Source organism: Acanthopleuribacter pedis (assembly GCF_017377855.1).
Taxonomy (GTDB): domain Bacteria; phylum Acidobacteriota; class Holophagae; order Acanthopleuribacterales; family Acanthopleuribacteraceae; genus Acanthopleuribacter; species Acanthopleuribacter pedis.
On record NZ_JAFREP010000005.1, the window covers coordinates 57,672 to 288,357 of the forward strand.

General features: G+C 54.1%; 179 protein-coding genes and 1 tRNA gene (2 of these 180 only partly in view). 98 read left to right on the forward strand and 82 right to left on the reverse strand.

Translation table 11 applies throughout. The features are described from left to right. From J3U88_RS06945 to J3U88_RS06960, 4 genes are all read left to right on the forward strand, one after another. Positions 1-345, forward strand: the final stretch of a protein-coding gene (locus J3U88_RS06945; protein ID WP_207857817.1) for a tetratricopeptide repeat protein. Its footprint begins 456 nt before the window's first position; only the last 345 of its 801 coding nucleotides appear in the window; its start codon lies beyond the left edge, outside the window; its stop codon occupies positions 343-345. Then, positions 346-699, forward strand: coding sequence for a hypothetical protein (locus tag J3U88_RS06950; RefSeq protein ID WP_207857818.1), 354 nt, complete (start codon positions 346-348; stop codon positions 697-699). A 28-nt stretch (positions 700-727) separates the two neighbouring features. Further along, the gene (gene ftsY, locus J3U88_RS06955; protein ID WP_207857819.1) at positions 728-2,422 is read left to right on the forward strand and encodes a signal recognition particle-docking protein FtsY; all 1,695 of its coding nucleotides are present in this window, start codon (positions 728-730) and stop codon (positions 2,420-2,422) included. A gap of 506 nt (positions 2,423-2,928) precedes the next feature. Next, on the forward strand, positions 2,929-3,309 hold the full coding sequence (locus tag J3U88_RS06960) for a PilZ domain-containing protein (protein WP_207857820.1): 381 nt from the start codon (positions 2,929-2,931) through the stop codon (positions 3,307-3,309). Positions 3,310-3,418: 109 nt separating this feature from the next. On the opposite strand, the gene J3U88_RS06965 is transcribed toward J3U88_RS06960, so the two are convergent. The 4 genes from J3U88_RS06965 to J3U88_RS06980 all read right to left on the reverse strand — a co-directional run bounded on the left by J3U88_RS06965 (position 3,419) and on the right by J3U88_RS06980 (position 8,345). After that, entirely contained in the window at positions 3,419-3,898 is a 480-nt protein-coding gene (locus J3U88_RS06965) for a GreA/GreB family elongation factor (protein ID WP_207857821.1), read from the reverse strand. Positions 3,899-3,907: 9 nt separating this feature from the next. Next, positions 3,908-4,930: a tetraacyldisaccharide 4'-kinase gene (gene lpxK / locus J3U88_RS06970; protein WP_207857822.1), complete on the reverse strand. Its 1,023-nt coding sequence runs from the start codon at positions 4,928-4,930 to the stop codon at positions 3,908-3,910. Between the two features lie 26 nt (positions 4,931-4,956). Further along, a complete protein-coding gene (locus tag J3U88_RS06975) occupies positions 4,957-6,711 on the reverse strand; it encodes a UbiD family decarboxylase (RefSeq protein WP_423842041.1) in 1,755 nt (584 codons plus the stop codon). A 191-nt stretch (positions 6,712-6,902) separates the two neighbouring features. Beyond that, positions 6,903-8,345, reverse strand: a complete 1,443-nt coding sequence (locus J3U88_RS06980; RefSeq protein ID WP_207857824.1) for an FHA domain-containing protein — start codon at positions 8,343-8,345, stop codon at positions 6,903-6,905. Between the two features lie 702 nt (positions 8,346-9,047). Between J3U88_RS06980 and J3U88_RS06985 the strand changes: the two genes are divergently transcribed. Further along, a complete protein-coding gene (locus J3U88_RS06985) occupies positions 9,048-9,611 on the forward strand; it encodes a hypothetical protein (RefSeq protein ID WP_207857826.1) in 564 nt (187 codons plus the stop codon). Between the two features lie 589 nt (positions 9,612-10,200). Here J3U88_RS06985 and J3U88_RS06990 read toward each other — a convergent pair. Next, positions 10,201-10,698, reverse strand: a complete 498-nt coding sequence (locus J3U88_RS06990; RefSeq protein ID WP_207857828.1) for a hypothetical protein — start codon at positions 10,696-10,698, stop codon at positions 10,201-10,203. Positions 10,699-11,291: 593 nt separating this feature from the next. On the opposite strand from J3U88_RS06990, the gene bioB reads away from it, so the two are divergent. The 5 genes from bioB (at position 11,292) to J3U88_RS07015 (ending at position 17,079) form a co-directional block, all read left to right on the forward strand. Next, on the forward strand, positions 11,292-12,293 hold the full coding sequence (gene bioB, locus J3U88_RS06995; RefSeq protein WP_207857830.1) for a biotin synthase BioB: 1,002 nt from the start codon (positions 11,292-11,294) through the stop codon (positions 12,291-12,293). Beyond that, positions 12,280-13,482, forward strand: coding sequence for an aminotransferase class I/II-fold pyridoxal phosphate-dependent enzyme (locus J3U88_RS07000; protein WP_207857832.1), 1,203 nt, complete (start codon positions 12,280-12,282; stop codon positions 13,480-13,482). Before bioB ends, J3U88_RS07000 begins: the two co-directional genes overlap by 14 nt. A gap of 3 nt (positions 13,483-13,485) precedes the next feature. After that, a complete protein-coding gene (gene bioD, locus J3U88_RS07005; protein WP_207857833.1) occupies positions 13,486-14,109 on the forward strand; it encodes a dethiobiotin synthase in 624 nt (207 codons plus the stop codon). Positions 14,110-14,357: 248 nt separating this feature from the next. Then, complete coding sequence (locus tag J3U88_RS07010; RefSeq protein WP_207857835.1) at positions 14,358-16,595, forward strand: cytochrome c biogenesis protein CcdA; 2,238 nt, start codon at positions 14,358-14,360, stop codon at positions 16,593-16,595. Between the two features lie 25 nt (positions 16,596-16,620). Next, positions 16,621-17,079 carry a lasso peptide biosynthesis B2 protein gene (locus tag J3U88_RS07015; RefSeq protein ID WP_207857837.1) on the forward strand — a complete coding sequence of 153 codons (459 nt, stop codon included), beginning with the start codon at positions 16,621-16,623 and terminating at the stop codon, positions 17,077-17,079. On the opposite strand, the gene J3U88_RS07020 is transcribed toward J3U88_RS07015, so the two are convergent. From J3U88_RS07020 to J3U88_RS07035, 4 genes are all read right to left on the reverse strand, one after another. Then, positions 17,076-17,750 (reverse strand): hypothetical protein, encoded by a 675-nt coding sequence (locus J3U88_RS07020; RefSeq protein ID WP_207857839.1) that lies wholly within the window; start codon positions 17,748-17,750, stop codon positions 17,076-17,078. The two genes, J3U88_RS07015 and J3U88_RS07020, sit on opposite strands and share 4 nt — an antisense overlap. Positions 17,751-18,027: 277 nt before the next feature. Next, complete coding sequence (locus J3U88_RS07025; protein ID WP_207857841.1) at positions 18,028-18,201, reverse strand: hypothetical protein; 174 nt, start codon at positions 18,199-18,201, stop codon at positions 18,028-18,030. Between the two features lie 272 nt (positions 18,202-18,473). Continuing rightward, positions 18,474-20,270, reverse strand: coding sequence for an asparagine synthase-related protein (locus J3U88_RS07030; protein ID WP_207857843.1), 1,797 nt, complete (start codon positions 20,268-20,270; stop codon positions 18,474-18,476). 21 nt (positions 20,271-20,291) lie between these two features. Further along, positions 20,292-20,555 (reverse strand): PqqD family protein, encoded by a 264-nt coding sequence (locus J3U88_RS07035; protein ID WP_207857845.1) that lies wholly within the window; start codon positions 20,553-20,555, stop codon positions 20,292-20,294. A gap of 620 nt (positions 20,556-21,175) precedes the next feature. Between J3U88_RS07035 and J3U88_RS07040 the strand changes: the two genes are divergently transcribed. From J3U88_RS07040 to J3U88_RS07075, 8 genes are all read left to right on the forward strand, one after another. Continuing rightward, the gene (locus J3U88_RS07040; RefSeq protein ID WP_207857847.1) at positions 21,176-24,307 is read left to right on the forward strand and encodes an IPTL-CTERM sorting domain-containing protein; all 3,132 of its coding nucleotides are present in this window, start codon (positions 21,176-21,178) and stop codon (positions 24,305-24,307) included. A gap of 292 nt (positions 24,308-24,599) precedes the next feature. Next, complete coding sequence (locus J3U88_RS07045; protein ID WP_207857849.1) at positions 24,600-25,784, forward strand: retropepsin-like aspartic protease; 1,185 nt, start codon at positions 24,600-24,602, stop codon at positions 25,782-25,784. Positions 25,785-25,999: 215 nt separating this feature from the next. Continuing rightward, complete coding sequence (locus tag J3U88_RS07050; RefSeq protein ID WP_207857850.1) at positions 26,000-28,177, forward strand: hypothetical protein; 2,178 nt, start codon at positions 26,000-26,002, stop codon at positions 28,175-28,177. Between the two features lie 12 nt (positions 28,178-28,189). Then, positions 28,190-28,564 carry a hypothetical protein gene (locus tag J3U88_RS07055; protein WP_207857851.1) on the forward strand — a complete coding sequence of 125 codons (375 nt, stop codon included), beginning with the start codon at positions 28,190-28,192 and terminating at the stop codon, positions 28,562-28,564. A 16-nt stretch (positions 28,565-28,580) separates the two neighbouring features. Beyond that, the gene (locus J3U88_RS07060; protein ID WP_207857852.1) at positions 28,581-29,273 is read left to right on the forward strand and encodes a nucleotide exchange factor GrpE; all 693 of its coding nucleotides are present in this window, start codon (positions 28,581-28,583) and stop codon (positions 29,271-29,273) included. After that, a complete protein-coding gene (locus J3U88_RS07065; protein ID WP_207857853.1) occupies positions 29,254-31,053 on the forward strand; it encodes an Hsp70 family protein in 1,800 nt (599 codons plus the stop codon). The genes J3U88_RS07060 and J3U88_RS07065 overlap by 20 nt, the downstream gene beginning before the upstream one ends. Before the next feature lie 14 nt (positions 31,054-31,067). Further along, complete coding sequence (locus J3U88_RS07070) at positions 31,068-31,442, forward strand: hypothetical protein (RefSeq protein ID WP_207857854.1); 375 nt, start codon at positions 31,068-31,070, stop codon at positions 31,440-31,442. 142 nt (positions 31,443-31,584) lie between these two features. Next, positions 31,585-31,797, forward strand: coding sequence for a hypothetical protein (locus J3U88_RS07075; protein WP_207857855.1), 213 nt, complete (start codon positions 31,585-31,587; stop codon positions 31,795-31,797). Positions 31,798-31,839: 42 nt separating this feature from the next. Here J3U88_RS07075 and J3U88_RS07080 read toward each other — a convergent pair whose 3' ends face one another. Next, positions 31,840-32,973 carry an XdhC family protein gene (locus J3U88_RS07080; RefSeq protein WP_207857856.1) on the reverse strand — a complete coding sequence of 378 codons (1,134 nt, stop codon included), beginning with the start codon at positions 32,971-32,973 and terminating at the stop codon, positions 31,840-31,842. 185 nt (positions 32,974-33,158) lie between these two features. Here J3U88_RS07080 and J3U88_RS07085 point away from each other — a divergent pair, with 185 nt between their 5' ends. Further along, on the forward strand, positions 33,159-33,872 hold the full coding sequence (locus tag J3U88_RS07085; protein ID WP_207857857.1) for a TetR/AcrR family transcriptional regulator: 714 nt from the start codon (positions 33,159-33,161) through the stop codon (positions 33,870-33,872). Here J3U88_RS07085 and J3U88_RS07090 read toward each other — a convergent pair. From J3U88_RS07090 to J3U88_RS07105, 4 genes are all read right to left on the reverse strand, one after another. Continuing rightward, positions 33,855-34,226, reverse strand: coding sequence for an MAPEG family protein (locus J3U88_RS07090; protein ID WP_207857858.1), 372 nt, complete (start codon positions 34,224-34,226; stop codon positions 33,855-33,857). The genes J3U88_RS07085 and J3U88_RS07090 overlap by 18 nt on opposite strands. Positions 34,227-34,244: 18 nt before the next feature. Beyond that, positions 34,245-35,015, reverse strand: coding sequence for a class I SAM-dependent methyltransferase (locus J3U88_RS07095; protein WP_207857859.1), 771 nt, complete (start codon positions 35,013-35,015; stop codon positions 34,245-34,247). 50 nt (positions 35,016-35,065) lie between these two features. Further along, positions 35,066-36,685 carry a glucose-6-phosphate isomerase gene (pgi, locus tag J3U88_RS07100; protein ID WP_207857861.1) on the reverse strand — a complete coding sequence of 540 codons (1,620 nt, stop codon included), beginning with the start codon at positions 36,683-36,685 and terminating at the stop codon, positions 35,066-35,068. Between the two features lie 96 nt (positions 36,686-36,781). Next, on the reverse strand, positions 36,782-38,608 hold the full coding sequence (locus J3U88_RS07105) for an ABC transporter ATP-binding protein (protein WP_207857862.1): 1,827 nt from the start codon (positions 38,606-38,608) through the stop codon (positions 36,782-36,784). Positions 38,609-38,816: 208 nt separating this feature from the next. Between J3U88_RS07105 and lepA the strand changes: the two genes are divergently transcribed. The 9 genes from lepA (at position 38,817) to J3U88_RS07150 (ending at position 48,385) form a co-directional block, all read left to right on the forward strand. Further along, a complete protein-coding gene (lepA, locus tag J3U88_RS07110) occupies positions 38,817-40,622 on the forward strand; it encodes a translation elongation factor 4 (protein WP_243435841.1) in 1,806 nt (601 codons plus the stop codon). 103 nt (positions 40,623-40,725) lie between these two features. Continuing rightward, on the forward strand, positions 40,726-41,028 hold the full coding sequence (gene yhbY / locus J3U88_RS07115) for a ribosome assembly RNA-binding protein YhbY (RefSeq protein ID WP_207857864.1): 303 nt from the start codon (positions 40,726-40,728) through the stop codon (positions 41,026-41,028). Positions 41,029-41,042: 14 nt separating this feature from the next. Further along, complete coding sequence (moaC, locus tag J3U88_RS07120; RefSeq protein ID WP_243435842.1) at positions 41,043-41,537, forward strand: cyclic pyranopterin monophosphate synthase MoaC; 495 nt, start codon at positions 41,043-41,045, stop codon at positions 41,535-41,537. A gap of 200 nt (positions 41,538-41,737) precedes the next feature. After that, positions 41,738-43,672 (forward strand): alkaline phosphatase family protein, encoded by a 1,935-nt coding sequence (locus J3U88_RS07125; RefSeq protein ID WP_207857865.1) that lies wholly within the window; start codon positions 41,738-41,740, stop codon positions 43,670-43,672. 198 nt (positions 43,673-43,870) lie between these two features. After that, positions 43,871-44,167, forward strand: coding sequence for a PqqD family peptide modification chaperone (locus J3U88_RS07130; RefSeq protein ID WP_207857866.1), 297 nt, complete (start codon positions 43,871-43,873; stop codon positions 44,165-44,167). Further along, entirely contained in the window at positions 44,164-45,027 is an 864-nt protein-coding gene (locus J3U88_RS07135; protein WP_207857867.1) for a hypothetical protein, read from the forward strand. Before J3U88_RS07130 ends, J3U88_RS07135 begins: the two co-directional genes overlap by 4 nt. Positions 45,028-45,029: 2 nt before the next feature. Then, positions 45,030-46,133, forward strand: a complete 1,104-nt coding sequence (locus J3U88_RS07140; RefSeq protein WP_207857868.1) for a nucleotidyltransferase domain-containing protein — start codon at positions 45,030-45,032, stop codon at positions 46,131-46,133. Further along, positions 46,130-47,941, forward strand: a complete 1,812-nt coding sequence (locus J3U88_RS07145; protein WP_207857869.1) for a motility associated factor glycosyltransferase family protein — start codon at positions 46,130-46,132, stop codon at positions 47,939-47,941. The genes J3U88_RS07140 and J3U88_RS07145 overlap by 4 nt, the downstream gene beginning before the upstream one ends. 54 nt (positions 47,942-47,995) lie before the next feature. Then, positions 47,996-48,385, forward strand: a complete 390-nt coding sequence (locus J3U88_RS07150; RefSeq protein ID WP_207857870.1) for a hypothetical protein — start codon at positions 47,996-47,998, stop codon at positions 48,383-48,385. 122 nt (positions 48,386-48,507) lie between these two features. Here the strand turns inward: J3U88_RS07150 and J3U88_RS07155 are convergent, their stop codons facing one another. Further along, a complete protein-coding gene (locus J3U88_RS07155; RefSeq protein ID WP_207857872.1) occupies positions 48,508-50,148 on the reverse strand; it encodes a lytic polysaccharide monooxygenase in 1,641 nt (546 codons plus the stop codon). Positions 50,149-51,464: 1,316 nt separating this feature from the next. Between J3U88_RS07155 and J3U88_RS07160 the strand changes: the two genes are divergently transcribed. Next, positions 51,465-51,992: a hypothetical protein gene (locus J3U88_RS07160; protein ID WP_207857873.1), complete on the forward strand. Its 528-nt coding sequence runs from the start codon at positions 51,465-51,467 to the stop codon at positions 51,990-51,992. Positions 51,993-52,084: 92 nt separating this feature from the next. After that, entirely contained in the window at positions 52,085-52,759 is a 675-nt protein-coding gene (locus tag J3U88_RS07165; RefSeq protein ID WP_207857874.1) for a tRNA-uridine aminocarboxypropyltransferase, read from the forward strand. Here J3U88_RS07165 and J3U88_RS07170 read toward each other — a convergent pair. Continuing rightward, positions 52,756-53,691: a TerB family tellurite resistance protein gene (locus J3U88_RS07170; RefSeq protein WP_207857875.1), complete on the reverse strand. Its 936-nt coding sequence runs from the start codon at positions 53,689-53,691 to the stop codon at positions 52,756-52,758. The two genes, J3U88_RS07165 and J3U88_RS07170, sit on opposite strands and share 4 nt — an antisense overlap. A gap of 364 nt (positions 53,692-54,055) precedes the next feature. On the opposite strand from J3U88_RS07170, the gene J3U88_RS07175 reads away from it, so the two are divergent. Next, positions 54,056-54,679 carry an RNA polymerase sigma factor gene (locus tag J3U88_RS07175; RefSeq protein ID WP_207857876.1) on the forward strand — a complete coding sequence of 208 codons (624 nt, stop codon included), beginning with the start codon at positions 54,056-54,058 and terminating at the stop codon, positions 54,677-54,679. Between the two features lie 29 nt (positions 54,680-54,708). Next, positions 54,709-55,368, forward strand: coding sequence for a hypothetical protein (locus J3U88_RS07180; RefSeq protein WP_207857877.1), 660 nt, complete (start codon positions 54,709-54,711; stop codon positions 55,366-55,368). 154 nt (positions 55,369-55,522) lie between these two features. Here the strand turns inward: J3U88_RS07180 and fghA are convergent, their stop codons facing one another. Together fghA and J3U88_RS07190 are read right to left on the reverse strand one after the other, a co-directional pair. Further along, positions 55,523-56,353, reverse strand: a complete 831-nt coding sequence (gene fghA / locus J3U88_RS07185) for an S-formylglutathione hydrolase (protein WP_207858226.1) — start codon at positions 56,351-56,353, stop codon at positions 55,523-55,525. 281 nt (positions 56,354-56,634) lie between these two features. After that, complete coding sequence (locus J3U88_RS07190; RefSeq protein WP_207857878.1) at positions 56,635-57,744, reverse strand: S-(hydroxymethyl)glutathione dehydrogenase/class III alcohol dehydrogenase; 1,110 nt, start codon at positions 57,742-57,744, stop codon at positions 56,635-56,637. Between the two features lie 270 nt (positions 57,745-58,014). Here J3U88_RS07190 and J3U88_RS07195 point away from each other — a divergent pair, with 270 nt between their 5' ends. The 7 genes from J3U88_RS07195 to J3U88_RS07225 all read left to right on the forward strand — a co-directional run bounded on the left by J3U88_RS07195 (position 58,015) and on the right by J3U88_RS07225 (position 74,830). Further along, positions 58,015-59,532: a beta/gamma crystallin-related protein gene (locus J3U88_RS07195; RefSeq protein ID WP_207857879.1), complete on the forward strand. Its 1,518-nt coding sequence runs from the start codon at positions 58,015-58,017 to the stop codon at positions 59,530-59,532. Between the two features lie 603 nt (positions 59,533-60,135). Then, positions 60,136-63,216, forward strand: a complete 3,081-nt coding sequence (locus J3U88_RS07200) for a ligand-binding sensor domain-containing diguanylate cyclase (RefSeq protein ID WP_207857881.1) — start codon at positions 60,136-60,138, stop codon at positions 63,214-63,216. A 204-nt stretch (positions 63,217-63,420) separates the two neighbouring features. Next, positions 63,421-66,369 carry a tellurite resistance TerB family protein gene (locus tag J3U88_RS07205; protein WP_207857893.1) on the forward strand — a complete coding sequence of 983 codons (2,949 nt, stop codon included), beginning with the start codon at positions 63,421-63,423 and terminating at the stop codon, positions 66,367-66,369. 72 nt (positions 66,370-66,441) lie between these two features. Next, positions 66,442-68,745 (forward strand): TerB N-terminal domain-containing protein, encoded by a 2,304-nt coding sequence (locus J3U88_RS07210; protein WP_207857895.1) that lies wholly within the window; start codon positions 66,442-66,444, stop codon positions 68,743-68,745. Beyond that, positions 68,732-70,054: an ATP-binding protein gene (locus J3U88_RS07215; RefSeq protein WP_207857896.1), complete on the forward strand. Its 1,323-nt coding sequence runs from the start codon at positions 68,732-68,734 to the stop codon at positions 70,052-70,054. Before J3U88_RS07210 ends, J3U88_RS07215 begins: the two co-directional genes overlap by 14 nt. Beyond that, positions 70,029-72,236 carry a DEAD/DEAH box helicase gene (locus tag J3U88_RS07220; RefSeq protein ID WP_243435843.1) on the forward strand — a complete coding sequence of 736 codons (2,208 nt, stop codon included), beginning with the start codon at positions 70,029-70,031 and terminating at the stop codon, positions 72,234-72,236. Before J3U88_RS07215 ends, J3U88_RS07220 begins: the two co-directional genes overlap by 26 nt. Before the next feature lie 1,661 nt (positions 72,237-73,897). Continuing rightward, a complete protein-coding gene (locus tag J3U88_RS07225; protein ID WP_207857899.1) occupies positions 73,898-74,830 on the forward strand; it encodes a transposase in 933 nt (310 codons plus the stop codon). A 703-nt stretch (positions 74,831-75,533) separates the two neighbouring features. On the opposite strand, the gene J3U88_RS07230 is transcribed toward J3U88_RS07225, so the two are convergent. The 8 genes from J3U88_RS07230 to J3U88_RS07265 all read right to left on the reverse strand — a co-directional run bounded on the left by J3U88_RS07230 (position 75,534) and on the right by J3U88_RS07265 (position 90,078). Beyond that, positions 75,534-80,384: a cytochrome c peroxidase gene (locus J3U88_RS07230; protein WP_207857900.1), complete on the reverse strand. Its 4,851-nt coding sequence runs from the start codon at positions 80,382-80,384 to the stop codon at positions 75,534-75,536. A 1,184-nt stretch (positions 80,385-81,568) separates the two neighbouring features. Further along, on the reverse strand, positions 81,569-82,444 hold the full coding sequence (locus J3U88_RS07235; RefSeq protein WP_207857902.1) for a GNAT family N-acetyltransferase: 876 nt from the start codon (positions 82,442-82,444) through the stop codon (positions 81,569-81,571). A gap of 89 nt (positions 82,445-82,533) precedes the next feature. After that, positions 82,534-83,175, reverse strand: coding sequence for a hypothetical protein (locus J3U88_RS07240; protein ID WP_207857904.1), 642 nt, complete (start codon positions 83,173-83,175; stop codon positions 82,534-82,536). A 50-nt stretch (positions 83,176-83,225) separates the two neighbouring features. After that, positions 83,226-83,684 (reverse strand): type III secretion system chaperone, encoded by a 459-nt coding sequence (locus tag J3U88_RS07245; protein WP_207857907.1) that lies wholly within the window; start codon positions 83,682-83,684, stop codon positions 83,226-83,228. 495 nt (positions 83,685-84,179) lie between these two features. Then, positions 84,180-85,277, reverse strand: coding sequence for a hypothetical protein (locus J3U88_RS07250; protein ID WP_207857908.1), 1,098 nt, complete (start codon positions 85,275-85,277; stop codon positions 84,180-84,182). Positions 85,278-85,629: 352 nt separating this feature from the next. Beyond that, positions 85,630-85,818 carry a hypothetical protein gene (locus tag J3U88_RS07255; RefSeq protein WP_207857910.1) on the reverse strand — a complete coding sequence of 63 codons (189 nt, stop codon included), beginning with the start codon at positions 85,816-85,818 and terminating at the stop codon, positions 85,630-85,632. Positions 85,819-86,521: 703 nt separating this feature from the next. Continuing rightward, positions 86,522-87,856: an HlyD family secretion protein gene (locus tag J3U88_RS07260; protein ID WP_207857912.1), complete on the reverse strand. Its 1,335-nt coding sequence runs from the start codon at positions 87,854-87,856 to the stop codon at positions 86,522-86,524. Between the two features lie 23 nt (positions 87,857-87,879). Then, complete coding sequence (locus tag J3U88_RS07265) at positions 87,880-90,078, reverse strand: peptidase domain-containing ABC transporter (RefSeq protein ID WP_207857914.1); 2,199 nt, start codon at positions 90,076-90,078, stop codon at positions 87,880-87,882. Positions 90,079-91,064: 986 nt separating this feature from the next. On the opposite strand from J3U88_RS07265, the gene J3U88_RS07270 reads away from it, so the two are divergent. Then, entirely contained in the window at positions 91,065-91,256 is a 192-nt protein-coding gene (locus tag J3U88_RS07270; protein ID WP_207857915.1) for a hypothetical protein, read from the forward strand. Positions 91,257-91,601: 345 nt separating this feature from the next. On the opposite strand, the gene gltB is transcribed toward J3U88_RS07270, so the two are convergent. The 3 genes from gltB to J3U88_RS07285 form a co-directional block, all read right to left on the reverse strand. Next, positions 91,602-96,068 carry a glutamate synthase large subunit gene (gene gltB / locus J3U88_RS07275; protein WP_207857916.1) on the reverse strand — a complete coding sequence of 1,489 codons (4,467 nt, stop codon included), beginning with the start codon at positions 96,066-96,068 and terminating at the stop codon, positions 91,602-91,604. 863 nt (positions 96,069-96,931) lie between these two features. Then, positions 96,932-98,203: an ammonium transporter gene (locus J3U88_RS07280; RefSeq protein ID WP_423842042.1), complete on the reverse strand. Its 1,272-nt coding sequence runs from the start codon at positions 98,201-98,203 to the stop codon at positions 96,932-96,934. A gap of 742 nt (positions 98,204-98,945) precedes the next feature. Beyond that, a complete protein-coding gene (locus tag J3U88_RS07285; RefSeq protein WP_207857918.1) occupies positions 98,946-100,499 on the reverse strand; it encodes a sigma-54-dependent Fis family transcriptional regulator in 1,554 nt (517 codons plus the stop codon). An 839-nt stretch (positions 100,500-101,338) separates the two neighbouring features. Between J3U88_RS07285 and bamJ the strand changes: the two genes are divergently transcribed. Beyond that, entirely contained in the window at positions 101,339-102,028 is a 690-nt protein-coding gene (gene bamJ, locus J3U88_RS07290; RefSeq protein ID WP_207857919.1) for a BamJ family beta-barrel-assembly machinery protein, read from the forward strand. A gap of 75 nt (positions 102,029-102,103) precedes the next feature. On the opposite strand, the gene J3U88_RS07295 is transcribed toward bamJ, so the two are convergent. Both J3U88_RS07295 and mnmC2 read right to left on the reverse strand, forming a co-directional pair. Next, the gene (locus tag J3U88_RS07295; RefSeq protein WP_207857920.1) at positions 102,104-103,483 is read right to left on the reverse strand and encodes a hypothetical protein; all 1,380 of its coding nucleotides are present in this window, start codon (positions 103,481-103,483) and stop codon (positions 102,104-102,106) included. Positions 103,484-103,778: 295 nt separating this feature from the next. After that, entirely contained in the window at positions 103,779-104,468 is a 690-nt protein-coding gene (gene mnmC2, locus J3U88_RS07300) for a tRNA (5-methylaminomethyl-2-thiouridine)(34)-methyltransferase MnmC2 (RefSeq protein ID WP_207857921.1), read from the reverse strand. A gap of 935 nt (positions 104,469-105,403) precedes the next feature. Between mnmC2 and J3U88_RS07305 the strand changes: the two genes are divergently transcribed. Further along, entirely contained in the window at positions 105,404-106,462 is a 1,059-nt protein-coding gene (locus tag J3U88_RS07305) for a 6-bladed beta-propeller (protein WP_207857923.1), read from the forward strand. Between the two features lie 9 nt (positions 106,463-106,471). Here the strand turns inward: J3U88_RS07305 and J3U88_RS07310 are convergent, their stop codons facing one another. The 3 genes from J3U88_RS07310 to J3U88_RS07320 all read right to left on the reverse strand — a co-directional run bounded on the left by J3U88_RS07310 (position 106,472) and on the right by J3U88_RS07320 (position 115,393). Continuing rightward, positions 106,472-107,461: a CsgG/HfaB family protein gene (locus J3U88_RS07310; protein WP_207857924.1), complete on the reverse strand. Its 990-nt coding sequence runs from the start codon at positions 107,459-107,461 to the stop codon at positions 106,472-106,474. A gap of 1,036 nt (positions 107,462-108,497) precedes the next feature. Beyond that, entirely contained in the window at positions 108,498-111,920 is a 3,423-nt protein-coding gene (locus J3U88_RS07315; RefSeq protein ID WP_207857925.1) for a UvrD-helicase domain-containing protein, read from the reverse strand. Continuing rightward, positions 111,917-115,393 (reverse strand): exodeoxyribonuclease V subunit gamma, encoded by a 3,477-nt coding sequence (locus J3U88_RS07320; protein ID WP_207857926.1) that lies wholly within the window; start codon positions 115,391-115,393, stop codon positions 111,917-111,919. The genes J3U88_RS07315 and J3U88_RS07320 overlap by 4 nt, the downstream gene beginning before the upstream one ends. A 775-nt stretch (positions 115,394-116,168) precedes the next feature. Here J3U88_RS07320 and J3U88_RS07325 point away from each other — a divergent pair. From J3U88_RS07325 to J3U88_RS07380, 12 genes are all read left to right on the forward strand, one after another. Beyond that, a complete protein-coding gene (locus tag J3U88_RS07325) occupies positions 116,169-116,678 on the forward strand; it encodes a hypothetical protein (RefSeq protein WP_207857927.1) in 510 nt (169 codons plus the stop codon). A gap of 416 nt (positions 116,679-117,094) precedes the next feature. Then, positions 117,095-119,533: a penicillin acylase family protein gene (locus J3U88_RS07330; RefSeq protein WP_207857928.1), complete on the forward strand. Its 2,439-nt coding sequence runs from the start codon at positions 117,095-117,097 to the stop codon at positions 119,531-119,533. 266 nt (positions 119,534-119,799) lie between these two features. Then, on the forward strand, positions 119,800-120,450 hold the full coding sequence (locus J3U88_RS07335; protein ID WP_207857929.1) for a hypothetical protein: 651 nt from the start codon (positions 119,800-119,802) through the stop codon (positions 120,448-120,450). Positions 120,451-120,484: 34 nt separating this feature from the next. Continuing rightward, complete coding sequence (locus tag J3U88_RS07340) at positions 120,485-121,342, forward strand: metallophosphoesterase (RefSeq protein WP_207857931.1); 858 nt, start codon at positions 120,485-120,487, stop codon at positions 121,340-121,342. 325 nt (positions 121,343-121,667) lie between these two features. Next, positions 121,668-124,301: a M14 family zinc carboxypeptidase gene (locus J3U88_RS07345; protein WP_207857932.1), complete on the forward strand. Its 2,634-nt coding sequence runs from the start codon at positions 121,668-121,670 to the stop codon at positions 124,299-124,301. 549 nt (positions 124,302-124,850) lie between these two features. After that, positions 124,851-124,932: transfer RNA gene (locus J3U88_RS07350), tRNA-Leu, on the forward strand. Between the two features lie 134 nt (positions 124,933-125,066). Beyond that, positions 125,067-126,476, forward strand: coding sequence for a trigger factor (gene tig / locus J3U88_RS07355; protein WP_207857933.1), 1,410 nt, complete (start codon positions 125,067-125,069; stop codon positions 126,474-126,476). A 69-nt stretch (positions 126,477-126,545) separates the two neighbouring features. Further along, positions 126,546-127,139: an ATP-dependent Clp endopeptidase proteolytic subunit ClpP gene (gene clpP / locus J3U88_RS07360; protein ID WP_207857934.1), complete on the forward strand. Its 594-nt coding sequence runs from the start codon at positions 126,546-126,548 to the stop codon at positions 127,137-127,139. Positions 127,140-127,224: 85 nt separating this feature from the next. Then, a complete protein-coding gene (clpX, locus tag J3U88_RS07365) occupies positions 127,225-128,451 on the forward strand; it encodes an ATP-dependent Clp protease ATP-binding subunit ClpX (protein WP_207857935.1) in 1,227 nt (408 codons plus the stop codon). Positions 128,452-128,668: 217 nt separating this feature from the next. Further along, positions 128,669-129,289, forward strand: coding sequence for a ribosome biogenesis GTP-binding protein YihA/YsxC (gene yihA, locus J3U88_RS07370; protein ID WP_207857936.1), 621 nt, complete (start codon positions 128,669-128,671; stop codon positions 129,287-129,289). Next, complete coding sequence (rho, locus tag J3U88_RS07375; protein WP_207857937.1) at positions 129,286-130,539, forward strand: transcription termination factor Rho; 1,254 nt, start codon at positions 129,286-129,288, stop codon at positions 130,537-130,539. Before yihA ends, rho begins: the two co-directional genes overlap by 4 nt. Positions 130,540-131,838: 1,299 nt before the next feature. Beyond that, positions 131,839-133,275 carry a tyrosine-type recombinase/integrase gene (locus J3U88_RS07380; RefSeq protein WP_207857938.1) on the forward strand — a complete coding sequence of 479 codons (1,437 nt, stop codon included), beginning with the start codon at positions 131,839-131,841 and terminating at the stop codon, positions 133,273-133,275. A gap of 258 nt (positions 133,276-133,533) precedes the next feature. Here J3U88_RS07380 and J3U88_RS07385 read toward each other — a convergent pair whose 3' ends face one another. Further along, positions 133,534-133,827, reverse strand: a complete 294-nt coding sequence (locus tag J3U88_RS07385) for a hypothetical protein (RefSeq protein WP_207857939.1) — start codon at positions 133,825-133,827, stop codon at positions 133,534-133,536. 15 nt (positions 133,828-133,842) lie between these two features. Then, positions 133,843-134,658: a PP2C family protein-serine/threonine phosphatase gene (locus tag J3U88_RS07390; protein ID WP_207857940.1), complete on the reverse strand. Its 816-nt coding sequence runs from the start codon at positions 134,656-134,658 to the stop codon at positions 133,843-133,845. Between the two features lie 698 nt (positions 134,659-135,356). Here J3U88_RS07390 and J3U88_RS07395 point away from each other — a divergent pair. Beyond that, positions 135,357-136,271 carry a tetratricopeptide repeat protein gene (locus tag J3U88_RS07395; RefSeq protein WP_207857942.1) on the forward strand — a complete coding sequence of 305 codons (915 nt, stop codon included), beginning with the start codon at positions 135,357-135,359 and terminating at the stop codon, positions 136,269-136,271. Positions 136,272-136,534: 263 nt separating this feature from the next. Here the strand turns inward: J3U88_RS07395 and J3U88_RS07400 are convergent, their stop codons facing one another. After that, positions 136,535-137,740 (reverse strand): hypothetical protein, encoded by a 1,206-nt coding sequence (locus tag J3U88_RS07400; RefSeq protein WP_207857943.1) that lies wholly within the window; start codon positions 137,738-137,740, stop codon positions 136,535-136,537. A gap of 730 nt (positions 137,741-138,470) precedes the next feature. Between J3U88_RS07400 and J3U88_RS07405 the strand changes: the two genes are divergently transcribed. From J3U88_RS07405 to J3U88_RS07435, 7 genes are all read left to right on the forward strand, one after another. Continuing rightward, positions 138,471-139,322, forward strand: a complete 852-nt coding sequence (locus J3U88_RS07405; RefSeq protein WP_207857944.1) for a PP2C family protein-serine/threonine phosphatase — start codon at positions 138,471-138,473, stop codon at positions 139,320-139,322. A gap of 449 nt (positions 139,323-139,771) precedes the next feature. Then, the gene (locus J3U88_RS07410; RefSeq protein ID WP_207857945.1) at positions 139,772-142,861 is read left to right on the forward strand and encodes a hypothetical protein; all 3,090 of its coding nucleotides are present in this window, start codon (positions 139,772-139,774) and stop codon (positions 142,859-142,861) included. Beyond that, positions 142,858-144,030 carry a hypothetical protein gene (locus J3U88_RS07415; RefSeq protein ID WP_207857946.1) on the forward strand — a complete coding sequence of 391 codons (1,173 nt, stop codon included), beginning with the start codon at positions 142,858-142,860 and terminating at the stop codon, positions 144,028-144,030. The genes J3U88_RS07410 and J3U88_RS07415 overlap by 4 nt, the downstream gene beginning before the upstream one ends. A gap of 4 nt (positions 144,031-144,034) precedes the next feature. Further along, a complete protein-coding gene (locus J3U88_RS07420; protein ID WP_207857947.1) occupies positions 144,035-149,461 on the forward strand; it encodes a polymorphic toxin-type HINT domain-containing protein in 5,427 nt (1,808 codons plus the stop codon). 4 nt (positions 149,462-149,465) lie between these two features. Then, on the forward strand, positions 149,466-149,927 hold the full coding sequence (locus tag J3U88_RS07425; RefSeq protein ID WP_207857948.1) for an Imm26 family immunity protein: 462 nt from the start codon (positions 149,466-149,468) through the stop codon (positions 149,925-149,927). Positions 149,928-150,074: 147 nt separating this feature from the next. Further along, the gene (locus J3U88_RS07430; RefSeq protein ID WP_207857949.1) at positions 150,075-150,536 is read left to right on the forward strand and encodes an Imm26 family immunity protein; all 462 of its coding nucleotides are present in this window, start codon (positions 150,075-150,077) and stop codon (positions 150,534-150,536) included. A 317-nt stretch (positions 150,537-150,853) separates the two neighbouring features. Next, positions 150,854-151,423 (forward strand): hypothetical protein, encoded by a 570-nt coding sequence (locus J3U88_RS07435; protein ID WP_207857951.1) that lies wholly within the window; start codon positions 150,854-150,856, stop codon positions 151,421-151,423. A gap of 483 nt (positions 151,424-151,906) precedes the next feature. Here J3U88_RS07435 and J3U88_RS07440 read toward each other — a convergent pair whose 3' ends face one another. Continuing rightward, the gene (locus J3U88_RS07440; protein ID WP_207857953.1) at positions 151,907-152,089 is read right to left on the reverse strand and encodes a hypothetical protein; all 183 of its coding nucleotides are present in this window, start codon (positions 152,087-152,089) and stop codon (positions 151,907-151,909) included. A 406-nt stretch (positions 152,090-152,495) separates the two neighbouring features. Between J3U88_RS07440 and J3U88_RS07445 the strand changes: the two genes are divergently transcribed. Together J3U88_RS07445 and J3U88_RS07450 are read left to right on the forward strand one after the other, a co-directional pair. After that, the gene (locus tag J3U88_RS07445) at positions 152,496-153,032 is read left to right on the forward strand and encodes an ECF-type sigma factor (RefSeq protein ID WP_207857954.1); all 537 of its coding nucleotides are present in this window, start codon (positions 152,496-152,498) and stop codon (positions 153,030-153,032) included. Continuing rightward, on the forward strand, positions 153,029-155,662 hold the full coding sequence (locus J3U88_RS07450) for a serine/threonine-protein kinase (RefSeq protein WP_207857957.1): 2,634 nt from the start codon (positions 153,029-153,031) through the stop codon (positions 155,660-155,662). The genes J3U88_RS07445 and J3U88_RS07450 overlap by 4 nt, the downstream gene beginning before the upstream one ends. A gap of 493 nt (positions 155,663-156,155) precedes the next feature. Here J3U88_RS07450 and J3U88_RS07455 read toward each other — a convergent pair whose 3' ends face one another. Then, positions 156,156-156,449 carry a hypothetical protein gene (locus J3U88_RS07455; protein WP_207857958.1) on the reverse strand — a complete coding sequence of 98 codons (294 nt, stop codon included), beginning with the start codon at positions 156,447-156,449 and terminating at the stop codon, positions 156,156-156,158. A 208-nt stretch (positions 156,450-156,657) separates the two neighbouring features. On the opposite strand from J3U88_RS07455, the gene J3U88_RS07460 reads away from it, so the two are divergent. The 5 genes from J3U88_RS07460 to J3U88_RS07480 all read left to right on the forward strand — a co-directional run bounded on the left by J3U88_RS07460 (position 156,658) and on the right by J3U88_RS07480 (position 164,099). Beyond that, on the forward strand, positions 156,658-158,388 hold the full coding sequence (locus J3U88_RS07460) for a type VI secretion system Vgr family protein (protein WP_207857960.1): 1,731 nt from the start codon (positions 156,658-156,660) through the stop codon (positions 158,386-158,388). Between the two features lie 13 nt (positions 158,389-158,401). After that, a complete protein-coding gene (locus J3U88_RS07465; protein ID WP_207857962.1) occupies positions 158,402-158,827 on the forward strand; it encodes a DcrB-related protein in 426 nt (141 codons plus the stop codon). 72 nt (positions 158,828-158,899) lie between these two features. Beyond that, on the forward strand, positions 158,900-163,420 hold the full coding sequence (locus J3U88_RS07470; RefSeq protein ID WP_207857964.1) for an RHS repeat-associated core domain-containing protein: 4,521 nt from the start codon (positions 158,900-158,902) through the stop codon (positions 163,418-163,420). Further along, entirely contained in the window at positions 163,407-163,652 is a 246-nt protein-coding gene (locus J3U88_RS07475; protein ID WP_279382500.1) for a CPCC family cysteine-rich protein, read from the forward strand. Before J3U88_RS07470 ends, J3U88_RS07475 begins: the two co-directional genes overlap by 14 nt. 81 nt (positions 163,653-163,733) lie before the next feature. Continuing rightward, a complete protein-coding gene (locus J3U88_RS07480) occupies positions 163,734-164,099 on the forward strand; it encodes a hypothetical protein (RefSeq protein WP_207857968.1) in 366 nt (121 codons plus the stop codon). Positions 164,100-164,173: 74 nt separating this feature from the next. Here the strand turns inward: J3U88_RS07480 and J3U88_RS07485 are convergent, their stop codons facing one another. The 3 genes from J3U88_RS07485 to J3U88_RS07495 all read right to left on the reverse strand — a co-directional run bounded on the left by J3U88_RS07485 (position 164,174) and on the right by J3U88_RS07495 (position 167,357). Continuing rightward, positions 164,174-165,208, reverse strand: coding sequence for a serine/threonine protein kinase (locus tag J3U88_RS07485; protein ID WP_207857970.1), 1,035 nt, complete (start codon positions 165,206-165,208; stop codon positions 164,174-164,176). Between the two features lie 182 nt (positions 165,209-165,390). Continuing rightward, positions 165,391-166,404: a hypothetical protein gene (locus J3U88_RS07490; RefSeq protein ID WP_207857972.1), complete on the reverse strand. Its 1,014-nt coding sequence runs from the start codon at positions 166,402-166,404 to the stop codon at positions 165,391-165,393. A 542-nt stretch (positions 166,405-166,946) separates the two neighbouring features. After that, entirely contained in the window at positions 166,947-167,357 is a 411-nt protein-coding gene (locus J3U88_RS07495) for a helix-turn-helix transcriptional regulator (protein ID WP_207857974.1), read from the reverse strand. 426 nt (positions 167,358-167,783) lie between these two features. Here J3U88_RS07495 and J3U88_RS07500 point away from each other — a divergent pair, with 426 nt between their 5' ends. Beyond that, entirely contained in the window at positions 167,784-167,984 is a 201-nt protein-coding gene (locus J3U88_RS07500; RefSeq protein WP_207857975.1) for a hypothetical protein, read from the forward strand. Between the two features lie 362 nt (positions 167,985-168,346). Here the strand turns inward: J3U88_RS07500 and J3U88_RS07505 are convergent, their stop codons facing one another. The 6 genes from J3U88_RS07505 to J3U88_RS07530 all read right to left on the reverse strand — a co-directional run bounded on the left by J3U88_RS07505 (position 168,347) and on the right by J3U88_RS07530 (position 175,805). Beyond that, positions 168,347-169,270 carry a hypothetical protein gene (locus J3U88_RS07505; protein WP_207857977.1) on the reverse strand — a complete coding sequence of 308 codons (924 nt, stop codon included), beginning with the start codon at positions 169,268-169,270 and terminating at the stop codon, positions 168,347-168,349. Continuing rightward, entirely contained in the window at positions 169,267-171,102 is a 1,836-nt protein-coding gene (locus tag J3U88_RS07510; protein WP_207857979.1) for a type IV secretory system conjugative DNA transfer family protein, read from the reverse strand. Before J3U88_RS07510 ends, J3U88_RS07505 begins: the two co-directional genes overlap by 4 nt. Positions 171,103-171,134: 32 nt before the next feature. Further along, positions 171,135-171,731 carry a hypothetical protein gene (locus J3U88_RS07515; protein WP_207857982.1) on the reverse strand — a complete coding sequence of 199 codons (597 nt, stop codon included), beginning with the start codon at positions 171,729-171,731 and terminating at the stop codon, positions 171,135-171,137. Between the two features lie 231 nt (positions 171,732-171,962). Continuing rightward, on the reverse strand, positions 171,963-174,053 hold the full coding sequence (locus J3U88_RS07520; RefSeq protein ID WP_207857984.1) for a vWA domain-containing protein: 2,091 nt from the start codon (positions 174,051-174,053) through the stop codon (positions 171,963-171,965). A 25-nt stretch (positions 174,054-174,078) separates the two neighbouring features. Further along, positions 174,079-175,143 (reverse strand): hypothetical protein, encoded by a 1,065-nt coding sequence (locus tag J3U88_RS07525; RefSeq protein ID WP_207857986.1) that lies wholly within the window; start codon positions 175,141-175,143, stop codon positions 174,079-174,081. Between the two features lie 263 nt (positions 175,144-175,406). Further along, a complete protein-coding gene (locus J3U88_RS07530) occupies positions 175,407-175,805 on the reverse strand; it encodes a hypothetical protein (protein ID WP_207857987.1) in 399 nt (132 codons plus the stop codon). Positions 175,806-176,209: 404 nt separating this feature from the next. Between J3U88_RS07530 and J3U88_RS07535 the strand changes: the two genes are divergently transcribed. Genes J3U88_RS07535 through J3U88_RS07545 form a run of 3 tightly spaced genes read left to right on the forward strand, consistent with a single transcriptional unit; the run spans position 176,210 to position 179,784 of the window. After that, positions 176,210-176,656: a hypothetical protein gene (locus J3U88_RS07535; protein WP_207857990.1), complete on the forward strand. Its 447-nt coding sequence runs from the start codon at positions 176,210-176,212 to the stop codon at positions 176,654-176,656. Beyond that, positions 176,623-178,602 (forward strand): hypothetical protein, encoded by a 1,980-nt coding sequence (locus tag J3U88_RS07540; protein ID WP_207857992.1) that lies wholly within the window; start codon positions 176,623-176,625, stop codon positions 178,600-178,602. Before J3U88_RS07535 ends, J3U88_RS07540 begins: the two co-directional genes overlap by 34 nt. Before the next feature lie 48 nt (positions 178,603-178,650). Further along, entirely contained in the window at positions 178,651-179,784 is a 1,134-nt protein-coding gene (locus J3U88_RS07545; RefSeq protein ID WP_207857994.1) for a DUF4365 domain-containing protein, read from the forward strand. A 159-nt stretch (positions 179,785-179,943) separates the two neighbouring features. On the opposite strand, the gene J3U88_RS07550 is transcribed toward J3U88_RS07545, so the two are convergent. From J3U88_RS07550 to J3U88_RS07560, 3 genes are all read right to left on the reverse strand, one after another. Then, the gene (locus tag J3U88_RS07550) at positions 179,944-180,375 is read right to left on the reverse strand and encodes a hypothetical protein (RefSeq protein WP_207857995.1); all 432 of its coding nucleotides are present in this window, start codon (positions 180,373-180,375) and stop codon (positions 179,944-179,946) included. A 105-nt stretch (positions 180,376-180,480) separates the two neighbouring features. Continuing rightward, a complete protein-coding gene (locus tag J3U88_RS07555; protein WP_207857997.1) occupies positions 180,481-180,723 on the reverse strand; it encodes a hypothetical protein in 243 nt (80 codons plus the stop codon). Positions 180,724-180,840: 117 nt separating this feature from the next. Further along, positions 180,841-181,281: a hypothetical protein gene (locus J3U88_RS07560; protein ID WP_207857999.1), complete on the reverse strand. Its 441-nt coding sequence runs from the start codon at positions 181,279-181,281 to the stop codon at positions 180,841-180,843. Positions 181,282-181,367: 86 nt separating this feature from the next. Here J3U88_RS07560 and J3U88_RS07565 point away from each other — a divergent pair, with 86 nt between their 5' ends. Further along, positions 181,368-182,390 carry a tyrosine-type recombinase/integrase gene (locus J3U88_RS07565; RefSeq protein WP_207858000.1) on the forward strand — a complete coding sequence of 341 codons (1,023 nt, stop codon included), beginning with the start codon at positions 181,368-181,370 and terminating at the stop codon, positions 182,388-182,390. Between the two features lie 93 nt (positions 182,391-182,483). Beyond that, positions 182,484-182,918: a hypothetical protein gene (locus J3U88_RS07570; protein WP_207858001.1), complete on the forward strand. Its 435-nt coding sequence runs from the start codon at positions 182,484-182,486 to the stop codon at positions 182,916-182,918. Here the strand turns inward: J3U88_RS07570 and J3U88_RS07575 are convergent. Together J3U88_RS07575 and J3U88_RS07580 are read right to left on the reverse strand one after the other, a co-directional pair. Next, positions 182,892-183,347 carry a hypothetical protein gene (locus J3U88_RS07575; protein WP_207858002.1) on the reverse strand — a complete coding sequence of 152 codons (456 nt, stop codon included), beginning with the start codon at positions 183,345-183,347 and terminating at the stop codon, positions 182,892-182,894. The two genes, J3U88_RS07570 and J3U88_RS07575, sit on opposite strands and share 27 nt — an antisense overlap. Before the next feature lie 102 nt (positions 183,348-183,449). Further along, entirely contained in the window at positions 183,450-183,866 is a 417-nt protein-coding gene (locus J3U88_RS07580; protein ID WP_207858003.1) for a hypothetical protein, read from the reverse strand. 519 nt (positions 183,867-184,385) lie between these two features. On the opposite strand from J3U88_RS07580, the gene J3U88_RS07585 reads away from it, so the two are divergent. From J3U88_RS07585 to J3U88_RS07645, 13 genes are all read left to right on the forward strand, one after another. Then, positions 184,386-184,763: a hypothetical protein gene (locus J3U88_RS07585; protein WP_207858004.1), complete on the forward strand. Its 378-nt coding sequence runs from the start codon at positions 184,386-184,388 to the stop codon at positions 184,761-184,763. 463 nt (positions 184,764-185,226) lie between these two features. After that, positions 185,227-186,753 (forward strand): TraM recognition domain-containing protein, encoded by a 1,527-nt coding sequence (locus J3U88_RS07590; RefSeq protein ID WP_207858005.1) that lies wholly within the window; start codon positions 185,227-185,229, stop codon positions 186,751-186,753. An 11-nt stretch (positions 186,754-186,764) separates the two neighbouring features. After that, a complete protein-coding gene (locus tag J3U88_RS07595; RefSeq protein ID WP_207858006.1) occupies positions 186,765-187,622 on the forward strand; it encodes a hypothetical protein in 858 nt (285 codons plus the stop codon). 79 nt (positions 187,623-187,701) lie between these two features. Further along, positions 187,702-188,196 (forward strand): hypothetical protein, encoded by a 495-nt coding sequence (locus tag J3U88_RS07600; protein WP_207858007.1) that lies wholly within the window; start codon positions 187,702-187,704, stop codon positions 188,194-188,196. A 5-nt stretch (positions 188,197-188,201) separates the two neighbouring features. Beyond that, a complete protein-coding gene (locus tag J3U88_RS07605; protein ID WP_207858009.1) occupies positions 188,202-188,645 on the forward strand; it encodes a hypothetical protein in 444 nt (147 codons plus the stop codon). A 38-nt stretch (positions 188,646-188,683) separates the two neighbouring features. Then, the gene (locus J3U88_RS07610; protein WP_207858011.1) at positions 188,684-189,226 is read left to right on the forward strand and encodes a hypothetical protein; all 543 of its coding nucleotides are present in this window, start codon (positions 188,684-188,686) and stop codon (positions 189,224-189,226) included. Positions 189,227-189,378: 152 nt separating this feature from the next. Then, positions 189,379-189,849, forward strand: coding sequence for a DUF3768 domain-containing protein (locus J3U88_RS07615; protein WP_207858012.1), 471 nt, complete (start codon positions 189,379-189,381; stop codon positions 189,847-189,849). Beyond that, positions 189,839-190,075 (forward strand): hypothetical protein, encoded by a 237-nt coding sequence (locus J3U88_RS07620; RefSeq protein ID WP_207858013.1) that lies wholly within the window; start codon positions 189,839-189,841, stop codon positions 190,073-190,075. The genes J3U88_RS07615 and J3U88_RS07620 overlap by 11 nt, the downstream gene beginning before the upstream one ends. A gap of 154 nt (positions 190,076-190,229) precedes the next feature. Further along, positions 190,230-191,981 (forward strand): recombinase family protein, encoded by a 1,752-nt coding sequence (locus J3U88_RS07625; RefSeq protein ID WP_207858014.1) that lies wholly within the window; start codon positions 190,230-190,232, stop codon positions 191,979-191,981. Positions 191,982-192,031: 50 nt separating this feature from the next. Then, positions 192,032-192,658 (forward strand): tyrosine-type recombinase/integrase, encoded by a 627-nt coding sequence (locus J3U88_RS07630; protein ID WP_279382501.1) that lies wholly within the window; start codon positions 192,032-192,034, stop codon positions 192,656-192,658. A gap of 99 nt (positions 192,659-192,757) precedes the next feature. After that, positions 192,758-193,231 carry a hypothetical protein gene (locus J3U88_RS07635; protein WP_207858016.1) on the forward strand — a complete coding sequence of 158 codons (474 nt, stop codon included), beginning with the start codon at positions 192,758-192,760 and terminating at the stop codon, positions 193,229-193,231. A 367-nt stretch (positions 193,232-193,598) separates the two neighbouring features. After that, a complete protein-coding gene (locus tag J3U88_RS07640; protein ID WP_207858017.1) occupies positions 193,599-193,961 on the forward strand; it encodes a hypothetical protein in 363 nt (120 codons plus the stop codon). Positions 193,962-194,111: 150 nt separating this feature from the next. Beyond that, on the forward strand, positions 194,112-194,426 hold the full coding sequence (locus tag J3U88_RS07645) for a helicase associated domain-containing protein (RefSeq protein WP_207858018.1): 315 nt from the start codon (positions 194,112-194,114) through the stop codon (positions 194,424-194,426). A gap of 78 nt (positions 194,427-194,504) precedes the next feature. Here the strand turns inward: J3U88_RS07645 and J3U88_RS07650 are convergent, their stop codons facing one another. From J3U88_RS07650 to J3U88_RS07665, 4 genes are all read right to left on the reverse strand, one after another. Next, positions 194,505-195,206 carry a hypothetical protein gene (locus J3U88_RS07650; RefSeq protein WP_207858020.1) on the reverse strand — a complete coding sequence of 234 codons (702 nt, stop codon included), beginning with the start codon at positions 195,204-195,206 and terminating at the stop codon, positions 194,505-194,507. A gap of 38 nt (positions 195,207-195,244) precedes the next feature. Continuing rightward, entirely contained in the window at positions 195,245-196,147 is a 903-nt protein-coding gene (locus J3U88_RS07655; RefSeq protein ID WP_207858022.1) for a phosphorothioated DNA-binding restriction endonuclease, read from the reverse strand. A gap of 854 nt (positions 196,148-197,001) precedes the next feature. After that, positions 197,002-197,691: an amidase domain-containing protein gene (locus J3U88_RS07660; protein WP_207858024.1), complete on the reverse strand. Its 690-nt coding sequence runs from the start codon at positions 197,689-197,691 to the stop codon at positions 197,002-197,004. A 236-nt stretch (positions 197,692-197,927) separates the two neighbouring features. Beyond that, positions 197,928-198,083 carry a hypothetical protein gene (locus tag J3U88_RS07665; protein WP_207858026.1) on the reverse strand — a complete coding sequence of 52 codons (156 nt, stop codon included), beginning with the start codon at positions 198,081-198,083 and terminating at the stop codon, positions 197,928-197,930. Positions 198,084-198,191: 108 nt separating this feature from the next. Here J3U88_RS07665 and J3U88_RS07670 point away from each other — a divergent pair, with 108 nt between their 5' ends. The 3 genes from J3U88_RS07670 to J3U88_RS07680 all read left to right on the forward strand — a co-directional run bounded on the left by J3U88_RS07670 (position 198,192) and on the right by J3U88_RS07680 (position 200,461). Continuing rightward, on the forward strand, positions 198,192-198,446 hold the full coding sequence (locus tag J3U88_RS07670; protein WP_207858028.1) for a hypothetical protein: 255 nt from the start codon (positions 198,192-198,194) through the stop codon (positions 198,444-198,446). After that, positions 198,443-198,733: a type II toxin-antitoxin system RelE/ParE family toxin gene (locus J3U88_RS35240; RefSeq protein WP_423842039.1), complete on the forward strand. Its 291-nt coding sequence runs from the start codon at positions 198,443-198,445 to the stop codon at positions 198,731-198,733. Before J3U88_RS07670 ends, J3U88_RS35240 begins: the two co-directional genes overlap by 4 nt. 480 nt (positions 198,734-199,213) lie before the next feature. Next, positions 199,214-200,461 (forward strand): ATP-binding protein, encoded by a 1,248-nt coding sequence (locus J3U88_RS07680; protein WP_207858031.1) that lies wholly within the window; start codon positions 199,214-199,216, stop codon positions 200,459-200,461. 889 nt (positions 200,462-201,350) lie between these two features. On the opposite strand, the gene J3U88_RS35245 is transcribed toward J3U88_RS07680, so the two are convergent. Then, entirely contained in the window at positions 201,351-201,641 is a 291-nt protein-coding gene (locus J3U88_RS35245; RefSeq protein WP_423842040.1) for a type II toxin-antitoxin system RelE/ParE family toxin, read from the reverse strand. Continuing rightward, the gene (locus tag J3U88_RS07690; protein WP_207858036.1) at positions 201,638-201,892 is read right to left on the reverse strand and encodes a hypothetical protein; all 255 of its coding nucleotides are present in this window, start codon (positions 201,890-201,892) and stop codon (positions 201,638-201,640) included. Before J3U88_RS07690 ends, J3U88_RS35245 begins: the two co-directional genes overlap by 4 nt. A gap of 390 nt (positions 201,893-202,282) precedes the next feature. On the opposite strand from J3U88_RS07690, the gene J3U88_RS07695 reads away from it, so the two are divergent. After that, a complete protein-coding gene (locus J3U88_RS07695) occupies positions 202,283-202,576 on the forward strand; it encodes a hypothetical protein (protein WP_207858038.1) in 294 nt (97 codons plus the stop codon). A gap of 110 nt (positions 202,577-202,686) precedes the next feature. On the opposite strand, the gene J3U88_RS07700 is transcribed toward J3U88_RS07695, so the two are convergent. Both J3U88_RS07700 and J3U88_RS07705 read right to left on the reverse strand, forming a co-directional pair. Continuing rightward, positions 202,687-203,094, reverse strand: coding sequence for a hypothetical protein (locus J3U88_RS07700; RefSeq protein ID WP_207858039.1), 408 nt, complete (start codon positions 203,092-203,094; stop codon positions 202,687-202,689). Positions 203,095-203,208: 114 nt separating this feature from the next. Then, positions 203,209-203,973 (reverse strand): M57 family metalloprotease, encoded by a 765-nt coding sequence (locus tag J3U88_RS07705; protein WP_207858041.1) that lies wholly within the window; start codon positions 203,971-203,973, stop codon positions 203,209-203,211. 758 nt (positions 203,974-204,731) lie between these two features. On the opposite strand from J3U88_RS07705, the gene J3U88_RS07710 reads away from it, so the two are divergent. After that, complete coding sequence (locus tag J3U88_RS07710; RefSeq protein WP_207858043.1) at positions 204,732-205,430, forward strand: hypothetical protein; 699 nt, start codon at positions 204,732-204,734, stop codon at positions 205,428-205,430. 3 nt (positions 205,431-205,433) lie between these two features. Here J3U88_RS07710 and J3U88_RS07715 read toward each other — a convergent pair whose 3' ends face one another. The 5 genes from J3U88_RS07715 to J3U88_RS35250 all read right to left on the reverse strand — a co-directional run bounded on the left by J3U88_RS07715 (position 205,434) and on the right by J3U88_RS35250 (position 208,017). After that, positions 205,434-206,000 carry a GIY-YIG nuclease family protein gene (locus J3U88_RS07715; protein ID WP_207858044.1) on the reverse strand — a complete coding sequence of 189 codons (567 nt, stop codon included), beginning with the start codon at positions 205,998-206,000 and terminating at the stop codon, positions 205,434-205,436. Positions 206,001-206,136: 136 nt separating this feature from the next. Then, positions 206,137-206,565: a hypothetical protein gene (locus J3U88_RS07720; protein ID WP_207858045.1), complete on the reverse strand. Its 429-nt coding sequence runs from the start codon at positions 206,563-206,565 to the stop codon at positions 206,137-206,139. 92 nt (positions 206,566-206,657) lie between these two features. Further along, entirely contained in the window at positions 206,658-207,044 is a 387-nt protein-coding gene (locus J3U88_RS07725) for a hypothetical protein (RefSeq protein WP_207858046.1), read from the reverse strand. Positions 207,045-207,059: 15 nt separating this feature from the next. After that, positions 207,060-207,608 carry a hypothetical protein gene (locus tag J3U88_RS07730; protein WP_207858047.1) on the reverse strand — a complete coding sequence of 183 codons (549 nt, stop codon included), beginning with the start codon at positions 207,606-207,608 and terminating at the stop codon, positions 207,060-207,062. Between the two features lie 88 nt (positions 207,609-207,696). Continuing rightward, complete coding sequence (locus tag J3U88_RS35250; RefSeq protein WP_207858227.1) at positions 207,697-208,017, reverse strand: YegP family protein; 321 nt, start codon at positions 208,015-208,017, stop codon at positions 207,697-207,699. Positions 208,018-208,444: 427 nt separating this feature from the next. On the opposite strand from J3U88_RS35250, the gene J3U88_RS07740 reads away from it, so the two are divergent. Further along, on the forward strand, positions 208,445-209,290 hold the full coding sequence (locus J3U88_RS07740) for a DNA/RNA non-specific endonuclease (protein WP_207858048.1): 846 nt from the start codon (positions 208,445-208,447) through the stop codon (positions 209,288-209,290). Between the two features lie 74 nt (positions 209,291-209,364). Next, a complete protein-coding gene (locus tag J3U88_RS07745; protein ID WP_207858049.1) occupies positions 209,365-209,766 on the forward strand; it encodes a hypothetical protein in 402 nt (133 codons plus the stop codon). 945 nt (positions 209,767-210,711) lie between these two features. Here the strand turns inward: J3U88_RS07745 and J3U88_RS07750 are convergent. From J3U88_RS07750 to J3U88_RS07795, 10 genes are all read right to left on the reverse strand, one after another. Continuing rightward, on the reverse strand, positions 210,712-212,334 hold the full coding sequence (locus J3U88_RS07750; RefSeq protein ID WP_207858050.1) for a peptide ligase PGM1-related protein: 1,623 nt from the start codon (positions 212,332-212,334) through the stop codon (positions 210,712-210,714). Positions 212,335-212,599: 265 nt separating this feature from the next. Continuing rightward, positions 212,600-213,052 (reverse strand): DUF420 domain-containing protein, encoded by a 453-nt coding sequence (locus J3U88_RS07755; protein WP_207858051.1) that lies wholly within the window; start codon positions 213,050-213,052, stop codon positions 212,600-212,602. 253 nt (positions 213,053-213,305) lie between these two features. Continuing rightward, positions 213,306-213,776 (reverse strand): hypothetical protein, encoded by a 471-nt coding sequence (locus tag J3U88_RS07760; RefSeq protein ID WP_207858053.1) that lies wholly within the window; start codon positions 213,774-213,776, stop codon positions 213,306-213,308. Positions 213,777-213,779: 3 nt separating this feature from the next. After that, on the reverse strand, positions 213,780-214,163 hold the full coding sequence (locus J3U88_RS07765) for a response regulator (RefSeq protein ID WP_207858055.1): 384 nt from the start codon (positions 214,161-214,163) through the stop codon (positions 213,780-213,782). Further along, a complete protein-coding gene (locus tag J3U88_RS07770; RefSeq protein WP_207858057.1) occupies positions 214,160-215,029 on the reverse strand; it encodes an HDOD domain-containing protein in 870 nt (289 codons plus the stop codon). Before J3U88_RS07770 ends, J3U88_RS07765 begins: the two co-directional genes overlap by 4 nt. Continuing rightward, positions 215,026-215,514, reverse strand: coding sequence for a chemotaxis protein CheD (locus tag J3U88_RS07775; protein WP_207858059.1), 489 nt, complete (start codon positions 215,512-215,514; stop codon positions 215,026-215,028). The genes J3U88_RS07770 and J3U88_RS07775 overlap by 4 nt, the downstream gene beginning before the upstream one ends. 326 nt (positions 215,515-215,840) lie before the next feature. Further along, positions 215,841-216,788 carry an RluA family pseudouridine synthase gene (locus J3U88_RS07780; protein ID WP_207858060.1) on the reverse strand — a complete coding sequence of 316 codons (948 nt, stop codon included), beginning with the start codon at positions 216,786-216,788 and terminating at the stop codon, positions 215,841-215,843. Positions 216,789-216,801: 13 nt separating this feature from the next. Further along, the gene (locus J3U88_RS07785) at positions 216,802-217,587 is read right to left on the reverse strand and encodes a prolipoprotein diacylglyceryl transferase family protein (RefSeq protein ID WP_207858062.1); all 786 of its coding nucleotides are present in this window, start codon (positions 217,585-217,587) and stop codon (positions 216,802-216,804) included. 2 nt (positions 217,588-217,589) lie between these two features. Beyond that, complete coding sequence (locus tag J3U88_RS07790; protein WP_207858064.1) at positions 217,590-218,093, reverse strand: signal peptidase II; 504 nt, start codon at positions 218,091-218,093, stop codon at positions 217,590-217,592. After that, on the reverse strand, positions 218,083-218,418 hold the full coding sequence (locus J3U88_RS07795; protein WP_207858065.1) for a hypothetical protein: 336 nt from the start codon (positions 218,416-218,418) through the stop codon (positions 218,083-218,085). The genes J3U88_RS07790 and J3U88_RS07795 overlap by 11 nt, the downstream gene beginning before the upstream one ends. Before the next feature lie 334 nt (positions 218,419-218,752). On the opposite strand from J3U88_RS07795, the gene J3U88_RS07800 reads away from it, so the two are divergent. Continuing rightward, on the forward strand, positions 218,753-219,367 hold the full coding sequence (locus tag J3U88_RS07800) for a PepSY domain-containing protein (protein ID WP_207858067.1): 615 nt from the start codon (positions 218,753-218,755) through the stop codon (positions 219,365-219,367). Here J3U88_RS07800 and nusB read toward each other — a convergent pair. From nusB to J3U88_RS07815, 3 genes are all read right to left on the reverse strand, one after another. After that, the gene (nusB, locus tag J3U88_RS07805; protein ID WP_207858069.1) at positions 219,344-219,859 is read right to left on the reverse strand and encodes a transcription antitermination factor NusB; all 516 of its coding nucleotides are present in this window, start codon (positions 219,857-219,859) and stop codon (positions 219,344-219,346) included. The two genes, J3U88_RS07800 and nusB, sit on opposite strands and share 24 nt — an antisense overlap. A 183-nt stretch (positions 219,860-220,042) precedes the next feature. Beyond that, complete coding sequence (locus J3U88_RS07810; RefSeq protein ID WP_207858070.1) at positions 220,043-221,035, reverse strand: formyltransferase family protein; 993 nt, start codon at positions 221,033-221,035, stop codon at positions 220,043-220,045. A 90-nt stretch (positions 221,036-221,125) separates the two neighbouring features. Continuing rightward, entirely contained in the window at positions 221,126-222,439 is a 1,314-nt protein-coding gene (locus tag J3U88_RS07815) for a PhoH family protein (RefSeq protein ID WP_207858072.1), read from the reverse strand. Positions 222,440-223,495: 1,056 nt separating this feature from the next. Here J3U88_RS07815 and hemW point away from each other — a divergent pair. Beyond that, positions 223,496-224,635, forward strand: a complete 1,140-nt coding sequence (gene hemW, locus J3U88_RS07820; protein WP_207858074.1) for a radical SAM family heme chaperone HemW — start codon at positions 223,496-223,498, stop codon at positions 224,633-224,635. 826 nt (positions 224,636-225,461) lie between these two features. Here the strand turns inward: hemW and J3U88_RS07825 are convergent. The 3 genes from J3U88_RS07825 to J3U88_RS07835 all read right to left on the reverse strand — a co-directional run bounded on the left by J3U88_RS07825 (position 225,462) and on the right by J3U88_RS07835 (position 229,914). Beyond that, positions 225,462-226,181: a lytic transglycosylase domain-containing protein gene (locus J3U88_RS07825; protein ID WP_207858076.1), complete on the reverse strand. Its 720-nt coding sequence runs from the start codon at positions 226,179-226,181 to the stop codon at positions 225,462-225,464. A gap of 358 nt (positions 226,182-226,539) precedes the next feature. Then, positions 226,540-229,137 carry an alanine--tRNA ligase gene (alaS, locus tag J3U88_RS07830; RefSeq protein ID WP_207858078.1) on the reverse strand — a complete coding sequence of 866 codons (2,598 nt, stop codon included), beginning with the start codon at positions 229,135-229,137 and terminating at the stop codon, positions 226,540-226,542. 159 nt (positions 229,138-229,296) lie between these two features. Then, positions 229,297-229,914, reverse strand: a complete 618-nt coding sequence (locus J3U88_RS07835) for a TetR/AcrR family transcriptional regulator C-terminal domain-containing protein (RefSeq protein ID WP_207858079.1) — start codon at positions 229,912-229,914, stop codon at positions 229,297-229,299. Positions 229,915-230,151: 237 nt separating this feature from the next. Here J3U88_RS07835 and J3U88_RS07840 point away from each other — a divergent pair, with 237 nt between their 5' ends. Beyond that, on the forward strand, positions 230,152-230,686 hold the 5' portion of the coding sequence (locus J3U88_RS07840; protein ID WP_207858081.1) for an MBL fold metallo-hydrolase. 599 nt of this gene lie beyond the right edge of the window; the window shows 535 of its 1,134 coding nt (coding positions 1-535); the start codon lies at positions 230,152-230,154; the stop codon falls past the right edge of the window.

The window sequence follows — 230,686 nt, forward strand, 5'->3', positions numbered from 1 at the left end:
CTCCGTCGTCAAGGCCGCCTGTCCGAGGCTGTTGCCGCATTTCAGCGCGCGGTGGCCATTGACCCCGACTTTTACCGTGTCTATATTTCCCTGGCTGAAATTTACCAGGAGAACAACGACTACAAACACGCGCTGCACTTCTATAAAAAAGCCGAACCTGGTTTTAACGACAGCGTCGACTTGCTCTACCAAATTGGTCACGCCTTCTTCAAATTGAAGCAATTCAATCAGGCCAAGGCCTACCTCGCCCAGGTTTCGATCCTCTTTCCGCCTCCTCAAATCGATCAATCCACGCAAGAAATGCTGCGTTACATTGAACTGAAACAACGCCGCGCCATGAATTAAATGGATTTTCATCACGAGTTTAGCAAAACCGTCGAGGCCTTTCCGTCGATTGAAGGGCTGATCTTTGCCGATCCCGACGGCGAGTCAATTTTGTTTGAAGCGCCGGATATGGATGGTTTTGATGTTAAACTTGCCGGTGCCAAAATGCCGATTCTGATGCAGGTCTTTGGCTGGCGCGATCTGGTCACCGCCCCGACCTTCATGGAGCTGACCTACCAAGATAAATTTATCATGGCAATTAAGTTGACACAGTTCTACAGTATCACCGTCGTCTGCCACGATTTGACGCAGCGTTTTCTCCTAAAGCGCCATCTCGAAACCTTGGCGGTTAAATTCAATCAAGAGATTTACTAATCAATATTGATCACTGGAGATCCACATAATGGCTAAAGAGCCCAAGAAGGGTTTGTTCTCCTTCGGTAAAAAAGCCGAAGATGCGCCCGCGAGCGAAAGTGAACCCAAGAAATCGGGCGGCTTTTTTTCGAAATTTCGCAAAAAAGATACCGCCGAAGAGACGAGTGCGCCGCCGACCGAAAAGAAAAAACGCTTTTTTGATCGTTTCCGCAAAAAGGACCAGGCGGATGGTGTTGAAGAGGCCGTCGCGGACGCCGTTGATTCGGGCGATGGCGCCCCCGCTGTATCCGCTGAAACACCCGCTGTCCCCGATTTGGAACCTTCTTTTGAGCGCGATTCCGAACCCGCGCCCGCTCCCGTTGCCGACACCGCGCCGAGCCAGGCGCCGCTTACCTCCGAACCCGCCGCTTTTGTCGCGGAGCCCGCCGCGCCGGTTGCCGCCGAGCCCGCCGCGCCGCTTTCCTCCGAACCCGCCGCTTTTGTCGCGGAGCCCGCCGCGCCGGTTGCCGCCGAGCCGTCGGCTCCGGTTGTAACCGAATCTGAGCCCGTTGCCCCGGTTGTTGCCGAGCAAGAACCTGTTGCACCCGCGACGACTGAAGCCACCGCCGCGGCGGTGGCCGAGCCCATTGCACCCGAGGCCGCTTCCGCCGAAACGGAAGAAGCGGCCGGTGAGGGCGATGACACTGTCGACGAGGAAGCCGGTGAGGAGAAGAAGTCGCGTTTTGGGAATCTCTTCAAACGAAACAAAAAAGAAAAATCCGAGGACGATGCCGAGACGGAAGGTGACGATGAAGGTGCGCCCAAGAAACGGAGCTGGCTCGAAAAGCTGAAATCTGGTCTTAAGGACACCCGAGCTTCCATCGCGGGCGGTATCAACAAACTGTTCCTGGCGACGCGGCAGATTGACGACGACTTGCTCGATGAACTAGAAGAGCTGCTGATTGGTGCGGATATCGGTGTCCAAACCACCATGGACATCATCGAGAAAATTCGCCTGGAAGTCAGTCGCAAGACACTAAAGGACAGCGAGCAGCTGAAAGAGCACCTCAAAATGGAGTTACGCGCCATTTTGGATCATCTGCCGGACCGCCCGTTTAACCTGGATCACGAGCCGACTGTTGTGTTGGTGATTGGGGTTAACGGTGTGGGGAAAACGACCACCATCGGCAAGCTGGCGCGTCTGTGGCAAATGCAAGGGAAAAAGGTGACCGTTTGTGCCGCCGATACCTTCCGTGCTGCCGCCGTTGATCAGTTGCAGGTTTGGGCTGACCGAACCGGTGTGGACATCGTGCGCAAGCCGGACTCGACCGACCCCGCCGCGGTCGTTTTTGAAGCTTTGGAGCGGATTAAGGTGACCGGCTCCGATGTATTGCTCATTGATACTGCCGGTCGCTTGCACAACAACCCCAACTTAATGAATGAGTTGGCAAAAATTCGACGCATCACAAGCAAGAGTTTCGAGGATGCCCCACACCATACCTTGCTGATTCTCGATGCGGTGACGGGTCAAAACGGGTTGCTCCAGGCCAAACAGTTTGCTGAAAAAATCGGCATTACCGATTTGATTGTGACCAAGCTCGACGGTACCGCCAAAGGTGGTATTGCCGTCGCCATCGCCAAAGAGTTGGGATTACCCATTCAATACATTGGTGTCGGTGAGCAGATGGACGACCTAATTACTTTCGAAAAAGGCGCTTTCGTCGATTCCCTTTTTGAGGGATAAACACGCCGATGGGTTCGTGCAAAGGTCGGGTTCCGGGTTTTGTGCGAGCCGCCGGCCAGATCCGCACCCGTGAAACCGCAATGTGAGGTGGGGTAACTTTCCGCGGCTTTTTACCCGTTGCGTTGATCTGTCGCTGGTGTTTCCGTTGTTTGCGCGTTATGAAATAGATGGCGCGAATGACCCCGCGGTGATCGCCGATTTCATCGGGGTGGTTCCGGTGCTGGAATCGCACCGAAATGCGGGATTTAGGCCCAATTGGTTTTTGGGTCGGAGGGCCTTTGATCCGGTTGAAGCCTTGGTTGGGTTTTGCCGCATGCTTGAAAAAGTCGTGGAAATCTCGTCTTTTCGGTTTTCGGTTGATCGTCTTCCTGCCGCAATCTGTTGAAAGCACGCGTTTTTTAGCGGGATCAGGCGGGTTAAATTCGAGTCGAAACCAAATTGGTAACCAGTGCTATAATGATGTGCTGGATTTTCTTTTTGGGTGTCAATGAATTTGTGGAGGGCCTATGAATTCAGAACAGGCTGAATCCTGTCGGCGGCGATACATTCGCTTTCCCGCCGATACACTGGTCTGGTGGTGCAAGGACTGGGAAACCGAACCCATTGCCTTGATTGATATCAGTGCCGGTGGCATGTTGTGCGAGTTTCCCGGGGAAATTCCGCGCGGCACGAAGGTAAGCTTGCATTTTGAGTTTCCCGGTCACGAGGGGCTCATTTTTTGCCGCTGTAAGGTAGCCCATTGTCGAAAAGGTGAAGAACCCTTCTTTTTGGTCGGTATGCGTATTCTCGAACTAGAAGGGATGGACCAGGGCGAATTTATCCGCCGTTTGAAGAACGGCCTGCCGCCGGGTGAAGCAACGGAAGAAGGCGAAGGCGCCGAAATTTAACAGGGTTCTCTCGGGAACCCGATCATGCCGAATCAGGCGGGAAAAGTCTCAGGGTCCGGACGCCGGTTCGCGGCGATCTCGGACCCGTGACTTTTTAGGCGGAACCTGGCTACAGGTTCATCTCGGTCTTTTTGTAGGGGACGATGTCCATGATTTCGAACGTCTTTTTCCCGGAAGGGATGGTAACCCCGACTTCGTCTTCGACCCGTTTGCCCATCAAAGCGCGTCCAATCGGGGAGCTGATGGAAATGCGGTTCATCTTCGCCTCAGCGTCCTCGGGCATGACGAGCTGGTAGGTAATCTCTTTGTCGGTGTCGATGTCTAAGACCGTAACCCTGCTTCCGTATCCCGCGGTATCCATCGGTAGCCGATCAACATCGACTTGGGCGATTTCATTGATACGGTTTTTAAGACTGCGGTACTTGGATTGAATCAACCGTTGCCGATCCAGGGCCGCCTCGTATTCGGCGTTTTCCGACAGGTCGCCCAGGGCGGCGGCTTTGCGGATCTCTTCCGGCAGCTTGGTTTTTAACTCGTGTTCCAATTCCCTAAGGTCTTCATTTAGTCGTGAAAGCAGTTTTTTGGTCATAGGTGTCCCTTAGTTAACAAATGGTTTGACAATGAGATCGTCGGCGGTTTCACCGCACCACGAAACAACTTGGGTAAGAAAGAACAAAGATACACCAAAATCCGTTGTTGGATCAAGCTTGACAGCGTCCTTCTCCGTGGTAATTACCGCGTCCAATTTTTTCTGAATGCAGCGTTCCCGGAGTTGTTTCAACTGCTCTTTTGTAAGCGCTTGGTGATCTTTCAGAATTGTTTTTTCGACAAGGGTTGCCCCGAGGGCCGTCAGGTTTTTGAAGAACGGCTCTGGTTTGGCAATGCCGCAATAGGCGGCGATTCGCTTGCCGCGAAGCTGGGTTTGTGGATAGCTGGTTCCGTCCTTAAGCGCGCACAAGTCACCGCTCTGGAAGCTGAGTTCGAGGATGGGGATTTGCGGGTTGGCCCGGCGAATCCCTTCGTGCCAGGCGGACAGGTGCTGGGCCTGATCGCATCGTGTTAAGACCGCGATATTAGCACGTTTCAGGCCCATCCAGCCCTCTCGATAGTAACCTCGTGGAAAAATTCGTGGCGGCGGCCCGCTCGCGTCCAACAGCACAATGTCGCAATCGCGGTAAAGTTGCCGATGCTGGAAGCCGTCGTCGATCAGGTACACATCCGGGGGGGCGGGCAAAACCTTGGCTGCCGCGTACCGACTCGGGCCCACGCAAACAGCGGCCCGTGGGTGACGTCGTGCCAGCATCAGGGGTTCGTCTCCCGCGAGGCGCCAGTCGTCCTCGGGGGTAACACGGCGCGATTGATCCGCCTGTTCCCGTCCGTAACCTCGGCTCAGCACCGCCACACGACAACCCACCGCGCTGAAACGCTGTACCAACTCCGCGGTGAACGGGGTTTTGCCGGTGCCGCCCATCGCCAGGTTTCCTACCGAGATGACAGGGCGTGGCAGTTGCTTGATCGGCAAACGTCCCTGATCGTACAGCTTGTTTTTGAGCCCGACCAAGCCGCCGAACAGCCATGCAGGCGGCCTGGCCAGCAAGTCGAGGAAGGGGTTCCGTGTCACGTTTGCTTCCTATTCCCGGTGTTGTGTTAGCGAAAGTGGGTTTCTAAATTGAGTTCGTCCCAGACCTTGTCGACTTCTGCCACCGTGTCCGAGTCGGGGGTGAGAACCGCCGGATATCCGGGCTTGAGGCGGCAATCGATGACCAAGGGGGGCTCGAATACTTTGTGGTAACGAACCGTCGCACCTTTGCCGTAAATGTCGCCTGCCGGCTCGAATCGGGTGAAAATATGCCACAAGAAATCGTGATCTGAGCGTACCGCGTCGGCCGGATCGTCGTGAAGGATGACCAAGCGGTATGGTTTGATTTCTGGGACTTCCAGCAGGCGCAAGGGATCTTCGTTGCCCGTTTTGTAAGCAGGCCCTTTCACCACCAGGACGCCGGGACAGAATAACCGGGGTTCGCTGAAGTCACCATGACCCAAGCTGTCGGGGCAGTTTTTGCAGAGGTCGAATTTGGCTTCACCGGTGCCGATAAAAACCGCCTTGGAGCCCTTGTTAATTTCCGGGCCGGTGTAATCGAGGGTGTCGAGGGAGATGTTGGAAAGGATGTGGACGTCCGTGCGCAGATCGCAGCGGGCGAGGACGTGCTCGAAAAACGGGCGGAAATTGCGCAGGTCGAGTGGGGCGTCCGTGGCCATCAGGACCTTGGAGAGCGATAGCTGGCCTTCACCCAAAATGCGCATACAGCAGGTGAACGCCTCTTTGTGATAGCGTTCGGATACAATCGCACCCGCCAGGGAGTGAACCCCCGATTCCTCGTAGGCAAACACGTCTTTGATGCCTTTCATCACCACGGGGAACAGCGGTGAAAACAGTTCTTGAAGGTAAATGGCGATGTAGTGGTCTTCTTGCGGGGGGCGTCCCACCACCGTGGCCGGCCAAATCGCGCCGTCGCGGTGGTAGATCTTTTCCACTTCCAAGTAGGGGTAGTCGTGCTGGAGAGAGTAATAACCGTAGTGGTCGCCGAAGGGCCCTTCCGGGGCGCGTTTGTGAGGTGGGATGGTGCCGTACAGACAGAAATCGGCCTCGGCTACCATGGGCAGGGATGCCCAGTTGGGATTGTCGATGAGGTCGAGTTTTTTGCCCTGTAACAATGAGGCGAACACCAACTCCGGCACATCCTCCGGGAGGGGGGCGATTGAGGCAATTACCAGGGCGGGTGGGCCGCCGACAAAGACGCAAGCCGGGAGGCCGCGGTTCTCGCGCTCGGCCGCGTAGTAATGGTTGCCGCCGCCGCGATGGATTTGAATGTGCATGCCGGCCTGGCGTGGACCCTGAAGTTGCACCCGGTACATGCCGAGATTGCCTTTTCCTGTTTTGGGATCCTGGGTGTAAACCAGGGGCAAGGTGACAAAAGGGCCGCCGTCCTCGGGCCAGGACGTGAGCGCGGGCAGTTCTTCCAAAGAGTCCAGGGTGTTCTGTACCAGGGGGCCGTTTTTGCGGCGTTTCATGCCGATGCCAAGGGCTTTGAGCGGCAGGTGGCGCATTTGCCACAGTTCCCCAAGACCTTTGGGTGGCAGCATGTTCTCGACGACATGAACCAGGTCCTTAATAAATTGGCCGGGCGCTTGGCCGAACGCCAGATCAATGCGTTTGTGGCTGCCGAACAGGTTGGTTGCCGCGGGAAAGCGACTGCCCTTTACGTTTTTAAACAAAAGCGCGGGTCCCTTGCGTTGGACCACACGGCGTTGGATTTCGGGGATGACCAAGTGAGGATCGAGGGGGATGTCGATTTCGACCAGTTCGTTTTCCCGCTTCAGGATTTGGACAAACTGATTCATATGGGTTATCGGTTGCAAGAAGCCTCCTTGGCTGTCTCCGACAATCGGTTAATTGAACGCGTCTAATTTACCCCGTGATGCGTTGTCGGTTAAGGGGTGGCATGAAAAAAGGCGTCGCCTCTTGGGCTGACGCCTTTCTTTGGTGTGATGGCGGGTTGGTATGTCCTGGAATGTTCGGGGCGAGCGCGTTCTTAGTGATCGCGATATAGGAATTTGTAGGTGCCGATCATGATGATGTCGCCGTCGGAGAGAAAATGCTCGCGAATGCGGTTGCCGTTTACATAAGATCCGTTTTCGGAATTGAGATCGTAAAGGGCGTAGCCACCAGGTCCGAATGCGATTTGGGCGTGCTTACGGGAAACGCGGTCTTCGGTGAGGTGGATATCGTTGTCCGGTGAGCGGCCGACGCTGGTGGTGCCCATGCCGAGGATGACCACCTGGCCTTCGATGGCGTTGTTCAACGCGGTGATTTTGGGGTTGGAAATCAGCATCGTGCCTTCGGTATCTTCCGGTTTGTCCTCGGGCTCGACGATATCTTTGTCCATCATCACCGTTGATTGGGGTTGTGGCGGCATCGGTGGTGGGCTGATGGGTGGCGGCCCCATGGGTGCCGAGGGGGGAGGCGGCGGCGCAAGCGGGTCGGGCGCGGTGCTGAGGGGTGGTGGTGTAACTGCTGGTGGTGGTTCCGACGGTGAGAAGGAAGAGGGTTCGGCCGGCGGGAACGACGGTGGCTCGGAGGGAGAAAAGGGAGGTGGATTGTCGGCCGGTACCTCGTCCAGGGATGCGCCCTCCAGGGGGTCTACATCCAGTGATCCGGTGAATTCAGTGCTGTCTTCTAACAAAGAAGCGTCAAAAGGTTTTTCGTCGTCCAGGGCCAGGTCCGTGTCCTCAATCGGTGGTGCAGTGGGCGCCGGCATGTCATTTTTCGGCAACAACATGGTTTCGTCGGCGGCGGGTTCCTCAAACGCACCCAGCGCCTCGTCGTCTTCGATTAAATCATCGTCCTCAAGGTCGTCGACCGCCGGCATCGGGGCGGACGGCTCGGAAGAGGCGGCCGGTATGGGTTCGGGCTCCGGTTCGGGCTCCGGTTCGGGTTCGGGCTCCGGTTCGGGCTCAGGTTCGGGCTCAGGCTCAGGCTCCAGTTCGGGTTCGGGCTCCGGTTCGGGTTCCGGCGGCGCCGCTTCTAAATCGTCCTCAGAGTCAAAAACCGATACGAAGGTTTCTTTGAGTTCCTGTAGTTCGTCCAGATCGGCGTCAAAACCCGTGATGCGTTCGTCCAATCCCTCCGATTGCTCATGGAATTCTTCTTCCTCAAATTCGCCGAGTTCAAAGCGGAAAGAGAGTTCTTCTTTTTCCAGAGAGACCGAATCTTTCTGATCTTGGATCTGGGTCAGGCTTTGTTTGAGCTTTTGGTATTCTTCACGGATGGCGGCTTTGAGCGGCGCCGCTTCCTCGGCCAACTCATCAAGGCGCGATTGATAATCGGATTGGACCTTGGCAAAAACGGCCTCCGAAACCTTGCCCTTCTTGGATTCCATTTTTTCCAAGCGGCCGTGGATCACATCTTGTTCTTCTTTAATGTTTTTCAGCTCTTCAATACCGGTCGTATCGATTTGGGGCAGGTTGTCCTGCATGGGAGCCTCCGGAATTGGAAATATCGATTGAGTTTACCAAATGCCGCTGGGTTTGCTAAAGCGGTAAATCTATTGTTCCTAGGGTACGAGGGGCAAAGCTGATGCTCGAAATCCCAGGCCGAAGAAATAACGCCCCGCTGAAAACGGAATCACGTGGTCGGGCGTGGCCGTCCCGGCCCCCAAAAGATGGTGCTTGGAAACAAACAAATCCAGTGTACAGCGCGGGAATCGGCCTGTCTAGCGATCAATCCAGGGCGTTTCAACGGGGTCCGTTTGGCGGGTAATCCCCCGAAAGGAGAAGGCGCGGGTGGGTTTACGAGGTGGGGTTTATTTTACGTTTATGTTTGATTTTGCGAGCGCTTCTCATCTTTCTGGAGGCCTCGAAAAGACCCGGGTCCCCGAGAAATGTAAAAAAATGCCACTGGGTTTTCGCGGGTCGAACCTTGGTAAAACCGTAGCTCGGCCGCGCGCTTTCGTGCAGAGTGGGATGGGACACTGTAGGGCAAAATATTGGTAACAAGGTGTTTACGGAAAGGATGCCGCGTGACGTTTTTCAGAATGAAGGCGAGACTACGGGCGGCGGGGGATTGATTTTTCTCTGGAATTTTCGGTGGGAAGTCAAAAAGGCAAAAAAGTTTGTTTGTCAAAATCGAGAAAATGTTTTAATATGTGCCGCAGAGTTCATTATGAAGGGGTAATGAAATGACGCAAGAACAAACTGTTGATAAGATTTTTAACGACGATGAGATGAAACTGCTCAACGTCAAACCGGAATGGACCGAAGACGATCTGCTCGGCCAAGAGGGCATCTTCTTCTTAAAAGATGTTGCTCAGAAGCTCCAGGTTCACTCTTCCGAATTCAAGAAAGAAGCACGTTCCATCGAGAAAAATGGGCTTGATCCTTGGGACGTTATGGGCATCCGCAAAACCTGGACGCACTGGCAGGTACGCATGAAAAAGTTCGCTCCTTACTACCGCGCACACCGCTTACCAAAAATTACCCAGGTCGATCCCGAGTGGGACGGCAACACGCTCCTCAGTCAGAGCGGCCGTTTCTATCTCACCGATGTCTGTGAAAAGATCCCGTTTTCGACACACCAAATCCGGTACCAAGTTCGCCGTTGTGCCAATCCAAAAGAGGAATACGGCGTGTGGAAAGATGACCAATACAAAGCATACTTAGTTGATATGGAGCGTTTTTCAGCGTGGATGAAGCGCATTTGGCTCCATGGTGATTTCAATGGGGGGCGTACTGAAGAGGACTAAACACTTCTCTTCATTAGCCTGAGTGGGCCGGTTGAACTGTCGGGGGCTGACAGTTCAACCGGCTTTTCTTATTTAGGATGTCTTGGGGATGGTGGTGGTGATCCCGAGCATGGCTTAGTAACTTTTATTTCTCAGGATTAAACCTAAGAAGCACGATAAGAGCGAGGGATTTTGGCTAAAGATCTGGAGCGAAATGGTTGGGAAAAAGCGAGCCGGGGTCGCGCACGACCGCACCCCGTGGGTGCGGTGAGCATTTTTACAGGCCGTTGCAGCCCAGAGATTTAGCTAAAATCACCGCGAGTTATCGCGCTTCTTAGGTTAAAGGATAAAAAGAGGATGCGCCTGATCATACGCGCCCTCTGTTGCCTGTTGGCGCCGCGGATGAAGCCGTCACTTCAGCCGGCGTGATTCAGGAGGGCAGGAGCTGTTTCCACCCGGCAAAAAGCCGATGCAACGAGTTTATCAACGTCGGGAACCGGCCAAAGAAGGTGAACAAGCGGGGCCGCATCCTGAGAAGCGTTTTCCCCAGCCAAGAAGACAAGCAACGAATCCACCCCATCCCAGCTGCAAAACCAGGTCCCTTTTCTCGTTAGAGGATGTATTCGAAGGAATCCTCTTCCACCATCTCGTTATTTTTGAGCATGTCGCGGAAGCCGAAAACAAGGCGGATCGGGCCGGCCAGGGCGAGATCGCAAAAGTAATACTTGCGTACCCGTGAGTCGTCGACGTGTTCCACGATTTTTATTTGACCCCCGCGCTTTTGGAAATTGCCCGCGATGTTGAGTATGTTGAAGCGGCTCATGGGCTCCTCGGTTCGGGTTGTCCGCATTTTCATGACAATTTGATCGGATTGGCCGATGCCCGCGTAGCCGAGATTGCGCACCAAGCTCGTCTCTAATTCAATAGACTTTCCCGACTCGGATTCAAACAAAATTTTTAATTCGTAATAAGGCATGAGCAGGGTCGTTTTGCGATTGCGCCGCGAGGCCAAGATTTGGATTTCTCCTTTTTTGGCCAAATCCTGGAAATGCTGTTCCAACTGGTCGACGTACTTTTTCTTACCGGTGGCAATAAAAATGGCAGACATAAGGGGCAATCCGTCCCAATACTGGCGAGGTTTTTGGGGCTGCTGAGTGAACGCTCGGACGAGGAAAACCGAAACCCGCGACAAAGAAGCTTTGCCTTATCAACGGTTATCGTCGCGTTCTTTCTAAAAAATAAGGGCTTATCGCGAATTTTTCCAGCCTCGACGGGGCGTCGTGACCGAAGCCACATCGTGGGTCGGTGCTAGCCCGCATTTCTCACAAGGAGTCGTAGCGAGAAACTGAATGCCTTGGGAGTACGAAGATTACGACCAAGCGCAAAGGGAGCGGGGCCGACCTTTCAGCGCTACGTCGCCTATTGCTCGACTGAGTAATGCGGAAGGCCGCCCCCTCGTAAGCGCATGGGTTGCCCCGCGGCAGAACGCCTTGTGAGAAATGCGGGCTAGGCGGGACGCGGGGGACCGCGCTCCCCGCCGCCTTTGATTTGTGGCATAATATGCGGCCAAGGTGAGGATCGCGAAATAGGCCGAGTTTTAGGGCCGCGGTGATCTCGATTCCGGCCCACGAAAAGGGCGGGTTCGAGGAATCGCTTCCCCGCGCGCGACCGCATCGACCATTTAATAAAGGGTGGGGCGATATGCCGAATGAATTGAAAAGCGATTGGACGCTTGATGAAATTGCCGAAATTTACGATCAACCGCTGCTGGAGTTGGTCTTCCGCGCGCAGGTTGTCCACCGCGAAAATCACGATCCCCTGCGGGTTCAAAAATGTACCCTGTTGTCCATCAAAACCGGGGGATGTCCCGAAGATTGCTCCTACTGCCCGCAAGCGGCCCGCTACCAAACCTCGGTGGAAAGCGAAAAGCTGTTACCGATGCCTACCGTGATGGCCAAAGCACGTGAGGCGAAAGCCAATGGTTCGACCCGTTTCTGCATGGGTGCCGCCTGGCGCAATGTCAAAGACGGTCCCCAGTTCGACCAAGTTATTGAGATGGTTAAAGGTGTAAACGAACTCGGCATGGAGGTCTGCTGCACGCTGGGTATGCTCAAGCCCGAGCAAGCGGAACGCCTCAAAGAAGCCGGCCTGTATGCCTACAACCACAACATCGATACCTCAGAGGATTACTATGGGGAAATTATTGGGACCCGTACTTTTGGGGACCGCATCGACACCTTAAAAAACGTGCGCAAGGCCGGCATTACCATGTGTACCGGCGGCATCATCGGCATGGGTGAAACCCGTGAGGATCACCTGTCATTCCTGCAGCGGTTGAGTTCCTTTAACCCGCATCCTGAAAGTGTGCCCATTAACGCGCTCGTTCCTGTCGAAGGGACCCCGCTGGAAAACCAAGAGATGATTGACCCACTCCTCTTGGTTCGGGTCATCGCGACCGCCCGTATTCTGATGCCCAAGTCGGTGGTTCGGCTCAGTGCCGGTCGCCTGCAAATGTCTCGAGAAGCGCAAATGCTGTGTTTCCTCGCCGGTGCCAACTCCATTTTTGCCGGCGATAAATTGCTGACGACCGCCAACCCCGGTGAATCCAGCGACGACACCATGTTCCGGCTGTTGGGGATCCAGGCCATGGAGAATCGCGCCGGCGCGCCCGCGGAGGAAGACGCGATCAGTGTCAACGTTTAAGACAGACCCCCCCGATGTCGCCCAATGGCAGGCGCGGCATCGGACTTTTGATCAAACGCTCGCGCGGGGAGAAGAACGACTCGCCGCCAAAGGCCGCTTGCGCGCGTTACGGCAACCCGCCGGTTTGGATCTTTCTTCCAACGATTACCTCGGTCTCGCCGAGCACCCTTGGATCCGGCAACGGCTCCAAGCAGCCCTTGCCGACGGGATTCCCCTCGGCTCAGGCGGTTCTCGGCTTTTGCGCGGCAATACCGCCCACCACGAGGCCGCCGAACGCGCCGTGGCGGATTTTGCCGGCGCACCCGCCGCGCTGATGTTTAACTCGGGTTACGATGCCAATGTCGGGGTGATTACCACCCTGACCGGGGCCGGTGATCGACTGTTCGCCGATGAACTGGTACACGCCAGCATGATCGACGGAATGCGCCAAACCAAAGCCGTACGGCACAACTTTCGCCACAACGACATGGCGCACCTGCGCGAACTGCTGGCGCGTGACGCCGCCGAACACATGGGCCGCTCGGGTACGCGTTTCATTTTGATCGAATCGGTTTACAGCATGGACGGTGATGTGGCGCCGCTTCAAGAGATCGTCGCCCTGGCCGAGCAATACGAGGCGTTTTTGATCGTGGATGAAGCCCATGCGACCGGGGTCTTTGGGCCGCAAGGCCGGGGCTTGTGCGCCGCGCAAGGGATGGGTCATGTACCTTTGGTTACCCTCCACACCTGTGGCAAAGCCTGGTCCAGTTTTGGCGCATTTGTGACCTGTTCCGAGGCCGTAAAGCAGCGCTTGATTAACCGCTGCCGCAATTTCATTTTTACAACCGCCATGCCCCCGCTTACGGCTGTCCATCATCTAGCTGTACTGGACGTCTTGCAACACGAATCCTGGCGGGCTGAAAAGGTGTTGGCGCTCGCACAACGCTTCCGTGACCACATGCATGGCCGTCTGGACATGGGCCAAAGCGTCACCCAAATCGTGCCCGTGATTTTGGGTACCGACCAGCGCGCCTGTTTCTTTGCCGAGTCCCTTCAAGCCGGCGGTTATGATATTCGGGCCATTCGACCGCCGACGGTTCCGCGCGGGAGCGCGCGATTACGGCTCGCCTTTAACGCCAAACTCGATGAGGCGGATGTGGACCGCTTGGCGGCTTTGATGGGCAAACTTTTGCTACAGGTGACGGACTAAAAAATGAAAGTTTTTGTTACGGGAACAGATACAGATGTTGGTAAAACGCTGGTTTCTTGTGTGTTAACTGCTTTTCTTGAGGCGACCTATTGGAAGCCGGTCCAGGCCGGGATCGACCCTACGACTGACCGTCAATCGCTGGCCGACTGGTGCCCCCCGGAACGTCTGTTACCGGAACGGTTCTGTCTCAAGGCACCGATGTCGCCCAATCAAGCCGCGCGTCGCGAGGATCGCGTCTTGCGGTTGAGCGATTTTCAGCTTCCCGATGTGAAAGGACCGCTGATTGTGGAAGGTGCCGGTGGTTTGATGGTGCCGTTGAATCAGGAACACATGATTGTTGATTTGATCGGTCACCTAGGCCTTCCCGCTCTGCTGGTTGCCCGCTCCGGGTTGGGAACCTTGAACCATACCTTGCTGAGCCTGGCAGAATTGCGCCGACGTGACATTCCTTGCGTCGGCTTGGTGTTGGTTGGGCCGGAACACCCCGACAATGTCGCCGACCTGCGCCATTTTGGCCAGGTTCCCGTCTTGGGGAGAATCCCCCTGCGCGTGCCCTTTTGGGGGCCCGCCGATTTACCCGAACTCAAATCGTTGCTCGATCTCTCGCCTGTGACTGACTTGGGGTAGACCGTCTCGCGTTTCCCTTTTGTCGCAATCTTACCGGCCAGAGTTGTTTCGCCACCCGCCACACCCCTATGGTGAGTTATCACGGTCAAAATACGGTGGCGGCGCTCGTGACGGCGCCTACCAAATGGAGACCGGGTTAGCAAAGACCCGTGAAAGCGGGAATGGGTTTTGCTCTGGTTGCGTATAATAGGGAAGCGTGCTTGGCGAGAAGCTTTTTTCTCCGTGCCGCCGAGGGAGGATTTCAACACATGAAACACTTGGTTTTATTGGTATTGTTGGCGGCGATGCCGTTGTTTGGCGGCACCCATGTCGCCGCAAAGATTGTCGCGGATCATACCGTGGTGGCCAAGGGCGAACCTTTTTCGCTCGCCATCCATTTAAAAATGCGCGACCACTGGCACACCTATTGGGAAAGCCCGGGTTTTGCCGGCTTACCGACCGAGTGGATTTTGGAACCGGTTGAAGGACTCCAGGTTGAGGATTTGCAGTTTCCCGTGCCCAAACGTTTTGTGGACGATGCCGGTTACGTGACCTATGGCTATGACGACGAAGCCCTTTTAATCGCCCAAGCTCGGTATACCGGATCGGAAACCGAAATCAGTATTAAAGGTCTGGTGAAGTGGCTGGAGTGTAAAGAGAGTTGCATCCCGGGCGAGGCCAAGGCCGAATTGAACTTGGGAGTGGGTCAAGCCAAACCAACTGAAACCAAGTTGTTTGAACAGTTTCGTGCGCGCCTGCCGCGGCCTGCCCCCAAAGATTTTCAATACGCGGTTTCTTGGCAATTTGCCGAGGAAAAATGGAACGCAAGGGTAACCTTTGGCGAGGCGGAAAGCGCCTCAATTAAAACTAAGCCCGAGGCGATAACTTTTTTTCCGACCTTTACCGAGGAAGCCCAACATGACGGCATCAAAGCACGTCATGAGGGCGGCCGATTGGTGGTTGATCTCGAATTCGGTGCCTTTGCGGCCGAGCCGGAGGCGCCCACGCTTGGCGGTGTTTTTGATTTTGGTGCCGATCATCCGCCCCTGCGTTTACAGCTCTATCCTGAACCAAGCGCCGAACTGGGCGTTGCCCCGGCGTCCAGCGCCAAGGTCGGTCCACCCGCCGAAACGCCCGCGCTTGATTATTCATTTTGGACGATTCTGCTTTTTGCCTTTTTGGGTGGTGCCATCCTTAATCTCATGCCGTGCGTTTTGCCGGTTCTTTCCCTAAAAGTTTTTGCCGTGGTCAAAGAAGCCGGGGAGAACCATTGGCATCGCATTAAGTTAGGCTGGGTGTACACCGCCGGAATTATGGTTTGTTTCTTGGTGTTTAGCTTGTTTTTTATCGTGGCCAAAAGTGCAGGCAACGAAATCGGTGTCGGCTTCCAGTTCCAAAATCCCGTGTTTGTCATCGGCATGACCGCCTTAATTTTTGTGTTGGGTTTGAGCTTTCTCGGCGTTTACGAAATCAGTGCACCCGACGCCAACGCGCTGTACGGGCTTTCGAATCGCCAAGGTGCCGGCGGGGCATTTTTTCAGGGGGCGCTGATGACCCTGCTCTCGACGCCTTGTACCGCGCCGCTTTTGGGAACCGCTTATGCTTGGGCGCTCACCCAGAACGCGCTGGTCATCTTGCTCGTGTTTCAGGTAATTGCCTTTGGCCTCGCGTTTCCTTATTTGTTGCTGTGTTACATCCCCGGGCTGGTCAAGCTGCTGCCCAAACCGGGTCCCTGGATGCATCATTTCAAAGTGGTGTTGGGTTTCTTGATGATGGCGACCGTGGTGTGGTTGTTCAGTGTGCTTGTTGATTTGACCGGCCGCGACGGGGTGATCGGTACCATGACGATGTTGGTCGGTCTCAGTTTTTCCGCCTGGGTCTTTGGTCAATCCTGGTTCACCGAAAGCCGCCGCGGTGGTTTGCTGGTGGCCGTGCTTTCCGCCGCGGCTTCGATTTTTGTAGGTATGTTTATGTTGTTCGACATCAGCAATCCAAAAGCCGCGCGGGAGCGTTTTATCGAGGACCTTCGGTTGGACTTACAGGGGCAACTGCAAGCAAGCCAGACGAATACAGGTGAACTGGGTGATCAGTATTTCAAGACCATTGAGCGCCGTTTCTCCACCCCCGACACGATTGCCTGGATTCCCTACTCTGAAAAAGGTTTGGCGCATTTGCGCCAAACCAACAGCATTGTTTTTGTCGATTTCACCGCTGCTTGGTGTTTGACCTGTAAGGCCAATGAGAAGTTGGTCATTGATCGTTCCGCCGTGCGGCAGGTGTTGGCTGATGAGGGGATTTACAGCGTTAAAGTGGACTACACCAACAAGGACGACCACATCACCCAAATGCTGCAACAGTTCAACCGTGCCGGGGTTCCGCTTTATGTGGTTTATCCTGGACAAGGTGATCCCATTGTTTTGCCCGAGACGCTGACCCAAAAAATGTTGCTCGACGCTTTTTCCGATGCGCGGGTTCAATTGACCCAGCAAACCAACAACGCCTTCTAAGCACAGCATGTTCGGGAGACCGATGATGGGCAAGCTTCAGGTCCTGCGGCAAAGTAGCCCGACGCAACTTATGTGTTACGTCGAGGTTGTGCTTTTGCTCGGGGTGGCCAGGTTTGCCCTGCTTTTTATATCGTTCCAGCGGTTGCTGCGCTTGTTCGGCCTTCGGGCGGAGAAACGTCAATGGCAACCCGAAACCGTGAGTGGTCCGCGCGCCGCGGAGATTCGGGTCGTGGCACGGGCGATCCGGCGGTGTGCGCGGCACGTACCTTGGCAGGCGAAATGTTTGGTGCAGGCCTTAACCGGTCGGGCCATGTTGGCACGGCGCGGTTTAACCCCTTGTATTTGGTTCGGTGTTCTGAAAGAGCCTGATCAAGCCATGGAAGCCCATGCTTGGCTGGTATGTGACCAGCAATTTGTGACGGGTGGTGAAGAATCGGGGCGTTTTGTGCCGATGACCTGTTTTGTGCCGCGCGATGCGCGTTAGCCGCCGGGTGGTGTTGCGGATTGGGTGGATGAATGGGTGAGCAGTTGTGCGATGTGTTCCAGGGTCGCTAGGCCGTTGCCGTAACGCAATCGGTTGACCTGGGTTCGTTCGACCAGCTTCGCCAAAGTCATGAGACGTGTGCTCTGAAGGCCTAATGCTTTTATTTCCAAATGGATACTAGATAGGTGGGCCAGGTGGACCAGGGCCTGTGCAGGCGGTAGACGACTGATTTGGGGTTCTGGTTGGTGTTCGTCTCGTTCGAGGATGTAGAGGTGGGTTAGGGGCACGGCATTTGTGACAAAGCGATCACGACCGGCGACGATTCGGGGGATGCGCCGTTTGTCAATTTCGGGATGAACGCGGGGGAAGTCGTCAAAAGACGCGCCATAAAATTCGCGTCCGAAGGCGGGCCACATGCGCGAACACGGAATGCCGGGCTGAACGATAAAGGTCCCGTTCTGGTCTTCCAGGGGAATAAGGTCGTCGGTCACCAAAGGGATGTCGCGAGTATTGAGGTAACCGGTGAGGGTCGACTTGCCGGCGCCGCTGTGCCCGAGGAACCCACGTGCGGTGCCGTGAATGTGAAGGGTGGCGCCGTGGAGAACGGGCATGTGAAACAGTTCCAGCCACAGGGTGAACACCCGCCCCAGCAGATAGGGGACAGGACTCACGTCGCCGTTATGGAAAACGCCGATTCCTTGTGGTGCAATCGAAAAAAAACCAACCCGGGCGACCCGCAGGACGTAGCCGTTGGTTGTGCGGGAGAGTTTGAGTTGTGGGGTTCCGTCGGACAAAGAAAAAGAGCTAGCCCATAAGGGATCGCTCTTTCGGGGTTCGTCATGAAGACGGGTGATGGCACAGATGATCGACGACGCGATGTTTGATTCAGGAATCCCTAAACAGAAGGGACTGGTGATCTGGAAGCCGTGAAAAAAATAATGGAACGTTCTAGGAGGCGATAACAAAGTCGCCGGTGGCCTTGCTGTCGGAGCCCGCGTTGAAACCGGAAAGGGTCAATTCGGCGACGTCGCCGCGGCACACCATAACGGGTTTCTCGTAGGGCTTTTTGACCATAGAGATGTTCGCGTCATGTTGGTTGGCGTTTGGTTGTTTGACGTTCATCATTTTCTCCCATCATGAAGCAAATGTAGGTTTGCTTGAATCTAAGGTTTTATTTCTTTTGGGGCAAGTCTTAATCGCCGCCCATTAGCGAGGTTCGACCACAAGGGTCTCTTTGAAGGGTGGTGTCGTCCTAAGCGATACCCAACTCTTCGGAAATCTTTCAAGCAAACTTTAACCAAAGAAACAAACTTTTGAACCGACTTGCCTGCTTCGGAAAAAATCGACTGAAATGATTTTTATCAAGTGTGTTGCATATTTTAACACCCTCGCGGTCAATTGGAAGTGAAATCTTGACTTAGCCAGACCAAATACCAAGCGGCGGATAAAAAATCGGCTGTAGGGTAAGGTGGCGTGCCGGCACAAAAAGTTTCGACCTCGTGACAGAATTTTTTTTGGTCAAACCAGGGCGCGTCGAGAGCGTTGCATGCCTCGGTCAGGAAAGCCTGTTCCGCTTTGATGCCCGCGTGATAATAGGCGGTCAGGGTGGGTTTTTCAAGGCGTTCACACACGCCGAGACCGGTAAAGGACCGCAGTAAATCGCGTTGTAAACCTTTGGGTTCGGGATGTTTGTGCCAGGCTTCACGGGAAAGGCATAGGATCAGGTCGGCAAGGCGTTCGTCGAACAAGGGGTGCGCGATGTGGATTCCGGTTTCCAAGGCCGCCCGGTTGTACCAGTGAATCGCGCGGCGCACGCCGGCCGCGTCGCGGGTCATCCGCGTGTGTAGGTAATGGGTCAACGGATTGAGACCGGTCGGTAGGCCGATTAGGTCAAACAGCGACCAAGGGTCGGCTGTTTGCAGGGCCGTTTGTCGCAGCCACGCCGGGTGGCGTTTCCACAGTCCGCGTCGCCGTGCCTTGGCGCGCTGGAGACCGTCCGGCGGGAGGTGTGCCAGCCATACCTGCCAGGCGCGTTTGGCTTTGGTGAACAGGTTTCGGCTCGCGGCCGCGTTTGCGCGCCATGGGAAACGGAGTAAGGTGCTTTGGGGCGGGTTGGTAAACAGGGTGTCGCCGCCATGTCCCGTGAGCAGGGTTTGGCCGCCTAGCTTGTTGATTTTTTGAAATACGGCATATTCCAAGGGGTCGTTGCTCTGGAAAGGGTTTTCCGGTGGTTGGATGCCGTCTTGGCGGTAAAAGGCGGGGAACTGTTCTGCATTATATAAGTGTAGGGGCGCGCCGAGTTCTTCCGCGCTTTTTTGGCTAAACGCCTGTTCGGCGCAGTCGTGTAGGGTTTCAAAGGCAAAGGCGTGGCAGCTTGGCGGTCGGCCGTGGTGATGGGTGAACGCGGCCGCGACGGAGCTGGAATCGAGCCCGCCGCTCAGCATGGCGTGGGTTCGTGTTGCATCATCGGTTGCTTCAGCGACGCAGGTTTGAAGGGTGGACCAGAGTCGGTCGAGGGTGACCGGTCCCGTGTGATCGCGGTGAATGCCGCGGCGTTTGCCGTCTGGTTCGCCGGCCCCGTTAAACGTCAGCCATTCTCCCGGCCGCAAGCCGTGGATGTCTTGCCACATGCTGAAGCGGGTGTCGTATTCGTTGAGGCACCACATGAGCGCGGCTCGGGGTTCGGGGGGCCGGTCTTTCGCAAGGTGGCGAAGGGTGCGAGCGTGGGTGGCAATGGCCCAACTGTTTTCACCGAGTGCATGGTAGTAGAGCGTTTTGGCGCCCAAGGGGTCGAGCGCGAGGGTGAGCCGGCGGTGGTGCCGATCCCAGATGATCAGGCTGTAACTTCCCCGTAACTCGGCGGCAAGTTTGGCGCCCAACCGGGTGAAACCGGCCGCGACCAAAGCTGCACCGCTGAGGTTTTGTTCGCCGAGCTTGCGCCGCAGTCGGGGTTGATCCGGCGCGTCCATGTCGGCAAGGACGGTGACCGATCCGACTGAGCCAATGCAAGTCTCTGGAGAAAGGCGTGAGGCCTGATATTGGTGTCCGGCGAGAATCCAGTGATCACCGTTGGTTTCGGTGTGATGGGTCACGCGGGCCTCGGCCGGTGTTCGCAAACCGCGTTGTAAGTGGTGAAGGCGTTCTTGTTGGAAGGGTCCGTTGCCGCCGAGCAACGCACAGAGTTCACGCAAGGTGTTGGATTACCGTGGGGGTTAGATCGTTTGCAACAGGCCGTTGGCTTCGAGCTGGTGCAGCAACGTTTTGAGGTCGGAATCGAGTTCTTCCGGTAGGACCTCGAACTCTTGCTCCAGGGTTGCCGCAACCACCTTGGGATCACCGCATTCATTGAGCAATTCGATGATGCGGCGGGCCATGGGGTTGAGCTCGTAATAGGTACCTGAATTGAGATCGAGTAGGACGGCTTCCTCGCCGACGCGTTGAAGGACAACGTCGGCATGGGTGCGAACTTGTTTCATGGGAATGCCTCGATGAGCGTTTGGGATGATGGTTCGGTGATGCGGTTGGCGGCGGTGGGGCCCAATGTAGCACGTTCCGTGCCGCGGCCAAAGAGCGGTAACGCGAGGGTACTGGGTAATGTGGGTTGTAGTGGGTGTCGGGATCAGTGATGAAGGCCGCATTTGTGGATTCCGGGGATGTGGGCGTGAAAAACGTCTCGCCCAGGGAGACAGGATTGGGTAAAGGCGAAGGTGTGAAAAGGGGTTGGCTTAGCGCTGAATTTTCGGTGAAGTTTCTTTGGTTAAGGGTTTTGATTTATTGGTTTTGTTTGTTCGGTGTCGTGTCCCGGTAAAGGGTTGGCAAAAAATATGCTTTCCTGGAACGGTCCTTGCACGGGGTGTGAATGGTTTCTCCAGTAACAAAAGTAAAGGTCGGTGCTCTCATAGATGCATTGGCAAAAAAATGGGTTCATTTGGTTCGCATTTGGCCTGGAAAGAATTGGCAACACGATCTTTAAGGACGATTGGGGATCCTTCCCGGCAAAAGGTTGGATTAACGTAATCAACTGTGGTACCTTAGCCGACAATAAAGTGCCTCACCCCACAATTGAACAACCTAATGATTTCTACGGAGACGAGAAATGAGAACGCTTTTCTATGGATCCATTCTCCTGTTATGGTCAATGGCAGGTTTTGCCCAGGTTCCACCTGAGTTTCAAATTGACGGCCCCGGCGGCGAGCCGCTGGCTGATATTCCCACGCGTGGTTCGACCGTTTTGTTCGACACCACCGACGATTCACCCGCAACCTCGGGTGGTATTTTGTCCCAGCGCGTTACCGATACGGAAATTTCCCCCGGTGTTGACTGGACCCTAACCGCGGCAGACGATTTCGTCATTCCCGGTACCGCCAAAGCATGGCGCATTGAGTCCATCCTGGTCCAGGGCAACTACTCCAACGGTGGTGGCGGTCCCGAGGGGCCCGCGGCGTCCGTGAACATTTACATTTTGGGTGACAGTGGCGGCTTGCCCGACACCACCGATCTTTCCGGTAGTGCCATTTACGCTTTGGAAAACGTCACCCCGACCGACGTCCAGTCGGCTGACTTTCAAATCAACTTACCCGGTGGCGGCGTAATTTTGACGCCCGGCACCTACTGGCTGGCGGTTCGCACCAACCAATCTTTCTCTGCAGCCGGCCAATGGAACTGGCGGTATTCCAACTCCGCCGACGATTTGCACGAGAGTGCGTACACCGCGAACGCGTTGATTTCCGGTTGTATCGACGCTTGGGGCGCGCGGATTGCGACTTGCGCCCAGGGTGCCGAGCCTTTGGACGACCTTTCGTTCCGCATTGACGGCGATCTTTTGGTTGCCGGCACAACCGTAACCGGCAACAACCTGTCGGTTTCGGAAGGTGGCGGAACCGCTTCCTTCGAGATCGTTCTCGACGCGCCGCCAACCGCCGCGGTTGACATTGCATTGGCTTCCGACGACGTAACCGAAGGAACCGTGGCGCCTGCAACGCTTTCTTTCTCTTCCGCCAACTGGGACGTGCCCCAATCCGCCACCGTTACGGGTGTCGACGACGGCGTGGCCGACGGCAACGTTGCGTTCAACATCACCACCACCGCAACGTCCGGGGATGGTGATTTCGATGGGATTGCTGTTGACGATGTGGCGGTGACCAACCTTGACGACGAGTCAGCCAACATCCAGGTAACCCCTACAACCGGCTTAATGACGACTGAGGCCGGTGGTACCGCGAACTTCACCATCAGCGCGACCACCACACCCGGCGGTGGCGAAACGATTACGATTCCTCTGAGCAGTTCCAACACCAACGAAGCCACGGTTCCCGCCTCTGTAGACCTGAACCCCGGTAACAGTTACTCGGCAATGGTCACCGTCACCGGTGCCGACGATATGGTTGACGACGGCGATCAGCCCTTCACCATTACGACCGGTGATCCCACCAGTACCAACGGAACCTACGATGCCTTGGGCGCCGGTGATGTTGCCGATGTGACCGGTACCAACACCGATGACGACACCGCCGGTTTCACCGTAACGCCTAACGGCGCGGAGCCTCTGGCTACCAGTGAAACCGGAACCACCAACTTCTTTGACGTGGTGCTCGACAGCATGCCGACCGCGGATGTGGTCATCGGCATTGAAACCTCCGACGTTTCCGAGGGTACCGCCGATGTTTCCAGTTTGACCTTTACCACCGCTAACTGGAACGTGTCGCAACGGGTGACGGTAACCGGTGCAAACGACTTTATCGTTGACGGGACCATCGACTACTCCATCATTACCCGTCCGGCGGCATCCACCGATGCGAACTACAACGGTTTGGATCCTGCCGACGTAACCTTCGCCAACGCGGACGAAGGCGATTCGGCCGGCGTGACCGTTACGCCCAATGCCACGCCCATCGTCACCGATGAAAACGGCACGGCAACCGACTTCTTTACCGTTGTGCTCGATGCGCAACCTTCCGCCGACGTGATGATCAACGTGTCTTCGCAAGATCCTCAAGAGGGTGTCGCGGATCAGACCGTCTTGACCTTCACCAACGCAAACTGGAATCAACCACAAACGGTGAACGTGACCGGTGTTGACGACATGATTGCCGACGGAAACGTGAACTTCTCCATCATCCTGAGCGACACGACCAGTACCGATCCCACCTGGCAAGGTGTTCCGGTTGACGATGTGCTCTGCTTGAACAACGACAACGATACCGCCGGCGTGACCGTGACCCCGGTTGCCGTCACTACCTCGGAGACGGGTACAACCGATACCTTCACGGTTCAATTGGATACCTTCCCCATGGAAGATGTGACCATCGCGCTCGCTTCCAGCAATACCGCGGAAGCCACCGTTTCACCCGCGTCATTAACCTTTACTTCCGCCAACGGTACCACCTCGCAAATGGTCACCGTAACGGGTGTCGATGACGCGGTTGCCGACGGTAACCAAAACTTCACCATCACCACGACCGCAACTTCCGTGGACACCGCCTACAACGGCATCGCGGTAGCGGATGTTTCCGGTGTGAACGTTGACGATGATACGCCTTCCATTACCGTGAACCCCACCACCCTGACCGTGAATGAAGCCGGTCCCGCCGGTACCTTCACCATTTCCTTGGGTGCGGCGCCCACGGCCGACGTCAACATCCCCATCACCTCCAGCGATCCTTCCGAGGTAACCGTATCTCCCGCGACCGTGACCATTACCACCGCCAATACACCGGCGACCGTAACGGTTACCCCCGTTGACGACGGTGACAACGAAGGCGACTTGAGCTACACCATCACGGTGGGTGATCCCACCTCAACCGACGCAAACTACGATGCGTTCGGCGACGGTGACACCGATGACGTAACCGTGACCATCACCGATGACGACACCACCGCTTGCGGTACCGTGACCTTGAACATCACCATCGGTGGTTCCATTGTGGCCAACGGTACCCCCGGCTGTGTATTCTCGCTTTACAATGCCAACGGTTCTACCAACCCCGCCGATTGGACCCTCATTGAAGGTCCCATCACCATCCCCGCTTCCGGTACCATCACCTTGAGTGCAACCGGCGCGCCCGACACTTCTTATGTTGCCGCCGACGGTGGCAACGTGATCCTGAACCCCGGTGGTGCTCCGGTCTTGACCGTACCTACCTTGGGTGAATGGGCACTGATTGGTTTTGTCCTGTTGCTGATGGGTGCCGCCATGGCGATCTCCCGCAAGCAACGCGGTAACGCCTAACACAATCGTTCTTGATCGTTTCTAGAAATCTGGGTCGAAGGCTCCCGCCTTCGGCCCATTTTTTGTTTGCCCGGCGTAGCGGGCAAACCCGGCCGACTGAAACAAATTGGAAATGGATTGATTACCCCCGGTTCACCCCACGCGCCGGCCGCCGGCGCCGAGGCGAAAATGAGGGCTTCTGCAACCAAGCGCACGTCCCTGCCGTGGCAAGCTCGCCCGTTCTTTGAAATAATGAACCCTTTGGCGGCTGTTACCTCCGTCGAACGCGATATTAAACGCTAAAGGTGCTGTGATGCAGTGGTTGCTTCTTTGCTTCTTGACCCTGTTGGGAGCCGGCGAGGTGCTGGTCCTCAAGAACGGAAAAAAAATGTTGGCCGAACGGGTGGAGCGAAACGGTGGCACGGTTTCCATTACCCACAAAGGTCAAACCTTCGCACTGCCGGAGAACATGGTGAACTGGGAAGCCTCCGCCAAGGCAACCGAGGAATGGCGTGAACGGGTGGAAACAGATCAGAACGCGCGCCGCAAAGCGGCCGAGGCCAAACGTCAGGCCGAGGAAGAGCGCTACAAACTGAAAGACCCTACCGGTCTCACCAACAAAAACTACCAATCGAGCAGACCCGCGGCGACAAGCGGCAAAATCACCTTGGAATACCGTTTGGAAGGGAACAACATCATCGTGGGGCTGCACCTCAACAAGCGCGGGCCTTTTGATATTGTGTTGGATACCGGTGCTTCCAAGACCGTGATTGATCCCGCCCTGTTGGAGCAGGTTGGTGGCAGCAATACCGGCCAATCGATTCCCATGACCGGGGTGGCGGGCAAAATCGTCCACGCCAAAATGTACAAAATGAATGAACTCTCCTTGGCCGGTGCGCGCGTTTCCAGCATGTCGGTTCTGGGCAACCGCATCCACGCGCTGACCTCCGGTGGGATCTACGGTTTGTTGGGCCAGGATTTTCTCAACCACTTTATCGTTAACATCAACACCGCTACCAAAGTGATTACCCTGGAACCCCACAACCTGCACAACAATCAAGGCACCGAAGCCTTCGATCCACGACAGTTCGGCGAACAACTGGAGACCTTTTTTCGTGAACTGGACCAAGTGGGTCGTGACACCTTGCGCTACACCGACGATTTGGTACGTCGGGATCAAGCGGAGCGGCGGGTGATGTCCCAATTGCGTGGCAAAACCACGCGGCTCAAACAGGAATCCAGTTCCTTGTTCAGCAAGATCGGGCGATTGGATGAGGAAGCCTTAAGTGAGGAGGGCCGCCAATCGGTCCAGCGTTTGCGTACCTGTCAGCCCGGCCTGAGCCGGATCTTCCGCGTGCTTGATTCGCTCAATTCCTCCCTCGCACAAAGCCGCAAGTTAGAAGGGGATCGCGGCGCGGTGACGGAATACAAGGGCGAGCTTTTGAACAAGGCACGCACCGTCCGCGAAAGTTTTAATCAATACCGCGATTGCCTCTAGCCCACTTTACGCCCCAAGCACTGGCCGCGGTCTCGCCCCACTTGCAGACCGTTTCCCAGGTTTGAAGTGAAGGTTCATCGGCCCGCATCCGATAGATAGAGGACCAGCGCGATTCACGGAAGCCAAGTGGATGTCATGCGGCTTTGTGGTAATATATCAACGCAGAAAAAAAGAGAAGCATCCGAAAAGACGGTGGATGAGATGTGAGTGGACCCGTGGCGAAATCTTTGCAGCCTGATCGCAAGACCAAAAAGATCCTAGTCGATCTGGAGAACCTATCTCCCGGTTTGTTACAGGTCAAAGTGCGCTGGTTTTTTGAAGCGGGTCGTCTCGAAACGGCGTGGCATGCCGCCGCCTTGTTGGTGCGATCTAGGGCGGATGAGGCGGGGTTGGCACTTTGGCGCGCCATCCACGCGGCTTGGTTTGATCAAGCGCTATCTCGTGGCGATTCAGCGCGGTGCCAGGAATTGTTGGGCCAAGTAGCGCCGGGTATGGACGCGCGCTTTCACCACACCGGCGCGGTGCAACTCGCCCTAAAAACCACACCAACGCGGCTCCCCCCGGCATGGCTGGCCGGTCTTGATGGATCCGCCGGCCTACCCGCCGGTGTCGCCCGTCGCCTGGAGGCGCGCTTCGCGGCGAATTTTTTGTGGTTTCATCCCGAGCAAAAGGTCCCCCAAGAGGCCGCCGTTTTTGCCGTGCGGCTTGAGGCGGCCCGGCGGGCGCTTGCCGCCTTTTGTGGTGGCGATGCGCCGGCGGCACGGACCGCGTTAAAAGCATTGCCTTTTGATTCGGGTTTTCGTGACTTGGCCTTGGTGCTTAAGGCGGGTTTGGCCGCGGATCAAAACAACCGGCTCCCCGAGGTAGCGCGTCGTTTGGCGACGGATTCACCATTTTTACCCTTGTGGCGTGTCGTGGTGGCGGCCCGGCAACCCGTTACCTCTCTGTTGGTTTGGGAAGGGCGACCGGCCTATGAACGCCGCCTCATCGCCGGGCTAAACGGCCTGGATGAACGGGATTACGGCTTGTTGGTTTGTTTGCGAGACGAAACCCTGGCCCCCGAGGCCCGGCTCAAGGCATTGATTCCTTTTCACCGCGAACTAACCCAACGCGATCCCGACGCCGCCGCGCGGGTGGCGCATTTTGCGGTCCAGTGGTTGCCCCTGATCGCGCCGGACCCCGCGTGCGACGCATACTGGCCCCGCCACGAGCGGGAGTGCCTGTTGGTTTCGGCCAAACGCGCGGAGGAAACCCGCGACCGTTTCGGCGCCGCCGCCTTGTGGTTCGAACTGGCGGATCATCCTGAAAATGCATCGAGCTTGGACCGCCGCGTGGCCGTCAAACACGGCTTGACCCTGCTGCTCGAAATGGAACGGGGTGGTTTTGACTGTCTCAGTTTTGGTTTTGATGTCTGGCCGCGCTTGGAGCATTGTGTGGCCGAGGCGCCGGATGAACAAGATACGTGGCATCTTCTCTTGGATTGGCTGGCCGCCGATGTGCATCCCGGCCCGCGGGTATGTCGTTGGCTGACGCGGGTTTGCGAGGAACAGGTCGATTCGGCGCCCATCATGCGCAAGGCCTGGGGGTTGGCACGGCACGTGGCGGATACCGACCTGCTCTGTCGCATCGCTTTGGCCTTGGCGAGCTTGGAACCGGCGGCGCGCGATGTGCGCACCCACCTCATCGGTCGGCTCCAACAGGTTTTGGTGGCGACCGAGGACCCCGCCGAGCGGATCAAGCTGTTGGCGGCCTTTGACCAGTGCGCGCGCGCCCATCTCGATCGCGCCTTGTTTTACCTTTACGACCATCATTTCAACCCGACCACGGAACCGGCGCCTTTGGATTGGCGTGAAAAACTGACACCCCTGCGTGGCCGTGCAACCCACATGATGCGCTGGCTCCATCAGGCCGCCCGGCTTGGAAAGGCCCCGGACTGGCCCGAACTCGATTTCGACGCCTTAGGTGAGTGCATCGCGTGGCGACCCGATGCGGCCGAGCTGCAACAGTTCCTTGATGACTGGTCGGCCTGGGAGGATCCCGAACTCCACGAACCGCTAATGACCCTCGCGGCCAAGGCATGGGCGCCCGCTATGGCCGCCACCGAGGAGGATGGTCGTCTGGCTGCATCCTGGGTACAGTTGGTGGAAACCGCGCTCGAACTTGATTGGCTTTCCCTTGCCGATCAACTGCTTAAGCACCGCGGCGATGTGAACCATGCGTGTGTGTGTTTGTTGCAGGGCCGTCTTTTACTCGCCCAGGGGAAGCGGGTCCCGCCGGCGTTGCTGCAACGCTTGGACGACAGCTTGTTTGAGGCGGTCGCCCACGATGAAACCGAACTGGCGGGCCGTATCGAACATTTTTTTGCCTTGCTCGAAGAACACGGCGACGGCTAGGAGCATCCCATCATGGAACCCGCAACAGAAACGTCTCACGATCTGGGAAAAAGACTATTGTGTCTGGTCGATCCATTTGAAATACTGGGTGTTACCCCCGCGGATGACAATGAGACGGTGCGCCGCGCCTTTCTCGCTTTGGTGCGCCGATTCCCGCCGGAACGGGCGCCGCGCGTTTACCAACACGTCCGCGCCGCCTACGACGCGTTACGCTGCCCCGCGGGCCGTCGCGCCTTGCGCCTGACGGATCGTCGCGCACCGGCGACCGCCCCCTTGGTTGCCGACCTGCAGGCCCGCTTGCGGTTGCAAACCGCCGCGGTCGCGCCGGACGATGTGCGGCAACTGTTTTGCCAAAACGGGGAAAACCACGAAGAGCCAACGTCCTGAAAGCACGGGAGGGAACATGCCGAAAGCGCCGGCCGATATCGAACCCCTGGTAGAACGGTTCCGCCACTACCTGAGCCAGGATTGCCCTGAGCCGAATCCCGAGGCCGACATGGGCGCAAGCGCGCTGGTCTTGCACCGGGAAATGACCCAGCTCAAGAGCGAGGTTCGCCGCGAAACGCGGATCCTACAAGACGGTTTGCAACAGTTCGAGGGTGCCTGTGCCGCGATTGAAGTGAGTCGTGGCGTGATGGAACAACTTGGCGCGACCCAACAGGCGGATCTGGATGCACGGGTTGAAACCCAGGTGCGCGAACTGATACGGCCGATCCTGCTGGACATGATCATGGTTTGCGACAAGTTACACGCGGAACACCAAGCCATGAAGGATTTTAAGCCTGGCTGGTCGGGTCGGGTCTTTGCCAAAGAAGCCAAGTTGTTGGCGACCGTGACGGAAGGGCGCGAGGCGCTGACACATCGGCTCCAAAATCAATTGGCACAATACGGGCTGGAACCCATCCCGACGCTGGGATTGCCTTTTGACGGTCGATTCATGAAAGTTGGCGAAGTGGTGCATCAGGCGGATCAAGAAGACGGCCTGGTCACGGGGGAGTTATTGCCCGGTTACACCTGGCGCGACGAGGTGTTGCGGTATGCCGAGGTGCAAGTGAACCGCGGCGAAGGAGGCAACGATGGCGCCCCATCGTCCTGACCTCCCGCCGGGTCCCATTGTCGGCATTGACCTGGGTACCACCAACTCTGAAATAGCCGTGTACCGCGAGGGTCGCGTCGATTTACTCGGTGATCCCATCATTTTGCCCTCGGTGGTGGGCTGCGACGAATCGGGTCGTTTCATGGTCGGCGAGGCCGCCAAAAACCAGTTCGCCCTGTTCCCGGAACGGACCGTTCGTTCGGTGAAACGGCAAATGGGCGGCACGCAAAAGATCCATCTGGGTGATTCCGCCTTCCGGCCGGAGGAAATCTCCGCGCTGATTCTCAAAGAACTGAAACGCCGCGCGGAAGCGGCCTTGGGGGTTCCAGTCCGCCGTGCCGTGATCACCGTACCCGCTTATTTCAGCGACGCCCAGCGTCAGGCCACTTTTGCCGCCGCCGAACTGGCCGACCTGGAAGTGATGCGTATGATTCACGAACCCACCGCGGCGGCCCTTGCCTACGAAGTGGGCAAGGAGGGCCGGCGCCATTTGTTGGTTTACGATTTGGGCGGCGGCACCTTCGACGTCTCGGTGGTGACCATCGAACAGGACGTTTTGGAAGTGATGGCAAGCACCGGTGACCGGCGCTTGGGCGGGGACGACTTCGACCAGTGTTTGGTGCGCCACTTTTTCGAGGAACTCAAAAAAAGTTACAGCTTGGATGCGGATGCCTTGCAGGGTCGCCTTGCCGCGGCGTTGCTCAAAACGGCGGAGGCGACCAAGGTCCATCTCAGCGATTTCCCGTTTGCGGTGGTGGAGGAAGCATATATTGGCGAAGATGCAGCGGGTACGGCGATGCACCTGCGCTGCGAGGTTACCCGCGAAGAATTCGAACAGATGATTACGCCCCTGGTCGACCGCACCATGGAAGCCGTGCAGAAAGCCTTGCTTGAGGCTGAACTCACCGTGTTGGACATTGAAGAGGTGGTGTTGGTTGGGGGAAGCACCCGCACGCCCTTTATCCAAAAGTCGCTGGAGCGTTTGTTCGGTCTGGTACCGCGTGGCGGGATTCACCCGGAACTGTGCGTGGCCACCGGGGCCGCGGTGCAGGCCGCGGTAATCGACGGCGTCGAGGTCGATTCGGTGCTGCTGGACGTCACGCCCTATACCTTCGGCACCAACGCCATTGACGCCGCGTCCGGCGGGGAGAAACCCTACAACCCCCATTTCTTTGCGCCCATAATTCGCAAGAACACACCGATCCCGGTCACCAAGTCCGAGGTGTTCTGCACCGTTAACGAGAACCAAAAAGAAGTCGAAATCAAAATTTACCAGGGTGAAAGCGATGATGTGCGCGACAACCTGCTGATTGGTGATTTCACCGTCACCGGTTTATCGCCCGCGCCTGCCGGGAACTTGGTTACCGTGCAGTTGTCGCTGACTGCCGACGGCATTTTGGAAGTCACCGCCCAAGAGAAGGTCAGCGGTCTGCAGAAATCGCTGGTGATTCGACGTTCGATTCAGGCGGGTGACGGTCAAAGCATCTCGGCGGCGAAGGAGCGCATCGAGCGGTTGTTCGCCGAGGGTGAAAAAGGGTCGGCGACCGTTGATGCGGCCGAGGACGGTTCGGAGGAATCTTTGAGCGAGGATACCGCGACCGAAGTCATGGACCTGATCGCACGGGCCGAGTCCTTGTTGCCCAAATTAACGGGCAATGATGCGCGTGATGTCGCTACCTGCTTGGCCGCGGTGAAGGATGCGGCCAACGAAGGCGACGAGGCCAAGTTAGACGAACAAAGCAGTCGTTTGGACGATCTGCTGTTTTACCTGGAAATGTAGGGGCGGTGGCTGAGATGACGAAATCCTTGAGCGATTGTCCGGCCTGTCACGGCCAAATTGATGAACAGCATCAATGTGGCCGCTGTGGTGCCGATCTTTCCTATCTACACACCCTGACTCACGAAATGGAACGCCTGGAGGCGGCGGCGACCCATGCGGTGGCCGCCAAGCGTTTTGAGGTGGCGCGAACCTTCCTTGCCGAGGCCGCCCAATACGAGCGAACCCCCTACAATGTCGCGCTGGCCGCTTGGATTCCGGTACTTGAAGCGGAGACCGCGCACGAGGCGGCTGAAGCCGAGGCGGAGCAAGTACAGGCCGAGAAGCCGTCGCGCTTGGATTCGGTCAAACAATTTTTTTCCCGTTTCACTCGTGGGAAAGACGGATCCTGAGGACGCGAAGGGGATGTTGGTGGATCTGATTGGGCCTGGTACTCGTTGTTTAAGGATGAATGGATGGTTGCGGTACATTGTTTGTTCCAATAGAAGTTAGCTTGGTATTCGTTATTTCTCAGGATACTAGGATGATTTGAGGATGGGCGATTGGGTGTGCCCGCTTGGCGATGCGAATTCCGCCTTGGATGAATGGCGACTGTGCGATTGGGTGCGCCTGCTTGGTGTTGCGAATTCCGCCTTGGATGAATGGATTTACCAGACCAACGAAGTAGCGGCATCATCCGCGGCGCATCCAGATCCAAAAAGGCGGGCAGGCGAAATCGCCTATCCTCAAACCATCGGGAAATCCTAAGAAACAACGAATCCCAAGCGATGCACCATCGGGACACCCCCATCAATGACTTCCTCGCTCGTGGATGGGACCTTTCTTTTCACGCAGCGGTGCGCCCGTGCGGCGGTGGGTTTCTTTCATGACCTCGGCCACCACCGAAAGGGCCACCTCGGCCGGGTTCTCGCCGCCCAAATCGAGGCCCGTCGGCGCATAGACGCGGGCACATTGTTCCGCGTCGAACCGGGTTCCTTGTTCGGCGAGATGGGCCACCAGTCGTTCGAAGCGGCTTCTCGGTCCGAGCACGCCCACGTAGGGGATCGCTTCCTTCAAAACCGCCGCCAGCCAGGCCGCGTCGCGCTCGAAGTGGTGGCCTTTGATGACCGCCGCCGCGAAATCGCGGCGATGCGCCGGTCGGGCCGCGAAGTCCTTGGCCCGTTCCGCCGTCAGCCAGGTCGCCGCGGGGTAGCGGTTCGGGTCGCGTTGGTCCGGTCGATGGTCGATCACTTCCACTTGCCAACCGAGCCCCGCGAAGCCGGTGATCAGCGGGGCCACGTCACTGCCCGCGCCGACCAACAGGACCGCCGGTGGTGGCGCGGCGGGCCGAAACAACCAACGCGCACTTGGTTCTTCCAGCAGCGCGGGGCGTCGTCCGCGTCGGTCCGACCCATCACGGTCCAGTCGCGCCATGGCCATGTCGATCACTGCCGCGCTGGGAAGGCTGCTTGTGGGGAACGCCGGGGTGACGCCCTTTCCGTCGAGCCAACACAAGCCGGCCGCCTCGGCGCCGTCGGCGACGATTTCCTGCAAAAAGGCGCCTGAAGCGCGGCGTTGTTGTACCGCCTCGATCCAAGACAACAAGGCGGTTTGGGCCGGGTCGAACAACGGTGTTATTTGAATCTCGATGCGACCCCCGCAACCCGTACCCATGCCCCAAATCAGTTCATCGTCGTTGGTGGCGTCGTAGGTTACCCGGTGCACGCGCTGATCCTGAAAACACAATTCGGCATGGCGGCGTACGTCGTTTTCGAGGCAACCCGCGCTAATGGTGCCGTAAACCGGGGCGTTGGCGCGAATCGCGATTTGGGTGCCGAGCCCGCGGTAGGCGGGGCCGTCGATACTGACAATGGTGGCGACCGCCGTTGGTTGCGGGTCTTGTTGGTTATCCTGAAGTGCTTGAAAAAGCGCGGAATCGTCCATGGGTTCTCCCGGAAAGCTGTTGGTGGGGTGCCTTATGGTGCCCTTCATCGTTCCGCGGCTTGTTGTCTATGGGTTCTTGCGCTAAAGTTTTGCTGGAACGGTTCGCCGCCGTGTTGGTGAGTTAAAGGTGCGTTCTTCAAGTACGTTACACCACTTAGGCAATTCCCGGTAGGGGGGAAGGGTTCATGACTTCGTCCGATGCAAAACGCAAAAAAGCGGAGATTACGCGGCAGCGCATTCTCGACGCCGCCCTGCCGCTGATGTTGGACGGCGGTTACGAGAAAATGACCATGCGGGCCATCGCCAAAAAAGCCGGCCTTTCGCCCGGTGCCGCTTATTACTACTTCGAAACCAAAGAACACATTATCAACGCCTTCTACGAGCGTTCCTTGGTTCAACACGAGGCTGCCTGCCGCACAATCTTGGAAGAAGAAAAGAACTTCGCCAAACGCCTCAAGTTATGTGTCCAGGCCCAGATCGAAATCAGCCGACCCTACCACGAAATTTCCGCCGCGTTGTTTAAGGTCGCCGCCGATCCCAACCACCCGCTGTCGCCGTTTAGCGAGCCCTCGCGACCGTTGCGCGAACGCAGCATGCGTATTTTTGCCGAAATTTACCGGGGCAGCCGCTCGCGCGTGCCCAAACCGCTCGACGCCTTTTTGCCCGGCCTGCTGTGGCTGTACCACATGGGGATCATTTTGTTTTGGGTGTACGACAAAACGCCCGGCCAAAAGAAAACCGACCGCTTCATTGAACGCACCGTGCCGCTGCTGATCAACTTGATTCGCCTCGCCAAGGTGCCCGGTTTCTCGCGGGCACTCAAGGCGACGCTGCAATTGCTCGACGATTTTTCCTTCCTCAAACTGCCCGAGGCCGAGAAGTTATCCGATAAAAAATAACGCGATCATGCTGATAAAGGGCACCGCCCACGCCAGCGAACGCAAGGTCGGTTTGTCGGTCAGGTAACAGATCCCGTAGACGATGCGAAACACCACAAAGGTGACCGCCAGAATGTCGATGGTTTGTTGTTTGGCGCCGACCAGGTGGGCGATGATCACGCCCGCCGCGAAGGGAGGAAAGGCCTCGTGTCCGTTTTGGTGGGCCCAGTGGGCGCGTTTGCGCCAACCTTCAAGTTTGTCCTGACATTCGCGCACGCGGCGGTTACTGAAACCGGGCGCTCCGATTTTCGCGATCGCCGTAAAAATGTACGGCAAGATGGCGGCTGCAAACACGCACCAATAAGCAATGGTCACAAGGCTCTCCTTTTCGCGTTAACCCGGCTTCACCGCGCAGGTGGCGATGTAGTTGTTCATATAGCGGCTCAAGGGTTCTTCCGGCGCGGCGTCCTCGAAAAACCCCTTGATGAGCAAACCCGCCGCCAGTTGCCCGCCGATCAGGCTGTCGAGCGAGTGGCCGAAGGTCATCGCCTCGTTTTTGTCAGTTAGCGCGGCCAGCTCGGCCTCGCTCAGGTCGGTGGTGTCCGCGTAGGGAATTTTGTGGCGTACCTCGAGTTCGCCCTTCAGTGACTTGGCGTAGTCGAACACGAACAACGCCGGGTTGGTGAAACCCATCATCAACAAACCGCCGGGCCGCAGCACCCGCGCCGCCTCGCGCTGAATCGGCGCCACGTCGGGCACAAACACCACCGAACAGGGGTTAAACACCAAATCGAAGGAGGCGTCGGGGAAACAGCTTAGGTCGGCCATGTCACCCTGAACCGTTTGAATCGTCAGCCCCTCACGCGCGGCGACCTCGGCGTCGCGCGCCAGTTGCGCGGGTGAATTGTCGAAAATGGTGACCCGTGCCCCGGCCGCGGCAAAAAGCGGGCCTTGTTGTCCGCCACCACAGGCCAGTCCCAGTAAATCGCAATCGCTCAGATCGGGAAACCAGTCGCGGGGGACGGGTTTGGTTGGGGTTAACACCACCTGCCAATCACCCGCGCGGGCCGCGGCCACCGCCGCTGCATCGACCGGGCGCGTCCATTCGTTGCCGCTTTCCACGTAACCGTTCCAAGCATTGCGGTTGTGTTCCAGAATGTCCATGCTTCCTCTTTCGTCAAAGTGCGGCGCGGGCAAGGCCGCGCCGATTCGGTTTAATCGCGGTGTTGGAGGTACCAGGCGATTTGGGCGTTGGTGGACGCATCGTGGTTTTCAGGCGCCGCCTTTTTCTCGGCCAGCTCCGGCAAGATGCGTTTCGCCAGTTGTTTCCCCAGTTCGACGCCCCACTGGTCGAAGCTGTAGATATCCCAAATCACGCCTTGTACAAAGATTTTGTGCTCGTAGAGTGCGATCAGGTTGCCCAGTACCTCGGGCGTCAATTGCTCGGCCATGATCGAGGTGCAGGGGCGGGCGCCGTCGAAGGTTTTAAAGGGGACCAGTTCTTCCGGGGTGCCTTCTTCGCGAACCTCGTTTTCGGTTTTCCCGAAGGCCAGCGCCTCTTGTTGGGCGAAGAAGTTGGCCATGAGTTTGTCGTGGTGATCGCCGACCGGGTTCAGTGACTTGGCGAAGCCGATGAAATCGCAGGGGATCAGCGAGGTGCCCTGGTGGATCAGTTGGTAAAACGCGTGCTGGCCGTTGGTGCCGGGTTCGCCCCAAATGATCGGGCCGGTCGCGTGCAGCGCCGCCTCGCCGTCGCGGGTTACGCTTTTGCCGTTGCTCTCCATGTCACCCTGTTGGAAGTAGGCCGGGAAACGGTGCATGTATTGGTCGTACGGCAAAATCGCGTGGCTGGAGCCCTCGAGGAAATTGATGTACCACACGCCCAACAAGCCCAAAATGACCGGCATGTTCTCCGCCAAGGGTGCGTTTTTGAAGTGCTGGTCCATCGTGCGGTAACCTTTGAGCAAGGCGTCAAAATGGTCCTTGCCCAGTGCGATCACCAGGGATAAGCCGATGGCGGAGGTCAGCGAATAGCGGCCGCCGACCCAATCCCAAAATTCGAACATGTTGGCCGTGTCGATGCCGAAATCACGGACGCCCGCCGCGTTGGTGGAGACCGCCACGAAATGGCGGGCGACCGCCGCCGCGTCGCCCAACTGACCAATCAGCCAGGTGCGCGCCGAGTGGGCGTTTGTCATCGTTTCTTGGGTCGTAAAGGTTTTGGAGGCGATGATAAACAGCGTTTCTTCCGCGTTCAGATCGCGGGTCGCCTCGGCGAGGTGGGTCCCGTCCACGTTGGAAACAAACCGAACCGTCAGGTTGCGGTCACTGTAGTGTTTCAGCGCCTCGTAGACCATCACCGGCCCCAGGTCGGACCCGCCGATGCCGATGTTGACCACGTTTTTAATGCGTTTGCCGGTGAAGCCGAGCCATTCGCCGTTGCGGACCTGTTCGCCAAAGGCCGCCATGCGGTCGCGCACCGCGTAGACCTGGTCCACCACGTTGACGCCGTCGACCCTGTAGACCTCGTCGCGCGCCGCGCGCAGGGCTACATGTAGGACCGCGCGGTTTTCGGTGCGGTTGATTTTTTCACCCGCGTACATCGCGGCGATTTCCCTGGGCAGCTCGCGGGCCTCGGCCAACTTCAACAACAGCGAGATGGTTTCCGCCGTGATCAGGTTTTTGGAGTAATCCATCCACAGGGGGCCCGCCGTCAGTGACATGTTTTTGGCGCGTTCGGGCATCAAATTAAATAGTTCGCGGGGGTGAATCCCGGCCGTGGTGGCCGCGTGATTTTCGAGGGCGGACCAAGCCGGCAAATTTTCCAGTGTCATAGCAGACGACTCCTTGCTCCAACGTAACGCGTGATGAAAGTGGTTGCGAACATTCTACCTTGGCGACTCGGCGGCGGGGCAAATTTAATCGGACCCTCACGAAAGAGATCGGATTTTCCCGCCTTGCGGATTCCGGCCCGATTGCTTTTCGAGCATGGTGCGGAAGGGGCCGTCGTCGCGGGTCAGCTCCGACCAGGTACCCGACTGAACCAAGGCGCCGTCTTCCAGAACCAACAGTTGATCCGCGTTGCGCAGGGAATACAGACGGTGGGCGATGATCACGATGGTCAGGCGGCCGTGGAGGTTGTGCAGCGCCTGTTGGATGCGCGCCTCGTTGTCGCTGTCTAAGGCGCTGGTCGCCTCGTCCAAAATCAACAGGTTCGGCTTGCGCAACAGCGCGCGTGCCAATGCGATGCGTTGCTTTTCGCCGCCGGAGAGTTGCACGCCCCGTTCCCCCAGTGGTTGGTTCAGTTGCCCCGGTAGCGCGCGCACAAAATCGTCCGCCGCCGCCTGTTCCAGTGCGTGCCACATCGCCGTTTCGCTTGCCGCCTTGTCGGCCCAGCGCAGGTTGTCGGCCACCGTGCCGTCGATGAGGAATGTATCCTGGGGAACGTAGGCCACCTGGGCGCGCCACGCCTTGAGGTTGTCCGCCGCCAGGGGGATGCCGTCGATGGTAAGCGCCCCTTGTTGCGGCATCATCAAACCCATTAACAAATCCACCGCCGTGGTTTTGCCCGAACCCGAGGGACCCACCAAAGCCGTGGTTTGGTTCACGCGGATCGTAAACCGGATCTGGTCCAGCGCGGCGCGTGCGCGGTTCGCATAGGCATAAACCACGCCCTCGAAGCGGACCTGGCCGGTAAGCGGGGGCAGCTTGTTTTGCTTCCCCGGCGCGTCGCATTCCATCGCCGCGCGGCAATCATCCAACAAATCTCGGTAGAACCGGTAGATCGGCAAAACGTGGCTGAGGTGGTGTAGGTTCTGCTGGAATTGCGCGATTTGCGGCATTAAACGCGCAAAGATCAGGATCAGTAGCAGCAGCGAAGCGCCTGGCAGCGCAAACCAGCGCACGGCTGCGTAGAAAAAGCCGCAAAACACCGCGGTGCTTGCCAAGGAGAACCACATTTGCGCCGCCACCGCGCCTTGGTTGAAGCGCATGATCACATCTTTGTTCTGTCGGTTCAGTTTTTGGAAGTGTTGGAGGTTGTTGTTTTCCGCGCCGAAACTCTTGGTCTCTTTCATGCCGTTGAGGTGTTCCGTGATCGCCGTGAACAGGCCGTTGGTGATTTGGGTGATCGCCTTGCCGTCAATGGCCGCCGCCTGCATGCGTTTGCGCAGCAGCAACAGCACGCCGCCGCCGATCAAACCCGTGAGCAGCGTGATTGCCGGATCGATAAGGAGCGCAAGCAGGCCGTAACCGCCGATCATCATCAGCGTTACCGCGCCGCGCAGCAGGTAGGCCGAGCCATGACCGATGCGGTTCATGTCGGTGGTGAGCGCTTGAATAAAGTCCGCCGACTTGTGGGTCAGGAAAAAGGTCCAGTTGCTGTGGAGTAAAGCGTGGTAGAGGTCGCCGCGCAGGGTTTCCATAAAATCCTGTTGCAATTGCACGCTCAGCAATTCGTTGTGGTAGAGCACGAAACGCCGTACGACAAACAGGCCCGCAAACAACAACAACACCCCTTCCAAGCTAGGGGTGAGGTGGAGGAAATCGAAGCAGGCCCGCAGCAGGGCGTCGAGCCGCGCATTCCCGTTTTGCCAATCGCCCACGCCCACAAAGGACAGCAGCGGTAGCAGCAGCACAATGCCGACGCCCTCCAGCAGGCCGAGCAGGACCATGAGCGCAAGCGAAAGCGGGAGGCGGCGACCTGAAACCGTATGAAAGTGTTGCAGAAAACGATGCAGGGATTGGATGGATGACATGGGGTTTACTCGCGGGTTGGCTTGGATGGGGAAGGCGCGGAAGCGGCGAATCGTCAAGGGTTTGGGCTTACCATCGGCGTTTCGGTGTGCTTGCTTGAGCGGTCGTGTTCGCCGTTGCAATCCGCTAGCCGACAAGAATCACCGTTCTTCAGGATAGCCCTGTGCTATGATTAGCGGTTCGGAACGAGACCGTGTGGAGGGCCTTTCGTTGTCAGTTGATCCCAAATTCATTCGAAACTTTTCCATCATTGCCCATATCGACCATGGCAAAAGTACCTTGGCAGACCGATTCTTGGAGTTCACCGGCAGTGTCTCCGACCGTGAGAAAAAAGCGCAAATGCTTGACGACATGGAGTTGGAACGCGAACGCGGCATCACCATTAAAGCGCGCTCCGTAACCATGAACTACAAAGCCAAGGACGGGAATCTCTATCAGTTTAACTTGATCGATACCCCCGGCCACGTTGATTTTTCCTATGAAGTTTCGCGCAGTTTGGCCGCCTGTGACGGCGCCATTTTGGTTGTTGACGCCGCGCAAGGTGTTGAAGCCCAAACGCTTGCCAACGTATATTTGGCCCTCGAAAACGATTTACAAATGTTGCCCGTGCTCAACAAGATCGATTTGCCCTCGGCCCAGCCCGATGTCATCCTCGAGCAGATTGAGAACGTGATTGGTTTGGAAACCGACAACGCCTGTTTGATTTCCGCCAAAACCGGTGAAGGCGTGAATGAGGTGCTTGAGGCCGTCATCGAAGCTTTTCCACCGCCCAGCGGCAAAAACGAAAACCCGTTGCAAGCCCTGATCTTCGACGCTTGGTTCGACAGCTACCGGGGTTTGATCATTTTGGTACGGGTCTTCGAAGGGCGCTTGGCCCGCAAGGATCGCGTGAAGTTCATGGCGACCCACAGCGAGTACGAAATCGACGAGGTCGGCATTTTTGAACCCAAGATGGCCAAAACCGAGGCGCTTGAGGCCGGCCAGGTTGGTTATGTCATTGCCACCATTAAAACCTTGGACGAGGCCCGCGTCGGTGACACCATCACCCACGCCAAAAAACCCTGTGCCGAACCGCTGCCCGGTTTCAAAGAGTCGAAGCCGATGGTTTTCTCCGGGCTGTACCCTTCCGACGCCGCCGATTACGCCAACTTGCGCGATGCCCTCGACAAATTACAGATCAACGACACCTCCTTCGTGTTCGAACCGGAAACCTCAATTGCCTTGGGTTTCGGTTTCCGCTGCGGGTTCCTCGGTCTGCTCCACATGGAAATCATCCAGGAACGGTTGGAGCGCGAGTTCGACCTCGACCTGGTCACCACCGCGCCCGGTGTTGAATACCGCGTCACCACCAAAAGCGGCGACGTCGTGATGGTTGATTCGCCCAGTAAATTGCCCGACCCCGGTCACATCGAGATTTTCGAGGAGCCCTACATTTTGGGCACCATTCTGACCAACAGCGAATACGTCGGCGCCGTGATCAAGCTGTGCGAGGAGCGGCGCGGGATCCAGAAGAAACTGGAATACGTTTCCGAGGATCGCCTGCTCATCGAATACGAATTACCGCTGAACGAGGTCGTTCTCGACTTTTACGACCGCCTCAAATCCGTCAGCCGCGGTTACTCCTCGTTTGATTACCACATCGAGGGTTACTGGAACTCGAACCTGATCAAGTTGGACATTCTCGTCAACGGCGATCTGGTCGACGCGCTGAGCTTGATCGTCCACCGCGACAAAGCCCAGAACCGCGCCAACCTGCTGACCTCGAAAATGAAAGAACTCATCCCCCGGCAGATGTTCGACATCGCGATTCAGGCCGCCATGGGCGCGCGGATTGTGGCGCGGACCACGGTCAAGGCCCTGCGCAAAAACGTGTTGGCCAAGTGTTACGGTGGTGACATCTCGCGGAAACGCAAGTTGTTGGAGAAACAGAAAGCCGGTAAAAAACGCATGAAAGCCGTGGGGCAAGTCCAAATTCCCCAGGACGCCTTTTTGGCCATGCTCAAGATTGACAACTAACACGGGATACCGGCGCGCCCCGAGCATCCCGGTTTTTCAAATAGCGAGGCATGCGACCCCCGCGGGTCGATGTGCCTCGATTTGTTTTTAGGAATGTAGAAAAATGGAAGCAATGAAAGTAACACCCAAGCAGCGCCGCTTTCTCAAGGCGCAATCTCACCATCTCAAACCCCTGATTCAATTGGGCAAAGAAGGTCCCTCCGCCGGGTTCCTGCGCCAGTTGGAAGAGCAGATCAACGCCCATGAACTGATCAAGGTCAAGGTGTTGGGCAACTGCCTCGCCGAAAAAGAGGAAATCGAAGCCGCCGTCGGTAGCGTGGGTGTGACCGTGGTTCAGAAAATCGGCCACATCTATACCTTCTTCCGGCAGCGTGAAGAAAACTCCAACTTCGATTTGGACGAATAGTCCGGGAGGTCGTTTTGACCGAACACAAGCAGCCGGGTGAGGTGGTGCTCTCCCACCTCAACCAACAGGGCGAGGCGCATATGGTGGATGTCGGCGGCAAAGCCGTGACGTCGCGTCAAGCCGTGGCCGAGGGTTTTATCTCGATGCCGCCCGAACTCATCGCCACGCTTGATCGTCTCAAAAAAGGCAACGCATACGAGGTGGCGCGTTTGGCCGGCATGATGGCCGCCAAAAAAACCGCCGACCTCATTCCGCTGTGCCACACCCTACCGCTGGACAAGGTCAAACTCCATTTCGAGAGCGAAGCCGACCGGGTGCGTGTCACCTGCACCGTGGCGTGCCACGCCCGCACCGGCGTGGAAATGGAAGCCTTGACCGGCGTACAGGTCGCGTTACTGACCCTGTACGACATGGGCAAAGCCTACGCGCGCGACATGGTCATCGGCCCGGTACGCCTGCTGGAAAAACACGGCGGCAAGACGGGATCCTGGCAAGCTGATGCTCTGTAGTGTGGGTTGTTACGGGCATTTTTTAGGGAAGCGTGATTCGTAACTTGCGGGCTATTTGATCCTGCTCCTGACGTTTGTCGGTGGGGCGTTGACGCTTCTATGCCTTCCCGCTCGTTTGAGCAGAAAGGTGCAGGCGAACTCTGGTATATTCGTGGCAAGCTTCATTCACAACTTGCAACGTTTTTACCCAGGAGGACGTTATGGCCCCGGCGTTTGGTCGTGCTTTCGACCGTGTCTTGATCCTGATGTTCGAGAACCAGTACCGTTCCTACGTGATGGAAAACCCCTACTTCCGCAACCTCGCCAAACGCGGCCTGATGCTGCGAAACTACTTCGGTTGTTTCCACCCTTCCCAAACCAACTATATCGCCTCCACCGCCGGCGAGGTTTGCAACGTAACCGACGACGACCCACCGCCCGCCCTGCTCAAACAACGCACCCTTGTCGACCTCGTCGAAGCCTCCTCCGCCGGGTTAAATTGGAAAGGGTACATGGACGGTTTTGTTCCCCAGATGCAGCCCTGGACCCCCGAACTCAAACCCGCCGACAACTTTCCCTACGTGATTAAACACAATCCCTACAGTTCCTTCGAAAGCATCGTGCGCAATCAGGAGCGCTGGGCACGCGTGCAGGATGAAGCCGCCTTTTGGGCCGATGTGCTCAACGGCACCTTACCCAACTACGCCTGGTTCACCCCCGACATGTGGAACGACGGCCACTACCTCAACGGCACCCATACCGATCCACCGGAACGGGCACCCGCCTTGGTGGATCAGGCCGCCCTTTGGCTCGAATCCTTTTTTGACCGGCTGCGGTTCCCCGGCCCCGACAGCCATCTGCCCGAGGGCACCCTGGTGGTGGTGACCTTTGACGAGGCCGATTTCGAGGCCGATTGGGAAAAAGGCGAAAAGTACACCTACGACGGGCCCAACCAGATCTACACCGTGCTGCTCGGGGACGGCATCGAACCCGGCGTGTGCGAGGTTGCCTACAACCATTACAGCCTGATCCGTACCATTGAAAAAAACTTCGATCTTGGGCATCTTGGCAAAAACGATACACATGCCAATTGGTTCCGCTTCCTGTGGGGCGAACGCTTTCAGTGGTTTGACGAGGGCGCGACCCCGCTCGGGGCCGCCGCCGGCTTGGCCGCGGCGAGTTTTGCCGGTTCCCTTTATGTGGTGGAAACCGACGGGGACGGCGCCATGCGCGTGCGTACCTGCCACGACGACGATTGGCACAGCCCGCAACCCCTTCCTTTTAAAGGTTCCTCTCCCGTTTTGGCCGCCGACCAACAAAACCTGTTGCTGACCTTTACCGATCCTGGCGGCGACAGGGTTTGGAGCCGCTACACCTTGCAAGACGGCTGGTCCGCCGCCGCTTCTTTCCCTGCCGGCAATACCGCCCAGGTCTCCATGGTTACCATGGATTCCGGTCGGATTATGGCTGCCTACCGCGGCGCCGGCGACGCGATTTATTCCGTCATTTTCAGCGACGGGGCCTGGGCCGATCCGGTTGCGACCGGTGCAAGCACCGCCGGCGATTTGGTGTTGACCCGGCTTGGCGCCACCCTGTTGCTCGTTTACCAAGCGCCCGGTAGCGAAGACGCCCTCGCGGCGCTCAGCTACAACACCGCCGATTGCAACGTGGTCACCTACCCGGAAGGGAGCAAGTGGGCCGGCCCCTACGACGACACCGTCAAAGACGCCTGGGCCAAAACCGCCTTCCCCGTGGCCCATTTCGCCCACGGCCCCAACGCCACCACCCCCGGCGAAGCGGAACCCTTGTTGCGTCCCTACGCCGGCGGCCGACCTTTGACCGCCGCCACCCTCGACGGCGTGATCCATCTGATCCACCCCGGCCGCGCCAATACCCAGCTCTTGACCGAGTCCTTCAGCTTGAGTGGCATCATGACCCCCAAGCTGGCGATTTCCTACGCGGCCTCGGACGAAACCACGACGAGTAACGGTTACGGATCCCTGGCCCAAGCGGGTTGGTCGCACCAAACCGCGGTACCCGGCGCCTACGCTCGCGACCTTGCCGTGGCCGCGACCCATGACGGCGCCGTTTACCTGTTCCATCGTGTCGGCGGCGACGACGACGTCCACCTCACCATCGGTTGCTACGCCGAATAACCTTTATGAAGGATCCAACAAAACCCCCGGTTCCCTGCGATTACCCGGTTTCGTGACACCCGTCGCCTGTTTTCGGCCATCCGACACGGGACCGGGTTTTGTTTTTCGGTTACAATAAGCGATCTTTTTCCGCCAAACCAACAACCCATCGCCGGCGCCGCCCCGCATCCGCGGGTAGGTCCTTAAGGAGCATGTGCCGTGAATCCCTTGATTCGCCAAGATTTGATCTTCCGCGAGTTGGAAGGCTGCTTTGTGGTTTACGATCCCGTTTGCGATACCACCGCGGTGCTCAATGTCCAGGCCGCCGCCGTCCTCGACTTTTGCGACGGCACCTTCAACCCGGACCAAATCGCCGCCGAACTTGCCGACACCTTTGGCACCACCGCTGCCGCCGTTGCAGGCCAAGTTAACAGCCTGCTCCAGGACTTTGCCGCCAAGGGTTGGTTGCAATCGCCGGGTTCCGCGCCGGTGATCGAGGTGGAACCCATCTCATGAACGTTTTAAACCTCCACCTTCTGGAAAAAAAGGTTCGGCTCGAAACCGATTGGGCCGAGGCCTTTGAGGCCATGACCCAAATCTTCGAAGCGAGCCTGCCCGACGCCGTGCCGGCGGCTGCCGATTTAACCGTGACGGTTGCCAAACAACAAGATGGTCGCGGGCGCACCTGGTTCCAGACCCATTGCCAACCGGCCAACGCCCTCCAGGGGATGGAAACGGAAGAACCTTTGTCGCCGCTTTCCCTGGCGCGAAACCTCTGTTCCTGGGCGGCCCAACAGACCCGGGAAACCTACGTCTACCACGGTGCGGCCTTGGCTCAGGATGATCGCGGCGTGCTGTTGCTCGGTGATTCCGGCAGCGGCAAAACCACGCTTGCACTGGAAATGGCGCGGCGCGGCTGGGCATTTTATTCAGACGAGGTGGTTGCCCTTGCGCTTGAAAACCGCGCCATGACCGCCTTTCCGCGCCGACCCGTGCTTCGACGCGATGTGTGGTCCTTGTTTGACCCGGGTCCTTTTCCGTCCTTACCCCTTGAGCCCGCGGCCCTGCCCAACGAACAACCCGCCGCACCTCTGCGCTTGGCGGCCGTTGGCGCGGTGCGTCCCAGCCAGGTCGCTTACCCCGCCGCCGTCGTGTTTCCCCGCTTTGAGGCCGGCGCCGCGCCGCGCCGCGAACGGCTCGACCAAGGTTCGATGTTACTCGCCATGATGGGGGCCTCTTGCTCCCAGCCAATCTTTAAGGTGCGCGGCCTCGACTTTGTGATCGACATCGTGCGGCAGTTGCCCGGTTATTTGCTGACCTATGGCCGTGGCGGCGACGCCGCCGCCGAAATCAGCAGCATCGTGTCGGAGCGGTGATCATGGTGGAACCTTGGCGGCTTTGGTTGACGGCGGCCGCGCGGCAAGAGGCGGAACCGCCCGAGGCGGTGGGTCCCGTCGACTGGAACCTGTTCCTCGCCAAAGCCGAGCAGCACCAAATGAGCGCTTTTTGTTACCAACATCGTCGTGCGCAAGGACGACCCGCCGCCATGCCCGCATCCGTTTGGGAAGCGCTGCGCTTCGAATGGCTCCATCACCATATGCGCAACCTTAAGCTGTTTCAGGAGTTACAGGAAGTCCACGCGGCCCTGGACAGCGCCGGCTTGGAACACCTTTTTGCCAAAGGTCCCTGGCTTGCCTTTCGCGCTTGGCCCGCGAGCGGCGCGCGCCCGGTTGGCGATATCGATTTGGTGGTTCACGAACACGACGCCGCCGCCGTCTGGCTGGTTTTGCGCGACCTGGGTTATACCGCCGAATCACCTTGTCCCGCCGACGGCGCCGAGGCCTTGGCTTTTGCCCATTACCGGCGCCAGTACCGCTTTTTTGCCACCGGTCGTCGTCCCCTGGAACTGCACTTTCGTTTGGTGAACATGGGGCCGCCTTCCAAGGGTGAACCCTGGCTGTGGCAGGGGCGACGGCTCGCTACATTCGAAGGTGGTGTCTTACCCGTGCCCAGCCCGACCTGTATGTTGTTCCACCTTTTGCTGCACGCCAACCAACACGGTTATGCCGTGTTGCGTTTGTTCCTCGACATTCGCTTTCACCTCGACCACGCCGGCGCGGAGGTTGACAACGACCTGTTCCAACGCCTGATGCGCCGCTACCATTTGACCTGCTCCTTCCATTTCACCCTTCACCTGACGCGGCATCTCACCGCATTGACCTTGCCCGAAACCCTGACGCTGCCCCGGCCCAACTTCCTGCAACGGTGGCGTTTCGCCCTGTTGTGGTCGCCGCAACGGGCCGCCGATCTCGCCCTGCCGCGTACCTGGGAACGTTTTGAGGCGCCCAAACTCTATCTCGCCGAAATGGCGACCCCGCTGGGGGCACTGACCTATGCGCGCGGTGTCGCCCGCGCTGCCGGTGGCTGGTCCGCCCTGCTGCGCCAAGTGTTGGGAAGCAGCGCCGGTGAGGTGCGCCCATGAGTTGGTCGCCCGCGCTGTTTGCCCGTAACCAGGCCTACCTGCGCGAGCGGCATTACATTGTCATGCCCGATCCACCGGCCACACCCAGTGTCGGCGCGGAGATCCGCCCCGCCGCCAACGGCAAACCCACCGTTTGGCTGGGTACCAAGCCGCTGGAACACAGCGGGGATCCCGACGCCGAGGCGCGTCATTTGTTAAAAGGCATCAAAGGCGAGGTGCACATCCATTTTGGTTTTGGCTTGGGGCGGCTAGTCAACCTGGACCGCGCCCGCAACCTGGCCAACCTCATCATCTACGAGCCCTCACCCGAGGTGTGGCTGGCCGCCATGGGCGTTTGCGACATGGAAGCCCTGCTCAAGGGCCGCGGCGTGGTGATTTGCTTCCACCTGCGCAGCTTGCGTTACCTCGTCATGCGCTACCGCCACCGCAAACAAAGCGTCGGCTTGGTGATTCCACCCACCTATTCCGCCTGCTTTCCCGACCTGTTGGATTTGTTCCATCGCAGCGTGCAAATTTGGGGACCGGCCCCGATTGATTACGGCCGCCTCTACCCGAAGATCGTCAAAAATACCGCTGCCAACTTGGCCCGTTTCAGTGAGGAGCCAGGATGCGAGCATTGGTACCAGCGGCTCGCCGGTAAACCCGGGGTCGTGCTGGCCGCGGGCCCTTCGCTCGAGCGCAACATCGCCGAACTCAAGGCCGTTCGCGACCGCGTTATCGTGTTTGCCATTGCCCGCACCGTTTCCACCCTGGAACGACTGGGCTTGACCCCGGACTTTGTCGTTCACGTCGAAACCCAAGATTTTCACCATTTGGTTGCCGGCCGTGAAAACTTGGTCGATGCAACCTTGTTGGTGCCGGACCAAGTTCAACCGCTGTTTTGGCAAAGCTTTGGCGGTTCACGACGGTTCTGGTTCGTTTCCAAAACCAACCCCATTTGCAACAGCATTAAAAACTTCGATCCCGACTACAAACGCCTGGTCATCAAGACGGGCGGATCGGTGGCGACGGCGGCTTTTTACCTGGCTTTTTGTTTTGGTTGCCAACCACTCATCTTAATGGGTCAGGATCTGGCCTTTACCCACGGCCGCCAATACCTACCCGCCCCGGAAAATCTACACTACCGCACGGTGACCTGCGAGGTGCCCGCCTACAACGGGTTGGGGAAATTGGTGTCCCAGACCCAATACCAACGCAACCTGGAATGGTACCAGCATTCGGTTCAGGTGTTGGGGCGGATGGATCCCAATCGGGAGTTTATCAACGCGACCGAGGGTGGCGCCGCCATCGAAGGTTTTCAGCAAATGAGCTGGCGCGAGGTTGTTGTGCGCAAGCTGCGACAGCCCGTGTCGGTCCCCGAGCTTGACGTGGCGCCGGTCGCCTCGGAGCAAGTTTTGTACGCCCGCTTTTACGCGCGTCTGCGTGACGCTTTTGATCAATACAACCTGATCGAGCGCCAATTCCAGCGTGCGGAGAGCGCCTTTATGGCGATGATGATCGGCGGTCGTTTTGAAATGACCTCGGCGCATTCACCCGCGCGCCAATTTGCCGTATTGGGTGAGTGGTTCCAGCAGTTTAAATCCTTGGAGCCCTTGTTTCCCAAGGAATGGGATCGCTTGCGCAAGATGTCGGGTCAACTCACCAACTTGGGCGAGGAAAACGCGCTTGAGGTTTATTGCGCGCTTTGGACCGGCCTTGCCGCTGTCTATTACGGCATTCGGTTTACCCTCAACGAGATCGAGGAAGGGCTTCGGCTCGCGCGGGAGGCCGGACAACGGGAGGCGCATGGGGCAACCGGTGAAGGTTAGATGCCTCAAGCGGGGGGCCTTCCTGATTCGGACCGCGCAAAGGCGGCGCCAAAGGTGGGCCGCGATCACCACGTATCTGGTGGCGGGCACATGATTCAAAAATGGTTTCCGACGGTGGTTGCAGTGCTCTTTCCTTGGCTGCTGTTCACCGCGCTCAATGCGTTGGTGTTTGAGCCGCCGGTGTGGCCGTGGAGCTTGTTGGCCACCTTGCCCGTTAGTATGCTCATGGTTGGTTGCGGGTTGCTGTTGCCACATTCTTCTCGGGTGCGCAAGCGTTTTCTGATGCTGGGTTTGTTCTTTTGTTGGCCGCTGCTGAGGCTGATCTCGATTTACCAGCAGGAAATCGTTGCTCAAGTGATGGCGGTCCCGCTCTTTGTCGGCCTTAACTTGGGCGCGGGTCTGCTGAGTGGCTGGGTGGTTGGTCGTTGTTTTTCAGGTGGTTAGCCGGGCACTCTTCGTTTGGAAGGGCAGGGGTGGTTTTCGATGATGCGTTGGTCTTTGACCGAAAAAAGTGCGACCGCCACGCGGTCGCACTTTGTCCCTATTGCTTACAGGCGCGAAGGCGATTATTGGCAGTCGGAATCACCGACCCGTTGCCAAACCGAGGCCTGGCCGGGTTCGTCGCCGCGCGACCACCATTGGTTTTGCCAAACGCCGCCCTGGTGATGGACTTGCGTGTTGGCCGGGTAGGCCACGTTGCGGTTCCAGACCAGCGGGACGTCACTGATTAACTGCCAAACCTCGGCCGTGTTGCTGGGTTCGGTGCTGTTGGTCCACCATTTCGCCTGCCACACCAGGTTGTTGTGGCTGACGCGGTCACCCGTGTTGTACACCGTGCCGCTTTGCCAGGTCGGGTACTGGTCCGCGTCGGGATCTGTTTGATCGCAGCCGCCGCTGCTTCCCGCCCTGACCGTAACCGCGGTGGTACCGCGTACTGTTGCCTTGCCGTCGCTCACCGAAACCGTGATGTCGACCGTGCGGTCGTTGGACACTTCCGGGGCGCTTGCATCCAGCGTGGCCGTCGCCAGGTCGCCGCTGTCAAAACCCGCCGGGAGTTGCCAGGCGTAGGTCAGCGCATCGCCGTCCGCGTCCGTGGCTTCCGCCGCAATGGTGAAGCGGGCGCCGCTTTGGACCGAAAGGGTTTGGGGAACACGCACCACCGGGGCTTGGTTGCCCGTACCGCGTTTGACGTCGAGTTGGAAGGTGTGAAGGCGGTCGCGGACGTAGACTTTGTTGGCATAGAGGTCGCCTGGATCAAAGGACACCACGCTGTCGCGCAGGATGCCGACGCGGGCCGCGCTGTCGGAAGGTGAGTTGACCCGTTCAACCAATTCGCGGGTCCAGGCGGCAACGTCTTGGTTGTTTGCGGTGATGCCCAGGCGTTCGAAAATGAGTTCGCTGCCCGTGCCGTCGAAGACGCGGAACCAGACCTCATCGCCCTCGGCCGGGCGCACGTCGGGTGTGATAAAGGAGCCGGCGTCCGTCCAAGGGGAGGGGTTGCCGTCTACCAGGAAGATGTCGCTACAGTTGTAGAAACCTTCACCGGCCGGGTCTTCCCGTTGCCAGCGCGTGAAAAGAATCGCGCGGCCCAGGCGGTCGAGAGGCAGTGAAACGCGCATCACGTAATAGGGTTTGTCGTCGATGCGGGTGATGATGACATCGCCGGTTTCGTCGACCAGATCCAGGTCGTCCCAGGTCAAACGTTGGGTGGTGGGATCAAAACCCTCACGGCTCAGGAAGAACTGCCAAAAGCTGGGGTTGTGCGGGGTTGAGGCGTAAAAACGAAACTCGAAGGTCCCATCCGCATCTAATTGTAAGTATTGAACTTGCCATTCGGAGCTAGGAATGTCCATGCCCGCTTTGGCCGGGTCGCCGCCGGCACAGAGGGTGCCGTCCGGGATGGCGCGCATGACCGCATCCATATTGGTGTAGTCAGCGACCAACTTCGCGAATTCGTTGGATTGGACAAAAGGGTAGTGGCCGGTTTCCAGGAAGGCGGCGCGGCAAGCGGCGTTGGGAATGGCGGACCCGTCCTCGGGCCACCAATAGCCGCCGTCCTGTTCACAATAAACCTGGCGGGCCTTGGGGAAAACCGCGTAGCCGTGGGCTTGTACCGGTAGGGAGGCGACGAACAGGGAAAAAAGGCCGATCAGGAGGATCGGCCGTTGAAGCCATGAGGCTTCAAAAGATGGGCGAAAACAGCGCATGGTACATACTCCTCATTTTGGGCGCGTCAACCGCGGATGCAGCAAACAGCAGGTGCGATTCGATTGGTCGCGTCAACGCAAGTGAATGCATGCAACGAACTCAGGGCTTTTGCATGAAACAGGCGCGTTGCTTTGACGACCGCTGGAAACCTAGATGCGTTAACAGTGTCGATCTCGGAAATTAGCACGTTTGCTATACTTTGATTGATGCGGTGGAACTGACAAAAAGAATGTCAAGTTAGAGAACAAAATGTGCTTCGGTGATGTCGCTTGATACTTAAAGTGATGAATATCAATGTCTTAGTCGATTAATGAATCGCGCGCCATGGCTTCGCTTGCGAAGCTGATTGCGCGCGAAAGCAGTCCACCAACGTGGGGTGCAAAAGGCCGAGTTCACAAGCGCCGTGTCGCTTCAGCATGTTGTGATCTACCTCGCATTGGGTGACGGGTTCGGGTGCAGATCCGATTCCGGTGATGAGGATCTTTGCAGGGTGTGACATTGTGTGCTGTGCTTTAGAGACCAAAGGACATCGTGAAACAGGGTAGAGCCAATCGATAAAATCAATGAATCAAGGTGGTTCACTAGGACAATGGTGCGTTAAAAGGTCGTTGCACCGGATCGCCTATCAGGATTCGGGTTGGGTTTGAAACGGGTTTGAATCACGCGGGCCACGCCGAAAAACGGCGTTCTTCCGTTGCGATCCATTGGCAGCAAGGACACCCTGACACCAACCAACCTGTCGTTAAGTTAAACACAGAGGCGTTGGGCCTAGCATGACCCTGATCACACTATTTGTAAAGTAAATTTACTTATTTTTTTACACCAAGCTTGCTTGCCGGGCGCGGCCGTCGCCTTGGGCCGCGAAACCCGTTGACGGTGCCCATCAATGCGAGCGGTGCGAACCACCGTGGTTTTTTCCGGCGAGGCTCTTATTCAGGTGTTGAAGCATGCTTCTGGAGGATAATACTGCTTCAACTAGGCAGTGCATTTGAAATATTGGATTTGTGGTGATTGTGTTGGCTGGTTGAGGGGGTTTGTTGAGGCTGTGCTGCTTCAATGCGTTGCCGCTTCCGGTTGATTGAAGCCAGTGCTTGCATCCTGCCTTGTCATTTGAACCCCGCGTGTTTAGAAAGACACCACGTTTGTCAGAAAAAATCTGACACGGCGCTTAAATTCACACGCGAGCAAAAATACAACGTCGTTGTCGGCTGTTCCCACTGTCGACCGCCAATGCTTCCTGTGAAGCCTTCCCGCCCGCCCCGGCGGGTTCCTATCTGCCCCGGCGGTGCGCCCATTAACCAGAGAGGTACTTTTTATGAACCCTATTTTTGATCGTGATGAGATGAACCTGGTTCATGCTCCCCGCGATTGGTCGGTCGAGAAAATGTTGAACCACGACGGGATCTTTTATCTCAAAGATATCGTGGTGCCTCTTGATCTCGATGCGGCCAAACTAAAACGCAAGGTTCGCGAGATGCGGGCCGCGGATCGCAACCCTTGGATCGAAATGGGGGTTCGCAAGATTTGGAACCATTGGGTCGTGCGCATGACCGTGTTTGCGCCCTACTACCGCAAGCATCTGGTATCCAAGGTGCGACGCTTGGAGCCTGAATGGGACGGCAACGCCTTGCTGACCCAAAAAGGGCTTTTTCACCTCGCCGACGTGTGCAAACTCATTCCGTTCTCGGCCCATCAATTGCGTTACCAGGCCAAACGACGCGCCCATTCCCGCCGCGAAATCGGTGTGTTTAAGGACGCCGAGGTCAAAGGTTACCTGGTCGATATGGAGATTTTCGCCAAATGGATTTTGGTGGTTTGGCGCGAAACCGAGGGCATGCGCTGACCCGTCGGGCCCTTGGGGTGGCTATGGCCCGCGCTTCGGCTTTGAGCTATACTCTGACGCCTGCGCCCCAACCGGCGCGGCGGAGGCCTGGCTTGGAAGAAAAACGCAAACGCGTCAATTTTCGCGCAACCCGTTGTGACCAATGCAAGTTACACCCTAACTTGTGTGTCTGCGGCGCCATCGTTCCCCAAACAACGCGAACCAAGATCACGCTGGTCATGCCGCGGGTGGAATCCCAGAAACCCACCAACACCGGGTTGCTGGCCACCTACTGCCTGCCCAACAGCGATGTGTTCCACCGCGAATACAATGCGCCCGAGCCGGAAGCCTTGGACCCCGATTACCAATCACTCCTGTTGTTTCCCGGTGAAGACGCGGTGTGCCTCAGCACCTACCGCGACGACCCGCGTCCCGTCCAGCTCATTGTGCCCGACGGTACCTGGCGGCAAGCGACCAAAATGCGCCGCCGCGTGCCCTGTTTGCGTCCGGTTCCCCGCGTGATCCTGCCGGACGGACCGCCCTCCGAGTACCAGTTACGGCGCGGCCAACCGGAAGGCCGCCTGTCGACCATGGAGGCCGTCGCCCGTGCCTTGGGCGTGCTGGAAGGGCCCGAGGTTCAGGCTCATCTCGAGCACATCTTCCGGTTGAAGGTCGACCGCTACCTATGGCAAATGGGCAAAATCGCCAAAGCAGATATTTACGGCGGGATCGCGCCCGGCGTCTTTGCCCACGATCCCTTGTCCGGTTTGCCGGGGGCCGAGGGCTAGCCGCGTGCCTTGCGGAAACGTACCTCGAGCCGCTCCGCCTGCAGGCGATCCATGCCCATGGCGACCGCTTTGCCGAACACCTCGTCGCGGCTCATCGAACCCGCGCCGATTTGTTCGAACAACTGCATCACAATAAACTCGAGGGCCAGGTTCTTTAAGGTGTTTGCTTGGCCGTCGCTGATCTTCATGTGGTTGGCCAGCTTTTCCAGAAAGGCGACCTCGGCCGGATCGACCTCGTAATCGGCAAACAACATCGCCCACGCCAGCATCAGCATGTTCTCGCGGACCGGACCGGCGCCGGTTTCCATCAGTTCGGCCTGCGACAGCGGGGGTTGCGCCAGCAAGCTGTTGAGCGAAAGATCGGGTGGTAGGAAATCGGCCAGCATGTCTTTTTCTTCGTCGCTCATGGCGCCGTCGACCTGGGACATTTCCACCAGAATTCGTGCCATCACCTCGCTGTCAAATCGATTGTTAAACGAGGCGCGTGCCAGCTTTTTCTCGAATTCGGTTTGGGTTTCTTGCAGGGCCGAGGCCGAAACCCAGGCGTGTTTTTTGGCGTCCCAGGCGAACTTGTGGGAGACCTTGTTAAAGGCTTGCACGACGGCTTGTTGCTGGTCTTCCTCGGTGTAAGCCGCGTGGGTTTTGACGTTGCGGATCGCATCGCCCGCCGCGCGCGCCGCCATGTTGCTGAGCGGGTTGTAGCCGAACATGCCGCGCATAATGCGGCCCATCGCATAACTCAGTTCGTTTTTGATGCCGCGTTTCACCGAGGAGGCGGCGTTGCTCTGTATTTCGGCGCTGCGCACCATATTGCCCGCGGCGCTGTAGGTATCGCCGCTGACCGGACAGCGGAACACGCAATCGACGCGGCTGTCGTCGATTTCTTTCGAGGCCAAAAGCGGGAGGACATTTTCGTAATTAGCTTGTTGCATGGGCTCCATCCTTGTTGGGGTGCTCAATCAAGGCCACAAGGGCTTACCCTTGTACGCGCCGTTCCGCGCGAAAAGCGATGAACGGAAATCACGGATTGGCAAGTTCGATGCGCCCATTCTAACCCTCTCCGACGATAAAAGCGCCGTTCCCAATGCGAAAAATCTTACAAAAACTGTAAGAAGTCGGCCGCGATCCTGACTGCCGGGGTGGATCTGAAAATCGTGGACCGTACCACGCCGCCGCATTGCTTAAACCCAAGAGGCGCGCGTTATCGCGCTTCTTAAGTTGCATGGACTACCGCTTCACGGCAGACGCCTTGGTAAGCAATGGGGATCAGCGCCTCTGTTCGAAGGATGATTGCCGATGACCGTTGCTTTGCTCTTCCATGTTGTCCATCCAAACAGCTTGGGTTTCCCCGCCGGATTGGTTAAGGTTGGATCGAAAGCCAAACAATCGACCCAAGGACCCAGCAGAGGAGTACCCGTTTTGGAGCCGGCGGCTTTTCAAAAAATACTGGATGAGCACGCGGCGGCCCTGAAACGGGTCGTGGCTACCTATGAAGCCGATCCTCATTTACAAGAGGACCTTTATCAGGAAATCGCCATTGCCATCTGGCGGGCCATGGCCAATTTCCGCGGCGACGCCGCCGTAAAAACCTTTATCCTACGCATTGCCCACAACCGTGGTGCCAGCCACGTCGCCAAAGAAGTGCGGGTCCCGCGCGGCGGTGAGCCGCTGATCCCGCTGCGAGACAACCAGCCGACCCCGGAAAAGCGAATGATCGAAAAACAAAGTGGTCCCGAGGTGCGCCTGGTGCAAGCCATTCAAAAATTACCCGTTAACCAACGGCAAATCATCACGCTGGCGCTTGAGGGAACCGCCTACCAAGATATTTCCGACATTCTCGGGATCTCGATGAGCAATGTCGGCGTGCGGCTGAACCGCGCCAAAAAAGCCCTGCGTCGCGAATTGGGGCTGATCTCATGAGCCAGACGCCGTTTGGGCCGGAATCTGCAATGAATCCCCCCGATCAACCCAAGATTGCCGAAGAATGGTTCGCCGAGGACGAATGGTCCTCCCTCCAAGAGGCCTGGCAAAGCCGTCAACCGGAAATTGCGGTCGACGACCACGCCTTGCTTGGCAAAATCAAACGCCGGGTGCGCTTTAACAAAATCTGGAACAACCTGGTCATCGGCAACAACCTCTTCTGGTTGTTGACCTTTGCTTATTTGGCCTACTACATGATGACCAACGCCCCGCTGGTGCTGGCCCTGCCCTACGCGGTTTTTTTGGGGCCGATGATGGCCTACGTCACCGTGGCCGATTACCGGTTACGCCGCCAAGCGGGCGACATCGACCACCAACAAACGCGTTCCTATTTGGATGCGGCCATCCAGCACTGTCGTGTCGCCATCAAACTCCGGCGCACCCTTAACTGGGTGTACCTCTATTGTGTGCTGTTTATTATCGGCTACAGTTGGTTCTACCAAACCGTGGAAAACGGCCGTTATGCCAACGACGGGGTCACCTGGATTTTTACCGCGCTGGTGGCCTTTTACGTGGCCTGGATGTTTGTCAGTTGGCGTTGGCAAAAACACAAACAAAACGAGCTGGCCAAATACGAAAACATTTTGGCGCAGTACGAAACCGACGGCGCGCTCCCCGAGCTTCCGTGAAGCGGGAAGGCCGCTGAACGCCGGGATTCCCGACGTGCGGGCCTTCGGTGGTGCTTGTATGTTCCCAGAGCCCAGGTGGCCTTTTTCAGGGGACCCACCGCCGTGAAGCGCGGTTTCGAAGCGCTTCACGGCTGGGTTATCGGGGACCCGTGGGTTAAACCCCTTCCGAGCCGCCTTGGGTGAGGTGACCCGCGTGGTAGCTGATGTGCTCTCCGATGAAGGAGGCCACGAAGTAATAGCTGTGGTCGTACTTGGGGCGCATGCGCAGGTTGAGTTGGTGGCCGCGGCGTTGGCACACTTCCTCCAACAGATCGACGCGTAGGCCTTCTTTCAAAAACTCGTCGTCCATGCCCTGGTCGACCAACATCGGCAGTGGGTTTTCCGCTTTTTCCAGCAGTGCCACCGCGTCGTATTGGGACCAGGTTGACGTGTCTTCGCCCAGGTAGTTCTTAAACGCCTGTTGGCCCCAGGCAACTTGGGTGGGCGCGCAGATCGGGCTGAACGCAGAAACAGAGCGGTACTTGCCGGGGTTGCGCAGTGAAAGCACCAGCGCGCCGTGGCCGCCCATCGAGTGGCCGAAAATCGAGGCCGCGTCGGGGCGCGCGTTGAACTGTTCTTCTATGATCTTGGGCAGTTCGTCCGCCACGTAATCGTACATTTGGTAATGCTTGGACCAAGGTTCGTTGGTGGCGTTGAGGTAAAAACCCGCGCCGGAACCCATGTCGTAGCGGGTGTCCTCGCCGGGGATGCCGGTGTTGCGTGGGCTGGTATCGGGCACGACCAGCATCACACCGTGTTCCGCCGCGTAACGTTGCGCGCCGGCTTTGATCATAAAATTTTCTTCCGTGCAGGTCAGACCGCTGAGCCAATAAAGGACCGGCACCTGCCAGCCCTCGTGTTGGGGCGGGAGATAGACGCTAAAACGCATCTTGGTGCCCGTTGTGGCGGCGTCGTGCTCGAAATAACGGCACCAACCGTCGAACATTTTGCGGCTTTCTCTTTCTTGGAGTTCGGTGGACACGGGGTACCTCCTCAATGGGTCCTCCTAACGCAAGCGCGGCTTGCGTTATGCGCTTTTCTCGCGGGGACCGCGAGGAATAAGCTGAAACTTAAGCGCAGAGCTTAACACACCCTCGGGCGCGGACCCAGGGCTGATTCACCCGAAAACCGGGCGGTTGTCATAGAGATAACACCTTGTGGGTGTTGGGTTTCGCGCGCGTGAGACGAACCGATGATTCGTCCCACACGGGCGCTGCTTGGTTCCTGTTAAAAAACGATGACCGAGCGGATGCTTTCGCCCTCGTGCATCAAGTGGAAGGCGTGGTTGATGTCTTCCAGCCCCATCACGTGGGTCACGAACTCATCGACCTTGATCTCGCCGGCCATGTAGCGGTCCACGTAGCCGGGAAGCCGGCTGCGGCCTTTGACCCCGCCAAAGGCACTGCCGCGCCACACGCGGCCCGTCACCAATTGGAAGGGACGGGTTGAAATCTCTTGGCCCGCGCCCGCCACGCCGATGATGATGCTTTCGCCCCAGCCCTTGTGGCAGCACTCTAGCGCCGCGCGCATCAAATCGACATTGCCGACCGCCTCAAAGCTGTAGTCGACGCCGCCGTTGGTTAGTTCGACGATCACCTGCTGAATCGGTTGGTCGTAGTCCTTGGGGTTGACGCAGTCCGTGGCGCCCAATTGTTTGGCGAAGGTGAATTTGTCCGGGTTGATGTCGATGGCGATGATGCGTTCGGCTTTGGCCATCACCGCGCCTTGGATCACGCTCAGGCCCACGCCGCCCAACCCAAAAACCGCCACCGTTGAGCCAGGAGTGACCTTGGCCGTTTCTAGGACCGCGCCGATGCCGGTGGTGATGCCACAGCCGAGCAGGCATACTTTTTCCAGTGGGGCGTCCTTGCGGATTTTGGCGACCGCGATTTCGGGCAACACCGTGTAATGGGAAAAGGTTGAGGTTCCCATGAAGTGATGAATGGGTTGCCCGTTTTTGCTAAAGCGCGAGGTGCCGTCCGGCATGAGACCTTTGCCTTGGGTGGCGCGAATCGATTGGCACAAATTGGTTTTGCCCGAGGTGCAGAAGTTACAGGTTTTGCACTCCGGTGTATATAAGGGGATGACATGATCGCCGACCGCAACCGAGGTGACCCCCGGTCCGATTTCCTCGACGACCGCGCCGCCCTCGTGGCCGAGGATTGAGGGGAACAGACCCTCGGGATCGGCCCCGGACAAGGTGTAGGCGTCGGTGTGACAAACACCGGTGGCGACATTGCGCAACAGGACCTCGCCTTTTTTGGGTCCTTCTAAATCAATTTCTTCGATTTCCAGGGGCTTGTTGGCCGCCCATGCAATCGCGGCGCGCGTTTTCATGCTGGAACTCCTCTGCAAACGTAATTTCGACAAGCGGTACACCCATTGTACCCGAGCGCCGCGGCAGCGTGCGAAGCAGTTCTGGTTGAAAGAGCCCGGCTGCCTGTTTATGCTGCACAAGCAACCGTTTTTCCTCGTTCCTTTGTTGCTGCATCCATCGTGCGACGGACCGTGATTGATCCCACGCTTTGGTTCCCGTCACCGCGCGCGCCGTGACCGTGGCAACCACTTTGCAACGTAACCGGCAAATTTGAATCGGGAGGTGTTCCGATGAAGCCATTGATGAAGGTGTTGTTCCTTGTTTCCATCCCCCTGTGTTGCTTGCCGTTGGCCGCGCAAATCAGCGTGCGCCAAGGTGACGAGAATGTGATTTTCTACCGGGAGCGCGGCTTCCGCGGCGTGACCATGGTGGAAAACGAGGGCGTGCGCAATTTTTCCGATACGCCCATCGGCAACGACCGCCTCAGTTCCGTCCACGTACCGCCCGGTTTTCAGGTCACCCTGTACCGCGACGCCCGGTTCCGCGGTGAATCCGTCGTCCTCTACCACAGCGAACGCGACCTGAGTCGCACCAGTTTGGGCGCCGCCCAAGCCAGTTCCGCCGAGGTCCAGTGGATCGGCAACGCGCCGCAACCCATCACCGTATTCAGCGAGCCCGGTTATCGCGGTAACCGCGAAGACTATTACGAGACCTTGAGCAATTTCGACGGCAGCACCATTGGTAATGACCGCATTAGTAGTGTGCGTGTGCCCAACGGCGTTACCGTCACGCTCTACCAGCATGCCCACTTTAGAGGACGATCCGTGGTGTTGCGCGGCGACGCGCCCAACCTGGCCAGAACAGGCTTGGGTGTCAAGGAGGCCTCTTCCATGCGCGTGGACTATCCCGGCCTCAATCTGCAAATCAAAGCGTTTGCCGGCGTGACCCTGTTTGACGATTACGGTTTTACCGGTCGTCGCGAAACCATCGAGGTCGACGATCCCGATCTGCGCGATAACCGTATCGGCAATGACCGCATACGTTCGATTCGGGTCCCGCGCGGTTTGTCCGTCACCCTTTACGAACACGTTCATTTCGGTGGGCGCAGCGAAACCTTCAGCAGCAGCGACGACGATTTGGGCGATAACCGCATTGGTCTGGATCGCGTTTCTTCGCTCAAGGTGTTCGGGCGTGCTTTGCCCGCGCAGCAATTGGAAGTAGAGGAACGGCCCGGCGTGCGCATTTACGCCGACAGCAAGTTCCGTGGGCACAGCGATTTGCTGTACGGCGATGTTAGTGATTTGGCGTATACCCAAGTCGGCCCGCGCCGGCTCAGTTCCTTGCGGGTCCCGCCCGGATTTCGCGTTGTCCTGTACGGTCAACCAAACTTCCGCGGTCGCAGCCAGATTGTGGATGGGGACATGGGCGATTTGGATGGGAGCCGCCTGGGCAATGACCGCGCACGTTCTCTGCGCATTGAACGCAGCAACACACCGGTCAACCGCTACCGGGATCGGGTGCAACGTCGCGACCGTGCCCGTAAACGTGGGATTGTCCTGTACGCGCGCCCCAATTTCCAAGGTGACCACCAAACCATTTATGAGGATGTGGCAAACCTGAAGCGCCATCCTTTCGGCAACGATCGGTTGTTCTCGATCAAAGTGCCCCACGGATGCCGGGTGACCTTGTACCGCGACGCCCATTTTAAAGGTCGTTCCGAGGTATTTGAGGCCAACGACCCCGTTTTGGGCGACAACCGCATCGGTGCCGGTCAGGCCAGTTCCATCCGGGTGGAATGGCTGGATTAACCGAAAAATTTCGATCAGGGATTTTTACAACCCGCGTGCGTGCCGAGGGGGCGCCGCGGGTTTTTTGTTTTTAGGCGAAGGCTTGGCATACCCCAGTTGGGTTTTCTTGGGGGATTATTTGGTGGTCATTCTTTTTGGGATGTGGCCGATTAGGTAAACGGGCGCTTTAACCTAAGACCTAACTTGAGCGATTCTTGGCGGCGCACTTGCACAATCTGTTGGGCTGCAACGTGCAGCAAAAATGCTCACCATACCTTCCTGGTACGCGTCGCGCGGACCCGGTGCGCTTTTTCCAAACGGTTTCGTTCCGACCCCGGCGCGTTCTGCACCGAACCTTGTGCAATTGCATCCACCCGAATCGCACACGTTGGGTAAGAAGCTCGATGAGTTGCGGGGACTTTGGTGAAACCACTGGGCTGTAACGGTCTGTAATAATGCTCGTTGTATTTGGCAAGCCGTTTTGCTTCAGAATTTTAGCTGGAATCTCTCGCGCTTGCCGTGTCTCTCAGGTTTGGACAGGGTGTTGTGTATCGCGAAAGATACCCTTTGCACGTTTCCGCGACCCAATGGAGACTGCCGGCTGGACCGGCGCGGGGAGACGCGATGTTCGCGGGTTTGATACGGTATTGGTGTTTGTGGCTGATGGTGGTGCCCTTGCTGCACGCCCGCACCGTTTTTCACTATCACTACGGTGCCCGCAACGGCTTGACCCAAAACACCGTGCGTTTGTTGCGTCAGGATCCAAGTGGGCAGGTGTGGGCCGGTACTTTGGCCGGTTTGTCGCGTTTCGACGGGCGCCATTTCTGGAATTTCTCCCACGGCAACGGCTTTGAGAACCATCCCGTTCGCGATGTGGCATGGTTGGGCGACCGCCGCTTGGCGTTGACCGCCAACGGGGAAGTTTTTGAGATCGGGCTGAACCGCGCCACCCGCATTCCCCTGGCTGCGCGGGTTCATGCGCTGATTCGTGGCGAGGATCGTCTGTTGCTACTGACAACCGAGGCCTTGGTTGATTTCGGCTCGGACACCCGTTACCCGTTGGGCGAAGGGGTGAATCCCGCGCTCACCTTTGCGTTTTTCACCCACCAGCTCGGCAGCGATTTGTTTTATTCCCTCGACGAACAGTTGTTTTGTTTTGACGGCCGCCGCGCACCTTTTTTGGTGAACCGTTTCGACGCGCCTATTGCCGGCTTGGTAACCACGCCGAACCAGCGTCTGGGCGTGCTCAGCGGCAGCCAGGTTTTTGAGGCCGTCCCGGAGGTGGGGCCCGCTCATTTTCGCGTGTTGTACGAGGCCCCCGCGGAACTGGTGCCTACCTGTGCCGACGGCAACGGTCGTCAATTGCTGGTGGGTACGCGTGACGGCACCTACATCATTGTCGACGACGGTGGCACCCGCCGGTTGCGGGTGGGGTTGCCGCGCAAGGCTTTGGTCACCGTGTTGATTGACCGTGAGGGCAATTTTTGGGGCGGTTACGATTCCGGCGGCATGGTCTTGATTCCCAAGGTCAAATTTGAGTCGTTTACCTCAAAGGACGGTATCGGTTCGAGCGAGGCTTTTTATTTGGTTCACGATACCTTTCGTGGCGGCGTGTGGGTTGGTTCGCGCAACGGTGGCTTGGCCCATATTGGATCGGATCGCAAGGTGACCGCTTACGGTCGGGAGCAGGGTTTGCCTGCCGATCAGGTGCGTGAGGTGGCCCAAGCAAGCGACGGCCGGGTGCTGATTGGAACCCAAGACGGCACCGCCTTGATTCATCTGGATAACCGCGTGGCGGTTGTGACCCCGGATTGCGGAATCATCGTTCGCACCTTCTACGAAACCGCCGACGGTGATCTTTTGGCCGGGGGTTTTGGCGGCGATCTGTTGATGATCCCGAGGGAAGGTGCGCCGCGGTGTTTGAATGGGATCGGCTTGCCCAAGCGTCAAGACGTGCGCCGCATTTTCGCTTTTGGTGAGCATCTCTACGTTGGCACCAATTCCGGCCTGTATCGGTCCGAAAAAGAACCCTTGGCTTTTTCCGCGGTTGGCGAACTCATGGGTGTTGACGTGGTCGATTACCTGATTGAGAGCGAACATACGCTGTGGGTGGCAGGCCGCACCCAGGGTTTGTGGCGCTACGCCGAGGGCAAGTGGTATTCGGAGAAGGAAGGCTTGGAGAACCGGCTGCGCGGTTTGTTCCAGGATCCACTGGGTCGGGTTTGGGTGGCGGGTGCACATGCCGTTTACTTGCGTGACGGGGGTTGGCGCAAAATATCCACCGAGCAAGGGCTCAACTCGGACGATATTTATCTGGTGGGTTTCGACACCTTGGGCCAGACCTGGATCGGTACCAATCGCGGCCTCAATTTATTGGCCCACGATGTGGTGATCGATTCCTTTGATTACCGCGAGGGTTTGGCTGACGACGAACTCAACGCCTCGGGATTTGTCATCGACGAGGACAACAACGCCTGGTTCTGCACCATGGGCGGGGTGAGCGTGATCCAGCCACGTGACATCCCCCGCAACGAGGTGGAACCGCTGACGCGGATCGCCGCCTATACCCACGGCAGCTGGAGCGAATTCGACCAAATGCGCTGGCACCCCTTCGAAGGAACTGATGAGGAGCCGGTTACCTTCGCCCCGGAAAACAATGCGCCGCGTTTTTACCTGTCGTCTTCCTGCTACAGCAACGCCGGCAACGTGCGTTACCGCACCATGCTGACCCGCAACGGTCGCATCGTGAAGGATTGGAGCAAACCCCAAGCAAGGCATTGGGTTTCTTTCTCCCATTTGGCGCCGGGCGACTACGTCCTCAGCGCCAAAAGCAGCAATAACGACGGCTTGTGGTCCGCGCCGGTCAGCCGTCGCTTCCGTGTGGACGCGACGCTGATGCAGAGCCCGGTGTTGCGTGGGGTCGCCGTGTTGTTGGTGCCGACCTTGTTTGGCTTTTTGTTTTACCGCCAACGGACCCGCCACAAACGCCGCCAAAAAATGTTGGAAGACCGCTTGGCCGCCCAAGCCAAGGAGTTAGCGGCCGCGACCCGTGAAATCTCCGAACTGGCGCTGCTTGATCCGCTGACCGGCCTACAGAGCACGCGGTATTTCGAAACGCGCATCGATCAGGACGTGAGCCTGGTGTTGCGCCGCTTCGAACGTTCGGACACAACCGAGGACTTCGACCTTTTTGGTCTGGGGTTTTTCCTGATCAATCTGGATGCCTTCGGCGAAATCAACCGCATCCACGGCGACGAGGTCGGCAACCTGGTACTGCGCGAGGTGGCACAACGCCTGCGCAAAACCGTGCGCGAGAGCGACACCCTGGTACGTTGGAGTGGCGACCAATTCCTTCTCGTTTCCCACGAGACGTCTCCCGGCACCGCGGCGGCGCTGGCCCTACGCCTGCACCGCGTCCTGGTTGAGCGTCCGATCCTGGTTGCCGACGCCCCGCTTACGCTGTGTTGTTCGCTGGGGTTCGCGCTGTTCCCGTTCCATTGGGAAGCCCCGGATCGCGTCACCTGGGAGCAAGTCATCGCGCTGGCTCACGGCGCGCTGCAATTACGCGAGTCACGCGAGGGCCTGGCCTTCATCGGTGTGCAAGGCACGACCCCGGACCTAACCGACAAGCAAATATGCGCCATGATCGAGGACCCGGCCCACGGCGAACGCGAAAACTGGCTCCGTGTTATCGACTCGGTTTAGCATAAAAACTGAGTGAATTTTATAATTTGCAAACGAAGTCTTGTTTTCGTAAACTTTGGTTTCGTTTTCTTTTTCTATTTTGCTTTGATGGGTGTTTTGGGTTTCATATCGTCGGTTCGTTTGTGACTTCGCTTTCGTCAGCGTGCAAGGCGTCTGGTGAAGCCTCGTTGGTTTTGGGCCCGTTATGAAAGCGGAAGGTGTTCAATGGATTTACTAATCGGATTGGCGGTTATTGGCTTTTTTGTCTTTGGCGTGATTTTTCTTTTTGTCAGCGCACTCGTGATTTTGTGGCGGATGTTGGGACATTTCCTGCGCATGCTGAGCAGTCTTTCCGAGGAGCAACCGAAACCGAATCGTCGTCCTCGCCGCCAGGTGGCTGAGAGGAGTGGCGCCTCGATAGCGATCCAAGTCATTGAGGACGAGGCGGATTTGCTGAGAAGTTATTCCGAGGAGCAACCGAAGCCGAATCGTCAACCGAATCGTCGTCCTCACCGCCAGGTGGCTGAGGCGGCGAGTGGCGCCTCGATAGCGATCCGAGTCATTGAGGACGAGACGGATTTGCTGAGAAGTTATTCCGAGGAGCAACCGAAGCCAAACCGTCGTTCCCACCACGAGGTGACTGAGACGAGTGGCGCCTCGATAGAGATCCAAGTCATTGAGGACGAGGCGGATTTACTGAGCAATCTTTCCGAGGAGCAACCGAAGCCAAATCGTCGTTCCCACCACGAGGTGACTGAGACGAGTGGCGCCTCGATAGAGCTCCAAGTCATTGAGGACGAGGCGGATTTACTGAGCAATCTTTCCGAGGAGCAACCGAAGCCAAATCGTCGTTCCCACCACGAGGTGGCTGAGAGGGGTGGCGCCTCGATAGAGCTCCAAGTCATTGAGGACGAGGCGGATTTACTGAGTATCCTTTCTGAGGAGCAACCGAAGCCGAAGCATCGTTCTCAGCACGAGGTGACTGAGACGAGTGGCGCCTCTATAGAGATCCAAGTCATTGAGGACGAGGCGGATTTGTCCCCGGTTTCCTCCAGGAACGATCATGCTGTTCAATGGTACGGGCTTGGCGATTTGGTGACGTTTCATGGTGTTGAAATCAGGGATCCGCTCATTTACTTCGGTTCGCAAAGGATTTCAAGAGGGAAAGATTATCGCTATGAGCCAAGTGTTGTTAATCCCAACCTAAAAGTGCGGATGCCCACGTCGGCTTATGAAAGCGGGCAAGATTATATTGATTATTGGCCCAGTTACCGTTATTTGTCTTCATCCGGGCGCGGTCATTACTTGCGATGGCTCTCGACTGGAAGAGCTGAACCGGATATCGATATCGGTTATGTTTTTCTTTTCTTTTATGGTTTGGAGCGACGGCTATTGGTCGATAAACCACAAGGTGAATTACCGGTAGAAGAATACGTTGCAATCATAGAAGAAGTAGAACGTTTGATAAAAGCCTATCCTGACAATCATTCTTTCCAAAGTTATGCCAAACGATTATTGGCCTTTGACTGGATTACTTCCAATTTTGAGAAACCCATTCCTCCGAATCTTGACCTGGGCGATCCGGGTTATTCCTTGTTGTTCGACGTACGTCTCGCAAAGTTAATTCGGGAAAAACGACCCATTTCAGCGGACATGGTGCTCCATTGGTACCGGCATCATCCCGACTATTCTTTTCGGACACCCGCGCGCCGCTGTCGCGAAGTGTTCCGAATGCTTTTCGGTCTGCGTTATCAGGAACAGTTTGGCGAAGGCATGATGCTTCGGCCGAATAAATCGCCCTTGGAGATTTTCTATCAGCCCGCAAGTTCGGGGTTAAAAGCTGTAACCTTTAAGCCGCCCACGCCGTTACCCGACCCGGGTAGGCTCAAAGCCCCGCTGAAAAAAGTGCATCTTTTGGTTGAATCCTGCACGACCGAGTTGGAAGCCTACAGTCGTTTTCTTGCGCGAAAGAACCAGGATCCCGAAAGCTTAGCCGCGTTGGGTTTGTTGCCGGTTGACGTGTTACGGCGGAAAAAGACTTTTGCCGCGTTGGGTGCTCGTGTCAAAGCCTGGCTTGAAAAGACGGACGAACAGGGGTTGATTTCCATTGAGGACCTGTACCAACTATTAAAGGAACCCGCACCGGAAAAAGTCACCAAGAAAATGGTTCAAGGACTCGCCGGTTTTCTTGATCGACTCGGGTTTGGGATGGCACCGGACCCGCGCTACCATGTCGGCAATCTCAAATTAACCGATCAGGTTGTGTTGTTCAAAGAAGGTCATGGTACGGATTTCGCCCCCTCGGATGACTTTCGCATGATGGTGGTGATTCTGCGGTTGGGTGCCATTGTCAGCCAAATCGATGGGGATGTTTCGCCCGCTGAGGAAGCAATCCTTGCCAAGACCGTTGCCAATCATGAGGCTTTGACACCCACGGAGAAGCGGTCTTTATCCGCGTTTCTTAGCTGGTGCATGCGCACACCTCAAAAAACCGCGGGGCTCAAGGCCGGCCTGGCCGCCTTGGGCGCATCGCAAAAAGAAGCCGTCGGCCACATTCTCATAACCGTGGCGTATGCGGACGGCGTGATTGACCCAAAAGAAATCAAACAGTTGGAAAAGCTCTACACCACCCTCGGTCTCGACAAGGCACAGGTAACCACGGACTTGCACGCCTTGGCCGCCGCTCATGAGCCCGTAGCCGTGAATCGCCCCGATGCGCCCGTCGGCCTTGCCGTACCGGCGCCGAAAAAGAAGGATATTCCCGTCGAGGGGTTCCGTTTGAATGAAGAGCTGGTGCGCTTGCGTCGCGAAGAAACCCATCAGGTCAAAAGTGTTCTTGAGGACATTTTCGGAGACGGGCCGGAAGAAGAGGCGGAATTGACCGAACCGCCGGCGTCCGTTGTTAAAGATCAGCTCGCGCCCTCAATCCCGGGTGGGTTGGATGCCGCCCACCAACAATTATTTGAGCGGCTGGTGAGCCAAGCCTGTTGGTTGGGTGACGATTTCGACGCTCAGGTGAAAGCTTTTGGTTTGATGCGCAACGGCGCTGTTGAAGTGATCAATGAATGGGCTTTTTCCGTGGTTGAGGCGCCGCTTGTTGAAGATGAAGGCGATACCGTTTACATCGACCAAGATATTGCCGCGGAAATTCACCAAGGCGTCGGTGTCGGCTGAGTGTTCCGAAAATGCGTGAGAGGCGCGTGCCTGCTCAAATCTGTTGGCGCGGTTAATCTGAAAAATGCTTAAATGTGGCTGCCGATCCACCCGGTATTGAGGTTCAGCCATCCAGGTGGGCCGGATGGAATTGAGGAGGGCATTATCGCAACCAAACGAACCCAAAAGCCTCCGAAACCGGCTTCAAAAATTGAGACACATCTGGGTTACTTTAAGGTTTCCTTCTACCAAGATAGGCGGGCGCCGATTCTGCCCGCAACCTATCCGCCAAATAAGGCAAAGTGGGTGATGCCAGGGGAAAAAGTTACCGTAGAAGGGATCGTGATTGAAGCCGGGTTTTTATATGTGGGAAGCCTGCTTCGGGGGCGGAGTTACTATGAAAATGACGGTTGTCTTGTTAATCCATCTTTGCCGATTAAAGCCGATCCCACCGGGGTACAGGCTTCATTAGGCTACTTTGTTGATCGACTGTATGAACATACTTGCCCGGAACGGCGCTGGGCTTTTTTGCAATGGAATGCCGGTGGGCGTAAAGATCCCGATGTTCAAAATGACAGCTTGGCCATTTTTTTGGCCGGGTTGGAGCGGCGATTAATGATTGATCGCTTGTATGGGGAAGTGAGTACCGTGGAACGGTATGCGCTTCTTGATGAATTGGTTCGTCTTATGTCCTTATACCAATCCCATTCCCACTTTGTTGAGTGCGCCGCGGAACTCCTTGTGATTGACTGGCTCTTGGCCGGTGGGGATCTGTCCACCTGTTCGGTTTACGACAAATTGGAAAACTTCCAAATTGGCGCCCGTGAATTCCAAATTCAGTTGGCGTTTACCATCAGTAAACGGATGCCCCTGCGTGGCGAAACAATGCTGCGCTGGCTTGCGGTTGAGAACCCTCATTGGTTAAAGGGGCCCGTGGTTCGGTGTCCCGTCGCCTTCAGAAAGTTGTTTACCCAACGTTTTGACGCGACTTTTGGACAAGGTTTGGTCGTCAAACCCTGCAGGACCCCGCTGGTGATTGAGCTTGAACCCATGAATGATGCCGTGGATGTGCTTTCCCTGGAGCACCATCCACCTTTACCGGACCCCTCCGAGCTGAGGCAGCCTTGGGTTCAGGTGTACCCAATCTTTGAATCTTGTTTGAAGGACCTGGATGCTTACAGCCGTTATCTCGGGCGTGAAGGTGCCAAAGGCTTTTCCCTTTTCGGCTTAAGTTACCTACCCCCGGAGCTTACAGCCGAATTTAAGCAGGGTCGCGAGGTGTTGGTGCGGCTTCAGCAATGGTTTCAAAGCAAAGAAACGTACCAAATGATTCGCCTTGATGATCTGTACCGTGAATTCGGTGAGGTCGTCTTTGAAAAAGTTTTGAAGCAGCGGCTCATTCGGTTGGCACATTTATGCGATCTACTTGGTTATGGGATAGCCCCCGACCCACGCTTTCCGGTTTTTGCACCCTTTACCCAGGATCAATTTCTGTTGTTTGAGGGTGGTTTTGGCGCTGATTTCGAACCCTCTCGTGATTTTGAAGGAATGGTGCCTTTTGTTCGTATGGCCGCCATGCTTTGCCGGCCTGATCAAGATCTGGCGAATGTTATAGCGGGACCTGTTGTCCAAGCGCTTCGAGAACACCAGACATTAAGTGACGTGGAAAAACGTGGTTTGACGGCCTATTTTCTCTGGTGTTTCCAAGCCGAACAAAAAACAAGGGGTCTTCGAGTCAGTCTGAAAAATATTGCCCTGGAGGAAAAGCACCAATTCGGGCGAAAGCTGTTGGTTTACGCGCATTTGGGGCGTGGAATGAGTGCCAAGAAAATGAAGTTGTTGGAGCGGTTCTACGGCTTTTTGGGTTTGAAGAAGGATCAAGTGATTGCTGATTTGCATGATCTTACCAGCGCCGGCGAACCCATGCTTGTTGCCAACGCGGGCGCCGCGACAGGGTATGCCATTCCTCGGCCCGTTGATGAGACGCCTGGAGCCAAGCGCATTCACTTGGATCCCGCTTTGGTGCGTGCGCACCGCGAGGAAACCGAGCAGGTGCAATGGGTGCTTTCCGATCTTTTCGGTGATGACACAACGGAAGAGAAGACCAAGCCGATGAGGCCTGAACCTTCGCCGAATACCCTTGCTGCGCAAGAATTTGCAAATACTCTTGATGCCATCTATCGGCCGTTGCTTCACCGGCTTGTAACCCAAGCATCTTGGCCGAGTGGGGACTTTGAGGCCCATGCCAAATCTCATGGGTTAATGCGCAACGGCGCGGTGGAAATGATTAATGAATGGTCCTTCGCGACCTTGGACGCGCCGTTGCTTGAGGATCACGGCGACACCCTTACCGTTGACCAGGATTTACTAGAGGAGCTACGCCATGGAGCAAGTTAAAAAGAAACGGATTCGTCCCCGCGAGCGCGACGCCGTCATTCAATCTTTGCGGGCCGGGGTTACCCCTCGCGCCGGTATCCAGCACATTCAAGTCGGCCGCCGTCGCGAAATCGAAGCGATGTTAAAAGATATCGAACGCATCGGGGACGGCGGCACCGCCTTTCGTTTGATCATTGGGGCTTATGGTTCCGGCAAAAGTTTCTTTTTGCAGCTGGTGCGCCTGATTGCTCAAGAAAAAGGTTTGGTGACCGTTCATGCCGATTTATCGCCGGATCGACGGCTGCATGCCACCGGCGGCCAAGCACGCGGCCTGTTCGCCGAACTGATGAAAAACGCTGCTACCCGCGCCAAACCTGCCGGCAACGCCTTGCCCAGTATTGTCGAGCGCTTCCTAACCGAGGCCGCCAAGGAAGCGGATCAAACCGGTAGCGAGGTTGAAGCCGTGATTCACCAACGCCTGGAGCATTTGTCGGAATTGGTGGGCGGCTATGACTTTGCCAAGGTAATCGCAGCCTATCGCGAAGGCCACGAAACCGACAATCACCAACTGACCAACGATGCGGTTCGGTGGTTGCGGGGCGAGTTCTCCACCAAGACCGATGCGCGCAAACAGCTGGGTGTGCGGGTGATTATCGATGACGCGCGTTTTTACGACCAACTCAAATTGCTCAGCCTGTTTGTTCGCCAAGCCGGCTACAAGGGTTTGTTGGTGAACCTGGATGAAATGGTGAATCTCTACAAGCTCAACAACAAAAAAGCGCGTGAATCGAACTACGAGCAAATCTTGAGAATGCTCAACGATAGTCTGCAAGGTGGTTCGGAAGGTTTGGGTTTCCTGATGGGGGGGACGCCGGAATTTCTCTTGGACCCCCGAAAAGGGCTTTACAGTTACGAGGCCTTGCAATCGCGTTTGGCCGAAAATCGGTTCGCCAACCAGGCCGGTGTGGTCGACTATTCCGCGACCGCGCTGCACCTGGCCAACCTGACCCCGGAAGAATTGTACTTGCTGCTTTGCAATATTCGCCACGTTTTTGCCGCCGGTGATCCCGCCAATTACTTGCTGCCGGATGAGGCGCTTACCCAGTTTTTGAGCCATTGTGCCAATCGGATTGGTGAGGCCTATTTCCGCACGCCGCGCAACACCATTAAGGCGTTTGTCGATTTGCTGTCGCTTCTGGAGCAGGATCAACAGCTCGATTGGGGTGAACTGATCGGCCGCGTGGAACTGAAACCCGAGCTTCAGTCGGATATGCCGGACAGCACACCGGCCGGTCAGGGTGACGATGAACTCAGCAGCTTCCAACTCTAACTCGGCCGCTTTTGCGCGCCTGCATCGGGGCGTTCAGCGTTGGATTTGGGGGCAGGGTTGGACCGCGTTACGGGATATCCAAGAAGCTGCCGTGAATCCGCTCCTCGCCGGTGATCGCGATGTGGTCATCAGTGCCGCAACTGCCTCGGGCAAAACCGAGGCCGCGTTTTTGCCCATATGTTCGCGTCTGGCCGAAGAGCCCGCGGAAGGGATCGGTGTGCTGTATATTAGCCCGCTAAAAGCCTTGATCACCGATCAGCATCGGCGATTAGAAAGTTTGTGCGAACACGTGGGTCTCCAGATTACCCCCTGGCATGGTGATGTACCCAAGTCTTTGAAAACCAAATTGAGACGACGTCCGCGCGGTATTTTGCTGATTACCCCCGAGTCGTTGGAATCCTTGCTCATCCATCAAATGGGATGGCTCAAAACCGCCTTTGCACCGCTCCGTTACATCGTGATTGACGAGTTTCATGCCTTTATTGGTAGTGAACGTGGCTGCCAGCTTTTGTCGTTGCTGACGCGTTTGGGTTTCCTGCTGGATAAAGAGGTTCCCCGTGTTGCTTTAAGCGCGACCCTCGGCGATTTGGTTATGGTGGGTAAGTGTTTGCGGCCGGCCGAAGCTGGTTGTGAGCCCGCGGTTATTGAATCGGCCGCGTTAAAGTCCTCGCTCAAAATCCAGTTGCGCGGTTACCTGATCCCGGATCGTCCTCACGACGAGGACGACAATCCGGTCGATACCGTGCAAAATCAAATCGTCGCTGACTTGTTTTCGATTTTACGTGGGAAGTCCCATTTGGTGTTTGCCAACAGTCGGCGATGGACCGAATATTTCGCGGCTGAACTGGCTGACCGCTGCGCGGTGCACGCGTTGCCCAACGAATTTTTCCCTCACCACGGTAATTTGGCCAAGGAGCTGCGCGAGCAATTGGAGGCGCGGCTGCTGGAGGGGCGTTTACCCACGACCGCCGTGTGCACCATGACCTTGGAATTGGGTATCGATATTGGAAGCGTTGATTCCGTGGCCCAGGTCGCGGCGCCCCATTCGGTGGCGAGCTTGCGACAGCGTTTGGGACGATCCGGCCGGCGGGGTGAAGCCGCCGTGTTGCGGTTGTTTATTAAGGAGCAGGAAGTGACCGCCGATAGTGGCGCGGCGGACCGGCTGCGGTTCCACACCATGCGTTGTGCCGCCTTAATCAGCCTGCTGCTGAAGAAATGGTACGAACCGCCGCTTACCGGCCTAAACCACTTCTCAACCTTAGTTCATCAGGTGCTTGCGGTGATTGGCCAATACGGCGGGGCGCGCGCCGACCAGTTACATCGTTTGTTGTGCGCGAGGGGGCCGTTTCAAGAAACTGAACCCGCCGCTTTTGCGGCCTTGTTGCGATCCATGGGTGAGGATGAGCTGATTAGCCAGACACACGACGGCCAATTGGTGTTGGGTGTCAAAGGAGAAAACCTGGTTGGCCATTATTCCTTTTTTTCGGTGTTTAAAACGCCGGAAGAATACCGCTTGGAAGCGGGTGGAAAGGTATTGGGTACCGTGCCGGTGGATGGGCCGCTGCTGGTCGATCAGATCATCATTTTCGCGGGCAAACGTTGGCGCATCGAGTCGGTGGACGATGAAAAGAAAGTGATCACGCTGACCAAGGCAAAGGGCGGTAGCCCACCGCTTTTTCTTGGCGATCCCTTGTTGGTACATGACCGGGTGCGCCAAGAGATGTTTGCCCTGTTTGAATCTGGTGAGTGCCCTGTTTATTTTGATGCCGTCGCTCGTGACCATTTCGAGGAAGCCGTTAGCGGTTTTCGTGAGTGGGAGCTAGCGGATCGTCCTTGGCTGGTTTCAGGTGCCAACTTATGGGTATTTCCATGGTTGGGTGATCGGGTGGTGAATGCCTTGGCGATTCTGGTGACGGAACAGGGCTTCCAGGCCGGTAATGACGACGGTATTCTTGAAGTGAGAAACTGTTCGGAGGCGGCGTTTAAGCAAGCTATTAAAACCCACCTCGCGGGACCGAGGTTGACCAAAAAAGATCTGGCCGCCCGCTTAGAAGGATCACCGATTGAGAAGTACGATAAATGGGTCCCCAAATCCTTGCGGCAACAGAGCCAAAGCGGGCATTTCTTTGACCTTGAAGGGGCTTATCAATGGCTGGAACGCAAAACTGACTTTCTTAGATAAACAGGTTTCGTCACGTTGTCGCGACCTCGGCGCTTCCTTTGGTTTATCTTTGTGAGCCTTGAAGCCGAAGTGGCTTTTGCGGGATAAGCCTATTGGGTGAAGGGGTATTCGCTATTTGGTAAGCCTATCAACGAGAGGTGAGACACAGGCGGTTAAGACGGCTGCCCTTCCTGAAAATGCTTCAGGAGGTTGCTTTTTGAAAACTAGCCCGCATTTCTCACAAGGATTCGTCGCGAGAAGCAGAAAGCCTTGTGAGTACGAAGAGGATGACGACCGAGAGACGGCGCAGGGGTCCGACCTTTCGGCCTAGCAGCGCCACGGGGAAGGCGGCTCGACCGAGTAAGGCGGAAGGCCGCCCCCTCGTAATCGCATCGGTTGCCCTGTAGCAGAATTCCTTGTGAGAAATGCGGGCTAGACGCGGGACTAAAACCTAGAGGCGTGATAAGAGCGAGGGGGGGTGTCTAAAGATCTGGAGCGAAACGACTTGGGGGAGCGGGCCGGGGTCGCGCACGACGTGCTCCCACTGGGTGCCGTGAGCATTTTCACTAGCCGTTGCAGTCCAGAGGTTTAGCCAAAACCACCGCGAGTTATCGCGCTTCTTAGAAAAGCCCCGCGTCTGCGCCTGGGCGGTCTGTTGGACGTTTCAGGCCTGCAAATACGGGATGTGGCGCCGCTGAATTTTCGTTAAAACGTGCTTGTTTTAGAGCCCGAGGTGCGCCTACTCATAAGGTCAAAACCCAGATAAGCTGACACAAAAGCCAAAGTCCGAACCAGGCACTGAAAATGACCGGATCCCCGCCTTGAAAAATCGTGTTGGTACCATTTTTTTCATGTCGACAATGAGCAAAAAATACGGCAACCCTAATGAAACCAGCTTCTTTCTCCTGCCTGTCACCTTGTAACTGGTCACCTTGTAAGGCGTTGTAAGGCGTTGTAAGGCGCCTGTGGCCGTTCCTTTCGCCTGAAAAAAAGCGCGATTCCTCCCCGAGTGATAGCCGCTGGTGTTGACTAAGGTTTTCGGAAGGAATCGCCCCTATTGGTTTTTATTACTAGTTGACTTGGGTTTTGTTGGTTTGGCCTGCTGACCAGTGGCGGGTGCTGCCCGCGTAGATGCCGAACGAACCGCTGTTGCGTAGGACGGCGCGGTCCGCCCCGGTTCCGTTGGTGCCGCTGCGCCACAGCGCGCTGCCGTTAAGGACAATCTAAGAATCTAAGTGACAGGCAAGCCTAAGTGGTTGAAAGTAGTGTGGTTTTCTGTGTGGCGTGTGATTTTATTAAGGTTGGCTTAAAGATAGGTGGTTTGAAAAAAAACACGGCCTGGTTTTTTTTTTGCTAAAATTGCTTTCGCCAAACCTCGCAGGGAGAAAAATGAAAAACAGCTCTTTGCGATTCAAAAATACGCACCCAAGACACGGGTTTATCTGGGTAGATTCGATAAAGGGACTTGTCCAGAGCACCCGACCTAAATTTTTTCAAGAAAGCGGTAGCCGGTTTCTTGGCACGTTCAACCTGCGAACCTTTGATGTGACAGTCCCCACCTGTCAGTTTGACGAGGTCTTAATCGTCGGTCGGAACTTTTCTAGCCAAAAAGCAGCACACCATCCAAGATTTGGCAAACACAGCGGAAATTCGCTTGGTTTTCAAATCGGGGGAGGTTCGGCATGAGTCGACGTCCCCGAGTCAAGCTCGATAAACCCATTTCCTATTACCATGTGATGACCCGAACCGTGCAACAAGAATTTTACCTAGGTGATGATTATGTGCCAGGTTTCAAACAGGTTATGCTGGATGTTTTTCGAGAGGCGGCCTCCGTCTTTTACGTAAACATTCTCGCATGGGTAATCATGGATAATCATTACCATCTGTGCCTTGAGGTGAAGAAACCACCGAGGGACCCAGAAGATCTCAGACGTCGATTTGAACGCCTCCAGGAGATCAACGTCAATAAAAGGCGATGGCAGCCTGAATTAGCGCATGCCTGCTACAAACGTTTTACCGATGTCTCTGAATTCATGAAAACGGTGAATTTTCGGACGGCAACCGCATTCAACCGCGCCCGAGAAACCAGAGGGCACCTGTGGGGTGCGAGATTCAACAGTAAAATCATCGGGGATGAGATGGGTCTGTTAAAAGTCATGTGCTATATCGAGCACAATCCCGTGAAAGCAGGCTTATGCAGGAAATCGTCGGCATACCCATGGTGCTCTGCCGGGCATCTCAAACACCAATTAGATCGTGGGAAGGCCATTGACTTTCCTCCGATCAATTTTCTCAAATACATGCCTCGCAAGCGTCGTGCTCGAAATTACCTCCAATTGGTGGATGAACTGGCGGGAAAACTTCACAGCGGACCCTCAAATCCCGAGCCTTGCGTGCCGTCATACGATTTACCCATTACAGATGCTGAGCTCGAAGAATGGCGTAAAGAGTTTGCGTTCAAGGCGCCAGAAGATTGGTCAAACCAGGCATTTGGGTCGGAAGCATTCCAAAGGCAAATCGCGCTGCAGGAAAAGGCCAAAACGCAGAAGGTTTCAAAGGTTCGGGGAGAGGCGGTTAAACGAAGGCGTTGCGACCCTGACGATCAAGGCCTTTAAGGTAAGTCAAATAAAATAAATAATTTAAAAGAAAGGCGTGTTTGTTTTAGTGCCCAAGGTGCGCCTAAATATAAGACCAAAACCAAGATAAGCTGGCAAAAAAGCCAAAGTCTGAACCCGGTACTGAAAATAACCCGGTTCCCGCCTTGAACAATCGTGCTGGTACCATTTTTTACATGTCAAAATTAAACAATAAATGCGGTAACCCTAATAGGACCAGTTTCTTTCTCCTGCCTGTCACCTTGGAGTCTGTTGGACGTTTCAGGCCTGCAAATACGGGATGTGGCGCCGCTGAATTTTCGTTAAAACGTGCTTGTTTTAGAGCCCGAGGTGCGCCTACTCATAAGGTCAAAACCCAGATAAGCTGACACAAAAGCCAAAGTCCGAACCAGGCACTGAAAATGACCGGATCCCCGCCTTGAAAAATCGTGTTGGTACCATTTTTTCATGTCGACAATGAGCAAAAAATACGACAACCCTACTAAAATCAGCTTCCTTTCTCCTGCCTGTCACCTTGTAACTCCTACTAAAATCAGCTTCTTTCTCCTGCCTGTCACCTTGTAAGGCGGTCACCTTGTAAGGCGTTGTAAGGCGCCTGTGGCCGTTCCTCTCGCCTGAAAAAAAAGCGCGATTCCTCCCCGAGTGATAGCCGCTGGTGTTGACTAAGGTTTTCGGAAGGAATCGCCCCTATTGGTTTTTATTACTAGTTAACTTGGGTTTTGTTGGTTTGGCCTGCTGACCAGTGGCGGGTGCTGCCCGCGTAGATGCCGAACGAACCGCTGTTGCGTAGGACGGCGCGGTCCGCCCCGGTTCCGTTGGTGCCGCTGCGCCACAGCGCGCTGCCGTTGAGAGTGCGGATGACGAGGTTGCCGTCGCTTTGCATGGTCAGGCGTTGGCCGCCGCGGCCTCCTGTTTTCGAGGACCACAGCGCTCGCCGCGTCGCGACTTCGCGCAGGACGAGATTGCCGTCGCTTTGGAAGGTGAGGCGGAAGTTGCCGTTGTTGGATTCCAGGAAATCGTTGACCTTGAGCTGTTCGTCCCGCGCCAAGGTATTGCTTGTCGGGGGCTCGTCGTCCACGGCCGGATCGTCGTCGGTGTCCTCGGTTTGGTTGCTTGCCCACACGGGAACGTTGCCGGCGTAGAGAACGAGGACACCGTCGTTTTGCAGCACAGCGCGATCCGCGTTGCTGGTGTGGGTTCCGCTGCTCCAGATCGGTGTGCCTTCCGCGGTGCGTAACACCAGGTTGCCGTCGCTTTGCAGGCTGAGGCGTTCGCCGCCTTGGCCACCGGTTCTGGAAGACCACAGGGCCGCGCGGGTTGCGGTGTCACGCAGGACGAGGTTGCCGTCGCCCTGGAAATAAAGGCGATAGGCACCGTTGGTGGATTCGAGGAAGTCGTTCCTGTTTAACAGTTCGCCGAGCGCCAGGGTGTTCGCCGTGGTGGGTTCGTTGCCGTCGCCGGCGTTGTCATCCGCGTCATCGTCCCTACCGGCATCGCCGCCGGTGTCATCGGCCGTGTTGGCTGACCAGACCACGGTGATGCCGGCGTAGACAACGAAGGAGCCGTCGTTGTTCAGCACGGCGCGGTCCGCGCCCGTTCCGTTGGTGTCGCTTGCCCAGATTGCCGCGCCGGTCGTTGCGTAAATGACGAGGTTACCGTCCGCCTGCATCACGAAACGATTGCCCCCCTGGCCCGCGCTTTTGGTCGACCACAGGGCTTGCCGGTTGACGGTGTCGCGGAGGACGAGGTTACCGTCACTTTGGAAATAAAGGCGGTAGGCGCCGTTTTCGGATTCGAGGAAATCGTTGGGTTCTAAGTGTCCGCCGGCGATCAGGGTGTTCGCTGAATTGGGTCCGTCATCGGAACCATCATCGGAACCATCATCGGAACCATCATCGGAACCATCATCGGAACCATCATCGGAACCATCATCGGAACCATCATCGGAACCGTCATCGTTACTGTTCACGGCCCACACGACTGATTCGCCGGCGTAAACGACGAAGGAACCGTCGTTGTTTAAAACCGCGCGATCCGAGCCTGTTCCGTTGGTTCCGCTCGCCCACAAGGCGGGACCCGCGCTTGAATAAATCACCAGATTGCCGTCGCTCTGCATCACAAACCGATTGCCGCCTTGACCGTGGGTTCCGGTGGACCACAAGGCCTGGCCGCTTGCCGCATCGCGGAGCACCAGGTTGCCGTCATTCTGGAAGTTGAGCCGATAAACGTCGTTGCTCGATTGGAGGAAATCGTTGAGGTCCATTCGGTCACCCGGACGCAAGCTGTTGGTCGAGGTCGCTGGATCACCCGCGCCGGTGCCGTCATCGGCACCATTCCCGGCCGCATCCGCGATCCACCAAACCTCGTTGATCCCATCGCCTGTTGTATTCCCCGGCGTTTGATCCCCCGCGAAGAAGTACAGCGGACGACCCAAAAAAGCTGCTTGGCGCGATCCGTCGCTGCGGCGAATGGTCGACAAACCGGCCACGCCTGATGCACCGATATCGGTTACAAGGAGTGGTGGCCACGAGACGGCACAATCGCCGTTACAGCTGCTGCCTTCCACGGCCAAATCATTGTTGAAAACGTACAGCGAAAAACCCGGTCGCGCTGATCCCATACCGCCGAGCAGAACGCCGTTGTCCACCGCGACCTCATCGATCGGCGCGGATCCACCCGAACCGTCATCAAGGCCGTCCACGGAAAGCGCACCCAAAAAGGCCACTATGTCGTCGATCTCGCGATCGTTCAATTCCAGCGGGCGAATGTCTGTATCACGGCCCACCACATTGGGTGCACCGTCGTTGTAGGCCAACATCACATCGCGCAAGGTCTCAAAACTCCCGTCGTGCATGTAGGGTGCGGTTTGCCCCAACGCCCGCAGGGTCGGCACCTTAAACAAATGTGCATCGCGCGCGCGGCCGGTCATTTCGACGCGGCCCACATCATCGTTTGTGGTCAGGCCGTTGTTGCGAAAGCTCTCGTCGGTAAAATGGTCGCCCGCGTGGCAACCGCTACAACGCGCTTTGCCCTCGAACAGATCCAAGCCGCGTCGTTCCGCCTCGCTCAATGCGCCCATGTCGCCGGCCTTAAACGCATCCACGCGCGTGGGCCCCGAGAACTGCAACGCCTGAAAACTCGCCAGTGCGACGGGGAGGTTGGTCGCGTTCGGCGCCTCGCCAAACACTTGCTGGAAACGCACCGCGTAGTCGCCCTCGGTTCGCAGGCGTTGCACGGCCTCCGCGATGGGCAGGTTCATTTCGTGGGGGGCCGCGATGGGCACCAACGCCTGGGTTTCCAGTGAACCCGCGTTGCCGCTCCAACCCTGCAAACTGGAGAACAACCGGTTCAGAAGGGTTGGCGTGTTCCGTGAGCCGGCGTCGGTGGGTTCGTTGCCTTCCGCGATGGGTAAGCCGTCCGTGAAAGCCAGGTTCGGATCGTGGCAGGTGGCGCAGGAGGTGGTTCGTTCTTGCGAGAGGATTACGTCGGAAAACAGCTCCTCGCCCAACTGGGCCGCGGCCGGGCTAAAACCGGCCACGTCGGTCGCATAACGCAAAGCACCTTGCAGGTGCGCCGGAACCGCATTGACCAGGGTCTGGCTGGGCGCGCGGTGGGTACGCACGTTGGCGTAATGGGCGATTTCATGGGGTTGCCGTGTTACATTGGAAACTTTGACCTCATCCAACCGCATCAAGGCGGCGGCGTTGATGGGACCGACCCGCACGGCGCCGGTGATGTTCACGGCAGCCAAGCCGTCCGCGGCGCGTGAGGCGATGTTCACGCCGTCGCGGTACAAACGCAGGTCGTTTTGGGGAAGGTCATAGGTAAAGGCGAGGTGGGACCAGGTGTTGGTTGGAACCGTGGTGCCGGTTAAAACCACGTGGGTGCCTGCCGTGTCGGTGAGGGCCGCGCTCAAACGATTACCGCGGGCGAGGAACACCTCAATACCGTTTTCAAGTTGGAACAAAGGCACTGTGCCGCTGCCGCGTTCCAGCCGGATCCAAAAATCAACCGAACCGGTTTGGGTCAGGCCCTCCCAGCCCTGATTACGGGTGATCTCCAAGTAATCGCCGTTGTCGAAATAAATTGCTTGGCCGTAGCGACCCTGGAGTTCATCCCGGCCGTTGAACTCCAATGGGAATTGCGCGCCCACCAGGGTCGCGTTGTTGAAATTACCCGAGGTATCGTTGGAACGGGTTACCTGAAAATTACCGGCCCGGTTCAAATGCTCGTTCATGGCCAGGTACATCACGAAGTTGCCGTCGAGGTAGTCGTCGAAACCTACCTCGGCGTAATCGCGCGAGTTGGAACCAAAGATTGGGTAACTGGGCCCGCGCACCGAATAGGGAATTGCTAGATCGGGCAGGTCCTTGTAGGGTGTCCACATGGTGGTGAAGGCACCGGGCGAGGACAGAAACAAACGGGTATCAAGGTGGCGATTAGGATTGATCGGGCCGTCAATGTGGCGCACGATCCAGCCGGTCCAACGGCCGACAACGCTGGTGCCGGTGCGGCGTGCGCTGACGCCGTCGCGTGAGGCCTGGTAAAACAATTCCGAGCCGTCGTGGCTCACCCAGGGGTAAGCGCCTTTGATCAGTTCACGGGGTCGGTAAGGCGCGCCGGTGGCGTCGCGGATCGGGTTTTCGGCGAGTGGGTAACGCACATGGAAGGGGATGCCGTCGACCAGGGTGTCGCGGTCGTCGTAGTGCATATTGGCGAGGGAGAACGGGCCACGCCAGTTGTCGGTGGCGCCGGGGGTAGGGTTCCAACCGTAGACCAGGTTGTCGATGCGGCCGTTGTTGTCGGGGTGACCTTGGCCGATGATCAAACGACCGTCGAGGGTGACGGTGGGTTCAATGCAGCGGAAGTCTTCCCCGTTTTGCAAACGCAGCCGTTGAAAGCCGCTGGTGAAATCGGCGCGGATCACCTGAGCGTCGGGCGTGCGCGCGTCGGCGACAATAAAGGTTGCGCGGCGGATGCCCATCTGGTCGTTGTCGTTGTTGCGCAAGGAGGTGTGGTAAACCAGCGCGCGGTAGGTGTCGTGGCTGCCGTTTAAATTGAAGGTACCGTCGGCGTTGGAGGGATAGGGGTTTTGACTGGAAACGGCGGGGTCGGGCACGATGGCGATCCAGTTATGCTGCATGTCCGGCGCCTCGGTTTTTAGTTCCAACGGAATGGTTCGTCCGAAGGCGCCTTGGCGGAAGCTGACGGTGCCGTCGTTGTTGCGCACGATGCGTTCCGGGCGGAAGGCGGCGGCGTACCAGCCGGCGGTCCGGGTGACGACAAACAAACGGCCGTCCCAGGTTTCGGCATGACCGTTACCGCTGAAGCCGGTATTGTTGCGTGCCGGAAACCCGCGTTGTCGGCTGTCGTTCAGCGAGTAAAGTGCGGCGTTGGGTGAGGTGAACCGGTCGTTGCCGGTAGCCGTCTTGTTGCTTGTTAAGTGCGATTGCGTGTTGTTTGAAGGTGGAGAAGGTGAAGAAACGGTGGGGGAATTGGCCGTGAGGATCCATCCATATAAACATATTGCGGTAATCATGAAACCTGTTCGCATGTGAAACTCCTAAATGAATCAGGCGATTTCAGGGAACAACGTTTGTGCAAGCCAAAAACAGCATCGGGTACAAGCACACACGATGAAACCTAAGAAGCGCGATAAGAGCGAGGGATTTTGGCTAAAAATCTGGAGCGAAATGGTTTGGGAAAAGCGGAAGCGCACCCATTGGGTGCGGTGAGCATTTTCACAGACCGTTGCAGTCCAGAAGTTTAGCCAAAATCACCGCGAGTTATCGCGCTTCTTAGGTGAAAGGATTGCTTTTGAATAAGCAACATTTGATGTGGTTTTTGGTCGTGTTTCATGAAAGCGAGGCGCGGTAAAGTTTCGGCGGCGGTTCAGCGTCTCGTGACAACACGTTTTCCATAAGATGATCGCCATCCATTACGAATGGTGCATCTGGAAATCAAACACTGCAAGCCTGAGTTAGGTTAGGTATTCGAACCATTAAGATGCATTCATTTTTGGATGCTCTTGTTGATGACGAAAGCCGGCCAACCAAAGACTTTGCGCGTTTAGACCGCATTAAACATGAGGTGGGGAACAACTGACGATGAACAATCACGCATCGAAATGGGTGAAACAGGTAAGCATAAAACGTTGTTTTGAAACTAAGAAGCGCGATATGAGTGAGGGGTTTTGGCTAAAGATCTGGAGCGAAATGGTTTGGAAAAAGCGGAATCGCACCCGTTGGGTGCGGTGAGCATTTTTGCAGGCCATTGCAGCCCAGAGGTTTAGCTGAAATCACCGCGAGTTATCGCGTTTCTTAGGTTGAAGGGCGTGTGGGGAATTCCTTTTTTATCTCATGTTTGCAAAACAGGACCGGTTCCTGTTTTGCGTAGAGAGCTAACGCGAAAAAACCATCGTTTTGTTTGCCAACGGGGGATCAACACGGTGTCTTAGTATGAAACCATGAAACAGCGACCTAATTTAGAAGTCATGTTTGTCTGTTCGTGGGAGATGGTTTCTCTAAGAACAATCCGCGCCTGATCATTGAAGCGATGTCTTTCACGCCGGGAGCATTTTGGCGGCGCGTCTCTTAATAGAAGAAGTGCGCCATAGATAGGTTGTACACTTTTGTGGATATTTAAAAAGTGACATGGGGCAATTTTTGGCGGGATGGAAAATGAAATTTGACGGGGGTGTCTGAACATCTTATGGCGAATCGAAATGGTGTCGGTTCATCACAACCGTTTGGCGAGGTAGTGGCGTTCGTGGCCGGTGGGGAAGTCGCGCAGGGTGGCATAGACGCGGTAACCGCGGCGTTGGTAGAAAAACAAAGCCTGGAAACTGAAGGTGTCCAACAAGATGTGGTCCAGCTTGTGCCGTCGCGCCGCTTTTTCTACGCTATGTAAAAGGCGCCCGGCGCAGCCGCGACCGCGGTAATCGGGATGGGTCCAAAGCCCGTTCAACGTGAGTTGGTTCCAGCAGACGCTCCCCAACACCCCCGCGACGGGTTGGCCGGCGCGGTTGCGGATAACCCGGTTTAGCGGTTGTTCTTCGCGTGGCGGCAAGCCGCGCGCGGTCAAGGTGCGATCCAAAAGCTGGGGGATCCAGTTGCGTTCTGAACGGCGTTCGGGAACCGTGGTTGGTCCGGGTCGAACGGGTTCGCCCTTGTTTCGCCAGACCATCACGCGGTGGGCGAATCCGCGCGGGTAGCCCTCGAGCTTCCCAACGCGGTGGAAACCCGCGTTGGCTAGCTTATCCTGATCGGCTTTGGTAAAGCAGTGGCTCAAAACGGCATGACAGCCGTACCGCCGCGCCGTTTCTTTGACGGCGGCGATGAGGCGTTGCTCGTTTTCGGCCCGTCCGGGGCCGGCTTCTGTTTGGTGATAAATCACCTGTAGCCAGCCCCAAAAAGAGACGGCGGCGAAGCGACCCAGGATGTGACCGCTTGGTTCGCACAGGTTTTCGGCGATGGTAATCGGCAAAGCGGCGGGGTGTCCGCTCGGGGGCGGTTCGGTATGCATGGCGTGGCGTAAGATGGTCAGTTCGGCTTCACCCGGTGATCCTTCCATTAAGCCGACGATGGGTCTGGAAAGCGGGACAGCTTGTAACATGGGAAGCTCCTTTTGGTTGTGTGAACAAGGTTGGCTTGCGGGGACGAGAGACCGACGCGGTTCAGGCGCGAGGCCGACGCCCCCGCGGTTTAAATAAAACTCTCCCAGGGTTCAAAACCCGTCGTTGGCGGCTTTCTGCCCATGGATTGGTCGAGATCTTGTTTCAGACCTTGGTCGACCCCGCCCCACAGGCTGTTCGCGAAAAAGTTGTTGGTGCGCGGCAGCGGGCCGGTGCCGGAACCGTGGGTGACCACCACGGTTTTGCCGTTTTCCTGGGTAACCGAGCGATTGACCATGCCGTCGTGGAGCAGGTGGTCCGGCGTGGTTTGGTTGGTGATGGAACCGTCGTCGTGAACGAGGTGTTTCACGGTGCCCAGCATCGGAATGGTGGTTGTATCGCCGTCGTGAACCGGTTTGGAGACATCTTGCATCGGCGTCATGTGGTGCGGCAGTTTTTCCTGCACCTTGTTGGGTGGGTAATCCTCAACCGAACCCAACTCGGTTTTGACCGTGTAGGTGTGAGGGTTCTGGTTTTTGGAGAACATGAAACTGAAGGGATGGCTTTTGGGTGTTTTGGGTTGTGACGGGCCGGTTTGGAAGCTGGGTGGTTCGCTGTCAAAGGTGCTGGGTTTGGATTTGCCGAGGGATGAGGATTCGGGCGCCTCGATTTTTTGCGGAGTTTGGGTGGGGTTGGTTTGTGTTTTTCCAAAGATGTTGGGTAACCAAGACATAAGCGATCTCCTTTTGCTTTTTTTGGGGTTGTACGTGAGCGAATGGCGGGTTAGGCGAAAGTTGCGTGTTGGTGGAGGGTGGGTTCCGGTGTAGGTGGTTGGTTTGGCGTGGCTTCCTTGATGCGTGCCGGGATTTCTTTTTGGAGCCAGACCGCGGTGTCGACGAATTGGATGATCCAGGCTTTGAAAGCGGGGTAATCCAACAGGTCTGGGTTTTGGTGCGCGCACAAACAAACGGTGGCGGCGCGTTCATTGACGGCGAGGGTGGCGCCGGCGGTGTCGCGACACAGGAAATTGAGCGCAAGGATGCGGCGGTAGGCGGCGTCGTCAGCGATTTCGGTGAGGGGTGTCAAAGGCGCGTATAGAATGATTGCGTTTTCAGATTCGGGTGTTTCCAGCACGATGGTGGTGTCTTCGATATCAAAAGCGCAGACACCGTTTTGGTTGCGTTGAAACGTGAAGGTTCCGATGTCGGTTGAGAGTTGGTGAAGCCAGGATTGCGTGGACATAGGGGTTCTCCTCGTGGACGGTGTTGCCGTGGTTTGGGCACAGTTTGGCCCTGCCGCGACGTGCGGTGGTTTCCAAATGAAACGAAACGCGTTGTTCGATTCCGTCGACCCCGTGTCAAAAGGGGCGTTGGAAGCGGTGTCCAACCGAGATGCCTGTTCCTGTTTCGCCGGGGGCGAAGGAGTGGCGCTACGGTTGCAACCAAGGTCGCGTTTCAGTTCTCAAGCGATGCATTTCACGAGCGCCGAAAGGTCAAAGAGACAACGCGGGGTGCGTTGGCGGCGAAGAAGGTGAAATCTTGCTTGGGAGATAGGGGTCGTTAGGACAGGTACATCAATGGGTCGGTCAATCAAGCGATACCGAAACATTGGTGTTGACGCTAAATTAAGGTCACAACATGGAGAAATGATGGAGATGTGGACGAAATGTGGTGATTTTGAATCTTTTTATTCTAAAAAGGGTGACTGATAAATCACCGGACCCCGGTTCAATGCGACTTATCCCGCCAGTTCTTCCTCGGCGAGTAAAAAACGGTTTTGGACCATATTAATAATGAGGTCCTCTTCGATTTCCAAGCCGTGTTTGGTCTCGAAGGCGGCGATGGTTTGTTCGGTTTCCTCACCAGAACAGGTTTGAATGAAACGCCACAGCAATATCGGCATCTCGGTCAAACCGTTAAAACCTTCGACCACGATGTGCTGTTCGCGCTCTTCATGAATGCGTACGGAGGGATTGCGGTGTAGTACCGGGGGCAGTTGTGGGTAATCAACGGCGCGTTTGGCGGCTTGGACCTTGGCGGCGTGACGGCGTTCCTCAAAACCGCCCAAGGTGGCGAGATCGTCGGGGGTTAATTGGCTGATTTCGCGGTAGCAGGCGATGAAAAAAGCGTCTTCACGGCCGGCGTAATCGCCCCAAAGTTTGTACCAGGTCGCGTCGTCGACGCGGCCGTCGAGATCGGCCGCGCTCAGGCGGGTGTTGCGACCGACTAAGCGTTTCATCGGGTTGGCCGGCAACGCGTTGCTCGGAAAGTTGAGGCGTTCGAGGGCGACCTCGCTCAGCAGCCCTTGGACGAAACCGAGGTATTCTTTCACGCTTTGCCAAAAAGCCTCGCCGGCACGACCGTCGTTGTACTTGCAGAAAAAGGTGGAACAAACGGCGTTGCGGTATCGCCAGATGGAGCAGTTGTGGTTTTCGCGGTGGAAGTAGGGGCAAAGCAAGGTTTCACTGTTGCCGAAGGCGTCACCGCCGGCGTGGGCATAGAGTAATTCGCGAAGCAGGGGGGCGTTGACACCGTAGGGGCTCACCCCGGAGCGTTGTTGGATCAGGTTGCGTACACGCTTTTGTCCCTCGGCCGTGGCGGGGTCCGTGTCGCTGAGCAAAGCGCCGACCAAGTAATTGGGAAGATCGGGATAAAAGGTGCAGCACTTAAGGTGGGGCTGGTAGGTGGCGATTTTGTGGCGCCCAGGGTTGGGTCGGCACATGGCACAATCGCGACAGGTGGCCAGGGCTTCGGGTTCGTAACTTTGCCCGAACCAAGTGGGCAACAGCTTGCGGTACAACGCGGGGAACTCGTCCCACAAAAGGTTCTCCGTCAAGACGACCCCCTTGGTGTGGTGATTTTTGTGCGCCGGTGGCGGACGGGATGGTTGATCACATCCACCTTAACGCATCAACAGCCTTGGCAACAAGGTGGTGGGGGCGGCGCGGGCCGGGTCGGTGAAAGGGGCCGGGCTGGGAACCCCGGGTAAATGAACCGGCACGACACGAAGCGCGCGGGAGAAAACCGTAATTCGCCGGCAGGTGGTTTTCTCCGCGGGTGGGGTCGCACGTCACCGATAAATGATGGTGAAACGCCGACGCCTGAGGCGCGCTGTTATGTGAGGGATGCCTCACCAAATGAAGTCGTGTGTGCCGGGATTGGCATGAGGGAACCGGTGGGAACGACGTTTAGGTCGTTTTCCATTTCTTTTTACGGGGTTGGTCGTCCGTGAAATTGTCACCGGTGGTGGTCCCGGAGGAAGTGGATGCGTTGCCGGTGGGGGTGTTGGTTGTGTTACCGCCGGCGATAAAGCGCAGATCGTTTTTAGACAGTTTGAGGGGCTTAGGTGCAACGGGTGCGGTCAGTTGGGAAGGCATAGTGTGTTCTCCTTATCAGTGTCGATTCAATGATGAATGAAAGAATGCGAGGCGACAGTCGGTCGATGGTTTTGCCGAAATGTGGCGAACAAGTCGCCTAGGTGCGGCGAGCGAGTCGCCTAGGTGCGGCAATCTAATCGCTTAAATACCAAGTGTTATCACTCAGATACAACGCGTATCGTTTGTTCTTTGCGAAAAGTCGCTAAGCTAACGTGGATGAGTCACTTAGAGCCGTGATCAATTTGCTAAGAACAGAATAGAAACGCTTGGATCCGACAAAGTCGTCCGCCGGGTACGAATCTTCAGCCGCTCTTTTGCGGTAGGAAGTTCGCTGGAGTGCGGCAAATCAGCCGCTTCAGGACGGCCGTATTATGCACCAGGTAAAAAAGCTTTTCAATGATATTCTTAGGTTGATGTAAGATATCACCTTTTTTGCTTTCGGTGCATCTGTGAAATTGAGAATAAAATTAGGATTCAGGGCAGGTTTGGTCTTGACGCGCTGCGGCTATTTAGCGAGCCGTCAGGCGTTGTCATGACAGGGTATCACTGCCGGATGGGGAGTTATCTGTTTTTTGTTTGCTCGATGTTCAAGCTTGTGATCCAGCTTGCCTTTTTTCGGCGAGCTGATCTTGGAGTTGGCGGGTGGCGTGTGGGAGGTCTCACACTTTTGTGGGAAATCAGGCTGTCCGATGGATGGTTTCCTTTATTCAAGGTCCTCCGGGTTGACCACTCGGTCGGTTGTACGGGTAATGCCTTCAAGGAGGAAGGCCCAGAAGTTGCGGTTCTCCACTTGGATAACGCATTCTCCGGTCATGCCGATCTGTAACAATCCACGCAGTCGGCCTGTATCGGTTAGGCTAATTTCGAAAGGAAAAGCCCCGGTTTCATCGGGCGCGAGGCTGAGATAACGTATACGGCCTTTGACAAATCCCCAGCGATAATGCGGGTACGTATCAATTTTCATAATTAGGTCCATGCCAGGCCGGGCATGCCCTATTTCGGCCGCGGAAATCTTAGCATAACCCTCGAGCTGTGCAGCATTATTTAGCAACTTTAATGCGACCGCATCCTTGCTGATATGACGCGGTCCTTGGAACACATAACTTATGGTTGAAGGGAACGGTGCGCGCAGGATCAGGCTGTTGCCGTCGATGAGGGTGTCGCCGTATTGGAGCTTGATTGCTTCGACCGCGTCGGCCCATTGATCTTGCAGTTCTCGAAGTCGCAGCGTGCGTTGTTGTTGCAACAGGGCCTTTTTGGTTCGCTGTTGCTCCAGGGCCAGAATGATGGCGTTTTGGGCTACCTGATCCAGGCGGCCTTGGGTTTGGCGGGTATCGGTTAGTTTTTGCCCGGTTATGGCTTCTAAGGCCGCCTCGGTTTGCGCACGCTGTTGGTCTTCTTCCGAAACAAGGGCAACTTCGGCAAGACGCCGTCGGGTTTCGGCGACCCTTTCGGCTAGGGCGCGCCGTCGGTCCGCTTGATCGATTTCCGCCGCTTGGGTGCGGTCGACCAGTTGCTGTTCCAGATGCAAGCCCTGTTGCTGGTTGCTGAGCCGGTCGATTTCGTTTTGGACCGCGCGAATTTGCAGGTCGAAGGCATGTTGTTCGTGTTCCTCGAATCGGGTCAGTTCTCGTTTGGCGCGATGATGGGCGGCGATCAACGCGGCGATTCCCGGCGAGGTAATCCGCATCATTTTATGCCCGCCGGCGATCTCCTGGCCGGCTTTGACGAAACAGGCCTCCATGTACACGTCCTCGGGGAAGCGAAACACGGTTTCCGATTCCTGGCTGCGCAGGACGAACGAGGTGCGCAGCTCCCGTGGAATATCGACCCAAAAGCCGGCGGCGACAATCAGCATCAGGTAGAACAGCGCGATCCAGGGCAGGCGCCCTTGCAGGTTGCGGCGCAAATCGAGCAGCGGTTCGTCTTCTTCCTCGTAGAGACTTTCGTACTGGTGTGGGGCGAGGCTGTCGGTTTCGGGTTGGGACGCCGTCGCGTCCTCCACGCGATCCGGGTTGTCTGGTTCTGGTTCGCTCATGAGGGGGTCCTTATCGCGCCTTTTTAGAAGTCAACATAGGTTTTGATGAAGGTGTAGTACAGGCCGCGTTCATTCAGCAAAGCTTGGTGGTCGCCTTGCTCGATGATTTCGCCCTGGTCGATGACCAAAATGCGGTCGAGGGCGCGCAGCGTGTGCAGACGGTGTGCGATGGTGATGATGGTGCGGTCGCGGAAACGTCGGTAAAGGTTGGCCATAATTTTGGCCTCGGTTTCCACGTCCAGGAAGCTGCTGGCCTCGTCGAGGAAAATCACCTCGGGGTCCTGCAGGAACAAGCGCGCGAAACCAATTTTGAGACGTTGCCCGCCGGAAAGGTTGGAGCCGGACTCGCCAATCATGTGGTTGTAACCCAGGTAGAGTTTGGAAACGTAGTCGTGGAGATCGGCGAGTTTGGCCGCTTCAATCACCGCGTCCATGTCGGCGTCGGGATTGCCGTAGAGAATGTTCTCTTTAATGGTGCCGCTGAAGAAGTGTTGTTCCTGGGGGATCATGCAGACCGCGCGGCGCAAGCTGCCAGGGTGGATGTCGCGCATTTCATACTGATTAAAGAGAATGGTGCCCTGGTAATCGGTATACAGCTTAACCAGCAACTTGAGCAGGGTGGATTTGCCCGAGCCGTTGCGGCCGACAATCCCGATGCGTTCGCCGTACTTGACCTCGAGGTTGATGTTCTTGAGGACGTCGCGCTCGTCGTCGGCCCCGTAACGAAAAGACACGTTTTCCAGCTTGATGGTGGGGCTGGGTAGGTGGGTTTGTTGTTGGAGAAGGTCGGCATGCTCGGGTTCTTGGATTAAGACGTCGTTGAGTTTGTCGAAGGTGATCGAGGTTTCGGTCACGAGGAACCACAGGTTGGAAACGCTGTCGAGCGAGGCCATAATCATGCCGAAAATGGTGATAAAGGCGATGTACTGGCCAATGGTCATGTGGCCACCGAAGGTGAGGTAGGCTCCATACCAATAAACCGTCAGCCGCCCGGTGAGGTAAATACTGTTGAGAAAGGTGTTCATGTTGAGGTAGGTGCGTTCGCTTTGGAGTACCTTGTTGAGGGTGCGGCGGTATTGGTTGCGCCATTTCCAAAACTTAATCCGCTCGAGCGCCATCAACTTAACGGTTTGGATACCGAGCAAGGTATCGAGAAATCCCCCCATACTTTTGAGGTTCTCGTGGAAGATTTTTTCCTCGAGGCGGCGCAGTATCGGCGTGTAAACCAGGGTGATCGCGAGGTAAAACACGATAAACACCAGCGAGATGGCGGCAAGCGTGGCGTTGTACAGGAACATCGCAATCAGGAAATTAACCGAAAACACGAAGTTGACAAGGGATTGTAAGACCGATTGCGAAAACAGACCGCGGATCTTGAGGTTTTCGTGGAAGCGGTTGATGAAGTCCTCGCGCTTGTGGGCGTCGAAGTAGGCGGTGCGCAGGCGAATGAGGTGGTAGAAAAATTTGCTGAAGAAATCCAATTCGAACTGGACCTTAAACTGAGCCAGCAGCAGGTTTTGGAAGTAACTGAGCCCAACCTGGAGCGAAAACACCGCAAAAAGACCTGCCAGAATGGCAAACAGCAGTTTGCGGTTTTGGTGGACCAGGACTTGGTCCAAGATGGTTTGGGTAAAGAAGGGCAGCAGCAGGCTGAGCAATTGCAAAATGCAACTGGTGACCAGCACGGCGAGGGCGACGCGGCGAAAGGGTTTGAGGGTTTGCCAGTAAAAGTGGCGGAAGACGCCGCGGGTGCGGCGTTCGGTACGGCGCAGGATTTCCTGGACATCCGCGTCTTCGAAGAGGTCGGTGCGCGGGGTCATGGTCAGCACGACGCCGTTGCATTTTTGGTAATACTCTTTTTTGGTGAGCGTGGTTTTGCCGTAGGCCGGGTCGGCGATGCTGATTTTGTCGGGGCCGACGCGGTAGATAACCACGAAATGGTTGCTTTCGTAGTGGGCGATACAGGGAAGGGGTATTTCGCCCAGCATCGCGAACTCGGTGAGGTGGTAGCCGTCGACTTCGAAGCCGAAGCGTTCGGCAACCTCGCTCATGTGGTACATGGTGGTGCCGGAGCGGCCGACAGCGGTCATCTCGCGAAGCGGCTGCTGGATGTTTTTGAGGCCGTGGTATTTAAAGATCATGGCCAGACAGGCCGAACCACATTCGGATAGGTCGCGTTGTAGGACGAGGGGAAAGGACCTGCGCTTGGGGAAAGAAAACATGCGGGAAATTCCAAAAATCGTGGTAGCTCGCCCGCGACATGGGGGGCAGCCTCGTTTCGGCGCGGAGGTTTCACCGCGCGCGAAGCCTGAAGCGCGCGATTCTTAGCGGTGCACGCGCGCAACCTGCCGGGCTCAAGCATGCAGGAAAAATGCGCGCTGCACGTTGCAAGGACGCCTGTTCTTTCCCAACACATTTCGCTTCAGCCCATGGCGCGTCCTGCGCCAAAACGTGCGCGATTGCATCACCATGAATCGCCACCTGGTGGTCAAACCATAGCGCATGCGGCGTGCGACACGCGTCAAAGTTCGCCAATACCCATGTGAGAAAGACGGCGCCGGTCGGGGTGAAGGTTACAACGGCCCGCGAATCATAGGGTGCGAGCGGCATCGCATTGGATAACCTTGTTGCTGAAAATGTGAGCCGGCTCAACTTTTTTTGTCAAAAATGTATCGGAATAGGGGGATGCTCGCACTTTTGCTTTAGCGGGCCGCTTTGGTGCGGTGCGGCACAAAAGAGCGCGTCAGGGTAGCAGATAAATGGCGCGTCATTTAAATTGACCCCCTTTGGCGACGGATCACGCCGTTGGTGCGGAATGCGTCCAAGGAAGCCGGCGTGCGTTGCCGCTTGTAAGTTGCGCGAGGAAATATGCTCGCTTGAGGTAAATGATTTGAATTGAGAAACATGACTCACTGTTAGGTGATGATATTTCGAGTAAACTATACAATCCAAGGAAGGTTGTAAAGTAGTTGAGGGTGACGGAAAAAATACGAGTAGGGCTAAGGGGTGCTTTTGCGTCAAAAGCGCCTTTTAGGTTGTTGACGAAGCGCGGCACACGGGTCATAATACTGCTCTGTAAAAAATGCGGCGTGGGCAAGAAATACTACCCGTATTTTGGTTATCCTTGATAAACTTAACGCGTCCTTTCCTTCTTAACCAATTTAGCATCTACCTTGTGATAGGGGTTCCATGTCTTAAGAGGTTGAACATGCAGGCAGGAAGTAATATGTGTAAAGCAAAAGGTTTAGCAGAAAGTGAATGCTCTCTGATTCGAAGTGAGGCCGACCTTTTGGGGTACCGCCATCAAATTCTCGGTCAGGTGGTTGCCACCAACCCCAAGTTGGAAAAGGTGCTGGCTGTTTCATCGCAACGCGAGCACGAAGTTTCTGGTAAAAAATAACCCACCATCATCTTATTAGTCGTTCCTACGACGGTCACGCGACCTCAAGGGCGGTTCCCCTCACCGCCGCGAAAAAAAAAACGCGAATCTTCGGATTCGCGTTTTTTAGTTGTGTGCCCGGATGTTGCTCATCGATCAAGGCGAACCCATACGAAGCGGTAGGCGCAAGGCCCGTTCTCGTTGTCGCATTGATGACCCGGCGCGGTTTAATTCGAAGCGAGGTCGTACCATGCACGCATTTGTGTGCGCACCAAACGAATCCTGTCCACACTGATTAGGTAGGGCTGAACAGGATCCGTTCAAACGTTTATGGCTGCCTCGCTTAGAATTCGTTCATGGTGTGACCTATCCTTCGACCACGCGTGGAAAGCCCGCGTCGGCCACCATTTTGACCGGTACGTACTTGGCGAAGCGGCCGTGGTTTGCCGGCCAATCGCCGAGCAGGTCCGTGGCGACCTCGCTTTGGGTTTGTTGGACGTAGTCCTCGAGGTGGTTTTTGAGGGCCGCCGCCTCCGCCGTGTCCAGCGGGACACGGGTGAGGTACTCTCGGTTGACGAATCCACGGGTCGCATCGAGCAGAAACAAGCTGCCGCCCGTCATGCCCGCGCCGATGTTTTCGCCCGTGGCCCCGAGGATGATCACCGTGCCCGAGGTCATGTATTCGCAGGCGTGCAAGCCGCAGCCCTCGACAATGGCCAGGGCGCCGCTGTTGCGCACCGCGAAACGGTCACCCGCGCGGCCTTGCACGTAGAGCTTGCCGCCGGTGGCGCCGTAAGCCGCGCAGTTCCCGATAATGGTGTTTTCGTGGGATTTGAATTGCACCGCTTGACCGGGACGAATCACCATATCGCCGCCGCTCATCGATTTGGCGACGCTGTCGTTGGCTTCGCCCCACAGCAGGACCTGCATGCCCGCGCTCATGAAAGCGCCGAACCCTTGACCCGCGCTGCCGCGGAACACCAGGTTCTTGGTTTGCCCGGCAAGGGATTCTTCCGGGACCGGGGTGTTTTGCGCCAAGCTGTCGAGGTGACGTTGGTGTTGACGGCTCGCCACCGCGCCGGCCAAACTTGCCAGCACACCGCGGTCGGTGTTGGTGATCTCGTAGCTCAAATGTACGGGTTGGTTCTCCTGCCCGGGCGCCCATGCTTCGTCCAAAATGCGTTGGTTCAGGGCGTTGAGCCCCTTGTGGAACAGGTTGGCACTTTTCTCTTTCGTCGGATAAGGGTTTTTCATGAAGTAGCTGAGGTTGAAGCCGAGGTGTTGGCTCAGTGCCTCGTGTTGGGGCGCGATCGTCAACAAGTCCGTGCGTCCGATAATGCTGTTGAGATCGGCGGCACCCATTGCCGCCAGGGTGCGGCGCATTTCGTCCGCGAGAAAGTGCATCACCGTCACGATGTGTTCCGGGGTTCCCTTGTACTTGGCTTTGAATTTGGGATTGTGGGTGGCGATGCCGGTGGGACAGGTGTTTTTCTCGCAAATCCGCGCCATCACGCAACCCTGCGCTACCAGCAACAGCTTGCCGAAATCAAACTCCTCCGCGCCCAGCAGCGCGGCCAGAATTAAATCGCGACCCGTGCTCAGGCCGCCGTCCGTGCGCAGGGTGACCGAGGAACGCAGGTTGTTTTCGCTCAGGGCGCGGTGGGCTTCAATCAGACCCAATTCCCAGGGCAAGCCGGCCTGCTTCATGGAACTCATCGGGGCCGCGCCCGTGCCGCCGTCGCCGCCGGAGATTTGGATGATGTCGGCGCCGGCCTTGGCGACCCCCACGGCGATGGTGCCGACGTTGTTGCCCGCCACCAGCTTCACGCTGACCTTGCCCTTGGGGTTGAACTGCTTGAGTTGGTAGATCAACTCTTTGAGGTCTTCAATCGAGTAGATGTCGTGGAGCGGCGGCGGTGAGATCAGGTCAATGCCCGGTTCCGTATGGCGCGCCTTGGCAATATCGGCCGTGACCTTGATGCCCATCAATTGGCCGCCTTCGCCGGGTTTGGCGCCTTGGGCTACTTTGATTTGGTACTCGGCCGCGTCGGCCAGATAGCGGGCCGTGACACCAAACCGCCCGGATGCCACCTGTTTGGTTTGCGCGGTGACGCCTTCGCTGTAATAGTAGGGGTTTTCGCCGCCTTCGCCGCTGTTGCTGCGCCCGCCGATCATCCGCATTGCTTTAAAAATGTCGCGCTGGGCCTCGGCGCTGATGGCACCAAACGACATGGCACCGGAACCAAAGCGTTTGAGCAGCGACGCGCGCGATTCGACCTGGTCGATTGGCAAAGGTTGTTCCGCGTTTTTGGGCGTCATTAAGTGGCGCAGGTTGACAGGTTCGTCGCGGTGGCCCTGCTTCACATATTCTTGGTACAGCATGGGATTGTCGAGGTCGAGCCCGGTCTCGCGCGCCAACTGGTGGATCAGCTTGCTGCGTGTGTTGGTCATGCTGTGTTTTTCGCCGACCAACCCTTTGTTGTGTTCCTTGTACTGGTGCGTGTTGGGCAGTTTGTAGCCGCGCAGTTGTTCCTCGCTGAAGCGGGTATGGTCCAGCAGGCGCCGTGCGATTTGTTCCAAGCCAAGCCCCCCGAGCGGGCTGCTGATGCCGGGGAAAAACTCGTTGATCAGTTCTTCTGACAAACCGAGCGGGGTAAAGAGTTTCGAGCTTTGGTAGCTGCGCACCACCGAAATGCCCATTTTGGCCATGATCTTCAACAAACCGTTTTCCAGGGCGTGGATCAGGTTGTGTTCTTTGGTGGTGGGGTCGAGGCGGTTGAGCTTGGGATTGTTCTCGTAACGCGCCACTTCTAATGCCAAATAAGGACAAACCGCCGCCGCGCCGAATCCGATCAGCGCCGCCACGTGGTGGGTGTTGCGCACTTCACCGGTGTGGCAGACCACGCTGACCTGCAGGCGGCGACCGTGTTTGTTGAGCGCGTTGACCACCGAACGCAAGGCGAGCAGACTGGGAATTGGGGGGTGTTCCAAATCGGCATCACTGTCGCTGAGGATGAGAATTGAAACGTCGCGACGGGCGGCGTCGATGGCTTCCCAGCTCAGCGCGTCAAGCCGCGCGATCATGGCGCTGGGTCCCTCGGCACGGGAGAAGGTAGCCTGGAGGGTGGCGATTTTGTGAGCCTGGGGGCCGTTGTCCCGCTGTTGTTTTTCGAAGTAGGCCATTTGGCTCAGGCTGAGAATCGGGCTGGGCAGTTCAATGCTTTCGACCGGGGGAATCAGTTCCTTGGGTGCGAAGATGTTGGGGCGCCGACCCAGGTAAATGCTCAGGTCGGTCACGGTCCGTTCGCGCAGATAATCCAAGGGGGGGTTGGTGACCTGGGCGAAGTTTTGGTAGAAGAAGTCAAAAAAGGAACGGGGCTGGTCCGACAAAACCGCGGGCCGCGCCGTGTCGCCGATGGAGCTGATCGGCTCCTTGCCGGTGGTTACCATCGGGATTAGCACGCGGTCCAAGTCTTCTTTGACATACTGGAACAGGGGCAATTTGTTGAGGTGCAGTGGTTCCAGGCTGATGTCCGCCTCGTGCAAGGTGACCAAACGCGGGTCGAATTGGGCGTTGCGGTTGGTTTCGTTATCGCCGGGATCGCCGAAGTTTACCGCGCCGCTCCCCAAATCAACGGAAACCCCGCTGCCGGCCGCCAAGCTGCCTTTGCGCTGCACATCCGTCTGCTCGATGGCATAAGTGCCGCTTTCCGAGGCCAGGAAGAAGTGGTCTTCCGTCATTGACCAGCGACAGGGACGAAAGCCGTTGCGGTCGAGGCGGGCGCCCACCGTTTCACCGTCGCTGAAGGCGACCAAGGCCGGGCCGTCCCAGGGCTCCATCGCGCGGCTCCAAAATTTGTAAAACGAGCTGTCGGCCTTGGCGGGGGGAATCATAATCGACAAAATTTCCGGCAGGCGCGTGATACTGCTGCGGAATTTTAGCGCCTCAACCATTTCATTGAGGCTGCCGGAATCGCTGATGTCCTGGTGGGTGATCAGTTCGCCTTCCGGTAAACCCAGCGACATCTCCCGTGAAAAACTCCAGCTACGGTTGCCGGCGATGGTGTTGATTTCGCCGTTGTGGCCGATCATGCGGAACGGCTGGGCTTTGTCCCAGGTGCTGTTGGTGTTGGTGCTGAAACGGCGGTGGAACAAGGCGAAACGGGTTTTAAAAGCGGGGTTGGTGAGGTCGGGATAGAGTTCGGGGAGCGCGGCCGCGGTCGTAAGCGCCTTGTAGATAATGGTTTTGGTCGATAGCGAGGCGAAGAAATAACGGCCTTTCCAGCCTTGGCTCCAGGCGCGCGAGCGCAGCAGTTGTTTGGCGCGGTAGAGCAATTGATCAAAGGAGGCCTGCGTGCGGCAGTGGCGCGGGCGTTCGATAATTGCCTGTTCCATACGCGGCATTGAGGCTTTGGCGATGGGACCACAGACCGAGGCGTTGACGGGTACCTCGCGGTAGGTGCTGATGTTCATGCCGAGGAAACTAAAGGTCGATTCGATCAAATGGCGAATGGTGGCACGGCACTCGGAATTTTGCGGCAGAAAGAGAAAAGCGACCGCGATTTCTCCGCGCTTGCGGCCGAGTAATTCAAAGGGGATGTCCGTCATCACGCCGGACCCGTCGCCGCTGGTTCCGTCGGCCGCGCAGGCGCCGCGGTGTTCTACCGCGGCCAAGGCCTTAAGTGCTTGTTGGAGTGTTTCGTGGGTCACCTCGCCTTTGCGGCTCGTCACGAACCCGACACCACAGGCGCTGTGTTCGTCGGGAAAATACTGATCACGTTGAGAAGATGATGAGGCGGTTGGCGTGTCTTGGGGGACTAATGAATCGTGCATCGCTCCGTATCCTTCCTTATGGAAATATCTGCGAACCCTCAAGCGGGTTCGGGGGCTTTGCGACGGGACGCTTCCGGTAGCGCGTGGACCCTGTGTCGTTTACCCGCATGATGGGCCATGCGGGCCAAAGCCGTTGTGGGGGGGGCGGGCTGTTGGGGAGACGGCGCCGCGTGAGACGAGCCCGGACGAAAAAAAGCCGCCGATGAACCGGACCATCGGCGGCTTGAAGGAAGGAGGTATGCCGGAGGTTTTGCGTGTGGCACCGCCGGACATACTTGGGGTCAAGGGATACGACGCAAGAAGACCGCTCGTGGGCTGGTTCCCACGATGTCAAGACACACAGCATGCACGCGGCGACCCGGTTTGTCGCTTGTCCGTCGCACTGACATGAGTTCCTGGATGGTTGCGTTTGCGTCACGTTAATTCATCTTCCTATTTCGTTCGGTTGGGGAATGGCCGCGGGTCTCGGGTCCAACCTCGAGCGCATGACCCACAAAAATGGGTTGTGTGTGATGCGCGCGAAAGACCCGCGAAGCCGAGTTAAGGGGGAAGCTGTCGCCCGAGGGGATTTGGGGGGGAAGGCCCCCGGACGACAACCGGGTGTCGCTCGGGTTCAGGTTCGGGGGGAGAACCCTCGCGACGGGAGGCCGGGAAAAATGGGATCAAGAACGAATTCCCAATAGAAGGTTTAAGGGATTGGATCAAATGAGGCGGAAGGGGAAATCGCCGCCAATCACCTTAAACACCTTGTCAAAGAGCAGAGCATTTCGAGAACAGAGGCTTGGTAAGAGAGGGGGGGGAAGCCGGGTTTTGGGTGGGTCGTCCCGCCACCCGACTTCGGAGGTATCAACCGTGTAAACCCACTAGTTTGGGGTGGTAAAGGGATGGTGCGAGTACGCTTGAATGCCGTGTTCGGCAGCGTCCAAGCCGTGGGTTTCCTCTTCCTGGCTGACGCGGATGCCGACGGTCATTTTGAGAAGACCGAGGAACAAACCCGCGTTGATCAGGCAGAACACGCCGGTGGCGGCGACGCCGACGAGCTGCGAGGTGAAAGAAAGCGAGTAACCCAAGACGGCGGGATCGGCTTTGCCGAAGATGCCGACCGCGAGGGTGCCCCAAATGCCGCACATCAAGTGGACGGGGACGGCGCCGACGGGATCGTCGATGCGTACTTTTTCAAGGAGGGTGGTGCCGAGCACGACCAGCACGCCGCCGATGAAGCCGACAATCACCGACATGGCGGGGGAAATGACGTCGGCACCGGCCGTGATGGCGACCAGGCCGGCCAAGCTGCCGTTGAGGACCATGCCCAAGTTATAGGTTTTGCTCATGGTGAAAGACACGATTAAGGCGCCCATCACACCGGCCGCCGCGGCCAGGTTGGTGGTCACCAATACCAGCGAGACCCCGCCGGGATCGGCTGAAAGCACCGAACCGCCGTTAAAGCCGAACCAGCCCAGCCACAGCAGGAAGACGCCGATAAAGGCCAGCGGCAAGCTGTGACCGTGAATGTCGGTATGGCCGTCGTCGTGGAAGCGGCCGATGCGCGGGCCCAGCATCCAGGCCGCGATCAACGCGCCCCAGCCGCCGACGCCGTGTACGATGGTGGAACCGGCGAAGTCGTGGAAACCCATTTCGGCCAACCAGCCGCCGCCCCATTTCCACATACCCACCATGGGGTAGGTGATGGCGACGTACAGCGTGGCGAACATCATGAAGGAACTGAGCTTTATGCGTTCGGCGACCGCGCCGGAAATGATGGTGGCGGCGGTGGCGGCGAACATCGCTTGAAATAGGAAATCGGTGTAGTAGGTGTAACCTTCGTTGTAGGCGCTGGTGAGAGCGGCGCTGTCGGCGTTAATGCCGAAACCGGCAAAACCGAAAAAAGCTCCGGCGAATGATTCGCCGGGATACATCAGGTTAAAACCGACCAAGGCGTAGGCTAAGATGCCAATACATAAAATGGATACATTCTTGAATAAAATGTTGACGGTGTTTTTGGCGCGGGTGAAGCCGGCTTCCAATGCAGCGAAGCCAAGGTGCATGATGAACACGAGGAAGGTGGCAACCATCATCCAAGTGTTGTTGATGCGGAACATTTCATCCGAAACGGTGGCCGACTCGGCCAAGCACATGGGGGCTGCTGTTAGAACCAGCAGTGAAAGGAGCAGTTTTTTTGACCCTGTCATAAAGCATTTCCTCAAATGATGAATCCCGAATAATACGGTCGCCGTGGAAGTGATAGGGGTTCCAATCGGTAAATGGATCCGGCAGCGGGTGGGGAACGGGTTGCGCGGTTCCTATGAGCACCTGTGATCGCTTGAATCAAGGTTTCGTGAAAACGACCTGTTCGGTTGCCCCCTATAAGGCAGAATCTGTGCCAATAGTGAAAGGTGAGACGTGTTTAAATGTGTTAACCCTTTTGAACGAGTAGTTTATGCAGCTTTGTTGTTGACGCGCTTTGGCAAAAAGCGGCCCGGGATGACGGGGAGGTGCTTGTTAAAACCCTACGAATGTGTAGGAATGGGCCGAGTGTCCTACATCCGTGTAGGAATGGCAAAAATGTGAAGCGTCATTCAGGCGGCTAGTTAACCTATTTAAAATAAAGGTGATTTACTAACCCTTTACGAGGTAGAGGGTTGGCCGCTGAAAAATCATTTCTGGTAAGTCGTTTTACAAACCCGCGCTGCCTTTTGCGACTATGTCGCGGTGCGCCAATGTTTATGTCTGATCGCGGCAAAAGGGGCTGCCTTTTATGCATGAAGCATCAACCGAACGCCTGCCTACATCCGTGTAGGAATGGGTCCGGTAGCTTGAGTTTGGCGCTTAAAGTGCTTGTTAAAATGGTTTTAGCGCCGATGATCGCCGGTGTTCTTGTTAACTGCCCGCGCGAATATTTTTGACATTTATGTTGTACTTACGCACGCGTAGACCCATTTTTCGTTCGGTTAGCCCCAGCGCTTTCGCCGCTTTGGCCATGTTGCCGTGGGTGGAAATCAGGGCGTCCATGATCAGTTCTCGTTCCATGTGTTCGAGCGAACGTTCCAGGGAACCGATGACCTTGGTTTGGGTGGTATCGGCGGTTTGCAGGGTCGGCGGTAAGTCGATGGAGCGGATCACATCGTTTTGGCTGAGTAAGACGGCCCGCTCGATGGTGTTTTCCAATTCGCGCACGTTGCCCGGCCAGTGGTAACTCATCAACATGTCGATGGCCGAGGTTGAGATGCGTTTGATGTTTTTGCCGTTGATGCGGTTGTACTTCAAAATAAAGTGATCGCACAGGGGTGGGATATCCGGTTTGCGCTGGCGCAGCGGCGGAATGTGGATGGGGAATACATTGAGGCGGTAGTACAAATCTTGGCGGAACTTGCCTTCTTTCATCAGTTGTTGCAAGTCGCGGTTGGTGGCGGCGATGATGCGCACGTCAACTTTAATGGTGCGGTCGCCACCGACCCGTTCCAGTTCTTTTTCTTGGAGGATGCGCAGCAAGGTCACCTGAATCGAGGGTGAGAAGTCACCGATCTCATCGAGGAAGAGGGTGCCGCCGTGGGCTTGTTCGAAGCGACCTTTGCGGGTTTTAATGGCGCCGGTGAACGCGCCGCGTTCGTGGCCGAAGAGTTCACTTTCCAAAACGGATTCGGGTAAAGCCGCACAGTTTACCTTAATAAAGGGGCCGGGCGAGCGGTTGCTTTCATAGTGGATCGCGTGGGCGACCAATTCCTTGCCCACGCCGCTTTCGCCGAGGAGCAACACGGTGGCCTCGGATTGACTGACCTGACGGATCTGTTGGTACACGTCGATCATGCTTTTTGAAGTGCCGATCAGGTTGGCAGGATGGTAACGGGCCTTGAGTTGTTGGTTGAGCCGGGTGTTTTCGGCCAGCAGGTCCTGGTTATCTTCCAGTGCCGTTTCGCGTAATTTAAAGGCCTCGACCACCAGGGAAGCCAGGGCGCTCAAGAGTTGTTCGTCCTCGTCCAGGGTTTTTTGGTCGGGGATGTCGCAGACGGCGCTGAGGGTGCCGAGCATTTCTTTGCCGCGTTTGATCGGCACGCAAATGAAGGACTTGTAGTCCTTGGGTTCGAGGCCTTGCGCCATGATGCGGTCGAGGAAATCGTCGTCGTCGGCGGCGTTGAGGATGCTGACCGGTTCGCCGGTTTGGAAGACGCGGCCGGTGATGCCTTCGCCCAGCTTGTAACGGCCTTTTTTCTGCTGCTCCACCGTCAGGCCGTACACCGTTTGCATGACGAGTTCGCCGCGTTCTTTGTCGGGTAGGGACAGCGCCACGCGCGAGTTGCCCATGAACTTGCCGATGATGTGCAGGACGGGGCCGACCACGCTTTCGAAGTAATCGGATTGGTCGAGGACACGGCTTTCTTTAGCTTGGAGCAGCCGTTCGCTGTTTTCGAGAATGTCGCTGGAACTATTGGTCATGAAAGAGCCTCGTAGTGCATGAATGAGGTGGGGAAACCGGACCAGAAAGCCATCGACAGCGGGTTGAGGCTTGCCCAAGCGAGGTCGACAACAGGTGGATCCAAAGGAGGTTCTTTCGTGCAGTTGTCGGAGAGCATGCTTGGAAAATAAATGGATGAAACCGCCCTTGGGGCGAAAGGGAATCCCATGTGACACGGCCACGGGGCGACCAACCCCATTGGCGCGGATTGCGGCACATGGGATGGGACGACGCCGAGGCGTCGGGTTCCGAGGATGAATTGGATGACCCCTAAAAACGAGCCGGGCCGCGAGAAAAGGTCGCGGCAGGCAGCGAACTCAGGTGATGGGGCGAAAGATTTGCCAGCCAAAATTGAGTAGGTACTCCTTGAAGTACCAAAGATTGGCGGGAAGTGCAAGAGGGTAGGGTTAAAGTTGAGGGGGGATTCAGTAACAGGGTCGGAGAAGTATCATCCTGGAATCGAGAGGGTTAGGTGGTTTATGCCGCATGGTGGCAGGGGCTGAAAATTTTCCAACGGACGAGGTCGTTGTGCAGGGGAGTGACCGAAACGCATTGACCGCGCCTAAAAAGTGAGAAATGCCGGGTTCTCTTGAAAATCGAGGTGCCTCGGCGGATCGGCCTTGGGGCTCACGCGCGCCGGTGTTAGAATCGGCGGCTAGGCTCGCTTCCAGCCGGCCCTCTGCCTCGACAAAGCGTCGAATCATTGACTCGGGGTGTGCGCGACGCTTCCGCCGCACGAGTCACCAAAACTTTGACCAGCAAGCTCATTGAAGGCCGCGGCTGCTTTTTTAGGCTGGGGTTCGATGAGGAAGGAACATTCATGTCGTTTTCACTTATCACCGTGCTTTTAGCCGTATCCTTATTTCAAGAACCCGCCACCAAACCCGCGCCGGCCGAACCGGCCATTCCCGACAAAATGAAAGTTAGTTACATCTTGGGCCAGCAATACGGTGAAGGCCTGAGCCGGGACAGCATCGACATCAGCATTGAAGAGTTTGTGAAGGGTTTTGAAGACGGCTCCGCCGGCAAAAACAAATTTTCCCAAGAAGAGATCCAAAAAGTGATGTCGGAACTGCGCACCTACGCCATGGCCAAAGCGCAGGCCCGTCGTCAAAAAGAATTGAGCGAAAACACCGTCAAAGCCGAAAAGTTTTTGGCCGAGAACCAAAAGAAAGACGGCATCCAAACCATGGAAAACGGCATCCAGTACAAGGTGCTGACCCAAGGCAGCGGTGAAAAACCGACCGCGGAAAGCCGCGTTAAGGTTCACTACCGCGGCCGTTTGATCGACGGTAAGGAATTCGACAGCAGCTACAAGCGCAACAAACCCGCCGAGTTCCGTCTGAACGGCGTGATCAAGGGCTGGCAGGAATCACTGGTTGAAATGCCCGTGGGTTCCAAATGGGAAGTGTTCATCCCACCCGCGTTGGGCTACGGCGAACGCGGTACCCCCAACATCCCCGCCAACAGCTTGTTGATTTTCGAAATCGAGCTGCTTGAGATTTTGTAAACCACGCTTACTCCAAACCAAAAAAGCCCCGGTCACAACGACCGGGGCTTTTTTGGTTTTGGGTGTTGGGGTTGGTTAGCGGAGCGGGTTCAGGCTGACCTCGATTGCGCGATAGTACAGATCGGTGGTGCCTTCGAAGCCGGAATCGGTGCCGACGATGACCCAAATGCGACCCCAGGCGTCTGCTTCAACTTGATGACTGGCCAGGGTCAGTGACTTTTCACCAAAGACCGAGCCCGAGCAATCCGCGTCGGTGGCCACGTCGCCCACGGCTTTCATTTCGCTGCCGTCTTGGGTTTGGTTGCCCTTGTCGATGCCCATGGTGACGAAGGCGTCGGGACCGCGCAGGGCGACCGGCTCGCGATTGACCGCGCCGAACTTGACCGTGACCGATTCGCCGGGCGCGCCGCCGATGCCCGCACAACCCGTGCCCGCGTTGCTGAGGAAGTCGGCTTCGATGGCGACATCGTAACGTGCGCCGGGAACCAAACCGTCGATGCGGCGTTTCAGGTACATAAAGAGATCATCCGAGGCGTTGCGGGCCGAGATCAAATAGCCTTGGCCGCTGTAAGGTGTGGGCAGGTTTTCCAGGCCGCCTTTGAATTCAAAAACTTCGGTGTTGTCGGCGGGATAATCAGCGAAACCGTGGACGAAGCCGTGGTCGCCTTTATCAAAGGAGAAGGTGAAGGAGGTGGGTGTCGGCTGGACGTCGCGCACGTCGGGGTAGATGGTTGAGCCCGAGGCCATCGCCGGTTCGGCCGCGCTGTTGAACATAAAGTGGACCGTGGTGAAGGGTTGACCCTCGGACACCGCGTGGACCGAAAGGTCGCCCAAATCGCCGCCGATCAATTCGGTGACCGGCTGTGCAACCGGGATGTAGGGTTTGAGGGCCACCTCGATGGGTGCGAAGGTTTCGAGGAAATCGCCGTTTTCGTCGGCGAAGGTCAGGGTCACGCGGGTTTCCTGTTCGCCCAGGTTAAGGAACACCAGGGCCGAGGTGAATTCGGCGTCGCTGCCGACCGTATCCAGCGTCATCATTTGGCCGACCGCGGGGTGGTTGCGGCTCAGGGGTTTGATCGCGACGCCTTGGGCCGGTGAACCGGAGGAACCGGTTTGGCGGTTAAACGTCAGCCAGCGACCGGTGATTTGGTCGCTTTCGGCACGAACCTGAACCGCGAGGCCGGAGCCCTCGTCGAGGCTGGGGAAGAGTTCGGTGATGGGTCGTTTGAGGAAACCGCGCGCGGGAATTTCATGCTGTGCGGTGAAGGGGGTGCCGTCGCCGCGGGTGGCAATCATCACCAGGGAAGCGGGGCGTTCGGCGTGGTTGGTGATAAACAGCGTCGAGGTGAACTGCGCGTTGTGGGAAACCCACGGATAAACGAGCTGGACGGGTTGGTCCTGGGCCGCGGCAAGGCAAGCAAGCATTAAAGAACAGATAAAAAGAAGATGTTTCATGGTGTGCCTCTCAAAAAGTGCAATGGATTCTTAAGACCGAGGAAGCGCGGAAAACGTGGCTGATTTTGGTTAAAGATCTGGGGCGGCGTGGTTTGTGAAAGGGGGAGGGCGTTTTTCTGCGAGCCGCGACAACCCGGATATTTTGCCAAAATCACCGCGTATGATCGCGATCTGTTGGTCATAAAGCAAAGGACAGGCCAGATTAATTTGTTGCTATGGTTCAGTTTGATGCGTTGAAGCAGGATGGGTTGGGTTAGGAATTTTGGGAACGGTTAGGAAAAGTTAACGCGCCGGATTAATTGGGTTTTACGCCGCGTACCATTTCTTTTTTTCCCGGTGGTCCGGCCAGGCGTGGACCCAGTTGGTAACCCGCCGCGCGCATGTCGCGCTTGAATTGACCTTGCGCACAATAGGTGACCAGCAAGCCGCCGGGCCGCGTCGCCGCGAAGGTTTTTTCAAAGTTGGCCGCCGCCCAGATGTCGCTTTGTTTGTTGGGCGCGAAGGCGTCGTAGTACAGGATATCGAAGTGATTGTCCGGCAGGATTTGGGTTTCCAGCCGGTTTTGGGTTTTGGTGAAGGTCATGCCGGGGGAGAGCGCCGTCGGGGTGTCCCAGGCGGCGGTGTGGATCTGACGGAATACCGCTTGGTCCGCCGCATCGCTTTCCAGCAGGGCGCTGTAATTGAGTTGGTCGACGAGGTCGACTGGGACCGGGTAGGGCTCGAGGCTGAGCATTTCGACCGTGATCGCGGGACGTGCCCGTTGCGCCAGTACCGTCAGCATCACGTTGAGGCCGGTGCCCAGTCCCACCTCAAGGATACGGATCGGTCGGGCGTCGGGCAGCAAAGACAAGCCTTGTTCGATGTAAACGTATTGGGATTCGCGCAAGGCGCCGTGGTGCGAATGGTAACTTTCATCCAGTTCGGCATGGTAGAGGCTGTGCGAGCCGTCGCCGGTGTCCATCAAGGAAAGCTTGGGTTCGGTCATGGTTGGATGCTCCGGTTAACACCGAAGTGGGATAAGAGCGTGGGATTTTCGCTCCAGAGGTTTAGCGAAAATCACCGCGAGTCATCCCACTTCTTAGGTTACAGTCAGGACACAGGGCCTTTGTAGCAAGTAAACACGAAAAACCCGCTTCCTGGCAAACATCGCGATCACGAATTGGTGCGTGCGCCATGATCTTCCCACGATCTGTGGACAGAGAATTCAAGGCGGCCTGAGCGGCTGCTGTTGACGCTTTCGACTTTCTGACGGATATATTTGATTTACGAGTTTTATTGAAATTTCACGGTGTTCCTGTTTGTCTTTTGATGGTTGTATGTTCTGGTTTTGGGTGTTAGCGTTTGTCGGTAAATTCTTGCTCTTTGTGGTGGGAATCTTGTCTTGGGAAGTTGGATTTTTTTCTAAGATGCTGAGAATGCTGTAGCAATCTGAAAGGATGCCCAAAAATACGCATTTTGAAAGGTTTTTTGTTTTTCTCGGTGGGTGCGATTTTTACTTATGTTCAAGCTGTGCCTGTTTTGCCAGGAGCCGGCACAATGGCGCAGACGTCTGCTTTGCACCTAGCTTCTCCAGTCGAGGTTCAGGACACGCCGGGAAAGCCTGATGATCCAGGTGAACACGCCGATCACAATACGGAAAGTAATGGGGATACCGCAAATGCGGGTAATGCAACTTCGAATGCTACGCCCCGTTGCTATGCGAAGTATTGTCAGAAGCGCAACCCCATTGATCGGAAGTTATATAACTGCTCGTGTTGCAAGAAAGTTGATAAGGGAAGCATAACTTGCTCTCCATGTGGTCAGTTTGAGTGCTCGGGTCCTGCTTAACCATTTCGCGATTCGCTGTTCGATTTCGCGTTCCTAGCGGGGTAACGCAACAATAGGTGTTGCATTGTCCCGATTCTTTGTTAGGTGAAAAGAATGACATGCTTGGTTTTGTGCTTTCTCTTGAATGTAGACCCGGAAGTGTTGAATGTGCTTGAGAAGCACTTCTTTATTGAAAGTGCTGTTGAAATAAGAGGAAACGAAGGGGATCCTTTGGTTTCCAATTATTTTACTTATGACAATAACCAAATTCTTTTTGTTGATCAGTTCGATAAGGCCGTATCTGTTTATGGCGAAAGCGGTCGGATGCTCACGCGTTTTGGAAAACAAGGAGAAGGGCCGGGAGAGTTTCTTAATCCAATCATGGCGCGTTTCGATTCCGAGGGGCGTATTCATGTTTTGGATTCGATGCGTGGTCTGATTCAGGTCTTTGAAGATGGTGAATATCAGAAAGCAATTTCGCTATCTCGGATTGGAACCCCGGAAAGCTTTTTTCTTGTGGAAAAGAGAGGCAGCGTTGAATATGTGGTAATTGCCCCTTTTACTTTTAAAGGTCAAATGTTCACGGCGTTTCTCTTGAGTGAAAAAGGCGAAGTCATTCAAGCTTTTGACCGACATGAGATGGTCTATGCAGCTTACGGATGGCAGGGGAATATCCGGGGTGACAATGAACTGTTATTGGGCTATACGTATGACAATAGTTTTCAGGTGTTTAACTTAGATGGGAAGCTGGTGAAGAATTTTCGCATCCGACATCCGAAAATTCAGTCCATCTGGAAAGATGTTAAAGAGTATTCAGAGGCCGAAATTATTCGCGGTAGATCGCCTCTAAGCAAAGAGCCGTATACTGCGCTTTTTGAAATTCTCACCACTGACCGATTCTTGGTTACCTCATGGACCCGAATGAATTCAGAATCCGTTTCTCATCATTTCTACGCGGTGTCTGATCATAAAACGGGTGAAGTTATTCAAGATATTGAGACGGACTTGCCCCTTTTTGGCTTTAAGGACCATCAATTCATTTTTGGCTATTATCATAAAGAGGAGAATGAGTATTTTACCATCTTCTTTTGCACACCTAAGTTTGGTTTGGATGGTGGGAAGGAGTCGGGGCGGCTGGGCTCAAATGAGCCAAACCGATCCCCGGCAAAATGATTTTAAGGTTTAAGAGCGTTTCTTAAGCAAGCGTTGGTATTCTATTCTGCGATTATGAGCGACCCTGCATTGCTCCAAGTATGCCGGAAAACGGTAGATTCCCGACATGTCACTATGAACCTTGGCACGTCCGTTGGCTACCTTGGAAGCCTTGAAGTCCTCACGTAATAATTGAATCACCGCGACATTTTGCCAGGCGCGGCCTAGGTCTTGAGTTGCTTTTTTAACGGATTTTTTGGACTTTTTGAGATCTTTTCCCGAGAGGGAGGGTTGTCTCTTCTTGAGTGCTTCGAGTTCTTCGGTAATGGTTTCCACCGCTTGGTTCATTACCGCCAGAGCTTGGTCATGCTCATCAATAGCCACGTAGCCAAAGGCTTCTTTGAAGGCGGGGCGGCGTTTTGGTGTATGGAAGTCCAGCTTGGCGGTTTTAACCTTGGGGAGGAACCAGTTCGACATTTTTTGTTCCACGGCCTCAAAGGCTTTTTGTCGAAGTACTTCTTCGTCAGGGTAATCTACCGCACCAATTTCTTCATACTGTTCCGTAATGGGTTTTGAGAAGGTGATTTGACCGGTTTGGATATCCATAACGCGAACATCGGCCTTCAGGGTAATGCTTCGTTTTGCGCCTTGGGTGACCATTTGGTCAGCGGTGCGTAATCTCTGTAAGTCTAAAATAATCAGTGCGGTCGGGCCGAGGAATTTACCCAGACCGGATGCCTTATTTTTACTGATTACGCCATCAAGCGATAGATTGTGTTCATCGAGAAGTGCGTCGAGATCCTCACGGGCTAGGACCTCATAATCGTCAAGCAGCAGGTTGCGGAATGAGGTAGCGAGCTCCTGATAGCCTGGTTGGCCTTTTCCATAAATGGCAATTCTTTTGTGGGGAATCAAGATTTTAGGAGGGGTCTCAACGCGGTGTTCAATAGGTTCAAAACGATAGAATACTTGTGCATGCAAAGGCAAGATAAACAGAAGAAGACACATTAGGTGGCGCATAAATTCTCCTCAATGAAGGGTATTAGTATAAAAAGCACGAACGATGAATCAGCGTGCAGGCTTCGCCCCTTGTGGGTGTAACGACTAATCTAGGCGCGAATTTTCGGAGGATTCTAGCAGATCTTTGCTAGGGCGCAAGTTTAGGTGGTTCACATTTACAAAGAAAGGTGGGTTTGTTTGATTATCTTGGTTTGTTTTTCTGTTGAGGTTAGGTTTGTTAGCGGGAGGGTTTTCTGGGGGCGCTTGGTTTCTGGACCGGTTGCTGTCTACCTAAGGGGCGCGATAAGAGCGAAGGGTTTTGCTTAAGATCTGGAGCAAAATGGCTTGGGGAAAGCGAGCCGGGGTCGCGCACGACCGCACCCTTTGGGTGCGATGAGCATTTTCACAGGCTGTTGCAGCCCTGAGGTTTAGCCAAAATCACCGCGAGTTATCGCGCTTCTTAAGGTCTCGTCCCTTATGATTCGCGGTGTGGGGCACGGATGGTTTCATGTTCCCTGTGTGGTGACGGGGTTAAGGGGTTTCCTGTACGCCGCCGGCGTACCTTTTTTGGGTGCCGCCAACCCAGGGAAAGCACCCGCCTGCTTCGCGCCGGGCGCTTTCCCTGGGCTGAAATCCGGCACGGCGTTGCCGTGCCACCGGTTTGCGAGCCGGCGTCCCATCCAAATCGCTGGATTCTGGATCGGTGGTGAGCCGTGCCTCGGCCCTGGTCCATGCGTGGAGATGTCACTGCATCCCAGTTGAACACCTCGAAATGGGTCGAGGTCGGATGCTGATCGCTTGACGGGGTGCCATGGGCATGGATCGGGGATCGGGTGCCATGGGCATGGGTCGGGGATCGGCCGGCAATGCTTGACGGGATGCCATGGGCATGGATCGGGGATCGGCCGGCAATGCTTGACGGGAGGCTATGGGCATGAATCGCGGGGTCGGATGGGAATGGGTCGTCGGGGATCTGTAGGCATGAATCGCGGGGTCGGATAGCAATCAACCGTCGAAGTTCCACGCGAATCGTTGCGGTGCTTCGCCAGACATTGGCCTAGGCGTAGTCGTGTTGTTTGAGGTGTTGTTCGAAGGCGCGGACCTCCTCCCAGCTTGGTCGGTAGAAATAGACGCCGTGGCCCGGGGTGTCCATGCCGCGCACGAACAAATAAAAGAAGCCGGCGAAGACGCGGTCGTAATGCTCCCGTTGGCGGATGCCCAGCCAGCGCCGCATCGCCATCAGGTAAATGCGGACCTGCATCGCGTAGTGTGCTTCCACGTGTTCCTTCAGTGCCGCTTCGCTGTAGTCGCTGAGCGTGTCGCTTTTCCAGTCCGCGAAATAATACCGGTCGTCGCGGCGCAACACCAGGTCGATGGAACCGTTGAGGATGACGCGTTGTCCCCCCTCCGGTTTGACCGGGAAGTAAAAGTCGACCTCGTGGCGGCGGTCGTCGGCGTCGAAATCCATCACGCGCCAATCCTCGCGCAAGGGCTGGGTCAGTGCGTGGTAACACATGGCCGCCGCCGCCGCGTAGTGGCGCTCCAGGTCGTAGTTTTGCAAGCGGCCCAGCAGCGTTGCCTTGACTTTGTCCTGCTGCGCCCATTGCTCGAAATCGGGGAACTCCCCAAAAACTTTCTGCAACGGATCCATGTGTTCGAGGATTTCGTGGATGCAGTTGCCGGTGTTTTTGCCCTTGGGCATGCCCTCGTTTTCGACACCGACCTCGCCGGTGTGGTCCTCGTCGTCGCGCAATACCTTGCTCAGTTGGTCGCTGACCAATCCGGCCAAGGGCGTGTTTTTGTGGTGTGCCAGCTTGGTGTAGCTGGTTAAGCGCAGTTGGTTGTGGGCCGCCAGCACGGCCGGGTAATCCGGTGTCGGTGCGATGTCGGGGGGCGCGGGGGCCTGGTGTAACACCCTCGCTTCGCCCGACCCCAAGCCGCGTTGCAGGCGACGGGTTTCGAAATCCAAGTAGGGCAGGGGGCCGGCCTCGAACAGCGCGTCCAGTGCCGGCAACAGAATGTTGTATTCGGCGCGGCCCGCGTCTCGCCAGTAAGGTAGGTACATCTTGCTTTTGGCGCGCGTGAGCGCCACGTAATACAGGCGTTCGGCTTCTTCATCCAGCTCTTGTTGGTGGGGGACGGCGTGGTTTTTGGCGAGGTCGAGAATGCGGCCCCGTTGCGGATCGTGGAAGGCGTGTACTTCCTCCTGGCGCGGTGCCGAAAACCCCGCAAACAGAAAAACGACCTCGAATTCCAGACCTTTGCTGCTGTGGATGGTCATGATTTGCACGGCTTCTTTTTCGGTTTCCAAGCGCAATAAATCATCGTCGACGGCTTCTTTTTTGTCGATTAACCGGCCCAGTCGTGACAGCAATTGTTGTAAGTCCAGCGCCGCACCCTCGCGTGTGAGCAGGTCGGCGAGGTGTTCGTAGTTGGTGACCGCCCGTTCGTCGTCGCTTTGCTGGAGCAGCCGTTCGAGGATGCCGGTTTCCCCGAACAGTTGGTGGAACAGGCGGCGGTAATCGCGGTCGCTGTAAATCTGTTTGCGCCATTCGATCAGTTGGACGCGCACGCTGTCGGGGATGGTGGGTGCGTTGCCCAGCGCGGTGGGCGAGACCTGGTAGAAGTCACTGAGCAGTGCTTTTTTGACGGCGCTGTCGTCGTCGACCTGTTCGATGGCGGCAAGCATGTCGCGCATGTGGGCTGCCTCGCGGGTTTGGAACAGGCCGCCTTGTTTGTAAAACGCGAAAGGGATACCGTGACCTGCCAGCACCTCGCCGATCTGTTCGCCCTCGCGGCGCTTGCGGGTGAGCACGGCGATGTCGCGTGGTTTAAGGGTCGGCTCGGCAGCGAGCAAGTCGCGAGTGGTTTCGGCCATCCAATGGGCGAAACCCTGCTTGAGGTCGTAGCTGCTGAGTTTGGGTTTTTCCTCGTCGGGATCAGCTTGTAGGTAGAGGCAGCGCACGGCCGGGCCGGCGCCCAGGCGCACCACGCGGTCAGGGCGGCCGCAACGCACTGGGTCGCGGTACTGAATGTCGCCCGCGAACAAACTCGGATGGGTGAAAATGTGGTTGGTGGCCGCGATCATGTCGGCGGTGGAGCGGTAGTTGTGCGAAAGCGACAAACGCCCGCCGCCGCCTTCGCCGATCAGGCGTCGCGCCGCCAGGTAGGTGTGGATGTCGGCGCCGCGGAAGCGGTAGATGGCTTGTTTGGGATCGCCGATGAGGTACAGGCGGTGGTCGCGACTCGCTAGGAAGATGCGGGAAAAAAGGGTCCACTGGCGTTCGTCCGTGTCTTGGAATTCGTCGATGATGGCGATGCGGTACTTTTTGCGCAGCGCCTGGGTTAAGGGTCCGCCCGCCGCGGGTTCGGCGCCGATCTGATCGGCGACAAAACCGATCATGTCGTCGAAATCGAACCAGCCGCGCTGCTGTTTTTCATCGCGCATGGCGCGGCGCAGGTCGGGAAGCAACAAACGCAACAACTGCACCTTCACACTGCAGAAGAAGGGAATTAAGGCCTGACCGTAATGCTGGAGTTCCTGCCAAGCACGGGACAAACCACTAGGATCGTTGACCATGCCTTTTTTGGCCTTGGTGAAGGTCCAGGTAGTGGCGTCAAACATATTTATGAGGCAGGATTTGTTCCTTTTGCCTGATTCCTGCCACGTGGCGCACAGGTGGAGTACTTCCCACAAGGGGGTTGTCTTTTCGGCGGTCAGCGCGGCAAGGTCGGTCAGGTACGTCTCAAATTTTTTGCGGAAATTTGCGTGGAGCTTGATGTCGGCCAGTTCCTCCAGCGCCTTGGCGGGATCCACGTAACGGCACCACTGTTGCCAAGCCTGCTCCGCGCCGCTCAGGTCGGGCAACAACAGGCCTTCTTTGGGGACCAACTGCTTGAGCGTTTGCAGCAAGCTGCCGCCGAGGTCGCTGTCTTCCAGGGCGCGCGGGTGTTCCTTCAAATACGCGGTGAACAAATCGCGGTAGGCGCAGCGTTCGGTCAGCACGTAGGTTTTGAGGAATTGGGGGAAGACCAGGTCGAAAATTCGGGCGGAAGGCTGCTGTTCCATGCGGAACAAACGGCGGTTCTCGAAGGCGAACTCGCGCAGGACACTGTTGCAAAAACCGTGGATGGTGTAAATCGAGGCGTTTTCAAATTCGAACAGGGCATCGCGCAGGCGTTGGCGGTTTTCCGGCGTCAGCAGCCAGGTGTGTTCCGGGTCCAAATCGGCGCCCGCCCCTTCTTCCAACTGGATCAGTTCGATAAGTTTGGCGCGAATGCGGCCTTTGAGTTCGTTGGTCGCCTTTTCGGTAAAGGTCACCAAAAGGATGTCGCCGAGTTTGTGGCCGCGGAAAATCAGTTCTAATACAAGGTGTTCGATGGTGTAGGTTTTGCCGGTGCCGGCCGAGGCTTCGATCAAATGATCGCGCAGGGTGATGGTGTCGCCGAGGATGGCGGGTTTTGCGATACGTGTGCTCACGGCGTTTCCTCCCCGTCCTCGGGCGCAAAGCCGGCCACGCCCATTTGGCGGAATAACAGACCGAAACGACGCGCCACCATGGCTTCGATATCGGCGGCGACGGGATAGTCCTGCCAATCCCGCAAAGGGCCGTATTGATCGGCCAAGCCGGCTGCATCACCGCTTTTGAGGCGTTCGATACGTTCGTGGAACTGACGCGCGGCGTGAGGTTGGTGCCAATCCTTCTTCATATCGAGGATCAAGTCGCCGGGGGCCAAGTAGTTGTGGTGGGGTTGCAGCATCTCGCGCAACAGGCCTCTTAGGTACGTAAGCGCTTGGTTTTTTTCCAGGTGGAACGGCACCGGTTTCACCGGTTTGCTTTGAGTGGTGATCATCAACCCTTGGGTGTGGTTGCCGTGACCGGCGGCGGCGAGGGCAAGCGCATCGATCCAGCTTTTGAATAAGTGGCGATCCCAATTGATTGCAGCGCGGCTGAGCTTGCTGTTGAAGTAAACGGAGGCGCGAGCCTCGGGTCCTTCGAACAGGTACTGGGTTTGACCCGAGATTTCCACGGTGCGCGGACGACCGTCGATTTCCAGCTCGAGGCGAAGCGGTGCGTGTTGGAAACCCTCCGGTGTGTCCTCGCGGTCGGTGCCGAACTGGTGACGGGCGGCGCGACCGCTGATCGGGAAGGCGCGCAATTGGTCGAACCAGGCTTGCAGGGTGACTTGCAATTGCTCGCGGGTGATTTGGTGCAGCGGCCCGCCGGGCACCTCGCCGAGGATTTCACGATGGCGCAGACCTTGGTCCAGCGCGTTTTCAAAGGCGGGCGCCTTGCTGAAATCGCCGACGTGGTCGATCAGCACCTCGGTCAACACCCTGTTGAGGATTTGGTAGCGGGTCAGTGCCGCCAGGGTAAAGGGTTCATGCAGCTTGGAAAAAGCGTCTTCCTCTTGATCGCGCAGGCCGAGGTTGCGCCGGGCGCTTGTCTGCAACGGCGATTCGAGGAACTGGCGCAGTTCGTGTAATCCCACCAGAATCAGGTCGTCGTCGGCGGGGGTTTCCGGGGTCGGTACCAGGGCCGGCGGTTGGTTCAGCGCTTCCTCGCCCCGCGCGACACGGAAGTAGTTTTCGCGCGCCTGAGCCAGTCGCAGGGCAAAGGGATCGTGGTTGTTCCTGGGGGAGGGCGCCGCGTGATGGAAGCGGTAGTAGGACGAGTAACTTTTGAGCGGGTGGACCTGAATCTCGAAATCGGCGCGGTAGCGCTGTGCCTGGTACAGCATTTCGGCCAGTACCGAGGCCGGATTGCGCGGATCGTCCGTTTGTTCGTCGCGGTCCACGTAAGTCAATACGAGCATGTCGCGCGCGGACACCACGGTTTCCAGGAACATGTAGCGGTCGCGCTCCTGTTCCGAGACGTCGCCGATTTCGCGCTCGCGGCTAACCGCCGCCGTATCGCCCCGTTGCAGGCGTGCCCAGCGCAAGTCCAGGGTGTCCTTGCGTTTGGGCGCGGGGAAGTCGCCCTCGTTCAGGCCCATCACGTAGATCAATTTAAAAGGAATCGGCCGCATCGGCATAAACGAACTAACCGTGACCCCGTCGGCAAGGTACTGGTTATAAAAAGGGCGCAGTTGGTCGAGTTCCTGCTCCATAAAGGCCCTGGCCACGGCGTAGGGCAAGGTGGGTTGGTCTTCTTCCGGCAGGTCCGCGTGTAGCTCGGCGATGTCCTCGAAGGATTGTGCGATTTGGAGGATGCGCTCGAAGTCGCGTTCTTCGCCGGGGCCCGGCGCCAGGTAGGTGTTGATCAGCGCGCGCAGGTACAGCGCCCATTCTTTGGCGCGGAAGCTGACCGCGTTAATGTCGCCGGTATCGTGAAACAGCGACTGGGTGACAGTAAAGAATTGATGGGCCGCGTCGCTTTCAGTTTCGCCCAGGCTGTAAACGGCGTAGGCGTCGCCGTGTTGTTGGAACACCTTTTCGCCGCCGCCGTGGAAATAAGGGCCGAGCAGCAAACGCTTAAAACCTTGGTCCCAGTTGAAGCGGTCCTGTTTTAAATAGCTGACGCCTTTTTGGTTTTGGTGGCCCCGGTCGCGTCCGTAGTAGATGTTGAGGCGGTCGGCGAAATCAATCCAGCGATGGGTGTCGGCCTCGGGGAAGCGGGCCTGGAAGTTGGGGTGTTGGTAGAGGCGGAACAACAGATCCCGTTCGAACTGGCTGTCCGGTAGCTCGAGCAGCAAACGCACCGCGTCGATCAGGCGGGCCGCCTTGCCGCTGACCCCGTCGACCAGGTTAAAAGGAATGCGGTGGATGCGGTGGAACGCGTTTTCGATTTCGGCTTGGTAACGGGCCATGTCGGTAACCAGGATCGCCACGTCTTTTAGGTCGAGATCGGGCCGGTTCATCAGGCAGGTCCACAGGTGGTTGGCCACCGTTTCGGCCTCGCGCCGGGGACCCGCGCATGCCAGGACCTGGAGGCTGTCGTCGCCCTCGCCGGGTTGTGGCACCGCCGGCGGAGCCAGGCGTTTGAGAATGTCGTACTGGATGCGGCCGAGCAAGGTGTCGCGCGAGGGATCACTAAAGTGTTCCTGGAAATCCCAATTGCCCAGGTCGTTAATCAGACGGAAGTATTCGCGGCCCGGTTTGCCCCAGGCTTGGAGCAAGGGGTTTTCCGGCAGCTCGTTGAGCAGTTCGCCGCTGTCCCAGGCCAATTCGGAGATGGGCGGTAGGGCGGCGATGCGGCGGCTTTCGTGGAGGGTGGGCACGTCTTCCCAAAATTCGCGGCAAGGGTTGAGCACGTAGAGGGAGATGTCGCCGAATTGCGCCAAAAACTTCAGCACGCGTTGGTGGTAGCGCGAAATATAAGAGATGCCGAAGATGTGGAGTGGTTCAAAAGTGGGGGCGGGGTCGGCGATAAAAGGGAGATGGGTTAGGTTGGTCAGGCGTTGTTCGCGGCTTTGGTTGAGGTCGTCTAGGCGGCCGTCCGGCGCGAAGATGTCGCACCACAAGGTTTTTTGCCAAGCTTCAATCGGATGGTTGTCACCGCAGTAGCTGTTGCCTTCCAGCCAGGTGTCCAGCATGCCGCGGCGGGCGAAGGCGTATTCGCGGAAGAGCTGGACCAAGCGCTGTGCCAATTGGAACAGGCGGCGACTGGGTTCGCCTTCGCCGCACAGGTAGGCGCGCACGTGGAGGAACGGTGGATCGTCTTGGTCTAAATGGTGGGCCAAGCGTTCCATGATTAAGGCTTGCAGGGCCCAATCGGAGAGGATTGCAACTTCCTCGCCCGCCAGGATTTCGGCCAGCAGGGGATCGAGTCGTTGGTAACGGATGTTGATCGCGATGCCCTGGTGTTCGGCCAGGTGCAGGTTGAGCCATTGTTGCAGGTTGCGGTTGGGAATCACGATGGTGGGCGGCCGAAAAGGGTCCTGTCGCCGGGTGGCCGTGCTGAGCGGCTGGATCAAGTTTTCCAGGTGGTTGGCATAGTGGAGGTGAATCATGGTGAGCGGGGCGACCTGCCGAGGAAACAAATCGGCGCGAAGGTGACCGCGGCCGTGGTGAAGGAAGGCTCCACTTTAGCACAAACCGGGGGCGATTCCGGTTTCGGCGGGCCGCGGCCGCGGCATGTCGTGGTTAGAGACAGCCGGTGACCTGGAACTGCCGTGGAAGCTGTGATAAGCTGCCGAACTTGAGGCCCTTGCTCACTTCATTTTCGGGATTCCCGGCAAAATATCGACGGTTTCGCAATCCTGTCCCCCCGCGTCGGACGCTTTGATTGGTTTGAGCGCGTATGCCTGTCGTTGTGTTGGTGCCCCGCCTAAGTGGTGAGGCGTGGGTTTAGCCTCTAAAACATAAGGCTTTAACCTAAGAGGCGCTGAAGTGAGGGGTTTTTGCTAAAGATCTGTAGCGAAATGGTTTGGAAAAAGCGAGCCGGGGTCGCGCCCGACCGCACCCACTGGGTGCGGTGAGCATTTTTACAGGCCGTTGTAGCCCAGAGGATTAGCTAAAATCACCGCGAGTTATCGCGCTTTTTAGGTTTAAAAAAGACACCGTTGGTGGTGACGCGCCCTCCCCCGTGTTTCACCCTTCTCCGGCGGATTCGTTTCATCCGGTTCGGTTCCCTTCGGGCGGCATCCCTTGACGTTTGCACATGCCGCCGCCGTTGGTGATGCCGCGTTGAGCCCGGCGGCACACATTTTGTATGGGTGTAAGTATGCACCTGCTCTGTTGACTGCATTGCTAAATCCCGCGCTGCTTGCGTTCGCTTGAGGTAGTATGACCTTTAAGACGATTCCAGATTCCATGTCGGCCGACGAACTCCTCCAGCAGGAGGGGTGGTTTTTAATGGTCGACGTCTTTCGTGTGCTTGACCCCGAGGATACCGGCAAATACAAGCTGGCCTTTAAGCAAATCAAACGCCTGATCAGCAAGAACCAAGAGCCCTTTGACATCATGGGTCGTCGTAAATTGGGCGGTCGGGTTTTGTTGTTGATGGAAAAGTTTGCGCCTTGGTACCGCAACAATCCCATGTTCAAACTCACCAAGCTTGAAGCGTCGGTTTCCTTTAATGAATTTATGCAATTGGAGGGCGAATATTTTTTTCGCTTGTCCGAAGTCTGTAACGCCTATGCCGATTTTCTCCCCTACAGCTATGCGATTTTAAAGCGTGACGCCGACCGTCGCGAGGATGCGCTGGCGGAAATCGGCGTGTGTAAATTCGACACTACCTATATCGTGCAGATGCCGCGTTTCCGCGATTGGTTGGGTGGCGAGTTTCATCTTTAGCCCGCATTTCTCACAAGGATTCGTCGCGAGAAGCAGAAAGCCTTGTGAGTACGAAGATGACGACCAAGAGACGGCGCAGGGGTCCGACCATTCGCGGGGCCGACCTTTGGGCGTTGCAGCTGAGGCGAAGGCGGCTCGACCGAGTAATGCGGGAGGCCGCCCCCTCGTAATCGCATGGCTTTCGGCTTCGTAGCAGAATTCCGTGTGAGAAATGCGGGCTAGTCGTCGGTTGAATGCCGTGTAAATCCTTATTGAATGATGAAACATTGCGATTCCGCGGTGAGAATTCCGCGCCCGCCGTGAATTATCGTTTCGCGGTGATGCGCCTTGCCGATATGATGGTTTTTTTCCCATAACGCCTTGGGGATCGTTTCAGTTCCCTTTAGGTTACGCCTTGAACCCTCGGAGGTTACAGCATGAGCACCGAATCACCATCCGTGGCCGCCTCGCCGCCGGCCAAACGCCGCCGTTGGTTACGTCGGCTGCTTTTACCGCTGCTGTCCCTGGTGGTTCTGATCGTGGCGGTTGTGTTGTTTGCCGTTTCCCTCGTTCGCGGCAGCTTGCCGGATTTGGATGGGACCCTGGTGGTCGCCGGCCTGGAGCAACCCGTGACCATTCTGCGCGACGACCAAGGCGTGCCCACAATTGAGGCGCAGAGTCGCGCCGACGCCCTGTTTGCGCTCGGGTTCCTGCACGGCCAGGAACGGTTTTTCCAAATGGATCTTTTGCGTCGCAGTGCCGGTGGGCGGCTTAGTGAGCTTTTTGGTGCCGCCGCTTTGAAACGAGACCGTAGCATGCGCCGGCACCAATTTCACGCCACCGTTGCCCAAGTGGTGCGCGACGCCCCGCGCGAGCAGCGTGAATTGCTTGAGGTTTATGCGCAGGGCGTGAACCGAGGTTTGGCGGAACTCGACCAAGTTCCTTTTGAATACCTACTCCTCCGTGTGGAGCCCCAACCCTGGCGGGTGGAAGACTCGCTTATGACCCTGGCCACGATGTTCGTGCAGTTACAAGGTGGTTATGATCGCGCCGAGTACAGCCGCGGGGTGTTGCACCACACCATGGGTCCCGAGATGACCGCCTTCGTTGCCCAATGGGGTTCTCGGTGGGACGCTGCCAATTTGGGCGAGCCCTATCAACCGCCCGCGCCGCCCGCGCCCGAGGTCGTGAACCTGCGCCGTCAGGCAAGCCTCACCCCACCGCCCCGTCGTTATGAAGATGAGGTCGCTTCTTTGATCGGCAGTAACAATTGGGCTGTCGGCGGTGCTTTGACCCAGCACGGTCGCGCCTTGGTGGCCGATGACATGCACCTGGGCATTGATGTGCCCAACACCTGGTACCGCGCGGACTTGACCTGGCCGGCAAGTGACGCGCCCGACGGCCGCCGTCGCGTGACCGGTGTTTCTTTGCCGGGCACGCCCGCCATCATTGCCGGCAGTAACGGCGAAGTCGCCTGGGGTTTTACCAACAGTTACGGCGATTGGACCGATTTGGTGGTCGTTGAACCCGCACCAGGTGACGAAACCCATTACCTTACCCCGGACGGCCCGCGCGCTTTCGACGAAGTGGTTGCGGAAATTCCCGTCAAAGGCGGGGAGCCCGAGACCTTTCGTTTTCAGACCACCCTTTGGGGGCCGATTGTTGGTGAGGACCATCTCAAGCGCAAGTTGGCCTTGCGTTGGGTGGGCCATGAGGCCCGTGCACTTAATATGAATTTGTTGGGGTTGATGAACGCCCCCAATGCCGAGCAGGCCCTGGCCGTGGCCAAAACCGTGGGGATCCCCGCGCAGAACATGGTTCTCGGCGACAAAGACGGCGCCGTGGCTTGGACCATTGCCGGTCAAATTCCGCGCAAGTTCGGGGACGTTGGTTGGATACCGCAATCTTGGGCCGACGGTTCGCGCGGTTGGGACGGCTGGCTTCCGCCTGAGGATTACCCCGTTATTTTGCGGCCCGACCATCACCGTATTTGGACCGCCAACGCGCGTGTTCTGGACATGGAACAGCAAAAACGTTTGTTGGGGAACGGTTCCTATGCGCTCGGTCCCCGTGCCGCCCAAATTCGGGATCGACTTTTCGAGAAAGAGACCTTTACCGAAGCCGACCTTTTTGCGATTCAACGGGATCACGAGGCGCGTTACCACGCCGAGTGGCGTGCCTTCCTGTTGGCCCAACTTGACGAGGCCGCCCTGGCGGATTCGCCGATGCGCGCCGAATACCGGGAACTGATTGAGCAATGGAGTGGGTTCGCCGACCCCGAGGACGTGGGGTATTACCTCGTACGGGCGTTTCGCGTCGCCGTGGTTGATCAGGTGAGCCATACGCTCACCGCGCCCGCCAAAGCGGCTGACGAGAAATTCAGCGTCAATGTTTTCCGGCAACGAGACGGCATGGTGTGGACCTTGTTGCAGGCGGAGCCGCTTCATCTGTTACCGGCTGAATTCGCGAGCTGGCGCGATTACAATCTGTCGATCATTGACGCCGAAATCGCGCGGTTAACCCAAGACGATGAAGCACTTTCGGCCCATACCTGGGGCCGCCACAATCGCGTTCAGATCCAGCATCCGTTTAGCTCGTTTATGCCGCGTTTGGCTTCGTGGCTGGACATGCCGGAGATTCCGCTCAAAGGTGATAGCAACATGCCGTTGGTCCAGCGCGGCAAACACGGTGCCTCGCAACGCATGGTGGTCGCGCCGGGTTTGGAAGCGCAGGGCATCATGCAGATGCCGGGTGGTCAGAGCGGCCATCCGCTGTCGCCCTATTACCGCGCCGGCCACGAGGCTTGGGCCCACGGGGAAATCACACCCTTTCTTCCCGGACCGACCCGCCACCGCCTGAATTTAATGCCGGATTAGCGCTGATTTGCCGACGGGTATGTCGGCTTTTGGGGTGGGTAAAAAAAGGAAGATTCGAAAAAATGCAAGGATGAGCCTTGTTTGAGGCCGCTAAAATGGGGTTTTGTCTTGCAAATCCCGCAAAAACAGGCTTCTCTGTTCAAAAGGGCTTGGGTAGGGGTCGTGTGCTTGTGTTAAAATATCCGCCGAATGTACCTCGGGAAGCCTTGGCTCACTTCGGTTTTCGCTGTGTTGCTCTCGAATCCATCCCAGGGTGACGGACGATTATGACTTACTACCGCATGCGCGATATCGCCACACCGCCTTTTGCATACGTACTCAACAAGGAAGAGGTTATCCGAACCTGTTCCTCGTGCAAGATGCCCTTTCAGGATCTTGAGCAAGAACTGAAGGTCGAAATTTGTACCACCGAGTCGATCTCCTGGGATGAGCGAATCCTCGGCAAACCCATGATGGCCGACCACTGGCTGATCGGTGACGAAACCTTTTGCGGTGCCATCGAAGAAATCGCGGCCGATCAATTCGACGTTACCCCGATTACGGTGGTTTCTTGGCTAACCCGCACCCCGCTCTCGATGATGACCGATCCCGGCAGCTTGCTGAAGGAGCGCCGCCATCCCAGCCCACCCACCTATTTTTATCTCCGGCCACGGCAGCAAATTAGCCTCGACAATAAATTGCTCAAAACCTTTCCGCCGATTCAGTGCGCCGAGTGTCGCCGCGAGATTCCCGAAATTCCCTTTGATTTCCAGCCGATTCCCGACCCTGGGGAAACCTGTTACCCCATCGCCAGCTTGCGCGACCTTTATCTCGAGGGTTTTGATTACCTGTTCCACGAAACCATTGTTGAGGCCGTGGAACGCGTTTTTCCCGAGATGATGTTGGAGCGCCTGATCTCCGAACCCCTGCCTATTTAAGTGACGGCGTCCGCTGTCGGGCCAGGTTGGGGTTATGTCGTTTAAATCGTTTCAATTTATTTTTCCCCATTACCGCCGCATGGAGCGTTGGTTCGGCGGCATTGCACAATGGTGGTTGCCCAAGCAGCCCGAACTGCACGAGATCCGCCTGACCACCCCGCGACTCACCGCGCCCGTCACCCTGGTCCAGCTCAGTGATCTGCACTGCGCCGCTTGGACCCGTGAGGATTACATTAAGGCGACCGTCGGGCTCTGTCTCGACATCCAACCCGATTTAATGGTCTGGACCGGCGACTTTTTCCATAGCGCGCGCAAACAAATCGCGCGTGTGATGCCGTTATTCTCACCTTTGCACCAGGCGATTCCCACCTTCGGGGTGCTAGGCAATCATGATTTTGACGATGTGCTTGATGAATTGCTGCCCTTGCTCACCGGTTGCGGCATTACCTTTTTGCGGGGTGAGCAGCGCTTGCTGACATGTAACGGGCAGCCCGTGTGGCTGGGTGGTATCGACGACTTTTTTATCTGTAAACGCGATGTGCCCGCCGCCTATTTTGAACAGGATCGCGCCGTTTTTCGGCTCCTGCTCTCCCATCAGCCGGATGTGGTGTTTCGTTTGCCCGAGGATGCCGTTGATTTGATGTTGTCCGGCCACCTGCATGGCGGGCAGCTTAATTTTCCACTGGTGGGGCCGTTGTATTTGCCGTCGCCACGCGGACGCGAATTCTTAGACGGCCGGCTTACGCGACACCGCGGGGTACCCGTACATGTCAATGTCGGGCTTGGTTATACCTTGATGCCGCTGCGGATTAATTGTCCGCCCGCGATCAGCGTGATCCGCTTGGAACCGGACGTCGCCGGTGCAAACCGGCACAATGTTGACAGCCGGTGAAAATGGGGTTGTCGGTTGGGGTGAAATAACTGCTAGAGTAAGGTTTGTAATCGTTTTCTGTTCGCCGTCCGTTGTGGTCGGCTTGGGTTCCTTTTGTCGAACCCGGACCTTTCTTTCGTCCGCCGATTCCGTTCTGGACGAAACCACTTTGCGCCGCCTTTACAGGTTTGGCGTGTTGTTGAGGTTCTTGCTTTTGATCGATGTTACCCGTTTTTCAACCCGGTCCTTCTTTCCGTTTCCAAAAGATGTCAGCGACCCCGCCCGCTTGGTTCGTGTTCTGGTCGCATTGGTGTGTTGCGTTACGCTGCTTCACGAGGTGGTTCCCATGGCTCTAGCGTCCTCCGCTGCTTCTTTCCAGCAACGTTTTTTTAGTGGGGCGCGTTTCGACGCCGCCGTTCCCGATTATCGCCAGGTGCATGGCGTCGATTTTGGGGAACAGATCTCGATGAGTTACGAGGTGTTGGCATTCGCGCGACAACTGGCCGCCGCCTCGCCCCGCGTACACCTCGAGGTACACGGCCACAGCCTGCAAAAACGGCCGATGGCCTTGTTGTTCGTTTCCAGCGAAACCAACATTGCCAAGCTCCAGCAGCTTCAAGCCGATTACCAGGCCTTAGCCGATCCGCGCACCCTCGAAAAAGCGCGCCTGGACCAGCTTGTCCAGAAGCTACCCGCTTTGGTTTGGTTTCTCGAATCGGTTCACGGTGACGAACCCTCCGGTTCCGACGCGGGACTGTTTACCGCCTGGTACCTCGCCGCCGGCCAGGATGACGCCGTTGCCGCGCTGCGCGACAAAACCGTGGTCGTTTTTGAATTAATGCAGAATCCCGACGGGCGCGACCGCTTTGTTCATTTTTCTCGAGACACGCGCCCGGTCGGCGGCGATGCTGAATCCCAGGGGGCCCACAAACAAGAGTCCTGGCCGAGCGGTCGCTTGAACCATTACTTGTTCGACCTCAACCGCGATTGGTTCCCGCAGTCTCAGATTGAAACCCGTTTTAAAGTCGATGCTTACCTCAAATGGTTTCCCCATATCACCATCGACCGCCACGAAATGGGCGGCGAGTCCAGCTTTTTCGCCGCTTTCCCCAGTCCACCGGTCAACCCGCTACTGCCCTCCGAAATGACCGAGGCTTATCGCGATTTGGGCCAAGCCATTGGCAAGGACTTCGACGCCCGGCGCTGGGATTATTTCCAGGGCGAAATTTTCGACAGCTTTTATCCGGGTTACGGCGAGACCTGGCCGAGCCTGCACGGGTCGGTCGGTATCCTTTTTGAGCAAGGCGGCACCAGCGGCTTGAAGTACCGCCGCAAAGACGGTGTGTTGGTGACCTATGCCGACGCCGTGGCCCATCAGTCCGTCGCCGGTTTGGCGGTGATCCGTCACGCCGCCGAGAACCGCGACGCCGTCCTGCGCTTTTTCCATGACCGGCGCCGGGGGGCGATTGATTACCGCGACGAAACCGAAGTACGTCGCGTCTTTTTGTTGCCGGGCGACGACCCAACCCGTTTGGCCGCGCTGGGCACCTTGCTGGAACGACAGGGGATCGAGGTTCAGCAGCTTAGCGAGGACGTGCGCAACGCCGTTGTCAAAAAACGCAGCAAAGGCCCCAACCGCAAGCAGGATTTGCCCGCCGGCAGCCTGTTGGTGGACTTTGCCCAGCCCGCCGGATTGTTGGCGCGCACGCTCCTGATGGACAACGTTGAATTGGATCCTGCCTTTCTGGAACGTCAGCGGGATCGTTTTCGGCACCAACGGCAAGGCGCGAAAATTTACGACATCACCGCATGGTCCCTCCCCTTTGTGTTCGGCGTTGAGCCGCGTTATTCGCTGGGGCGGTGGGAAGGCGCCGCGCGGGCTTTGACGAAACCCGCGGCGGCCGCGCCGCAAAATGCGGAACTGGCGTACCTGATTCCGCGTAATTTTGTCACCCCGCGCCTCTCCGTCGACCTGCTTCGGGCCGGCTTGAAGTTGCGTGTGACGGGTAAAGCCATTCGCCGGCAGGACACGACCTTTGGTGCCGGTTCCCTGATTGTGAAGGTCGCCGATCAGCCCGGCGACACCGATGTGGCCAAGGTGGTTTACCAGACCTGTGGCCGTTTCGGGGTGACGCCGACGCCGATTGCGTCGTCCTGGTTTGACGAGGGACCCGCCTTGGGTTCGCGCCAGGTGAAACCCTTGCCGACACCCAAGGTGGCTTTGCTGTGGGATGCGCCCGCGGGTCAGCTTTCCGCCGGTTGGCTGCGTTTTTATTTTGAGCAGGACCTCGGCATCACGCCGACCCTGTTTCGGGCCGGTCAAATGGCAAGCGCGGATTTGCGCGAATTTGATGTGGTGTTTATCCCGAGTGGGTCCGCGTCGACCTGGCTTGATCGTTTGGGTAAAGAGGGGGTGGCCAATCTTAAAACCTGGGTTGCCGCCGGCGGTGTCCTGGCCGCGCTGGGCGCAAGCTGTGCGTTTTTGGCCCATCAGGAGGTCGGTCTCTTGGCTTCCGCGTCGGAGTACCGCGACGGCCTGGTCGAAACCGATCAGGCGACGTCCCATCCCAAGTTACCGGAGGACGACCCCGAGGACATGGTGCTGCCGCGTCGTGAACGGCCGCAAAAAGCATACGGCGCCTTGGTGAATGTGGCCTTTGACACCAGTCACTGGTTGGCCTACGGGATGCCCGCCCAGCAGGCGGTGTTGGTTGAATCGAATCGCATCATGCGCCCGTTGCGTCTGGATCAGGGCCGCAACGTGGGCCGTTACCTGGGCCGCGAGGAATTGGTGGTCAGTGGTTACGTGCCCGAGGCGACCGGTTTACAGTTGGCCCACAAACCCTACGCCATGGTCGCCAAACACGCGCGCGGCGTGGTGGTAGCCCTGTGTGAGGCGCCCTATTACCGAGGCTTCACGCAAAGCACGGCCCATCTACTATATAACACCGCCTTTCTCGGACCCGTGTTGGGGCGCTAACCCACGGCGCGCGGGTTGTCCAGGATTGCCGGCAACCCGCGATGCCCCCCGTCTCGATTCCCCAAATGCAAGATCGCGTGCGGTTTTCTACCTAAAGTGTGCGATTCGGGTGGATGCAATTGTTCAAGGTTCGGCGCAGGACGCGCCGAGGGTTGGAGCGAAAGGTGTAGGAAAAAGCGCATCGGGGTCGCGCACGACGCGTACCTGAAAGGTACGTCGAGCATTGTTACTGCACGTTGCAGCCCAACGCTTGGCGCAGGATGCGCCGAAGCTTGGGCAAGTGCGCCGCCAAGAATCGCTCAATTTAGGTTCTACGGTGCGTTGCAGCCCAATGGGTTGTGGGATTTGGGCGCGGAGAATTGCGCCGTTCAGATTTTGTGAAAATTACACGAGGGTTTTTCCCGGACGGCATTTTGTGTATACTTAACCGGTTTTGGTCGCGGGGCCCCTTCAACGCCGGGTACCCCGCGATCACCGCACTATCGGGGAATTGAGGCTTTCGTTTTTCACGGAAACCGTGTATTTTGTTGTGCTTTGGTTCCCGGCCGCGCGAGGGTGGCGGAATTGGTAGACGCACCAGATTTAGGTTCTGGCGGGCTTGCTCGTGAGGGTTCGAGTCCCTCCTCTCGCATTTACTTTACTCACTCGTAAAGCATATTTGATAGCGCGTTGGGTTTTTCGGTCTGCTTCAAAAGTGCGACCACGCGAAACGCGCCGACCTGGTTACGACCATGGTTTAATCCACTGACCATCGAGGACATTTTCATGCAAGTCACGATTACGGAAAAAAGCCCTATCATGAAAACGGCGGAAGTAACGCTGCCGTGGGATCAGGTGGCGCCGCACTTCACCAGTGCCCTTAACGAAGTCAAAAAGTACGCAAACCTGCCCGGTTTCCGCAAAGGGAAAGCCCCGGTTTTGATTTTGATCAAACGCTACCGTGCTGAGTTGATGTCCGCGATGGTTCAAAAGATCATTCCCGCGACCGTTGAAGAGGTGGCCCAAAGCGAAAATTTGAAGTTTGTCGGTCAACCCCACTTCGTTGACGCCGATTTCTCTTACAAAGAGAACTTGCAGTACACGGTCGGCCTGGAAGTCATGCCGGTTGTCGAAGTGAAAGAGGGTTGGCAGGGTGTTGAAGCGGAAAGCTTGAATATCAAAGTCGAAGACAAAGAAATCGAGGAAACCCTCGAAGAGATGATCAAAAGCGGTACCAAAACCGAGGAGATCACCGAGCGCGGCGCCGAGGACGGCGACGAGGTCACCGTTGCTTTGACCGCCATGACGGCTGAAGACAACGAGGTCGTTACCGATCTCGACAAATATGTGATCTACCTGGGCAAAGAGCACACCCACGCGGTTTTGGCCGAAATGGTTTCCGGCAAAAAAGCCGGTGACGAAGTCGAGCAGGAACACGAAGGTGCCGAGGACGAGGTCTTTAAAGAGTGGGCCGGGAAAAAAGTAAAGCTGATGGTGGATATTCAAAAAGTCAGCCGTCACATTAAACCCGAACTCAACGACGAATTCGCCAAGGAACGCGGTGCCGACGATTTGGCCGGTCTGCGTGCACAGTTGAAAGAGAACATGACCAAAGAGCGCGAGGGTTACGAGAAAAACCGTTTGGAAGGCACCGTCATCGCCAAAGTTTTGGAAGATTACGACTTCCAGGTACCACCCGCCGCCGTCATGCAAGAAGCCGAAATGATGGTTCGCCAAGAAATCATGCCCTACATGCAGTACTTGCAAGACTCTCCCCACGCCGAGCAAATGGTTCGCGGCATGATGGAGCGTTACATGCCGGGTGCCACTCAGAAGGTGCGTATGAACGCTTTCTTGGACGCGCTGGCCAAGCAACAAGGTATTGAGGCGAGTGAAGAAGACGTCAACACCGAACTGCAAGAGTACTTGGACGAGACCGACGACAAGCGCACCCTCGAAGAAGTTCGCGAAGAATTCAAGCAAAGCAAGGTCCTCGACACCATTCCCGAAATAATTTGTCGTCGTAAGGCGTTGGAGTCTGTGGTTGAAGCGGCTAAAATTACCAAAGTCGACGAGTTAACCAAGCCCGAGTCCGAGGAAGAAGCCGAGCATGTGCACGGTCCAGATTGCAATCATGATCACGACCATGACCATGCCGAAGAAACATCCGTTGCGGCGGAAGGCTCCGAAGCTTAAGATTCTTAGACGTCCGTCGGGTGGCGCCGCGGTGACCACCCCTAACACATCACATCAGGGAGTCCGTTCATGGCTTTAGTTCCAATTGTTGTTGAGCAAACCAGTCGTGGTGAGCGCAGTTACGACATCTATTCCCGCTTGCTGAAAGACGGCATCATTTTCATTGGTGAACAGGTGACCGATCATTTGGCCAACTTGGTTGTATCCCAGCTTTTGTTTTTGGAAGCGGAAGACCCAGAGCGCGATACCTCTATTTACATCAACTCCCCGGGCGGCAGCATTACCGCCGGTATGGCGATTTACGACACCATGCAACTGGTGCGACAGGATGTATCGACCATCTGCATCGGCCAAGCGGCCAGCATGGGCGCCTTCTTGTTGTCCGGCGGTGTCAAAGGCAAACGCTACATTTTGCCCAATGCCCGTGTTTTGATTCACCAGCCGCTCGGCGGCGCGCAAGGTCAGGCCAGTGACATTGAGATTCAGGCCAAAGAGATCCTGCGTATGAAAGAATCACTGAACAAAATGTTGGCGGAAAATACCGGCCAAACGCTAAAGAAGATTCAAAAAGATTCCGACCGCGACTTCATCATGGGTGCCCAAGAAGCGGTTGAGTACGGCATTGTCGACGAGGTTATTTCTGCAAGAGACTTAAAGTCTTGAGACCAACCAATCGATAAAACCGTTACCTGATAATGAGGCGATCGTTCGCCGTTAACGCTAGCCAGCAAATGGGGTGTGAGAGTTTATGCCAGCATCGAGAGATTTAAAGTGTTCTTTCTGTAACAAAAGCCAGCGGGAAGTCAAAAAACTGATTGCGGGCCCGGATGTCTATATCTGTGACGAATGTGTCGCCGTCTGTTATGACATCGCGCAGGAAGACCAAATCTATGAGGCGCCTCGGCAGCCGCAACTTTACACCCCGGCTGAGTTGAAGACGTTTTTAGACGACTATGTGTTGGGCCAGGACCAGGCCAAACGCAAGCTCGCGGTTTCGGTGTACTTGCACTACAAGCGCATTGCCGCACCGAAACCCAAAAAAGACGATGTGGAACTCGAGAAAAGCAACATCCTGATGATCGGCAACACCGGTACGGGGAAAACCTTGCTGGCGCGGACCTTGGCCCGCATTCTCGAAGTGCCTTTTGCGATCGTCGACGCCACCACCTTGACCGAGGCCGGTTATGTGGGTGAGGACGTTGAGAACATTCTGCTTCGTCTGCTGCAAGCTGCCGATTACGACATCGAAAAAGCCCAGCGCGGCATTATTTACATCGATGAAATCGACAAAATTTCGCGCAAAAGCGAGAATCCCAGCATCACCCGCGACGTGAGTGGCGAAGGGGTTCAGCAGGCGCTGCTTAAAATTCTTGAAGGCACGGTGGCCAATGTTCCGCCCCAAGGCGGGCGCAAGCACCCCCATCAAGAGTTTTACCAGTTGGATACCGGCAACATTTTGTTCGTTGCCGGTGGTGCTTTTGTCGGTCTCGACAAAATCATCGAAAAACGTTTGGGCAAGAGCACGCTTGGTTTTAACGCCAAGCAGGTTGTCAAAACATGGGACGAGCAGAGCGTGCTCGCGCAGGTTGAGCCCGAGGATTTGATCAAGTTTGGTTTGATCCCCGAGTTCGTCGGCCGGATTCCGGTTATTGCGCAGCTTGACCCGCTGCTCGAAGAAGATTTGGCGCGCATTCTCACCGAACCCAAAAACGCCCTGATCAAGCAGTACGTCAAGATGTTTGAGATGGAAGGCGTTGAACTGAAGTTCAACAAAGACGCCATTGCTTTGATTGCCCGCCAGGCGATTGAGCGAAAGTTGGGTGCGCGTGGCTTGCGACTGATCATGGAAGATTTAATGCTGGATTACCTGTTTGAGTTGCCCAGCATGACCTCCACCAAAGAGTTGACGGTGACCGCGGAAATGATCCGCAGCAAGAAGCTGAAGTTCTCGATTATCGAGGACATTGCCGGCTAAACCCGAGACTCAAATGAACCATTAACCCAACGAGGCGGCTCCCCGCCTCGTTGTTGCTTTTGCGAGGGTGCGAGCCTTGGCAAGTCCCGTTTTTGCGACGCGGGGCGGGGCTTAAATGCGCCTTGCAGGTTGTCATCTTTTCCTGTAAGCTAGCTGTTAAATTCACCCTTTGTCAAAAAATTTATCATTCTTTGCTGCTCAAGGCATTTGAGGAACGATGCAAGTACGTTCTGCTGTTTTCGTTACATCAGCGGCTGATTCCAGCGGCTTTTTGAAACGCCCGATACCCCATTTTGTGTTCGCGGGTCGATCCAACGTGGGCAAATCGAGCTTGCTCAACAGTCTGCTCAACCGAAAGAAGTTAGCGAAAACCTCGCAAACTCCAGGAAAGACGCGACTTGTTAACTATTTCCTCATCAATGATCAATTTTTTTTCGTGGATATTCCCGGCTATGGCTACGCGAAAGTCAGCAAACAGGAACAAGAAAAATGGGGCTCACTCATTGAGGATTACCTCACGGAGACGCCCTTTATCGGCGTCATCTTCCTTTTGTTGGATATTCGCCATGATCCTTCCGTGCATGACCGACAAATGATCGACTGGTTACGGGCGACGGGTTTTCCATTCCGGATCATCCTGACAAAGGCAGACAAGCTTTCTCGCAACAAGGGGTTACAACAGCAGCGGAATCTCGCCAAGCAATTGGGAATGAGCAACACCGATCTGATTGTAACCAGTTCCCAGAATGGGAACGGCATGCGCGATGTCTGGACCTTTCTCAACCAGGCTTTTGAGGAAACCAAAAGCCGGATTAACCAGCAAAAGGATGCGTCATGAATATTTCCGATCTTAAAGAAATGAGCATTGAGCAACTGGTTGGTCAAGCAAAGAAGCTGAAACTCCAGGGCATCGCCGGCCTGCGTAAGCAAGAGTTGATTTTTAAACTTTTGCAAGCCCAGACGGAAAAAAGCGGCTTGATGTTCAGTGAAGGGGTTTTGGAAATTTTGCCGGAAGGGTACGGCTTCTTGCGCGCCCCCGATTATAATTACCTGCCCGGGCCGGACGACGTTTATGTCTCGCCCTCTCAAATTCGCAAGTTCAATTTACAGACGGGCGACACGGTCAGCGGCCAAATTCGTTCGCCTAAGGAAGGGGAGAAGTTTTTCGCGTTGCTCAAGATTGAGGCGATCAACTTCGACATACCCGAAAAGACCCACGAAAAGATTTTGTTCGACAACCTGGTCCCCTTGTATCCCGACAAACGGATCACGCTTGAGATGGAGCCGGACAACCTTTCCGGCCGTGTCATGGACTTGATGACCCCGCTCGGTAAAGGCCAGCGTGGTTTGATTGTGGCGCCGCCCCGTACCGGTAAAACCATGTTGCTACAGAGTATTGCCAACTCGATAACGCGCAACCATCCCGAGGTTTATTTAATTGTTCTATTGATCGATGAACGCCCGGAAGAAGTCACCGACATGGAGCGTGGTGTTGACGGCGAGGTGATCAGTTCGACCTTTGACGAACCGGCCAACCGCCACGTGCAAGTGGCCGAGATGGTGATTGAAAAAGCCAAACGTTTGGTGGAATACAAAAAAGACGTGGTCATTTTGCTCGATTCCATTACGCGTCTGGCGCGTGCCTACAACACCATTGTCCCGCCGAGTGGCAAAGTATTGAGTGGTGGTGTTGATTCCAACGCCTTGCAACGGCCCAAACGGTTTTTTGGTGCCGCGCGCAACATTGAGGGCGGGGGCAGTTTGACCATCATCGCCACCGCGCTGGTTGAGACCGGTAGCCGCATGGACGACGTCATTTTTGAAGAATTCAAAGGGACCGGCAACATGGAGGTCATCCTCGACCGCAAGTTGTCCGACCGTCGCGTGTTCCCCGCCATCGACATTTCCCGTTCCGGTACGCGCAAGGAGGAGCTGTTGCTTTCCAAGCTAGAGCTCAACCGCCTGTGGGTACTGCGCAAGGTACTCAATCCGCTATCTGCAACCGAGGCGATGGAACTCCTGTGCGAGCGTTTGGCCCGCACCAAATCCAACTCCGCCTTCCTGGAAAACCTCGCCAAAGGCGGATAGCCCCTTGGGGTGGACGCCCTTATGGTGTGATCGCGTGTTTTCGGGTAGAGGTACGGCCCCGGGTGAACGGGTTTGATTCAACCTACAACCCGGCTTGGGTATGGGTTTGAGCGATACCCGACCCGGCACGAGGGGGATTAACCCGGAACACGACCCGGTATGGACGGGGGATTGACCCGGAACACAACCCGGTGGGGCGTGGGGTTAACCCGGAACACAACCCGGTGTGGGCTTGGGATTAACCCGGGACATAACCCGGTGTAGGGGCTTGGGATTGACCCGGGACATAACCCGGTGTAGGGGCTTGGGATTAACCCGGGACATAACCCGATGTAGGGGCTTGGGATTGACCCGGGACATAACCCGGTGTAGGGGCTTGGGATTAACCCGGGACATAACCCGGTGTAGGGGCTTGGGATTAACCCGGAACACGACCCGGTGTGGGCGTGGGGTTGACCCGGGACATAACCCGGTGGGGCGTGGGATTGACCCGGAACACGACCCGGTGTGGGTGTGGGGTTGACCCGGGACATAACCCGGTGGGGCGTGGGGTTGACCCGGAACACGACCCTGTGTGGGCGTGGGGTTGACCCGGAACACAACCCGGCATGGACGGGGGGATTGACCCGGAACACAACCCGGTGTGGGGGCTTGGGATTAACCCGGGACATAACCCGGTGTGGGGGCTTGGGATTAACCCGGGACATAACCCGGTGTGGGCGTGGGGTTGACCCGGAACATAACCCGGTGTGGGCGTGGGATTGACCCGGAACACGACCCGGTGTGGGCGTGGGGTTGACCCGGAACATAACCCGGTGTGGGCGTGGGATTGACCCGGAACACGACCCGGTGTGGGTGTGGGGTTGACCCGGGACATAACCCGGTGGGGCGTGGGGTTGACCCGGAACACGACCCTGTGTGGGCGTGGGATTGACCCGGAACACAACCCGGTGTGGGCGTGGGGTTGACCCGGAACATAACCCGGTGTGGGCGTGGGATTGACCCGGAACATAACCGGGTGTGGGTGTGGGGTTGACCCGGAACACGACCCGGTATGGACGGGGGATTGACCCGGCGCGCCCCAACGGGGGCCGCTCAGCTCTTTCGCTCGGTAACTCTACAATCTCCCTGGGTGCTAATAAGCGTCTTGTTTGCAATGTTTTGTGTATTGTAAACAGCATGGCGGGTGACGATTTGATCTCTTCCTGACTTGTGGTTTAGATTGGATTTGTCGACAAATTGTCGCCGAGAGAAAAGCGCTTTTCTCCTTCCTACTGCCAAATTTGAAGGAGAAACCCCATGGCAAAAACTGTTCGATTCAATAAAACCCTTCTCACTGGACTGGTCCGCGACCAGCAATCATGCATCGTTAAAGACCGCGAAGTCGCCGGACTTAAATTCACCGTTGGCAAGAAACGGTCGTGCTTCGTTTTTGAAAAACGGATCTCTGGGAGCAAAGGCTCTCCGATCAAGATCACCATTGGGGCCTTCCCAGCCATTTCTATAGAGCTGGCTCGGCAACAGGCTCGAGCTTATGCCAGCCTCTGTGAAAGGGGTATTGACCCCAGAGAACAGAAGACCCCTGGCCAGGATGAGCAGGAACACTGTGATATCCGACTGAAGACACTCGTCGCCAAGTTTTTTGAACTCAAGAGCGACCTGAGTCATCGCACCCTGCGCAAGTACCACTACACCGTGAATTACCACTTTCCCCCTGAATGGATGGACCTTGAAGTGACGGCTATAACTCCAGAGGCACTGGTGGAGCAATTCCATGAAGCCCGTAAAACAGCTCGTGATGGGTGCTTTACCTTTCTTAAAGTCTTCAGCAACATCTGGAATACATGCGCCCCCTACTGCAAGGGGCCAAACGATGAATGGTTGTTGCACACCAACCCTGTGTCGAATGCACGGAATATGCTCAAACACATTAAACACGATCCACCGCGACGCCAGTTCGTCCCTTCATCCTATTTAGGAAAATTCGTGGTCACAGTGGAAAACTGGGCAGAAAACAAGATTATTGGAACCCCTACCACCGCACTCTCACAGCGGTATTGTCATTTGGTTCTCCTCTGTTTGTTTACTGGTATGCGTGGGATCGAAGCACGAAGCCTGCGTTGGAAGTATATTGACCTGGAACAGGGGCTCATTTGCCTTCCGGGTACAGCAGATGATGTTGCCGCTCAATTCACTGGCGTAAAAAACAAACAGAACCACTTGATTCCCCTCTCCACCTACCCCTGGGAGCTGCTTCGTCAGCTGCATCGTCAGCGAGAGTCCATCAGCCCATATGTGTTTCCTTCGATTTTGTCAGTCAACAAGCCTATTTCTGATCATGGTCGATGCTCCAAACAATTGAGCTTCCTGGTCGGAATTGATTTCGGCCTCCACGCATGTCGCCGGACCTTCGCCTCTGTAGCCGACGATGTGGGTCTGGATTATCTCAAAGTGAAACGCTCCCTCAACCACAGCTTCGAAGGTGGGGTCACTGGTGGGTATATTAATCCTGGCTTCAACCCTGATCGTCGAAGAACTCATTTTCAGAAAATCTGTGACTACATCTTGCGCTGCAAATCCGAGTACCTAGGGCACATTAAAGCCTCTCATCAAGAGATCGACGAACAGAAGGTGCTTCAGGAGCTGGAATGTTATGCGCTGGAACTCGGTTTATCTCGTGCGAGAGTTCAAGAGTTACTGTTCTCTGGGCTACAACAGGTTCAACGAGGAGCCTAAAAAGAGCAGCCAACCGCCAGAGGAGTATGGAATGCTGGTGAATTCCGAAGTACGGTTGGCTGCGTAGAGAAAAAGACCAGATTCGAGTTCATTGTCTTGGAATTTGTGTCTGATGATGGATTCGCGGAAAGGCAGACCTTCCCTGGGTGAACAAAAAGAAGCGTGAAGGGTGAGCTGGGCTAAAAAAAACCGCCAGCCCCGTGGCGATTTCAGGTCAGGGCACCCGATTACGAAAGTGGTACTGGCCACCTACTCAGCTCAGGCCTTTTGGTGGCGTTCCAGGGAGCGTCGCATCGCTTCTTTCCAACGACGACCGACCCAGCCAGCCGTTGCAGGTTGGCCTGGAAGAAAAACGACACCATCCCCTGATTTTGGGAATTTATGTCGTGTGGAAAACTGTGCTAAATTCACGCGAATGCGATAGCGCAGCCTCTCCATGTCTTCCAGGCCGAAGCGTTCGAGTAATCCCCGTTCAAGAGCGAATCGAAAGATCTTCGCGGGGGTAAACAGTTCGTTATCTGGTAACTCGAGAACGATGGAAGCGTACTTCATGAAACCTTCTTACCGTTACAACTGGATGACCACAGCGGTGGCATTATCGGAAGCCTTGGCATCCTTGGCTTTCATCATGAACTGCTCCGCTTGACGTTCCGGCATTCGCGTCGCATCGGCCAGGATGGCACATACCTGAATCGGTCCGAGCGTTTCGTATAACCCATCGGAGCAGATCAAAAATGTGTCCCCGGGAGCACAGGGTTCACAACCTTGCTCGGGAAGGAGTCCATCCATTCCAACATGCTGCGTGAGCCGATGGCCAAACTGAGCAAGCTGATCCCTGCTATCGGGATGGCCACTTGCTCGGATCAGTTCGCGGTAATTTTGGTCCCTGGTGAGGAGTGTTATCTGACCGCCTCTTAACCGGTAAATCCGGGTATCACCTACATGAATCCAATGGAACGCATGCCGGTAAAACACGCCGCCACTAAAGGTAGACCCCATACCCGCGTACGCCACATTACATTCGATGTGCCGGAGCACTTCTTCATTCGCTTGGGCGAGGGCTCGGGCGAGAATACATCGCATCAGCGGTTCATTGCCGGTGTTCGGGCGTTGACCCCACTCTCGTGGCCATGACCAGTTTCGCGCGTGAGCATGCAGCATCCATTTCGCGAAATGCTCCACGGTTGTTTTTGCCGCGAACTCACCATGTGCATGCCCGCCCATGCCGTCAGCGACGGCAAAGACACGGGGTTCAGAAAGGCAAAGTGCGACATCTTCATTCTTCTGTCGGTTTCCAACGAACGAGGCCCAACCGGCATGAAGCGTAAGTTCGGGTGGGGTCCAGGCCTTGGTTTTCGGGAGTAAGCGGTGAAATGGGGTCATAAACTAAAGTTCTCGATCATTGAAGTGTGGGGTCCATGGTCAGTCCGGTTCAAAACGGCTATTTCGTAGGAGGTGGAATAACCAGAATCAGACCGACCACGGGTAAAGCGCGCTTTATGGCACTCAGGCCTCCAGACAGGGCACAGGCTTCGTTCCCCTCCGGTGTGGTTACTTTGCGCCAAGTACTTTGCTAACGAGCTGAAACACACCTGTTCCGGGAATTTGCTTCAGCGCAATTACTAACAAACACTTGTGCGCACCGCATCGGGCGTAACAATGAAAATTTAAATACATATTCACCAAATACAAAAGAACAGCATGTCGGTCTTGAGTAACTCTCTGAATCTTTGCATCTTGTGTCGCAAAGGTCATGAATACGGTGTTCGAAGCGCAGGCCATGAAAAAGACCGTTTCACAAAAACACCCGGAAAAACCGGAGACATGGTATGATCTCACGAAAAATTACGTTCCGGCACAAATGAGAGGGGTTTTGTATTGGGGAGCCGGACGGATTTTTTTTATGCGCCTTCGCCACTTTAGCGTTTCGACAGCGGCAAGCGCATGGCTATCAATAATTTACTGAATACCTGGGGTTTCCGTCTCAAAGAGTGTTGTCCTCGTGGCCCAAATGGGCTGACCGGTACAGAGGGTGTACCGAATTCGGCAACGTGAAGCTTCAGGGATGAAAGGCAACGCAGATGAAATTACGACGGGTTTTATTGGTCCTCTGCCCTTTCTTTGTTTGGAACAACGTTTTTGCACAACCGGAATTTGAGTTACATGAGCCACGCCCGTACACCACGGGAATGAACATTGCTCGGCAATATGGACCGGAAAAAGCATTCGAGTATTTTGATGACTGCCATGAACAGACCAATAATGACATGTGCTTTTATGGTCTCGCCTATACCTGGCAAATGATGGGCGAAAATCAAAAGGCGCTGGAAATGGTAAAGCTTTTGCTCGCCAACCCGAATCTCCCAGACAAGTTCGCTGGGCATTGCTGGGCGCTTAATGGGGCGGCTCTCATCAATATGCACAAGTTTGAGGAAGCACATGAATCTTTGAAAAAGGCGCTCGTACTGTACCAAAAAGCCAAGCACCCCCGGAATCAGTTCAGGGTATTGGTGCAGTTAGGACATGGCAAGCTCAGATCAGGAGACCTAGAAGCAGCGGATTCCTACTTTGAGCGTGCCGCCTTTATTGCCATTTCAGAGGATGTTGGGCGTGGCCAGCTCTATACCATGATGTCAATATCAGCGTATACTCAAGGGAAAACCGAGATGGCCAGGACCTTTGCCGAACTCGCTTTTCCTGAATATGAACGCATCGGAAACCGGAGAGGCATGGTAGACGCCAAAGCCTACATTGGGTTCTATCTTCACGAATTGAATTGGAATGAGGAAGCCAAAAAGACCCTCAAAGAAGCCCATGACCTGGCCGAAATCTTCAAAACCGGCCCGATCACCTGGACCGTACTAGTGACCGCCTACATCAATAAATGTGAAACCCCAGAAAAAACCCAGGAACTTATCGATACCAGACTCAAGGACGAAACGGATATCTTCTTACGTCGATTCACCGAACTCATAAAATCCAAGAAGTGCCCCTGATGGGCGAAAAGGAGCGTATCAATGACCTCTATTTCAGGCAGCAACCCATTGTTGCCCAACTCCTCGCAAATATTCCGGTCACCCCAAACCGGAACCCAACCAGCTGCGCCCCAGAGCAGCGAGTCTTCACCGGCAGATGGAGACACTGTCAGCTTTAGTACAGAAAGCCTCGCTCTTTCGCGGCAGACGGAATCTTCATCCCCAGCCGGGAAGGACGGTACTATTCCTGGTAGTCACCCCGATCCACCAGAAGATGAGGATGCCTAAGGCTCTGGAATAAAGACGCTTTCCAGGGTATCAGGCGTGACGATAACAGAATGAGCCGGGCCGTGATAGTGGTGAGCCAGTACTTCTTGGGCCACCTCCAGGTCAAGCTGAGCGTAGAGTGCCATAACCATTTGATCAGCACGGACTTGGTCGACATAGCTCATCTTTGGGGATGGCAGAAACATCCGACCCACACCAAACGCCAGTACAAGGAATGCGGCTGAAACCAGGAGCATGGACCCGAACCTGCTTTTTGGAGCAGACGGGGCGGAAGGCGCCTGGGGTTGTGCTTCCTCCAGAGAGCCGGGCAACAACAGGAGTTTTCCGGAAGCATGGGAGTCGGTGCGTTTTTGTGGTGGACGCACCGGAACAACTTCTGTGCCCTCTTGAATCACCGGCAGGAATCGATTTGCTTCAGGTGGCAAGCCCCGTTGGAGCAGGTACCGGTCATAAGTAAAGCCGGTATGGGGCTGAGGCGACACTGGTATCGCTGAATCATCCACCGTGTGGCCTCGTCGTTTTTGCGCGGAGTGACTGAGTTCAGAAACATCTCTTTGGATCATGGCAGGAAGGGAACCAGCAGCCCTCAATCGATCAACGAGCGCCTTTTTGAGCAGGTCCGGCGCTGTGGTGGCCGGGATGAGCGGAGGGGTTCCCAGCGCCCATTCGAGCATGGCGTTAAACGCGCCTGTGGGAATGATGGTGAACCAATCTCGTTTTTGGAAGGGCGCATCAAACGCGAAGTTCTCCTTATGAGCGTGAAGCATTCGGGTAACCAGCCCAAATTCTTCAGCAGAAACCCCGAATGAACCGAACTGATCCGGTTGATGGAGCGGTGTGAACACCACCGTTGCGAGAGATAGTAACCCGATACGGAGTAAGCGTTCACCTAATGCGATCTTAAAAATCACCCCGGAAAAGGCGTCATAGGGGCGCCCGTTCCGAGCGACGACCGTTCGTACGTGAATACAATCCCCTAATGGGCCATACTCGCGGCGCATTTGATTTCGGTAGGCAGACTCCGTTTGCCCTGGTCGGCGTTTATAGCCATTGAAGGAATTATTTTTGGCCAGGTTCGCTAAGCTCCTTCGTTGCCGTTGAACTCGCTCAGGTAAACCAACGCGAGCCGCTTGAATAAAGGTATACTCTCTTCGATTCTGAAGCTGCAAAATGATGTAAATCAGTTGTGGGTTGTGTTTCATAAAGCGAACCAGTGGTACTGGAAATAGTGAGTGAATCAACTGAGCGTACCATAAGATGATGGGAGCGTCTGCGGGGGAACGTCGGTCTTGAGAGGAAAAGTTAGTCTCGGGATGGAAGACCTCGGAAAATTGAGCACTGCGCCGTGTGAGAACACCCGGTCCTGGTGTTGAGCTCAAGAGCGTCTTGGCGGGAAGGTTTTTGCTGTAACCTGCTTAATATAAACAAGAACATGAGGATTTCATCTCGGCGGTCTTGACATGTTTTTGCAAGACCGACTTATCGTTTCGAAGAGCGGGTGTCTTGATGTGGTCGCGTGTTCGGACTGAACAAAGCGGACCCGAAAACCCCGCATAAAAAAGAACAGGACCGCATTGGGCGTAGTGCTTCACTCATCTGATCGCAAGGAAAATCCATCTGGATTTTCTGCGAACTAAAGCGAAAAAATCAGGCACTGTACCCGGTCCTGAAATACTTGATGAAGACCTACTTGTGCGACTTGGGGTGAGGAAAAAAATCCGGTACAACAGGGGCATTGCGAATTTGTAGCGTAGCGAGTCCATAGATAGACCTCGATAGCATTTTGGGCCGAAAGATTCTGGGGAGGATCTTTCGGCCACTTTTTTTCGTTTCAGTCACGTGGTATGTACCGTGTTATCGAAGTTGTTTTTTTATATTTCCGGCCTGATTGTCTGGCACAAATTGCCACTACCCCTCTCAAGAGAACCGCACATGAACCATGACCCCTCATCCTGGCCATTTTTTCTGCCCACTGAGCACGCGGACGAAATACACATCGTCATTGCGGGAGACGGTGAAACCTCACAGAAGCATGAGCAGACTCAGGACGGTGCCGGGTATCGGTACGATTCGGGATACATCCTCGTGGCAAACGAGGCCTACAGATCACCTCACAGCGGTTTTACCAGCTACCTCACCTTGCAACGTGCCTCCGAACTCTTAGACCTTACCCGGTCTGGAGGACGGCGAATCTGGCCGGAGATCTGGAGACCGAGACCGGAAAATGGACCGGAGGAAATGCTCAGAGGCATGTTACAGCGCACCTTCGAGAGAGTTCATGAGACGGTGATCAAGTTTCGTGCGTACTCGGAAAATTACGCTGGCACAGAAACCTCCTTGCTGGGGGCGATCATCGAAGGGAACACCCTGGTATTCGGGTACCTGGGCGATATCAGGCTCTATCATCTGCGAGAACACCAACTGCGGTGTTTGACCCAAGACCACAGCCTGGCCATGGGTGGCCTCGCCAGCGGAGAGATTGAGCCTGAAGACTACGAGTGCCACCCCAATCGCGAAACACTCGTCAAGTACCTCGGTGGCAACGAGCGGTACCGACCGACACAAGGCCAGATCCGACTGCGCGCTGGCGACCGCGTTTTAATCTGTACAAAAGGTCTTTACAGCGCGCTCAACGAAGAAGACCTTCGACATGGGCTTGAGTCTCCTCAAATCCCGGCGGAAGAACGAGCCCGCCATCTCGTAAGACTGGCCAAAGGCACAGGCAGCCAAAACACCATGGCGGCCGTGACACTCGAAATCACCGCTGTCTCGGGAAAAGTGTGAGGCGATTTTCAGGGCGGGCTGAGTGACAAAAAGCTGATATTTTTTCAGCGGTTTTGGTGGCGTTCTGCGCTTTAGGACTTGAGCCTCTACGACAAGAAGGTTCTGGCCCTGTTCGCGATCTCTCATCCCAGAACACATCGACCTGATCGGACTACCACCCTCGACAATCCCGAGGATGGTGAGATCCGTGTAGGAAAACCGTGTATGCTTCTCAAATTTTGTACCGACGTCCTTGTCCTTATATGGTTCCCGATCCGTCTCTGGACGGTGAATTTCACCACCTGAAAAACCTCTATTCCTGCTGAGCAAGACTCCCCAAATACGCTGAGCAGGAACGCGGGAATACTCCAACTGCGGCGTGTATGGCACACATACATGTCGCAGTGGTATTCCGGTACGCCCTGGTCCTTACTTTTTATACTCGCACTCGCCCTACAATAGGAGCTCTTATGTCGCACAATTTCGCGGCACGGCATCACCATGCCTGGTGGTACGCCGTGGTCTACGTCCTTTTGCCGTTCCTTGGATACGGTTTTTTTCAGGGGCTTCCCCTTACTGCCCAAGAACCCGAATATCGAGTGGTTACCATTGGAACCCTCGGGAATGAACCAACCGGGATACACGCCTTCAATGAACAAATCGCGCTGACCCCGCTACCGTATTTTGTCACCAACGATCCCCAGGAAGCCCAGCCTGTAGCGGTAGATACGTCACCCGATGGCGCTACCATTGCCGTGGTTACTCAGGACCAGCACCGCTTCCTCCTCCTCGACGCCGGTACCCTGACCCGACAGCGTCGCTTGACCTTAACCGGCCCAGGAATGGACGTCCTGTTCCATCCCACCGGAACCGAAGTGTACGCCCTCAGCGAAGCCCCTTGGGGAAAACCGGCACAGGTGCTGGTCTCCCATCTGCACGACCAGCAATGGCGGTACCTGAACCTTCCGGCCATGACCCAACCGCGAGAACTGATGATCACACCGGATGGAACCTCGCTGATCGTGCGAGGCACACGGCAACTGTGTTTCATTGATTTGACCAACGACCATATGAACCTGGTGGATTTTGCCACCACCTCACGGGACTGGGGCTTTTCTCCTGACGGTCGCTTCCTCTACATCAGTAACTACGGAAGCGCCCACATGCCAGGGAGCACGGTGGAAAAAATTGATCTGGCCTCACAAACGGTGATTACTCAAATCCCGGTGCGCCAGAACCCCGGAGCCCTTTCTTTCTCCCCTGACGGCCGCTTCCTGGCCGTAGCAACCTTTGATACTTACCCCACCCGGAAAACGGGACTCGTGGAATACATCGATACCGAAACCGATACCGTGCTCAGTCGCCCCTATCAAGTGGGAAGCTCTATTGAAACACTCCACTGGTTACCTGACGGCCGATTGGTCATCGCGCATGCTGATTCCTTTGGGTATGCCCGCTTACGTCTGGGTGAACTCTCCGGGGCGCCCTACTTCTTTGTCGATGAACGCGTGACCGTTGCGGCCAATCCCACCCGGGGAGACCTGGAACAAATCGTACAGGATGAGACCGGAGCCATCCTCTATTTCCGGTTTCGTGATGCCGTGATCGCCTACAACACCCGGACGAATGCACCGGCATTGCGGTACCCATTAGACCAGATCACCACGGGAATGGCCCTGAAATCGGATGGTGAGCAGCTCTTCCTGACCACGGTCTCTGAAGATGACATGGCATTTAACCGCGTCGTTGCATTTCCTACGGGCATATTCACTGGGATTGAGCAGCATACAATGCCGTACCCACACCACACGGGCCATGTCGGCACAGACACGGAAACGTTCCTCTTTGCCGAAGCCAGGAAACGCTTTTGGTCTGTCGCACCCGAAGCGCTCTGCCAGATAGACGAGCAAGTGACCAGCAGTGTCCTTTTGGAGGTCTATCACGCGGAAGGTATGCAGACGATCATCGGCCGGGACAGCAGCCGACTGAGTTTCTTTGAGAGCAGTACCGGGCAGAAACTCCGCGATATCACCCTGGGACGGTCACCCGATACGATGAGGGTAACCTCGGACGAGCAGTTTGTGCTCGTCACCAATCGGTTGTCCAATACAGTCACCCTGGTTGATATCCCCGGTCAGCAATTGGTCGCTCATATCCCCGTTGGTTCCTCCCCACGCAAAATGGCGACCACCAATACCCATGCCTTTGTGTTGAACGAATCAAGTCGCAGCATGAGTATCATCGATATCCATCAGGCAGCGGTCGTGGGAACCCTGCCCTTGACCTACCGGCCCTCTCAAATCGAAATCACCCCGAACGGAGAGACCGCGCTGGTCTTGCACAGTTCTGACCGTCAAGTAAGCGTCGTGGACCTCATCACCATGCAGGTGACGCAACAATTCCCGGTCCCATCCTCCGTCACGATCTTTCGCCTGAGCCCCAGGGGAGATCGGCTTGCTCTTGGCTCCACTCGTGGACGCGAACTGCAACTCCATTCACTGAATCCTGGGACCGGGCAATGGACTCAGGACAAGAGGCAGCGCTATTCCGTTGGTCCCTACAGCGCGTTTTTCACCCCGGAAGGTGAACGGCTCTATGTCGGGATCAGTTTTGGTCGCTCTGGCGAAGGTGAACTCCGAATGTACGATGGGCGAGACCTCACCCCATTGGGCGTCATGCCCACCGTGGATTTCCTCAAGTACATGTCTTTTCAGGAGGTATCACAGACCAATGGCAGGTCATTGCCGATTGCTGATCCGGTCCTGAAAGATCACCTCGTTTCGCTCTATGACCTCGACTGCGATGGTGAGATTTCCCAAGCGGAAGGTGAACACATCACCGAAATCTCGTTTCCCCATAGCCCTGACCACCCTGATCGCATCCAGACCCTTGACGGGTTGGACGCGCTTCCTCGTCTCCGCGTTATTGATCTGCCCAATCAGGCCATTACCCAATGGACCACACTTCCAGCTCATCTCCAAGAACTCAACCTCGCGGGAAACGAGATCACTCATGCTCAAAGCTTTCCTGAAGGGCTCCGGCTTCTCGATCTTTCGCGAAATCCCCTGGTTCATCTCCCAGAGTTTCCCTCTACTTTGGTCGCGGCCATGGTGCAACACACCCAACTTTCGAGCGTACCGGCAATCCCCGCCGCACTCCGAATCTTGGCATTGGATGGCACCACGGAAATCACCCTTCCTTCCAGCAGTCTGGAGCAACTGTGGTGGCTGGGGTTATCAGAACACGACCTCTCCGACTTGCCACCGGAACTGCACTTGCCGGAACTCCGGTACCTTGATCTGGTCAATAACCGGTTTGCCCACATACCAGACGTAGCGCGGTTTCCGAAGCTGATATACCTCGACCTCACGCAAAACCCATTGGCCCCATCAGTATGTGATCAGCTTGCTGAACTGGCTGATTCCCGACCGGTACTCGATATCGCTATCGGGAATGTGACCGGCGGCAAGGTGGAATGTCCGGCTGCTAAACGAAGCGCCCGCCATCCGCACGTACAGACGTTGCTGACACAGATTCGTTCCAATGGGGGTGCTCAATGAGATCGGTGTTTTTCTTTCTGTTGTTGGGATTCGTATTCCCGGCGTATTCTGCGCAAATCTATTTACGCCCAAAACCCAACCTTCCCGGCCACGATGCGCAGAATGGTCAGGTACGGATGCATGACCTCACGGGCACCGGTGAATTCTGGGTCCAAGTTATGGTCGCCGAATTCACGGAGCCGATTTCCGCCGCTCAGATCGCCGTTGAATATCCGGCCCATTGGATTCGCGTAGAAGGACCGGCACCGCTACGAAGAGGAGATGAGGTTCCTTCTGAGCACGTGGTGTTTTTGCCCAGCACACCGGACGGGATGTATCAGCCCGATCTCGTAGACAACGGGGAGGGGCAGTGGCGCGCTCTGATGGTCATCGGTGATTTCCAGAGTCATCTTCAACCCACGACTGAGCCCCAAGTGCTCTTTGAAATGCGATTTACAGCGGTAGGCGTGACCGTGCCGGAATGCGCTTCTGCCCGAGGCGAGATCGTTATCCGTCCCCCTTCCATGGACCCATTACACGGGAGCATGGTGCTCAACCACCGTGCAGAACCCCTGTCCCTTGATCTCAGCAGGAACCAGCCCGTCACGCTCGTGCAAGAGAACACGTTGCAGAAAGGCAACTTGACCCGGTATCTGCCAGGCGGCGTTGATGACCTGATCGACTACGATGACCTGGCCGTGCTGTATCGATGCTTGGCCACCAGCCAGCGTGGATGCGGACTCTCCGGTATTACCGAGCAGCAGTACCGGCAACTTACCGACCTGGACTGTAGCGGTGGCGACCCTGACCATACCGACCTTCGTGTGCTCCTTGAGGTCATCGAACGCCGTGCCATGAAGCGTGAAAAAAGATCGGATGCCCAGGTGTTGGTCCCGGAAAACGGGATGTTCCAATTGGTAATCGCCCCGGCGTCAGGTGGCCTGGTGATCCATTTGCCCGACCAGGAAGAAAATAGCCTTGGCTTTGTCGTTGCGGCAAAAAACAGCCCCCATTGGGACACCGTGGTGGTGAAGGAACACCGGCGTTCTCCGCTCCTGCTCCTGCTGCCAAAACCAGGGAACCCTCTTGAGTCGACGCTCCTTACCTGGCCAGCGCTCACGAACCAGGTTCTCCCCATCACGCTCACCACCCTTCGCCCGGCGCTACTCGCCGCATCACCCCAGGAGTAAGACCATGCGTGTATCCCTTATTTTGGCGTTCCTGATGGCGCTTTGCCTCCCGGCTCACGCTTCCAAAAAAGAGCCACAGCTTCCGCATTCTTCCCCATCCATCGCCGCGTTCTCCGTGTTTGATCCGGCTCAACGGAAAGCCCCCGATGGGGTGGAAACCAACCTCGACCGGCCGGAATTTGATCGTTCTCGGGCGTTTGACGGGGTTACGCCCAATGCCAGCATCGATCTCTACAGTGGTGCTTTGGTTATACAAGCTCAGGATCTGGTGCTTCCGGGCGCCTATGGCGTTGATTTTGAGGTCAATCGCGACTTCAACGGCAAAGTGTATGTTCCCCGCGCGGATACCCAGCAGGTACGTGCTCCTGATTCCTGGGTCGGTGTGGGCTGGTCTCTCAACTGGGGGGTGTTGACCATTTCCGAACCGATGGTCGTGTTCCAGCTCTCTGGATATCCGATCCAACGTATGTACCTGGCTACTGACGGAACCGGGACCGATCCGGCAGGGAACCAAACCCATGATTACCGGTTCCGATCACCGATTAGTGGGAACCTGGTTCAGCCCTATATGTCCAAAAACTTCTGGCGCGCATGGCCTGAACCAAATCCGGCCGGAACTGATCCCATCTGGTACGTTCAGGATACCGCCGGAAAACTGTTTCAGGTCGAACGGGTAGACCATGCCATCGGGACCTATGCCACCACCCGCATCTGGCATCCCAAATCACCTGACACCGATCTTCGATTCCAATATGAACCGGCCGCTATCCGCATCACCCATGTCCCGGCGCGAGAGAGTCGCACCCAAATCATGGTCTCGCTGGAAAACAGCGCACTCCAAAGTATCCGTGTCGGAGGTCGCACGCTTTCTTACGGTGTTTCTCGTTGCGGTGGGAACCCGAAAGACCCGGAACAACGCAATTGCTTGACCCATTTTACCAACGGGGAAAACGAACGAACCGAATACCAGTACGGCACCCGTGCCGGAAATCGGTATGCGGAACTCGACCGCATCACCACACCCATGGGCGCCGTGTACACCTACGAGTATGACGACGAAACCTATTACCACTTCTTGTCCCCCACCGGTCAATACAACACCCGGGTGGTCAGGAGCTACCAGCGTGGCGACCAGGTATGGGAATACGAATACCGCCATCCCCAGGTAGATCGCTTCGATGAGGATCACCAGTTTTACGTTGCCACGGACACCCACTTGCTCTCCACGGTGACCGGCCCGGAAAATACCCGTCGGCAGTACTCGTTCTTCACCTATAGCGGTGCCATCCACGATGACGTGACCTTAACCACGTGGGCTCATGATGCCGGTCGGTTAGATCGCTTTGCTGACTACCACCAGGAGTACTGGAACCTCGAACGGATCACGGGAGCCCGGTACACCCTTTCGGCCGGTCTCAACGAAAACGGGCTCATTCCATCTCTGTATTTTACTCATGAGGCCAACCCGGAAGACGGAAAACGTCCCCACATGTTTCTCTCGGGTCGCACCGAAAGCGGGTTCCATCCCGACGAGCAATTGCCAGGGCAAAACAGCGAGGCGGGCAACCCCTTCGTGCTGCAACACACCATCGCTCAGTTCGAAGAACGCGGTGAGACTGAGCTGCCTCATGGCGGCAGTCTGTCCTGGGTCGTAGATCCGTATGCACGGCCCAAGGAAATCATTGCCGCACACTACAACGCCAAGGCTCCTGATCGGAAACATGTTACCCGCCGGGAACGTATCTACACGCTCAGTGATACGCAAAAAACCCATAACCAGGTGTTCCTGATAGAACAAGAGCATCTCTTTCATAACGGGCCAAGCACTGGCGAGAGCACCGTGATTTTGCCGAAGGCACCGGAGGCAAATACCCCGGCAACGGTGCTCACCCGGCAGTATAACGACTACGGAGACCAGACCCGGAGCAATACTCGGGATGTGGTCACTGAGCAAGAGCACACGGTGTTCATCGAACCGGCCTACGTCGACTCCCGGGTGGTCGTTCGGGAACCGTATCGGGACGATATCCGCATCACTTCTCAGGCCGGGTTACCACGACAGGTGGAGGTATTTCAGAACGGCCTCTGGATCACCTTGCGTTCGGCAGAGTACGACATTTTTGGGAACATGGTCTCCTACACCAATAGCTTGAATCAGGTGTTCAGCTTCGAGTATGACCACGCGGATCGTGTTCGCTTCGAACGCTCACCCCTGATGCAGCCAACTCAAACCCAGTACACCCTCCACAACGGGGGCCTGGTGCGTTGGCAAATCGGGACTGATGGTCCCTGGGAAGAGATTTCCTTTGATGTCTATGGCCGTAAAGTCGATCATCGCCGGAGCGAAATACCTCAGGCCCAATTTGTGTATCGCTACGATGCCTTGGACCGCTTGGTGGAACTTACTCATCCCAATGGTGGGAGAGAATCCTGGCAATACGATGCGATTGGCCGGGTGACCGTCCTCACCCGTGAACGCGATGACCGGGAAGAAGTGCAGCACTGGCAGTTCCTGTCCGGGATCGGGGTACTTCATACCGATGGCCAGGGCAATGCCACCTTCACTCAAGACGATGGAGGAGGATATCCCTCCTCATTTGTCGATCAAACCGGCGCGACCACCGATATCGAAACGGACGCCTTTGGTCGGGTGATCCGTGTTTCTCACGGTACGGCCACACGAACGCGGACATACAGCGGGTTGGGACGATTACTGGAGGAGTTTCACCCGGAGACGGGGCTCAGAAAGTTCGAATACAACAGCATTGGTGACCTCGTGGCGGCACGGTTCTTTGCTGACCTGACCACCCCAACCCCTCATAAAGTGCAGCGGTTTGAGTACGACCAGCGCGGTCGTATTACCTACCAACATCCCGACTCGCTCGCTCCGACCGAGCCCTTTATCCGCTTTGAATACAACACGGAAAACCTGGTTTCGATGCATTCGAATCTGGCCGACCTGGTCTTTGATTATGACGGGGCCAACCGATTAGAGGCACGGCACTTTTCGGTGCGACAATCACCCCAGGTGCTCACCACGCGATATGGGTATTCTGAGGAAGGGAGCCTGGAATGGACGCTCTATCCTTCGGGTTCTCGATTAACCCATTCGTTTGACCAAAACCGCCACCTGAATGGGGTTTCGGTAGCGACTGAGTTCGGAACAAGTACTCTCGTGGAAGACATGAGCTATGCGCCTGGGCTCGGTCAGTATCCCAATCCCGTACCGGCAAGCTGGTCGCTAGGCAACGACACACAAGAGGTGCGTTTCTTCGGCCCTTACGGTCGTCCCTACGCGGAAGAAGTACGCCGACTCGATCTGGGCGGGCAACGACTGCTGCGTAAGGAACGCACCTTCGATGTCCTTGGCCGCGTTACCCGGCAGGATTCCTTCTCCGGGAACGAAATGCAGCCCGGCCAGGTAGTGCAGTATCGGTACGATCCCCTTTCTCGACTCCTTCGCGCGGATTACTGGGATCACAACGCGGATACCCATCGCTTTGATGATTTTTTCTACGACCAGGATAATAACCTCCTGGCCTATGGGGGCAATGGGGAAGACCCCCCGATGCAGTACCCTGTCTCTGCAGATTTGAATGAAGACGGTGAGATCAGTGTTCGTGACCTTCATGGGTTCCAGTTCGGGGATGCGCGTGACCAGGACGTGGCCTTCGCTCGTGACCTCGACGGTGATGGCCAGGTAACGATACTCGATGCCGCCAAACAGGGCACCAACGTCGCTCCTTTCGTGACCCCGGAAGATCCAATTCCGAATCGATTGGTCGGCTGGACATTTTCCCCGGAGGGCAATGTCACCCGGACTCCTGATGGGAATCGATACACCTACAATGCCTGGGACCAGTTGATTGGTTTTGGGGACACCCATCACATCGGTTACGGTCCCGAAGGTCAGCGTATCCTCGAGTGGCGTGATGGGGATTCAGAAAAGAAGTTCACCTTGTTCAATGAAGCCGGTGATCCCATCGCCGAGTACCGGCTCACAGGGAATACGCTCACCCTGTTAAAGGAGACCTATTATTTCGGGGGGAAACCCGTCGCAACCGAAATATATGAACCGGAAGGGGGTCAATGTTCAGAACGCGTTTGGTTCCATTCGGATTATCTGGGCTCGCCAACGGACTATACGGACGACTCGGGGGTAATCACCGGTTCACAGAGATTCGCCGCGTTCGGTCAAAAATGGTCACAGGACATGGCCTGTGTCCCGACTAGCCGGGGGTTTACGGGCCACCAGGATCTCGATCATCGTGATTTAACCTGGATGAAAGCGCGTAGTTACTCCAATCGGTACGGCCGTTTTCTCCAGCCAGATCCGCTCACGATTACGCCTGAACGCCTCGTGAACCCTGGTCAATTGAACCTCTACACTTATGTCAATAACAGTCCCACCCTCGCGGTAGACCCCGAGGGGGAATGGGCCTGGCATGTCGCCGGTGCAGTGATTGGCGCTGGGGCTGATTTAACGGCCCAGTTGATTGTCAATGGCGGTGATTTGGAAAAGGTCTCCTGGAAAAGCGTGGCGATGGGTGGTGTGTCCGGGGCGATGGGCGGTGGTGCCCTGAAGGCGGCCGGAAAGCTCACGGGATCGGCGTTAAAGGCCGGATTCGAACGTTTCGCGATCCAGACGGGCCATGATGTGATCGAACATGCGCTCAATGGATCGGGATCGGCTGCTGGATCGGCGGCCCCCTGTTTTCCGGCAGGAACCCTGATCCTGTCCCGGCAAGGACATGTCCCAATTGAATCCATCGCTGTTGGCGATTGGGTTTGGAGTCGGCATGACCAGACCGGAGAGGAATCGTGGCAACAGGTTGACCGCCTGTTTCTCAAAGAGGCTGACGGGGTGCATGCCCTTCGGTTTTTAGGCTCCGATGGGATCGTGATTCACCTCGATGCCACTGCTGAGCACCCATTTTGGGGGGAATCGGAAGCATGGGTATCTGCTGATCAGTTGACACCTGGTGATCGGATCTGGTCGCGTTCTGGGTGGATCACCGTTCAAGAAAACCGGTACGTCCCCGGCCACTTGCCCGTGTACAACTTCGAAGTTCGCGATACCCATACCTATTTTGTTGGACAGGATGGGGTTTGGGCTCATAATTCATGTGCCAAAGTGAAGGCCTCTCCGAAAGGTGGTACCTATACGCTGCGTGACCCCAGAACGGGCGAAGTCAGGCGCACAGGCCAAACAAATAACTTGAAAAGACGAGAGAAAGAACATGGTCGAGGTAATGAAACAAAGGATTTAGTTTTTAAGGTTGATAAAACAAGCGATGACAAAGCTGCTCGCCGAGGTCGTGAGCAGATTATTTACGACAAGCACCCAGAAGCCGATTTGAATAAAAGACGTCCTATTAGCCCCAAAAATCCAAGAAAAAAAGAATATATGGAAAAAGGACAGGAGTTATAAGCGTATGCCAAGAAAAAAACTCAACTACCAGGAAGGAACTTGCTTTTTTGTTCCACTCGAAAATGGAGAATATGGCAGAGGAATTGTCGCTCGTCTCAGGGGAGATGGAGTTGTATTTGGCTACTTCTTTGGACCAGCCTTAAGAAAACCGGAAGGCGATTTCAAAGGCTTGCTAGCGAAGGATGCAGCTTTGGTAGGCAAATTCGGTGATCCTGGACTGCTGGAAAAAACGTGGCCTATCCAGGGCCAGCTTCCTGATTGGAACCGTGCGAAGTGGCCCCTTCCACCTTTATACCGAGAAGATGATGACGAGAGTAAGGTCATTATTTCCCATTATGATGACCTCAATATGGAGTTCCTGTACGAGGAAAAGTGTCCCGTGGAAAACGCCAAGGAGCTCCCTGAAGATGCATTGTTTGGGTATGTGGCGGCTGAAATCCGCCTCGCAATGCTTCTGACCTCCTGAGGCTATTTTCTTAACAAGACTCATTAATTATAGGGTTCCTCGATAAAGATGTTTGAAATCGGGGAATCCTTTTTCGTTGTTCAGGTTTAATTTTTTTACCATTGAGAACCATTCAAAACAGAAAGTAGAGACAGGAGTTAAAAGCTCATGCCCAAAAAGAAACTGAATTACCAGGAAGGAACTTGTTTTTTTGTTCCATTAGAAAATGGTGGCTTTGCCAGAGGGATTGTCGCCCGCCTTGATGGTGGTGGAGGGGTATTTGGCTACTTCTATGGGCCAGTATTGCCAAAGCCTGAGGGGCACTTTGATGATCTTCGCCCGGAGAATGCAATTTTGAGAGGTCAGTTTGGAGATCCCGGACTACTGGAAAAGAGCTGGCCAATATTTGGTCAACTCCCTACTTGGGAACGATCTCAATGGCCGCTTCCCCCTCTTTACCGAGAAGATGATGACAAAACCATAGTTTTTATCTCCTATTACGACGACAAGAATATGGCTTTTCTGTATGAAGAAAAATGTCCCATAGAAGAGGCAAAAGATCTTCCTGAAGATATCCTTATGGGGTATGTGGCCGCTGAAATACGCCTCACAATGCTTTTGACCTCGTAAGCATGTTTGGCCATTTCCTTTATAGGATTTGGTGATGGCTGGGTTTCTCGGTATGGATTCCATTCCCACCGGGGAATCCTATTTTGTTCTCCACTTGAAAAGTTCTCGGTATTCACAGCTACTTTGCTGGAGATGAAGGTATTTGTGCTCATGGTTCATGTCTTGTTGTTTGCGGAGGACCAAAACGCTTTCCGAAAGCTGACCCAAATGCTCGGTACAAAATAGGCCCGCGTGGAGTCCGCGCTTGAAGACCTCAATAACAAGAAGAATGTTCCCATTGGCTTTGTGCCGTATGATAAGACGAAAGGAGCCCAGTAATGCCTTCACTGAGTATTGAATTTCATGCTGAGCCACAAGAACTGAAAGAGTTTATTCGGGATGTGGCGTTGGATCAGAATTTAGTCCTTGTTTTGCCCCGGTTTCAGCCCTTTTCAATAAACATTCTAAATCCTGAAACCTTCCATGATCACCCCCTTGGGAATGGTGTTAAGGATTTAAACAGGTTTTTTTTGAGCAGAGGCATGCCCGACAGAGACGCATCTTCTCAAATGGAGTTCTTAGACAAAAACCCGGCATTGATTATTTTCGATATTGGTAGCTATACGTCTCAAGAGCTATACGGATCATGGTTTTCAATTAAAACCGAAGATACCGAAATGCTGGAAACTGCTAAAACAATATCCAGAGGGTTAAAGAAAATAACAAAAGCTGGAGCAGGGTACAAAACATCGAGCTCTGACGTGGGCTATGATCGCAATCATCGCCACACACAAAAGGCCCGAGACTTGTATGCACAGGGGGTCAAAATGCTTCCGGTCGCTGGAGCAATTGAGTACCTGTTTGATGTGCCTAAACCAGAACGGAAGACGAAACAGCCGGTCCAATAGACTGGTTCAATAGTGAGGGATTCCTCGGGATTGCAATCCGGAGAATCCGCCGAACTCGTCACGGAAAACTAACCCCGTGGCGGGTTTCTTGGCGTTCAGCTTTCAACTATGATTGGATGTAGTGAATATGAGGACCCTCGATTAAGTACATTTGTTATCGTGGAAACCTTTTGTTTCGTTTCTAAAGCAATTTTCCTGAGAGGAATTAATAATTTAACAGTAGCTCTTGGTAAATGAAGGTCAATAGGTGTGGAGTTTATTTCTGAAATTCCCTTCGAGAAGGAAGACGTTCAGCCTTTCTTATGCTACAGTGGAAGCGAAATAATAGCCACATGAAGGATCTCTGACCTCAGGTTTCTTACGTGTATCAATTACGCAGCTTTGTATGCTGAAAAGTGCGGGATTCCCCGGGCTTTCCCGTGAAGTTAGAACCGAGGAATCCACACGGCCCGTCACGAAGCGCTTTTCTTCGTGACGGGTTCTTTATTGCTCAGCTTTCACTGTTTCCTCCTTCTGCGTGATCTCGATGCATGATTGGGGGTTTTCGGTGCGGTCCGCCTTTTGCTTCGTCTTGCTATTTCGGCGTTGCAAAACGACCAGGATTATCGAAACAACACCGGTGATAATAGCCGCAATGACTGGGCTATTGAGGACGGTTTCAATCAAGCAAACCTCCAGATTAAATTTTTAGGTTCATAAAACCAAAAAAAGGCTAGCATAGTCTTTTATATTTCATCCAGGAAATCTTACTTTTTTTACCTAATTATTTCAGGTATGGGTGCAGGCGCCTGTTACGTGGTTGATGGTATTTACGCGAAGGGCGGAGATCACTACCTGAGAACGTGTTATGAAGTTATCTGTGTTTTGTACCGCGAAGCTTGCTGTTGTTCGTCTGTCACTACTATTACACGGTTTGGTCTAATTCGGCGACCACAGAGAACTGGCCCATTCTTCGTATCTATGACTCGCGAAAAATATGACCGTTTCGCGAATTCCCCTACTCGAGCACGGTAGAAACCTGCGAGAATCTCCGCATAAAGAATCAGGAAAACATCTTGCGGAAGGAGCGGCAGTGGATATCACTCAAGAGTTAGCCCGGTGGCAACTTCATAAAGACCGTGAGGCGCTGAACCTCGTCATCGAGTTTGCATTTGAAGAACTCCAACTGCGTGCCCGTGGCCTTTTGCGAGAGAACCGGTTGGTCGATACCGGCGAGCTGGTCAACGCGGCGTACATTAAGCTCACCAAAATGGAGGACTGCCAATTTCAGAACCGAGGGCAGTTTTATAACTTGGTAGCCACCATCATGCGCAATTTCCTGGTTGATGAGGTTCGTCGTCGCGGTTCGCAAAAACGGGATGCGGAATCCACGGTTACGTTTGATGAAATGATGGAAGGGTATGCGCCGCCACAAACCGTGCGCCATCTGCAATCGGCACTCCAGGATCTGCATGAGCTTGATCCCCAGGCATTCGAGGTCGCTATTGATCGCATTACCGGCAGTACCTTTCAAGAGATCGCCACCAGGATTCAAGTGAGCGTCACGCAAACCCACCGAAAGTGGAGTTATGCCCACCATTTCCTGGCAGAAAGAGTTGTTGTCGAATGAATAAAACAGAATATTGGCTCGAACTGAAAAAGTACTTCGATGAAGCAGAGCATGTCCCAATTAATGAGCGCCAAGCGTTCATGGAACAGGTACCAGAGGAACTCCGCAAAGAGCTCACCTCAATGCTGGAGCAAGTAGATCGGTTGAATGCCGGGGAGGAAATCCTTCCTCTTCTGCCCGGAAGGGAGCTTGGGAGTGAACCATTTCCAGACCAAATCGGCCCATATCTCATTCTCGATTCGTTGGGGTCAGGAGGCATGGGCCAGGTGTATTTGGGTTCACATGTGAGCTTGGGTCGAGGCGCGGCCGTGAAAGTTTTGAAGTCCGGTTGGAACGATTCGAAACAGGAACAACGGTTTTCCGCCGAGGTTGATGTCCTGGCCAAGCTGCAACATTCCCACATCGCAACCCTTTACGAATCTGGGACAACTGACGACCGTCGTCCTTGGTTTGCGATGGAGTATATCGATGGGCTTGCCATTGATGCGTATTGCGGTGCCCATAATTTGTCACTCAATGATCGGTGTCGGGTATTCCTGCAAGTATGTCGAGCACTTGCGTACGCGCACTCACAGCTTATTTTGCACCGAGACCTAAAGCCATCCAACGTCCTGGTGATGCCGGACGAACACGGCAAACCATGGGCAAAGGTTATTGATCTTGGTCTCCATAAGCCCCTTGGTGACACCGACACGAACATCACTCTCACGTCAAGCATTGTTGGCTCTCCTCAATGGATGGCACCGGAACAAACAGTCGAAGGACGTACCCTTGATGTAAGAACAGATGTCCATGGGCTTGGTGCGATCCTGTATACCCTGGTCACGGAGAGGGCACCATTCATTCCGGCCCAAGATGGGCTGATTATTCCGGCCCTTCTCGACCGCATTCGCGATGAAGACCCCGTTCTCCCTTCTTCCTTGAACCCGTCGATAAATTCCGATTTGGACGCGATTCTTTTGAAGGCCCTGGCGAAAAAGCCGGATGATCGGTATCAGTCCGCCGAAGAGTTGGGCCGTGACCTCAAGGCGTATTTGGGCAATGAACCTGTTCAGGCAGCGAAAATCACACGCTGGTACCGCGCCAAAAAGTTTGTTCAGCGGAATCGTGTCCCCGTAGTTTCGGCGGCACTGGTTTTAGTCACGGTTTTTTCAGCTTTAGCAATCTCTGTAAATCGGACCTTGGCTGAGGTTAAAGCACGACAGGAGGCGGTTCGGCAATCAGAGCGCACTTCTGCGGTGTTGGCGTATTTCACGGAGACAATGGGGATGAGTAGCCCCTATCTGGGGAAAAAAGATGTTTCCGTGGCAGAGGTCATGAACCTCGCCTCAAAAACAGTCAACGACCGGTTTTCTGGTGACCCTCTCGTGTTGGCAAAAGTTCACCATGCTCTTGCTGAAACCTATTTGGGACGCGGCGAGCTTGACCGTGCCAAGGATCATGCGTCAGAGCTTCTACGCGTTGCCACAACAAATGAGGACCAAGTTGAAGCACTTTTGATTCAAGCTCTTATCTACATGGAAAAACGCGAGTTTGCTCAGGTCTTGGAGTTCTGTGAGACAGCCCTAAAGCGAACTGATCCGAAATCAGAGCAATCTGCAAAAGCGCGCTTATTTCAAGCTCATGCAATGCGGGAACAAGGAGAGCTTGCGCTGGCTGAAGCTTTATACATCGAGCTTTTACCCGAATTTGAGGTAAGGCTGGGCATTGAAACCTTCTATGCTCAGTGCTTGCGTGGGTTGGCAACTACCTTAAAGCAAAAAGGACATTACCAACCCGCACTGGTTAGATACAAGGAAGCATTGAAAATTCAAAAGAAACTCTACGGTATCGATCACCCAAGAACTCAGGAAACCTTTATAGGAATTGCTGGCGTTTATGCCCGCCTTGGCAAACAACATCAGGCTGTGAATCTTTTGAAATCTATTCTGGTAAGTAGAGAAAACACGATGGGAGAACATCATCCTTCTACCTTAGCTGCTCGGGTGAATCTGCAACATGCCCTTTATCGCGCGGCTCGATACGAGGAAGCTAAAACATTTGGGAAAGAAACGGTTCGACTTCATAAAGCTGTCCTTGGATTGGAGGCCCAGGAAACTCTAAAAGCCCAAAACAATCTGGCAATTACCCTAGAAGCTTTAGGCCAGCTTGATCACGCTGCGGAACTTCATAAAGCAACGTTTCACACTCAGAAGCAAGTGTTTGGAGAGGAGCATCCACTTACCTTAAGTTATGGGCATAACCTTGGCAGCTTTTACATCAGCCTCGGTTGGTACACCGAGGCTGAGACATTACTCCAAAAGGTGTTGAATTCTCGCCAACAAAAATTTGGCCCCAGCCACATCCGAACGATCTTTACCCAATTCACTTTGGGTGAGTGCTACGTGGAAATGCAGGATTTCGGCCGGGCACTCCCTTTGTTAGAGGATTCCTACGCAGGCCTGATCAAAATCCATCCGCCGGACCATGATTACAGTCTGATTTTTGCCGGGTTCCTTGGATATACCCGATGCGAACTCGGAAAGGACGCAACGCTTCTACAACAAAGCTTGGTCCAGCTCGACCGTGTTGAGCCGAAATACCGATTGAAGCTAGAAAAGTTTAGCAAGCTCTGTTTTGCAGACCTGTGAAGGAAATTATCCATTTCCATTGCCTGTTCCAGCAGAAGAGCCATCACCAGGAGTGTCGTTTGGTTCACTCATGGCAAAAGCGGCCGGAGCCACTACGCTTGCCGCAGAAAAGGCTAAAAACAAAACCAGCGCGATACCAGCGAATTTGCTTGTTTGGGTCATGGGTCTGAGAAAAAAGAATAAAGCGCCGCGAGTGTACCGGTTCTCCGAGAAAAATCAAGTCCTACCGAGACTAGACATCACCTTGGGCTTTTCACCTGGTCCGGTGCCGTGACGGATCTGTGAAACGAAAGGTCAGATACCTTTGGAAAAACGGTCGCCAATTTCCGTTTCTACTTATGAGGGCGCGGCCATCGACGATCCACTTCGTTTCAACAACGACACATCAACCATATGGATGCCGAGGTGGCCGGGTCCCAACCTAGCGGTCTGAGAAGAAAAACAGGCGACATCAGAAAAACCTTGGAAAAACCAAAACAGGAATCCGTTTCTATTAGTGAGGAGCGATTTTTCGTTTGCGAAAGCCCTGACCAGGTTTTCGGCGACTTAAAGCCGGTGAAGCAACCTTCCCCGGATTGAGGTGAACGCTCCTTATTTTTGGACATGGCAGGTGTTTATGAACCGGGTCTTCTTTCTCTTTTGTTGCATCAAGGCCGGAAGAAACCCAATCATCTGTCTCCTTGCCGCCAGCCAAAAGGCTGGCGGCTCCTCCCAACTTCTTCTTGGAAGTTGGGGCGTAGATTTGACGACTTCGCCTGGCAAGGGCCTTGTTAAACCTTTCGCTCAACAAGTCTTCAGAATCTCAAATGGGAGGGGGCTCGTTCTCACCTAAGCTAATGATCTTCGGTTGGTGATATTTGTCACCTAGAAAAGTTTCGTCGCGTGAACCGATTCGCGCCTAATGCCCGCAATAAGAAGTAACACGGCTCACCGAGACTTTCTTTTTTCGTCCTTGTCCTTTATCTTCCTCAACTTTCTTAATTACGGAGGCGAAAATGACCAAAGAAAATGATCTCAACATCAGCGGTCTTGGTGAAGACTTTTGGGTATTGCATCTTGAACACCAAGAGGAAATGAATCAACCATTTACGATGATTGTGGACGTGGTCTGTCGTGACCCCTCTGTACACCCCAGAACCATGCTCGGGAAAGCGGTTACTGTAGAGGTCACCTGTGGACCACAGGACCAACATACTCGCCAATTGAGCGGAATGGTGACCGATTGGAAGTTCCAGAAACGATTCCATGGAAACGCTGCCCATACCGATGAGGACCATTTTCAATACCGGGCAGTCGTGAGACCGTCACACGCTTTACTCAGTGAAAAGCGTGGGTACAAAGTTTGGCAGAATATGACGGTCAAAGATATGGTCAGTAGTATTTTGCAGAGCCACGGGGTCTCGGCACGGTGGGAACTAACCAACGAACTGCCTGACCGCACCTACATTGTTCAATACGACGAGCCCGATCTCAATTTTGTTCACCGCCAACTTGAAGCAGAAGGCGCGTACTACTTCTATGACCACGAACGCGGAGAGTTGGTTTTTCAAAACAGTCACCAAAAGCACCCTGCATGCGTGCCCATCGCCCAAGCGCCCTTTCGGGATGAGGACGACCATGACTCGGCGTACACCGCCGACGAGACTGTTTTTCATGCCTACCTCGAGAGCCGGATCATTCCCGCCAAATACGTGGCGCATGGGTACAACTACGAAACGCCTGACCTCCCCATGATCGCGGAGCGGTCCTCCCGGCAGTATGGCGCGCAAGTCGCGGGCGAGGTCTATGAAAGCGGACACCTTTTTTCATCTCCCGCCGATATCGACAAGTACACGTTTTTGATGCGAGAGCGAGCCGAATGTTTTTCCGAGGTCCTGAAAGGGAGCGCGACCTGCCGCTCGTTTGCCGTCGGACATGTCTTCGATTTACAGGATCACTACAGTGAAGAGCTGAACCAAAAATGGCTGATTTACAAGGTGAAGATTCAAGCCAAAGAGGTGAATTATCGGGTCGATTTTGAGGCGATTCCGGTATCAAGGCCCTATCGTCCCGCACCCATTACGCCAAAACCCAAGATACATGGGTACCAAACAGCGGTGATTGCCGGAAAACCTGGGATACCTGTTTTTCTGGATGACATGGGCCGTTGCAAAATTCGTTTTCACTGGGATCGTGAAGGACCTCGCGGCGAGCTCAGCTCCAAATGGGTCCGCCGTGCCAGCGGCTATGCGGGGCAAGGATTTGGCTTTCAGCATCCCCCTCACGTGGGCCAGGAAGTTCTTGTGGCCTTCAATAACGGCAACCCCGACGATCCAATTGTGGTGGGTGCAGTGTACAACGCTGTTCAGAAAAACCCATTGGGGCCAGCCCAAAAGCATCAGACCATTCTGAACACCATCTCTGGACATACACTCCGAATGGACGACACGGCAGGTGAACAAAAGGTTTCATTCGAAAGCAGTAGAGACCTGGATACCATTGTGGAGCATAATGCCGCCGAAGCCGTAAAAAACATCAAGTCAACCACAGTCAAAGGAAATTACACAATTATCTCCGAAGAAGGTCAGTTCTCAGTGACAGCTGATAAGCAAGGGGTTTCACTTAAATGTGACACGAGTAAAGTAGTACTTACTAATGAGAGCGTAACCCTGAGCCATGGAGATAACTCTATAACCATAAACGAGAATGGCGTTCAAGTAAAAGGAACGCTGATTGAATTGAATTAGGTATGAGGTTTTTATGATGGGTTCATACTACATGCATGAGGGCACCCTTTCCATTCCTCAAACTTGGAATGATGCCTCTCGGAACTTCTTCACTTGGAAGCAAGGTGACGAGGCGCTAACTCTTGCTGTGATTCGAGATCAGCTTGATGACGAAGATTTTGACCTGGAACAATACGCTCGAGACCAGGAAAAAAAGCTGAAGGATCAACTTCCACAGTTTCGCACGATTGAGAAGTATTTCGATGAGATAGGGAATATTCCGGCCTTTTTTATGGAATTTGCTTGGGAGCCAGAGCCTGGTCGATTGCACCAATTCACAACGGCTTTCAGGAGCAACAATCGGGTGATTTCACTTACGGGATCGGTACCGGGAAAGATGCTTCCAAAGCACAAAGCTATCTTTGAGGACATTTTCCGTTCATTCACCGCGAGAACCTAAGAGGAAGTCGTGGCAGAGAAAACCCAAAGCTAAATCCTTATTCGACACGTTATCACCTGTGAGTGAGGCGGTATGACCAAGTCTGCAAAAGCTCTCCTAGCCATTGAAACCATGATCCCTGTCCTCGAATTTATGGAGGTTCTTAAGCCGAAGCCCGAGTTGCGAGAACCGGCTGTAGTTTCACACGAAGTAGAGCACAGTCTGGCACTTGTGGGACTTGTGGCGGGCGCGGTTATCGGTGGGTTTATCGCATTTAAATTACCTAAGAAAAGCATTTTTTCCATCGCAGACGGGATTGGAACGGGAGCGGCAATTGGCGAGTTCCTCGGCAGCCAATTTTCATTCGGTACGGGTGAGATTTCATCAGGTGCCGCGACCGTCCTGATCGAAGGTAAAAAAGCCGCTCGGGCGGAAGATTTCGTGAATTGTTGGATGCATTCCGTCAGTCAGATCGCTCAAGGAAGCGAAACGGTCGCCATTTGTAAGTCGCCTGCTTCTCGCAAAGGGGAAAAACTAACCTGCGGAGCGATCATCAGAGAAGGTGTTCAGACTGTCAAGATTGGTGGCCCTTCAGCGGACGTGCTGGCCATTGCAGACGAAGTTCCTGAATTCATCAGAGATATTGTGCTCGTGTGCGATATTTTAGCGCTCAAAGATACGGCTGAATGGATCGCTACTGGGTTATTTTTTGTAGGAAAGAAGGCTGTCGGGGCAATAAAAGAGGCTGGCCTTGCAACGTGGAATTTCATCGAATCAACCCCGCTGTTCCGAAAAGCAAGCGATGAAATAGTTGATGGCATAGAGAATATCACCGAAGCCGTACGGAAAAAATTCGACGACATTGCTGGAGGCGGCAGCAGCGAGGCGATTGAAGAAGTCTCCGAGCAAGTTCGCAAGAACGTCGATGATCTCGGCTTGGGCGGTAGCGGCAGTAATGCGATTGAAACGATCTCAGAACAGACGCAAAAAGGGCTTGATGACCTTAACCTGAACGGAGGTGCCCGTCAGGCTGGAGATCAAGTAGAAAACATCTCAGATCGAATACAAAAGAACGTGGATGAGCTGGAAATCAATGGGAAGAATTCCTCGAAATCTCCTGATGGGCAATCCTGCTCCAATCGTTGCACCGATGGTGACCCCATTGATGTGGCAACAGGCCAGGTCGTTGAAGTGCGAACAGATTTCCAGATTGATGCAACCATTCCTTTGGTGCTCAAAAGAACCTATCTCACGGGTCTCAAGTACAGCGGACAACTCGGAAAAGGTTGGGCTGATACCTGGGGCCAAAAACTTCGGATTGTAGGCGAAACCTGTGAATTCTTTACCGACGAGGGCCAGATTCTCTTCTTTGAACTCCCTCAGGGAAACGGAAGTGGCCGGAATCCACACCAACCACATCTGACTTTGGTTCGATACCGAGGACACTATGCGCTCTATGATCACCTTGATCAGAAGCGGTATGGATTCTTCTGCCAAGACGGAGAGTGGATGTACCTTTCCGAAATAGCCGACCGTAACGGTAATGTGGTGGCTTTTGATCGTGACGAGCACGGGAATGTGCGCGAAGTTCTCCACAGCGATGGTCATCGGCTCCGTGTGACTATGGAGGACGGTTTCATTCGGAAAATAGAGCAACGAGGAAGCCAAGGTCAATATCGTGATTTGATGCGCTACGAACAAGACACACACGGTCGCCTCATCGCCGCTGAGGGGGTCCAATCCACCCGGCTCCAGTACGAATATGACGACCGGCATCGATTGGTGTGCTGGCTCGATCAAAAAGAAACATGGGCGCGCTACGAATATGACGACCACGACCGTGTCAGTTTCACCAACTGTGCGGATGGGCGATATACCGGCCGCTTCGAGTACCAACCTGACCAACGGCAAACTCACTTCTATTCGGAGGAAGCCGGAAGACGTACCTATTTTTACAACAGTCTCGGCCTGGTAACACGCCAGGAGGATGAATTGGGATTGGTGCGTACCACCTTGTGGGATCAGTGGGGTCAGTATATTGGAACGAAAACACCGAGTGGTCGTAGGACCACCCGGTCCCTCGATGAATATGGTCGCGTGGTGGCGGTTGTGGGACCGGATCAATTGGCAAAGCGCTTTTTTTACAGTTCCGCCGGAGACTTGCGCTGCGTCGCTCTTCCTGAAGGAAGCACTTGGCACATGGCATACGACTCTTGGGGGAACAGACTCAGTGTTACCGATCCAACCGGTGCCGTGACCAAATATGAATACAACCGCCAGGGCAGGTTGAAGGCAGTTACCAAGGCAAATGGCGCGTCTACCCGGTACCAGTACGACCAATTGCTGCGACCCATAGCAGTCACCAATGCCAAAGGCGAAAAGACCAGCGTTCGGTATGATGAATTTAGCCGAATTATTGACACCACCGATCCTGAATTTGTTCATAAAGAATATCAATACGATGCCTGGGACCGAATCGTCGGCGTCAATTATCCTGCGGCAAACCCTCTCGATCTGGGGGGCCGGTTTCGTCAAGCCTTCGAATACGACATCGAAGGCAACCTCGCTCGCTTCACTAACGGGAAAGGCCACTCCGAAGCATTCGAATTCGGGAGTTTTGACCTCCTGCGGCGTAAAGTTGATGCCAAAGGCAATGAACATCGTTTTTTTTATGACGGTGAGATTCGCCTTACGAAAGTGCAAAATAGCCGTGGTGAAGCCTATCGGTATGAGTACGACCAGCGAGGAAATGTCATCCTGGAACAGGACTTCTCTGGAAGGATTCATCGGTATGAATACGATCTCGACGGCTTATGCGTCGCCAAAATAAACAGCCACAAAGAAACAACGACCTACCACTACAATGCCGCAGGGCGACTGGAAAAAGAGGTGAGTCATTCAGGAGGAGAAACGCGGTACAGCTACGATTTGCTTGGCCGGATGATTCGCGCAACGTCGCCTACGGCAGATGTCGAATTTAAGCGGGACCTTCTGGGCCGGGTGATCTCCGAGAAACAAAATGGACGAATCGTTGAATCGCGGTTTGATGAATGTGGGAACCGTGTTACCCGTGTAACGGACAGCGGGCACCTGACCCGATTTGAGTTTGATCGCCGTGGGTTGCTCAAGCGTTTACAGCTGCCGTTTGATCAGGGGTTGGATTTCCGATACAACGGCCGTGGGCAGGAACTCCAACGCAAGCACGAAAAGGGATTTATCCTCCGGCAGAGCTACAATTCTTGGGGGCTTCTCAAGCAGCAAACCGTTGGCCGTCATGTAGAAAATTGGGTCCCACACCAGGCTCAACCGGCCAAACGGAAAATAGTGCCCTCAATGAACCGGTTGTTTTCCTATGATCACCACTTCAACCTGACGAAAGTGGAGGAGAACGACCACCTCCGCGCAACGTATCGGTACGACCAAAATGATCAGATACTTTCTGCTGAGTACGGAAATGGCGTGGCGGAAGCCTTTTCTTATAACGGCAACTTGGACTTGAAAGCGCGATCAGTAACGGTTCGAGGAGGAAGCGTTCCGATTCAGGCTGAAGCACGTGATCGGATTATCAACTATCAAAAAGGGTCACGGTTTGCCTCTGACGGTGTGCTTTCTTACCGGTACGACGAAGAAGGTCGCGTCATTGAAAAGCGAGAGGAAAAGCCGGGGTTCCGGCCGCAGGTTTGGGCCTTTGAGTGGAATGAAAGTAACCAGGTTCAAGCAGTACGAACGCCTTCTGGCCAAACCTGGAAGTACACCTACGACCCCTTTGGGCGCAGGCTCGAGAAGCGCTGCGGCCAATCGGGTACTAAATTCCTGTGGGATGGGGATGTTCTGGCTGAAGAGGTTCCTTTCGCTTCGGGTACTGATGCCTCTGCCAAAGTCTGGGTGTTTGAACCTGGTCAGTTTGTGCCCATGGCCTGCCAGCAAGGAAGCAAGGCCGCTTATGTAGTCACCGATCATTTGGGCACTCCGGTTGAAATGTACCGAGAAGACGGTGATGTCGTGTGGTCTGGAAGCCTTGGTGTGTGGGGTGATCAACATCGTGCCGAGGGCCGATCAGATGGGGAAGCCGCATGGGAGAATCCGTTCCGGTTCCAGGGACAGATGTTTGACAGCGAAAGCGGCCTCCATTACAATCGCCATCGCTACTATGATCCTTCTTCATCACAGTACATTAGTCCTGATCCGATTGGGCTTGAAGGTGGTTTCCGCCCTCAAGGGTATGTTGAAAAACCTTGTGCCGACTTTGATCCGTTGGGACTGAATCGGTGTGAAGGCAATCCTAGTGTCTCACTCCCTTCAGATGGAAAGTGGTCTCCTACAAAATTTGCCGACGGAAAATTGGAGGACCACTTTCAAAAGCATTCACATGAATGGGGACTTGGGAATATAACCATAGAAGGATATGAGAAAAGAGCTCATTCGCTATTAAGCAAAGTAGTAGATGGAAATATTTTGGGCTTCACTAGCAAACAAGGAACAGTATTTAGGTACAACAACAGGACTAATGAATTCGCAACAGCTAAACCAGATGGCACAATAGAGACGCTTTTTAGGCCAATAGATGGGTTTGATTATTTTCAGAGGCAGATTATTAAATATGGAAAAAACTAAAAAAACATGTCCGTGCTGTGGTTGCTTGACATTGGAAAAAGATAGCATGTTTGATGTGTGTCCAGTATGTTTCTGGGAAGACGACCCGCTACAAAGTGAAAACGAGCTTTACAAAGGCGGAGCAAACCAAGTAAATCTCAAAATAGCAAGAATTAACTATTTGAAAATAGGTGCGATTTCCGAAGAGTTTAAAACGCTAACTCGAAAGCCTTTAGAAAGTGAAATTCCGTAAAAACATCGCCAGAAAAAGGGTGAAGAATGGCGAATGAAAACTTGCTAACGATGACAAATTAACAGACTCAAGGAAACATTGTTGCAAAGTCTGGCAAACGATTTTATATTGATATTAAAAGATAATTCATGCAGGACAACTGACTCCTGGTTTAGACCTGGCTACCAAGATCAAGGAATAATTGCCTTAGAAGGTGACAATCTTAAGATGCTTTTCTGCACTGATAAAGATGAGTTAGTTATTGAATTCTATCCTGTAGAGTCGAATGACTGGCCTTCGGATGAGTACTTTACACTTGATTTATTATACCCCTTAATAACAGGAGAAGAGACGGGTGAAGATAGAGTCAATCCAATAACAGTTGATTACCTAAAAGAAAAATTAGATAAGATCGAATATATTTTTTGTCAAAAAAACATAAAAGAATTACTTGACTCATTGAGATAGAAAGAGTTGCTGGTGTTTTCGGGCTAGACTTAGGTTTTAAGCGGGGGTTTTTGTGCGTTTTTCTGGAGAGATGTTTACTGGAGAAACTTGAGAGCCTCTGTTTTTACAGGTCTATTTTTACTAGATAAAAAAGGACAAGGCTCTTCAGTGTTTTTGGCAGATTCCTCTGTTTCTTCTTCATTGTGATCCTCTGCGCTCTCTTTGAAATCAGGGATTTTCATGGTTTTCCCCATTTTTGAGAAAGCGATAATGGTCCGTTCCTCGTCGGGGAAGAAGTTGTCCTCGAGGCTTTTGGGTAATGCAATAAGGCTACTCAGGAAGTCATCAATGGTTTGCGGTCGAGAGCGTGGAGAAAGAGAAAGTGCTTTGGTAAAAAGCTGTCGAAAACCCTCTTCCTCAAACCTCATTTCCGGGAACGGTTCTGAAATAACCAGGCTCTCATATTTTCTTTGTTCTAGAACCTCTTCAGAATTACTTCCCCGGTAAGGCGATTCCCCAGTAAAAAGAAAATGAGCCAAAGCCGCAAAGGAAAAAACATCAGAGCGAATATCCAGCTTTTGATGACTGATTTGCTCGGGGCTGGCAAATTCAGGTGTAGCCTGTTTTTCATGGAGGCGCTTGGCTGAACCTTCAATCGAGCGCGCAAGCCCAAGATCAATGAGGCGGATCTTCTGATCCTCTTGAATCATGATGTTTCCAGGAGTTATGTCACAGTGAATAAACCCCTGACCATGTAATGCAGATACTGCGATAGCAACACCTTCAAGAATGTGCATTACCTCTTCCAGGCAGAGGAATCCAGGCTGTTCCAGAATCCAGCTTAAAGAACGGCCTTTTACTTCCTCCATCACCAAGTGTGGTGGGTTTTGGGTGCTTTCACAGGTAAAGTATGTCAAAAATGTTGGATGAGAAACTTGAACACCAATACGAGCTTCATTTTCGAGATTTTCAAGGGCGAGCCAATACCAACCTTCGGATACCGATTCTGGAATGGTTTTTACAACTACACGTCGGCGCATGTCCGGGTCCCAACAGCGGTGAACCGCAGAAAGAGGACTTTCCTGAAGGGTTTCGATAATCTCGTATTTTCCAATAGCTTTTTGTGACATTAATCCGACTCCCTGAATCGAAACTACTGTTCTCATTATCGCATATTTTGTCATGCATACCTCAGAGAAGTTGTTTTCAGTCGATGGTATCGAAAAAAGTGTCTTGTCAAGCTGGAAGCCTCTCTTGAAAAATAGCCCCCCAACTTCCTCATGAAAGTTGGGTGCTCTTGACATCACTCCTTTTAGACAACTTTGTGGAAGGAAAGGAGCTTAATTTTGCGTTGTTGACTCATTATGGCCTGCTCCCGTGCCAGCTCAGCACGGAACTTATGTCGTGCTTTCCACCAACGTGGAAGAAAGGGTACCAACGAACGCATTTTGTTTCCTGCGAGGGTAATAGCTCGACTGCTGGAAGCCAATTCTTTTTGGTTGGCGGCCAAGACAGATTCATAGCCCTGCTTTCGAATCAAACTCATCAATTTGGTCGCTTCATCTCGCCAGCCCCGGCGTTTTTGGAAATCGACCATACCCAATTTACTCGCCGCTGGCAGGCATTCACGTGAGCGGTTGACGAGTCGGAATACGTACAACGAAACGAGGGAATACCAACCCTTGGGTGACGCATGCAGTAGGTAAGATGCGATAGCCGTGGTTGATGCGCGGTATTCTGCATCGAAAGCTTCCGCGATCTGCGAGTACTTCAGCGGGTCCTGCTTCCCGACCGCGTCCAAAACGGCGTGGCTCACCGTTTGAGAAAAGATCCGTTTGAATTGTTGCCGTTTTCCTGTTGAGAGCCAGGGAAGGAAAACGGTGTATTTGCCGGTTCTCCAGCTGCGCCTGAAGCCCGCCTCATTCGCATACTTTACGGCAATATCGGGAAAACGGGACGGGGCAATCCCATTAGCTTTCAAAAGGCCGAGGGCCAGGTCCACTTCCTTGTGCAAGCTTTTTGCGCTGATACGATGATCGCCTAGCTCCACCCGAATACTTAACGGGGCAATGTTTTGGAGAGACCGTTCGGCTTGAGCCTGTACCCGGGGTGGATTCGCAGGTCCAGGCAAAGCGGTATCAAATTCTCCGGCCGATTGGTCGGGAACAAAATCGCTTCGCACGGTCAGGGAATCGGATGACCTAGAAAGACTATCGACTCGGCCTAAACAGCGGCATTTAGTGAATACTTTTTTCCCCACTCGGTATGAACTCTGTTCGTAGAGGTACTGGACTCCACGAATGGTTTTAATTACGTGATAGGCCATGCTGGCTCCCGTGGTAACACTACATTTTTCGGAGTCATTTGATCATTTGCTACTACTCGGGAAAAGATTCCCTTCGATGTGAGTGAACTCGTTAGCTTGTGTGGGAAATCTTCTTTTACAGAGAACTGTGATCGAGTTTTTGTGTGCTCCAACCCTCTAAAAGTACCTCAGCTGATTGCTTCGACTCTCGTTTTCTTCTCCGAAGGATTGAGCCAAAACCCAACTCAATATGAATGTATGGATAGCATGTCGAATGCGCTCGTTCGATTCGGCAGCGGTGTTTTTAGGTAACACTACAAAAACCGGGATGATCGGATACTTGCTTCTGGTTGCTATTTATGAGTGTGTTGTCCCAATGACGGAATTTGGTGTTTGCATAAAAGCTCTCGATTCGAGGAATTGGTTTCGATCCAACAGAGGTGTGTTTTTTTCTCCCAAGGCCCATCACGAGGACACTCGGTGAACCCTGTTCATGTTTGATTCTCGGCGGCCAAAACCATAGGGCTTGCCCCTTGAATGAGCAAGCCCCAGGTGCAGTAACACTACAGAATGGATTTTGGTTTGGGGAACGCCGCGACCGGGGCGCTCGCCATCGTCATCGCGGGCATGAATGGGGTCAGTTGCTCGGACTCCATGATGAAGTTTTCCAGATCACTGACCTTGTAGAACACCCGAGAGTTCTTGTGGTTGCCGAGTTTGTGGAAACGAGGTCCGGTTCCCCGGTAGCGCATGTTGCGGAGCCGCTTGACGGCGAACACTTCACCGTACCGGGCAGCGACCTGATTTTCGTTAAGGAGCTGGTCACCCGCTAACACTGCTTTCATGATGCGGGGTTCTTGATGTCCGATGAATCGGTCCAATTCTTCCGGTTTTTCACCCAGGAGCTGGGCTTTGAGCGAGAGTTCGACGAGTAGGGCGCGCAGTGCGGGCCGGGCCTGGCTATGCTGTTCCATGATGGTCCTCCTTGGGACGTGATTGAGTAGGTGGAGATGGTTGGGTGGATGGCTATGATTGAGGTTTGGTCTGGATGAGTGATTGGGATGGTTGGTTGGTGAGGAAGTTTGGGAATGAGGTGGATTGACGGCAGGCGAGGTCGGAAGTGTGAAAAACACTTCCGAATTGAATTGTGAATTTGGCATCAAGTCATAAAAAGACAGTGGTTTGAAACGTCGCTGTAGCGACGGCCAAAACGACGTTCATACCGACGTCCAAAACGACGCTCAAAACGACGGCGTCAAACTTGAGGTTGGTGAGTCCCCGGCAGCGCTTCAAACTGAGGTTTGTTGCCCCCCGCCTCCAATGAACTGACGCTGGATCGATTCAGGGATTGGGACGAACTTTTGGCGCGGAAAAACACCTGACGACGAGAAGCACGCCGCTTGGCACACGATTTCAGAAAAGACGATTTGCCGATGGATTGGATTTCGCAGGCGTCGGCACATGATCCGGGCCGCCTGGCATTCACCCAGAAAATGGAAGGGGACGCCTTCCAGGAGATGATCCACGTCATGTACTGCCCGGAATTGCCAGTTGATGACCTTGGGGAAGATGCTGTCAGAATGGGCGACAGTGACCTGTAAACGCTTTGTCGCAGCCACCGCAGCTTGCATCTCCCACAGGTCACGGTAGGGATGGTGATCAACGAATTCGACGGCGACCGAAAGTCGATGGAATTCGCTGTAAATGAATCGTGTGAAAGACTCGATATCGGGGCATAGTTGAGGGCGAGTGTGATGGTACCTGGTAGCAAGAGATCGGACAGAAGTGGGAGCAGAAGATGGCATAGCGGCACTCCTTGATAGTGCGGTGCGTGGGCAGACCTCGACCTTCTCAGCGGGTGGGTACCGCACTGCTGAAAACGGCCACGGTCTGCATCAAGGTTCGTGAGGAAGGACGGGATCGCTGGCGTGATCAGGGCCAATCCCATGGGAACAATGAGGGGTTATGAGGGAGGAAGAGGAAACGGCTTGGGCTTCAAATTCAGCACACTGTAGTGATCAGATTGGCTTAAGGGCCGTGGTGCCCGCCAACAGGTTTCGGGATCGCGAAAAAAGTCGTCCGCATGAGTCACCAGCACAAACGGTGCGAATCGATCAGGTCGCGAGAAGTACTCAGCAAAACGCTGGCGTACCGTGGAGGCCAACCCGGCTTCCTTGCAGAGCAACAATATCGTCGCGCCCTGTTGGTGCCCGTAGGCGGTGGCAAGGGATTTGTTCTGGAGACATTCGCGATAGCGTCCCAAATGTTTGAGGTTTCGTAAGGTGTCGTGCCCGAGGGCCACTTCCCACAGGAACCACATCGATTTGGTGCGATCCGGCCGGGTATCGGTTACTTCGCAAATGACATCAGGAATGCAGTACCGGTCTGTTCCCGGCAGCTCCAAGCGAGTTTGTGCTCGCAGTTGTGCCCCAGAACTTTGGCGGTTGTTTCCGGTTTTTACGAAGTAGCGTTCCCAGCGTCGCAGGGATAACACCCGGTAGCGTTGCTCGAGCATTTGGTCAAATGCGATATGGGCTCGGACGGTCAGCTGGCGGTGGAAATAATCGCGTTTGGCGAACTTGGGGTATTTGGCCGAGAGAGCCTCGATAGAGTTGCCCGTGTCTTCTTCACGAAGCACTTCTTGTCCTGCCGTTGTCAGGCAGTACATATACGAAAGCCTTCCAAAGCGGGCATCGACGCTGAATTTGAGGGGGAGAATTAAGGGCTGCTTCTTCCAGCGCAGTCGCGCCAGCTTAGCGGTACAACGTTCTACTTCCCGAAGACAGGTGCTTATGCCGAGCATTTCGTAGAGCATGGCATTAGTCAGGTATCCATAGCGGTTGAGGGTACGCAGTACCCGGAGTTGTCGCTCGGTGAGGTGGATCATGCCGCGCCTCCCCAGTTGCCAACAGAGGGGTCATGGAAGTCATCGAGGTCAAAGCCGTCTCGCGGTGGTGGGTCCCCTGCTTCAGGGTTTTCATGTTCGGGCACGTGGGATGCGGCCACGTCTTCATGAAACTGGGAATCGTCACCAACCCCATTCGGATCTGGGTGGCCAGTGGATTTGCGGTAGTAATCACAGATGAAGCTTTTTCGAAGTTCACACCATTGCGCTGGTTTCATCTGGGTTTTCTGGCCAAGGTAGGTATCGAATACCTGGCAGGTCAGAGCTGGCCGAGAGCCACATTGGACGACGAATTGCCCGGGCCTGAGATTGTGAAACGAATCGGCCGACGTGCGCATCTCGGTACTCATGGCTTTCGCCGTGGCGACCGTACTCTTGCCGACGATTTTGACATTGGTATTGCTGACAATGGCCCGCCGCATATCGTGATCGATGTTCTGGCCCAAATACTGCTGAGCCAGAAAGAGACGAAGCTGAAATTGTCTGGCTTCCGCCAGTGTCTCCGGGACGGTACGTGGATCTCCCAAGAAGTTATGGGCTTCATCCAGGTACACGTGAACAGGAACACGCTCTGCTGGCGCAATTTGACTGCGTCCAAATGCCACGGCCAGGATACTGGCCAAAAACAGGCGTCCGATGCAAGAGGAGACTTCGGCACCAATGGCCCCCTTGGGCAAGCTCACGATCAGTGTTTTGCCGTCATCAAGGACCTTTTGCAAATCGAACGAGGATTTCTGCTGGCAGATGACCCGGCGGAAGACGTCAAAATTGAGTAGTGAAGTGAGCTTGGTTTCGAGGCTGGCTCGGGTTCGATCAAAGGATTTATGGTAGAGGCGCGTGGTCAAAAATTGCCGGTGTTGGGCGGGGAGCAGGTGCGCGTTCTGGCACAGAATTCGATCATCACCCCGCAGCAGGGCAACGAGATCCTCGAAGGTGCTGTTTTCGGCAGCAATCAGAAGAACGATCAGCGGATGGAGCAGCGTGGATTGATGCAAGCTGAGTTCGACACCAGAGTTCAGCATGGCCAGGAACCCAGCGGTCAGGAACTGTGCCTGGCTATCGATCTGAGTTGGTGATAGCGTTCGCCCCTGTCGGTCGAAGGGGTTAAAGCTCGGGTAGAGTCCCTCGTCGGCCGCCAGCATTGGATCGAACAGAATCAGGTTTGATTCCTCTCCTTGGGTTTGCCGTTCCAAGTAGTCGACCCAAAAAATGGCCTGTTTCGCGACATCCCGGCTGAGATTTCCGGTCGGTTCGATCAGCACCACGGCACGTTTCCGGCCTCCTTGTTGCCCATGGAGTCGTGCTTGCATTACATCGCGCATGATGAGGGCCTTGAGGAGTTCAGATTTTCCTGAACCTGTTTGACCCAACAGGAGTCCGTGCTTGGCCTGTGCCGATTCGGGAAGGTATACCGGAATGGGTTTCTTCCGCGCAAAGTCCCGGTACAACACCGACAGCGGCGGTACAGAAAAAACCCACTTCTGCCAGCTTTCTTGTAGCCGCGCTTTCCCTCGTAAATGAGCGGGGACACTGAGCTTTCCGTAGGGATCGGTTCGGAGTTCTGCAAATTCTTGCCGGGTAGGGATTTTGAGATTTCGGAGTTTCGAGCTGAGATCCGACCACGCCTTCGGAGCGGCCTTGAGCAGGGTTGCAATACGTTGGTTGTGGTACGTGACAAACGCTTCGAGGCCATTGGTGGACAGGCCGGTAAGGGTCGTTTGCCCTATCGCGAGATCGGTGGGTGCGGCTCCCTGGATTTCCTGCCAGTATTTTTGCCAGTTAGTGGAAAGTAAACGCTCTGGAGAAGAGTGCATAGAAGCCTCCTTTTTCATGGGGTTTGAGCGTGCTATTTGCCCAGGTCGCGGACCAGTTTTTCGAAAGCATCTTTTTGGGCTTGTTTCTGATTTTTTTGCTGTTGAGCCAAACGCTGTTCTCGTGCTGTGGATTCTTGGTCTTGCCGTTTCTGGCGGCGACGGGAACGCCACTTTTGCCACTGCTGCCAGATGGCGGAAATGGGTCCCAAGAGCACAAAAGCGACCGCTCCCGAGATCACTTGAATCGTGGTCATACTCCAACTCGTCCGAGCTTGGAGCCAGAAAAAACACCCCACATACCCGGCAATCGCAATAGCGACCCTGAGGAGTCGATCAGGGAGACCAGGGGTAAACAGGGCTTTGGCTATAAGAGGGCTGAGGATGAGCAACAGGTACCCTCCAAACAAAATGAGCAGGGGCGCAGTATCTAGCGTCATGATGGGAATTCCCCGCTGCGTCAGCGGCAAGACTTTCCGAAAGTGGAGGGCGGCAAGGACCCCCAGCACAATGAATCCGAAGTCTTTCGGGTTGACCGAACCATGGTTTTGTTGCCCATGCGAAAGTATTTGGCAGCCCAGTCCATAGCTCATGAGCGCGGTGGCAAAGAAGGCCCAGTTGATATCTGACATGTGGAATCTCCTGTGAAAAAATTCCGGGAGCCCCCATGTGCCTACTTCCAGATACACTTCGGGCAGAGAGCACGAAAATGACGGCTCCCGGTGTGGGGTGATGCGTGGATGCCTTTTTCAGATTGGCGACGTGAGATGCTTTGCAAAAGCGCCGCGTCTTGGATGAGGAGCCACTGATAAGGTCATGTCCGCATCAGGTGATGAGTGAGAATCAGTGAGGAATGAGGCGAATTAGATGACGTGCAGCCGATCTTTGACGCAGGGGTTTTCTTCCAAAAAGCGGTGACCGAGGGCGAAGGAATAAAAGACTACTTCAATGCCTTGGCGTTCCAGTTCGAGAACGACGTCACACAGGGTGGTGTCCGGGACCGGACAGGCATCTGCGCCGTCGCCCAGGACCAACAGTAAGCGTTCGCCAGGAGCAGTGCGGCCAGAAGTGAACATTGATGGAGCCTGTTGCAATGTGCGGGTGAGTTGCTCTCGATCACCACCATGAGTATTGAGCGTGCGTTTCAGGTCGTCATGGGTTTGCGTTGGATCGACAGGAAATACAACTGGATCAATGTCGCAGCCCGCTGGGGTTGAGTAACTGGCGGTGGATACCGGGGCATCAGGGTGCTGCGCCGCGTACCGCTGCAAACAACTGACCACCAGCTCGAAGCAGCTCATTTCCCCTACGCTCTGTTTCTGGAGGTACTTTGCGGCGATGCTCTCGGAGACTGGTCGCGCCATTGAGCCGGAGGTATCGACCAAGATCAGTACCTCAGACTGCGGCGTTTTGGGCGCTTGGAACAGCGACTGCGCTGGAGTTGAAGTTGAAGTGGCAGGGACTGCCTTGATGATCGGTTCCGTGTGGGGATTGGGGGGATGAGTGCCGGGTTTTGGCTGGTATTGCTGAGTGCCGGTTTTTCCTTGGTGAATGGCCACATTCTTTACCGAAGTGACTTCGAGATTTTCGGGGAGGGGGTCAGGCACATAGTGCCGAAGGGCATCCGGGTTCCCGACAATTTCCCGTGGGTCAATGTAACGCCAGCGGTCTGAGTTGCGGCGATCACCACGTCCATGGTCGCCAACACCTCCTGGAACGGGGATGATTTTGGTGTACTCAATGCCCTTGTGAACAATGCGCACTTCGGCTGGAATGGGCTCGCTACTGCGCCCGCTGTAGTGGTTAATGAAGAGCTTGAGTTGGCGCAAGTCTGCATCTGGTGAGTCATAGATGACCGTTTCATGGCCGTGGGTGGCCAAGGCCGCCCCACGACTGTAGTCCTTCAAAAAGTGGCCACCATATTGCGAGCTTTCCGTCCCCTCTTTCCGAAAGGAGAGCTCGTCATCGCCGGTGAATTGCGTGTAGAGGTCAAGGTCCACTGCACCGCTGGGAAAACGTAGTCCAATGGTGAGCGGGCCGGTGGTCTCACTGCTGGGGGCATCCAGGTCGAGTGCGGTAGGTTTTGCCTTCGGCGCTGTCCAAATTTTTGGCGTGGATTCGAGGATACCGTTCTTGATGGTCGCTCGTTCAAATTGGAAGACCTGTCCTTCTTTTTGGGAGGGATCAGGGGGAACGGTGATAGCGGGAAAGGCACTGGTAGGGATAGAATTGAGACGATCAATAGCGGACCCGAAAAAGTTCAGCGATCCGAATCCAGCTTGCATGAAGAGAGCATAGATCCGTTGCATTTTTTGTTGGTGCAGATCGCGGTAACCCGTGATCGAGGTGAAGTCTTCCAATGAGGGTTTGAAAAACACGTACAGATGGCAGTTTTGGAAAAAGCGGTCTGAGATGGTTCCAGTGTAGAAGATTGATTGAGGCTCGTGAAGTACCCCATCTGTCGGATAGGCATTCCTCATGTCGTTAAAGGTGTTCTCCGTTGATGTGACAATCGGAGAGCCGACCCAGACGAGATGATAGTCATACTCAGGGCCAAATTCCGTAGCCGTGAAATTGCGCAGGTACCTCACCAGGTTCGCCTTAAATCCTGGGGTTGGAGAAGTCAGCTCCTTGAGTATCACCGGTAATTTGGAAAGCTCCTGGACGTGGACTTTGTAAAGGAGTGCTCTCCGTTGCTCGGGGGTTCGGTTTTCAAGCCGGTGGTCCAGTTTGATCACGAAGCGGCGTTGCAGGGTGTGCATGGAAACCAGACTCAGAATGTCTCCGGGACGAAGTTTGGTTAACAGCAAATCGGAAAGCGCGTTCCTCAGCGCGTCTTCCTGGTCACCAGAAAGGTGCGGTGACACCACGATTTCAATTACGGCAGGTCCAGAAGCATGACCATGGAAACAAGCGAACTGGATGGTAACCAAAAGGAATAAAAGTCGAATCATGTGAAACTCCTTGAATGAGTGATGATTATTTGTTGAGCAGGGATTGGAATTGGGTAACGGCATTGGTGAGATAAATGGATTCGTTGATCGCCAGGTTCTCCTCATAGTTCGACAACACTTCAATGCGACGATCCAGTTGGATAAGAACGCGATCCAGCTCTTGGGCGGTTTTGACATGGGACTCATAGACTTTGGAGGGATGAAGGGTATGCGTAATGTCAGTGACGACGGCATGCCGGGCACAGATCCGTGAGGCGTAAATGAGCAACAAGGTACTGGTACTGATTTCCAGAATGATTTGGGTTAACAGCGACACGTAGTTGACCAGTTGGCGATTGATCGTTTCGGTGGGTACAGTTCCGCTAAACAGCCCTCCAGGCGCAGGTGCTTGCGGCATGTTTTGATAGGCAAAGAGCATCATGTAGATGAACAAGCTGCCGAGCATGGTGTAGAACAACGAACTCAAATACTTCTCTTTCGCCTTCTCTGTGGGTAAGGTGTCAAAGCGCTCTTTAACGCCAAAAGCAGGCATTAAAAAGACCAAAGAACTTAAGACTACGACCGACCAAGGGGCATCAAGAAAAACAAGATTGTTTTGCTTGAGATTGATGCTCAGGTTACTGATACCAAAAAGAGCGGTAACTAAAGAGCCGACCCCACACATAATTGCTTTCATTTTTTGCACAGGGGTCCAGTTGTAGCTCACCACTGAAGTTTGTTTCTTGGAGCATTTTTGGCTGTTCTCAATGAGTTCTTGCTGTTCGGTTCGGTCTTGAGTCACGAATTCTTTTTGTTGATTATGAGAGTTGAGCTCGGCTTTTACCTGTTTCGAATTCATGTGGTTGGCTTGATGAAATAGTGCGTGATGGTGACTACGGATGCATTCTTCGGCTTCCGGTAAGGTGGTACGACTGTTGGTCACCTCTACGTATTTCCGGGTCGCATAGGTGCTGTCTACCGGTGGGGTGATGACTTCAGGAACCGTACCCATATCTTTAATGTAGTCACTGTCGTCTTTGTTGTTTGAAAACGTTTTCCCAGTGGTGATAGGGGTTCGTTTGGTTCCTCGAACAAAGGAAAGCAATTTCATAAGTACCCTCCATGTTTTGACTGATTTTTGGACATAGTTACTCCTTCCCCGGCCGCATTGCGCGGCCGGGCTCCATGGTTGGATGGGAATTTGAGCGCACTTCGGCCAGCGCTCTGAAAATCAGAGGGGTGCCTTGCGCGCCGAGCAGGGTGAATTTGGCCGGTTGATAAACTGTTGGCTAACTTTTATGGATTTGTTGGCGGGCAATCGTCATTGCCCAGCCTCGGTGGCAGCGCGCTTGGTATGTAAAATTGATGCTCCGGCTATTCAGAGATAAAGCGCAAAAGCGCAGAAACGGGGATGGGTAAGGCCCCAAATCGGGAAAGATCTTCGCCAAGGCAGACGATCTTCTGATGGTGCAGAAGTTTGATTTTGAGGAGTTCCGATTGATCACGAATGACTTGTTCGAACATTCGCTCATTGCTCAGCGCAACGTTCAGATTTGGTTTCTTGTTTGAATAGTCAAGAATGAATTCGCGGAAGTGTAAGTTTTCCTGAAAGTAAATAGCGTATTTAAAGGGCTGGCTTGATAGATCAGGCGGAGGGTTAATGGTGAAGCGAAATTGAAACAGGAGGTGATGATCGATGTTTTCGTTTGATTTAGAATGATATTTATTAGGCTGATTGATGTTATGTAGTTGTTTTTGGACTATTTGTTTCATATTCCACCATCCCTTTGTATTGTGTCTATAATGGTTGTGGTTGGTAACCAGAATACACTCTTGATGAAAAAGCTTGTGTGCAGAAAAAACAGCTGTCTATTTTATGTAGTGGTAAAGCTTGCTGTAAGCCTTATTAACTCTCTCAATCAAGTGTGTCACCAGTATAATCCAGTTAAATCCATGAGCAGCTTACAGCTTCGCTTACAGATTTAAAAAATTCCAATCGCTGTAAGTCAAGTTGTAAGTGATTTAGCTGATCATGTTGCTTGGAATAACCAAAAAGTTTGTAAGCCTTGACTGCAACTTGAAAGTCTGTAAAATAAACCTCTCTTTCACTTCTTAAGATGACTAAAAAGAAACGATATCCACTTGAGGAGTTACCTGACCCATATGATTCAAGATGGATGGGGAAACGTGATAACTTTAAAACATCAACCTCTGATCCCTGGACGAAGGAAAACTGCCCTGATTTTGAGAGGTTTCAGGTTGTAGAAGCTATCGCTAGGTTGCAAATCCTCGAAGCAAGAAAGCGAACAGTAAGGGGACGCTATCCGCGTGAAGACGAGATCCCTGATGACCCAGATGAACTACGACAACAATATCGAGAATTGTTCAGAGAAAAAAAGCTTCTGGAAGCAAAGGCTTTTAAGCTACGTGACGAGGTATTGGAATGGCACCGCTTTGACATTGAGTTCATGTCTCATTTAAGAAACTTATTGAATGCTATGGGGATCGAAGATACAGTTAATGAACTGTATTACGAAATGCGCAAGAGACATGACGGTAACGGGTGGAGTTATCGGGAAGGAGATGTAACTTGGTGGGCATCGAAAAAGAGCATTCAGGAATAATCTCGGCCGGTTACAGATTTAAAGCATGGAATCCAGAGACACCTACCTTTTGGATTGAAGTCCAAATCACACAAACAGTGGAAGGACATGATAACAAGAATGAAAAATTGAAAAAAATCCATCTTGAAGGGTGTTACATCGACTCAGAACAGAAGATTGATTTTGGGGATTTTTTTCACAGGGATTCTAGACATAAAGACTATAGTTTAATGATTGTCTTTCTCTATCATGTTATTGCGGAATCGAGGTGTTCTGGCGTGGTTTTAAATACAGAATACTTTCAAAAGGTATTTGATGAATATAATTTTTCTAGAGGTGTGTCGTCAATACATACTCTTGCTTACAGGGTGCGTGGTCATTTTACAGATTCAGTAACAAAAGAAAAGTTAAGAAAAATGCCACGCGTATTTCCGAAAAAGTATTTATCAGCGCTTCAGGAAAATAAAAGAAAATTCAAATGGCTTGGCAAAGTAGAGCCCCTTTCTTTGTCTTTGACTGGGGCGGGATATAAAATAAATATAAATAAGGATATCAAGAGCGAGATCTGTATTGAAAAGCCTGGCAGCGTGCCCCCAAAAAAAGATCCAGCAGACAAAGATAATACCGTTCTTTGTTTAGAAGGTGATGTAACTTCTCTAGATGCTTTGGAGATTCATCTATTACGATTAGAGAGTGAAAAGAGCTTTGCCGAAAGAAAAGTCACGAAAGACCAGGTAATAAAAACCCCTGTGCTTAATTTAAATCCAAGGAGGATGCTGTTTCCCGAGTTCTCAAATAAGGAATTTTTGCGTTGCCGGCAAGATCTCTTTTCTCGTGAATTCGAATATGTTTACTTTTCTGCTCTCAGAAGATCAACTGATGGTTTGCAAGCCCCTTTTAGGGCATATGAAACCTTAGATTTAGATCCCCATATGAGCACATGGACAAGTGAGCTTTCAAAGCTGTACTCTCTTGCTGAATACAGAATGGGTATTAGACGTAGTAAATTGATTCAAGAAAAAATCGAACAGGAAGCTATTAGCCTTTCCCTTGTTGATGAGATAAACCTTCTATTGTGGAAGTTTGAAATGACTTTTGAAAGCTTTGAATTTAATTCAGCCGTACAAGTAGCTGATGATATCTTTCTGTTGAGTCAACATTTGAGCGGCGTTATGAGAAGATTTTATTCAGGACTTGCACTGTACAACAAAGCGATTGTACAAATACGCATATACCAGGAGGACCTCACACGTGGGCAAGGCTTTGAGCTTTCAGAGAGTACCCCATTTAAAACGCTTCACCAGCTTGAAAATCACATGAATTCGAATGAATTTTGGAAAAGCAAATATTTAGCATACCTTCGCGCTGTTTCCAATAATCTTCTAACTGTTTTTGGATCGCAAGGTGATGAGATAATTACGGGGATATTTTCGGTCAATATTCCGTTTGCAATTTTGGACCCAAATGATCCTCGCAGGAGAAACCTCAAGTCAATTGACTATCTTTCAAATGTTGAAAAATCAAAAAGAGGACTCAATGAAATCTATTACGTTATGTCTTTTTACGACACAATTGAAGACTTTTTTCTTTTTGCTAAAGAGGTGTTGACTCGCGGAGAGCTGCAATATATTAAAGCTATTGAATCAAATACAAAACGTGTCTCAGGAAAAACTCAGCATGCGTCATTTCGGGAAGAATATGAATATCTAAAAAACGCCCGAAGTTCATTCTTGCAAGAAAAAAACTATCACATGTGGGCAAAGTGTTGTTTTCAGCTTGCCATGACTGTTCGTGCTGCGAAATGGAGAAATTCTCAAGATGAAGCAGTGGCTTACCTTAAGGCAGCATTTCTGGTGTTTCAGATACAAAAAAATCGAATGATGGGGGTCGCATGTTTACAGCAACTGGGCTATCCTACACCAATTACCGACAACTTCATGGAGCACATTGAACCACTCCTTAGGTGATAAAATCTTACACTTTCTTGAGGCACTTCAGAAGATTGACGAGGAAATATGACTATTAAGCGATATGTTATAGAAGACTTAAATTTGGTTAAGAATATTTTAGATGAAAAAGTTTGCTATATATGGAACAGGAGAAAACAAACCAATCCATCCTTCAAATCTGGTGACGTTATTGCAATTGCTGAACCTTTTCAAGTTTGGGCAAATGGGCTTATTCCAAATAAGAGATTGCCAAAGGGAATTGAGCCTGATGGAATTGTGTTTAAAGTTGATGGAAAAGCGCCCAGCTGGCAGCAAGCAATTAATATGTCAACAGAATTCTGTCGAATCTACCTGCCTGTACTTAACTATAAGCGTATATCACCTGATAATATCTTCAACTTAGAAGAGCATGGGTTCTCTGATCGTGAATCGTTTTTCAACTTTTTAGGTCTAGATAAAAGGGGTCGGTTTCCAGGAAGAAAAACTTCGAAAAAACGGGAAGAGCGGTTGCCTCACTTTGGTTTTCTATGGGTCTACCAGGTTGGAAAACCTGAGATACGCAACCCTCTGGAAAACGTTGAATACCAGCAAGAAATCCTTCCGTATGGCACAAGGCATTCTCTTTCAAACAGCACACCTGATATCAAGGTTAAAGCGGAAAAACCTTCAAATAAAAACAACCAAAAATCAGACTGCATAGCTAAAAACCTACTTCTGACAGGGGAAGTGTTCAAGGAGCTATCATCAGATCAAAAAGAAAAAGTATCTCAATCGGAAGTTCAAAAAATCTTTCTTGCAGCTGGATTAGACCCCGAGTTGTACTCAGACAAGAAGTTTGCAGTAGATATGTTTGTTGATATTTTAAATGAAAAAAAGAAGCCCACAGGTAAGAAGTTGCTTGTCCAGCTGAAGTCCGGCGATTCATACTTCAGGAGTATGAATCGAAATGGCGAAATTCGTTTTTCGTTTGGATCAATAGAGCAAGTAATTTACATCGCAAATAGGCGGTTTCCTGTGTTTTTGGTGATGAGAAATTCCAAGGGAGAGATTTTTTGGATGGAAGTAAGAGAAAAACTTCAACAGTCACTTTTGGAAGGGAAGAGAATCAGGTCATTTGTATTTCAAAGTGAACCTTTTACTGTAAAAAATATCCACAGGAAAATCAAAGAGATCTTCAATACAAAAAATCCTTGGGATTAGTGACTAGCGTTTTTTCGTGAATTTTTAAGTTATAAGGTTTCGAGGGGGGAAACCTTGCTGCCTAACTTCGACCGTAAAGTTGTCGCAACCCCCAACAGCAGCCAGACGTGTCCTTTCACAAGAATGCTTCCCCAACTTTGACGGTGAAGTTGGCCTGGTTCAGGAATCCAGCCTTCCGTCAATGAAGAGCTTTCGGTACAGCTCGGTTCCTGCGGTTTGTCGATGACCGTTGGCGATCTCAAAGAAGGTTTCGGCCGCAGCAGTGAGGTCCCGCCACTTGTAGGTGTTGCTGGTGATGAATCCTGGCCGGTTTTGATCGAGGTGGATCTCAAAGCCGTGTACCAAGGCGGCCAAGTCTGGGGTGTCCAACTCGCTGAAGTAGGCGACGGGGAGCGGAGTTGATGCGGAATTGAAAGCGCGCTGGAGTGCGGCCAGCATGGCAAGGAACTGTTTCGTTTCCGGCTCGGAGAGAACGGCAAGAAGCGGTCGGCCGTTTTTCGTTACAGGGCGACCAAGTCGACTTGCTAACTTGGCCAGTTGTTTGAACTCGTGTGTTTCATATCCATCGCTTGCGGCCGTTTCGATGGTCACTGTCCGTGCCGGATCGATTTCCGCGTGTACCAGCTGGTCTTCGACAGCCTCCGCTTCTTTTTGGGACAGGCCTTTTGTATCCGCTGTGTGAACCAGAGTTGCTGCCTAGCGAAAGCCCTGCTCGGTTTCTTCAGCTTGGTGGCGTTCTGTTTTGGTGCGCCTCAGGTTTTTCTTGTGAGGCGCTTGCCTCAACTGGAAGTTTTCACGGCGAGATTGCCCCTCGTTTCGAAGTCGCTTCTCTTTGGTTTTGGCCCGCTGGAAGTCACTATTCTTCTCAATTTCTTCTGTGATCGTTAGCTTTTGCTCCCTGGCATTAAGCAGTGCCAGTTTGTCTTTCAGGCGCGACATTCGTGCAGTGCATTCTTCTTTTACGAGATGGCGATGATCCGGTGCTTGTGGAGCGATCTCTGGCATGAGTGGACGGGAACGTAACGGTAAACATTTTGCCGAGGAATCGGTATGAAATCAAATTCGTTTGCCCGTCCACTGGAACATGAGCTCATCAACTACAGGAGAAAGAGAGGGAGAATCGGTTAACAAAGCCTTCATCGCATCCATTTGTTTTATGAGGGCAGGTTCCTGTTGAAGAATTGGCCCTGCCACTTCATCTGTCATGAGCTTCCAGACGATGTCAGTAAGATTGGCTATTTGCTTTTTGGTGATTTCATCGATCTTCCGCTGGGATTCTTTGATCTGCTGCTCGGCCGCTCTTTCCGCCATTTCAAGGCGTTCAATCTTTGACAACAACCTCAATTCTTCTGATTTGAGCCGTTGGGCCTTTCTATGGGCTTTGTCTGCTTCACGGTTTAACGCTTCGGCCGCTTTTGAAGTATTGACTCGGGTTTGGCTCCACACCGGCACGGATGCGGCAAGTATGAACGTGATAATGGTGACCAGGATACGCATGGACATCCTCCAACTTATGAGTTGGGGAACTCCTTGTGTGACGGCCAGTTTTCCCGTATCGTGCTGCCGATAATTAGAGTTACCAGATGTTGACCCCCAATTCGCCCTCCATTCCTGAGCCGACCATGGAAAGTTTCCGATTGCTTGCTTTCGACAAAAAAATCCTTTTACGCCAAGCCCTGGAATCATTTGTGGCCAAGCAAAAATCTCCAGAAACAGCCCGCGCATACCGGCGCGAGGTCGCCGGGTTTTTAGCTTTTGCCAAGGGGCTCGGCTGGTCCATTGAAGAACTGCAAATGGTTGAGCTGAGCACCCTATGTGACCAAGTCTTCCGCTATTTGCAGCAGGGCCTGCGACGTGACCCCGCAACCAAAGCTCCGCTCAACCCAAAAAGCTATAATCGGCGAAAATTCGCTCTGCAATCCTTTTTTAAGTACTTGCGCTGCTATCATGGGTACGCAGGGCTCAATCCCGCTGAATTCATCGACAAACTTCCAGTGCATGGCAAGAGCAACACAAACTGCCTTAATAAAGATGAAATTCTAAAAATCTTGCGCTACCTAAAAAGCGCGGCAGTCGATGAGGGTAGCACCCGCAACTACCTGCTGGTCCTGTGCATGCTGGTATTCTGCCTTCGCAGAAAAGAAGCAGCGACGTTGAGTTGGTCGCAAATCGATGAGATCGATGCCAGAATCACGTTTACTCAAAAGGGTTTACGAGAGAAGGTAAATCCCATCAGTCACCTGTTACTCAAACTTCTTCTTGAGTACCGGAACAAATACGGCAAAGAAGATAGTTACCTTTTTCGCCCGATACGGGATCGGCGCAGTAAAGAATCGAATAAACCTGTTTCCGGGGAGTTTGTGTATAACTTGGTGACTACCACGGCCAAGAAGGTGCTCCCTGAAAAGTCCGGCGTGACCCCGCATAGCTTCAGATCATCATTCATTTCCAACGGTTTGGATATGACAGACGACCTTACCCGGTTGATGAATGCCAGTGGACATAGTTCCGTAGAGATGCTGCTGTACTACGACCTTCGCAGCAAATTGAGGGTCAACTTTTCTAACGAAGTCGCCGCGTGGCTGCATGACGAAGGGGTCATTTGAGGTATACTTGACAGGTTACGGGAACTCTAATTATCATGAATTCGCGGATACTCAAAAAATTCGTTCCCCTTTTATACCCTATTCCCCCGATGTATGCCTGAACGTCCCCTGTTTGTGTTCGATCCTAACCCCAAAATCTGCAATTTGGTCGAACGCCACCTTCGTCGCAACAACATTCCGGCAGAAACGTTTCCGACGTCATCACAGCTTCTGTTCCGTTTCCTCACGTTGGCGCAACAGCATGGCGCACCGGAAAAAGGATCGGGCCAACCTAGCTCTTGTTCGGCAGTACTTCTGGATTTGGACCCGGTGGATGAAGCGCTCTATTCCGCCTATCGAATTTTTGAATTCGAACGCAAATGGTCACTCACCCCAACATTCCTGGCCGGATACACGATGAATCCGAAGCTGGTAAAGATGAAATACGAGGTCGCCGGTATTAAGCGTATTTTTGGAACTGGCCTTGATCCCGAATGGATTGAGGGGTTCGCTCGTGACCCATCATGTTTCCGGGATCGCGAGATCTGAAGTTTCTGAATCGGCTTCGGCCGGTGGCGTTTTCATGCTTTTTTCCGGTGGTGCTATTCGGTGTTTGATCGTTCCATCACCGCTGCAAACAATCACTTCTGCCGGTGGCCTTTCTGCCGGTGGAAAGACGAAAGCAAGTGTGGGTTTCCCTTTTACGGGGTGGACCATGACCGGAATGCCTTCGCGACGGGCAACCAAGTCAAATTCGTCTTTGACGATCTGATGTCGCTGGCCACCACCAAGGTCGAAATAGTTGTTGTGCCCGTCATAATGGGCTTCACGAGCTTCCAGAAGCGTCAGGAGTCGTTCGTGGTACTGTTCTTCTGTGAGGTGAACCTGGGGCCGGTGGGCTGGTCCGCTTTTTTTGCGTTTCTTCTTGGGTTTTGCCATTGTACCAGCTTGTCCTTTTTCAGCTCTTTGTGATTTCACATTACGCTCAGGAGGAGGTTTTCAAAAGCGTAATGCCTGGCAATATTACAGCCTTTTGGAGCACTGCTTGACTTGAACTTTCTTTGCGTTCTCGCTGAGTTTTTACTTTCCGTTGAGGAGTTTCGGCATTTCTCCAAAGAGCAGATACTCTACTGAAACGTCGAGGTATTTGGCCACGGCATTGAGGTCATTAAAGAGATCGCCTCGGCGTAGTTTTTTCAGGAAGTCGTTGCAGCGCTTGATGTGCGATGCAGGGTTGATGGTGTCTTTTTTTGAACCGAGCCGTTGACCGAGTTCTCCTCGGCGGTATTGCGTATGTTCCTTGAGAAAAATTTCGATACGTTTCGCTATTACGGTTCCTCGGAGGCGTCGTACAGATTGCATTAAAAAACCATAAAATTGTGAAACGAATTTGGAAAAGTCGACCAAATCAGTCGAATTTTTACATGAGCTTCTTGCCAAAATCAAATTTTGGGCGGTAGCCTCGGTCGTTGCGACACAACAAACTTTTTTCCTCATTCATGACCTGTTTTCACTACCTTCGTCTCCAGATTGTTCGCTTTCCCATTGGACCTCCGGCGAAATTTGAACGCTCCAACTCTTTTTTCTTTTTTTCCGCCCATCATGAACCAATCAAAAATTTCCATCGGTGAACTCAATACGGCGACCAAGGAAATCCGAGAAAGCCTTGCCGACCTTCAAGCAATTTTAGAATTCCTCGAAGAAGAACATCCTGAATCCGCTGCCTATGCCAAAATCCAACACAACCTCTTCCAAGTTTTTCGTGGGGTGAATCGGGTATTGCATTTGGCTTACCGGGCAACGCGGTAACAGACTTTGACTTCGCTTTTTTTCCTTTCCCATGTTTCAACCACACTCCCTGATTTCCTCACGGCCTCGCCCCAAAGATCGATCACGCCTGTTTCAACCGGGTCGCCATAGCCGGATTCTTATCGCCCTCTTGCAGCGATATACACGATTGAGCCTGAAAGGCTTACTCGCTCACTAGGTCCCTTTTTTTCTTTCTTCTTGCTTCTCATGCCCAACAACCCCGAATACCCCACCCAACTTCTGGAAATCCCACCCGCCGACGCGATTCACATCAACCGGCTGTTGTGCGGAACATTGGAGCCGGAATCTTTTGAATCCGTTGAGACCCATCTGCACCAATGTTGGCATCGACCTTCTCGGGTCAGTTTAGTGTTACTTGCCTGTAATGAAATCCTCGAAGGACACGGGATAGAACCCATCTATGGCCACGATCACTGGGATGTGTACCATGGCAATGTGGAAGCCAGCTATGTGAATATGGGCGATCTTTACCTTCCCACCGTCATTCGCGACCATCGTTGGGACGATTGGCGGGTTACCAGTATCGACCAGTTCATGGAACAGCATGAGGGCCGTTTTCGGTGATTTTATGGAGGTGGTGAATGGGTAACGGTTGTGGATCGAATGGTGATGAACGATGACAGGTGAACGAGAGGTAGTGGACGATGACTCAGAACGAGAGTGGATGACGATGACTGCTTCACCATGGCTGAAAGAGTCGGTGGGCCGAGGAGGTGGCGGCTATATTGAATATATGAAATATATGCGACCAATCCTTTTGGTGCCTTTACCTGAGGAGAACAGGGCAAACACAAACCATGCACGTTCCCCATAAAGACGGCATACATTCACCATAATGATCCCCATAGTGATCGCCAAAATGACACGCAAAATGACCGCCATACGTTCACCATAATGATCCCCATACGCACACCCATAATGACCGCCAAAATGACACGCAAAATGATCACCAAAATGACACGCATACGTGCCGCCAAAAAGACCGCCATACGTTCGGTCGTTCTTTCTGTCCTTTTTGTCCTCTCCCTTGAAATTCTGGAAGCTTCTGCTCGGCCTGGAAAAATTCCCGACAACCTTCACGCCCACCAAAAACTTGGGCTGGTGGCGGGTACCGTTTCTCCACAAATGGATTGCGGTCATCCGTCTCAAGTGGCTTTTGCCGCTGCCTGCTCTCCGTCGGCATGCCGCCATGTTTTCGAAGTCAGGTTCAGGGAAGTCCTACTTTCTGTACCTGTTTCTGCTCACCATCAAAATCCATTGGGGGGTATGGCCTTGGGTTCCGCAGGTCAATTCTCGGCGCAGCCTGTTGCTCTTTGACCCACATGGTGATTTAGCGGAAAAGTGTGCTCAAAACCCAACGTTGCTCCGGGAAGCCCTCCGAGCGCACCGTCGTGGGAAAGCTCCCAACCTCATGTTCATTTCGCCTACGCTCTGTACCAACTCCATCCCTTGTTGTAATCCCTTTGATCGGCGCGGGAAACGTGATTCGAAGGCGACGCGTGAGGTTCTGGCGCAGTACCTCACTTCGACCTTTGCGGCCATGCTCAGCCGGGGCGACGTTTCGCTGAGTTTCCGCATGGAGGCGCTGCTCACCCCAATGTTTACGGTACTGCTCGCGATAGCGAGACAAGGTCGTGAAGTCACTTTCTTCGATCTCCTGCGGTTTCTCAAGGACGATCAAAACCGGGACTTGGTGGAATTCGGGATGAAGAAGCTCAAGAATCCTGGCATGAACCTGTTTTTTCGGGAGACGTTTATGGAGAAGCAATTGGTGTCGACCAAGTTCGCGTTGCGGGTGAAGTTGGCGAAGCTTTTGAGCTCTCGGATGTTTGTGCGCCTGCTCTGCCAAAAACAAAGTTCCTGGGATTTGGAGACGGCACTCAATAGCGGAAAAACGGTCCTGATCGATGGTTCGGTTTCTCAATTGGGTCGCGAAGTCTCTGAAATCTATGGCCGGACCATTACGGCTTTGACGCAGGCCTATGCGTTTTTACGGGCTCGGCGGCGTCACCAGAAGTTCATGCCGATATATTTTATCGTCGATGAAGCCGCCTCATTTTTAACCGAAGACGTACGGGTAATTCTTACTCAGGCGAGGAAGTTTGGACTGCATCTTATTCTTTGTCAGCAGATGGTGAAACAGGCTGGGATGAGTCAGGACATGCATGAAACGATCATGGGAAACACCGCGCTCAAGGTGGTCGGCAACGCCGGGCATACCACGAAAAAAGTGCTGGCGGCAGAGATGGAAGTCCCTCTGGCTGATCTCACCCACTTGTCGGTTGGTTCCTTTGTGCTCAAGGCTGATGGCCGGGGGCATCGTCGGGTCAAGCTGCCCTCATTCTGGCTCAAGGAGGGGTCGAAGTCTCTGGATCGAACCTGGGCCAAGGTGAAGCCGATCTTACTCTCGCACTATTCCCCTGATGCCGTTGCTGGAGAAGGCCCTGGGAACACCAATACCGGGGCAGCAATGACGGCGAAACGATTTGGTCCAAAGTTCAATACGTTGCCGTTCCGCGTGGTTCCCTTTTTCTTTCTTTTGCCCTTGCTATGAATCTGACGACCTTGCAACTCTCGATCTTGTTGGCGCTTGCCCGCTACCGCTACCTGACCTGTTCCCAAGTGGTCTTGATGGAACTCGGCAGTTTGTCGGCGGTGAGGCGCGCGATGCGGGTGCTCAGCGCCATTCGGTTTCCCTCTCCGATCCTATTACGTCGCACGTTTCCACCGTCTGCTCGGCTGGGTCGGATTGAACACATGTACAGCCTCAGTGCCTACGGGATCATTTTTTTGACCGAACAGCTTCCGGGGTACGCCACTTCGCGGTCACTTGCTCCTACTTGGGAGGTGTTCAAACTCGACTACGAACATCGCAAACTGACGGTTACCAGTCGCATCCTTTTGGAGAAGGCGCTCCGAGGTCAAGACGAATACGACCTGCTGACGTGGGCCAACTACTTCGAGAAGTCGGACGAGGTGTATGGCGAGCCGGTTCAGCCCAGACGCAAGGCCGCGACAGAAGTGACACTTGCTTCTGGGAAACGGTGTATTCCTGACGGTGTTTTTGAACTCAGTGATCCACAGCAACGTGGACTGTATGTGGTGGAAGTAGAACTCAGCCGGAAATCGTCCCGCGTGCTCTCGAAGGTTCATCAGCACCAACAGGCACTGGCTGACGGCACGTTCTCGCGGGTTTTCGGGCTTGACGAGGACTACCATGCAGTGTTCCTGCTCCAACATCAGACAACGCTCAAGCGGCTGCTGGAACGTCTGGAAAAGAGTTCGTCGTTTACGCCGTTCCGCCAGCATATGCTCTTTACCACTTTGGCGGCCTTGGAGATACGTCCCTTGACGTGCTGGTTACGGGTGGGGTCCTCGGAGCCAGTTCATCTGGTCACGGGGAAGACGGTATCCGACAGGTGAACCCGGTCCATTTTTGTTCTTTTTTTTGTTTCTCATGTCTCAATTCGTGAAACCCGACGCCCACAAGGTGGTCTCCTCTGTGCCCCTGGATTGGTCAACCGTGGAGGGTATTGCTCGGACGTACCAACAAAGCCATCCCAATTTGGTTCCTGATATCCGATGTATCGAGCTGTCTGTACGCCAGGCTTTCCACCAGTTGCCGGTGTTGGTGGATTTGGTCGATTTTGATCCCTATCCCGACGTATGGGTGCTTCAGGCTGATGTCGTGAGTACCAACCGGCTTTCGATTACGACCCGGAATAATCAGGCCCTCCTGACCCCTGAGACCAATCTGCAATTTAGAGCGGTCCACGATTACGACCACCTTACTCAAGGACTCAATTTTTCGGTGTGGGGAGAAGTAAAAGCGGCCAAAGTCTGGTGCGCACGGGTAGAAGATGACACCATGCAGGCCTTTCTTTTCAGTGAAATTGTCGCTCAGGCCTGCGTGGCGGTGGTATCCGGCTCGTTTGCACCCCAAAAGTATGTGCGTTTCCCGAAACGGTTCCGGGATGAGGTGTTTCGGTCGGTGTGAGACTTGTGTACGTTTTTGAAATTTTTTATTCGTTTCTTATGTCTTCAAACCCTGAAATCAATCACGCCATTGGCATCCAAGCAGACCCTCTTTTGAGAACCTGGGAGGAAGACGGCTTTCGGCTGGAGGTATTTGATACCCACCAAACCAGGAATGGGAAGAACCGTCTGGCCTACCGGCTCTTTGATCGCCACTTTGACGAAATTCCCATTTTTGAAGGTGATGACTTTTGTGCGTCACCCCTTGATGCCATTGATTCTGAGGCGACCATCGCGGCCCTCCTGAATTTCCTCTCCCTGCGACCAGGTGATACCGACGAGACCTATTTTGACGATTACAGTGCTCGGCAGCGCGAATGGTGTGACCTTCGTGCCGAAGCATTGGCCCAGCTCACTTTTGATCTCCGGTCTGCTCTCGATCAGGAACACGAGTTCAGTGACTCTGATTGAGGGGTTCCGCTCCTATTTAGATCTTTTTTGTTTTTCCCATGTCTCAATTTTGTGAATCCATTCCCGAAAGTTTTCGGCACTACATCAGCGACAGCCTTGCCAGCCTTTCCTTTGAATTTGAGGGCCTGGTGGGTGATATCACCAGCAATGCCGAGCTTGAAAAGACGGCTCGCCGTCTTTGCCGCGATGTGGTTGAGCCCCATGATTTTGAGGAGGACCAATGGCCCGAAATCATCGAAGCTTTTGATGGTGAATTGCGCACCAAATTCGATGATTTTGGTCCTCAGTTCATCAGCGATAGTCTCCATGCTGCCGTACAGGAGGTTTTGAGTCACACGATGGAACATCAAGTATTCCGGTTCCTGGACCCGTTCTTGGAAGTCCTGGAAGAGGAAGGGGTTGATTTTGGCAACGTGTCTTCCTATTGCGGACTGCTCCTGGGCGATCCAACCAGGACCATCACTCGTGAGGACCTCGTTATTGATGAATACGATGCTGAGCGGTGCGATCTGGAGGCGACCGTTTGGGCCATCAAGCACGAGGTATTTGATTGGACCTTGGAATTGCCAAGGGAATCGTAAACCGTTCAAAAGCCTGGGCTCCTGCGTATACCGTCACCATTCCCGTGGTTGAAGCCATCGCCAAAGCGCTGGGCCGATAAATTTTTCACTTTTTCTTTTTCATCATGAACTCCAATCCTGAATTTTCCCATCGGCTGTTAGAGGCTTCTGCGATGCCGGAATCACCTGATGTCCTGGCAAGGTACGCTCTGGAGATTTTCACCAAAATACTCATCCTAGAATTGGACGTAGACCCAACGGTGGGACAGCTTTCCGATCATCTCGACCTGCATGACGGTGAGGAATTAGAACGGGCATTCAAGTGCGCCGAAATCGCGCTTAATAACGATTTACTCCGAATGCATGGCCCTCAGACGTCGCGTATTCCTGGTCGGATCGTTGTTACCAGATCGGTTGGAGAGGCGGGCAATGTAGACGCCATCGTTGATGCGGTCAAAACGTTCGACAACTTTACCGAAGGGAATGATCCCCACCATCAACATGACTTTGGTGCTTTCGAGATTGATGGCGAAAGGTATTTTTTCAAGATCGATTATTACGACAAGGAGGTAACCTACGGCGTTGACCCAATGGAGGAGGAGCCCTTCCGCGTGATGACGATCATGCGTGCAGATGAGTATTGATTTGCTGCTTTGTAATTTTTTCATGTCCCTTTCGGATTCAGACCAAACATCACCGGCAAGCGGGTCAAAACCTGAATTTGGCTGGCAGCGTCAAATGACCGTAAAGAAAGCAAGAGAGCTGTGGGGTCAAGGACACAGGCAGCTTACTGACAAGCAGCTTCAAGACATTATCGATCTGATGTATTTTGTAAGTATTGGTGTGTATGAGAAGCGTATCAATCTTTGACTTCCCGATGATTTGGGAGCAACATAGAGCCATCTTTTTCTTGAAAACAATGATGTTACCCCCTTTGCCAAGAGTCATAAATGAGCGAATTTCCTCAGGCCAACCGATAAAGGAAACCGGTTCTCTCAACAGGTTAGGGTCAAGCGGAATCCAATTGGGAGTACTGCTGGTACGCGTGTCGGATGCTAAAGCAGCGGACTACACTGATAGCTGGGAGATCCAAGAAGACAATGGGCGTCGTTGGGCGAGCGATAATAAGATCGAGTTAAAGAAGGTTTTTTACGAACCATACACCGCGAAAGAATGGGACCGCCCAGTCCTGGAGCAAATGTTTGCCTATCTGGAACAGAATCCAACGATAACAGTTTGCATTATCCCTCGCATTGATCGATTTACTCGTGGGGGGTCAGATTTCCATTTCTACTTCAAGAATCGGCTCAAACAGATGGGGGTCGAACTGCGAGATGTTCAAAATCGTATCCAGCCTGAACAGAATCTCTTGGCCCACACGGGATTTCAGTATGAATGGTCAGTCGTTTCTCCAAGCAGAAAAGGTGAAGCGGCCGAAGCAGAAGATGCACGGGATTATCGGGTACAGTTTCTGACCAAAACCATCAGTAAACAAATCAGATTGGCAAACAATGGGTACGCGGTGCGTCCTGCACCATTGGGAATGACCAATCAAAAAATTCGGGATGGAGAGGGGAAGAAGCGGTCTATTAGTGTTCCTGACCCGATAGAAGGCGCGTGGCTACAAAAAATCTTTACCCTCCGAGCCGAGGGAGTTCTATCTGATCAGGAGATCTGTGATCAAGTAAATGCGATGGGTTTCAAAACCAGAGTCCAAGAAGTACATGAGCGTTTGACCAGAAAGGTTATAGGAACGAGAGGAGGAAACAAGTTAACCCCAAAACGACTCCAGCGACTTATTGCAAACCCCCGGTATTGCGGTGTAATTCTCGAAAAGTGGAACCAGGGACAGGCGGTATTTGCCTGTGGTACACCGCTGACTACGGTCGAAATATTCAACTTGGCTAACCGAGGAAAAGTCCATGTTGCCATTAACGAAGACGGTACTCCATCCGTTTCTCACAACCGAAGTCCCTATCAATCTGATGTCAACAATCCTGACTTCCCATATCGTTTCGTTGTTCGTTGTCCAAAGTGCGGTGGCCCATTCAAAGGTTCCTTCGCTCGAGGACGGCATGGAAAACGTTATCCAGGTTATCATTGCAGCAAAGGTCATCGGTATTTACGCCTGCCTCAAAGTAAGGTTCATAAAGAAGTAGAGTCTTTCTTCAAAGACACTCAGTTTTCTCTACAGATGCAAAATCTTTTTCGTGAAGTTGCGCTAGAAACTTGGGAACAAAAGCGCAAAGAGTATGTAGGAACCAGTGAGAATTTCACTCGAACTGTTGCTGAGATTAATCGAGAGCAAAGTTTGTTAGTTGACAAGATAATATCCACTGAAAACACGGTGGTCAAAAAGATACTTGAAGAAAAAATTGATGAACTGGAACAGCGAAAGAAAAAAGCGAGCAACATCAAAAAAGAAGCATCGGTTTCAAAGGAGGAGATCGAAGCCTATCTGTCAAGCATTGAGAAGATAATGAATAATCCAGAGAAAATGTTGGTCGAACCCTCAAATCAGCAGGTAATAAGGCGAATTTGGAGCATTGCCTTTGAAGAGTTGCCAACCTATGAGGAAATATGTGGTCGAACCCCGAAGTTATCGCTTGCTTTTGAGCTTTGCAGCGATTCTAAAAGGTCAAAAAATACGTTGGTAGCCCCTTTGAGAAAAAAGTGGAACCAATTTATCTCTCAAGTAAAGCAGTTTTTCTCTGGTGTTAAGGAGCCGTGTTCGGACTTTATAAGTTATCAAGACCGTAGCATACAACCATCTTGAAAATCAAATGGTTGAAATAATCGGTCGTTTTTTAATTTAACTTATTTAAAATGATTAATGACAACCAACCAAAAAGATCTACTTGCAAGAACCCAAATCACCCCAAGAAGGGTTCATCTATAAAGGTCGAGCCCATTCGAGAACGAAGCGCAATCAATGGGATTAAAAGCAACCTCAGTGGCAGCCCGCGAAACCTATTGCTGTTCACCTTGGGCATCAATACCGCGTTCCGTGCCAATGAGCTGCTTTTCATCAAGGCAGGGCAAGTCCGCTATTTGAAGCCAGGTGACGACCTTGAGATCAAGCTAAGCAAGACAAAGACATACCGGAGGGTGACCATCAACCAGGCCGTAACCGATGCCTTGGGAAACTTCTTTCGTAAGGAGCGACCGGACGATGGCGAATGGATATTTAAGAGCAAACAAACAGGGGGTCCACTGAAAGTCAGCACCCTCTCGAACATGGTGAAATCATGGTGTCGCGGTGTGGGCTTGGCTGGGAATTACGCGAGCCACACTTTGAGAAAGACTTGGGGCTACTGGCAGAGAACAGAGTGCGACACCCCAATTCCCCTATTGATGGCCGCTTACGGGCACTCCAACCAAAGGCAGACCCTGTCCTACCTGTGTATTCAGGATAAGGAAATCGCCGGAATCTACATGAGCCTGGTGCTTTAGAGAGAGCTCCCGGAAAAAAATTTTTTTCATTTTTCAATTCACCCTATGAATCACTTTTCATACGAAGTCCAACAAGCAGTGGAAAGTCAGGCTACCGCTTTGATTGAGAACGCCATCTTCGACAAAGAAGACGATGCGACCTTGGAGGACCTCATCGAATACATCAGAGAAGAATATTTGGACGCAACCAACGTAGTTGGAGTAAGCCTCGATGACCGGGTACGGGTCATAATGGAGCATGACGAAGGAATAATTCCCGAAACCCTATCCTGTGAGAACCTACTCTGGGACATTGAAAATGCGGCATCGGTAGCGCTTCACTTGGAATCCGAAAGGATGGCCTGTGAGCTGTTGGAAAAGCTGGCAGAGCTTCTTGATGAGCTCGACCTTAAATTCGATCAGGTGAGCAACTCAGATCCCTTCGAGCGCTTCCCTCCAAGCACAGTCAGCGACCAGAGAGGCCACCAGGTTTATGAATACCGAAATTGCGATGGGATCGACGCCGACGTCTGGCACCTAGAGGGCTTTCTCATAAACCTGTATCTGTGTTTGGAGGTAAATGAGGAGGAGTGACACACCTAAAAGAGCGCATATAGCAAAGAAAATCACCTGGCCTGAGGAAAATACATATAGATAACCAAGATATCAGAAGGAAAAAATTGAAAACAAAAGGGAAGGCAGGTGGCAAACTGGTAAGATGGTGGAACGACCTCCACCTTAACCAATCCGTGCCGTCTGCCAAAGTAGCAGGCCAACCTGGCCCAACATTTGCCGAGAAGAGTGAACGACTTAAGGCACCCACACGCTAACTCATGCTTTTGGAAAAAAGCACGAAAGAAAGTTTTTTCATGATGGAATCAAAAGAATAATCGCTATTAGTTTTTAATCGATCCTAAAAAATGGTTCATTTTAGAGAAGCAAAAAGTGAAGGTGGGTAAAAATGGATGAAACTGCGTCTGGTGTTAAGTGGTGGAAGCCGGTGCTTCTTACTTTTGTATTAGGCTTAGCGGGTTCTCTTATATTAATAATTTGGAAGAACCCAAATGGCGATCCTATACCTCCTGAATGCACGGAATGGAGTGAGCTTAGTGCCGCTGATTGCTGTCACTGCACTGGGGATAAACTTGATGAAGGGGTTGTGGATAATTTAGCCCAAGCTAAGTCCCGTGCGGAGATGGTGAATGCTACATGCCTTATCTGGCAAACAACAAAAAATTTTGCAGCATATGACGGAAAACGAGTACAAGGATGCAATGGCTGTACTGCCCGCGTGACTCATGCTCTTGACAGAATATGTAAGTGAAAGAAGCAAGTAGTACTCTTTCCATTTAGTGATTGACTTGAAGATAAATCCGTAATGAGGCAATGGCGTTTTGGTTTAAAATCGAAGAAAATGGCTAAATTCGATATTTCCTTTAACAGCGGGCGTCATAGATTCTCGTTGCGAGAATCTATGACGCTATTTTCAATAATCGAAAAGCTTCTGGCTCTTTCTAATGAAGATCGTCCATGCCATGAATCGGAGATAAACAAGAAGCTGCCTTGGGATGCATGGATTGACCTGCTTGAAAAATTCAAAATAGAAAATGGCCACCTCTGCGTACCACAAAGGTATGTTTCAGGTGGAGCCAAATTAGGGATTTGGGTCTCGCAACAAAGAAGCAAAAAGCAAGCGGGAAAACTATCTGAACAAGAAATTGCTCGGTTGGAGGCTTTTCCGGGCTGGAAACGGAAAGTATTAAAAAGTCAATCTTCTCGTAATAAATAAACGTTCATGAGTGGTTGAGATAGCCAACTTATAACTAATAGTTGGATTGTACATGAAGAGGTGTTTACGTAAACGACTTCAAGAAAGAATGTTTATATTTTTTAGCAACAAAGAACCTAAGTTCGTAATTCTTGGATTGGAATACTCGGGTTCTCCTTGTGTATTAAATTTTGGCAAGCCGGTCTTTTTGTCAATTTTAAATCTTCTCTTAACCAATCCCAGGCGCTCTAAATGTTCCCGATAACTAGATTGAATTGCTGCGCGATCCACATCTTGCTGTGGTGAAGTTATATGCACATGAATGCGCTGTATAACCTTCTTATGTCTCTCATAGAAGTTCTCGTCCTTGTTCGCACCAGAGTTGGCGTAAAACTTTAAAAATATAATCTCCTGTTCGTTTAGTTCGGCGATCAACTTGAGCAGAACTTTAGAGTTGGAATATTCTATTCTTTCTGCACTGATTCCGTTAGCCAATATATCTGCAATATATCCTCGTTTCACTTGACTCATTGCGCGAGAAGCATGAATAAAGGCTTCTTCAAAAAGATCAATACATTCATGATTAGATACTTGCTCAGCTAAGACTTTTTCTTCAATTAGACTTAGGCGTTGCTCTAGCGCTTTTAAAAATTCCCCAAAACGGTCAAGTCTTTGATTTGGGATAATGCTACCAGCAATTTCGCTAAGCAAGGATCCTCCGACAGGAATCATGCCAAGCACACCCTTTGTGACAGTAGTTAAATGATCAAACTTGTTGTTCTTGTTTATGTCTTTGTTCAAATCAATTCTCCGTGTTTCGAAAATTAAAAATAATGCCATCAAAAGTGTCGCGCAGGAAAACGAAATACCTCTTCTGAGTGCCATTTGATATATTCTTCAGCAATCCGTGGGAACCCATTTTGCGGCGGGTGGTACCTCTTCCCAGAGAATTGAAGAATAAGCTCTTTGACACGTTCTCCGCCATGAAGATGCTGTGAAACAGTGATCTGGTGACCGAGGGTTATTCCCATTACACCGCGGTCAAACATTTTGTGGTGGAAATTACACAAGAGCAATCCATTTTCTGGAGCATCAGGACCCTCCGCCTTTCTCCACTTAACGTGCGCGGCCTCTAGGCCAACCGTGGCGTTTCCGAGCTTTCCGTCAAATCCACATACGCAACATCGCCGCTCGTAAATCCGAAGCATGGTACTCCTGAAATCATTGTTGATTAGATCGCCGAGCCGTTTATAGGCGCGGGGCATTCCTATTGCAGCGAAGATGTCCTCATGCATAGAAGGCGGAAATTGTTCCTCAAGAAGGTAGGTGGCAATTTGGAATAGAAGACCTTGGTTCTGCTGGAGTACTTGATGAGCTTCAAGGCAAAACCCGGCATTTGCCTTGACCTCTACCAGTACATTTTTGGGTACATCGCCTTTTCGAACTCTTGTTCCCCGTGCAGCAATGGCTTTCTCCCTTTCAGGTATTTCCCAAAAATTCCCATCATTTTGCAATCGCCAAAAAGGATATTCTGGGTGGTACGATTTTCGTTGTGGCCCAAAGTTAATTAAGAGGTCTTCCAATTCTGAGTAAAGGACCTCAAACGGTGTCAATCGCTGTTCACCGCGTGCAACTCTGGCTAATGCAAGCAGCAACAACAAAGGCTTGTGTGGGGCACGTTTATCCCCACGCTTCCAAATGGACACAGTCTTTATTTGCTGGGTTAGGCTTTTAGGATTCATTGTGATCCCAGCTCCGTTTAGAGTGACGCGGTTGAGAGATCTCTCCATTTTAACTCATCGAGCTATCGGCGCCCCTTAAAACCAAATCTCCTCAATGTTCCCAACTTTCCCTCAAAAGTTGGGCCTGCCAATCCACTGACGTAGACCAAGGTCCCCCAGAAGCCAAGGCCTTTCAGCCCGCAGGCCGAGACTAACGAGCTCTCTGTAGTTGATCTAGCAACTCGCTAAGCGAAACTTCATCACAAAACCTTGCACCCTGAATGGCCTTGGCTGGTTTCCAACTCCTCGTTAAGACTTGAGATCTCCCATCCGATTAAGGTGATCGCAAGAGACTTTTTCAAATCTACCTGAATGCCGCAGCTTGACACTCTGTTTCGTGAAGGGTTAAATAAGGTTGAAAGTTTTCTCAATACCCTTGAAAAAAAGAATTAAAGCCCTGATTGCTTGTCTTTCGCTAAGCCTGTTTCCCCTGGTGTTATTTTTGATCACAGAGCTTTCGCGAGACTTTGAATGCGAGAAACCAGTTGTTGACCAGTTGAACTGTTGGGACACTTTCACTCCACAATTCATGGAAGGTTTTTATCTGATTTCAAACAAAATTATGACGTGGTACACACTGGGTGACGTAACAAACACTCTCTCAGGTTACATTCCTTATCACTTCAGAATAAAATTCCACACAGAACTTAACTTTGCAGGATTCGGCTTGCTTGTCCTGTTGTGGTCCAGCATTTTATTTGTCCTTTATGAAACCTTACTTTTTGTTTTTCGCTCGCTGAATAAAAAAGGAGCCCGTTTGAGTTAGGCTCCTCTGATTCTTTCTTACTGTTAAGTCAAATTAAGCGACTGTATGGCTATAGCCCTTCAGGGTTGTAGTCCAAAGGTCTGTACACATAAAATAAGGCATCGTAATTATGCTCTTCATTCAAGTCGCCAAGCCCTTTGTGTAGCCGATTATTTGATTGATAGGTCACCCTTATTTCATTGTATCCCCAACGCCAACTTTCATATTTGGTGACGATCATTGCGTGGTCGATACTCCCATTTCCTTCCCAGTCAACGAAAATAATGTCTCCAACGCGAACTTTTGTGTATTCCATGAAGTCGCTTGAGGTATCGTGGGTGATGTATTGAAAATGTAGTCCTTTGTAGTGAGATGGATTGTGTACCGCATATTCGTATAGTTTGGCAGCGCCAGTCCAGGCCGGTCCTCGATCTCCGTCATTGTGAAAGAACCACTCATAATAGCTTCCAGAATTCCGATCAGTATCGAAATCAAAACGTTCTTGAAAAACCTTCTTCGGGCTAGTTGTTTGAATAAAACCAGCAACCAAGCATTGGCTCACGAAATTAGTGCAGTTTCCACCTTCAGTTTCGCCATCATAATCAGTGAAAGGGTTTTGAGAAGAACCGTTTCCGTATGCCAGGTTGTAATTTTTAATTGCGTAAGCAGCGGCATAAGCCGCATTGTATTCTTCGTAATCATCCGCATAGCCTAAGCTCAAAGTGGATAATACAAAAAGAATTTGAATCAAAACTTTCATTATTTTAATCCTTTTGATTGTTGAATTTTTAACGTCGCTCAGTCGTGAGCAAAAGGAAGGACTAAAAGGACAGGTCTAAAAATGAGAAGCATCTGCCTGTAAGTGAGCCAGTGGCCAAAACGATGTATCTCGATCTGCCGTTCTCTGGCATCCGGCAAAAGGGCAATCAAGAGTTGGTGGATTCCTTTTTTAAGAAGAACGGAAAGTGGCTGAACCTGACCCAGATTTATTCACGGTCAGCGGTTGAATTCCGATCCTCCTACGGAAAAGAAAAACCACTCTTCATAAATAGAAACGTTTTTGGCGGTCAGATTTTTCATATTTTCTTGATCTGTCATTTTTTTTGAGATGAAGGAGGGCTCTTGTTGCTTGGAAGGAGGCTGGGTAAGCATTTAGGACAGGTTTCTCCTTCGATGAAAATTGAGAATCCTCTCCTTGAGGGTTTCTCGCGGGTCAGATGGTGACCTTGACGTTGGCCGTGGAGAGCGTATCATGACGGCATGAACCTCAAAGCAATTCAAAGGGCTATCGAAGACAGCGTCCATGCCGGTGCATTTGAATCTGCCGATGAAGCGCTGACCTTCGCGATCACGTCACTGAAATGCGCGGCTACGCAAAGCGCCTCGCCAGAATACGACGAGTGGAAAAGAAAAGAATTGGACAAGGCTATTGCCGAAGCTGACCGAGGCGAGGTAATCCCACACGATATCGTAATGCGGGAAATCGAGGAGATATTTCACCCACAGAAGGCTTGAGGCTTGTTTGGACATCAACAGCAAGGAAAAGCATGCGGACAATCACCGCCTACCTAGCCGCAAAGAATCCCGCTGCGGCCCTGGAAGTGGTATCGCGTGTTTCGGCCTCAATCGAATCGTTATTGATCTTCCCGCAAAAGGGACGACCGGCGAAGACTGGTTCCCGAGAGTTGGTCATTCCAAAAACATCCTACATCGTGCCTTACCGCATCAATGGAGACAAAATTGAACTTCTACACATCTTCCATACTCATCGAAGGCCGCCGAGGCAATGGGAAGCTGCATGATCTTTTTTCAGTGATGAACGAGCGCGCCTATGTTCGGAAGCGTCAAGGTTCCCTCTGGTAGGGAGATTTTCGGTCGCTGGCATCCGGCCGCATGCGCAAGTTTCCTCAAAGAGAAGCCCTGGTGGGTGACTCCCGGGCAGGTGTCCAAGTTTCCTCAAGAAGTTGGGCTCGCTACTGGTCACGATCCACAGGCACAACAGCAAGTAATTTGGCTCAAATGGTTGGAGAGAGATTGAGCAGGTTTGCGCCAGCTACTCTCATTGGAAGGGACAAGGGTTGGAAATACGTGTTTGCTCTACTGAAGCATCTGCAAAGACATGGATTCAAAGCCTCTAGACCTAAAACTTAGCATGGGATTAGCTCAAAATTTCTCCCGTACGACTTGCAGGCGGCTGGCGCTAACCAATTTTTTTTCAGATGACCTTAACTTTGGTATAAAATAACTAAAAATGGGAAGTTGATTTAGAGCAGGAGGTCCGATTGAAAAAGGCAAAGGACGTTTTTGTTGCAGGAGGCCTGCCAACATTTACTTACATTCCAAGAGAAAATCGTCATCTTGAGTCAGCACTAGAAGACTACCTTGATCAACCTTTTAAAATTTTGTCAATCACAGGACCTACTAAGTCGGGCAAGACCGTACTGACCAGAAAACGCTTGCCTAAAAAGGATAGCATCTGGGTCACCGGTGGTCAGTTTCAAAATATGGATGAGTTTTGGGAACAAGTTTTAAACAAAGTCAATGTATTCAACTCGGTTACAGCAAGTACTACCGATAGCGATAGTGTGACCACTGGTAGAAACTTAAATGCAGGATTAGGCACACCTGTCGTTTCAGCAGGAGTTAAGTCAAATCACCAAGTTACAAACGGAACTAGCAGTACGAATTCAAAAACCAGAGATTATTCTTATTCCACCTTGGCTATCAATTATTTAGAAGAACACAAAATACCTCTTGTGATTGATGATTTTCATTATGTCGATCAAGATTTACAACTTCAAATTGTCAGAATTCTTAAAGAACTTATTTTTGAAGGTTGTCCGGTTATTTTTATTGCAATCCCACATAGAGCATATGATGTTATTAAAATTGAAAAAGAAATGACCGGCAGAGTCAAGCAGCTGTCTGTCCCAACTTGGAGTGAAGAAGAGCTAATCGAAATTGCCAGAAAGGGCTTTAAAGAACTCAATCTAGTCGTGGTTGATAAAATGCTTGAACGCCTCTCAAGGGAAAGTCACGGGAGTCCGCACATAATGCAAGATTTTTGTCACAGCATCTGCAAAATTAATAACTACAGAGAAGCTCCTACTCAAGAGCAATCAATTCCTCACTTGGCTGATTGGGATTCCTTTTTTAAGTCTAAGGCAAGTGATATGGGGAAAGTGACATTTCAACGATTGGCTCAAGGACCACGGCCAAGAAAAGATAGAAAACAAAGACTTTTAAAAGACGGAAACACGTGTGATATTTACAAGGCTATTCTATTAGCTATAGCCGAAGCTGGTCCAAAATCTGTCTTAGACTACGAGGAGATTCGCACGGGCTTAAAGAATGTGCTGAACGAGCAAATTCCAAACATCCGAGAGATATCAAGAGTTCTTGATAGTATGACGAATATTGCGAAAGAAGAACTAGAAGGTGAAGCCGTTCTGGAGTGGAACAAAAGTGAGGGAAAGCTACATCTCATTGATCCTTTTTTATCTTACTATCTTAAATGGGGAGAAGGTTAATTCTACGAGGTGTTGTGATCAGGAAATGGATTCTCTAGTTTAAATCTCTTTACAAGAGCTTAATGAGATAAGTGCTCGTAGCTTGTTTTGGCTTAAGCAACGCTGATTCCCAACTTCTGTAGAGAACTTAGGAAAGGTCAAGGGCTGGCGATTTCTACTTGGATTCACAGCCATGCAGTCATGAGATTGGTTAAGATCACCGCCAGAATATGGCGGTGATCTTTGGGATTAACGACCCTTTAGGTCGGTATCCTTCATTCCGTCGTTGTAGCTTTTGAGAAGTAGCATCACCCTGTTCACTGGTTCAAGGCATAATTCTCGGTAGTGATCGGTCCAGCCAGGCGTCTCAAACTCAAGCCAATCTTTATAAACGGAGAGACTGTGCAAAACTACGCTTATGTCCGATTTACTTAGCTCGAACAACGGATTTTTCCTGTTTTTCATGGGAAAAAGGTAAAAGGATAAAGAAGTAGAAACTATCGATCTTCACTCCTTCTAGGAGGCAAAAGATCCTTTGTCACTAAATCAGTAAGCTAGGTCCTTTTCAAGGTGATGTCAAATCCTTTTTTGTTTTCCTAAATCCAACTTGGGCTGTGAATCATAAAATTCCAGTCTGCTCGCCAGGCGGTTTCTGTTCGACCAGGCCGCCAGGTATTTGAAGATACAGGTTTGCAGGTCCAAATTGACAACCTTTTCTCTGGCCATCAAGTTTTAGGTGAGACACCTTTAGTCTCGACTTCTGCTGTCGATTAGGCGCCCAAGCTCCTGAGGCGAGTTATCTGCGGTATTTCCTCAGGCCCCCGCAACGGAGTCCAACATTTTGAGGAAACTTGGGCATCAAGCCAGACACCAACGACCGCGAACGCCCACACGAATCAATGAAAAAGGATCATGCAGCTTCCCATTGCCTTGGGGGTTTTCGATGAGTGTGGAAGACGTGTAGAAGCTCAGTTTGGTCTCCCTTGATGCGGTAAGGCACGATGTAGGATGTTTTTGGAATGACCAACTCTCGAGTGCCAGACTTCGCGGGTCGTCCCTTTTGCGGGAAGATCAGTAATGATTCGATTGAGGCCGAAACACGCGATACCACTTCCTGGGCCGCAGCGGGATTCTTTGCGGCTAAGAAGGCGGTGATTGTCCGCATGCTCTCTCTTGCTGTTGATGTCCAAACAAGCCTCAAGCCTCCTGTGGGTGAAAAATCTCCTCGATTTCCTGCATTACGATATCGTGCGGGATTAGCTCGCCTCGGTCAGCTTCGGCAATGGCCTTGTCCAATTCTTTTCTTTTCCACTCGTCGTATTCTGGCGAGGCACTTTGCGTAGCCGCGCATTTCAGTGACGAGATCGCGAAGATCAGTGCTTCATCGGCAGACTCAAATGCACCGGCCTGGACGCTGTCTTTGATAGCCTGCTGGATTGCTGTGAGGTTCATGCCGCCATGATACGCTCCCTGCTGAGAACGTCAAGACCGGCCGTTAAGGAAACCCACAGAGAACCAAGAGGGTCACAGAGCACAGCCTGACTTTGAAGTTTTGCCCTGAACCTCGAAAGGATTCTTTTGGGGGGGTAACGACACCATTCTCCATATATCCGGTATAATGTAGCATCCACCAGCGTCCAACGAGCTTTACACCCAGGTGGGTGCAAAAGTGGATTTTTCGCTCCAATTTCAACCGAAACGCCTTAAGCGATTCGGGGAATTTGGAAGGTGTCAAAGCCACCTTGAGTGTTTTTTTCCTTTTTTCTTTTTCTATGGATCTTAAAAATCACCGGCAATCCTATCAGGGTTAACCCTCTGTTTTTAACCTCTAACCAATCCCTTATGAAATACCGTTTCTCTGCGGAATCCTACGACCACATCATTTTTGCTTTGAATGAAGTCGCGTTGGACTATCGCAAGTACGACGTACCAAAACCACCTGAGGTAAAGCAAGCACAAGATGAAGTACGAGCATCCTTTAATCATGATCTTTATCACGAAAAAGGATACCAAGTAGTCTTTCTCAGCGAATCCTCAAAAAAGGCAATTTATCAGGCTCTTGACGAAAACGCTTTCCGATACCATGAACAGGTGTTGGTCAAACTGAAAGAGGAATTTGAATCGCCCATTCTTTAAAAAGGGTAGGCCAGCTCCAATTGGAGCTGGCCGATTTCACTTACCTCGCTTTGCGGACTGAAGCAGGAAAGGGTGGCGGTAATCGGTGTGGTTCCGCCATGTAGACAGAGCTAATTGAAGAGCTTTCTCGTTATTTTAGAGCAGGTATCTTTTTTGGCAATTCTTCTCTTAGCCCACAGAAACGGATACACAAAGGATAAAATTACAGAAGCTACAAAGGGGACAAAGAGCATAGTGTCGGAGCGTTTATCAAGAGGTATATGGTAGAGAAGATATTCAATAAACCCATATGTAAACTCTAAAAACTCAGCACCAGTAAAATTAAGACACGTTATGCCCGACTTGGGGTTTTTGGCATATATTGACTCACCATATATTCGATTAAGATCTTCGATAAAGATACCTCTGTAGCAACCCTTGTAATTATTAACCGGTACATCATGTCCAACAGGAAAGAACACAAGTGACACGCCATAGAATACAACCACAAATCCCCAAAATCCGGCAAAAACCTTCAAGACTTTCTCAAGCATTGCTTTGGTAAAAATATGTAACAATGATATAGCTGCATGTAAAAAGAAGCAACTTTTAAAACCGGGAAGCGGAGCGTTTCCGCTTCCCGGGGGCAATGACTATTTTTCTACATCGGGATAGAGCCACCTAAGAGCGTTAACATCCCAATAAGAGAAACCGTTCCAGGTTCCCTGAGCGCTGTTGAAGACTGAGTTCTCATCTGACTCAGGGGTGCTCCGTATTAGGGTATGGTTGGCATCATCGGTGTGGGCCATTCCTACGATATGACCAAGCTCGTGAACAACAGTAAACACTCGCTCACTATGATTCAAACGAGCGTATTTTCCGACAAAAACATTCGTTCCCGGCATACCATTTACCGGCCCGTATGCATATCCATATCGCATCCAGCCTAACCATTTTTCAGTAATCACCACGTCGGGAGAGTTTTCTACAACGTAAAAGTTTATACTGCAACTAGGAAGATCACGATACGCTTGCAATGCATCCGAAATTGCGCTGACCCAAGCTGAGGATACAGTTGAATCAATTTGAATCCGTATGTCTTTTACGTTCTCGTTAAGGACTAAGTTCGCATAACGTCGTTGCTTTGAATGACTGCAATCCTTCAATTCCTTCTCCAGCAGGAGAACTGATTTGTGAAAATACATGTCACCATCATAGATCACGTCCACACCTTCAAAGGTGACTTTTTCTGGGTCCAGCCCACGTTCTTCCATTAATTGAAGTATGATCTCTTGTTCTTCTGTCAGGTAGAGATCGTCGTTTTCAATTTGTGAAACTTCGGGTTCAAGTCTCTGTTGAGCTATTAAATCACTAGCCGTAAGAATAGCGATTAAAGCTAAAAAAAGGCAAACACGCATAATTTCCTCTTCTTCTTATTTGGATAATCAATGAGTAGAAGCTGTAGGGGTTTGAGATTCCAAACAGGTGGTAGCCCTGACTAGGCTCCGCAATGTGTCGAACTCGTCTACAACTTCAGCAAATGAGGATCAGGCCTCTATTAATTAAAACGGGATTTCGCCCGATATTTTCCAGGAAACTTTGTTTTTTCTTGGTTTGCCTGATTTTCTGGCCCACTCAGGGAATCCGCCACCTGAGTGGCACTCTTTTCCAGGCCCAAAAGACAGGTCGCAGTTGTCACGGAAGGCGCGAATGAAAACGGAAGGAAGGAGAGCTTCCTTGTTTTTTCTTCGAGTTCCTGTTTGCATGCTCCTCATTTGATCGGCGAATTACGAGAGAAAAATGTGCGAAGGATTACCATGTTTAGCGCTAGGAAGGAATTGGCTTATCCAGCAGGAGGGAAAATCTAACTCTTGAGTGGGCGTTGGTCTTGGCCAGCGAGCTGGCAGGTCAACTTCTGAGGGAAACTCGGACAAAACATTGGGAGGCGAGACTTCGCCTGAAGTGAAAAAGGTTTTTCAGAGATTATCCCAGATCTGATAAACAAACTGACAAAATTTCCAAATTGCTCGGCGTATTTTCATGCACTTTGAGCCAATTCCTCTTCTTTTGACGCAAATTACGATAGAAAGCGTCCTTTGCAGGTTGAGAGCACTGTAATACGACAGTTGATAGGCTTGGAAAGAAGCTCTCCGCATTTTACAGAAGGAGGAGTGGCTTGACTATCTCGACAAATGAAAAAAGCATAGGCTTGAGATACTTCGATTTGGGTGTAGCTGTGACTGTTGTTCTTGCAATTTTTGCAGGAGCTGTTCAATTTGGGATTATGAAGGGGCGCTTGGATGAAATTCATGGGAATGTTAATGTTCAATTAATAAAAGATGAGCTTCATGAAGAAGCAGAACGCTTAAAATCCCAAATTAAGAGCGAGGCTTTTAGTAGCGGACTTCCTATAGGAGCAGTTATTGCTTCAGTTCTGCCTCCAGATAAGTTCAGCATGATCGCCAATAATGAACCATACACAAATTTAGATTTCAAGAAGTTTTCTTGGGTGCTCGCAGCAGGTCAAAAAGATCTTCCTTTAACATGTGGTTTCGTGGAAAAGACAGGAAAAACAGAGCTACCTGATTTGAGAGCTGTCTTTTTGCGAGGGATAAATTTCGGAAGAGATGATGTCTTCAGTGACCCGGATAAAGAAAGAATACCAGGTTCTATACAACCTCATGCCCTACAAAGCCATGTTCACCCTTATTTTGATAGATACAGTCATGATCGCACTCCAAAAGATAATGGAAACTGGCCCGAAGCGCTCAGAAAAGATGCAAACGAGCGAAAGGAAACAGAGCCACAAGCAAACGCTAGTACAGAAACTAGACCTAACAATGCCGCTGTCTATTTTTATATCAAGGTCAACTGATGTTTACACCTTGAGAAAACTTTCAAAGCCTTGAACCGCAAAAAGACTTCTTTCATCAACAGCATTTTGCATCCATGGGTATCTAGTCAATTTTGGAAGGTGTTCTTTTGTACTGATGACCTGGTTTTCAACGGCTAATTTCGCTCCATCGCGAATTGCCACTACTTGCCAAATGAACTCATAACACCACCCATCAAAACCATTACCCCAGACAGTGTCTATTTTAATCATTTTCGGCTCCCTGCCTAGAGGTAATACCTTCTTGAGCCATGGGGTAGTCAACTCTTCCCCTCCTCTCCGCGCCGACGCAAGATGTTGCCTTAATCTTCTTTTTAAATCTATGCTTCGTCCGATGTACACCCAAAGATCTTTTTCATCATAATCGTAAAGTGCATAAATATTATGCTCTCTTCGTTTGTGATCTTTAAAAATTTCACAACTCCTTTCTCTCCACATTCCACCCTGTCTTATCAAATACCTGATCTTGGGTGGCGCATGTTCAACATAAGCGACATGGATCTGAGGTTCAATATCTTGCTGTTGGTTTTCAAAGCGCCCGCCAACGCTCATGGGTATTTCCTGACTTTGGGGAGCGGGTACCAAAAATAATGAGAATCGTTCTGTTCATTTTTTGATTGTTTTCAATTTGGATTCAGGAAACGATCCTTCCTCTTTCTTTGGATGAGGGCCGTGATAAGTGCAAACGTTAGGCTTTCTGATCCCATCCTACAACGATGTCATCATCGAGGGTTACTCGAAGGCCGTATCTATTGCTCCCTTGATGCTGGTATTTCCATACTTCTTTTTTCTTTGTTTTCAATATTTTTTGATCGATGTCAACAGGAGACCCCAGGGAATCGAACAACTGTTCTGCGGTTTGACCCAACCAAAATGACCCCTCCATAATGAGATCTACAAGGTCCGAATCTCCGTATTTTTCCATCAGGTCACGGTACTTCCGTTTTCTTGCCTCCGAGGTAAAATAGGCCACAAGACAAAGTATGATAATTACTCCTGCCGCAAGAACATACCACCCAACGAGCTCTGCAAGCTGAAAAACCCCGTAAATCGGAAGCCCAATAACAATTCCCCAAAACAATAGTCCAGCTTCCGCTTTTGTCATTCGTTTAGCCATTCTTGTTTACCTCTCAATGTTTTCCTGAAATACCAACATCTATTTGGTTCATGTATGAAAACATGCCTAGTTTCTGCCACTTCTTTTGGCCATCAATGTTGCCAACAAGTGCTCGAACTGGCAGAAGAAACTCTTTTACACCTTGAACCCTTTTTTGTTCTCGCAACACAACGTCCATCTGAAACTTTCGATTTCTTCTGGGCCGTACTTGCGGGGTTTTTATCAGCTGAGATATTCGATTTGAAGCAAACAGAACATGGATCAAAGCCCTTTTCTTTCGCTTCTTGCTTGGTTTGAATTATCTTACTTTTCTTTAAATATCTACAACCGTCAGCATGATATTTTTCTCCTGTTTTTGTAATGTATACAGTTTGGCTCTTGTCTTTTCCTCCCGTTGCAGAGCTATCTGAACATAAGATCGCAGGGTTGGAAAAAGCTAACAATGCCAAAATCGAAAACATCTTTGTTAATTGTGACACGTAATTCTCCTCTTTCTAGAAGTGAAGCTTAGGGCATCCAGAATGAAGAGTCCTTCCTTCTCTTGCCGCTTGACCTTCTATTTTATTTTTTTGAGAGATCATTTTTCCATACACACAATCGAACGAACTATGAAAGACCTTCGATTTTCTTGATGCATAAATTGCATTTTTCTGTTCGGACTTTTTCTCAACAACCGCAGGGTTCATTTTGAAACTGTTATTCTTTTTAATGTTTTGGCCAAAGAAAAAAGAAAACGCAGTCACAGAAGAGAAAACCACAAAGACTAAAAGTGCCGCTCGTATTACCCTGCGGTGCTTTCTTTCTCGCGTTTCCATCTTTTTAATGGCTAAATCATGTAACTGCTCACCCGACATTTTATTGGTATCAATATACACGTCATCCATGGTCTGCTGAATCAGTATTCCTCTTTCTTTTTCACTTGCTGTGCTAATTAAGTTTATTTTCTCTTTGGTTTTCGTTAAATAAAACCAGTAAAGAACCACAGCTAACGCAGCCATCAGGCTAATCGGACCCGTTACCATTGAGACGATGCTTACATCCATTCCTCAAACCATCCCTATTGATTCGAAAACCGCTCGGGCGGGTAGCTGAGTACCCCGCCCTTAAAGGACTGTCATTTGGCAAGAATGGCTATCTGTAACCATTTCGGCGCGCGTTGCTTTCACAGTCCACTCTGTTGGAGTAGCCTTCTGTTGAAGAACCGACAATCTGGCCGTTTTGTGCGATTCTTCTCCACCGCCACTTACCTGCATTATCCTTATAAAATTCCCACCTATCGGTAGACCCTGTCGTTAAAGACTCTTGATATCCATGGCGACGGGCATTTGAGACACAGCTACTTTTGCTTTTATAGCCTTCCGAAGACGCTCCAACAATGTTCCCGTTGGGCGCGGTTCTTCGCCAACGCCATTCACCCTTCCTGTCCTGGTAGAACTCCCATTTGTCGTTCAATAGGTTTCTCCAAATTTTTTGATTAAAGGATCATTTCAACCTTTTCTTGCGAAATTGGTACCGATATAGGGCCAAAAATTCTCACGTTTACATGGAAAAACTTATCAAGCTATTTGCTCCCAAACAGTTAGGCTAAATTGACTGTCTCAAATTCTGGTCGTTCCAAGAAAACAGTCCTTCCTTGGGAAATTTAAATCGAATCAGACCTTATCTCCTCATGATTGCCTTCGAAAGCGATGAGGACTTTGGGGTATGATTCGGGTGGACATTACGGAGACACCACGGCCTAAGCAGCCAGCTTTCAACTGTTTTTGGCTGACAGAAACAGGTTCTTCGAAATTCGAGAATCGGACTGTTAACCCCATGCAAAAAAGAACATTCGAACGGGACCGCCATCAAGGTCAGAGCGAAACTAGCCGAGGTTGAAATGAAATATTTCCTTCACTTTTTTTTGTTCTTGGTTCTGAATGGTGCCAGCACTGAGGTTTTTTCACAGAGTTCATCCAGCAGGCACATATACGGTGGAGCTCCCTCTGACGGTCCGATAATCCGAAGAAACGCCTACGTGTTTGAGTATGATCAGGATAAGAAGTCACCACGTTGGGTCGCTTACCGCTTGATTGGCGAGTACCGAAAAACCCCGGAGCGAGAAGGGCAATGGGAAAAGTATCGTGACGATGAGAGCATGGAACACGAGCCCAAAAGATCCGACTGGCAGGGTGCATATGACGATTCTATACGGAACTATGCCAAGGGACACCTGGCCCCTTTTTTCATTTCGGGCGGCGACCGTGACGGCGACGGGCTTCTGGCAGATGGACCAGATGAAGACCTCGACGTTGACGATCCTGATGATGCAAAAACCGTCTACGAGATTAACTACTTCTCAAACTTGGTTCCTCAGGCCCATGATTCATTCAATGGTGCGGGAGGGATCTGGAACGGCGTAGAGACCCGGATCAGAGAAACGTTGCTGCCGCGACATGATGAACTTTGGGTGTTCGCAGGACCAATATTCGGCCCTGGTGTTTATGATGTGATCGGAGAAGGGGTCCATGTCGCGCCGATGTTCTTCCAAATCGTCATCTGGGAAGAAGAAGGTCAGCCTGTTTTCGAGGCATATCTGTTGCCACATCACCAGAAGGCCCACGGGGAGATTGAGGATTACCTGGTAAGTATTCGTCATATAGAAGCGATGACCGGGCTCAATTTTTTCTCAGATCTCAGCCTGGGAGATAAGGAGCGTATTTCTACTTTGCGTTCACCTGAATAATGGCACCTCTTGTTAGGTCACACTGTTTCAGGTAGCCTGCGCTTGATGTCCTTTTCCATTCCTCCAGCTTGAAGATGAATGCCCAGCCAATTCCTTCAGCAATCGCAGCTCACGAAAAAAAACGAAAGGGTATTTTGGCCTACAACACCGCGATTCTGGATCACTACTTCCTCCACCTGAAGGTTCAAGAAAAGTACAGCGAGGCGGAAGTCCAAGAGACCAGGCGAATACTGGAGACCTTCGGGAACGATTACCTGATACTGAATAGCGAAAGCCTCATCGTGGAAGGAGCGATGGAGATTTGGCCCTTCGTTTGGTGGTTCCAAGAAAAGTTGATCGGTGAGAAGCCAAGTAAGAAGCATGTGCGCGATATCCTTCGCAAGTTCTTTCACTTCATCATCGATGACTTTTCTATACTGGGTAACTCACCTTATACCGAGCTCCAGAAGGCCGCTACGCACTGTCGATCACGGTAAAACAGCGAGGATTGGTGCTCGCACCGCCCCAGGCGAACCAACAGGATCGCGTCTCACTGTATGAAAGCCGTTTCCCATTTTGTCTAAGAGCCACCGAAAACGCACTGACCAAATGAAGGAATGTAAAAAAAGACCCCTTAAAGGTAAAGGGCTTGTAAGTGAACTGGATGTCGCCAATGGGTCGCGAAATTTAAAAAACAAAAGAACAAGTGTAAGTATTCTAGATAATTAGAGCTTCTCGGGCGAGCCCCAACGGGGGCCGCACAACCCCATTTTAGGACCATGCTTTGAATGAACGCCGGGCGGAGCACGGCCACTCTGGACGCATCCTGCAGGGATGCAATAATTTAGCCCAGGGTACGGTCATTGAAAATGGCCGCACCCTGGGTGCTTGGGGTTCACGGAGGGTAAAACGCTGAAGGCGTTGACACCAGAGGCGTTGTGGATTAAAACCACCGGTGGTTGGTTTTGTGGTGCCGGCACCTCCGGCGGCCTACACGACGGGAACCCCAAGGGACCCAGGGTAAATGGTTGTTCTACAACCATTTACCCTGGGCTGAAATCCGTAACACCTTCGGTGTAACCAGTTGTTGTTCGCCTTCGGCTCACGTTTAAAATCAGTTGTGGACCACACACGGCGGTGTGCGTACCCGCTTCGGGGTACGCCGGGTCAACGTTGGGCCAGACAGGTGGATGGCGGGGAAGGGGTACGCCGGGTCAACGTTGGGCCAGACAGGTGGATGGCGGGGAAGGGGTACGCCGGGTCAACGTTGGGCCAGACAGGTGGATGGCGGGGAAGAGGTACGCCGGGTCAACGTTGGGCCAGACAGGTGGATGGCGGGGAAGGGGTACGCCGGGTCAACGCCCGTCCATAGAGTGAGGGGACGTGTTTACCGGACATCGAACCAACACCCGTTCAACCTGGGTGTCATCAAATCAGCAAGGCTAGAAGCCGATGTTTTGTAGGTTGCTTGGTGGAGCGCCCAAGTAAAAAGCGGTGCGCTCCTTGCGGCGGTTGGCTTCTGCCTCGCCGTCGAGCACCTTGATTGTTTGTTGGTGGAGCTGTTTGGTTTGCTCCCGGGTGTTGGCGATGCAGGTGATGCCCAACTTGCCGAACTGACTCAGCGAACCAATCATGTGGAAGGCCACCCCGTCTTGCTCGACCGTGTGGTAGTGGAGATCGTGGTACACCGCCACGTCGATCAGGTCTTCCGGGCCCATACCCACGTACTGCGGGTCGAGCAGGTTGTCGGTGGCGAGGTAGTACTTTTCCTGACCGGAATTGGAGACGTAGATGCCTTTTTCCTCGTTGTAATCGCCTTCGATCAGGAACTTCATCATCAGGAACGGGTGGGTGGTGCCACCGCGACGCAGGTTGATCTCGATGGCGTAACGCTCGAAGCCGTTGGGGGTTGGCACGACAATGAAATCAACCGCGAACCGGCCGATCACGCCTTTGGTGCTGAGCACTTGGGCCACCTTGCGGCCGTCTTCCTGCAAGACCTTGCGGTAGTCGCGCCGCGCCGGGAACCAACAGCCCATGAAGACTTGGCCGTTGGGACCGCCCATGATTTGGTCGTGGGTGGAAATGACCTGGGGTTCGCCGATGGCGTTAACCCGTGCCTGTACCGAGGGGGAATCCTTGTTTTCGCCTTCAATGAAGGTTTCGACCACGCCGCGTAATTTTCGGAACTGGCTCTCGAAACGCGGCCAGGTTTCGTTTTGGGATTCAAAACGAAGGTTGTTGAGCTGTTGGGCGATGTGTTGACGGCGATCCTCTTCGTTGGCTTCCCGGTGTTTCTGGATGTCGTCGAAGAAAAACATCGCGTTGCCTTTGCCGGAAAAGCCCTCGTTGAGTTTGACCACGGCGCGGCGGATGTCCGGCGTTTTTTGCCAAAGGTCGTCGAGGGCGGTGACGATGTCGTGTTCGTCGCGCAGATCCTCGTGGCCGTAGGGCACGGGAATGCCTGCCGATTTGAGGATGCGCCGACAACCGGTTTTGCTGCCGAGGTAGTGAAGCGCGGGGTCGGTGCCGTAGACGGGGATACCCAGACGCACGGCGAGGGTGCGCTCAAAGGGGGTGGTGTTAAAAACCACCATGTGGGCGCGGTCGCGGTCGCCGATGTACTTGCGCATGCGGTCCATGAGCCAGGGGCTCTCAAGAATTTTTTGGGTGAGCGGCTTGGGGCTGGTGTCGCCGCAATCGAGCATGATCAGGCGCCGCATGGCGTGGCCGAAGGGGACCCCGGTCAGGAAGTTGAGGTAGTACTGGGTGATGAGCGGGTGGATGCGGGTGGAGGACACAAAAACAATGCGGGTGCGGGGCCGTTTGAGCAGCATGAGCATGCACAGCAGGCGCTCCTCGTAAAACATGTGGCCTTCAACTTTGGAAAGCTCGGACTGATCCAAGGAAAGCGAGGGGATCACCACGGTGGTGTGTGGGACACGCCGATCATTGGCGAGTCGAGAATAGATGTTGGGCAATTTTGCCATCAGGCGATTAAAAACCGCGATTTCTTGGTCGGAACCGGGACATGGAAAGTCCCTGTCGAGCGTCGTGTCCACCATGCGCGTCTCCAGATTGTCCAAGGCTAATTCATATCGTTAAATATAAAACACTTAGCATTTCTAAAACAACTGCAAGCTGGGAAAACTCGCGATCCGCGCGGATCGGGTTGATCCGCGATGCGCACGCATGCGTTTTTTTGCGAGATCTTGCGATTGAGTCACAATAACCAAGCCGTTCGAAAAAAGAAACAGAGCCCTGAAACGGGCGACCTATCCTCGCCGTGTCGCCCCCGGTTCTTCAAGAACGGGGAATGCAAACGGTGGGTTAAAGACGGTTGGCCATGCCCCACAAAATAATGGTAGCGGTGAACAAGCCACAAAGCGCGGATGCGATACAGGCGCGGCCGAGTTTACCGTGTAAGCGGCGCTGCTTCTGGTGCACATCTGAAACGGAATCGCCGGTGAGGGAGGTTCTGAACGTGTGGGCGAGCCATCGCGCCCAGCCGCCGGTTAACAACATCAGCGCAATAAAGGTTTCGTGGATGTACAAAGTATAGAGATAAAAAGGGGTCCAGTTGGTTTTGTCCTCACGACCTAGCACGATGACCTTCACCACGTAGGAAACGACAAAAAAGAGGATGAGGTTAATCGCGGCGCCCATCTTTTGTTTGTGGGCTTGAATGTCGCCGGCGATGATGTTGCGCCAACCGAGAATGGCGAAGAAAACGGCGGTTGTGGTTAAAAGGTAGGCGTAACCCCAAAACATTAAGTTCATCATGCGAAACGCAAACTCCAAGTGTGTGATCCTGATGTCGGACCAACAAGATGAGAGCAACCATAGCATTGAACACCCATAAAACGAAGGACAGGACTGTGCCCAATAAAACAAACTCGAAACACCGCTGAATCATCTTAATTTTTTAGCTGGGTTAACGCGTGTGGCAAGGTGGAAGCTTTTGGCTTTAATTGACTTGGTAAAAGGAGTCGCGTTGCTTCCCCGGCGAGCCCGGCCCGGACATTTTTTGATGGGGTTAGGTCGCGTCCGTCATTTTTTCCAAGACCACATAGGCGTTGTATTCCTCGACCTCGAACTCCAGAATACAGCGGTTATCGGCGGGGGTCAGATAATCAAGTGGTTGCTTGATAATATGTGGCAAACCAATCAACATATCCATTTTTTGCGGGGCCAGAATGGTTTGAATATGGCCGGCGGCGGTGTTGCACACTTCTTTATTGAAGTCCGCGAACAAGGCCGGGGTTAGGTCGGCCCCGCCGGAGGCTGCATCGAAAAAGCTGCCGACCTGGTCGTTGGTAAGCATCAACACGAACCGGAACGCGAGGGGTTCGGGCATGTCAATGTAAACCGCGGTAAGGCCGTCCGTGTCGCCGGTAAACGCGCTGAGAACGCGGTAACTAAAGACCTGTGCAAAAGCCAGTCCTTCAAAGGAATCGGTCAGGGCTTTTTGCAGTGCTTGGTGGGTGATTTCCTGCTGAATGTCCATGGCTTAGTCCTCGAAAACACGGGTTTCTTTCACGGCTTTATTAAGCGTCGCGGGGGAGATGGGTTTGCTGACGACGAAATTGGCGCCGTACTTCATAAAGGTTTCGCGATTGTCTTTGTTGGCGGCGCTGGAAATGATGATGACCGGGATGGTGTTGAATTTGGGCGAGGCTTTCAAGCGGCGGATAAACTGGTAACCGTCCATTACCGGCATGTTCATGTCCGTGACAATCAGGTCGTAGGGATGCTGCTTTAAGGCTTCCAGGGCTTCGCCCCCGTGTTTGGCCTCGGTAAATTCGGCGCCGGCACAACCGACAATTTCCAAATACTGGCGGATGATCATGCGCGCGGCCAGGGAGTCGTCAACAATGAGTACGCGTTTGGTCATTGGGCTTGCTCCTCTTGATTAAATTTGGCCATGACGGTTTGGTATTCCTCGTGGATGTCCATCATAATCTGGGGCAGGGTCTCGAGCTCCCATTTGCGGTTGCGCACCACGAATTCATCGATCATCGGATCCATTTGGTACTGCATGTTGTCGCGTTGGGTGCCGAATCCCGCCATCATGGCAAACATATCGCCGAGGTGAACCGCAAGGGCGGTGCGGCGGTAGGCGGGTAGGGCTTGGCTGGGTTGGTGATGGAAGCTGATGGCTTGAACCAAGTCTTCCGGGAGATGCCACTTTTGGGCAATTTGGGCGCTGATTTGCGCGTGGTCGATGCCAAAGTGCTGTTGTTCGTAATCGAGGAAATGGGTGATGTTTTCGGGATCCTCGGTTTCTTTTTCGGCAAGGAAGGACGACAGCACCAGTTTTCCGACATCGTGAAACAAGGCGGCGGCGTATGCGCTTTCCGGGTTGGTGTTGGGTGTGATGCGTTGGGCGCAGATGCGGGCCGCAATGGCGCTGTAGAGGCTGTGCCGGTAGAGATCGTCGGCGCTGGAGGCGTAACCGGTGAGTGCCTGGTTGTACGTACCGCGCACGCTGAGCTGGAGCGCCAAGTCGAGCACGGCTCGCGCGCCCAGCAAGGTCACGGCGTGGGGTACGGAAGAGATCGTGCGTTTGATGCCGAAAATGGGGGCATTCACTGTTTTTAGGCAGCGTGCCGCCAGGCTGAGGTCCGCTTCGATCAAGGCCGACAGTTCCGTCGTTTGGTATGTCTCGTTACTGAGCAAATCAATTAACTTTAATGTGGTTGTGGAGATGGGCGGGAGACTGTTGAGTCGGTCCGCCGCCTTTTTTGCAAAGTCCGTCATAGTTCCCACCGTCCCTTGCCGGGAGACTGCAAGTACATGCGCCCCGAATCGACCTCGACCCATACCGTTCGTGAAAAATTACCGCCGACATCCTCGGCAATGGCGGCCATGCGGTGTTTCCACAGTTCCTTGCGACAGGACAAAATATTGCGTTTGCCAATGTCGAAGGTGTTGTTGGTATCCATCACCGAGGCGCCACCCGCCAGCTTAAACACCAACTCGCGGGGGTTTTTGAGGCCGAGCCGTTGGAATTGCTCCAGCATCGCGGGGATGCCGGTGTCGGCAAAGTAGCCGGGCGTGAGATTGGCCTTTTCGGGGTTGGTGCGCGAATGGGGCAGCACGATGTGGGCCATGCCGACGGCGCGCAGCCGAGGGGCCACCGCGATAATGCCGACGCAGGAGCCCAGTGCCATGGTTTTAATGACGTCACCGGGGGTGTTGGAGGCGTGAATACCGCCCAAGCCGATCATATGTGTTTGCGACATAGCCTCATACCATCGCGGCGGGGCCGCGTTCACGCTTTGTTTATGAAAAACCACCGCCAAGAAAAGCACGCGCTGAGGCGGTTTCTCTTAATCGTGGTGTTTCAATAGGTATCAGTCTCAATTGGAATACCCAAGTTTAACCGATACGGGGGCGTGACCCAATGGGAAATCGGGGCATTGTCCAAACGAGGCGGCATTTTACCTGGATCGGGTGGCTCTGAGGGATGAACAGCCCCAAAAAACGGGCTGGTCTGGGTCGGTCGTTTTGTTTTCAGGGGCTAGGTTGGGGACGCCGCCGCCGGGTTCCAACAAGGCGGCGGGAACACCTAGTAAGGCCACTTGGCGAGGGCCGCGGCGCAAGCGACAAAAGCCTCGGGCGGTGCTTGCTTAAAGGTGAGTTCCTCGCCGCTACGTGGGTGGCGGAAACGCAACATCGCGGCGTGGAGCATCGGATAATCCGGCATCGCCTCGAATTCCTTGGCCAGGTTGCGGTGACGGTTGCGGCCGTAAAGGGCGTCGCCCACCACCGGGTGGCCGATGTGGGCCAGGTGAACGCGCACCTGGTGGGTGCGGCCGGTGAGGATGTGGACATTGAGTTTGGCAGCCTCGCTCCATCGCGCCACCAGCTTGTAGCGTGACAACGCGTGGCGACCCTGTTCGGCCTGGGCGGTCATCATGTAGCGCAGGCGCGGGTGGCGGCCGATGTGGCTTTCGATTTCACCGCGTTCGGGATCGGGTGCGCCCCACACCAGGGTTTGGTACAGCTTGGTCACGCTGTGGGCCTGCCATTGTTCCTGCAAGTGTTTGTGGGTAAAGTCGTTTTTCGCGACAAGGATCAGGCCGGTGGTGCCTTTGTCCAAGCGGTGCACGATGCCGGGCCGCATATCGCCGCCGCGTGTGGCCAGTTGCTCGAAATGGTAGGCCAAGGCGTTGACCAGGGTGCCGGAGTAGATGCCCGCGCCGGGGTGGACCACCATGCCGGGCGCTTTGTTGATCAGCACCAAGTCGTCGTCTTCAAAAACGATGTCCAGCGGAATGTTTTCGGCGCGCACGCTGTCGACCGGTTCCTCCTCGGGGACGGTCAAGGACAGCTCTTCCCCGCCTTGCAGCAGGTAGGAACCCTTGCGGGCTTTGCCGTTGACCATAACCGCGCCTTCTTTGCACCAACCTTTGATTTTGGTGCGGCTTACCTCTTCCAAGAGGTCGGCCAAATACACGTCCAAGCGCTCGCTGCCGTCGAGCTCGGTCACCTGGAATTTCTCTTCACTTGTCACGATGCGTTTTCCTTCAACCGGAAGTGTTCTTCCGGCTCAAACCTTTGAACTTCCATAACGTCCAGCCGATTGCCGCCGCCATGCCGCCCAGCGCGATGAGCTGGGATGTGCTGATCATACCGTCAAACCACACGCCGCGCACGCCGTCGCCGCGGTAGTTTTCAATGATTGCTCGGGTGAGGCCGTAGAGGAACACGAAAGCGGCCACAATTTGGCCGTCGAATTTACGGCGACGCAGCAGCCAAATCAAGATGCCGTAAAGCACAACGCCGTTTATGAGACTCACAATTTGGATGGGGAACAGGCCGACACCGGCGGGCGCGGGGCAATGGGCGACCTCGGGGAAATGCAGGGCAAAGGGGCCGTCGTAGTGGACCCCGTAACAACAGCCCGCCAACAAGCAGGCCACGCGGCCCAAACCAATGCCGAGGGCCAGGTGCGGCGCCATCACATCCAGGGTTTTGACAATGGGTAACTTATGGCGGTTGAGGTACCAAATGACACCCAGCGCCCCGCCGATTTGACCGCCGTAAATGACGCCGGCCGAGCGGATCGTATCCAGAAGTTTGGCGGGATTTTGAATGAAGTCGTCCAGTTCGACGATGATCAGCAACAGTTTGGCCCCGATTAGGCCGAACAGCAGGCCGGAAACAGCGGCGTCGGTCAGTTGTTCGGGATCCAGGTCAAGACGCGCGCCCTCGCGGCGCAACAAAATGGTCGCGATGATAAACGCCGTGACCAGTGCGACGCCGTAGCTGGGAACCTCGAAACCAAAGATTTCAAATAAAATAGGATGCACGATTAGACCTCGTTCCGGTTTTTGGTCGGGGTGCGGAGGATGGCAACCCACAACCACAGGCAACCGGTCGTCAAACATAAGTCGGCGAAATTAACGGTTAGTCCGCCCGGAAAAAAACGCAGCAGCAGCCAGTCGGTGACGTAGCCGAACCACAGCCGTTCTAGGGTGTTGCCGAGTGCGCCCGCCATCATGCAGGCCAGCGCGCCATGCAGCGAACGCTGGGTCGCCGGGGTGAAGCAGGCCCAGATGAACAAGGCCGCGGTGGCGGCTATGCCGACCCACGCGGCCGAAGAATCACCTGGCGCGCTTTCCATGGCCCAGAGACCGTGGTGCCGCACCATGAAAACACCGATTTGGTCGCGGATCATCCATTCAACCCCGCCAAATTGTTGCGAGGCCCAATGTTTGCTCCAAAAATCAAGGCCGAGGCCGAGCGGAACACAACCGTAAATGACCCACAACCAGTGGGTTTGGGTTGGCGGTTCCGCCGCGGCGTTATTCGCCAATTTCCTCTAAGTGTTTCTGCAAATCGTTTTCGATGCCTTTGAATTCTTCTTCGTCGACTTCGATGTAGGCGTCCTCTTCCTCTTGGCGCATGACGAAGAAAATGCTCTGTTCGTCACCGTAGTATTCGTTGAATTCCTCGTCGGTCATGGTGTCCATGCGTTCAAAGTCCTCATAAAGCGCCATCACAGCGTAGCTGCTCTCACCGGATTTAAAGGTGCTGATGACCACGAACTCTTCGGTTTCACCGTCTTCGGTTTCCATCTCTACCACTAAAAACTCTTCTTCTTCACCATCAAGTGCTGGGTTTTTTGGTTCTTCGGTCATGGCGGGACGTCCTTTGCATCGCGTGGTGCGATGTTGATGCGAGCCTGTGTGGTCAAAATGGGTGACCGCACAAGATATCGCTGGAAGCATAACGAATGCGCTCATTTAGCACAAGCGATAAGAAACAGGATTTGACGGCATTTGAAAGCCCGTTGGCAAAGTCCCGCCGGGCCGCACCGTCACCTGCTTTCCGGCGAGGTTTTCTTTGCGATTCAGGTTGCATGGGTTAGATTCAGGACGCCCTCGGTCGCCACACCACCAACCTGCCGTTTTGTCAGATGTCCCGGCTTCGGAAAACGTGCTCCCTGGGAAAAACTATGATTTTGGATGTGTTATGAATCGACGAATTCACCGTATTTTGGCGCTTGTGCTGACCTTGCCCTTTTTTGCTTGGGCCGTGACCGGCATCTTTTTTCACCTTAAGCCGGGTTACGCCGCCGCGTATGCGATGCCCCGCGTGAAAACCTACCCGCTCGGCGAGCTGCCGGCGCTGACCCCGCAACCGTCCTGGCACCGAATCCAGTGGACGCGCACCGTGCTGGGGCTTCACTTGCTGGTGGAGGCGGACGGTAAAAAGCGTCATTTGGATCCGGCCACCGGTGAAGACTGGACGCCGGACCTGGCCCAAATCGAACGTTTGGTGGTCGACGCCCTCGCCGAGGATCCCGTGATCGGCGGCAAGGTGATCGAGGTGGCGCTGGACCGGGTAACCCTGGACAACGGGCGTACCGTCCAGGTTCATTGGCAAAACCTGGGGTTATCACAAAAGGGCCGTGACACGCGGTTCATCAACTGGATGTACGAAATCCACTACCTGCGTTGGACGGGGATCCGTTCCCTGGATCAGGTATTGGCACCTTTTGGGTTGGTGTTGGTTACTGTTCTTTTGGTTACCGGCCTGCGGTTGTGGGTGAAAAGCTCGCCCTTATTCGGCGGGCGGTTTCGGTAGTTCGGCTTCAACCGAGGGAAGATCCGGTTCAATCGAGACCGCCTCGGCTTCGTTTGCCGGGGTATCGGTCGCGGCGTTGAAGCCGTCGCTGTTGCGCGCACACCACGCGTGCAAGACCCCATTAATAAAGGTAGGGCTTTTGTCGGTGCCGAACATCTTGGCGAGGGTGACCGCTTCGTCGATGACCACTTTCCAGGGGACCTCGATGTTTTTGGCGAGTAACTCAAACAAAGCCAGTTCCAGGATGATACGGTCCAGGGTGGCGATGCGGTCCAAGGTCCAGTTTTTGAGGTAACCATTGATTTCCAGATCCAGTTCCGTGCGCTGCTCAATGACACCCCGTGCGAGCTGGGAACTAAATGCGCGGGTGGTTTGGTCCGCGTCGATATTGCGCCAAAAGTGGTGCAGAATGTGGTCCAGGGTGTCGCCACTGAATTCGAACTGGTAAATCATTTGAACGGCAAATTGGCGGCCGCGGCTTCGGCTTGACATGAAGACCTCGTAACGTTTAATCCATCATGGGTCGCCCACATCAGCCGATGCGGGTCGGTCTATTGACCGCAACACGTGTCGGCCACGCGTGCGTCCCACAGTCTAGCCGCGCCGTCCGCAATAGGCAAGTACGGATGCCGCCCGTGATCGGCAAGCACCCAACGCGCCGTATGCCGTGACGGCTTATTTCTTGGCGGCGGCTTTGACCCGGTTCCTGAGTGTTTCATAAGGCAGCAGGCGTTTGCCCGGTTGTAAAACCTGTTTCAGCAGGCGGGGGGTTTGCCAAATCGGCTGATCCAAAACACGCACCCCGCTCAGCAGCATGGGCGCGCCGCCGATAAAAACCGAAACCTGCCACAGACCCGCCCCGATCACGGTCCCATTCGGTTGTTTTTCCGGCATGGCGGGCAACGGCCAGCACTGCTTAAAGCTGAACAGAAAGCTGTCGCAGCCGGCGACACGGGGATGGTGCGCGTGGCAGGCCTGGGTTCGCCGAATCAGCGCCGCGGGCGGCTCGTCCAATTTAAGCAGCCGCATGCGCGGTCGGAACTTTATTGCCTCGGTGACCGCGCCGGATTGGGGGGTGGGTTCGATCCCCGCGCGGATCATTTCGACCACCTTGGTGACCGCTTCCGGCACCACCGCGATGAAGCGCGCGTAATGATCGTCGTAGGTGCCGCCTTCAATTCGGGCCAGGTTTTGTTGATGGTAAATCGCACCGCCGTCCAGTTCATCTTCCAGGCGGTGAATGCTGATGCCGAATCCCGGTGCTTGTTCATCAACCACCGAAAAAATCGGATCGGCCCCGCGTAACAAAGGCAATCGCGAGGGGTGGACGTTGATACCGCCGTGGGGGAAAAGCTGCACCGTTTTGCTCGGAATCAAATGGGGCCAGCCAAAAACCAGCAACAGGTCGGCGCCGCAGTGGCGCACGAACGCGTGGATGTCGCCTTGGTCCAAGCGGCGCGCCACGCGGATGGGGATGTCCTTACGGCGGCAGACGTTACCGATATCCCAGCCGGCGAGATCGTAACGCCAGAAGGGGAGGCCTTGGCACTGGGTGCGGTAAACCCCTTGGTAGGGAGAAATAACCGCGGGCACCTCGCAACCCGCGCGCAAGAGCGCGCTGACGACACCCCCGGCGAGGCGTTCTCCTGTGGCCGTCAGTATTTTCATGTTTCCTGTCTTTCCTATGCAAAGGCATCCATGGTTTGAGCCCGACGAGGTCCAAGCGCCGGCCGCGGCGGCGCGACGCTTGGGGGTTCGTTATAGGAGGTTGCTGGCTGCTTCCGCCAAGGGCGAACGTTCACCACGGGTTAAGGTGACGTGCCCGTAAAGCGGGTGGTTGCGGAAACGGTTGACCAGGTAGCTGATCCCGTTGGTGGATGCATCCAAGAACGGGTGGTCGATTTGGTTGGGGTCGCCGGTTAACACAATTTTGGTACCGTGACCCGCGCGCGTGATGATCGACTTAATTTCGTGGGGCGTCAGGTTCTGCGCCTCATCGACCAGCATGTACTGGTTGGGAATGCTGCGACCGCGCATGTAGGTCAAAGGTTCGACCACCATCCAGCCTTTGTCGATAAAGTATTCGTAGGTCACCTGGCCTTTGCCGAAGTCCTCGGAGTTGCAGTGGAGGATGTACTCGAGGTTGTCGAATATCGGCTGCATCCAGGGGCGAATCTTTTCGTCAATATCGCCGGGCAGATAACCCAGATCTTTGCCCATTGGGTGGATCGGGCGGGATACCATCAAGCGGTGGAATTTGTTTTCGTCTACCACGATTTGTAGGCCGGCAGCCAGTGCGATCAGGGTTTTGCCCGTTCCGGCCTTACCCACCAAACTCACCAACTGGATTCGCTGGTCCAACAGTAACTCAATCGCCAAGCGCTGTTCCACGTTTAGCGGTTTTACGCCCCACACGTCGCGGACCGGCGGCAGCGCCGACAAACGACCCGTTTGGGGATCGAGCCGCGCGGGAATGGGTTCTTCCGAGACATCCGGGCAACTCACAATGAAAAATTGGTTCAAAGAGCCTTCTTCCGGTTTTTCGATTGATCGCGTGTTGGACAGCTCTTCCCAGGCTGCCGCATCGACTTCCAAATCGGAACAGCCCGTGTACAACTCATTCAGTTCGACCTTGTCGTTGGAGTAATCTTCCGCGGGAACGCGTAATGCATCTGCTTTGATACGCAGGTTTACATCTTTGGTGACCAGGATGCAGGTCCGCTCCGGGTTGTGGTTCATTTGGTGAACCGCCACGCCCAGGATCCAGTTGTCGTTGTTCATCGACGAGTTGCGCGTGTTCGATTTGAGGCTGACATCGGCCGATTCCAGTGCCGCCCGCAAGGTGCCGCCTTCATCCAGGGGCACGCCGTCGCTCAGGCGACCTTTGGCGCGTTCCTTATCGAGGAAACGCGAAACCATCCGCGCGTTGCGGCCGACCTCGGACTGGTCGCGCTTAAATTTATCAATTTCTTCAATGACCACCAGGGGAACCAGGACTTCGTTTTCCTTGAACTTGTAAATCGCCATGGGGTCGTGGATGAGTACGGTTGTATCAAGTACAAATGTTTTCATGGGTGGGGTGTTCCTTAAGCTTACCTGGCTATGATGTTTCGCGGGGCGGGATCCCCATCGAGACGAGGGGTGTCGGCACAGGACATCACATCAAACGGTCCGTGACCGTCCGTGTTGTCGAAGAACCCGTGGATGATGCGTTGTGTGGGTGCTTGCTTATCCAATCCAAAATCCAATCGCCGGGTCAACCGTGTTGGTCGGGTGTGCCGACAATCTATGATTCCCCACCTGAAATGCCCTTTATGACATGAGCCTGTCGGGTAGTCGGGCTGTGTCAAAAAAGCGTATCTCGCCAGGTGTCAGAGGGTTAGGCTGGTTCTGAAAAGTGACGCTGCCCGTATGGTGTTGGGGACCGGCCGACGTTCTGAAACGGGTTTTCAGGATTGTCGCCCAGCCGCGATCACATGCGCCCGTGGTTTCTCTTTTGGTTCGGCCAAGTGGCGCTGGTTCAGGTGGAGCCTTGCCGACTATACCATGAGCCCCGCCGCGACCTAAGCAAAAAGCCCGGTCCCTGGTGGGTGGATGTTCCGTGATTGTTGCAAGCACCTCGGGGTTTTCATCTTTGGGTGGGTGGATGGGGGGTTGCTTGGTTTGGCCTGGTCGTTTGGGGGGTGAGGGGGACCTCTCTGAGGATGACTGGATGAATTGAGGATGGGCGATGGGCCGTGGTTCGTTTGGCGGGGCGAATACCGGCGCGGAACGGGCAAAACCAAATCGTCCATCCAAGCATGCTCGGTACTTACCAATAAAAAAGGTTGGCGTAGGGTTTTCGAAAAACAAAACGAACCAGGTGGACGCCTTCATCCGCGGCGGAACAGGCAGCACCAAGCAGGCAACGCGCATCGCCCATCCTCATACCATCCAGGCATCCTCAGAAATAAACCCACCACCCCTAACCTACCCAAGCAAAACCAAGCAAAGCCAAGCAGGCCAACCCAAATCACCCCCATCCACTCGGAAAACCAAGCAGGCCAACCCAAATCACCCATCCTCAAACCATCCTCCATGTAGAATGGAATGGGGCTTTTCCCCTATCTCTTTGAACTAGGTTGGTGGATGTCGTCACTCGCGCTTTATATCCATGTTCCTTTTTGCGGCCAACGCTGTTCCTATTGCCATTTCGATATCAAAGTACTCCATCCCCAATCTGATTTTGATGCGTTCCAGCAGCGTTATGTTGTCGCCCTTCAGCAGGAGATGCGCGCTTATGCCGCCGAGGTTGGTGAGCGCCCACTGCATTCCGTGTTTTTTGGCGGCGGTACGCCCAGTCGCCTGTCGCTGCCCGCATTGCGTGTCTTGGTTCAAACCCTGCGCGAATGTTTTGTGACCGTACCCGATTGTGAATGGTCGATGGAAGTGAATCCCGAGGACGCCGTGCCGGGGTACTTGGCCCAACTCAGAGCCCTGGGCTTGACTCGGGTTTCCTTCGGTGTGCAAACCTTCGACGCGCGCGGTCTGCGCGCGCTCAAGCGGCCCCATGGCCCGGAGCAGGCCCAGCGTGCCTTGACCGCTTGTCGGGAATTGGACTTCTACCACGGCTTTTCCCTCGACCTCATGCTCGGGTTACCCTTTCAAACGCGGGCCACCTTGGCCGAGGATCTGGCGCTGGTGCGCCGTTTGGAACCCGACCACGTTTCCGTGTACATGTTGGAGACCGACTTACCCACCAGTCTCGATAAGACCCGCGCCAAACTGCCCATGCCGAGCGAGGACCGGCAGGCCGATTGGTACGAATGGGTGGTGGCCGAACTCGGCGCCGCCGGCCTCGAGCATTACGAGATCAGCAATTTTGCCAAAATCGGTTTTCGCAGTCGCCATAATCTGACCTATTGGCGGCGCGGCGATTATTTGGGGCTTGGTCCGGCCGCGCACGGCACCCTTGGCGGTCGTTACTGGGCCAACCACGGGCACCTGGCTGTCTGGCAACGTGCGGTTGCAGAAAAAGGCAAAGGCGTGGCGGAAGAGGAACACCATGACGCGGCCCGTCGCCGGAGTGAGCAACTCATCCAGGGTTTTCGGCTGATGGACGGGGTGCCCTTGCACGACCTGTCAGCCGCGCAACAACAGGCGCTTGCACCCTATGAGGGTGCCGGCTTGTTGCATCGCCGCGGTGCGCGCATCGCTTTGACTACCAAGGGCTGCCTGCTTGCCAACGAAGTTTTTACCGCTTTGCTCGACGGTGATGCCGCGCCCTAAGGTCACCGGTCGATCCAAGATCAGGTAGGCCGGTTTGGGTGGTAAATGCCGCATTGTGACATTTGCTGTTTTGCGGCATAAATGCTTGGGTTTGCGTCGGTTTAAAGTTTCGCATTGTACCAAAATGACGCCTCCCCGACGATGAATTTACACAGATTTTAATCAAACCTTCACCTTTGGTGCTAGAATGGCGTTCTCCACTGGTTATTAGGTTTAATCCGTGGATCACTTTAGAATGGGGAGGTCGATACGTTCTTATGCGTAATATTGTTTTAAAGAACACCGAAGTGCCTTCTCGCGCTTCTACACCCTGGCAAGAGGATTTGGCGGTGGATCTCCGTGAGACCCGGCCCGCTGATTCCGTGAATTCATCACTCAAGCAACCGATGCCTACCACCTTGCGTCGACCCAGTTCGACACAGGACCTGATTTTTATTTAATGTCAACGCGGTTGTTGATTCGAGTACCTTGCTGATCGCCTGAACCCGTCGGCGGATGGGGACGCGTCTTGTTCGCGTTTAAGATACCCCCGCCGCGGGTTCAACTCATCGCCTCGATGGGTTTGGATGTTTTTGGCGTTGCATGGGTTGGTTTGCGTTTTTTTACGAGGATAAAAGGATGAAGTGAGGATGCAGATCAACACTGCTCCCCCTGTTCACCTTTTCCCACCACCGATGATGCCGTCGCGCCGATCTTTGGACGGAAAAGGGGTTTGCCTGATTGGGTGACGACCCGGTGTGATGTCGGCATCGGGAAGGGGCCGGTTTGATGCCGGGTTTTATTCCAGATGGTGACCTGATTCCCGTTTGGCTGTCTCAGGACCTGCTTAGTCGGCGTTGGCGCTTTTGGATGTGGTCTGGCGGGCGGCGACCAGCTTGGACTTGCGTTTGGCCGTGCCGTCGAAGGGATGGCTGGTGTCCGTGTAATGGCGCCGGATCTTTTTGACGTAATGTTTGGTTTCTTTGTAGGGCGGGATGCCTTTGTGGCGATCCACCGCGTTTTCACCCGCGTTGTAGGCGGCCAGAACCAAGTCGACCTCACCTTCGAAATAGCTGAGCAGGTAACGCAGGTAACTGATGCCGCCGCGTACGTTTTGACGCGGGTCCCAGGCGTTGCGCACGCCGAAGCGTTGGGCCGTGGCCGGCATGAGCTGCATCAGACCCATGGCGCCTTTGCTGCTGATTGCCGCCGCGTTGTTGGCGGATTCAATGCGAATCACCGCCTTGACCAAATCCGGGTCGACCGACATCGAGCGCGCGATGGGTGTGACCAAGCTGTGAATTTGTTCGTCCGTTAGGCGTCTGCCCTTTAGGTGGCGCGACGTCTGCGCCCTTCTTTGTTGTTCCTTGGCACGCACGTGCTTGGGGGTGAAGGTATCGACCAATTTAAATTTCTTTTTGGTTTTGGTGGCGTCTTCCATGGGTTTGTCGGTGATGACCAACTTGCCCGCTTTGTTGCGGTAGGCGTATAACTTTTGCGCCATCACGGGTTGTGTGGCCAGAAACCAACCACTCACCAACATTAAAAAACAACATGTCCATTTCATCTTGAGGGCCCCCAGAGTGTGCCGGTAATCTCATACATCGGCCCATTCGCCTAAAGCTATAGCGCAATAGCGCGGCCGGAAAAGTGCGTGGCACGCCTCAAGCCGCGCCAACAGCGAGTTCCCATTATACACGAGAGCCGACAGGCGCGCGTTGTCTCGCCGAATTCTCAAGCAATCCCTTGTGGCGACGGGTTTCCCGAGCCATTGTTCCCGGCCGGCTAAGTCTTGGATCTGCTTGGTTTTGACCTTTCTTGTGCGTTTTTTGCCACCGCTTGGATTTTTGCGGAAATGTGCGACAGGGCAAGAAAAAAGCGGCCGGAATCGGCCGCTTTCGCGCTTGTTCAGGTTGTTGGCGGGGTTAGCCCTGAAGCAAGGCCAAACCTTTTTCCAGCGCGTCGCCCAGCTTGTCCGCGTCGCGTCCGCCCGCCATCGCCATGTCGGGTTTGCCGCCGCCTTTGCCGCCGACAACCGCCGCCATCTCGCGCACCAGGTTGCCCGCGTGGACGTCCTTGCGGTTGGTTTTCACCAGTAATTGGACCTTTCCTTCGTTTTCCGCGCCCAGCAGGACCACGCCGTCTTTGATCTTTTTCAGCAGCTCGTCCGACAGTTGGCGCAATTGGCCGCCCGCTACCTCGCTCACCTGCTTGACCATGACTTGGAAGTCGCCCACGGTTTCGATGCGTTCCGCCGCGCCGCCGCCTTTGGCCAGTTTCATTTTGAGATCCTCGACCTTCTGCTGCAGCGCGCGTTTCTCTTCCTGGGCTTTTTCCAAATCGGCCAGGAAGCTGTCGCGTTTGAGGTAGAAACGGTCGGCCGCCACCCGCAGCAGGTCTTCCGACTCGCGGAAGCGTTCCAACGCCTTGGGACCCGTCAGCGCGATCAAACGGCGTACGCCCGCGGCCAAACCCCGTTCGCTCACGATTTTGAACGAGCCGATTTCACCCGTGGCGCCCACGTGGGTGCCACCGCAAAATTCTTTGGAATAGGAACCCACGCTGACCACGCGCACCGTGTCGCCGTATTTGTCGCCGAAAAACGCGATGGCGCCGCTGTTGCGCGCATCGTCTTGACCCATCACCGCCGTCTCAACCGTTTCGTTGTTGAGAATTTCGCCGTTGACCAGGTCCTCAACCGCTTGAATCTCGTCCAGGGTCATCGGGGCGAAGTGGTTAAAGTCAAAACGCAATTTGTCGGGATCGACCAAACTGCCCGCCTGACGCACGTGCAATCCGAGCACATCGCGCAGCGCTTGGTGCAGCAGGTGGGTGGCGGTGTGGTTCTTCATGGTGTCGCGGCGGTTAAGGCGGTCGACCGTCGCTTCTACCTCGGCACCGCTTGCCAGCGTGCCCGCGACCATTTTGCCGTGGTGCAGGACCAGATCCAGGGTTTTGGTTGTTTCGGCCACTTCAAAACGACCCTCGGCCGTGACCAAGGTGCCTTTGTCGCCGACCTGGCCGCCCGACTCGGCATAAAACGGTGTGCGGTCCAAAACGACCACGCCTTCTTCGCCGGCGTTCAGGCTGTCGCGGCCTTCGTCGCCGACCAGCAGAATTTTGACGGTGCCGCTGTCGGCCAGGCCGCCGTAGCAGGTCATTTCCGTGGTGAACCCCGCTTGCTCCAAGGCCGGCGGCGTTTTCTTGGCGCCTTCGCCTTTGGCGGTATCGGGACCGGCGGTATCTTCCGGTTTCACCGTTTCGGGGTCGAGTTTGATGCCGGCGTCGCGGGCCACATCGGCCATCAGGTCAAGCGGGAAACCGAAGGTTTCGTAGATGTACCAAGCGACCTCGCCGGGGAATTCCGGGCGTTGTTCCGCGGTGAAGCGGGCCAGGTACTTTTCGAGGATCGGCAAGCCGTTGCGGATGGTGCGCTCAAATTGTTTTTCTTCGATCTCCGTCAACAACTTAATGTTGGCTTTTTCGGTGACCAACTCGGGGAAAATCGCGCCCATCTTCTCCACCACCAAATCGGTCAAGCGGTGTAGGAACGGTCCTTCCTGGCCAATGTGGCGTCCGTAGACCATGGCGCGGCGCATGATGCGGCGCAACACGTATCCGCGCTTTTCGTTGGAGGGGCGCACGCCGTCGGCCAGCAAAAAGCTGGTGGCACGCAAGTGGTCCGCGATCACGCGCAGGGCCGCGTCGCCTTGCTCGTTGTCGCCTGGTTTGACGCCCAGTTCGGCCGCCGCCGGTTGCATGATGTCCTGCAACAGGTCGGTTTGGTAGTTGCTGGTCACGTCCTGCATCACGCTGGCGATACGCTCCAAACCCATGCCTGTGTCCACGCTGGGTTTGGGCAGCGGGGTCATGGTGCCGCTTTCATCGCGATCAAACTGCATGAAAACCAGGTTCCAGATTTCGACAATTTTGTCGGAACCACTTTCAATTGCCTCGTAGGGATCGGCAGGGCCCGCCACGCGATCCCCGTAATCGTAAAAAATTTCGGAACAGGGGCCGCAGGGACCGGTGTCGCCCATCGACCAAAAGTTGTCTGCTTCGTCAAAGCGGAAGATGCGTTCTTCCGGGACGCCGATCATGTCGCGCCACAGGGCGAAAGCCTCGTCGTCCTCGCGGAACACGGTCACGTACAAGCGGTCCGTGGGAATGCCCAGGTCGACCGTCAAAAAGTCCCAAGCGTAACGGATGGCGCCTTCTTTGAAGTAATCGCCAAATGAAAAGTTACCCAACATTTCGAAAAAAGTATGGTGGCGCGCGGTGTAACCGACGTTGTCAAGGTCGTTGTGTTTGCCGCCGGCGCGCACGCACTTTTGCGAGCTGCAGGCGGTGGTGTACCCGCGGTCTTCCAAGCCGAGAAATGCATCTTTGAATTGGTTCATGCCCGCGTTGGCAAACAGCAGGGTGGGGTCGTCGGCGGGAATCAAAGACGACGATGCCACGCGCTGGTGACCGTTCTTTTCAAAGAATGATAAAAATCGTTCGCGAATCTCGGCTGATTTCATGGTGGGTTCCTCCCTAGCATCCACCCGAATGATCGACTTCGGGCTGTAAAACCCGCCATCATAGCACAGACCTCGGTTTTGGTTCCGCCTCTTGGGAACACCCATTTTCTTTTGTATATAAAGAGCTCGCCGTGGGTGGAACCCGGTGGCGATTCGGCCTTAACCGCGACCGTGGTGTCCCAAAAACATTCGGACCGAATCCTTGATGATGTGGGCGATTTGCGCCAGCTCGGGCAAGGGTTCGCCCATCAAAAATTTCGGCCAAAACAGGAAGGCTTTTACCAAGGCAACCAATTGCGTGGCCGCGTAGTCGGGATCGACCGGTTTGAGTTTGCCGTCGGCAACGGCCGCGGCGATCAAATCGGCAAAGCCTTTGTTGTGGCCCTCGAAGCGCTCGCGGATCGCTGTTGAGATTTCGCCGTCCTTCAAAAACTCCGCGATCAGGATGCGGGAAAGGGTCATGTAGGCGTCCGAACTGATTTTGGCGAAATAGTTTTCCAGGGCAGCCTGTAGCTGATCCGCCATGGGTTGGGCCGGTTCATAGTCGATGCGGCTCGCCGCTTGAAACTCGGCAATGGTGAGGTCGATGATCGCGTAGAACAGCGCCTCTTTGCTTTGGTAATGCTTGTAAAGCGTTCTTTTCGAGACCTGTGCGCGCTCGGCGATGCGGTTGATGCGGGCGCCCGCGAAGCCGGTCTCGCGGAATTCTTCAATGGCCGCCGCCAAAATATCGGCTTTCTTTTGATCGCTGAGCTTGAGCTTGGCAGAAGAAATCACAGACACCCCGCAAGAAAAAGTAAACAATCTGGTGTACCGTCCCGTTTACGGTTGGTATGGTAAACATTCTTGTTTACCGTTCGGCCTCGGGTCAAGGGGTTTCCAGCAGAGGACCTTCCCCCCTTGTTAAGGTGTACGACCATGAAAAGCAAACACGACGCAAACAATCGGGCTTTTCGCCGGATGCGGGTTTTGAGATGGGCCTTTTTGGCTGCGATCATTTTGGGAGGTGTGACGATGATTCATATGTGGCGGGCCCTGGGTTCGAAGCCGGAAGGCGAACGATTGGCACGGGTGCAGCAGTCGCCCAACCATCGTAACGGCGTCTTTCGCAACGCCCTCACCAATCGCGAGGATATCGCCGCGGCCCTCGGGCAAATGATGCGCGGCGGCGCGCAACGCAGCCCCGCCGAGCCACTAACCGTGGTGCGGCGCACACGCGAGGATTACGCCAAGCCGCCCGTGGACGGGCTGCGCGTTACCTGGTTCGGGCACAGCAGTATTTTAATTGAGATCGACGGCAAACGCATTTTAACCGATCCGGTTTGGGGGCCGCGCACCTCGCCCTCGCCGTTCTTCGGGCCGAAACGCTTTCACCCCATGCCGCTTGCACTGGAAGAACTGCCGCCTTTGGACGCGGTGCTCATTTCTCACGATCACTACGACCACCTCGATTTTCCCACCATCCAACAACTGGCCGGCACGGATGTGCCTTTTTACGTTCCGCTCGGCGTAGGCGCACACCTGGCCTACTGGGGCATTGAGGAACACC

What these genes read in the sequence shown, in the direction of transcription:
- J3U88_RS06950 (WP_207857818.1), top strand. Translation starts at nt 346, where the DNA reads ATGGATTTTCATCACGAGTTTAGCAAAACCGTCGAGGCCTTTCCGTCG.
- ftsY (WP_207857819.1), top strand. Translation starts at nt 728, where the DNA reads ATGGCTAAAGAGCCCAAGAAGGGTTTGTTCTCCTTCGGTAAAAAAGCC.
- J3U88_RS06960 (WP_207857820.1), top strand. Translation starts at nt 2,929, where the DNA reads ATGAATTCAGAACAGGCTGAATCCTGTCGGCGGCGATACATTCGCTTT.
- J3U88_RS06965 (WP_207857821.1), bottom strand. Translation starts at nt 3,898, where the DNA reads ATGACCAAAAAACTGCTTTCACGACTAAATGAAGACCTTAGGGAATTG.
- J3U88_RS06975 (WP_423842041.1), bottom strand. Translation starts at nt 6,711, where the DNA reads ATGAATCAGTTTGTCCAAATCCTGAAGCGGGAAAACGAACTGGTCGAA.
- J3U88_RS06980 (WP_207857824.1), bottom strand. Translation starts at nt 8,345, where the DNA reads ATGCAGGACAACCTGCCCCAAATCGATACGACCGGTATTGAAGAGCTG.
- J3U88_RS06985 (WP_207857826.1), top strand. Translation starts at nt 9,048, where the DNA reads ATGACGCAAGAACAAACTGTTGATAAGATTTTTAACGACGATGAGATG.
- J3U88_RS06990 (WP_207857828.1), bottom strand. Translation starts at nt 10,698, where the DNA reads ATGTCTGCCATTTTTATTGCCACCGGTAAGAAAAAGTACGTCGACCAG.
- bioB (WP_207857830.1), top strand. Translation starts at nt 11,292, where the DNA reads ATGCCGAATGAATTGAAAAGCGATTGGACGCTTGATGAAATTGCCGAA.
- bioD (WP_207857833.1), top strand. Translation starts at nt 13,486, where the DNA reads ATGAAAGTTTTTGTTACGGGAACAGATACAGATGTTGGTAAAACGCTG.
- J3U88_RS07010 (WP_207857835.1), top strand. Translation starts at nt 14,358, where the DNA reads ATGAAACACTTGGTTTTATTGGTATTGTTGGCGGCGATGCCGTTGTTT.
- J3U88_RS07015 (WP_207857837.1), top strand. Translation starts at nt 16,621, where the DNA reads ATGGGCAAGCTTCAGGTCCTGCGGCAAAGTAGCCCGACGCAACTTATG.
- J3U88_RS07025 (WP_207857841.1), bottom strand. Translation starts at nt 18,201, where the DNA reads ATGAACGTCAAACAACCAAACGCCAACCAACATGACGCGAACATCTCT.
- J3U88_RS07035 (WP_207857845.1), bottom strand. Translation starts at nt 20,555, where the DNA reads ATGAAACAAGTTCGCACCCATGCCGACGTTGTCCTTCAACGCGTCGGC.
- J3U88_RS07040 (WP_207857847.1), top strand. Translation starts at nt 21,176, where the DNA reads ATGAGAACGCTTTTCTATGGATCCATTCTCCTGTTATGGTCAATGGCA.
- J3U88_RS07045 (WP_207857849.1), top strand. Translation starts at nt 24,600, where the DNA reads ATGCAGTGGTTGCTTCTTTGCTTCTTGACCCTGTTGGGAGCCGGCGAG.
- J3U88_RS07055 (WP_207857851.1), top strand. Translation starts at nt 28,190, where the DNA reads ATGGAACCCGCAACAGAAACGTCTCACGATCTGGGAAAAAGACTATTG.
- J3U88_RS07060 (WP_207857852.1), top strand. Translation starts at nt 28,581, where the DNA reads ATGCCGAAAGCGCCGGCCGATATCGAACCCCTGGTAGAACGGTTCCGC.
- J3U88_RS07065 (WP_207857853.1), top strand. Translation starts at nt 29,254, where the DNA reads ATGGCGCCCCATCGTCCTGACCTCCCGCCGGGTCCCATTGTCGGCATT.
- J3U88_RS07070 (WP_207857854.1), top strand. Translation starts at nt 31,068, where the DNA reads ATGACGAAATCCTTGAGCGATTGTCCGGCCTGTCACGGCCAAATTGAT.
- J3U88_RS07075 (WP_207857855.1), top strand. Translation starts at nt 31,585, where the DNA reads ATGGGCGATTGGGTGTGCCCGCTTGGCGATGCGAATTCCGCCTTGGAT.
- J3U88_RS07080 (WP_207857856.1), bottom strand. Translation starts at nt 32,973, where the DNA reads ATGGACGATTCCGCGCTTTTTCAAGCACTTCAGGATAACCAACAAGAC.
- J3U88_RS07085 (WP_207857857.1), top strand. Translation starts at nt 33,159, where the DNA reads ATGACTTCGTCCGATGCAAAACGCAAAAAAGCGGAGATTACGCGGCAG.
- J3U88_RS07095 (WP_207857859.1), bottom strand. Translation starts at nt 35,015, where the DNA reads ATGGACATTCTGGAACACAACCGCAATGCTTGGAACGGTTACGTGGAA.
- pgi (WP_207857861.1), bottom strand. Translation starts at nt 36,685, where the DNA reads ATGACACTGGAAAATTTGCCGGCTTGGTCCGCCCTCGAAAATCACGCG.
- J3U88_RS07105 (WP_207857862.1), bottom strand. Translation starts at nt 38,608, where the DNA reads ATGTCATCCATCCAATCCCTGCATCGTTTTCTGCAACACTTTCATACG.
- yhbY (WP_207857864.1), top strand. Translation starts at nt 40,726, where the DNA reads ATGGAAGCAATGAAAGTAACACCCAAGCAGCGCCGCTTTCTCAAGGCG.
- J3U88_RS07125 (WP_207857865.1), top strand. Translation starts at nt 41,738, where the DNA reads ATGGCCCCGGCGTTTGGTCGTGCTTTCGACCGTGTCTTGATCCTGATG.
- J3U88_RS07135 (WP_207857867.1), top strand. Translation starts at nt 44,164, where the DNA reads ATGAACGTTTTAAACCTCCACCTTCTGGAAAAAAAGGTTCGGCTCGAA.
- J3U88_RS07140 (WP_207857868.1), top strand. Translation starts at nt 45,030, where the DNA reads ATGGTGGAACCTTGGCGGCTTTGGTTGACGGCGGCCGCGCGGCAAGAG.
- J3U88_RS07145 (WP_207857869.1), top strand. Translation starts at nt 46,130, where the DNA reads ATGAGTTGGTCGCCCGCGCTGTTTGCCCGTAACCAGGCCTACCTGCGC.
- J3U88_RS07155 (WP_207857872.1), bottom strand. Translation starts at nt 50,148, where the DNA reads ATGCGCTGTTTTCGCCCATCTTTTGAAGCCTCATGGCTTCAACGGCCG.
- J3U88_RS07160 (WP_207857873.1), top strand. Translation starts at nt 51,465, where the DNA reads ATGAACCCTATTTTTGATCGTGATGAGATGAACCTGGTTCATGCTCCC.
- J3U88_RS07170 (WP_207857875.1), bottom strand. Translation starts at nt 53,691, where the DNA reads ATGCAACAAGCTAATTACGAAAATGTCCTCCCGCTTTTGGCCTCGAAA.
- J3U88_RS07175 (WP_207857876.1), top strand. Translation starts at nt 54,056, where the DNA reads ATGACCGTTGCTTTGCTCTTCCATGTTGTCCATCCAAACAGCTTGGGT.
- J3U88_RS07180 (WP_207857877.1), top strand. Translation starts at nt 54,709, where the DNA reads ATGAATCCCCCCGATCAACCCAAGATTGCCGAAGAATGGTTCGCCGAG.
- fghA (WP_207858226.1), bottom strand. Translation starts at nt 56,353, where the DNA reads ATGTTCGACGGTTGGTGCCGTTATTTCGAGCACGACGCCGCCACAACG.
- J3U88_RS07190 (WP_207857878.1), bottom strand. Translation starts at nt 57,744, where the DNA reads ATGAAAACGCGCGCCGCGATTGCATGGGCGGCCAACAAGCCCCTGGAA.
- J3U88_RS07195 (WP_207857879.1), top strand. Translation starts at nt 58,015, where the DNA reads ATGAAGCCATTGATGAAGGTGTTGTTCCTTGTTTCCATCCCCCTGTGT.
- J3U88_RS07200 (WP_207857881.1), top strand. Translation starts at nt 60,136, where the DNA reads ATGTTCGCGGGTTTGATACGGTATTGGTGTTTGTGGCTGATGGTGGTG.
- J3U88_RS07205 (WP_207857893.1), top strand. Translation starts at nt 63,421, where the DNA reads ATGGATTTACTAATCGGATTGGCGGTTATTGGCTTTTTTGTCTTTGGC.
- J3U88_RS07210 (WP_207857895.1), top strand. Translation starts at nt 66,442, where the DNA reads ATGTGGCTGCCGATCCACCCGGTATTGAGGTTCAGCCATCCAGGTGGG.
- J3U88_RS07215 (WP_207857896.1), top strand. Translation starts at nt 68,732, where the DNA reads ATGGAGCAAGTTAAAAAGAAACGGATTCGTCCCCGCGAGCGCGACGCC.
- J3U88_RS07220 (WP_243435843.1), top strand. Translation starts at nt 70,029, where the DNA reads ATGAACTCAGCAGCTTCCAACTCTAACTCGGCCGCTTTTGCGCGCCTG.
- J3U88_RS07225 (WP_207857899.1), top strand. Translation starts at nt 73,898, where the DNA reads ATGAGTCGACGTCCCCGAGTCAAGCTCGATAAACCCATTTCCTATTAC.
- J3U88_RS07230 (WP_207857900.1), bottom strand. Translation starts at nt 80,384, where the DNA reads ATGCGAACAGGTTTCATGATTACCGCAATATGTTTATATGGATGGATC.
- J3U88_RS07235 (WP_207857902.1), bottom strand. Translation starts at nt 82,444, where the DNA reads ATGTTACAAGCTGTCCCGCTTTCCAGACCCATCGTCGGCTTAATGGAA.
- J3U88_RS07240 (WP_207857904.1), bottom strand. Translation starts at nt 83,175, where the DNA reads ATGTCTTGGTTACCCAACATCTTTGGAAAAACACAAACCAACCCCACC.
- J3U88_RS07245 (WP_207857907.1), bottom strand. Translation starts at nt 83,684, where the DNA reads ATGTCCACGCAATCCTGGCTTCACCAACTCTCAACCGACATCGGAACC.
- J3U88_RS07255 (WP_207857910.1), bottom strand. Translation starts at nt 85,818, where the DNA reads ATGCCTTCCCAACTGACCGCACCCGTTGCACCTAAGCCCCTCAAACTG.
- J3U88_RS07260 (WP_207857912.1), bottom strand. Translation starts at nt 87,856, where the DNA reads ATGAGCGAACCAGAACCAGACAACCCGGATCGCGTGGAGGACGCGACG.
- J3U88_RS07265 (WP_207857914.1), bottom strand. Translation starts at nt 90,078, where the DNA reads ATGTTTTCTTTCCCCAAGCGCAGGTCCTTTCCCCTCGTCCTACAACGC.
- J3U88_RS07270 (WP_207857915.1), top strand. Translation starts at nt 91,065, where the DNA reads ATGCAGGCAGGAAGTAATATGTGTAAAGCAAAAGGTTTAGCAGAAAGT.
- gltB (WP_207857916.1), bottom strand. Translation starts at nt 96,068, where the DNA reads ATGCACGATTCATTAGTCCCCCAAGACACGCCAACCGCCTCATCATCT.
- J3U88_RS07280 (WP_423842042.1), bottom strand. Translation starts at nt 98,203, where the DNA reads ATGTGCTTGGCCGAGTCGGCCACCGTTTCGGATGAAATGTTCCGCATC.
- J3U88_RS07285 (WP_207857918.1), bottom strand. Translation starts at nt 100,499, where the DNA reads ATGACCAATAGTTCCAGCGACATTCTCGAAAACAGCGAACGGCTGCTC.
- bamJ (WP_207857919.1), top strand. Translation starts at nt 101,339, where the DNA reads ATGTCGTTTTCACTTATCACCGTGCTTTTAGCCGTATCCTTATTTCAA.
- J3U88_RS07295 (WP_207857920.1), bottom strand. Translation starts at nt 103,483, where the DNA reads ATGAAACATCTTCTTTTTATCTGTTCTTTAATGCTTGCTTGCCTTGCC.
- mnmC2 (WP_207857921.1), bottom strand. Translation starts at nt 104,468, where the DNA reads ATGACCGAACCCAAGCTTTCCTTGATGGACACCGGCGACGGCTCGCAC.
- J3U88_RS07305 (WP_207857923.1), top strand. Translation starts at nt 105,404, where the DNA reads ATGACATGCTTGGTTTTGTGCTTTCTCTTGAATGTAGACCCGGAAGTG.
- J3U88_RS07310 (WP_207857924.1), bottom strand. Translation starts at nt 107,461, where the DNA reads ATGCGCCACCTAATGTGTCTTCTTCTGTTTATCTTGCCTTTGCATGCA.
- J3U88_RS07320 (WP_207857926.1), bottom strand. Translation starts at nt 115,393, where the DNA reads ATGATTCACCTCCACTATGCCAACCACCTGGAAAACTTGATCCAGCCG.
- J3U88_RS07325 (WP_207857927.1), top strand. Translation starts at nt 116,169, where the DNA reads ATGACCTTTAAGACGATTCCAGATTCCATGTCGGCCGACGAACTCCTC.
- J3U88_RS07330 (WP_207857928.1), top strand. Translation starts at nt 117,095, where the DNA reads ATGAGCACCGAATCACCATCCGTGGCCGCCTCGCCGCCGGCCAAACGC.
- J3U88_RS07335 (WP_207857929.1), top strand. Translation starts at nt 119,800, where the DNA reads ATGACTTACTACCGCATGCGCGATATCGCCACACCGCCTTTTGCATAC.
- J3U88_RS07340 (WP_207857931.1), top strand. Translation starts at nt 120,485, where the DNA reads ATGTCGTTTAAATCGTTTCAATTTATTTTTCCCCATTACCGCCGCATG.
- J3U88_RS07345 (WP_207857932.1), top strand. Translation starts at nt 121,668, where the DNA reads ATGGCTCTAGCGTCCTCCGCTGCTTCTTTCCAGCAACGTTTTTTTAGT.
- tig (WP_207857933.1), top strand. Translation starts at nt 125,067, where the DNA reads ATGCAAGTCACGATTACGGAAAAAAGCCCTATCATGAAAACGGCGGAA.
- clpP (WP_207857934.1), top strand. Translation starts at nt 126,546, where the DNA reads ATGGCTTTAGTTCCAATTGTTGTTGAGCAAACCAGTCGTGGTGAGCGC.
- clpX (WP_207857935.1), top strand. Translation starts at nt 127,225, where the DNA reads ATGCCAGCATCGAGAGATTTAAAGTGTTCTTTCTGTAACAAAAGCCAG.
- yihA (WP_207857936.1), top strand. Translation starts at nt 128,669, where the DNA reads ATGCAAGTACGTTCTGCTGTTTTCGTTACATCAGCGGCTGATTCCAGC.
- rho (WP_207857937.1), top strand. Translation starts at nt 129,286, where the DNA reads ATGAATATTTCCGATCTTAAAGAAATGAGCATTGAGCAACTGGTTGGT.
- J3U88_RS07380 (WP_207857938.1), top strand. Translation starts at nt 131,839, where the DNA reads ATGGCAAAAACTGTTCGATTCAATAAAACCCTTCTCACTGGACTGGTC.
- J3U88_RS07385 (WP_207857939.1), bottom strand. Translation starts at nt 133,827, where the DNA reads ATGAAGTACGCTTCCATCGTTCTCGAGTTACCAGATAACGAACTGTTT.
- J3U88_RS07390 (WP_207857940.1), bottom strand. Translation starts at nt 134,658, where the DNA reads ATGACCCCATTTCACCGCTTACTCCCGAAAACCAAGGCCTGGACCCCA.
- J3U88_RS07395 (WP_207857942.1), top strand. Translation starts at nt 135,357, where the DNA reads ATGAAATTACGACGGGTTTTATTGGTCCTCTGCCCTTTCTTTGTTTGG.
- J3U88_RS07400 (WP_207857943.1), bottom strand. Translation starts at nt 137,740, where the DNA reads ATGAAACACAACCCACAACTGATTTACATCATTTTGCAGCTTCAGAAT.
- J3U88_RS07405 (WP_207857944.1), top strand. Translation starts at nt 138,471, where the DNA reads ATGAACCATGACCCCTCATCCTGGCCATTTTTTCTGCCCACTGAGCAC.
- J3U88_RS07410 (WP_207857945.1), top strand. Translation starts at nt 139,772, where the DNA reads ATGTCGCACAATTTCGCGGCACGGCATCACCATGCCTGGTGGTACGCC.
- J3U88_RS07415 (WP_207857946.1), top strand. Translation starts at nt 142,858, where the DNA reads ATGAGATCGGTGTTTTTCTTTCTGTTGTTGGGATTCGTATTCCCGGCG.
- J3U88_RS07420 (WP_207857947.1), top strand. Translation starts at nt 144,035, where the DNA reads ATGCGTGTATCCCTTATTTTGGCGTTCCTGATGGCGCTTTGCCTCCCG.
- J3U88_RS07425 (WP_207857948.1), top strand. Translation starts at nt 149,466, where the DNA reads ATGCCAAGAAAAAAACTCAACTACCAGGAAGGAACTTGCTTTTTTGTT.
- J3U88_RS07430 (WP_207857949.1), top strand. Translation starts at nt 150,075, where the DNA reads ATGCCCAAAAAGAAACTGAATTACCAGGAAGGAACTTGTTTTTTTGTT.
- J3U88_RS07435 (WP_207857951.1), top strand. Translation starts at nt 150,854, where the DNA reads ATGCCTTCACTGAGTATTGAATTTCATGCTGAGCCACAAGAACTGAAA.
- J3U88_RS07450 (WP_207857957.1), top strand. Translation starts at nt 153,029, where the DNA reads ATGAATAAAACAGAATATTGGCTCGAACTGAAAAAGTACTTCGATGAA.
- J3U88_RS07460 (WP_207857960.1), top strand. Translation starts at nt 156,658, where the DNA reads ATGACCAAAGAAAATGATCTCAACATCAGCGGTCTTGGTGAAGACTTT.
- J3U88_RS07465 (WP_207857962.1), top strand. Translation starts at nt 158,402, where the DNA reads ATGATGGGTTCATACTACATGCATGAGGGCACCCTTTCCATTCCTCAA.
- J3U88_RS07470 (WP_207857964.1), top strand. Translation starts at nt 158,900, where the DNA reads ATGACCAAGTCTGCAAAAGCTCTCCTAGCCATTGAAACCATGATCCCT.
- J3U88_RS07475 (WP_279382500.1), top strand. Translation starts at nt 163,407, where the DNA reads ATGGAAAAAACTAAAAAAACATGTCCGTGCTGTGGTTGCTTGACATTG.
- J3U88_RS07485 (WP_207857970.1), bottom strand. Translation starts at nt 165,208, where the DNA reads ATGTCACAAAAAGCTATTGGAAAATACGAGATTATCGAAACCCTTCAG.
- J3U88_RS07490 (WP_207857972.1), bottom strand. Translation starts at nt 166,404, where the DNA reads ATGGCCTATCACGTAATTAAAACCATTCGTGGAGTCCAGTACCTCTAC.
- J3U88_RS07495 (WP_207857974.1), bottom strand. Translation starts at nt 167,357, where the DNA reads ATGGAACAGCATAGCCAGGCCCGGCCCGCACTGCGCGCCCTACTCGTC.
- J3U88_RS07505 (WP_207857977.1), bottom strand. Translation starts at nt 169,270, where the DNA reads ATGATCCACCTCACCGAGCGACAACTCCGGGTACTGCGTACCCTCAAC.
- J3U88_RS07510 (WP_207857979.1), bottom strand. Translation starts at nt 171,102, where the DNA reads ATGCACTCTTCTCCAGAGCGTTTACTTTCCACTAACTGGCAAAAATAC.
- J3U88_RS07515 (WP_207857982.1), bottom strand. Translation starts at nt 171,731, where the DNA reads ATGTCAGATATCAACTGGGCCTTCTTTGCCACCGCGCTCATGAGCTAT.
- J3U88_RS07520 (WP_207857984.1), bottom strand. Translation starts at nt 174,053, where the DNA reads ATGATTCGACTTTTATTCCTTTTGGTTACCATCCAGTTCGCTTGTTTC.
- J3U88_RS07525 (WP_207857986.1), bottom strand. Translation starts at nt 175,143, where the DNA reads ATGAAATTGCTTTCCTTTGTTCGAGGAACCAAACGAACCCCTATCACC.
- J3U88_RS07530 (WP_207857987.1), bottom strand. Translation starts at nt 175,805, where the DNA reads ATGAAACAAATAGTCCAAAAACAACTACATAACATCAATCAGCCTAAT.
- J3U88_RS07535 (WP_207857990.1), top strand. Translation starts at nt 176,210, where the DNA reads ATGGGGAAACGTGATAACTTTAAAACATCAACCTCTGATCCCTGGACG.
- J3U88_RS07545 (WP_207857994.1), top strand. Translation starts at nt 178,651, where the DNA reads ATGACTATTAAGCGATATGTTATAGAAGACTTAAATTTGGTTAAGAAT.
- J3U88_RS07555 (WP_207857997.1), bottom strand. Translation starts at nt 180,723, where the DNA reads ATGTCGCGCCTGAAAGACAAACTGGCACTGCTTAATGCCAGGGAGCAA.
- J3U88_RS07560 (WP_207857999.1), bottom strand. Translation starts at nt 181,281, where the DNA reads ATGCGTATCCTGGTCACCATTATCACGTTCATACTTGCCGCATCCGTG.
- J3U88_RS07565 (WP_207858000.1), top strand. Translation starts at nt 181,368, where the DNA reads ATGTTGACCCCCAATTCGCCCTCCATTCCTGAGCCGACCATGGAAAGT.
- J3U88_RS07570 (WP_207858001.1), top strand. Translation starts at nt 182,484, where the DNA reads ATGCCTGAACGTCCCCTGTTTGTGTTCGATCCTAACCCCAAAATCTGC.
- J3U88_RS07580 (WP_207858003.1), bottom strand. Translation starts at nt 183,866, where the DNA reads ATGAGGAAAAAAGTTTGTTGTGTCGCAACGACCGAGGCTACCGCCCAA.
- J3U88_RS07585 (WP_207858004.1), top strand. Translation starts at nt 184,386, where the DNA reads ATGCCCAACAACCCCGAATACCCCACCCAACTTCTGGAAATCCCACCC.
- J3U88_RS07610 (WP_207858011.1), top strand. Translation starts at nt 188,684, where the DNA reads ATGTCTCAATTTTGTGAATCCATTCCCGAAAGTTTTCGGCACTACATC.
- J3U88_RS07615 (WP_207858012.1), top strand. Translation starts at nt 189,379, where the DNA reads ATGCCGGAATCACCTGATGTCCTGGCAAGGTACGCTCTGGAGATTTTC.
- J3U88_RS07620 (WP_207858013.1), top strand. Translation starts at nt 189,839, where the DNA reads ATGAGTATTGATTTGCTGCTTTGTAATTTTTTCATGTCCCTTTCGGAT.
- J3U88_RS07630 (WP_279382501.1), top strand. Translation starts at nt 192,032, where the DNA reads ATGATTAATGACAACCAACCAAAAAGATCTACTTGCAAGAACCCAAAT.
- J3U88_RS07640 (WP_207858017.1), top strand. Translation starts at nt 193,599, where the DNA reads ATGGATGAAACTGCGTCTGGTGTTAAGTGGTGGAAGCCGGTGCTTCTT.
- J3U88_RS07645 (WP_207858018.1), top strand. Translation starts at nt 194,112, where the DNA reads ATGACGCTATTTTCAATAATCGAAAAGCTTCTGGCTCTTTCTAATGAA.
- J3U88_RS07655 (WP_207858022.1), bottom strand. Translation starts at nt 196,147, where the DNA reads ATGAATCCTAAAAGCCTAACCCAGCAAATAAAGACTGTGTCCATTTGG.
- J3U88_RS07660 (WP_207858024.1), bottom strand. Translation starts at nt 197,691, where the DNA reads ATGAAAGTTTTGATTCAAATTCTTTTTGTATTATCCACTTTGAGCTTA.
- J3U88_RS07665 (WP_207858026.1), bottom strand. Translation starts at nt 198,083, where the DNA reads ATGCTTACCCAGCCTCCTTCCAAGCAACAAGAGCCCTCCTTCATCTCA.
- J3U88_RS07670 (WP_207858028.1), top strand. Translation starts at nt 198,192, where the DNA reads ATGAACCTCAAAGCAATTCAAAGGGCTATCGAAGACAGCGTCCATGCC.
- J3U88_RS07690 (WP_207858036.1), bottom strand. Translation starts at nt 201,892, where the DNA reads ATGAACCTCACAGCAATCCAGCAGGCTATCAAAGACAGCGTCCAGGCC.
- J3U88_RS07695 (WP_207858038.1), top strand. Translation starts at nt 202,283, where the DNA reads ATGAAATACCGTTTCTCTGCGGAATCCTACGACCACATCATTTTTGCT.
- J3U88_RS07705 (WP_207858041.1), bottom strand. Translation starts at nt 203,973, where the DNA reads ATGCGTGTTTGCCTTTTTTTAGCTTTAATCGCTATTCTTACGGCTAGT.
- J3U88_RS07715 (WP_207858044.1), bottom strand. Translation starts at nt 206,000, where the DNA reads ATGAGCGTTGGCGGGCGCTTTGAAAACCAACAGCAAGATATTGAACCT.
- J3U88_RS07720 (WP_207858045.1), bottom strand. Translation starts at nt 206,565, where the DNA reads ATGGCTAAACGAATGACAAAAGCGGAAGCTGGACTATTGTTTTGGGGA.
- J3U88_RS07730 (WP_207858047.1), bottom strand. Translation starts at nt 207,608, where the DNA reads ATGGATGTAAGCATCGTCTCAATGGTAACGGGTCCGATTAGCCTGATG.
- J3U88_RS07740 (WP_207858048.1), top strand. Translation starts at nt 208,445, where the DNA reads ATGAAATATTTCCTTCACTTTTTTTTGTTCTTGGTTCTGAATGGTGCC.
- J3U88_RS07745 (WP_207858049.1), top strand. Translation starts at nt 209,365, where the DNA reads ATGAATGCCCAGCCAATTCCTTCAGCAATCGCAGCTCACGAAAAAAAA.
- J3U88_RS07750 (WP_207858050.1), bottom strand. Translation starts at nt 212,334, where the DNA reads ATGGTGGACACGACGCTCGACAGGGACTTTCCATGTCCCGGTTCCGAC.
- J3U88_RS07755 (WP_207858051.1), bottom strand. Translation starts at nt 213,052, where the DNA reads ATGATGAACTTAATGTTTTGGGGTTACGCCTACCTTTTAACCACAACC.
- J3U88_RS07760 (WP_207858053.1), bottom strand. Translation starts at nt 213,776, where the DNA reads ATGGACATTCAGCAGGAAATCACCCACCAAGCACTGCAAAAAGCCCTG.
- J3U88_RS07765 (WP_207858055.1), bottom strand. Translation starts at nt 214,163, where the DNA reads ATGACCAAACGCGTACTCATTGTTGACGACTCCCTGGCCGCGCGCATG.
- J3U88_RS07770 (WP_207858057.1), bottom strand. Translation starts at nt 215,029, where the DNA reads ATGACGGACTTTGCAAAAAAGGCGGCGGACCGACTCAACAGTCTCCCG.
- J3U88_RS07775 (WP_207858059.1), bottom strand. Translation starts at nt 215,514, where the DNA reads ATGTCGCAAACACATATGATCGGCTTGGGCGGTATTCACGCCTCCAAC.
- J3U88_RS07795 (WP_207858065.1), bottom strand. Translation starts at nt 218,418, where the DNA reads ATGACCGAAGAACCAAAAAACCCAGCACTTGATGGTGAAGAAGAAGAG.
- J3U88_RS07800 (WP_207858067.1), top strand. Translation starts at nt 218,753, where the DNA reads ATGAATCGACGAATTCACCGTATTTTGGCGCTTGTGCTGACCTTGCCC.
- nusB (WP_207858069.1), bottom strand. Translation starts at nt 219,859, where the DNA reads ATGTCAAGCCGAAGCCGCGGCCGCCAATTTGCCGTTCAAATGATTTAC.
- J3U88_RS07810 (WP_207858070.1), bottom strand. Translation starts at nt 221,035, where the DNA reads ATGAAAATACTGACGGCCACAGGAGAACGCCTCGCCGGGGGTGTCGTC.
- J3U88_RS07815 (WP_207858072.1), bottom strand. Translation starts at nt 222,439, where the DNA reads ATGAAAACATTTGTACTTGATACAACCGTACTCATCCACGACCCCATG.
- hemW (WP_207858074.1), top strand. Translation starts at nt 223,496, where the DNA reads ATGTCGTCACTCGCGCTTTATATCCATGTTCCTTTTTGCGGCCAACGC.
- J3U88_RS07825 (WP_207858076.1), bottom strand. Translation starts at nt 226,181, where the DNA reads ATGAAATGGACATGTTGTTTTTTAATGTTGGTGAGTGGTTGGTTTCTG.
- alaS (WP_207858078.1), bottom strand. Translation starts at nt 229,137, where the DNA reads ATGAAATCAGCCGAGATTCGCGAACGATTTTTATCATTCTTTGAAAAG.